This is a genomic window from Pseudomonas sp. GGS8 (assembly GCF_024168645.1).
Lineage (GTDB): Bacteria > Pseudomonadota > Gammaproteobacteria > Pseudomonadales > Pseudomonadaceae > Aquipseudomonas.
The window spans coordinates 2,001,870-2,225,428 of sequence record NZ_JALJWF010000001.1; the positions used below are offsets into that span (position 1 = coordinate 2,001,870).

At 59.5% G+C, this 223,559-nt stretch carries 218 protein-coding genes, 1 other RNA gene and 4 pseudogenes (2 of these 223 cut by a window edge); 132 read left to right on the plus strand and 91 right to left on the minus strand.

The annotated features are described in order from the left end of the window. The 3 genes in view from J3D54_RS08755 to J3D54_RS08765 are tightly spaced (at most 18 nt apart) and all read right to left on the minus strand, a layout consistent with a single transcriptional unit that may run on beyond the window. Positions 1–73, minus strand: partial view of an RHS repeat-associated core domain-containing protein gene (locus J3D54_RS08755; protein ID WP_253417542.1) — the beginning only. 4,346 nt of this gene lie to the left of the window's left edge; the window shows 73 of its 4,419 coding nt (coding positions 1–73); its start codon is at positions 71–73; its stop codon lies beyond the left edge, outside the window. A 12-nt stretch (positions 74–85) separates the two neighbouring features. After that, the gene (locus J3D54_RS08760; protein WP_253417543.1) at positions 86–520 is read right to left on the minus strand and encodes a DcrB-related protein; all 435 of its coding nucleotides are present in this window, start codon (positions 518–520) and stop codon (positions 86–88) included. Between the two features lie 18 nt (positions 521–538). Then, positions 539–2,476 carry a type VI secretion system Vgr family protein gene (locus J3D54_RS08765; RefSeq protein ID WP_253417544.1) on the minus strand — a complete coding sequence of 646 codons (1,938 nt, stop codon included), beginning with the start codon at positions 2,474–2,476 and terminating at the stop codon, positions 539–541. 250 nt (positions 2,477–2,726) lie between these two features. On the opposite strand from J3D54_RS08765, the gene J3D54_RS08770 reads away from it, so the two are divergent. The 4 genes from J3D54_RS08770 (at position 2,727) to J3D54_RS08785 (ending at position 5,290) form a co-directional block, all read left to right on the plus strand. After that, positions 2,727–3,161 carry a DcrB-related protein gene (locus tag J3D54_RS08770; protein ID WP_253417545.1) on the plus strand — a complete coding sequence of 145 codons (435 nt, stop codon included), beginning with the start codon at positions 2,727–2,729 and terminating at the stop codon, positions 3,159–3,161. Between the two features lie 54 nt (positions 3,162–3,215). After that, complete coding sequence (locus J3D54_RS08775) at positions 3,216–4,511, plus strand: PAAR domain-containing protein (RefSeq protein WP_253417546.1); 1,296 nt, start codon at positions 3,216–3,218, stop codon at positions 4,509–4,511. Continuing rightward, the gene (locus J3D54_RS08780) at positions 4,508–5,041 is read left to right on the plus strand and encodes a hypothetical protein (protein WP_253417547.1); all 534 of its coding nucleotides are present in this window, start codon (positions 4,508–4,510) and stop codon (positions 5,039–5,041) included. Before J3D54_RS08775 ends, J3D54_RS08780 begins: the two co-directional genes overlap by 4 nt. A gap of 108 nt (positions 5,042–5,149) precedes the next feature. After that, positions 5,150–5,290: a hypothetical protein gene (locus tag J3D54_RS08785; protein WP_253417548.1), complete on the plus strand. Its 141-nt coding sequence runs from the start codon at positions 5,150–5,152 to the stop codon at positions 5,288–5,290. A 48-nt stretch (positions 5,291–5,338) separates the two neighbouring features. Here the strand turns inward: J3D54_RS08785 and J3D54_RS08790 are convergent, their stop codons facing one another. The 9 genes from J3D54_RS08790 to tssA all read right to left on the minus strand — a co-directional run bounded on the left by J3D54_RS08790 (position 5,339) and on the right by tssA (position 17,431). Beyond that, positions 5,339–7,279 carry a type VI secretion system tip protein VgrG gene (locus tag J3D54_RS08790; protein ID WP_253417549.1) on the minus strand — a complete coding sequence of 647 codons (1,941 nt, stop codon included), beginning with the start codon at positions 7,277–7,279 and terminating at the stop codon, positions 5,339–5,341. A gap of 111 nt (positions 7,280–7,390) precedes the next feature. After that, positions 7,391–10,069 carry a type VI secretion system ATPase TssH gene (tssH, locus tag J3D54_RS08795; protein ID WP_253417550.1) on the minus strand — a complete coding sequence of 893 codons (2,679 nt, stop codon included), beginning with the start codon at positions 10,067–10,069 and terminating at the stop codon, positions 7,391–7,393. Then, positions 10,062–11,114, minus strand: a complete 1,053-nt coding sequence (tssG, locus tag J3D54_RS08800) for a type VI secretion system baseplate subunit TssG (protein WP_253417551.1) — start codon at positions 11,112–11,114, stop codon at positions 10,062–10,064. The genes tssH and tssG overlap by 8 nt, the downstream gene beginning before the upstream one ends. Continuing rightward, positions 11,078–12,937 carry a type VI secretion system baseplate subunit TssF gene (gene tssF, locus J3D54_RS08805; protein WP_253417552.1) on the minus strand — a complete coding sequence of 620 codons (1,860 nt, stop codon included), beginning with the start codon at positions 12,935–12,937 and terminating at the stop codon, positions 11,078–11,080. The genes tssG and tssF overlap by 37 nt, the downstream gene beginning before the upstream one ends. Then, positions 12,934–13,446, minus strand: coding sequence for a type VI secretion system baseplate subunit TssE (gene tssE, locus J3D54_RS08810; protein ID WP_253417553.1), 513 nt, complete (start codon positions 13,444–13,446; stop codon positions 12,934–12,936). The genes tssF and tssE overlap by 4 nt, the downstream gene beginning before the upstream one ends. Before the next feature lie 275 nt (positions 13,447–13,721). Next, positions 13,722–14,210: a type VI secretion system tube protein Hcp gene (locus tag J3D54_RS08815; protein ID WP_253417554.1), complete on the minus strand. Its 489-nt coding sequence runs from the start codon at positions 14,208–14,210 to the stop codon at positions 13,722–13,724. A 90-nt stretch (positions 14,211–14,300) separates the two neighbouring features. Continuing rightward, a complete protein-coding gene (tssC, locus tag J3D54_RS08820; RefSeq protein ID WP_253417555.1) occupies positions 14,301–15,794 on the minus strand; it encodes a type VI secretion system contractile sheath large subunit in 1,494 nt (497 codons plus the stop codon). Positions 15,795–15,809: 15 nt separating this feature from the next. Next, on the minus strand, positions 15,810–16,319 hold the full coding sequence (gene tssB, locus J3D54_RS08825) for a type VI secretion system contractile sheath small subunit (RefSeq protein ID WP_007894500.1): 510 nt from the start codon (positions 16,317–16,319) through the stop codon (positions 15,810–15,812). 80 nt (positions 16,320–16,399) lie between these two features. Continuing rightward, positions 16,400–17,431 (minus strand): type VI secretion system protein TssA, encoded by a 1,032-nt coding sequence (tssA, locus tag J3D54_RS08830; RefSeq protein ID WP_253417556.1) that lies wholly within the window; start codon positions 17,429–17,431, stop codon positions 16,400–16,402. Positions 17,432–17,835: 404 nt separating this feature from the next. Between tssA and tagH the strand changes: the two genes are divergently transcribed. From tagH to J3D54_RS08980, 30 genes and pseudogenes are all read left to right on the plus strand, one after another. Next, entirely contained in the window at positions 17,836–19,260 is a 1,425-nt protein-coding gene (gene tagH, locus J3D54_RS08835; protein ID WP_253417557.1) for a type VI secretion system-associated FHA domain protein TagH, read from the plus strand. A gap of 75 nt (positions 19,261–19,335) precedes the next feature. Continuing rightward, complete coding sequence (gene tssJ / locus J3D54_RS08840; RefSeq protein ID WP_253417558.1) at positions 19,336–19,842, plus strand: type VI secretion system lipoprotein TssJ; 507 nt, start codon at positions 19,336–19,338, stop codon at positions 19,840–19,842. 15 nt (positions 19,843–19,857) lie between these two features. After that, positions 19,858–21,192, plus strand: coding sequence for a type VI secretion system baseplate subunit TssK (tssK, locus tag J3D54_RS08845; protein ID WP_253417559.1), 1,335 nt, complete (start codon positions 19,858–19,860; stop codon positions 21,190–21,192). Between the two features lie 6 nt (positions 21,193–21,198). Next, positions 21,199–22,497, plus strand: coding sequence for a DotU family type VI secretion system protein (locus J3D54_RS08850; RefSeq protein ID WP_253417560.1), 1,299 nt, complete (start codon positions 21,199–21,201; stop codon positions 22,495–22,497). Further along, the gene (gene tssM / locus J3D54_RS08855) at positions 22,494–25,994 is read left to right on the plus strand and encodes a type VI secretion system membrane subunit TssM (RefSeq protein WP_253417561.1); all 3,501 of its coding nucleotides are present in this window, start codon (positions 22,494–22,496) and stop codon (positions 25,992–25,994) included. Before J3D54_RS08850 ends, tssM begins: the two co-directional genes overlap by 4 nt. Further along, positions 25,991–26,641, plus strand: a complete 651-nt coding sequence (tagF, locus tag J3D54_RS08860; RefSeq protein ID WP_253417562.1) for a type VI secretion system-associated protein TagF — start codon at positions 25,991–25,993, stop codon at positions 26,639–26,641. The genes tssM and tagF overlap by 4 nt, the downstream gene beginning before the upstream one ends. Next, on the plus strand, positions 26,642–27,373 hold the full coding sequence (locus J3D54_RS08865) for a PP2C family serine/threonine-protein phosphatase (RefSeq protein ID WP_253417563.1): 732 nt from the start codon (positions 26,642–26,644) through the stop codon (positions 27,371–27,373). Further along, on the plus strand, positions 27,370–30,408 hold the full coding sequence (locus J3D54_RS08870; RefSeq protein WP_253417564.1) for a serine/threonine-protein kinase: 3,039 nt from the start codon (positions 27,370–27,372) through the stop codon (positions 30,406–30,408). The genes J3D54_RS08865 and J3D54_RS08870 overlap by 4 nt, the downstream gene beginning before the upstream one ends. Next, positions 30,408–31,124 (plus strand): ABC transporter ATP-binding protein, encoded by a 717-nt coding sequence (locus tag J3D54_RS08875; protein ID WP_253417565.1) that lies wholly within the window; start codon positions 30,408–30,410, stop codon positions 31,122–31,124. Before J3D54_RS08870 ends, J3D54_RS08875 begins: the two co-directional genes overlap by 1 nt. Beyond that, positions 31,124–32,320 (plus strand): ABC transporter permease, encoded by a 1,197-nt coding sequence (locus J3D54_RS08880; protein ID WP_253417566.1) that lies wholly within the window; start codon positions 31,124–31,126, stop codon positions 32,318–32,320. Before J3D54_RS08875 ends, J3D54_RS08880 begins: the two co-directional genes overlap by 1 nt. Next, positions 32,313–34,040, plus strand: coding sequence for an SUMF1/EgtB/PvdO family nonheme iron enzyme (locus J3D54_RS08885; RefSeq protein WP_253417567.1), 1,728 nt, complete (start codon positions 32,313–32,315; stop codon positions 34,038–34,040). Before J3D54_RS08880 ends, J3D54_RS08885 begins: the two co-directional genes overlap by 8 nt. Before the next feature lie 84 nt (positions 34,041–34,124). Further along, entirely contained in the window at positions 34,125–35,060 is a 936-nt protein-coding gene (gene tagQ / locus J3D54_RS08890; protein WP_253417568.1) for a type VI secretion system-associated lipoprotein TagQ, read from the plus strand. Positions 35,061–35,843: 783 nt separating this feature from the next. Further along, positions 35,844–35,963, plus strand: a pseudogene (locus J3D54_RS08895) (hypothetical protein); the annotation flags it as partial. An 80-nt stretch (positions 35,964–36,043) separates the two neighbouring features. Further along, entirely contained in the window at positions 36,044–36,421 is a 378-nt protein-coding gene (locus J3D54_RS08900; protein WP_253417569.1) for a hypothetical protein, read from the plus strand. A gap of 132 nt (positions 36,422–36,553) precedes the next feature. After that, positions 36,554–36,754: a hypothetical protein gene (locus J3D54_RS08905; RefSeq protein WP_253417570.1), complete on the plus strand. Its 201-nt coding sequence runs from the start codon at positions 36,554–36,556 to the stop codon at positions 36,752–36,754. 127 nt (positions 36,755–36,881) lie between these two features. Continuing rightward, complete coding sequence (locus tag J3D54_RS08910; RefSeq protein WP_253417571.1) at positions 36,882–37,226, plus strand: hypothetical protein; 345 nt, start codon at positions 36,882–36,884, stop codon at positions 37,224–37,226. 129 nt (positions 37,227–37,355) lie between these two features. Further along, a complete protein-coding gene (locus J3D54_RS08915) occupies positions 37,356–37,532 on the plus strand; it encodes a hypothetical protein (protein ID WP_253417572.1) in 177 nt (58 codons plus the stop codon). 5 nt (positions 37,533–37,537) lie between these two features. Further along, a complete protein-coding gene (locus J3D54_RS08920; RefSeq protein WP_253417573.1) occupies positions 37,538–37,765 on the plus strand; it encodes a hypothetical protein in 228 nt (75 codons plus the stop codon). Further along, the gene (locus J3D54_RS08925; RefSeq protein WP_253417574.1) at positions 37,762–38,163 is read left to right on the plus strand and encodes a hypothetical protein; all 402 of its coding nucleotides are present in this window, start codon (positions 37,762–37,764) and stop codon (positions 38,161–38,163) included. Before J3D54_RS08920 ends, J3D54_RS08925 begins: the two co-directional genes overlap by 4 nt. Further along, positions 38,088–38,723, plus strand: coding sequence for a hypothetical protein (locus J3D54_RS08930; protein WP_253417575.1), 636 nt, complete (start codon positions 38,088–38,090; stop codon positions 38,721–38,723). The genes J3D54_RS08925 and J3D54_RS08930 overlap by 76 nt, the downstream gene beginning before the upstream one ends. Then, the gene (locus tag J3D54_RS08935; RefSeq protein ID WP_253417576.1) at positions 38,720–38,941 is read left to right on the plus strand and encodes a hypothetical protein; all 222 of its coding nucleotides are present in this window, start codon (positions 38,720–38,722) and stop codon (positions 38,939–38,941) included. The genes J3D54_RS08930 and J3D54_RS08935 overlap by 4 nt, the downstream gene beginning before the upstream one ends. Beyond that, positions 38,938–39,900 (plus strand): hypothetical protein, encoded by a 963-nt coding sequence (locus J3D54_RS08940; RefSeq protein WP_253417577.1) that lies wholly within the window; start codon positions 38,938–38,940, stop codon positions 39,898–39,900. The genes J3D54_RS08935 and J3D54_RS08940 overlap by 4 nt, the downstream gene beginning before the upstream one ends. A 341-nt stretch (positions 39,901–40,241) precedes the next feature. Then, positions 40,242–41,174, plus strand: a complete 933-nt coding sequence (locus J3D54_RS08945; protein WP_253417578.1) for a type IV pilus biogenesis/stability protein PilW — start codon at positions 40,242–40,244, stop codon at positions 41,172–41,174. A gap of 379 nt (positions 41,175–41,553) precedes the next feature. Beyond that, the gene (locus J3D54_RS08950) at positions 41,554–41,730 is read left to right on the plus strand and encodes a hypothetical protein (RefSeq protein WP_253417579.1); all 177 of its coding nucleotides are present in this window, start codon (positions 41,554–41,556) and stop codon (positions 41,728–41,730) included. Further along, on the plus strand, positions 41,723–42,505 hold the full coding sequence (locus tag J3D54_RS08955; protein ID WP_253417580.1) for a hypothetical protein: 783 nt from the start codon (positions 41,723–41,725) through the stop codon (positions 42,503–42,505). The genes J3D54_RS08950 and J3D54_RS08955 overlap by 8 nt, the downstream gene beginning before the upstream one ends. Before the next feature lie 115 nt (positions 42,506–42,620). Further along, positions 42,621–43,049, plus strand: a complete 429-nt coding sequence (locus tag J3D54_RS08960) for a hypothetical protein (RefSeq protein WP_253417581.1) — start codon at positions 42,621–42,623, stop codon at positions 43,047–43,049. A gap of 91 nt (positions 43,050–43,140) precedes the next feature. Further along, positions 43,141–43,566, plus strand: a complete 426-nt coding sequence (locus J3D54_RS08965) for a hypothetical protein (RefSeq protein ID WP_253417582.1) — start codon at positions 43,141–43,143, stop codon at positions 43,564–43,566. Between the two features lie 9 nt (positions 43,567–43,575). Continuing rightward, the gene (locus J3D54_RS08970) at positions 43,576–44,037 is read left to right on the plus strand and encodes a hypothetical protein (protein WP_253417583.1); all 462 of its coding nucleotides are present in this window, start codon (positions 43,576–43,578) and stop codon (positions 44,035–44,037) included. Between the two features lie 105 nt (positions 44,038–44,142). Further along, positions 44,143–44,631, plus strand: coding sequence for a hypothetical protein (locus J3D54_RS08975; RefSeq protein WP_253417584.1), 489 nt, complete (start codon positions 44,143–44,145; stop codon positions 44,629–44,631). A gap of 43 nt (positions 44,632–44,674) precedes the next feature. Beyond that, positions 44,675–46,036: a lysozyme inhibitor LprI family protein gene (locus J3D54_RS08980; RefSeq protein ID WP_253417585.1), complete on the plus strand. Its 1,362-nt coding sequence runs from the start codon at positions 44,675–44,677 to the stop codon at positions 46,034–46,036. Positions 46,037–46,115: 79 nt separating this feature from the next. On the opposite strand, the gene J3D54_RS08985 is transcribed toward J3D54_RS08980, so the two are convergent. Beyond that, positions 46,116–46,496, minus strand: a complete 381-nt coding sequence (locus tag J3D54_RS08985; RefSeq protein ID WP_253417586.1) for a DUF6124 family protein — start codon at positions 46,494–46,496, stop codon at positions 46,116–46,118. A gap of 393 nt (positions 46,497–46,889) precedes the next feature. Here J3D54_RS08985 and J3D54_RS08990 point away from each other — a divergent pair, with 393 nt between their 5' ends. The 11 genes from J3D54_RS08990 (at position 46,890) to J3D54_RS09040 (ending at position 58,344) form a co-directional block, all read left to right on the plus strand. Further along, the gene (locus J3D54_RS08990; protein WP_253426549.1) at positions 46,890–48,170 is read left to right on the plus strand and encodes a hypothetical protein; all 1,281 of its coding nucleotides are present in this window, start codon (positions 46,890–46,892) and stop codon (positions 48,168–48,170) included. Between the two features lie 109 nt (positions 48,171–48,279). Beyond that, entirely contained in the window at positions 48,280–48,750 is a 471-nt protein-coding gene (locus tag J3D54_RS08995; RefSeq protein WP_253417587.1) for a cell division protein, read from the plus strand. A gap of 8 nt (positions 48,751–48,758) precedes the next feature. Next, a complete protein-coding gene (locus tag J3D54_RS09000) occupies positions 48,759–50,201 on the plus strand; it encodes a TIGR01777 family oxidoreductase (protein ID WP_253417588.1) in 1,443 nt (480 codons plus the stop codon). A gap of 9 nt (positions 50,202–50,210) precedes the next feature. Further along, positions 50,211–52,661, plus strand: a complete 2,451-nt coding sequence (locus J3D54_RS09005) for an alpha/beta hydrolase (RefSeq protein ID WP_253417589.1) — start codon at positions 50,211–50,213, stop codon at positions 52,659–52,661. A gap of 53 nt (positions 52,662–52,714) precedes the next feature. After that, positions 52,715–53,443, plus strand: coding sequence for a hypothetical protein (locus tag J3D54_RS09010; RefSeq protein ID WP_253417590.1), 729 nt, complete (start codon positions 52,715–52,717; stop codon positions 53,441–53,443). 147 nt (positions 53,444–53,590) lie between these two features. Beyond that, a complete protein-coding gene (locus tag J3D54_RS09015; protein ID WP_253417591.1) occupies positions 53,591–53,968 on the plus strand; it encodes a hypothetical protein in 378 nt (125 codons plus the stop codon). A 19-nt stretch (positions 53,969–53,987) separates the two neighbouring features. Next, a complete protein-coding gene (locus J3D54_RS09020) occupies positions 53,988–54,536 on the plus strand; it encodes a hypothetical protein (protein ID WP_253417592.1) in 549 nt (182 codons plus the stop codon). A 10-nt stretch (positions 54,537–54,546) separates the two neighbouring features. Next, positions 54,547–55,368 (plus strand): type IV pilus biogenesis/stability protein PilW, encoded by an 822-nt coding sequence (locus tag J3D54_RS09025; protein ID WP_253417593.1) that lies wholly within the window; start codon positions 54,547–54,549, stop codon positions 55,366–55,368. Between the two features lie 2 nt (positions 55,369–55,370). Then, positions 55,371–56,126, plus strand: coding sequence for a lysozyme inhibitor LprI family protein (locus J3D54_RS09030; protein ID WP_253426552.1), 756 nt, complete (start codon positions 55,371–55,373; stop codon positions 56,124–56,126). Between the two features lie 44 nt (positions 56,127–56,170). Next, on the plus strand, positions 56,171–57,169 hold the full coding sequence (locus J3D54_RS09035; RefSeq protein ID WP_253417594.1) for a hypothetical protein: 999 nt from the start codon (positions 56,171–56,173) through the stop codon (positions 57,167–57,169). Between the two features lie 68 nt (positions 57,170–57,237). Further along, positions 57,238–58,344 carry a hypothetical protein gene (locus tag J3D54_RS09040; protein ID WP_253417595.1) on the plus strand — a complete coding sequence of 369 codons (1,107 nt, stop codon included), beginning with the start codon at positions 57,238–57,240 and terminating at the stop codon, positions 58,342–58,344. Positions 58,345–58,409: 65 nt separating this feature from the next. Here the strand turns inward: J3D54_RS09040 and J3D54_RS09045 are convergent, their stop codons facing one another. Beyond that, positions 58,410–58,781 (minus strand): DUF6124 family protein, encoded by a 372-nt coding sequence (locus J3D54_RS09045; RefSeq protein WP_253417596.1) that lies wholly within the window; start codon positions 58,779–58,781, stop codon positions 58,410–58,412. 591 nt (positions 58,782–59,372) lie between these two features. On the opposite strand from J3D54_RS09045, the gene J3D54_RS09050 reads away from it, so the two are divergent. After that, on the plus strand, positions 59,373–59,762 hold the full coding sequence (locus J3D54_RS09050; protein ID WP_253417597.1) for a helicase: 390 nt from the start codon (positions 59,373–59,375) through the stop codon (positions 59,760–59,762). 81 nt (positions 59,763–59,843) lie between these two features. Here J3D54_RS09050 and J3D54_RS09055 read toward each other — a convergent pair whose 3' ends face one another. Both J3D54_RS09055 and J3D54_RS09060 read right to left on the minus strand, forming a co-directional pair. Next, positions 59,844–60,596, minus strand: coding sequence for a Fic family protein (locus J3D54_RS09055; RefSeq protein ID WP_253417598.1), 753 nt, complete (start codon positions 60,594–60,596; stop codon positions 59,844–59,846). Next, positions 60,593–60,850, minus strand: a complete 258-nt coding sequence (locus tag J3D54_RS09060) for a hypothetical protein (protein WP_253417599.1) — start codon at positions 60,848–60,850, stop codon at positions 60,593–60,595. Before J3D54_RS09060 ends, J3D54_RS09055 begins: the two co-directional genes overlap by 4 nt. Before the next feature lie 289 nt (positions 60,851–61,139). On the opposite strand from J3D54_RS09060, the gene J3D54_RS09065 reads away from it, so the two are divergent. Then, a complete protein-coding gene (locus J3D54_RS09065) occupies positions 61,140–62,504 on the plus strand; it encodes a hypothetical protein (RefSeq protein ID WP_253417600.1) in 1,365 nt (454 codons plus the stop codon). A gap of 38 nt (positions 62,505–62,542) precedes the next feature. On the opposite strand, the gene J3D54_RS09070 is transcribed toward J3D54_RS09065, so the two are convergent. The 6 genes from J3D54_RS09070 to exbB form a co-directional block, all read right to left on the minus strand. Next, the gene (locus tag J3D54_RS09070; protein WP_253417601.1) at positions 62,543–63,943 is read right to left on the minus strand and encodes an aminoacyl-tRNA deacylase and HDOD domain-containing protein; all 1,401 of its coding nucleotides are present in this window, start codon (positions 63,941–63,943) and stop codon (positions 62,543–62,545) included. A gap of 78 nt (positions 63,944–64,021) precedes the next feature. Continuing rightward, on the minus strand, positions 64,022–66,097 hold the full coding sequence (recG, locus tag J3D54_RS09075) for an ATP-dependent DNA helicase RecG (RefSeq protein ID WP_253417602.1): 2,076 nt from the start codon (positions 66,095–66,097) through the stop codon (positions 64,022–64,024). Between the two features lie 9 nt (positions 66,098–66,106). Beyond that, positions 66,107–67,036, minus strand: a complete 930-nt coding sequence (locus J3D54_RS09080) for a hydrogen peroxide-inducible genes activator (protein WP_008007618.1) — start codon at positions 67,034–67,036, stop codon at positions 66,107–66,109. 267 nt (positions 67,037–67,303) lie between these two features. Then, entirely contained in the window at positions 67,304–68,050 is a 747-nt protein-coding gene (locus J3D54_RS09085) for an energy transducer TonB (protein WP_253417603.1), read from the minus strand. After that, positions 68,047–68,475: a TonB system transport protein ExbD gene (gene exbD, locus J3D54_RS09090; RefSeq protein ID WP_007934588.1), complete on the minus strand. Its 429-nt coding sequence runs from the start codon at positions 68,473–68,475 to the stop codon at positions 68,047–68,049. Before exbD ends, J3D54_RS09085 begins: the two co-directional genes overlap by 4 nt. Positions 68,476–68,481: 6 nt before the next feature. Next, on the minus strand, positions 68,482–69,432 hold the full coding sequence (gene exbB, locus J3D54_RS09095; RefSeq protein ID WP_253417604.1) for a tonB-system energizer ExbB: 951 nt from the start codon (positions 69,430–69,432) through the stop codon (positions 68,482–68,484). 190 nt (positions 69,433–69,622) lie between these two features. On the opposite strand from exbB, the gene J3D54_RS09100 reads away from it, so the two are divergent. Next, the gene (locus J3D54_RS09100; protein WP_253417605.1) at positions 69,623–70,480 is read left to right on the plus strand and encodes an SDR family oxidoreductase; all 858 of its coding nucleotides are present in this window, start codon (positions 69,623–69,625) and stop codon (positions 70,478–70,480) included. Positions 70,481–70,556: 76 nt separating this feature from the next. On the opposite strand, the gene J3D54_RS09105 is transcribed toward J3D54_RS09100, so the two are convergent. The 6 genes from J3D54_RS09105 to J3D54_RS09130 form a co-directional block, all read right to left on the minus strand. Then, complete coding sequence (locus tag J3D54_RS09105) at positions 70,557–71,297, minus strand: hypothetical protein (protein ID WP_253417606.1); 741 nt, start codon at positions 71,295–71,297, stop codon at positions 70,557–70,559. Positions 71,298–71,366: 69 nt separating this feature from the next. Next, positions 71,367–71,747, minus strand: a complete 381-nt coding sequence (locus J3D54_RS09110; RefSeq protein WP_003177257.1) for a RidA family protein — start codon at positions 71,745–71,747, stop codon at positions 71,367–71,369. 24 nt (positions 71,748–71,771) lie between these two features. Then, positions 71,772–73,877 (minus strand): bifunctional GTP diphosphokinase/guanosine-3',5'-bis pyrophosphate 3'-pyrophosphohydrolase, encoded by a 2,106-nt coding sequence (spoT, locus tag J3D54_RS09115; protein ID WP_007934594.1) that lies wholly within the window; start codon positions 73,875–73,877, stop codon positions 71,772–71,774. Between the two features lie 57 nt (positions 73,878–73,934). After that, a complete protein-coding gene (gene rpoZ, locus J3D54_RS09120) occupies positions 73,935–74,198 on the minus strand; it encodes a DNA-directed RNA polymerase subunit omega (protein WP_003177259.1) in 264 nt (87 codons plus the stop codon). 167 nt (positions 74,199–74,365) lie between these two features. Beyond that, entirely contained in the window at positions 74,366–74,986 is a 621-nt protein-coding gene (gmk, locus tag J3D54_RS09125; protein ID WP_253417607.1) for a guanylate kinase, read from the minus strand. 12 nt (positions 74,987–74,998) lie between these two features. Next, positions 74,999–75,862, minus strand: coding sequence for a YicC/YloC family endoribonuclease (locus J3D54_RS09130; RefSeq protein WP_253417608.1), 864 nt, complete (start codon positions 75,860–75,862; stop codon positions 74,999–75,001). 267 nt (positions 75,863–76,129) lie between these two features. On the opposite strand from J3D54_RS09130, the gene rph reads away from it, so the two are divergent. After that, entirely contained in the window at positions 76,130–76,852 is a 723-nt protein-coding gene (rph, locus tag J3D54_RS09135) for a ribonuclease PH (RefSeq protein ID WP_007934600.1), read from the plus strand. Positions 76,853–76,882: 30 nt separating this feature from the next. Beyond that, positions 76,883–77,251: a DUF4870 domain-containing protein gene (locus J3D54_RS09140; RefSeq protein ID WP_253417609.1), complete on the plus strand. Its 369-nt coding sequence runs from the start codon at positions 76,883–76,885 to the stop codon at positions 77,249–77,251. A gap of 175 nt (positions 77,252–77,426) precedes the next feature. On the opposite strand, the gene J3D54_RS09145 is transcribed toward J3D54_RS09140, so the two are convergent. Next, positions 77,427–78,206, minus strand: a complete 780-nt coding sequence (locus J3D54_RS09145) for an exodeoxyribonuclease III (RefSeq protein WP_007934608.1) — start codon at positions 78,204–78,206, stop codon at positions 77,427–77,429. 81 nt (positions 78,207–78,287) lie between these two features. Here J3D54_RS09145 and pyrE point away from each other — a divergent pair, with 81 nt between their 5' ends. After that, on the plus strand, positions 78,288–78,932 hold the full coding sequence (gene pyrE / locus J3D54_RS09150; protein ID WP_253417610.1) for an orotate phosphoribosyltransferase: 645 nt from the start codon (positions 78,288–78,290) through the stop codon (positions 78,930–78,932). A 171-nt stretch (positions 78,933–79,103) separates the two neighbouring features. On the opposite strand, the gene J3D54_RS09155 is transcribed toward pyrE, so the two are convergent. The 3 genes and pseudogenes from J3D54_RS09155 to J3D54_RS09165 all read right to left on the minus strand — a co-directional run. Next, on the minus strand, positions 79,104–79,364 hold the full coding sequence (locus J3D54_RS09155; RefSeq protein ID WP_253417611.1) for a zinc ribbon-containing protein: 261 nt from the start codon (positions 79,362–79,364) through the stop codon (positions 79,104–79,106). Between the two features lie 195 nt (positions 79,365–79,559). Further along, a complete protein-coding gene (gene argB, locus J3D54_RS09160; protein WP_018927486.1) occupies positions 79,560–80,465 on the minus strand; it encodes an acetylglutamate kinase in 906 nt (301 codons plus the stop codon). A gap of 25 nt (positions 80,466–80,490) precedes the next feature. Continuing rightward, positions 80,491–81,849: pseudogene (locus tag J3D54_RS09165) on the minus strand (phosphomannomutase/phosphoglucomutase); the annotation flags it as partial. A gap of 57 nt (positions 81,850–81,906) precedes the next feature. Here J3D54_RS09165 and J3D54_RS09170 point away from each other — a divergent pair. Then, positions 81,907–82,074 carry a hypothetical protein gene (locus tag J3D54_RS09170; RefSeq protein WP_253417612.1) on the plus strand — a complete coding sequence of 56 codons (168 nt, stop codon included), beginning with the start codon at positions 81,907–81,909 and terminating at the stop codon, positions 82,072–82,074. 77 nt (positions 82,075–82,151) lie between these two features. On the opposite strand, the gene dut is transcribed toward J3D54_RS09170, so the two are convergent. After that, positions 82,152–82,607, minus strand: a complete 456-nt coding sequence (gene dut, locus J3D54_RS09175) for a dUTP diphosphatase (protein WP_007894692.1) — start codon at positions 82,605–82,607, stop codon at positions 82,152–82,154. 5 nt (positions 82,608–82,612) lie between these two features. Then, a complete protein-coding gene (gene coaBC, locus J3D54_RS09180) occupies positions 82,613–83,821 on the minus strand; it encodes a bifunctional phosphopantothenoylcysteine decarboxylase/phosphopantothenate--cysteine ligase CoaBC (protein WP_253417613.1) in 1,209 nt (402 codons plus the stop codon). A gap of 133 nt (positions 83,822–83,954) precedes the next feature. On the opposite strand from coaBC, the gene radC reads away from it, so the two are divergent. After that, positions 83,955–84,629, plus strand: coding sequence for a DNA repair protein RadC (radC, locus tag J3D54_RS09185; RefSeq protein ID WP_253417614.1), 675 nt, complete (start codon positions 83,955–83,957; stop codon positions 84,627–84,629). Positions 84,630–84,766: 137 nt separating this feature from the next. On the opposite strand, the gene J3D54_RS09190 is transcribed toward radC, so the two are convergent. After that, positions 84,767–86,353: an ABC transporter substrate-binding protein gene (locus J3D54_RS09190; RefSeq protein ID WP_253417615.1), complete on the minus strand. Its 1,587-nt coding sequence runs from the start codon at positions 86,351–86,353 to the stop codon at positions 84,767–84,769. Positions 86,354–86,799: 446 nt separating this feature from the next. Between J3D54_RS09190 and rpmB the strand changes: the two genes are divergently transcribed. Then, the gene (gene rpmB / locus J3D54_RS09195) at positions 86,800–87,033 is read left to right on the plus strand and encodes a 50S ribosomal protein L28 (RefSeq protein WP_007894701.1); all 234 of its coding nucleotides are present in this window, start codon (positions 86,800–86,802) and stop codon (positions 87,031–87,033) included. A gap of 11 nt (positions 87,034–87,044) precedes the next feature. Further along, the gene (gene rpmG / locus J3D54_RS09200) at positions 87,045–87,200 is read left to right on the plus strand and encodes a 50S ribosomal protein L33 (protein WP_007894709.1); all 156 of its coding nucleotides are present in this window, start codon (positions 87,045–87,047) and stop codon (positions 87,198–87,200) included. Positions 87,201–87,375: 175 nt separating this feature from the next. On the opposite strand, the gene J3D54_RS09205 is transcribed toward rpmG, so the two are convergent. Next, positions 87,376–87,738 (minus strand): cupin domain-containing protein, encoded by a 363-nt coding sequence (locus tag J3D54_RS09205; protein WP_253417616.1) that lies wholly within the window; start codon positions 87,736–87,738, stop codon positions 87,376–87,378. A gap of 225 nt (positions 87,739–87,963) precedes the next feature. On the opposite strand from J3D54_RS09205, the gene J3D54_RS09210 reads away from it, so the two are divergent. Next, the gene (locus J3D54_RS09210; RefSeq protein WP_253417617.1) at positions 87,964–89,457 is read left to right on the plus strand and encodes an aldehyde dehydrogenase; all 1,494 of its coding nucleotides are present in this window, start codon (positions 87,964–87,966) and stop codon (positions 89,455–89,457) included. Between the two features lie 273 nt (positions 89,458–89,730). Continuing rightward, positions 89,731–90,873, plus strand: coding sequence for an MFS transporter (locus J3D54_RS09215; RefSeq protein WP_253417618.1), 1,143 nt, complete (start codon positions 89,731–89,733; stop codon positions 90,871–90,873). A 16-nt stretch (positions 90,874–90,889) separates the two neighbouring features. Here the strand turns inward: J3D54_RS09215 and J3D54_RS09220 are convergent, their stop codons facing one another. Beyond that, positions 90,890–92,470: a phospholipase D family protein gene (locus tag J3D54_RS09220; RefSeq protein WP_253417619.1), complete on the minus strand. Its 1,581-nt coding sequence runs from the start codon at positions 92,468–92,470 to the stop codon at positions 90,890–90,892. A 58-nt stretch (positions 92,471–92,528) separates the two neighbouring features. Next, entirely contained in the window at positions 92,529–93,950 is a 1,422-nt protein-coding gene (locus J3D54_RS09225; protein ID WP_253417620.1) for a PLP-dependent aminotransferase family protein, read from the minus strand. Positions 93,951–94,129: 179 nt separating this feature from the next. Between J3D54_RS09225 and J3D54_RS09230 the strand changes: the two genes are divergently transcribed. Continuing rightward, positions 94,130–94,375 carry a DUF1127 domain-containing protein gene (locus J3D54_RS09230; RefSeq protein WP_253417621.1) on the plus strand — a complete coding sequence of 82 codons (246 nt, stop codon included), beginning with the start codon at positions 94,130–94,132 and terminating at the stop codon, positions 94,373–94,375. A 144-nt stretch (positions 94,376–94,519) separates the two neighbouring features. On the opposite strand, the gene J3D54_RS09235 is transcribed toward J3D54_RS09230, so the two are convergent. After that, positions 94,520–95,833 (minus strand): FAD-binding oxidoreductase, encoded by a 1,314-nt coding sequence (locus tag J3D54_RS09235; RefSeq protein ID WP_253417622.1) that lies wholly within the window; start codon positions 95,831–95,833, stop codon positions 94,520–94,522. 147 nt (positions 95,834–95,980) lie between these two features. On the opposite strand from J3D54_RS09235, the gene J3D54_RS09240 reads away from it, so the two are divergent. After that, complete coding sequence (locus tag J3D54_RS09240) at positions 95,981–96,334, plus strand: YkgJ family cysteine cluster protein (RefSeq protein ID WP_007934627.1); 354 nt, start codon at positions 95,981–95,983, stop codon at positions 96,332–96,334. 123 nt (positions 96,335–96,457) lie between these two features. Here the strand turns inward: J3D54_RS09240 and J3D54_RS09245 are convergent, their stop codons facing one another. Further along, positions 96,458–96,946, minus strand: a complete 489-nt coding sequence (locus tag J3D54_RS09245; RefSeq protein ID WP_123403812.1) for an Lrp/AsnC ligand binding domain-containing protein — start codon at positions 96,944–96,946, stop codon at positions 96,458–96,460. A 156-nt stretch (positions 96,947–97,102) separates the two neighbouring features. On the opposite strand from J3D54_RS09245, the gene dadA reads away from it, so the two are divergent. The 6 genes from dadA (at position 97,103) to J3D54_RS09275 (ending at position 103,233) form a co-directional block, all read left to right on the plus strand. Next, on the plus strand, positions 97,103–98,407 hold the full coding sequence (gene dadA / locus J3D54_RS09250) for a D-amino acid dehydrogenase (RefSeq protein WP_253417623.1): 1,305 nt from the start codon (positions 97,103–97,105) through the stop codon (positions 98,405–98,407). After that, the gene (locus J3D54_RS09255) at positions 98,379–98,732 is read left to right on the plus strand and encodes a RidA family protein (protein ID WP_253417624.1); all 354 of its coding nucleotides are present in this window, start codon (positions 98,379–98,381) and stop codon (positions 98,730–98,732) included. The genes dadA and J3D54_RS09255 overlap by 29 nt, the downstream gene beginning before the upstream one ends. A 97-nt stretch (positions 98,733–98,829) precedes the next feature. Next, positions 98,830–99,903: an alanine racemase gene (gene alr / locus J3D54_RS09260; protein ID WP_253417625.1), complete on the plus strand. Its 1,074-nt coding sequence runs from the start codon at positions 98,830–98,832 to the stop codon at positions 99,901–99,903. 128 nt (positions 99,904–100,031) lie between these two features. After that, complete coding sequence (locus J3D54_RS09265) at positions 100,032–100,580, plus strand: cupin domain-containing protein (RefSeq protein ID WP_018927504.1); 549 nt, start codon at positions 100,032–100,034, stop codon at positions 100,578–100,580. A gap of 182 nt (positions 100,581–100,762) precedes the next feature. Next, the gene (locus J3D54_RS09270) at positions 100,763–101,179 is read left to right on the plus strand and encodes a cytochrome c5 family protein (protein WP_253417626.1); all 417 of its coding nucleotides are present in this window, start codon (positions 100,763–100,765) and stop codon (positions 101,177–101,179) included. A gap of 131 nt (positions 101,180–101,310) precedes the next feature. Further along, the gene (locus tag J3D54_RS09275; RefSeq protein WP_253417627.1) at positions 101,311–103,233 is read left to right on the plus strand and encodes an acetyl-CoA hydrolase/transferase C-terminal domain-containing protein; all 1,923 of its coding nucleotides are present in this window, start codon (positions 101,311–101,313) and stop codon (positions 103,231–103,233) included. Positions 103,234–103,375: 142 nt separating this feature from the next. Here the strand turns inward: J3D54_RS09275 and J3D54_RS09280 are convergent, their stop codons facing one another. Next, positions 103,376–103,948 (minus strand): xanthine phosphoribosyltransferase, encoded by a 573-nt coding sequence (locus J3D54_RS09280; RefSeq protein ID WP_253417628.1) that lies wholly within the window; start codon positions 103,946–103,948, stop codon positions 103,376–103,378. A gap of 57 nt (positions 103,949–104,005) precedes the next feature. Next, the gene (rep, locus tag J3D54_RS09285) at positions 104,006–106,015 is read right to left on the minus strand and encodes a DNA helicase Rep (protein WP_007934647.1); all 2,010 of its coding nucleotides are present in this window, start codon (positions 106,013–106,015) and stop codon (positions 104,006–104,008) included. Between the two features lie 262 nt (positions 106,016–106,277). On the opposite strand from rep, the gene J3D54_RS09290 reads away from it, so the two are divergent. Continuing rightward, on the plus strand, positions 106,278–107,951 hold the full coding sequence (locus J3D54_RS09290; protein ID WP_253417629.1) for a bifunctional diguanylate cyclase/phosphodiesterase: 1,674 nt from the start codon (positions 106,278–106,280) through the stop codon (positions 107,949–107,951). A gap of 21 nt (positions 107,952–107,972) precedes the next feature. Here the strand turns inward: J3D54_RS09290 and J3D54_RS09295 are convergent, their stop codons facing one another. Further along, on the minus strand, positions 107,973–109,370 hold the full coding sequence (locus J3D54_RS09295) for a NorM family multidrug efflux MATE transporter (RefSeq protein WP_253417630.1): 1,398 nt from the start codon (positions 109,368–109,370) through the stop codon (positions 107,973–107,975). Between the two features lie 157 nt (positions 109,371–109,527). Between J3D54_RS09295 and J3D54_RS09300 the strand changes: the two genes are divergently transcribed. The 3 genes from J3D54_RS09300 (at position 109,528) to J3D54_RS09310 (ending at position 114,089) form a co-directional block, all read left to right on the plus strand. Next, positions 109,528–110,448 carry a LysR substrate-binding domain-containing protein gene (locus tag J3D54_RS09300; RefSeq protein ID WP_253417631.1) on the plus strand — a complete coding sequence of 307 codons (921 nt, stop codon included), beginning with the start codon at positions 109,528–109,530 and terminating at the stop codon, positions 110,446–110,448. A 185-nt stretch (positions 110,449–110,633) separates the two neighbouring features. Continuing rightward, positions 110,634–112,610 carry a methyl-accepting chemotaxis protein gene (locus J3D54_RS09305; protein WP_253417632.1) on the plus strand — a complete coding sequence of 659 codons (1,977 nt, stop codon included), beginning with the start codon at positions 110,634–110,636 and terminating at the stop codon, positions 112,608–112,610. Positions 112,611–112,874: 264 nt separating this feature from the next. Continuing rightward, a complete protein-coding gene (locus J3D54_RS09310; protein ID WP_253417633.1) occupies positions 112,875–114,089 on the plus strand; it encodes an aldose 1-epimerase family protein in 1,215 nt (404 codons plus the stop codon). Positions 114,090–114,095: 6 nt separating this feature from the next. On the opposite strand, the gene J3D54_RS09315 is transcribed toward J3D54_RS09310, so the two are convergent. Both J3D54_RS09315 and J3D54_RS09320 read right to left on the minus strand, forming a co-directional pair. Further along, the gene (locus tag J3D54_RS09315) at positions 114,096–115,589 is read right to left on the minus strand and encodes a YifB family Mg chelatase-like AAA ATPase (protein ID WP_253417634.1); all 1,494 of its coding nucleotides are present in this window, start codon (positions 115,587–115,589) and stop codon (positions 114,096–114,098) included. Between the two features lie 123 nt (positions 115,590–115,712). Further along, complete coding sequence (locus J3D54_RS09320) at positions 115,713–115,898, minus strand: hypothetical protein (protein ID WP_253417635.1); 186 nt, start codon at positions 115,896–115,898, stop codon at positions 115,713–115,715. Positions 115,899–116,147: 249 nt separating this feature from the next. On the opposite strand from J3D54_RS09320, the gene J3D54_RS09325 reads away from it, so the two are divergent. Beyond that, on the plus strand, positions 116,148–116,426 hold the full coding sequence (locus J3D54_RS09325; RefSeq protein ID WP_123499512.1) for a type II toxin-antitoxin system RelE/ParE family toxin: 279 nt from the start codon (positions 116,148–116,150) through the stop codon (positions 116,424–116,426). Positions 116,427–116,434: 8 nt separating this feature from the next. Beyond that, positions 116,435–116,740 carry a HigA family addiction module antitoxin gene (locus J3D54_RS09330; protein WP_030129123.1) on the plus strand — a complete coding sequence of 102 codons (306 nt, stop codon included), beginning with the start codon at positions 116,435–116,437 and terminating at the stop codon, positions 116,738–116,740. Positions 116,741–116,792: 52 nt separating this feature from the next. Here the strand turns inward: J3D54_RS09330 and J3D54_RS09335 are convergent, their stop codons facing one another. After that, complete coding sequence (locus tag J3D54_RS09335; RefSeq protein ID WP_253417636.1) at positions 116,793–117,314, minus strand: Bro-N domain-containing protein; 522 nt, start codon at positions 117,312–117,314, stop codon at positions 116,793–116,795. 402 nt (positions 117,315–117,716) lie between these two features. Then, positions 117,717–117,983: an accessory factor UbiK family protein gene (locus J3D54_RS09340; protein ID WP_019580496.1), complete on the minus strand. Its 267-nt coding sequence runs from the start codon at positions 117,981–117,983 to the stop codon at positions 117,717–117,719. 417 nt (positions 117,984–118,400) lie between these two features. Between J3D54_RS09340 and glnK the strand changes: the two genes are divergently transcribed. The 4 genes from glnK (at position 118,401) to sutA (ending at position 121,177) form a co-directional block, all read left to right on the plus strand. After that, positions 118,401–118,739 (plus strand): P-II family nitrogen regulator, encoded by a 339-nt coding sequence (gene glnK / locus J3D54_RS09345; RefSeq protein WP_002555808.1) that lies wholly within the window; start codon positions 118,401–118,403, stop codon positions 118,737–118,739. Between the two features lie 35 nt (positions 118,740–118,774). Next, on the plus strand, positions 118,775–120,112 hold the full coding sequence (locus J3D54_RS09350; RefSeq protein ID WP_253417637.1) for an ammonium transporter: 1,338 nt from the start codon (positions 118,775–118,777) through the stop codon (positions 120,110–120,112). A 213-nt stretch (positions 120,113–120,325) separates the two neighbouring features. Then, positions 120,326–120,751 carry a secondary thiamine-phosphate synthase enzyme YjbQ gene (locus J3D54_RS09355; RefSeq protein ID WP_253417638.1) on the plus strand — a complete coding sequence of 142 codons (426 nt, stop codon included), beginning with the start codon at positions 120,326–120,328 and terminating at the stop codon, positions 120,749–120,751. Positions 120,752–120,853: 102 nt separating this feature from the next. Then, positions 120,854–121,177 carry a transcriptional regulator SutA gene (gene sutA / locus J3D54_RS09360; RefSeq protein ID WP_018927530.1) on the plus strand — a complete coding sequence of 108 codons (324 nt, stop codon included), beginning with the start codon at positions 120,854–120,856 and terminating at the stop codon, positions 121,175–121,177. Positions 121,178–121,369: 192 nt separating this feature from the next. Here sutA and J3D54_RS09365 read toward each other — a convergent pair whose 3' ends face one another. The 6 genes from J3D54_RS09365 to J3D54_RS09390 are packed head-to-tail and all read right to left on the minus strand — an operon-like array spanning position 121,370 to position 125,980. Beyond that, on the minus strand, positions 121,370–122,077 hold the full coding sequence (locus J3D54_RS09365; protein WP_253417639.1) for an HAD family hydrolase: 708 nt from the start codon (positions 122,075–122,077) through the stop codon (positions 121,370–121,372). Continuing rightward, on the minus strand, positions 122,074–122,973 hold the full coding sequence (gene xerC / locus J3D54_RS09370; protein ID WP_253417640.1) for a tyrosine recombinase XerC: 900 nt from the start codon (positions 122,971–122,973) through the stop codon (positions 122,074–122,076). The genes J3D54_RS09365 and xerC overlap by 4 nt, the downstream gene beginning before the upstream one ends. A 2-nt stretch (positions 122,974–122,975) precedes the next feature. Then, positions 122,976–123,701: a DUF484 family protein gene (locus J3D54_RS09375; protein WP_253417641.1), complete on the minus strand. Its 726-nt coding sequence runs from the start codon at positions 123,699–123,701 to the stop codon at positions 122,976–122,978. Positions 123,702–123,714: 13 nt separating this feature from the next. Next, entirely contained in the window at positions 123,715–124,545 is an 831-nt protein-coding gene (gene dapF, locus J3D54_RS09380) for a diaminopimelate epimerase (protein WP_253417642.1), read from the minus strand. Positions 124,546–124,549: 4 nt separating this feature from the next. Then, the gene (lysA, locus tag J3D54_RS09385) at positions 124,550–125,797 is read right to left on the minus strand and encodes a diaminopimelate decarboxylase (RefSeq protein ID WP_253417643.1); all 1,248 of its coding nucleotides are present in this window, start codon (positions 125,795–125,797) and stop codon (positions 124,550–124,552) included. 9 nt (positions 125,798–125,806) lie between these two features. Beyond that, the gene (locus tag J3D54_RS09390) at positions 125,807–125,980 is read right to left on the minus strand and encodes a lipoprotein (protein ID WP_253417644.1); all 174 of its coding nucleotides are present in this window, start codon (positions 125,978–125,980) and stop codon (positions 125,807–125,809) included. Positions 125,981–126,218: 238 nt separating this feature from the next. Between J3D54_RS09390 and cyaY the strand changes: the two genes are divergently transcribed. From cyaY to rnk, 3 genes are all read left to right on the plus strand, one after another. After that, positions 126,219–126,551 (plus strand): iron donor protein CyaY, encoded by a 333-nt coding sequence (gene cyaY, locus J3D54_RS09395; RefSeq protein ID WP_018927535.1) that lies wholly within the window; start codon positions 126,219–126,221, stop codon positions 126,549–126,551. 4 nt (positions 126,552–126,555) lie between these two features. Further along, positions 126,556–126,774: a DUF1289 domain-containing protein gene (locus J3D54_RS09400; protein ID WP_253417645.1), complete on the plus strand. Its 219-nt coding sequence runs from the start codon at positions 126,556–126,558 to the stop codon at positions 126,772–126,774. A gap of 259 nt (positions 126,775–127,033) precedes the next feature. Continuing rightward, complete coding sequence (gene rnk / locus J3D54_RS09405) at positions 127,034–127,444, plus strand: nucleoside diphosphate kinase regulator (RefSeq protein WP_253417646.1); 411 nt, start codon at positions 127,034–127,036, stop codon at positions 127,442–127,444. A gap of 5 nt (positions 127,445–127,449) precedes the next feature. On the opposite strand, the gene J3D54_RS09410 is transcribed toward rnk, so the two are convergent. The 3 genes from J3D54_RS09410 to J3D54_RS09420 all read right to left on the minus strand — a co-directional run bounded on the left by J3D54_RS09410 (position 127,450) and on the right by J3D54_RS09420 (position 131,299). Further along, positions 127,450–130,296 (minus strand): class I adenylate cyclase, encoded by a 2,847-nt coding sequence (locus tag J3D54_RS09410; protein ID WP_253417647.1) that lies wholly within the window; start codon positions 130,294–130,296, stop codon positions 127,450–127,452. A 207-nt stretch (positions 130,297–130,503) separates the two neighbouring features. Next, positions 130,504–130,749, minus strand: a complete 246-nt coding sequence (locus J3D54_RS09415; protein WP_007894898.1) for a TIGR02647 family protein — start codon at positions 130,747–130,749, stop codon at positions 130,504–130,506. A gap of 265 nt (positions 130,750–131,014) precedes the next feature. Then, positions 131,015–131,299, minus strand: coding sequence for a hypothetical protein (locus J3D54_RS09420; protein WP_253417648.1), 285 nt, complete (start codon positions 131,297–131,299; stop codon positions 131,015–131,017). Positions 131,300–131,424: 125 nt separating this feature from the next. On the opposite strand from J3D54_RS09420, the gene J3D54_RS09425 reads away from it, so the two are divergent. Next, the gene (locus J3D54_RS09425; RefSeq protein WP_253417649.1) at positions 131,425–132,084 is read left to right on the plus strand and encodes a glutathione S-transferase family protein; all 660 of its coding nucleotides are present in this window, start codon (positions 131,425–131,427) and stop codon (positions 132,082–132,084) included. 119 nt (positions 132,085–132,203) lie between these two features. Here J3D54_RS09425 and argH read toward each other — a convergent pair whose 3' ends face one another. Continuing rightward, the gene (gene argH, locus J3D54_RS09430) at positions 132,204–133,598 is read right to left on the minus strand and encodes an argininosuccinate lyase (protein WP_253417650.1); all 1,395 of its coding nucleotides are present in this window, start codon (positions 133,596–133,598) and stop codon (positions 132,204–132,206) included. 462 nt (positions 133,599–134,060) lie between these two features. Between argH and J3D54_RS09435 the strand changes: the two genes are divergently transcribed. The 7 genes from J3D54_RS09435 (at position 134,061) to rsd (ending at position 140,609) form a co-directional block, all read left to right on the plus strand. Next, positions 134,061–134,807, plus strand: coding sequence for a LytTR family DNA-binding domain-containing protein (locus tag J3D54_RS09435; protein ID WP_007899317.1), 747 nt, complete (start codon positions 134,061–134,063; stop codon positions 134,805–134,807). 135 nt (positions 134,808–134,942) lie between these two features. Beyond that, positions 134,943–135,884, plus strand: coding sequence for a hydroxymethylbilane synthase (hemC, locus tag J3D54_RS09440; protein WP_253417651.1), 942 nt, complete (start codon positions 134,943–134,945; stop codon positions 135,882–135,884). Next, a complete protein-coding gene (locus tag J3D54_RS09445; protein ID WP_253417652.1) occupies positions 135,881–136,648 on the plus strand; it encodes a uroporphyrinogen-III synthase in 768 nt (255 codons plus the stop codon). The genes hemC and J3D54_RS09445 overlap by 4 nt, the downstream gene beginning before the upstream one ends. A 16-nt stretch (positions 136,649–136,664) precedes the next feature. Beyond that, entirely contained in the window at positions 136,665–137,807 is a 1,143-nt protein-coding gene (locus tag J3D54_RS09450; protein WP_253417653.1) for a uroporphyrinogen-III C-methyltransferase, read from the plus strand. Then, on the plus strand, positions 137,804–139,042 hold the full coding sequence (locus J3D54_RS09455; RefSeq protein WP_253417654.1) for a heme biosynthesis protein HemY: 1,239 nt from the start codon (positions 137,804–137,806) through the stop codon (positions 139,040–139,042). The genes J3D54_RS09450 and J3D54_RS09455 overlap by 4 nt, the downstream gene beginning before the upstream one ends. Before the next feature lie 362 nt (positions 139,043–139,404). Further along, positions 139,405–139,956, plus strand: coding sequence for a disulfide bond formation protein B (locus J3D54_RS09460; protein WP_253417655.1), 552 nt, complete (start codon positions 139,405–139,407; stop codon positions 139,954–139,956). Between the two features lie 182 nt (positions 139,957–140,138). After that, the gene (gene rsd / locus J3D54_RS09465) at positions 140,139–140,609 is read left to right on the plus strand and encodes a sigma D regulator (RefSeq protein ID WP_253417656.1); all 471 of its coding nucleotides are present in this window, start codon (positions 140,139–140,141) and stop codon (positions 140,607–140,609) included. Positions 140,610–140,688: 79 nt separating this feature from the next. On the opposite strand, the gene J3D54_RS09470 is transcribed toward rsd, so the two are convergent. Beyond that, positions 140,689–141,354: an FKBP-type peptidyl-prolyl cis-trans isomerase gene (locus J3D54_RS09470; protein ID WP_253417657.1), complete on the minus strand. Its 666-nt coding sequence runs from the start codon at positions 141,352–141,354 to the stop codon at positions 140,689–140,691. A gap of 192 nt (positions 141,355–141,546) precedes the next feature. Here J3D54_RS09470 and J3D54_RS09475 point away from each other — a divergent pair, with 192 nt between their 5' ends. After that, on the plus strand, positions 141,547–142,653 hold the full coding sequence (locus tag J3D54_RS09475) for an AlgP family protein (protein ID WP_253417658.1): 1,107 nt from the start codon (positions 141,547–141,549) through the stop codon (positions 142,651–142,653). Here J3D54_RS09475 and J3D54_RS09480 read toward each other — a convergent pair. Further along, the gene (locus J3D54_RS09480) at positions 142,650–143,114 is read right to left on the minus strand and encodes a TIGR02444 family protein (RefSeq protein ID WP_253417659.1); all 465 of its coding nucleotides are present in this window, start codon (positions 143,112–143,114) and stop codon (positions 142,650–142,652) included. The genes J3D54_RS09475 and J3D54_RS09480 overlap by 4 nt on opposite strands. 50 nt (positions 143,115–143,164) lie before the next feature. Between J3D54_RS09480 and J3D54_RS09485 the strand changes: the two genes are divergently transcribed. From J3D54_RS09485 to J3D54_RS09495, 3 genes are all read left to right on the plus strand, one after another. After that, positions 143,165–145,075: an ATP-binding cassette domain-containing protein gene (locus J3D54_RS09485; protein ID WP_253417660.1), complete on the plus strand. Its 1,911-nt coding sequence runs from the start codon at positions 143,165–143,167 to the stop codon at positions 145,073–145,075. Then, positions 145,075–145,656, plus strand: coding sequence for a mechanosensitive ion channel family protein (locus J3D54_RS09490; protein WP_253417661.1), 582 nt, complete (start codon positions 145,075–145,077; stop codon positions 145,654–145,656). The genes J3D54_RS09485 and J3D54_RS09490 overlap by 1 nt, the downstream gene beginning before the upstream one ends. Before the next feature lie 244 nt (positions 145,657–145,900). Then, positions 145,901–146,533, plus strand: a complete 633-nt coding sequence (locus J3D54_RS09495) for a LysE family transporter (protein WP_253417662.1) — start codon at positions 145,901–145,903, stop codon at positions 146,531–146,533. Between the two features lie 86 nt (positions 146,534–146,619). Here the strand turns inward: J3D54_RS09495 and J3D54_RS09500 are convergent, their stop codons facing one another. From J3D54_RS09500 to J3D54_RS09515, 4 genes are read right to left on the minus strand one after another with little or no spacing between them, the layout of a single operon-like run. Next, complete coding sequence (locus tag J3D54_RS09500; RefSeq protein ID WP_253417663.1) at positions 146,620–147,363, minus strand: penicillin-binding protein activator LpoB; 744 nt, start codon at positions 147,361–147,363, stop codon at positions 146,620–146,622. Positions 147,364–147,366: 3 nt separating this feature from the next. Continuing rightward, complete coding sequence (lpoB, locus tag J3D54_RS09505) at positions 147,367–147,954, minus strand: penicillin-binding protein activator LpoB (RefSeq protein ID WP_096479384.1); 588 nt, start codon at positions 147,952–147,954, stop codon at positions 147,367–147,369. A 38-nt stretch (positions 147,955–147,992) separates the two neighbouring features. Continuing rightward, positions 147,993–148,364 carry a YcfL family protein gene (locus J3D54_RS09510; protein WP_253417664.1) on the minus strand — a complete coding sequence of 124 codons (372 nt, stop codon included), beginning with the start codon at positions 148,362–148,364 and terminating at the stop codon, positions 147,993–147,995. A 15-nt stretch (positions 148,365–148,379) separates the two neighbouring features. Then, positions 148,380–149,774 (minus strand): COG3014 family protein, encoded by a 1,395-nt coding sequence (locus J3D54_RS09515; protein WP_253417665.1) that lies wholly within the window; start codon positions 149,772–149,774, stop codon positions 148,380–148,382. A gap of 394 nt (positions 149,775–150,168) precedes the next feature. On the opposite strand from J3D54_RS09515, the gene J3D54_RS09520 reads away from it, so the two are divergent. Together J3D54_RS09520 and J3D54_RS09525 are read left to right on the plus strand one after the other, a co-directional pair. Next, positions 150,169–152,067 carry an FTR1 family protein gene (locus J3D54_RS09520; RefSeq protein WP_253417666.1) on the plus strand — a complete coding sequence of 633 codons (1,899 nt, stop codon included), beginning with the start codon at positions 150,169–150,171 and terminating at the stop codon, positions 152,065–152,067. Positions 152,068–152,172: 105 nt separating this feature from the next. Then, positions 152,173–152,628 (plus strand): YaiI/YqxD family protein, encoded by a 456-nt coding sequence (locus J3D54_RS09525; RefSeq protein ID WP_253417667.1) that lies wholly within the window; start codon positions 152,173–152,175, stop codon positions 152,626–152,628. 124 nt (positions 152,629–152,752) lie between these two features. On the opposite strand, the gene elbB is transcribed toward J3D54_RS09525, so the two are convergent. Beyond that, complete coding sequence (gene elbB, locus J3D54_RS09530) at positions 152,753–153,421, minus strand: isoprenoid biosynthesis glyoxalase ElbB (RefSeq protein ID WP_253417668.1); 669 nt, start codon at positions 153,419–153,421, stop codon at positions 152,753–152,755. Between the two features lie 114 nt (positions 153,422–153,535). Between elbB and J3D54_RS09535 the strand changes: the two genes are divergently transcribed. Further along, positions 153,536–154,771 (plus strand): sterol desaturase family protein, encoded by a 1,236-nt coding sequence (locus J3D54_RS09535; RefSeq protein ID WP_253417669.1) that lies wholly within the window; start codon positions 153,536–153,538, stop codon positions 154,769–154,771. On the opposite strand, the gene J3D54_RS09540 is transcribed toward J3D54_RS09535, so the two are convergent. After that, positions 154,752–155,384: a DedA family protein gene (locus J3D54_RS09540; protein WP_253417670.1), complete on the minus strand. Its 633-nt coding sequence runs from the start codon at positions 155,382–155,384 to the stop codon at positions 154,752–154,754. The genes J3D54_RS09535 and J3D54_RS09540 overlap by 20 nt on opposite strands. Before the next feature lie 475 nt (positions 155,385–155,859). Here J3D54_RS09540 and hemB point away from each other — a divergent pair, with 475 nt between their 5' ends. Beyond that, on the plus strand, positions 155,860–156,873 hold the full coding sequence (hemB, locus tag J3D54_RS09545) for a porphobilinogen synthase (protein ID WP_253417671.1): 1,014 nt from the start codon (positions 155,860–155,862) through the stop codon (positions 156,871–156,873). A gap of 18 nt (positions 156,874–156,891) precedes the next feature. Continuing rightward, positions 156,892–159,114 carry a polyphosphate kinase 1 gene (gene ppk1 / locus J3D54_RS09550; protein ID WP_007940338.1) on the plus strand — a complete coding sequence of 741 codons (2,223 nt, stop codon included), beginning with the start codon at positions 156,892–156,894 and terminating at the stop codon, positions 159,112–159,114. 103 nt (positions 159,115–159,217) lie between these two features. On the opposite strand, the gene ppx is transcribed toward ppk1, so the two are convergent. From ppx to J3D54_RS09575, 5 genes are all read right to left on the minus strand, one after another. Next, positions 159,218–160,720, minus strand: a complete 1,503-nt coding sequence (gene ppx, locus J3D54_RS09555; protein ID WP_253417672.1) for an exopolyphosphatase — start codon at positions 160,718–160,720, stop codon at positions 159,218–159,220. A gap of 225 nt (positions 160,721–160,945) precedes the next feature. Beyond that, on the minus strand, positions 160,946–161,683 hold the full coding sequence (locus tag J3D54_RS09560; protein ID WP_253417673.1) for an amino acid ABC transporter ATP-binding protein: 738 nt from the start codon (positions 161,681–161,683) through the stop codon (positions 160,946–160,948). Next, the gene (locus J3D54_RS09565; protein ID WP_007899375.1) at positions 161,670–162,320 is read right to left on the minus strand and encodes an amino acid ABC transporter permease; all 651 of its coding nucleotides are present in this window, start codon (positions 162,318–162,320) and stop codon (positions 161,670–161,672) included. Before J3D54_RS09565 ends, J3D54_RS09560 begins: the two co-directional genes overlap by 14 nt. After that, a complete protein-coding gene (locus J3D54_RS09570) occupies positions 162,317–162,988 on the minus strand; it encodes an amino acid ABC transporter permease (protein WP_253417674.1) in 672 nt (223 codons plus the stop codon). Before J3D54_RS09570 ends, J3D54_RS09565 begins: the two co-directional genes overlap by 4 nt. 22 nt (positions 162,989–163,010) lie before the next feature. Further along, positions 163,011–163,796: a transporter substrate-binding domain-containing protein gene (locus J3D54_RS09575; RefSeq protein ID WP_018927568.1), complete on the minus strand. Its 786-nt coding sequence runs from the start codon at positions 163,794–163,796 to the stop codon at positions 163,011–163,013. A gap of 257 nt (positions 163,797–164,053) precedes the next feature. Here J3D54_RS09575 and J3D54_RS09580 point away from each other — a divergent pair, with 257 nt between their 5' ends. The 5 genes from J3D54_RS09580 to J3D54_RS09600 all read left to right on the plus strand — a co-directional run bounded on the left by J3D54_RS09580 (position 164,054) and on the right by J3D54_RS09600 (position 169,296). Then, complete coding sequence (locus tag J3D54_RS09580) at positions 164,054–164,761, plus strand: FadR/GntR family transcriptional regulator (RefSeq protein WP_253417675.1); 708 nt, start codon at positions 164,054–164,056, stop codon at positions 164,759–164,761. A 120-nt stretch (positions 164,762–164,881) separates the two neighbouring features. Continuing rightward, positions 164,882–165,211, plus strand: coding sequence for a thioredoxin TrxA (trxA, locus tag J3D54_RS09585; RefSeq protein ID WP_003206727.1), 330 nt, complete (start codon positions 164,882–164,884; stop codon positions 165,209–165,211). Between the two features lie 247 nt (positions 165,212–165,458). After that, positions 165,459–166,718, plus strand: coding sequence for a transcription termination factor Rho (gene rho, locus J3D54_RS09590; protein WP_007899384.1), 1,260 nt, complete (start codon positions 165,459–165,461; stop codon positions 166,716–166,718). Positions 166,719–166,861: 143 nt separating this feature from the next. Continuing rightward, entirely contained in the window at positions 166,862–168,328 is a 1,467-nt protein-coding gene (gene ubiD, locus J3D54_RS09595; RefSeq protein ID WP_007940347.1) for a 4-hydroxy-3-polyprenylbenzoate decarboxylase, read from the plus strand. Continuing rightward, positions 168,328–169,296 (plus strand): CDP-6-deoxy-delta-3,4-glucoseen reductase, encoded by a 969-nt coding sequence (locus J3D54_RS09600; RefSeq protein ID WP_253417676.1) that lies wholly within the window; start codon positions 168,328–168,330, stop codon positions 169,294–169,296. Before ubiD ends, J3D54_RS09600 begins: the two co-directional genes overlap by 1 nt. A gap of 14 nt (positions 169,297–169,310) precedes the next feature. Here J3D54_RS09600 and J3D54_RS09605 read toward each other — a convergent pair whose 3' ends face one another. Beyond that, a complete protein-coding gene (locus J3D54_RS09605; RefSeq protein WP_301293335.1) occupies positions 169,311–169,787 on the minus strand; it encodes a sn-glycerol-3-phosphate transporter in 477 nt (158 codons plus the stop codon). A 353-nt stretch (positions 169,788–170,140) separates the two neighbouring features. Here J3D54_RS09605 and J3D54_RS09610 point away from each other — a divergent pair, with 353 nt between their 5' ends. Next, a complete protein-coding gene (locus J3D54_RS09610; RefSeq protein WP_253417677.1) occupies positions 170,141–170,809 on the plus strand; it encodes a gamma-glutamylcyclotransferase in 669 nt (222 codons plus the stop codon). Here J3D54_RS09610 and glpT read toward each other — a convergent pair. Together glpT and J3D54_RS09620 are read right to left on the minus strand one after the other, a co-directional pair. After that, on the minus strand, positions 170,785–172,134 hold the full coding sequence (glpT, locus tag J3D54_RS09615; protein ID WP_253417678.1) for a glycerol-3-phosphate transporter: 1,350 nt from the start codon (positions 172,132–172,134) through the stop codon (positions 170,785–170,787). The genes J3D54_RS09610 and glpT overlap by 25 nt on opposite strands. A gap of 204 nt (positions 172,135–172,338) precedes the next feature. Next, positions 172,339–173,316: an NADPH:quinone oxidoreductase family protein gene (locus J3D54_RS09620; protein WP_253417679.1), complete on the minus strand. Its 978-nt coding sequence runs from the start codon at positions 173,314–173,316 to the stop codon at positions 172,339–172,341. Between the two features lie 150 nt (positions 173,317–173,466). Here J3D54_RS09620 and J3D54_RS09625 point away from each other — a divergent pair, with 150 nt between their 5' ends. Next, complete coding sequence (locus J3D54_RS09625; RefSeq protein WP_253417680.1) at positions 173,467–173,874, plus strand: flagellar basal body-associated protein FliL; 408 nt, start codon at positions 173,467–173,469, stop codon at positions 173,872–173,874. A 100-nt stretch (positions 173,875–173,974) separates the two neighbouring features. Here J3D54_RS09625 and J3D54_RS09630 read toward each other — a convergent pair whose 3' ends face one another. The 4 genes from J3D54_RS09630 to J3D54_RS09645 all read right to left on the minus strand — a co-directional run bounded on the left by J3D54_RS09630 (position 173,975) and on the right by J3D54_RS09645 (position 179,357). Next, complete coding sequence (locus J3D54_RS09630) at positions 173,975–175,093, minus strand: ABC transporter permease (protein WP_253417681.1); 1,119 nt, start codon at positions 175,091–175,093, stop codon at positions 173,975–173,977. Beyond that, a complete protein-coding gene (gene rbbA / locus J3D54_RS09635; RefSeq protein WP_253417682.1) occupies positions 175,093–177,816 on the minus strand; it encodes a ribosome-associated ATPase/putative transporter RbbA in 2,724 nt (907 codons plus the stop codon). Before rbbA ends, J3D54_RS09630 begins: the two co-directional genes overlap by 1 nt. Further along, entirely contained in the window at positions 177,813–178,778 is a 966-nt protein-coding gene (locus tag J3D54_RS09640; RefSeq protein ID WP_253417683.1) for an HlyD family secretion protein, read from the minus strand. Before J3D54_RS09640 ends, rbbA begins: the two co-directional genes overlap by 4 nt. A gap of 129 nt (positions 178,779–178,907) precedes the next feature. Then, a complete protein-coding gene (locus J3D54_RS09645; RefSeq protein ID WP_253417684.1) occupies positions 178,908–179,357 on the minus strand; it encodes an EVE domain-containing protein in 450 nt (149 codons plus the stop codon). A 196-nt stretch (positions 179,358–179,553) separates the two neighbouring features. Here J3D54_RS09645 and J3D54_RS09650 point away from each other — a divergent pair, with 196 nt between their 5' ends. After that, positions 179,554–179,703, plus strand: a complete 150-nt coding sequence (locus tag J3D54_RS09650; protein WP_253417685.1) for a hypothetical protein — start codon at positions 179,554–179,556, stop codon at positions 179,701–179,703. A gap of 35 nt (positions 179,704–179,738) precedes the next feature. On the opposite strand, the gene J3D54_RS09655 is transcribed toward J3D54_RS09650, so the two are convergent. From J3D54_RS09655 to J3D54_RS09670, 4 genes are all read right to left on the minus strand, one after another. Next, complete coding sequence (locus J3D54_RS09655) at positions 179,739–180,344, minus strand: 5-formyltetrahydrofolate cyclo-ligase (protein WP_253417686.1); 606 nt, start codon at positions 180,342–180,344, stop codon at positions 179,739–179,741. Between the two features lie 87 nt (positions 180,345–180,431). Further along, positions 180,432–180,610: non-coding RNA, 6S RNA (gene ssrS / locus J3D54_RS09660), on the minus strand. A 30-nt stretch (positions 180,611–180,640) separates the two neighbouring features. Beyond that, positions 180,641–180,958 (minus strand): cell division protein ZapA, encoded by a 318-nt coding sequence (locus J3D54_RS09665; RefSeq protein ID WP_105340714.1) that lies wholly within the window; start codon positions 180,956–180,958, stop codon positions 180,641–180,643. Then, on the minus strand, positions 180,955–181,164 hold the full coding sequence (locus J3D54_RS09670) for a TIGR02449 family protein (protein ID WP_007940359.1): 210 nt from the start codon (positions 181,162–181,164) through the stop codon (positions 180,955–180,957). Before J3D54_RS09670 ends, J3D54_RS09665 begins: the two co-directional genes overlap by 4 nt. A 125-nt stretch (positions 181,165–181,289) precedes the next feature. Between J3D54_RS09670 and J3D54_RS09675 the strand changes: the two genes are divergently transcribed. From J3D54_RS09675 to gcvH, 9 genes and pseudogenes are all read left to right on the plus strand, one after another. Further along, positions 181,290–181,844, plus strand: coding sequence for a YecA family protein (locus tag J3D54_RS09675; RefSeq protein WP_253417687.1), 555 nt, complete (start codon positions 181,290–181,292; stop codon positions 181,842–181,844). A 26-nt stretch (positions 181,845–181,870) separates the two neighbouring features. After that, positions 181,871–183,205, plus strand: coding sequence for a Xaa-Pro aminopeptidase (gene pepP, locus J3D54_RS09680; RefSeq protein ID WP_253417688.1), 1,335 nt, complete (start codon positions 181,871–181,873; stop codon positions 183,203–183,205). Then, positions 183,202–184,389, plus strand: a complete 1,188-nt coding sequence (ubiH, locus tag J3D54_RS09685; RefSeq protein WP_253417689.1) for a 2-octaprenyl-6-methoxyphenyl hydroxylase — start codon at positions 183,202–183,204, stop codon at positions 184,387–184,389. The genes pepP and ubiH overlap by 4 nt, the downstream gene beginning before the upstream one ends. 10 nt (positions 184,390–184,399) lie before the next feature. Further along, positions 184,400–184,495: pseudogene (locus J3D54_RS09690) on the plus strand (tetrameric acyl-CoA thioesterase); the annotation flags it as partial. A 9-nt stretch (positions 184,496–184,504) separates the two neighbouring features. Continuing rightward, entirely contained in the window at positions 184,505–185,722 is a 1,218-nt protein-coding gene (locus J3D54_RS09695; RefSeq protein ID WP_253426558.1) for a 2-octaprenyl-3-methyl-6-methoxy-1,4-benzoquinol hydroxylase, read from the plus strand. A 164-nt stretch (positions 185,723–185,886) separates the two neighbouring features. After that, positions 185,887–186,891, plus strand: a complete 1,005-nt coding sequence (locus J3D54_RS09700) for an extracellular solute-binding protein (RefSeq protein WP_253417690.1) — start codon at positions 185,887–185,889, stop codon at positions 186,889–186,891. A gap of 122 nt (positions 186,892–187,013) precedes the next feature. After that, positions 187,014–188,630, plus strand: coding sequence for an iron ABC transporter permease (locus J3D54_RS09705; RefSeq protein WP_253417691.1), 1,617 nt, complete (start codon positions 187,014–187,016; stop codon positions 188,628–188,630). Between the two features lie 156 nt (positions 188,631–188,786). Next, on the plus strand, positions 188,787–189,869 hold the full coding sequence (gcvT, locus tag J3D54_RS09710; RefSeq protein WP_253417692.1) for a glycine cleavage system aminomethyltransferase GcvT: 1,083 nt from the start codon (positions 188,787–188,789) through the stop codon (positions 189,867–189,869). Between the two features lie 50 nt (positions 189,870–189,919). Further along, on the plus strand, positions 189,920–190,303 hold the full coding sequence (gene gcvH / locus J3D54_RS09715; protein ID WP_253417693.1) for a glycine cleavage system protein GcvH: 384 nt from the start codon (positions 189,920–189,922) through the stop codon (positions 190,301–190,303). A 47-nt stretch (positions 190,304–190,350) separates the two neighbouring features. Here the strand turns inward: gcvH and J3D54_RS09720 are convergent, their stop codons facing one another. Beyond that, positions 190,351–191,490, minus strand: coding sequence for a DegT/DnrJ/EryC1/StrS aminotransferase family protein (locus J3D54_RS09720; protein ID WP_253417694.1), 1,140 nt, complete (start codon positions 191,488–191,490; stop codon positions 190,351–190,353). 153 nt (positions 191,491–191,643) lie between these two features. On the opposite strand from J3D54_RS09720, the gene gcvP reads away from it, so the two are divergent. Further along, positions 191,644–194,517: an aminomethyl-transferring glycine dehydrogenase gene (gcvP, locus tag J3D54_RS09725; RefSeq protein ID WP_253417695.1), complete on the plus strand. Its 2,874-nt coding sequence runs from the start codon at positions 191,644–191,646 to the stop codon at positions 194,515–194,517. 116 nt (positions 194,518–194,633) lie between these two features. On the opposite strand, the gene J3D54_RS09730 is transcribed toward gcvP, so the two are convergent. From J3D54_RS09730 to J3D54_RS09750, 5 genes are all read right to left on the minus strand, one after another. Further along, on the minus strand, positions 194,634–194,954 hold the full coding sequence (locus J3D54_RS09730; protein WP_253417696.1) for a DUF2388 domain-containing protein: 321 nt from the start codon (positions 194,952–194,954) through the stop codon (positions 194,634–194,636). Between the two features lie 68 nt (positions 194,955–195,022). Further along, complete coding sequence (locus J3D54_RS09735; protein WP_253417697.1) at positions 195,023–195,460, minus strand: NfeD family protein; 438 nt, start codon at positions 195,458–195,460, stop codon at positions 195,023–195,025. Between the two features lie 11 nt (positions 195,461–195,471). Continuing rightward, positions 195,472–196,386, minus strand: coding sequence for an SPFH domain-containing protein (locus tag J3D54_RS09740; protein WP_253417698.1), 915 nt, complete (start codon positions 196,384–196,386; stop codon positions 195,472–195,474). A gap of 243 nt (positions 196,387–196,629) precedes the next feature. Next, complete coding sequence (locus J3D54_RS09745) at positions 196,630–198,414, minus strand: GspE/PulE family protein (protein WP_253417699.1); 1,785 nt, start codon at positions 198,412–198,414, stop codon at positions 196,630–196,632. A 90-nt stretch (positions 198,415–198,504) separates the two neighbouring features. Next, positions 198,505–198,843 carry a hypothetical protein gene (locus tag J3D54_RS09750; protein ID WP_253417700.1) on the minus strand — a complete coding sequence of 113 codons (339 nt, stop codon included), beginning with the start codon at positions 198,841–198,843 and terminating at the stop codon, positions 198,505–198,507. Between the two features lie 126 nt (positions 198,844–198,969). Here J3D54_RS09750 and J3D54_RS09755 point away from each other — a divergent pair, with 126 nt between their 5' ends. Further along, a complete protein-coding gene (locus J3D54_RS09755; protein ID WP_253417701.1) occupies positions 198,970–199,440 on the plus strand; it encodes an Lrp/AsnC family transcriptional regulator in 471 nt (156 codons plus the stop codon). A 121-nt stretch (positions 199,441–199,561) separates the two neighbouring features. Here the strand turns inward: J3D54_RS09755 and J3D54_RS09760 are convergent, their stop codons facing one another. Beyond that, entirely contained in the window at positions 199,562–200,929 is a 1,368-nt protein-coding gene (locus J3D54_RS09760; RefSeq protein ID WP_253417702.1) for an inorganic triphosphatase, read from the minus strand. A gap of 177 nt (positions 200,930–201,106) precedes the next feature. Between J3D54_RS09760 and argE the strand changes: the two genes are divergently transcribed. Both argE and argA read left to right on the plus strand, forming a co-directional pair. Continuing rightward, positions 201,107–202,264 (plus strand): acetylornithine deacetylase, encoded by a 1,158-nt coding sequence (argE, locus tag J3D54_RS09765; protein WP_253417703.1) that lies wholly within the window; start codon positions 201,107–201,109, stop codon positions 202,262–202,264. 135 nt (positions 202,265–202,399) lie between these two features. Continuing rightward, positions 202,400–203,698, plus strand: coding sequence for an amino-acid N-acetyltransferase (argA, locus tag J3D54_RS09770; protein ID WP_253417704.1), 1,299 nt, complete (start codon positions 202,400–202,402; stop codon positions 203,696–203,698). A gap of 233 nt (positions 203,699–203,931) precedes the next feature. Here argA and tauA read toward each other — a convergent pair. Then, positions 203,932–204,138, minus strand: a pseudogene (tauA, locus tag J3D54_RS09775) (taurine ABC transporter substrate-binding protein); the annotation flags it as partial. Positions 204,139–204,430: 292 nt separating this feature from the next. Between tauA and J3D54_RS09780 the strand changes: the two are divergent. The 10 genes from J3D54_RS09780 (at position 204,431) to J3D54_RS09825 (ending at position 213,513) form a co-directional block, all read left to right on the plus strand. Then, the gene (locus tag J3D54_RS09780) at positions 204,431–205,771 is read left to right on the plus strand and encodes an OprD family outer membrane porin (protein ID WP_253417705.1); all 1,341 of its coding nucleotides are present in this window, start codon (positions 204,431–204,433) and stop codon (positions 205,769–205,771) included. A gap of 397 nt (positions 205,772–206,168) precedes the next feature. Next, the gene (locus J3D54_RS09785) at positions 206,169–207,551 is read left to right on the plus strand and encodes an OprD family porin (protein WP_253417707.1); all 1,383 of its coding nucleotides are present in this window, start codon (positions 206,169–206,171) and stop codon (positions 207,549–207,551) included. Positions 207,552–207,842: 291 nt separating this feature from the next. Then, the gene (locus J3D54_RS09790) at positions 207,843–208,481 is read left to right on the plus strand and encodes a peroxiredoxin (RefSeq protein WP_253417709.1); all 639 of its coding nucleotides are present in this window, start codon (positions 207,843–207,845) and stop codon (positions 208,479–208,481) included. An 82-nt stretch (positions 208,482–208,563) separates the two neighbouring features. Continuing rightward, positions 208,564–208,716: a hypothetical protein gene (locus tag J3D54_RS09795; protein ID WP_253417711.1), complete on the plus strand. Its 153-nt coding sequence runs from the start codon at positions 208,564–208,566 to the stop codon at positions 208,714–208,716. Positions 208,717–208,833: 117 nt separating this feature from the next. Then, on the plus strand, positions 208,834–209,427 hold the full coding sequence (gene ssuE, locus J3D54_RS09800; protein WP_253417712.1) for an NADPH-dependent FMN reductase: 594 nt from the start codon (positions 208,834–208,836) through the stop codon (positions 209,425–209,427). A gap of 101 nt (positions 209,428–209,528) precedes the next feature. Continuing rightward, a complete protein-coding gene (locus tag J3D54_RS09805; RefSeq protein ID WP_253417713.1) occupies positions 209,529–210,494 on the plus strand; it encodes a sulfonate ABC transporter substrate-binding protein in 966 nt (321 codons plus the stop codon). A gap of 25 nt (positions 210,495–210,519) precedes the next feature. Next, positions 210,520–211,668, plus strand: a complete 1,149-nt coding sequence (gene ssuD, locus J3D54_RS09810; protein WP_007939251.1) for an FMNH2-dependent alkanesulfonate monooxygenase — start codon at positions 210,520–210,522, stop codon at positions 211,666–211,668. A 9-nt stretch (positions 211,669–211,677) separates the two neighbouring features. After that, positions 211,678–212,460, plus strand: a complete 783-nt coding sequence (ssuC, locus tag J3D54_RS09815; protein ID WP_253417714.1) for an aliphatic sulfonate ABC transporter permease SsuC — start codon at positions 211,678–211,680, stop codon at positions 212,458–212,460. Beyond that, positions 212,457–213,263 (plus strand): aliphatic sulfonates ABC transporter ATP-binding protein, encoded by an 807-nt coding sequence (gene ssuB, locus J3D54_RS09820; RefSeq protein WP_253417715.1) that lies wholly within the window; start codon positions 212,457–212,459, stop codon positions 213,261–213,263. Before ssuC ends, ssuB begins: the two co-directional genes overlap by 4 nt. Before the next feature lie 34 nt (positions 213,264–213,297). Continuing rightward, entirely contained in the window at positions 213,298–213,513 is a 216-nt protein-coding gene (locus J3D54_RS09825) for a molybdopterin-binding protein (protein WP_003229256.1), read from the plus strand. Between the two features lie 217 nt (positions 213,514–213,730). Here the strand turns inward: J3D54_RS09825 and J3D54_RS09830 are convergent, their stop codons facing one another. Both J3D54_RS09830 and J3D54_RS09835 read right to left on the minus strand, forming a co-directional pair. Continuing rightward, the gene (locus J3D54_RS09830; RefSeq protein ID WP_253417716.1) at positions 213,731–214,369 is read right to left on the minus strand and encodes a TetR/AcrR family transcriptional regulator; all 639 of its coding nucleotides are present in this window, start codon (positions 214,367–214,369) and stop codon (positions 213,731–213,733) included. 251 nt (positions 214,370–214,620) lie between these two features. Beyond that, positions 214,621–215,997, minus strand: a complete 1,377-nt coding sequence (locus J3D54_RS09835; RefSeq protein WP_007897683.1) for a glutamine synthetase family protein — start codon at positions 215,995–215,997, stop codon at positions 214,621–214,623. 278 nt (positions 215,998–216,275) lie between these two features. Between J3D54_RS09835 and J3D54_RS09840 the strand changes: the two genes are divergently transcribed. The 6 genes from J3D54_RS09840 to J3D54_RS09865 form a co-directional block, all read left to right on the plus strand. Further along, the gene (locus J3D54_RS09840) at positions 216,276–217,052 is read left to right on the plus strand and encodes a gamma-glutamyl-gamma-aminobutyrate hydrolase family protein (protein ID WP_253417717.1); all 777 of its coding nucleotides are present in this window, start codon (positions 216,276–216,278) and stop codon (positions 217,050–217,052) included. A 38-nt stretch (positions 217,053–217,090) separates the two neighbouring features. Then, complete coding sequence (locus J3D54_RS09845; protein ID WP_253417719.1) at positions 217,091–218,449, plus strand: glutamine synthetase family protein; 1,359 nt, start codon at positions 217,091–217,093, stop codon at positions 218,447–218,449. Positions 218,450–218,522: 73 nt separating this feature from the next. Continuing rightward, complete coding sequence (locus J3D54_RS09850; protein ID WP_253417721.1) at positions 218,523–219,887, plus strand: aspartate aminotransferase family protein; 1,365 nt, start codon at positions 218,523–218,525, stop codon at positions 219,885–219,887. A gap of 182 nt (positions 219,888–220,069) precedes the next feature. Beyond that, entirely contained in the window at positions 220,070–221,164 is a 1,095-nt protein-coding gene (locus tag J3D54_RS09855; RefSeq protein WP_253426561.1) for a polyamine ABC transporter substrate-binding protein, read from the plus strand. A 237-nt stretch (positions 221,165–221,401) separates the two neighbouring features. Next, positions 221,402–222,499 (plus strand): polyamine ABC transporter substrate-binding protein, encoded by a 1,098-nt coding sequence (locus J3D54_RS09860; protein ID WP_301293337.1) that lies wholly within the window; start codon positions 221,402–221,404, stop codon positions 222,497–222,499. Between the two features lie 61 nt (positions 222,500–222,560). Next, on the plus strand, positions 222,561–223,559 hold the 5' portion of the coding sequence (locus tag J3D54_RS09865; protein ID WP_253417723.1) for an ABC transporter ATP-binding protein. Its footprint extends 144 nt past the window's final position; only the first 999 of its 1,143 coding nucleotides appear in the window; the start codon lies at positions 222,561–222,563; its stop codon lies off the right edge, out of view.

The following is a 223,559-nucleotide window of genomic DNA, read 5'->3' on the forward strand; positions in this document are numbered from 1 at the left end:
CAAGAATGTCGGCCATCATCGAGGTGTGGTCGAGTGCATCGCCCAGCCGGGCGGCCCAGAGTGCGTCAGACATGCAAGGTGCTCATCAGGCCGGAACGTCGAACAACAGCGAACTCTTGATGGTCGCCCAATGCGCGGCTTCGGCATCGCCGAGTTTTTCCGCCTTCACATAGCTTAGGGCGAGCATTTTGCGGGTGCCGGGCAATACCAGCGCCAACTGATACTGGAAGACTTTGTCGTTGCCCTTGTTGAACTGGCTGCGCAATTCGATACCTTCGACCTCCTGGTTGGCGCCCAAGCGCACGGCGACGCCCGGTTGAAAACGCAAGTCCTGCACTTGTTTTTCCAGGCGCTTGAGCTGGTCGTCGAAGTTGCTTTGCAAGGTTTCGCCCTCGGCCAGCAAGCTGCGGCTGACAATCAGCGAAGTGCCCAGTTCAGGGAACTTGAGGATGTTGATCGTCGCGTCTTGCAGCTCGCCTGCCGGCAGCTGGAACTGGAACTCATTGATGCGGTAAGTCATGGCGCTTGAATCTCGTGGTTAGCCCTTGGGCTTGGGGAATGCGGCATTGATATTGGCGTCGATGCTGGCCTTGACGCCCTGGCCGTCAGGCGTGGCGCCAGGGCCGCCACCGTTGTTCAGGTGCAGCACGCCGCCGGTGTTGATCTCGGCGTCACCGCTGGCATAGAAGCTGATTTGCACGCCGGTCAGGTTGATCTGGCCGCTGGCATTGAGCTCCAGAATGCTTTCACCGCACACTAGCCGCAGGTTCTCGCCCACTTCGATGACGTAGCTCTGGCTGATGCTGTCGGTCTTGCGCTGGCCCACCGACAGAATGTCTTCCTGCTTGACGATGCGCAGACGGTTGTTGCCGATGGTCACCGTCTCGTTATGCCCAATGCTTTTGTTGCGGTCGTGGCCCACGGAGTGGCTTTCATCCACCTCGACCACGATGTCCTGATTGCGCTCGGCATGGATGTACAGCTGCTCGGCGCCTTTCTTGTCTTCCATGCGGATTTCGTTGAAGTTCGCCGGTGTGCCGCCCTTGCTCGAACGGCTTTTTATGCCGCTCTGGGTGGCGTTTTCCGGCAGGTCGTAGGGCACGGTCTGTTCGGCGTTGTAGACGCGGCCGGTGATGATCGGCCGATCCGGGTCGCCTTCGAGGAAGCTGACGATGACTTCCTGACCGATCCGCGGGATCTGCATCGAGCCCCAGTTTTTACCGGCCCAGGATTGCGACACACGAATCCAGCACGAACTGTTTTCGTTGGACTGATCATGCCGGTCCCAATAGAAATGCACCTTCACCCGGCCAAACTGATCGGTCCAGATTTCCTCGCCTTTGGGGCCCACCACCAATGCGGTCTGCGGGCCTTTGACGATGGGGCGATGGGTGTTGGGCAGCGGGCGGTAGCTTTGTTGGGCGTCGATGCAGGTCAGGCTGCTTTCGAACTGCGCCGAAGGCGCGCCACCACCGGTTTCCCCGCTTTCCTGAGAAATGTAATAGCGGGCGCCGACGATCAGGTATTCGCGGTTCTGGTCCTGGCGGCTGAAGCCGGTGAGGCTGAACAAATGACCCGACCCCAGGCCTCGGGCGTTACCGGCCAGCTCGACCTGTTCGTGCAGGGTCTGCAAGGCTTCGATGCGGGTGCGGGCGTAATGTTCGCCGTCTTCGCTTTGCACATAGGTGCCGGGGTAGTCGTACAGCGGATAGTCGCCGGCGGTGTGCGGACGGGGCATGGCCGAGCGCACGTCGATACGCGCGCTGGGGCGCTGGAAATCATAGTCGTTGAGTTCCAGCGAACCCGGCTGGACTTCCTGGGCCAGGTGCCAATCGTGGATGTGATCGCGTTCGCGCTGCTGCTCATTCTTGGGGTAGTAGGGCACCGAGGCGTAGCCGGGCGCGCTGGCGTGAGCGCCGTAAGCATCGGCCAGCACCAGCACATGACGATCCTGTTCATGGCGGAAGAAGTAGTAGATCCCTTCCTGCTCCATCAGGCGGCTGACGAAATCGAAGCTGGTTTCGCGATACTGCACGCAGTATTCCCACTCGCGATAGGGCCGGCTCAGGGCGTCTTCGAAATCGGAAAAGCCGAGGTCGCGAAACACCTGCTTGATGATCTGCGGGATGGTCAGGTTCTGGAAAATCCGGCAATCGGAGGTGCGGGTCAGCAGCCAAAGCCAAGGCCGCAGCGTGACCTGGTAGCTGGCGAACTGGCCCTGGTCGACGTTCTGGCTGCAGCGGGCAACGATGCCATGGAAATAGCGCTCGCCACCGCCGTCCAGTTGCAGGCCCAGGGACATGGGTTTGCCGAGCAACTGGTTGAGATCGATCGCATTGTCCAGCGAGTGCAGCTGCAACTCATAGTTGAACAGCCGCCCCAGCTCTTCGCCGCCGCCCATGTCCTTGAGCAACAGCACCTCCGGTCCCAGGGGGCTGGTGATTTTTGCCAAGCGTGAGGCTTGGTTGAATAACATGGGTTGTCCTTATTCGCTGCCGCAATCCTTTTGACGCTGGCGAAGATTGCAGCCTTTTGATTTTAAAGATCAAGAGATTGCAGCCTTCGCCAGCTTGTACAGAGGCGCACGACCGCCAGGGGCGGTGACGCTGAAGTCATAATGTAGTTCGTTACTTGGGGGAGAGGAACCAGGTTCTTGATTGTTGCCAGGCATTACCTGAATATCTGCTCCCCTCCGCGTCACCTCACGTCTATGGAAAGCGATTACTGTGACCTCTTACCGCATGCAAGAAGCCGATTTGGAAATCCCCGATACCTGGCAGGACCAGAGCATTAATATTTTTAAGCTGCCAGCAGTCGGCCCTGCTAAAGAAGCCAGTTTCGTCATCAGTCGCGATGCTACCCAGGGCGACGCGCCATTCGCAGAATACGTGGACCGCCAACTCAAAAGTGCGGAGCAGCAACTGCCGGGTTTCAAGCTGGTTCAGCACTGGGACACGGTGCTGCAAGGGCATACCGCCACATTGCTGGATTACACCTGGCAACGCGAGGGGCGCGAACTGATGCTGCGCCAGGTGTTCATCGAGCGTAAGCCGTCCGTGCTGATCACCACCTTGACCACGACACCGAATGACTTCGCCTATCACGAGCAGGCCTGGAAGCTGGCGATGCATTCGTTCAAGCCACAGCCTCCAATCATCTGAGCATCCATACGTCCCACTGAGCAGTCATACACATCAGCAAGGTAGATGCGCGCAATGGATGCACAGGCTGCAGCACGTCTGGGTGACGAAATAGCCCATGGGTTCGGGATGGCCGCGATGGTCGCCGGAGCCGTGGCCGGCGCCTTGATCGGCGCTGCGGTCATCGCCGCGACCGTCGCCACCGGCGGTGTGGCGGTGGCGATTTTTGCCGGCTCGGTTGCGGCCGGCGGCTTGTCGATGTTCCAGGTCGTCAAGGGGCTTTCTACCATCTTCAATTTGCCCGAGCCCACAACGGGCAAGTTGCAGATGGGCAGTTTCAATGTCTATATCAACAGCTTCAATGCCATGAGAGCGGGAGAGGACGTCGCTTCCAGCTGCTCCGGGCTGCCGATGAATCATCCGATGTGGCCCTTTCCGGTATTGATCGCTGAAGGCAGTGCCACGGTGTTCATCAACGGCAAACCGGCAGCACGCTTGCACAGCAAAATGGTTTGCGGTGCTCATATCAAGAGCGGCAGCCCCAATACGTTTATCGGCGGGCCAACGGTGTCGGTGGCGTTTGTCCTGGATATCGAGGGGTGGATGCATACCGGGTTGGAAGCCCTGGGATTGCTGGCTGTGGGGGGGGCTGCAGTACTCGCGGCCATGGCGGGCCTTGCCGCGTTAGCCGGTTTCGTGGTGATTGGCGGCACGATGATGGCTGGCATGGCGTTGCTAGGGGATTTGGGTGATCGCTTGGGGCCCGGTTATCGGGATCTGCTGCAGGGTGTCGCTGGGTTGGCGCTTTTGGGCCTGGGACCGAAAATGGCAAAAATCGGTGCTACGCCCAAGCCACGCTCGGTGAGCTTCAAACCGGGTTACACGGCAGACGATATCGTTGCGATTCCCAAGTCCAGCCGGCCGGATCCGTCTGAGTACCTTGAAGCTTCCTATATCGACAAGCATCTTAAGGTCTTCCAGGATGAAGGCGGTGCGTTTCTATTTACCCCGGATGATATTGCCAACCCCATGTACGCGACCTTTAGCGACACCAAGTACGTCATGGCCAAATCAGACCTGCACGGTGTGGTCGGCGAATTTAAAAAGACCGGTGATCTTTCACTTTTGGAGTCTGCCCTAGGCTATGACCCCGGCTCTTTTACCGGCAAGGAAATTTACATGATGGACCTGAACAATCCCAAGGTGGTCATGCCAAGCGGTAACGAGCGGGGAGCGAACCCACTATGGCGTCCTGGCGGCCTGACCCATCCGGGTGGCATGCGCGAGGCGGTATTGGACAAGGTGGGCATTCCACACCAGAACGACATCAATTTTCTGCTCGCGAACCCTGATGTAGTGAGAATTCAATGAGTACCCATCCAGACAATGTATTGCTGCTTGCCCTGGCCAATGACGAATTGGATAAATTCCTTGTAGGCGAGCCGTTCTACTTTCAAGAAGCCAAAAACGACTACGAGGAACCGCAGAATATCGTCGTGGCCTTCGATTTGCTGGTGTTGCGTTACTGGCAGCAGACCCGCGATGCCAACTTCCCCGCACGCTTCGTGGCGGCTTTGCTCAAGATTCTCGCGACCTACCCCGATCGTAATCGGGCGATCTATGTCGCAGCGGTCTGGGTTTGGTATTACCGATTTTGCCTGAGCAAAAAGCGCGCACAGCCCGAGGGGCTCTATGCCGAGCTGTTCGAAATCGACATGGGGGCCGTGGCCTTAGCCCTTCAGAGGCAGCTTGAGATCAATAAGGCAGCGCTTATCCTGGATACACGTTGGGCTGGTGGCAGCTGGAACAGCCAGAACGGTTTATGGGGGCCGTTGATGCGTACCGCCCTGAACGTCAGGGACAAGCTTGGAGGACCGGACTTCGTGCCTGCCAATCTCTGAGGAGCGCTTAAAGATGGATTCAAGATCAGGCAGGTCGATGATGTCGTAGGGCGCATGCCCAGAAGTCCGATGGAGGGGAACCAGTATTTCCAGGGGCCAGGCAAACACTTGCAAATCGACCGTGCAACCTTTGAGCTGTTCAGGCGTGATCCGGATGCCGCACTGCTGTTTGTGGCGCGTTGCAGAAAGCGCGAGCTGGACGAGCTATTGATTGTCCAGCCGGGAACGAACCGCGGCACGGCCATCTGAGCGTCGAAAGGCAAGGGCGGTGAAGCCGGCGTTATTCCTTGCGTGAGCTCAGTGTTTGGCTTTTGCTGGGAATAATGCTTTTACCGCCGCATCAATCACACCCTTGATGCCTTTACCTTTGGGGTCCACTTCGCTTGCGCCTCCGGAGTTGAGGTCCAGGCGGCCGCCGGTGTCGATGTTGCCATTACCGCTGGCGTAGATATTGAACGCAGTGCCCGAAATATTGATCTCGCCACTGGCATTGAACTCCAGCACGCTCTTGCCACAGACCAGTCGAATTTGCGATCCCGCCTCCATGAGGTATTGGGTGCTGATACTGTCGCTCTTGGCTCCGCCTACATGCAAGGCATCGTTACGCTGTACCGCCCGCAGGCGGTCTTCACCGATGCGCACGGTCTCGTTGCGGTCAATATTCTTGCGGCGATCACGGCCAACCCAGTGGCTTTCGTCGCTCTCCACGGCGATGTCTTGATTGCGTTCGGCATGGATGTACAGCTGTTCGGCGCCTTTTTTATCTTCCATGCGGATTTCGTTGAAATTCGCTGGCGTGCCACCCTTACTGGAGCGGCTTTTAGTGCCGCTCTGGGTGGCATTAGCGGGCAATACATAAGGTACGGTTTGTTCCGCGTTATAGACGCGGCCGGTGATGATGGGTCTATCGGGATCACCCTCAAGAAAACTGACGATAACTTCCTGCCCGATGCGAGGAATTTGAATGCTTCCCCAGTTCTTGCCTGCCCAAGCCTGCGACACGCGAATCCAGCATGAGCTGTTTTCGTTGGACTGATCATGTCGGTCCCAATAGAAATGCACCTTCACCCGGCCAAACTGATCGGTCCAGATTTCCTCGCCTTTGGGGCCCACCACCAAGGCGGTCTGCGGGCCTTTGACGATGGGGCGGTGGGTGTTGGGCAGCGGACGGTAGCTTTGTTGGGCGTCGATGCAGGTCAGGCTGCTTTCGAACTGCGCCGAAGGCGCGCCACCACCGGTTTCCCCGCTTTCCTGAGAAATGTAATAGCGGGCGCCGACGATCAGGTATTCGCGGTTCTGGTCTTGGCGGCTGAAGCCCGTGAGGCTGAACAAATGACCCGAGCCCAGGCCCCGGGCGTTGCCTGAGAGCTCGACTTGTTCGTGCAGGGTCTGCAAGGCTTCGATGCGGGTGCGGGCGTAGTGCTCGCCGTCTTCGCTTTGCACATAGGTGCCGGGGTAGTCATACAGCGGATAATCGCCGGCGGTGTGCGGACGGGGCATGGCCGAGCGCACGTCGATACGCGCGCTGGGGCGCTGGAAATCATAGTCGTTGAGTTCCAGCGAACCCGGCTGGACTTCCTGGGCCAGGTGCCAATCGTGGATGTGATCGCGTTCGCGCTGCTGCTCATTCTTGGGGTAGTAGGGCACTGAGGCGTAGCCGGGCGCGCTGGCGTGAGCGCCGTAGGCATCGGCCAGCACCAGCACATGACGACCCTGTTCATGGCGGAAGAAGTAGTAGATCCCTTCCTGCTCCATCAGGCGGCTGACGAAATCGAAGCTGGTTTCGCGATACTGCACGCAGTATTCCCACTCGCGATAGGGCCGGCTCAGGGCGTCTTCGAAATCGGAAAAGCCGAGGTCGCGAAACACCTGCTTGATGATCTGCGGGATGGTCAGGTTCTGGAAAATCCGGCAATCGGAGGTGCGGGTCAGCAGCCAAAGCCAAGGCCGCAGCGTGACCTGGTAGCTGGCGAACTGGCCCTGGTCGACGTTCTGGCTGCAGCGGGCAACGATGCCATGGAAATAGCGCTCGCCACCGCCGTCCAGTTGCAGGCCCAGGGACATGGGTTTGCCGAGCAACTGGTTGAGATCGATCGCATTGTCCAGCGAGTGCAGCTGCAACTCATAGTTGAACAGCCGCCCCAGCTCTTCGCCGCCGCCCATGTCCTTGAGCAACAGCACATCCGGCCCCAGGGGGCTGGTGATCTTTGCCAGGCGTGAGAGTTGCTTGAATAGCATCAGTAATCCCGTAAACGCTTTAATCGCTGCACCGCTTTTCTAAGCAGAAACCGGATCAATTGTGGGAGCTGGCAAGCCACCAGCTCCCACATTGACCGTGTTCTGCTCAGGTCATGCGGCGTCGCTGAAGTCGTAGTGCAATTCGTTATCCCGGGCGCTGATCCGTACACCTGCCAGTGCCTTGCCTTCGAGCATGCGGGTGAGGAACTCACGGCTCATGTCCGGCAGCAGGCTGTTGGTCAGGATGGTGTCGATCATCCGCCCACCGCTTTCGGTCTCAGTGCAGCGGGAGACGATCAGGTCGATCACCGCGTCGTCGTAATCGAACGCCACTTTGTGGGTGTTCTCCACGCGTTTTTTGATGCGGTTGAGTTGCAGGCGGGTAATGGCCTTGAGCATCTCGTCGCTGAGCGGGTAGTACGGAATGGTCACCAGGCGGCCCAGCAAGGCCGGCGGGAAAATCTCCAGCAGCGGCTGGCGCAGGGCCTTGGCGATTTCTTCGGGCTCGGGCACGTTTTGCGGGTCTTTGCAGACCTGGGCAATCAACTCGGTGCCAGCGTTGGTGGTCAGCAGAATCAAGGTGTTCTTGAAGTCGATCACCCGGCCTTCGCCGTCCTCCATCACGCCTTTGTCGAAGACCTGGAAGAAGATCTCATGCACGTCCGGGTGGGCCTTTTCCACCTCGTCCAGCAGCACCACGCTGTAGGGTTTGCGCCGCACGGCTTCGGTCAGCACGCCGCCTTCGCCATAGCCGATGTAGCCCGGTGGCGCGCCCTTGAGCGTGGACACCGTGTGGGCTTCCTGGAATTCACTCATGTTAATGGTGATGACGTTCTGCTCGCCGCCGTACATGGCTTCGGCCAGGGCCAGGGCGGTTTCGGTCTTGCCCACGCCGGAGGTGCCGGCGAGCATGAACACGCCAATCGGTTTGCTCGGGTTGTCGAGGCCGGCGCGGGAGGTCTGGATGCGCTTGGCGATCATCTGCAAGGCGTGGTCCTGGCCGATGATGCGTTTCTTCAAGTGCTGGTCGAGGTTGAGCACGGTTTCCAGTTCGTTACGGGCCATGCGGCCTACCGGAATGCCGGTCCAGTCGGCGACTACCGAGGCCACGGCCTGGTAATCCACGGTCGGCAGGATCAGCGGGGTTTCCCCTTGCAGGGCGCTGAGACGCTGTTGCAGGTCCACCAGTTTTTCGCGCAAGGCGTGGCTGGTCTCGCTGCCGTCCTCGCTGTCCACCACGCCGACGCGTTCACGCAGGGTGGCGCGGGTGGCGAGCAGTTCGTCCACCAAGGTTTTTTCTTCAGCCCAGCGGCTTTCCAGCTCGACCAGGCGTTCGCGCTCAGCGCTTAGCAGGCTTTCGCACTGGGTATTGCGGGTGCCGATACCAATGCCGATGGCATGTTCGCGGGCGATGATCTGCAGCTCGGTTTCCAACGCTTCGATGCGCCGACGGCTGTCGTCCACTTCGGCCGGCACGGCATGCAGGCTGATGGCAACGCGGGCACAGGCGGTGTCCAGCAGGCTCACGGATTTGTCCGGCAACTGGCGCGCCGGGATGTAGCGGTGAGACAGCTTGACCGAGGCTTCCAGGGCTTCGTCGAGGATCTGCACCTGGTGATGTTTTTCCATGGTCGAGGCCACGCCGCGCATCATCAGCAGCGCCTTGTCTTCCGACGGCTCGGCCACTTGCACCACCTGAAAACGACGGGTCAGGGCCGGGTCTTTTTCAATGTGCTTCTTGTACTCGGCCCAAGTGGTGGCGGCCACGGTGCGTAACGTGCCCCGGGCCAGGGCCGGTTTGAGCAGGTTGGCCGCGTCCCCGGTGCCGGCAGCGCCACCGGCACCTACCAAGGTGTGGGCTTCGTCGATAAACAGGATGATCGGCTTTGGCGAGGCCTGGACGTCTTCGATGACCTGGCGCAGGCGCTGTTCGAATTCACCTTTCATGCTCGCACCGGCCTGCAACAGGCCGACGTCGAGGCTACGCAGTTCCACGTCCTTGAGCGCCGGCGGCACGTCACCGGCGACGATGCGCAGGGCAAAGCCTTCGACCACCGCGGTTTTACCGACACCGGCTTCACCGGTCAGAATCGGGTTGTTCTGCCGACGACGCATGAGGATGTCCACCAGTTGGCGGATCTCTTCGTCACGGCCGACAATTGGGTCAAGCTTGCCGCTGCGGGCCTGCTCGGTGAGGTCGACGGTAAAACGCTTGAGCGCTTCCTGCTTGCCCATGGCGCTGGGGGCCATGGCACCACTGGCTTCACCGGGCACGCTACCGGCGTTGAAACCATCGCTGGCGCTGAGGGCATTTTCCGGCGAGTCGCCGACGTATTCGTCAAAACGCTCGCTCAGGGCCTCGACCTTGATCTTGTCGAACTCAGCCGACAGTCCCAGTAACCCATGGCGCAGGCTCGGCGTCTTGAGGATGCCCAGCACCAGATAACCGGTACGCACCTGGCTTTCGCCGAACATCAGGCTGCCGTAGACCCAGCCCCGTTCCACGGCCTCCTCCACATGGGAGGACAAGTCAGTGATTGACGTCGAACCCCGTGGCAAACGGTCCAGGGCTTCGGTCAGGTCACGGGCCAGGCGTGCCGGCTCGATATTGAACTGGCGGATGAGGCGGTGCAGGTCCGAGTCCTGCAATTGCAGCAACTGATGAAACCAGTGGGCCAGTTCCACATAAGGGTTACCGCGCAATTTGCAGAACACGGTGGCGGCTTCGATGGCTTTGTAGGCCACGCTGTTGAGTTTGCCGAACAACGCGGCGCGACTGATTTCACCCATGCTCATGGCTCCTTGAGGTCTGTGAGGTGTTGGCCTGCTCGGCGTAATGCCGGGCCAGTATTAAATCCTTGGCATCTGTTTCGGGCCGACCCAGCCAGGTATTGAACCCCAGACGGAAGCGGCCATTGAGTTGCAGCGCCGGTACTTCGGGCTGTTCCAGGATCAGGTTCAAGTCCCAGTCCAGTTCATGGCCCAGGTATTCGGCCACCCAGGCCACCAGCTCATTGAAGGGTTGACTGCCGGGCAGCATGCCCATGTAGTCATCGAGCTTGAGCGGCCCCAGGCGAATGCGGAATTTGTGCTGGCGATCCCAGACGTAACGGCCCAGGCAAAAATCCACGCCCAATTGATGGGCGCCGACGCCCACGCGGCTGCGCTCCGGCAGCTCAAGCCATTGGCCGACGTACTCTTCGATCTCCACCGGCAGGCCGAAGTACTCGCTGATAATGGCTTTCAAACCGTCCGGGTAGCGGGTCTGTGCCGACAGATGGCCGCTGTAATGGAGCTTCGCGGTGTCGGAGATCAACCCTTGTTTGAGCAGGCTCGGCATGCCTCGACCGCTCAGCGCTGCCAGACGTGCCGACCAGTAGTCATCGTCCGGGCGATCATGGCTGACTGTCGGTCGCGCTTCGGCCCAGGCCCGGTAAAACAGGCTCAACAGGCGATGATGGAACACATCCAGAAAGCGTTTGCTGGTGCTGTCGGCGTTGTTGCGCTGGCGTTCGCGCACATATTCGGTGAGGTGCAACGGCAACGGGCCGTTGGGGCCGCCGAGGCCGAAAAAGAATTGCTCCAGGCGCGCCGGCGAACCGTCGATGCCCGGTTGCACCGAGGCCAGGGTCGAGGGGGCGAAGGTGCAATCGGCCTGTTGCCCAAGGCGCAAGGGGTCATCGGCCAGGCGCAACGAATGGCCCAGGCGCGGAAGCTCAGGCGATTCGCACTCGATGCGCCGTAATGCCTGGAAGAAGTCGTATTCCCAGGGCTCCTGATGCATCGCGTCCAGGGTGCTCACAGGGTCGGACGGCGTCCGGGTTTGGCTTTCCATCGCATGATCTCGCCGCGCTCGGTGGTACGGATCACCGTCTCGGTAAAACTGTTGATCGACACGTAACGTGCCAGGAAGCGCTCGAACACTGCACCGAGCAAGAAGACCCCGGTGCCGCGAAACGCGTTTTCATCGAATTCCAGGGTGATCTCCAACCCACGGCCAAACACGATCGGACCCGGCATCGGCAAGCGTCGGGTACAGGCCTTGCTGCTGACTTCGCGCAGGCCTTCGATCTGCAACTGCAAGGCTGCGTCATTGTCGTCGCCATACAGACGCAGCAGCTCGCGCAGGGCGGCGGCGCCCTGGCCTTGTTCGCTGAGGGACAAGTAGTTCAGCGAAAGCTGGCTGATCAACCGCCAGGCCTTGGCGTCGTGGGCATGGCTGGCGCGTGGGCGGCTCGGGCCTGCCACGCAGCGTACAGCCGCTACCGGCGCGCTGTCGGCCAGGGTGAAGTCGGTCTTGCTGTTGCCCACGCTCATGAACAGCGGCAGGTCGCGGTTGGTGCACAACGCCGTTACGCCCAATTGGCGCAGGTCGTGGCGATAGGGCGCTTGCTGGCTGTCCACCAGACTGACGAAGGTTTCGCTGCCGATGTAAGTCGAACGTGGGCCGTTGCGCCGCTGGCCGCTGGACAGCATGCGGGGTTCGCGCCGCACCGTGTAATACGCCTGATCGCGGCCATAGCGAGACGGATCGCGGACGGCATAGAACGGCAAAAAAGGCTGTTCCGACCCGGTGCCATGGCCGGTGAGGGCGGTCAGGGAATGAATCTCGAAATCCATCGGCCGGGTACGGTCGGCGATCACATGGTGTTCATTCACCCGTTCCGACAGGTGGATGCGGTCCAGGCGCTTGGGAAACAAGTTGATTGCCGGGGTGCAGAACGGCAGGAACTGTGCGGCACCGACGCTGCCTTCCAGGCTCGGATCATGACGGTCGAACAGCACGATCAATTCCAGTTCCTGGCCCTTGCAGCGTTTGACCGCCCGGCCCAACCCGGTGAAGTCGACAAACAGAAAGCGGCGGGGCAGGGCGAAGTATTCCTGCAACAGGCGATAGCCCTGGAAGGCTCGCGAGACCACGGGCAACGCGGCGTCGGCATCGTCGAATCCCACGGAACGCAGTGCATCCTGCGGCAGGCGCTCCACCCAATCGCCGCCGGGCTGACGGGCGAAGACGGCGCAGGCATTGCCCAGCAGCTGTTCGTAGAGGCGAAAGGGCTGCTCGTCTGCACCGTTGAGGTACAACGGCAGGTTGTCCAGGGCCAGGCCGTTGAACGGCAGTTCGGCACCGGTGCGCAGCGTCAGGCGCAGGCCGGCCTTGGCCTTGGGGGCGCTGGCGGCCAGCCGCCCGAGCACGGCGGACGGGTTGCCGAAGTACTCGGCCTGGCTGACCTGCAACGGCCACAACGTCACCGCATGGGCGGTGCGGTACTCGCAGCAGGTTTGGCTTTCGCGACCCAGGGCGGCGCGCAGGACCGTGTCCCGGGGCAGCGGGAAGCCGCTGCTCAGCGAGCCTTCATCAGGGTCGGCCTGCAATTGCACCACGGTCATCGACGGAGTCGGCGCCAGGTAATGTGGGTATGCGATTTCCAGCAGGTTGTGAGTGAAGGTCGGGTATTCGGCATCGAGCTTGAGTTGTACCCGCGCTGTCAGGTAGGCGAACCCTTCCAGCAAGCGCTCGACATAGGGATCGGCGCAGTCCATGCCGGACAACGTCAGCCGACTGGCGATTTTCGGGTATTCCTGGGCGAACTCCGCCGCGCTTTCGCGCACGTGGTGCAATTCCTGGTTGTACAGCTCCAGCAGGCGCGGGTTCATGAGTGTCTCCGTTGTTCGGCGTTGACCACTCGCACATGCCCGGATTCCAGGTCCAGGTCGGTTTGCAGCATCAGGCGCAGCGGCACTGGCTGGGCCCAGAGATCGCCTTCGATCTCGAAACTCAGGGCGTTGTGATTCATCTCGGCAGATGCCCGGGCCCGCACGCGCAGGGTATGGCGCAGAATCCGCGGTTCGAACGTGGCGATGGCCTGGTGGATCATTGCCTCAAGCGCCGCGATATCGACGTTCGACGCACTGTTGCCGGCCAGGGCCGGCAGTCCGAAGTTGACCACTGAAGTACCGGCCGGTGTGTGCAGCGTCGCATCGGCGCTGAGCAATGACGTGGTGTTGAGCAGCCAAGCCAGGTCCCGCAGCACCGAAGCTTTGAGTTGGGTCAGGGATAGCACGCGCTTGTCGGCGCTTTCCTTGAGGTTGCTCGGGTCGTCGTCGGTCAACCGATCCAGCAGGGACGGTTGCAGGCGATCGCGGGTGGCGATGTCGGTTACCACGAAAAAAGGCCCACGAAATTTTTCTGGTCAACGGCGCCTAGCATGCAACGACCGCCGTTTGTCCGGCACAGGCATAAAGGCCCAACAGCGGACAGCTCGACAAGAGGGATAGCAGAGTTCGTTTGATCATTTCGGTTCCCAGAACCAGACCAGCTTTGAGCGATGCGCTTGGTCGCGAAGTCGCCTGTGACCCTGCCGCGATTCCATAGATCGATAGGGTCGCCGCTACGCGCCTTCAAGCCCCCCCCGACGCATAACGTCGGGGGTGCCTTCGATTACGCCTTGACGTTCTGACGGATGTTCCAGCCGAACTTGATCGGCCCGCCGTCCTTGGTGCCGTCGGCTTTCTGCGGCTGGTAGTCCACCAGCACCTTGGCGAAGTTCAGGGTGACGTTTTCGGTCAGACGATCATCGCTACCCGAGCCGCCGGTGCTCAGGGACGTGATCAGTACTTCTTCCAGGTTGATGATCATGTACTCGACCTGGCTTTCGCCGCCGGCCTTGCGCACGGTCAGTTTGACCTTGTCGATATGCTTGCCGGCGGCGCAGTGCATCATCAGGTTCGGCGAAGCCTTGTCGACATACTTGGTCAGCGACAGGTCCTGGACATTCACCTTACCCGCGCCACCGCCACCACCAACGTGCATATTGCCGGACTGAGACATGCCCCAGCTCCAGTTCAAGACGTCGATTTCGTCCTTGTGGGCCTTGTCCATGGACTCGCCCTTGATGTCGCCGATCTTGATGAAAATATCAACAGCCATGTTTTCTCCCTGTGTGGTCTCTACCACATTGTGTTTTGCTGATCGTTCCCACGCAGAGCGTGGGAGCGATCACATTCGTGCAGCGGGTCTTTATGCGCCCTTGGCCGAAGGCAGCTTGGATACCAGGCGCAACGACACAGTCAGACCTTCGAGCTGATAGTGCGGGCGCAGGTAGAACCTGGAGTTGTAGTACCCCGGGTTGCCTTCCACCTCTTCGACAATCACTTCCGCCGCCGCCAATGGGTGCTGGGCCTTGGTGGTTTCGGTGGAGTGCGCCGGGTCACCGTCGACGTAGTTGAGGATCCAGTCCTGCAACCAACGCTGCATTTCGTCCTTCTCTTTGAAAGAGCCGATCTTGTCGCGCACGATGCACTTCAAGTAATGAGCGAAACGGCAGGTGGCGAACAGGTATGGCAGACGCGCGGCCAGGTTGGCGTTGGCGGTAGCATCCGGGTCGTCGTACTCGGCCGGTTTTTGCAGCGACTGGGCGCCGATGAACGCAGCGAAGTCGGTGTTTTTCTTGTGCAGCAGCGGCATGAAACCGTTCTTCGCCAGTTCCGCTTCACGGCGGTCTGAAATGGCGATTTCGGTCGGGCACTTCATGTCCACGCCACCGTCGTCGGTCGGGAAGGTGTGTGCCGGCAAGTTCTCCACTTCACCGCCAGACTCCACGCCACGAATGCGCGAACACCAGCCAAAGTGTTTGAACGAGCGGTTGATGTTTACTGCCATCGCGTAAGCGGCGTTGGCCCAGGTGTACTTGGAGCTGTCGGCACCGTCGGTGTTTTCTTCGAAGGCGAAGGCTTCCACCGGGTCGGTCTTGGCACCGTACGGCAGGCGTGCCAGGAAGCGCGGCATGGTCAGGCCGATGTAACGCGAGTCTTCCGATTCACGCAGCGAGCGCCAGCCGGCATATTCCGGGGTGGTGAAGATTTTGGTCAGATCGCGCGGGTTCGACAGTTCCTGCCACGAGCCCATGCCCATCACGGTCGGCGATGCGGCGGCAATGAACGGCGAGTGCATGGCGGCGCAGACTTTCGACAGTTCGCCCAGCAACTCGACATCCGGCGGCGACTGATCGAAGTAGTAATCGCCTACCAGGCAGCCGTAAGGCTCGCCGCCGAACTGGCCGTACTCTTCTTCGTACATCTTTTTGAAGATCGGGCTCTGGTCCCACGCGGTGCCCTTGAATTTCTTCAGGGTCTTGTGCAGGTCGGTCTTGGAGATGTTGAGCACGCGGATCTTGAGCTGCTCGTCGCTCTCGGTGTTGTTGACCAGGTAGTGCAGGCCACGCCAGGCGCTTTCCAGTTGTTGGAAGTCCGGATGATGGATGACCTGATTGACCTGGGCGGTGAGCTTGGCGTCGATGGCGGCAATGATCGACTCGATCGACTTGATCGCATCGTTAGACACCAGGTCGGTCTGCGCCAGGGCCTGTTCGGCCAAGGTGCGCACGGCGGTCTCGACGGCTTCGCGGGCGCGTTCGGTCTTGGGTTTGAATTCTTGCAGCAGCAGGGAGGCGAACTCACTGGCTTCTTCGGTGGTGCCCAGTGTCTGGGCGTCTGCACGTACTGGATCGGTCATGATCATTCGTCCTGATTAAGCCTGAGGCTCGGCGGGCTTGGGCGCACTGGCAAGTGCCTGGAGTAGCGCCGGATCCTTGATGGCCTTCATGATGATTTCTTCGGCACCAGTCTTGCCGTCCATGTAGGTCAGCAGGTTGGCCAATTGAGTGCGCGCTTCGAGCAGCTTGTTCAGCGAGTCGACCTTGCGTGCCACGGCGGCCGGGCTGAAGTCGTCCATGCTTTCAAAGGTGATGTCCAGGCTCAGGTTGCCTTCGCCGGTCAGCTCGTTGGGCACGTGGAACGCGACGCGTGGCTGCATGGCCTTGAGGCGGGAGTCGAAGTTATCCACATCCACTTCAAGGAACTTGCGATCGGCCACAGGTGCCAGAGGCTCGGCGGGCTTGCCGGCGAGGTCAGCCATAACCCCCATCACGAAGGGCAACTGAACCTTTTTCTCGGCGCCGTAAAGCTCGACGTCGTACTCGATCTGCACTCGAGGCGCACGGTTGCGCGCGATGAATTTCTGAGAACTTTGCTTCGCCACGTTGCTGCTCCTGGTCGCTCAAGCGACGGTGTTGGCGTCATCGGCGGTGCCGGTGACGTGACTGCGTGATCCGTACGCTTTTATTCGCTGTCTGGTCCGCGCAGGTTTTCAAATTGGCTCATGCCGTCGGGAATCAGGTTGCGCACGATCGCCGCGAAGTCGGCGTGCACCAGATTCTTCGCCCGGTTCAACAGCACCGGCAGCGGGCTGGAGGGCTCATGACGGGTGTAGTACGCAAGAATCCGGTCCAGGCTGCGCAGCACGTCATCGCGGTTATTGATTTCGCCGCTGCTGGCGTTGGCGTTGCGCGGCGCGCTTGGCGCGGTGGGGTATTCAACCGGCTCGGCACTGTCGTCGCTGATGGCATCGGGCAGGGGGCTGTCGCCGCTCTGCGGGGCGAACTGGCCGAGAATCTGCAGGGCCATTTTGAGCGGTTGCTTCAACGGGCCAAGGTCAATGCCTTGGGCGGAGCCGACTTGTTCGCTGACGTGTTGCTCGATGGCCTCGGCAACGTTGCGGGCCTCGTGCAAGGCGGCGCGGGTAATTTCCAGCTGCTCGGGATCGCTGTCCAGGAACGCCCCGGCAAGCTGCTCGGCGCCGAGGTTTTCGTCAGGGAAGCTTTGCAGGCCGCTGGCGTTGGCGGCGGCGCGCAGGCTGACAGCGCCAAAGGTTCGCGAACGGGCCAGGATACTTTCGCGCAGCAGGCGAATGGTGGCATCGGACGCCAGGCCGGCGAGGGCGTTGATGCGCACGGTGGGATCGTTGTCGTCTTCGGCATCCAGGCGTGGATGCAGGTCGGCCCAGTATTGCTTGAGCAATTCGCTGATCAGTGTCAGGACGCGAGCCAGGCCGGTGACACCTTCCAGGGCAAGGGAGCTTTGCAAAAGGAAATGGGTGATACGCAGGTCTTTGCTGCGTTGCAACAAATCCAGGCTCTGCTGCTGGATGCTGCGCCATTCAGGGGGGGCGGCAGGCAATATCGAATCGCCCATGCTGCGCTCGGGCTGGCCTTGGGAATCGCGTTCCAGGCGCAAAAAGTCCGCGTCGTATTCCAGATCTTCGCCACAAGGCGAAGTCGCGGAAACGGCGGCAAGCAGCGAAGGCACTTCCACTGAAATTGATCTCCCTATCGCCCGCGACAGAGTCGGGCAGTTCACACGATAGTTCCAAGTGGAACTTCGCATGTTTCCTTGCGTGTAATGGCCCTTTGGAATCTCTATGATCTCAATGTGCCATCATGCTATTTAAGAAAGTTGTGCATTTTTGGTGTAGTACTTATGGCTTGTCAAGGTAAGCTATTTCTCCTGTGTGACAGATGTGAGGTGCTTAACAACCCTCGCGACCGGTAGGTCTAGGAAGGTACTGACGCAGGTTTTTTGTCACGTAAGCCGGTTAAGATCAGCAAAAATGCTGGTAAAAAGCCGTTTTTTAGGTTGTTTGCAAGGTTTTTCGGCGAGTTCCGCGGGAATTGATCCGCTCATTCGCCGGCGCGCAAAGTGTGCAGCAAGGAGGCGAGATGCCGCTGTGTTTGACTATCACTAGTTATCACAAGATTACCCCTGGTCAATGCTCTGAAAAATCCATGGATCGGGGAGTGTTGGCAATCGGCCGTAATTCTGATAACGACTGGGTATTGCCCGATCCAGAGCGCTTGGTTTCCGGAAAGCATTGCGTTATTCAATATAAAGATGGCCGGTATTATTTAACCGATAACAGTACTAATGGTGTGGAATTGGTTAAGGCCGGCATTCGTCTGCGCAAAGGAAACAGCGAGCCATTGCAAGATGGGGAAGTTATCCGCATCGGTGATTATGAAATCCAGGCGCGCATCGATTTCAATCTGCCTGTGACCGACAGCAACCCGTTTGCCGATTCGTCCAACAGCTTCGAGGCTCTGATGGGGCGTCAGGGCGCCGTCGTGGCTACGCCGACATCGTCGCCCATGACACCACCTGCACATTTCCAGGGTGTGTCGGCCATGGACACGCTGCCGGATTTGTTCGATTTTCTGGCACCGACCACCGTCCCTCCGGCCACCCAGTCCGACCATGTCCCGGCAGAGCAGCACGACTTCCGCCCACCGACCCCGATCCCCAACCCGACGCCCATGGCCGAGCCTGTGCCGCTGGCGTCGGCCCCAGCCCCGGTGATTCCGGAAGATTGGGACCTGTTCAGCGACAAGCCCGCGCCAGTGGCGGTTGCGCCCCTGCCTGTCGCCCCCTTGCCTGTTGCAGAGGTTGCGCCGCCGGCGCCTCAGGTCAGCGTACCGATCGAGCCGTCACTACGGCACGAACCACCCGTGGCCATCGTCGAGCATCCGGTCAATCCGCCCGGCCCGGCCGACCCTGCTCAACCCGATCTGTTGCAAGCCTTTCTGCGCGGTGCCGGGTTGGATCAGCTGCGCCTGGACAAGGCCCAGGCCGAAGCGCAGATGGAAAACATCGGCCGCAGTTATCGGCTGATGGTCGAGGGCCTGATCGATGTCTTGCGCGCCCGCAGCAGCCTCAAGGGCGAGTTCCGCATTCAGCAGACGATGATTCAACCGGTGGAAAACAACCCGCTGAAATTCGCTCCCAACGTCGATGAAGCCTTGCTGTTGCTGTTGCGTCACAGCAATCAGGCGTTCATGGCGCCAGACCTGGCGGTGCGCGACAGCTTCGATGACTTGCGCGCCCACCAGTTGGCGGTGATGGCCGGTGTAGAGGCGGCGATCAAACATCTGTTGACGCGCTTCGAGCCCTCGCAACTGGAAGAGCGCATGGGCAAGCCCGCTGGCCTGTCGAGTATTTTCAATGGCTCGCGACAAGCCCAGTACTGGCAGCAGTTCACCGAGCTTTACAGCAATATTTCCCGTGAGGCCCAGGAGGATTTCCAGGACCTGTTTGGTCGGGAATTCAGCCGCGCCTACGAAGAACACAGTACCCGGCAGCGCCGCCGCTGAGCGTCGCCGTTGCATAACGGCATTCAGAGCAAAGAACGGAACAACGGATAGCTGAAACGTCATTGAGGACGCAGGATGATTCACAGGTTTTTACTCGCAGTCGCCACCGCGCTTCTGCTGACCGCATGTGCCAGGGAGACGGCCAAACCCCAGGCCGAAGAGGCTGAGGCCGACACGGCCGCCGTCGAGTTGCACTTTCACGCCATCGCCGGGCTCAACCCAGGAGCCACGGGCCAGCCGGCCCCGGTCCGGGTGCGCATTTTCGAATTGAAAAATGCCGCCACCTTCGGTCGTTCCGATTATTTCGCCCTGGCCGAACGAGCCCAGGCGACGCTCGGTGCGGATCTGATCGACCAGGACGAAGTGCTGATCCAGCCAGGCCAGCAGTTGAGCCTGCAGCGTGACCTCGATCCGGCCACCCGCCATATCGGTGTGCTGGTGGGGTATCGCGAGTTGGATCAGTCGTTGTGGCGCACGGTGATTAACGTCCCGCCGCGCCAATACACCGAATACCAGATCAGCCTCGACGTGCGAGCCGTGCGCAGCGCCGTCGCGGTTCCCCCATCCAGCCCTGCCCAATAAGCAATCGGAGCCCCCATGTCCTGGAACAATCGCGTGGTCTGGTCGGAAGGCATGTTCATTGGAACGCAGCACTTCCAGCAGCATGACCGTTACCTGGAGAACCTCATCGACGCCCGGAGTCGCCCATTGTCGGCCGGGGCCTGGGGGTTTTCTGAGTTGCTGATCGACCAGGGCCTGCTGGCCCAGGGCAAACTGGCGATCATCTCGGCGCGGGGCCTGTTGCCAGACGGCACGCCATTCAACATTCCCCAGGATGACCTGGCGCCGAGCCCGCTGAATGTCGATGGCAACCTGCGCGATGGTTTGGTGTACCTGGCCTTGCCGCTCAAGCGCGCCGGTGCGCGTGACACCGTTGACGAAGGCGAGGCTCTGGGCGCTGCGCGTTATGTGAGTCAGGTGCGCGAAGTACGGGACGACAACGCGCCGTTCGAAAACCAGGCGCCGGTGGCCGTGGGTTCGAGGGCACTGCGATTATTGGTCGCCCAGGATGGCATCAGCGACTACGCCGCCATCGGCCTGGTGCGGATCAAGGAGAAACGCGCCGACCGTGCCTTGGTGCTCGACGACACTTACATTCCGCCGCTGCTGGATGTGGTCGCCTCCAATCCCCTGGCCGCGTTTCGCAGCGAGCTATTGGGCCTGCTTCATCAACGCGGCGAAGCCCTTGCCGGGCGGGTGGTGGCGTCCGGAGCCGGCGGCGCCTCGGAGATTGCCGACTTCATGCTGCTGCAACTGGTCAACCGCGCCCAACCGCTGATTCAGCACTTGAGCCGGTTGAGTCCGTTGCACCCCGAACGGTTCTACAGCGAGCTGGTGAGCCTGGCCGGAGAGTTCTCCACCTTTACCGCTTCCGGGCGACGACCGCAGGAGTACCCGCAGTACCAGCACGATGACTTGGCGTTGAGTTTTGCGCCGGTGATGCAAGCCCTGCGTGAGGCGCTGTCGATGCTGATCGACAGCAAGGCCACGCCGATTCCGATTGTCGAAAAAGCCTACGGCATTCATGTGGCCATGCTGGCCGACAAGACCCTGCTCGACAACGCCAGTTTTATCTTGGTGGTGCGCGCCGATGTCCCTGCCGAGACCTTGCGCAGCCGCTTCGGCCTGCAGAGCAAAATCGGCTCGGTGGAACACATTCGCGATCTGGTCAACCTGCAATTGCCGGGTATCGGCTTGGTGCCGATGCCGGTGGCGCCACGGCAGATTCCCTATCACGCCGGCTCCACCTATTACGAACTCGACCGGGGCAGCGAGCATTGGCAACAACTGGCCAACTCCGGCGGTTTTGCATTCCACATCGCGGGCCAGTTCCCGGGGCTGAACCTGGCTTTCTGGGCGATCCGAGGATAAACCGCGATGAACAATGACGATCGTACCCAGTTCATGCCGACACCCGGTGGCCGTGGCGCCGACCCGATCCGCCCGGATCCGGGTCGCGCCCAGCCCGCGCCATTATCGATGCCGGCCGCGCCGGTGTTGACCGGCAAAGCCGAAGGTCTCAACCCTCTGGAGAGCGCCGCGGGTCCGCTGCTGGCGTTGCTGACCCGCTTGCGCAACACCATTGCCCACCCGGCACCGGCAAGCCTGCGGGCGCAACTGCTGGCCTACCTGCGCCAGTTCGAGGAGCGCGCCGAGGCCGCCGGCGTGGTGCGCAACGATGTGTTGCTGGCCCGCTACGCCTTGTGCACCGCCCTGGATGAGGCGGTGTTGAGTACGCCATGGGGTGGCACCGGCGACTGGGGCAAGCAGAGCCTGCTGATCACTGTGCACAACGAAGCCTGGGGTGGCGAAAAAGTGTTCCAGCTGCTGGAACATTGCCTGCAAAGCCCCCGCGAACGTTTGTATCTGTTGGAGCTGTTGTACCTGTGCATGTGCCTGGGGTTCGAAGGGCGCTATCGGGTCATGAATGATGGTCGCAGCCAACTGGAGGCCTTGCGTGAGCGCACCAGTGCGGTCATCCGCAGCGCCCGTGGCGAATATGAGCGTGAACTGTCGCCCCATTGGCGCGGCGTTACCGTGGCGCGCGACCGGCTGGCGCAATTCATGCCGCCATGGATCGCCATGGCCATCGGTGTGGCGTTGCTGCTGGCGCTGCTGTTCGGCCTGCGTCTGAAACTGGCCGCCGATGCCGAGCCGGTGTTTAAAAACATCCATGCACTGGGCGAGATCCCGGTGCAGGCCATCGATCGTCCGGTGGTGCAGCCGAAACTGGTCGAGCGGCCACGCCTGGCCGGTTTCCTCGCCGATGAAATCAAGGCCGGCCGGGTAGCTGTGGAAGATGCCGTCGACCGTTCAGTGGTGACCATCCGTGGCGATGAGCTGTTTGCCTCGGGCAGCGCCAGCATCGTCGACAATTTCCAGCCGCTGATGCTGCGCATCGCCGATGCCATTCGCAAGGTCAAGGGCCAGGTCCGGGTGACCGGCCACAGTGACAATCGCCCGATTGCCACCCTCAGGTTTCCATCGAACTGGGCCTTGTCCGAGGCGCGAGCCACTTCGGTGCTGCAAATCCTTTCGGCCAAGACCGGCCAGCCCGAGCGCTTCAGCGCCGAAGGCCGCAGCGACACCGAACCGTTGGCCTCGAACGCTACAACCGAGGGCCGCGCACGCAATCGTCGGGTCGAAATCACAGTGTTGGCGGAGGGGGTCGAGTGAAGGCGTTTTTCAGTTTTATGACTCGCTGGGTCATTCCGTTGCTGGGGCTGATCGCCCTGAGCCTGATCATCTGGTTTGTCGGGCCGCTGCTTGAACTCCTGGTGCCCGAAGGCCGGCGCTGGGCGCTGATCATTCTGGTGTTCGCGGTGTGGATCGCCTATCGGGTGTTTCGCATCATTCAGGCCCGCCGTCAGGCCGCCGAAGTCATGCGCAGCCTGGCGGCGCAAACCCCGCCGGACCCGACCAGCATCGCTACAGCCGAAGAGCTCGAAACCCTGCGCCAGCGCATGGACGAAGCCCTGGCGCTGTTGAAGAAAGCCAAGCTGGGCGGCGACGAGCGCCGCAATCTCTACGAACTCCCGTGGTACGTGATCATCGGCCCACCGGGTTCGGGCAAGACCACGGCGCTGGTCAACTCCGGGCTGCACTTTCCATTGGCGGCGCAGTTGGGCGCCGGTGCGGTGCGCGGCGTCGGCGGTACGCGCAATTGTGATTGGTGGTTTACCGACCAGGCTGTGCTGCTCGACACCGCAGGCCGCTACACCACTCAGGACAGCGACGCGACGGTCGACAAGGCCGCATGGCTGGGCTTTCTGGGTCTGTTGAAAAAACAGCGGGCCCGTCGCCCGATCGACGGCGCATTTATCGCCATCAGCCTCTCCGACCTGTTGCTGGGCAGCGACGCCGAACGCGCCGCCCATGCCGCTGCGATACGCCTGCGCATTCAGGAGCTGTACACCCAACTGGGCGTGCGCTTCCCGATCTACCTGATGCTGACCAAGCTCGATCTGGTGCCCGGGTTCATGGAGTATTTCGACACCCTGAGCAAGGAAGAGCGAGCCCAGGTCTGGGGCATGACCTTCGCTCTGGATGACGGCAAAAGCAATGACAGCCCGCTGGCCCATCTGCAAAGCGAATTCGCCGGCCTGGAGCAACGCCTGAACGATCGGCTGGTGGAGCGCTTGCAGCAGGAACGCGACCCGGCGCGACGCGATCTGATCTACGGTTTTCCACAGCAGTTCGGCGCGTTGAAGGATTGCCTGCAAAGCTTCCTTGAGGGCGTGTTCAAACCCAACGCCTTTGAAGAGCGGGTGCTGTTGCGCGGGGTGTATTTCACCAGCGGCACCCAGGAAGGCAGTCCGATTGACCGGCTGATCGGCTCCATGGCCCAGAGCATGAACCTGGACCGTCAGCACCTGGTGCGCCAGAACGGCACCGGGCGCAGTTACTTCATCGAAAAACTCTTCACCGCCGTGGCCTTTGCCGAGCGTGGGCTGGTGGGGGTCAACCCGAAAGTCGAACGTCGACGCAAGTGGCTCGCCCAGGGCGTGCTGGCTTCGACCGTAGCCTTGGTGCTGGTGGTCGGGACCTTGTGGTGGGTCAGCTACCGCGCCAACCAGGCGTATATCGCGCAAGTCGATCAGAAAGTCGCGCCCCTGGGCCAGACGGTGCAGAACCTCAGCCCGGCACAGCGGGACGTGCTCGCTGTACTGCCATTGCTCACCGCGGTGAAACATTTGGCCGGTGACGCGCCGAACTGGGCTGAAGGCCTTGGCCTGTATCAGGGCGACATGCTTGAAGCCGAGTCGGCCAGCGTCTATCGCAAGCTGTTGATCGCCGTCTTCGCGCCACGCTTGCTCACGCGTATCGAGGAGCAACTGCACGGCGGCGGCAATTCGGACTTCCTTTACGAAGGCTTGAAGGCCTACCTGATGCTCGCCGACAGCGAGCATTACGATGCTGATTTCATCAAGGCGTGGATCGCCCTGGACTGGGACCGCAGCCTGCCGCGCGACTTGCCGGCCGAGCAGCGCGTAGCCCTCGGGGAGCACTTGCAGGCGCTGTTCGAGCGCCATCCGCCCACCGCGCGTCTCGACCCGCGCCTGATCGACGATTTGCGCCGGCAATTGCAACAGCTGCCAGTGGCCCAGCGTGTCTATGACCGGGTCAAGCGGCAGAAACTGCCGGACGGCATCCCGGACTTTCGTCTCAACGAAGCGGCCGGGCGCGATGCTGCGCTGGTGTTCAGCCGCAAGAGCGGCAAGCCGCTGGGCGACCCCTTGAGTGGCTTCTTCACGGCCAAGGGTTACCGCCAAGGGTTTTTGCTCACCAGCCTGAACCAGACCGGCACCTTGGCCGAGGAGCAGTGGGTGCTCGGTCATGACCAGGCTGAGCAACAGAACGTCGCCAGCCTGGCCGCCGACGTGCGTCGTCTGTATTTCCAGGATTACCAGCGCCAGTGGGACGCCTTGCTGGCTGATATCGACTTCGTGCCGATCACCAGCGTGGCCCAGGCCGCCGATGTGCTACGGGTGATTTCCGGGCCGACTTCGCCGTTGAAAAAACTGCTGGTGGCGGTGGCGAAGGAAACCGACCTGCAACAGGAAGAACGCCTGCTGGCCGCCAAGGGCGCGCCGGTGGAAGGCGGGGTCGACAAGCTCAAAGAGCGCCTGGGCACCTTGCTCGGCCAGGAGCAGGCGATGCAAAACACACCTGAGGCCAGTGACGATCCAATCACCGCGCATTTTGCCGAGCTCAACCGCATCGTCAGCAAGAACGAAGGCGAGCCGGCAGCCATCGACGGCCTGCTGGCCGACATGAACGCCCTGTATGTGCAGGTCAGCGCCATGGTCGGTGCCAGCGGCGACGCCTTGCTTGGCGAAGCCAAGAACCAGGCCGCAGCGGCGGCGACGCGGGTCAGCCTCAACGCCGAGCGTCAACCGGCGTTGGTGCAGGGCCTGGTCAAGTCGGTGGTCAATTCCACCACCAACAGCATGATGGGTGGAGTACGCAATCAACTGAACGCGGCCTGGACCAGCGAAGTGGTGAACATCTATCGCCAGTCCCTGGCCGGGCGTTATCCGATGTCGCCGGGCAGTGCGCGGGACGCGACCCTGGATGACTTCGGTCAGTTCTTCGGCGTGGGCGGGGTGATGGACAACTACTTCCGCAAATACCTGCAGCCCTATGTGGATACCTCGACCCAGGCCTGGCGCTGGCAACCGGGTGCCGCGCAGAAGCTCGGCATCGCCCCGGGCGTGCTGCAAACCTTCCAGCGGGCAGCGACCATCCGGGATGCGTTTTTCCGTTCCGGCGGTACCCAGCCGATGGTGCGCTTCGAACTCAAGCCCGTGGCCATGGATACCACCATCACCCAGTTTTTGCTCGACCTCGACGGCCAGCAATTGAGCTATGACCACGGCCCAAGCCGCCCGACCGCCATGCAATGGCCCAACCCCGGCAGCATCGGCGTGGTGCGGATCTCGATCATGCCGCCCACGGCCAGCGGTCGGTCCGGCATCACCCTGGACGGACCCTGGGCCTGGTTCCGCCTGCTCGAGCAATCGGACCTGACCGCCGGCAACTCGCCGGACCGCTTCAACCTGCGGCTGCGGGTCGATGGCGCCAGCGCCTCTTATGAGCTACGGGCCAACAGCGCCTTCAACCCGTTCAAGAGCCGTGTGCTCAGCGGTTTCAGCCTGCCGGAGCGTTTATGAGCACGCCGGGCTTCTATGGAAAGTTGGCCAGTCGCGGGGATTTTGTCAGCCGTGGCTTGCCGCAGAGTTTTATCGGCCCCTGGGATTCATGGCTGGCGGCGGGTTTGCTCGCCAGCCAGAGCCTTGGCGACCGTTGGCTGAATGCCTATCTGGTCAGTCCGCTGTGGCGCTTTATGGTCGCGCCCGGTGTGTGTGGGCCGCAGGCCGCCGTGGGGGTGGTGATGCCGAGCATTGATCGGGTTGGCCGGTATTTTCCGCTGACCGTTGCGGTGCTGCTGGATCACGACGCTGATCCTGCGTCGGTGATAGGCGGTTCGGATATCTGGTTTGAACAGGTCGAGCAATTGCTGTTGAGCACCTTGAACGTGGAGGCAAGCTTCGAGGCCTTCGGTGCAGGACTGGAGGCGCTGGGCAGTCCGGCTTATCTGCGACGCACCCCGAGCAGCCATTTTGCCGGCCTGCACCGCTTTGATGTCACCGATCCGCAGGCGCGAATGATCGCCCTCGCCGAACAGGCCTGCGAAGGGGCCAGTGTGTGGTGGGGGCAGGGTTCGGAGCGCATCGCCCCCGGTTTATTGTGGTGCCAGGGCCTGCCGGCCGCCGCTGATTTTGCACAATTTTTGCTCGGCCAAGAAGGTGTTGTGTAGATGTGTTCAAGCGTTGGAAGGGCCCTCAAGTCTGCAAGCAAAAGCCATGTCGGCATGGTCCGTCAGGTTAACGAAGACGCTTGCCTGGACCTGCCGCAAAAAGGCCTGTGGGTGGTCGCCGATGGCATGGGCGGGCACGCGGCGGGCGACTACGTCAGCAGTCTGATTGTCGACAGTCTGCGTAGCATTGCTGTGGGCCGTTCGCTGGATGAATACGTCGCGGCGTTGAAAACCGACCTGCTGCGGGTCAACGCCGCCGTGCGTGAAGAAACCGCCAACCGCGGTGTGACCATGATGGGCAGCACGGTGGTGCTGCTGGCGGCGCGTGACTTGCGCGCGATGTGCCTGTGGGCGGGCGACAGCCGCTTGTATCGCCTGCGTGACGGCCGGCTCAAACGCCTCTCGCGGGACCACAGTTACGTCCAGGATCTGCAGGACAGCGGCCTGCTCAGTGAAGCCGAAGCGCGGGTGCACCCACGATCCAATATTGTCACCCGCGCCATTGGGGTCCAGGCACAGCTGGAGCTGGCGATGGTCGAGTTGCTGTTGAAGCCCGGCGACAGTTACCTGTTGTGCAGCGACGGGCTGAACAAGACCGTTGAAGATCATGAGATCCGCGAGGTGCTGGACCACGACGAACCTGGGGAAATCGCCAGCAGCTTGGTGTCCCTGGGCCTGATGCGTGGCGGTCCGGACAACATCACTGTCGTTGTCGTGAAGGTGCCTTCATGAACCTCACTGCAAACATGCTGATCCCGGGCTACGACATCGACGGTGAAATCGGCGAAGGCGCCATGGCCAGTGTTTACCTGGCGACCCAGCGCTCGCTGGAGCGCAAGGTGGCGTTGAAGGTCATGGCCGCCGCGCTGGCAGCCGACCCGAGTTTCTGCGAGCGCTTCCTGCGTGAAGGCAAAACCCTGGCGCGCTTGTCTCACCCGCATACGGTCACCATCCATGACATCGGCAATGTCGGTGAGCTGTATTACATGGCCATGGAATACCTGCCCAACGGCACGCTCAAGGAGCGCATTGCCGCCGGCCTGACGCCGGAGCAGGGCCTGATCTACGTCCGCCAGATCGCCTCGGCCCTGGGCTATGCCCATGGGCTGGGGCTGGTTCATCGCGACGTCAAACCGGCGAATATTCTGTTCCGCGCCGATGGCACAGCGGTGCTCTCGGACTTCGGCATCGCCAAGTCGCTGGACGACCGCACCCAGTTCACCCAAGCGGGTTTCGCCGTCGGCACGCCCAGCTACATGAGTCCGGAACAGGCGCGCGGCCAGGACATTGACGGCCGGGCCGATCTTTATGCCCTGGGCGTGGTGCTCTACGAAATCCTCGTCGGCAAACTACCGTATACCGGCAACGACGCGCTCTCTACGGCCCTGGCGCATTTGACCGAACCGCTGCCGGAGCTGCCGGTGCACCACGGCCGTTATCAAGAGGTGCTGCGCAAGCTGTTGGCCAAGGATCCGGCCGAGCGTTTCCCGGATGCAAAGGCGTTGTTGCAGGCGCTGGATAATCTGCCGGGGGAATCGGTGGAAGCGACCACGATCCGGCCGTTGCCCATTCCTGTGAACAATGACCTGGCGGGACTGACGCCGGTGTCTATCGATATACCGACCGGCCCCGCGCAGCCACAACCTCCAGCCAAGCCTGTTGCGCCGATTGGAAAGCCGACACCGCAGTCCACCGTCTCGGAGCAGCGCAAGGGGCCGGTGTTCGCGCTCGCCGCTGTCGGGGTAGCCGTGGTGCTGGCCTTGGGCGGCGCGGGTTATTGGTGGCTGTCCAGTGGCGTCGACGCGGACACCAGGACGCCGGTTGTTTCAGTGCCACCGGCCAACACGACGCCGGCAGTGGCGCCACCCGTGCCGCCCGTAAAGCCTCCCGAGGTGACGGAAGTCAATGACAGTCAGCGCCCGCTGCTGATGGCCGGCAAAAAAACCTTGTTCCAGCGGGTGCTCAGCAAGCCGGGAGCGAAACTCGCCAGTGAACCGGGGGCTACACCTGACAAGGCCTTGCCGGCATTTTCCGTGCTGTACGTCTATCAGCGCCAAGAGGTGGCCGGCAGCCCGTGGTTGCGTGTCGGCGCTGCTACCGACGGGCGCAGTGACGGTTGGTTGGCGGCCGAGCAAGTCAGCGACTGGAAGCAAAGCCTGGTGCTCAAGTTCACCGAACGCTCCGGCCGTGCGCCGGTGATGTTCCTGCGTCAGCCCGGCGAAGTGGAGCGGCTGCTGGCCGATCCGTCGGCTGCAAAAAACCTGTTGCTCAAGGCCCAGCAGAACCGCGAAGACAATCAGCAAGTGCTGGCCCTGGAACCGGCCGCCAGCGCGGTGCCGCAAAACCAGTTCTACCTGTTGCCGATCTTCGATTCGCGCGAGAGCTTCGATGAAAACGGCCAGCCCGTGCAGTTGCTGAACGTGGCGTCCATCGACCCCGGTAATGCTCCGAAGGCTGCCGCCAGCAACACGCCAATCACTACCGCCAACGCCGACGCATTCCGCACCGCCGTGGTACTGGTGGTCGATACCACCGTGTCCATGCAGCCCTACATCGATCAGGTGCGCGAGGTCGTGCACGAACTGCAAACCCGCATCGCCGAGCGCGGCGAGCAGGACAGTGTCAGCTTTGGTCTGGTGGGGTTTCGAAACAGCATCCAGAAAACCCCGGGCCTGGAATACGTCGCCAAAACCTTGATCACCCTGGACCAGGGCCGCGACCCACAGCGTTTCATGGACCTGGCGCGGCAGGTCAAGGCGTCCACGGTCTCGAGCCATTCGTTCAATGAAGATGCGTTTGCCGGCGTGATGGAAGCGGTCGAGGGCATGGACTGGTCCGGTTATGGCGGACGCTTGATTCTGTTGGTCACCGATGCCGGCGCCTTGCGCAAGAACGACCCGTATGCCGCCACGCAAATGAACGAGGCCGAAGTGCGTCAGGCCGCATTGGGCAAACAGATCAAAATCTACGCTTTGCACCTGCTCAGCGATGCCGGCAAGAAAACCCATGGCGGTGCGCAAAGCCAGTATCGCACCCTGACCGCCGACGCCAACCCGCAGATCGGCGATCTGTACATCCCGGTGCCTGGCGCCGATGTGCGCAAGTTCGGTGAGCGGGTGGACGAGATCGGTTCGGTGTTTGCCGACCTGGTGCATCAGGTGCGCAGCAACAAGTCGCAAACCGTGCCGCTGCTGAGCGCTGCGCCGAGCCTGGCCGACAAATCGGCGGCCGTCGGCTACGCGATGCACATGGACTTCCTGGGGCGAAAAGCCGCCAGCCAGGCGCCGCAACTGGTCAGCGCCTGGACCGCCGACCGAGACCTGACCAACCCGGCCCTGCCGGCGTTCCAGGTGTGCGTGATGCTGACCAAGCTGCAGCTCAACGACTTGCAGCAATCGCTGAAACTGATCGTCGACGCCGCCCGCAAGACCCAGACCTCACCGAAGAATTTCTTCCAGGAAATCGCCAGCGCCAGTGCCTACATGAGCCGCGATCCCTCGGCCTTGCGCAAGGGCGGCAATCTGGCCGATGGCGGGGTTCTGGGGGAGTACCTGGAAGGACTGCCTTATCGCAGCAAGTCGTTGAACATGACCCAGGATTTGTGGCTTTCGCTGAGCGTGGCCGAGCAGGAGGATTTTATCGACGAGTTGGATTCCAAGATCCGTCTCTACGAAACCTTCCACAACGACTTGGCCAACTGGGTGCGTTTCGGCGATGCCGAGCCGGGTGATGCCTTGTACCGCGTTCCATTGTCGACGCTGCCGTGATGCTGAACATGAGTGCAGTGCACAAAAGCCGAGGCGTCAGTAGCCAACGCTACAGCCTGGTGATTCCACGGCTGCAACTGCGTGCCGGTGAACAACTGGCGGTGGTCGGTCCCAGTGGCTGTGGCAAAAGCACGTTGCTCGATTTGCTGGCGCTGGTGCTGGCTCCGGATCAGGCCGGGCAGTTTGATTTTGCGTCCGGCCAAACCACGACGGACATTGCCGGGCTGTGGCGCGCTGATGCGCAAAGTGCCTTGGCGGACCTGCGCAGCCGGCATTTGGGCTACGTGCTGCAAACCGGAGGCCTGCTGGATTTTCTGGACGTGCGCGGCAACATCGACCTGTCGCGCCAACTGCTCGGTTTGAAAGACGACGGCAGCGTGGATCGTCTGGCCGGGGCGTTGGATATCACCGATCAACTGGGCAAAAGACCGTGCGACTTGTCCGTCGGCCAACGGCAACGGGTGAGTTGCGCTCGCGCCTTGGCCCATGGGCCGCGCCTGCTGTTAGCCGATGAACCGACCGCTGCCCTCGATCCACTGAACGCGGAACGCGTGATGCAGTTACTGGTGACCCAGGCTCGTGAACACAGCGTGTGCTGCGTCGTTGCCACCCACGACGAGTCACTGGCCCGCGCCAGCGGTTTGCAGGTGCGGCGCATCAGTTGTCGTCGCGACGTCGATGGCGGTGTTACCGCCACCCTCGGGGAGGCCTGCTGATGCGCAACACGCTAGTGGCTTCCCTGGCCTGGCAGGATTACCGCAACGATGCCTGGCTGTCGGCCTGTTCGGTATTGGCGCTGGTGGCGGTGATCGCGCCGCTGCTGGTGCTGTTCGGTTTGAAATTCGGCCTGGTCAGCAGTTTGACCGAGCGCCTGGAAAACGACCCGGCCACCCGGGAGATCATCCCCTTGGGTGGCGGCCGGTTCAGTGCCGCGTTTATCGAACAGTTGAGCCAGCGCAGCGACGTGTCGTTCGCCTTGCCGCGCACCCGGCAGATTGCCGCGACGGCGGATATGACCGCTGGCGCTTCGACGGTGACGGTGGAAATGATCCCCACCGCCGCCAACGATCCGTTGCTCGGCAGTCTGCCGGTGCCCCAAGGGCTGGATCAGGTGCTGCTCAGCCAGACCGCCGCCGAAAAGCTCGGGGCCAAGGCCGGTGATTGGTTGCAGGCCAGTTTTGGCCGGCAGGTGGCCGGTCGTGGCGAGGCGCAGCGCGCTCGCGTTCAGGTGCTGCAGGTTCTGCCGCTGGAAGCCTTCGCCCGGGACGGATTGTTCGCGCCGTTGACGTTACTGGAGGCGGCTGAAGATTACCGGGATGGCCGCGCCGTGCCGGCGTTCGGTTGGCCAGGCGATGCGGTGGGCGTGACGGAGCAGCGGGTGTATCCGGCGTTTCGCCTGTACGCCCGCAACCTCAAGGATGTCGAGCCGCTGCGTCAGTACTTCGCTGCGCAGAACCTGCTGGTCTCGACCCAGGCCCAGGCCATCGCCCAGGTGCAATCGCTGAGCCGCAACTTGTCGATCGTGTTCTGGATCATCGCCGGATTGGCCTTGGCGGGAGCGTTCGCGGCGATTTTTGCCGGCGCGCTGGCGGCGGTCGAGCGCAAGCGCCGAGAGTTATCGGTGTTGCGTCTGCTGGGGTTTTCCACGGCGGCGTTGCTGTTGTTTGTGGTGATACAGGCCCTGTACAGCGCCGGCTTTGCCGCGCTGTTGAGCGCCGGGCTGTATGGCCTGGCTCAATCGGGCCTGAACCATTTATTTGTGCAGATGCCGGGTGAGTACGCCAGCCATCTGCTGGCGCGTCACTACGCGTTGGCCCTGGCGGCAGTCTTCGGCGTCAGCGCCGTGGCGGCGGTCTGTGGTGGCTGGCGAGTGGCGCGTATCCAGGCGTGTGAAGGAATCCGAGATGTATAAGTTACTGGGCGCCGCCATGGCGCTGAGCCTGGCTGGTATGGTCTGGGCCGATGAAGGCACCGACAAACTGGACAACCCCAAGCCGTTGCCCGATGACGTCAGCCTGCCGCTGCCGTGCGAAGGGCAGATGGTATTCCGTTACGTCTACATCCTGGCCCAGGGCAGTCTGGACGACCGCGAGATCAGTCTCGGCTACCCGTTCAGCGAAGATGAGGCCGGTTATCAGCAGTCGTTCATTTCCGGTTATCGCCGGGACTTCATCAATGGCCAGTTCACCCTTAAAGATCTGCCCAAGGACTGGAGCAAGAGCATCACCCCGTTGATGCCCAAGACCGACGCTAATACTCCGCTCAAACCGATGCTCTATTTCATCGGCAAATACGAAGTCACCGCGCGCCAATACGCGCAGGTCATGGCACAGGCGCAATCGTTGGCCAGCGGCGAGCCGGCGCCGGCCTGCGAGGCACTGCAAGCGCAGGTGCCGCAAGGCATGGCCGGGCGTTTGCCCAAGGTGAAGCTGTCGCGATTCGAGGCCGAACGCTTTTCGGCGGTGTACAGCGCCTGGCTGATGAAATACCACAAGGACCTGCTGCCGGTGAGCGGTCGCGGCACCTCGGCAGAAGAGGGCGGGTTGGGTTTTGTGCGCTTGCCGACCGAAGTCGAATGGGAATTTGCTGCCCGTGGCGGGCAGGGCGTCAGCCGTCAGGACCTGGAAGGGCGTCTGTTTCCCCGGCGCCTGGACGGCAGCGAAAGCGATGGGCCACTGGCGGACTGGGCGGTCTTCAATCAGGTCGCCGGCGGCACCGGTCAGGCCGCGCGGTTGATGCCGATCGGTACCAAACTGCCAAACCCCATCGGTCTGTTCGACGTGATCGGCAACGCCGCCGAGATGGTCCAGGAGTCCTTCCAGCTGGTGCACGCCGGACGCCGCCAGGGCACCTACGGCGGCTTTGTGGTCAAGGGCGGCAATTACCTGGAAGGCGAGGGTACCTTGTTCACTGGGATGCGCCGCGAGTACTCGCTGTTCGCCGCCGACGGCACCGAGCAAAACAACGAAACCACCGGCTTCCGGGTGGCGATTGGCGCGTTGTCGGCGCCCCGTTCGCGCTACAAGGAACTGTTTGCCCAATGGCAGAAAGAAGGTCGGCTGGCTTCGCTGACCGATGCCATCGACGACGCCCAGGACCCGACCAAACGCCTGGACAGCATCATTGCCGCCAGCGTCGATCCGCGCCTGCAAGCCGAGTTGGGGCTGGTCAACGAAGAGCTCAAGCGCAACGTCTCGCTGATCGCCCAGCAGCGCGAGGAAGCGGCTGGCAACCTGATCCAGTCGGCGGCTCTGGTGGCCGAGACCGTCAACAACTACAACATTCGCCTGACCAATTTGCAGAAGAGTCGCCAGCAGGCCGTGGACGCCAAGGACGAGGCCAGCGCCAAGCTGTTCGCCGTGGCCATCGACAACGGCCGCAGCGCGCTTGACGGTGCGGTGGCGATCTACATCGACAACCTGGCGACCGGCACGCGCTACACCGATGCCGTGATCCAGGCGCAGTTTCAACGTATCAAGGAAGAGTTGGAGCGCAAGCCGGTACTGGGCAAGAGCCTGGTGACGCGCGCGACGTTATTCGTTCGCCATGTCGGTGATTATCGTCAGCAACGACGAGCCGACCCGGCGGCGATATTGAAGGAATTGCTCGCATCGAACGCTCAGCGGTCTTGATCGTTCGTTGTACAGCGAGCTTGGAAGGGACTCAGGCGGCGATGGGCCGTGCTGAACTGGTCAAACTTAAAAGAGAACACAACTATGCTTTCCTCCCGTAAAGCTTTTGCTTCGGTTTCCAAGCGTCATCTGCTGCTGATTGCCGTCGGCTTCAGCACTGTACTGACTGGCTGCGCCACGTCACCGACTTCCAAGGTCGCCTCGAGCACCAAGGTCGAGTACTACCCGAACTGCTACGAGCCGGTGCAGCACCTGCGCGCCACCGATTCGAACATGACCAAGTCGGTGGTTACCGGCGCGGCTGTCGGCGCTGTCGGCGGTGCCCTGTTGGGCGCCCTGACCGATTCCGAGAACCGTGGCCGCAATGCCGCCATCGGCGCGGCAGGCGGTGCCCTGGCGGGCGGCGCGGTCGGTTACTACAACGAGCGCCAGAAGCAGATCGCCGATGACAACCAGCGCATCGCGTCCTACGCCTCCGATGTCAACAAAAGCGCCGCCGACATCGACCGCAGCACCGCGTACGCCAAGGCTTCGCAACAGTGCTACCAGGGCGCGTTCACCAAACTGGTCGCCGACCGCAAGGCCAAGACCGTCAACGACACCGAAGGCCGCAAGCGCCTGGCAGAAATCGTCGCGGGCCTCAAAGAGTCCAACGACCTGATCGTCGCGGTTAACGGTAAAGCCAGTGAAGACCTGAGCAACTACACCCAGGCCTACGAAAAAGACCTGCAGCAAGTAGGCGTGCAGCGCACTGACGTGGTCACTGTAGCAACCGCCGACATCACGCCGGTCGTGGCACCGACCCAGACCAAGAGCAAGAAAGCGGTGAAACCGGCGAAAAAACCGGTGCTGCCAACCGTGCCGAAAGAAGCGGTCACCACCGAGAAAACCCTGCAGACCGCACAAGCCAAACAGGCTGAAAGCAAGCAAGTCGCCAGCGCAGGCACCACTCAGGTCAACAGCATGTGCAAGAACCCGGACCTGGGCGATTGGGCACCGGTACCTTGCCCGAATGTTTGATTAAGTTTCTGTAGGGCTTTGATCATTCCCACGTGTTGCGTGGGAATGATCTGTACCCAGCGTTATGCGTCGCCATCTCCTGCGCTGGCAAATGATTCAGCGCTCTTTTCACCCCGCCATCCGCCAAGAGCCGAACATTCAATCCTGAGTCGACCCCAAAAGTGTTGATAGCTTCAATAACCTCCAAAGGTCAGCATTTTAAAATCGTTGCAAACAAACGGGATCAATAACGTGAAGCGCGCAACATTGATCGGGGCGAACATACGCTTATCCTAAAAAAAGAATTGATGTAGGAAGGGGGCTGAAACGCGGTCCGAAATTTCCATTTAGGAGTGCCATTGTTTTGAAGGAATTTTTTAATATGCTTTTTGTGAGTCATCGCTTTGTTCACGGATGACTGTAACTATCAGAAAACGCCTGAATTTTTTATTTTTGTCATGCTGGCTTCAACGTCAGGATATGAATTCATCAGTGATGATAAGTAGGGGTTGATGAGCCGCTCTGGCTCAATGGTTTCGGGGGTTGCGCGTCGAAGGTGGAGGGGTCAAAACCGACGTCAGGGAATCCCCTGTCACATACAAGGTTTTCTCCTACATGCAATGGAGAAAACGCCGTTTTATTGTTTAATCGGATGCTTGCTAATGGCCATTATTGTGATTAGGATGCGCGCACTTGAAAGAGCACGAACTCAATTGGATGAGACTCATCGCCGCTCTTTAATACTGTCCGGCGCCATTGCAACTGCAATGGCCGTATGGCTGTAATCCTAATTAAAGGTCATGGATGTCCTACTCAAGCAAACTTTCCACTCATTACCTTGAACTCGCAAAAGCCTCTGTTTCCAAAGAGAGTTTCGCGGGCGAGGATGTTCGCTTTTCGAGCGAACACGAGGCATTGGAAAGCTTTCGCCGCGTGCTTGGATGGCAGCGGTCAAGTGAAGGTGAGCTAGGAATATGCGATTGAGGGTTCTAAGTCCGTTGGCAATGATCGTGCGTCGCGCTTTGCTGCTGATCGCCCTGACTGCCGTTGCCCTGGTGTTGTCTGCCTGCTACATGAAAGTGACGGCTTCAAGGCTCGCTAACGTGTACTCCACAGTCTGGAACGAGTCCGGGACTTGTTACATCAATTCCTACATTCCGCAGTATTCGGCTCTGGGCACCCCCGGAAAGATCTTCCATTTTTTCACCAGTGAAGCCTTTTTCAGGGTGTACGCAAAAGACGGTACGTTGTTGAAGTCGTCTGAATGGTTGATTTGGCAGAGCGAATTCACGAGGGATGAACGGGCGCTATGGGTAAACGGTCATGCGATCTATCCGACAGCGACGGGGTACGAGGGCTGGAACATTCCAGTGTGTGGTTGAATAATGAAAATGAATATTCGGCGCTTGGTTGGATTGCTTCCGCATTTCTGACGAAAGGCTCTGTTAATGAAGATTTCCTTAAGGCCTTTGAGTATATCGCTGAAGCTTCATGGGGTTTAATAAGGAATGACTATGGAAAGTTACTTTGCTGGCATGGTAGATAATGACTACTTCGGTGTGTTGGCGGTTTTTTGTTTTTTTGTTGGTGTTGCCGGACTTTTTCCAAGTGTTAGGGGGAAAAGGCTTTACAAAGTGTTAAATTTCATTTGTGTTATGGCCATCCCAGTTATGTTTGCGTTGGGTGTCTACTATTTGACGAACTCCAGTGTCTGATTTTTATTCATGGCACGCCGTTTCTGCTGGGTGAATTGAATGTTTCGATGTTCACAACTTGTTGCAAAACCGACAAACAGGTAACCCCCCCCCTGTGTCCTATAACCACTACTACCAAAGCGTACTCATGCCAGAGCTGAGCCACTCGCTGACAGTCCCTAATATTCTCTATTTTTTGGTGTCGGCGCTTTTTTTGCTTCTGTCGTTTACAGATCCAAAAAGCAAGTGGTCGGTAAATGTTGAGTTTTTTGGTTGTTCAGAAACTTTCGATGTTTATGGCGGTTTATTTATTTTTTGTATGGTGCTTTATATTCCGATGATGGTGTTTGCGTTTTGTTATCTTGTAAGGGCGATTGTGGCTTTTGTAAAAACAAAAAATTTTCAGGGTGGCATTTCTTTTTTGGCTACTTCGATTGTGGGTGTTATAGCAATTTATTGCTTCGATCATTGGGTGTTCAGTGAGATTTTCTAATGATCCGGCACAGATCTTCCCCTCGCGTGTGCGCGAATCGTATTTGCACCGCGTCCTGACTTTCATCGTTTTGGCTTGCGTCGTTGCCATGCATGTCGCGGGCACCTGGTGCGGAAATATGAATCCAGCATGAACATCTACGTCCGCTTTGCCATGTGGCTGGTTTTCCACGCCGCTGGATGCCTCGCCTACGTGTTCGTGCATGACGCGGTCGTCGCCTTCAAGGCGTTCAACGGCGGGCTCACCATCCGTGGGATAGCGATCGGCATGGCTCAAGACACGTTCCTTTATATTTTTTCGCGGTGAACCTGATGATCGTGCTGGTCCCGAAGCTATGGGCAAAGCTGTGCATTCTGGCGGCGATGGTCGGTTTCATTCTGCTCACCATGCTGGTGGATAACCCGCTGCGAGTCCTGTTCTACGCCATCGTCCAGGGCAGCATCACGTTGCTGGCGATTCTGGCGACGCAAGTCATTGAATCGCGTTGGGCACAGAGAACGTCCATAACGGCTGCACCTATTGAGATATCTGCTAAATGAAGGTCGGGCATAAGTACTCCATAAGCTTGGCTGTCTTGTTGATCGCTATTGCAATCATTGTGGTTGAGGTTTTAGAGCGTGCGCCAGACTATTCGAAAAAAAGTCCATCTGGGCAATATCTTATCGAGTCTGTTCCTGCAAGCTCGCTGTTGACCCCGCGAGACTTTGTTTATCTGCGATTCACCGATTTAAACAACCCCAGTCTGGTTTACCGTACACCTCTTTTTTCCGAGTTGGAGTTGGATATGCGCGCCAATGAAGATGAAAAAACAGTGGGTGTTGTATTTATAGAGTTTGATAAGTCGAACAAGGTATTTACGTTGTGGCTTTCCAGCCCGAAAAAGCACTGGTTGAATTTTTTTATCAGCAATACGCCTTACAGGGTTCTGGAAAATTGATGCTGGGTTCAGTGACCGGGATGCTCAACATGCTGCCGCAGTATCCCGTTCGCGGCACGGCGTATTGCGCGCTGGCGGGTGGTTTGACTGTTTTCGCGATTCTGCTTACCCGCGCCATTGATTCGTACGTGCCCATCATCGCCCGCAAAGGAGGGGGATCTTCAATGAAACTTCGTTCATGCATGACGTCTGTGTTGGCGGCGGGTTGCCTGTTATTGACGGGTTGTACGACTCAGCTGGTCTACTTCAACGAAATATACCTGGTTAACACCTGTGGGGTACCGCTGGAGGTTGAACCGCACCACTACACCAACTGGTTACCGCCGATAGCGCCACGTCTTGTTGCACCCGGTGAGCAGGTCAGTGTGGCCAGTTACAAATCCTTTGGCGAAGACGTCGACCAACAAGTCAGCTGCCGTTATTCGCTCACAGTGAAAGGGGCTCAACGCACTCGTCTCATCAGTGCTGACGAAATGCGCTATGCCCTGCTCAGTATCAAACGCGAGCGCGATGGCAGTCGACGCAGCTGGACCCTTAAAGATGGAGTTTTTTGCCCATGATTGATGTATCGGATGAGATGCGTATGTACCTGATGTTTGTAGCCGACAGTGATCTGTTCGGCAGCCTCGCGATCTTGAGTTTGTTGCTGATCGTCACGGCACTCAGCCGGCGACTGCGTCATTCAAGGCTGCACCGCGCTCTGTCGTTCATGATCCTGGCTTCACTGGTCGTGATGGAGTTCGCGGGCACGTGTTACTCCTCGGTGAGCCCCGCATGAACATGCCGGCCCGCATTTTTTGCTGCGTGTTGATCCACAGTCTTTTCTGTGTGGGGTATGCGTTTTTGAATGATTTCGTGGCCCATTTGTACGGCGCGCTCAATGGCGGTTTGACCTCTCGAGGCGTGAGCATCCGCCTGACCAGCAAGTTCCTCTTTGAGCTGTTTATCGCGATCAACCTGGTGCTGGCCCTGATCCCGTTTTTCAAGGTGAAACTGGCGCTGTGGGCTGTTTGGGTGTCGCTGATTCCGTTGTGGTTGCTGCCGGATCACCCGCTGCGGGCACTGTTCTACGGTCTTGGCCAAGGGACGTTCACGTTGGTAGCGATACTCGCTTGCGCTGGGCTGGACCTCTGGTACACGCGCAAGGTCGCCGCTGGAAAAACCTCGGGGCTGGCGCAAGAGCTGAAGGACATTGCTGAGCATTTTCCTCTGTGCCTGCCCAGACTCGACGAAGGCTATCCGTGGGTACGGAGCCTGGACTCGGTCGGTCTCGGTGCTTATCAGATGGCCTTCATGCCGTGCTCCGACAGCCTGGCCCGATTGCATCGCCTTATTGAAAGCCAGGGGTTCGTCACCGAAGTGGCGCGCATTGAGCGTTTTGTCACGCTGAAGAACGCCCGGGGCGCTGTTTTGTCATTTCGTGAACAGGAAGAGTTCGATGGGCGGATGGTGATTCTGGTCACCAACAGCGCAGCGCTGGTGCAAGCGGTTCGCGACCTGCAAATCACGCCACCCGCGCCGTGGGTGGTGTTCCCTGATTTCAACCCGGAAGGGCTGGGCAACATGCAGGGCAGCCTGCAATGGTGGTGGGACAACTACTTTCAGCCGTTCTGGGAGTCGCTCGATGCGCCTGCAAAACAGGCTTTTCTTCAGCGGCGTAACGCCCCGCAGGCGTGGCTCGACTACTTGCAGTTTTATGAGGAACTGAGCAGCGTGCAAAAAAAGAGGCCGACATAAATCTCAATGACAGCTAGAAGTCATTCAAATTACGGTTTAATAGTAGAAGGAGATGAGTGTGGGATTCAGTATTTTTATTTTTGGGGGGCGCTGGTTTTTGCGGCTTCCTCTTTAGCGGGTGCCCAGGATTTGGTTTGGATTCTGATAGTGACGTGTGCACAGTTTTAGTTGCCGAGAACTATTGTAGGTTGGGCGAGACGGCGAAAACTAAGTGGGATATACGTGTTGGGGAATATAGCTCAACCTGTGTTAAATAAATTTGTCCAATTTTTGATGTCGGTGCGTATCACCTTGATAACTAAACAGTACGCCGAAGCCCGTGTTATCGCACTGGGGGGGTTATGATAAGGGTAGTTGTTTTGCTCGTTTTTTTCTTTATAGCAGCTATAGCAAGCGCAAACCCTAGTTGCGAGGCTGATCTGAACGGAGATGGGGTCTGTGATCCATATAGTGTCAGTTCCCTCGAGGAAGACGGTACAATTTCGCGGGTTACTATAAATATTGGTGGAAGCGACAAGTCAGTTTCGGGAGATTTTGAGTTAGGAAACGGCGGTTTGTCTGCTGGTTATCTCCCAGGTGATTTTTCGTTGTTGCTTGATTTTTATACTCGCAACACTAATCTTACAAAGTACAATTTTAGATGGGATTCCGTACGGCAAGATTGGGTTCTCTATAAAAAATCTACTTGGGTTGAGCCAAGTAGAGATGAAAAGTATTCCTTGGGGGGGGAGAGGGCTCCAGTTGAAGTCTCATTTCCGCAACAGTTTGATGTCGAACGGGTTGTATGTTGCACGTTGTTTTCCCAGTTCTCCGATGATGGTCCTAATTTTAAATTTTTGAATGCTGATGAGAAGTTGGCAGCGATTAGGAAAGATTTTAAATATATTCTAAAACGTCTCCCTCAGGGTGAGAAAGGGGAATTATTTTATGGTGTTGATGAAGTCGGAAATAAAGTAAGGAGGAACATTCCTCAGGAGTTTGTGTATGAGCTGACTTTGATTGTCTCTGAAGAAAATGTCGGGGCGTTAAACGATTATGCATATTATTTGTCCCGTAGCCACAATAATGTTTTGGCTGCTATGCTTTTGAGTGAAATTCATAAAAAATTTCCAGAAAGAGTGGTTGCAATACTGAATTTAGCAGATGCGTATTGGGACATAGGCATGAGATCCGATGCGTGTCCGCTCTACAAGGAATATGTCGACAAGATGACGAAAAAGGGGAAGGCGGTTCGGATACCTGAAACGACAAAGTCTAGAGTTAACTGCGATTGATTGTTCTATTTGCTCTCTTTAGTCATCAGTGTAATAAGGGGGCGGATTTATTTTCGATCTTATTCCGTTTCCCATGCACTCTTACGTTTTCGCTACCTGCCTTGCCGCCATCAGCTCTTCCAGATGATCCAGTGCACGTTCCACCATGAGCTGAAGCAAAGGGGGACGGATTTATTTGTTCGGCTCGACGGTTTTGAACTTGGCGTGGATTTTAAATAGATCTGTCCCGTTTGTTTCGTTTGTTTTCAGGGGACGGTTGGAATTGTATTTATTGAAATGGATAAGGCGACCAAGAAATACACGCTTTGGCTGTCTGGTACGGAAGGGCATTGGCTGAATTTTTTATCAGTAATACACTCTACGAAATTTTGGAAAACTGATGCTCGGTCCAGTGATGGAATACCCGCCTCTTGCGTCCACATCCGTTCACCCGGCCTGTGTCAAAATGATCTGGCTACAGCGCTTCCTCATGGCAATGGGTGTGCTCGCCTGCGTGGTATTGGTGGTGATCGTTTCGAGCGTCGATAAAGCCATGGCAGGAGTTGCACATGAATAACCGTCGCGTCATCGGTCTGGCCGTGCATGCACTGGCCTGTGTGATTTATATCGTTATGAATGGCTATGCCGTGCCTGCCTATAAACAACTGGTCGGCGGGCTGACCTCGCGCGGTGTTGCCATTGGCATGGCGATGTACCTGATTTTCTATTTTTTCGTTTCCCTGAATTTGATTCTGGTCTTCATCCAGCGCCAGGCCATCCAGTTTGGCCTGGTGATTTTCATGATGCTGGCGATTTTGTTTTATCTGCTGCCCCAATATCCCATCCGTGGTTTGGCGTATTGCGCACTTACGGGGGGCTTGACGGTTTGCGCCATCCTGCTGACCAACGCCATCGACACTGCCTACACCCGTTGGCGCAGGCTCGCGGGGGTGGAACCGTTGGTGGTTCACAACCGTCGAGCAACACCGCGTCTGTTGCTGATTACGGCGCTGATTGGCGTATCCATATGCGCCGTTGTGCTTGGGTTGAAGATTTTCGGTGGTGTCACGGCGCAGGCCTTGGCGCGACACTCGAGCGAGTCAGGCGAGTGCTATCTCGTCACATACGCGCCCGGCTATCACAAGCTGGGATTGATCGGAAAAGTATTCGGGTTGTTCAGCAGCGAATACTTTTTTCGGGTGTACACCAAGGACGGCGCGCTGCTCGAATCGTCCGAGTGGAATTTTCGGGTGACTGAAATTTTTTCGGTTGCTCCCGAGTTCAACGGCTCGACGGTGCTGTATCCCGGCACGCAAGGCTACGAAGATTGGAGGGTGCCGGAATGCGCCTGATCGCCAGAAGTCCTCGCATGAAAAAAACGCACATGGTGTGCGCCATGACGCAATTGATGCGCGCGTCTTCGAGGATGGGGGCTTGCCCGTGATCGGTGTATCGAACGAGATGCGTATGCTTAGCCGCGCGCAGCTAGGTTTCTTCATGGCTGCCTTGTGGTGGCCATTGCTGGTGGTACTGGCGATTTCTTCCTATGACCTGTGGATTGGCGAGTATTCAACGTTCGATTCATCCCAGACCTATTGGCAGTACCTGTTGTGGTGGGGCATTCCTGGGCTATTGGCGTTTTCGCTGTGGATGTCCCGAGGCGCCAAGAACCGAAACGAGCAACAAGCGCTTCGGATGGTTTGGCTCGCGCCTTTGAAATTCATCCCCTTTTACGCCGTGCCATGGATGATTTATGGCCTGGGGTGTGCGGTCGCCGGGCCGTGTGCTGAGGCTTACATGGCGTACGGTTGGATCATGCTGGTGCCTTACCTCCTGATTGCCGGTTACGTCTGTGCCGGTCTGACAGTCGCGCTCTACAGGACGTTTTTTTCATGAGTTCCACTACCAGGCAGGTAACGTGGAGCGGTTGCTGTTCTGTCCCATTTGTTGATCCCGTTTCTTTAAAATTTATGGCGTCTCGATAAGTATGAAAAAAACACTTTTTTTCTTGTTGGCTTTGTTTCCATTCTCCGCTTACAGCGAAGTCACCACCGAGACATTGTGCTTCGAACTCTCACAGTCCAGTCCGGTAAAGTTTGAATTTCGAACCTTCTACGACCCAATCAGTAAATGGTCGGGTGGTTTCGTTAAGTACGCCAAATCAAACGTCCCCATTTCCATTGTGTTGACGAGCTCCCAAGACGAAATACTCGACCCACAGGCGCCCTGGCAGCACACAACAACGTGGTCTGAAGTCATGGATGGGAAAGTCACGGGAACCTATGAGTGGGTGACTCAAGGGGCGCAGGTCGTTACGATGTCGTACACGAAGAAGTCCAACGGCAAGGCGTACAGCTTCATGCTTAACACCAGCATCGACTCTTCTTTGGAAACCGGGTGTAAGTGGGAATAGGATGATCACATGCGCTTCAACAAATTAGCCTTATCGCTGCTCGGATTACTGTGGACGATCCCGGTGTTTGCTGAAGTAACGACGTTCAGCCCAACCGATAACGTCGACGCGACGCTCGTGCTGGACGGTCCCACGCTAACGGTCGCTGTTAAACGCAATGCTCATAGCGAATCCCGGACCATCGATTTTCAATCAGAAAACGAACTACATGTGCAGATCGACGATTTCAATTTCGACGGTGCGAAGGACTTCGCCGTCTGGCAGATCGACGATGGTATGGGCACTTACGATTTCCACAGGATTTTTGTTTACCAACCCACAACAGGAACCTTCCAGGAGTTACAGCCCGATTGCGGCGATGGTTTCGTCAATCTCCGTATTGAGAGTAAGCGAAGAGCGCTGATCAGTACTTACTGGGAAATGAACGTGCCGAAGCAATGCGTAACCCGGTTTCCGAAGCGCAGAGCCTGAATAAAGCAAGACCAAGTCTTTACTTCTCATTGTTTGTTTAAGCAGGTTGTTACGATGCGTAAATTTTGTTTTTTATTATTGGTATTTATGCTCTGTAGGGTCTCCGTGGCTCAGGACGATAGCCTCTATCTGCGGGGGACAGTAGTAGATGGCCCCTATAAAACAACTGTTGTCGAAAATGCGGCGTTATCGGTTTTGGAAACGGGAGATGCAGAGTATCCCGTATCTTTAGTCCTCGACGTGAAGAACAGTGATGGAGTATCGGCTAGACAGTTAGTTGATAAATATGATGTTGCGGGTTCGCCGCCTAAGGTCGAGTCGATATTTTTTTATCCGGTTCAGGATGTAAAAAATGTCTTTGTTTTGGTTTCTTGGGAAATTAACCATAGAGGCATGGGTACCTACGGTACTCTGTATCAGGTCTATGCTTATGCACGAAGTAGCAATGGTGGGCTGATCTCCAATCAATTGATTCAGGCTAATAGGTACTTGAGCGGGATCGATGGCTTTAGTGAAGGTGTGCCACAAACGTTTGCTTATAAAGATGCGGCCTCAATAAAGGCCTACGTAAAAAAGCACCTTAATACGCCATAATCCCTTACGAAGGGATCTGTTAAAAATTACAAGGATGATTGGGATGAATCAATTTATCAGACTCATTGTTGGAGCAATGTTTAGTGGCTTGCTAGGTTTGCCCACTGCGTTTGCGCAGGATGATTGCAACGAGATCACCGTAAACGAGCAAATTGATAGATGTTCTGATGTCGTGAAGAACGCTGCTGATTCACAGTTGAATACGAGTTACCACCAGCTGATGGCTCGACTCGAAACGCAGTATCGAGCCGAACCCGACACAGGGACGGCGTATACGACGAAGGTCAAAGAAGCACAGCGCGTGTGGATAAAATTGCGCGATGCGAACTGTCCGCTCGAAGCGTTTGAGATTAAGCCTGGCACGTCCGCTTATGTGGCAACGGTGAACAATTGCATCGCAAGAATGAGCCGCGAGCGCACAGTCTTTCTGGACAGTATTGCGCCCGACATCGTCAGTGGTTCACCTGTTGGGCGAGGGTCAGATGTCTCGTGTCCATCCCAGAACTTTGCTCAGTTTCTGCCGGCATTCTCCGCCAGTGCTGAGACCCAGAAGCGCCTAACCGCACTGGCGGTAAAAATATTGGTATTGAAGCGCACCTCGGACCCTGGTCAATTTGAACCGCAAATTACTGCGGAGACTGGCTCCAGTTTGACGTTTCCGTTGATGGCTGCGATGGAAGGCAAGACTGAAGGGGTTGAGATCGAGACAGTCGATGACGCTCACATGAACGTTGTGGATAAACGGGCCGGTAACAGCAACATCAAGATTTTTAACTTTGCTGAAAAGTCGTGCTGGTCGCTGGTGGGGATTGAGGATTGGTCGATCAGCGAGAAGGAGCTTGTCGCACCCGATAGACCCGGAATGAGCCGCGCGGAGAACCTTTGTTATCAACGTGCTGAGGGCTTGGGTGGGTTGGGGTTTCTTGAACGATACCGTCTGACTGGGGAGTTGATTGAAGCGTCGCTGGAAAACTATGTCTGTGCTGCGGAGTCGGGCGATCCACAGGCGAGTCTGTCGGCGGCAAGATTGAGTCTTTCGCAGATGGCGTCTCAATTGGAAACCAGCAAGCTTGAGGCTTTGTTCAAAGCGGCATCCACGACAGCGAGCGGCGCGCTGGGTTATGCCACTTATTTTTGTAACGGTAATTCCACCGACTATAGCGGCCCTTGCCTGCACCCCGAGCAGGCAGAAGGGCAAGCTATTCGCGCGGTCTCCATGGGCTCCACAGAGGCGATGAACTACCTGGGGTCTTCTTTTGAGAGTGGTGAATTGGGAACAAAGGATATGTCCCGGGCGTTGGCCTGTTATCAGATGTCAGCAGATAAAGGTAGCCCGGGGGGGAGCGCCGGCGTGAAGCGTTTGGTTTCGCAAGGCTCAGACATAAAGGCCAGTCACTGCCTGTAAATTTCGCCGTGCAGGTATAAACGCTGAAGAAGGGGACTTTAAGTCCCCTTCGTAACGTCCCTTTTTTATCCGAGTTTCGCTACGCCTTCGCCCGATGCTGCGCCGGATTCGGCGAATCAATATGATCCAGCGCTCGCTCCACCAACAACTGCGCCCCATCCGCCATTCTGCTGAGTGCCAGGGCGACTGAGCGGCGGGTGCCTTCGATGTCGTCGGCCAGGTCGGCGGCGATGGCGCTGATGGACTTCAGGTCTTCGGAGGCATTGGCCAGGAGGGCTTCGGTGTCGATGTCGGAGGAGACGGTGAAGAGCTTGCCTTTGCGCTTGGGTTTTTCGTTGGGGGGTGGGGCGAAATGATGGTCGAGGGCGCGTTCGGCGGCTTCGTGGAGTTTTCTGGAATCGAAGGATTCGTAGGGGGATGTGGCTTCGTTTTCAGGAGGATTTGGTGTTGGCTTGATCATTAAGTGTTACTCCAAGATTTAAGGAGCTGACACCGTTTCGCGTGCACTTCGAAAGAGGTGGCAGCTGTGCATAGGTGTGCAAGACCGGTGGAGTCACCCGGCAGACCCGAAGGTCTCCCATACACAGCCGCCATAACGATTCGCGAGCATAGGAAAACGCTCGACGAATTGCCATAACCGAATGTGTACTCCACCGGACTTGCACGTCCGTGTCACCGATTTTGCGGTGACGAACAGAGGTTATCGATGAGCGCGAGCGCTGGATAGTTCATGAACAGCCCGGCGTGTTGAAGGAAATGTCCGATGCTGTCGAAGTAAATGTAGGCGGGTGATTGAGCGTTTTTAAACACGACGCCTGAGCCGGTTAATCCGAAGGTTTTTTGAGTGATCGACATGGATTGTATTTTTAAAAAAGGATACGGCTTCAGGGCGGCTCTGATGGGTGCTGTTGTGCTGAGCCTGTTCCTGGGGGGCACGGATGCGTTCGCTGAAGATCAACCTTGCCCGTTCGATGTGCCTCAAACGGAACTGAAGGTTGCAAGCTGCGTTCAGGAAGGGGGCGTGAACGTACTCAAGCTTGTGCCCCGTAACCAACCGGACTACGCCAACCACTTCGATAGTCTCCCCACTGTCATTGTCACTGGGAAAAATCTGCAGGACATTTTGGCGGTTGTCGGAATCGACAATACGCGGCGCTACAACAAGCTGATCGAACTGCCTGATGCTGAATCAATCATGGAGTTTTCGGACGCTACGGCGACAGCCAAAGCGTCGATGCAGCAGCAAGGCTGGAAGCTGCTGGACATGAAAAACGTCATTTATCCTGGGCCGGGCGGTGTTGAAGGGTTCGGATTAATCTGCAACACACTTCAAGCAGAAACAGCACAGGGCTTTGTCGTTGTTTCTCAGTGCAATACTTTTTATGAAAGCGAGAGATCAAGCCTGAAAAAGATCCTTTCCAGGATCACCTGCGAAGCCCCAAAAAGTGAAGCATTCCCAGCGCTCAACACAGACTCGGGCTCTATCGTTTTCAACTACGCCAAACTGCCCGAAGACGAATCCCAAGACGCCGATGACGTCGCCATCAACGTCGATTATGTAAATTGTGCCGATGGTACAAAAAAGAACATAGGCGGCCTGCCATTTTTGGCGGCCACGGGACGAGTGCAAGCGGCTTTCTTTGCGCAGGCTGAACCCGAAGCCGAGCCGGTGCTATTCGTCATTCATGCGGTCGGAATCAGAGCTGATACGGGCGTTAATTATTTGGGCGAGTATTACACCACTCATGCGTATTCCCGTACGGCGGCGGGTTATGTGAGAGATGAGCGGCTGTCGAATTATTTTGGTAATGGCGGCGATATTGCGCGCGATTCCGAGTCGTCGGAGTTGATCTACACGTTCCCTTATAAAACCGCTGAGGGCATCGTCGCCAAACTCAACTCTGCCGCCTATAAACGCTGGGCAGCGGGGGACAGGGTGACGCTCACGATTAACAAAAAGACCTCGATTCACAGTTCGCCCGTTTTGGCGGACATGACGAAAATGTATTTGATCAAGGGCGACTCGGTGTTGCAGGAAGGGGTTGAGGCCGGGTGGCTGCAAATCATGTTTAAAACCCCCAAAGGAAAGGAAATTCGGGGCTGGGTTCAATGCAACGATGCCGATGGTTGTTAGTCGACTTTCTATTAGAAATTTTAGAGGCGAGACGGGCCCCGTGATTAATCACTAAATCTCCCGTTTTCCTTTAGACTTGCCCCCCTCAAGGAAGCTCCCAGGACACGGAATGCCAGTCCCCCTTAACACCCTTCGCAACGCCCTGGTCGTTTGGCTATACGCCGCCGCACTGGTGCATCTGCTCGTCAGCATCCTGCTGACCTGGGCCGGCCATTCCGGTTTGCTCGACGGCTATCTGCAAACCATCGAAAAAGCCTTCTGGTTGGCCGACGCCGTACCCACCGCCGCCCGCGCGCAACAAGTCTGGTGGCTCGCCCTATTCGGCGCCACGCTGCAAAGCTATTCCCTCTACATGCTCGCCCTCGTGCACTTCGGCCATCGTCTCAAAACCCCTGTGGCCTGGGGCTGGTTGATTGCCGGCATCGTGCTCTGGGCGCCGCAGGACATGTTGATTTCCCTCCAGGCGCAGGTCTGGTCGCACCTATGGTTCGACAGCTTCGCGCTGCTCACTTTACTGCCACCGCTGATTTGGCTGTATCGCCACGACCGCCGCACCTCCACCTCAACACACTCCGAGTGATGCCAACCATGCCTGACTTTTCTCTCCTGGATTGGGCGATTGCTCTGTTGATTGCCCAGGCCTGCCTGGGTGCGCTCGATACCCTGTATCACCACGAACTGACGGTGGCGTTGCCGTATCGCCACAGTGCCCGGCTGGAGTTGTCGATCCATGCGATGCGCTCGTGCTTCTACGGGATTCTGTTTCTGGGCATGGCGCATCTGGCATTCCACGGCACGTGGGCGATTGTGATTGCGCTGCTGTTTGCGCTGGAGATCGGCCTGACGCTCTGGGACTTCGTGGTCGAGGACCGCAGCCGCAAGTTGCCGGCCATCGAGCGCATCATGCATACCGTGCTGGCGGTGAACGGCGGGGCGTTTTTTGCTTTGTACGGGGTGCAATTGGCGCAGTGGGCGAATTTGCCTACCGGCCTGAGCGCTATCGATTTCGGCTGGCGTGGCTGGTTGCTGACGCTGTTCGCTATCGGCGTTACGGCCTCGGGTATTCGTGACGGACTGGCGGCGCTGCGCATGCAGCGCGAAGGTAAACCGTCTAATCCGTTCGCTGGCGGAGCTTACAAACGGGTGCTGGTGACCGGTGGCACCGGGTTTATCGGTGAAGCCTTGGTCAATCAATTGCTTGATGCCGGCCACACCGTCAGCGTGTTGGCCCGCGATCCGTTGAAAGCGGCGTACCTGTTTGACGGCCGCGCCCGTTGCCTGCGTTCGCTGAGCAAACTCGGTTACAACGAAACCTTCGACGTGGTGATCAACCTGGCCGGTGCGCCAGTGGCCGGGCCGCGCTGGAGCGCCAAGCGTCAGGCGCAACTGATCGCCAGTCGCGTCAACACCACCGAAGCGCTGATGACTTGGCTGAAAAATGCCACGCATAAACCGGCGCTGTGGATTCAGGCCTCGGCCATTGGTTTCTACGGCGTGCGCGATGCCAGCGAACGTCTCGATGAAACATCGACCAAGGGCGACGGCTTCATGGCCGAACTCTGCGCGCAATGGGAAACGGCCGCGCAACCGGCCACTGAGTTCGGTGTGCGTCAGGTGGTGATGCGCCTCGGCGTGGTGTTCGGGCCGGGCGGTGCGTTGTTGCCGTTGCTGATTCCGTTTCGCCTGGGCTTTGGCGGACGCATGGGCGATGGTCAGCAGATCATGAGCTGGGTGCATCGCGACGATGTGATTCAAGTGATCGCACGCGCGTTCGATGATGAGAGCTTGAGCGGCACTTACAACCTGGTGGCGCCGGATACGGTCAGTCAGGCAGCGTTTGCCGAGCAGGTCGGCAAGGTCTTGAAGCGCCCGGTGTGGTTCCACATTCCGGCGGCGCCGGTGCGTGCGCTGGCGGGGGAAATGGCTCAACTGTTTTTCGACGGCCAGCGTGTGGTGCCCGAGCGTTTGAGCGAGGCGGGCTACACGTTCCGCTATCCAACCCTCGACGCCGCCCTGCGCGATCTGGCCTGAGGATCACCCATGAGCAAGCCGCTGATGTACCTGCTGGCCGGCAACGGCAGTGCTGCCGATTGGTGGGATGACGCGCTGCCGCACTTTCAGCGCTACGAGGTGGTGCCGCTGGAACTGCCGGGCTTCGGCGCCAACCCGCAAGCGCCCTGCGAAGACCTCGCGGCTTATGCGCAGGCGTTGTTAGCGGCGACGGTCAAGGGCAGCGCGATCATGGCGGTCGGGGTGAATGCGTTGCTGGTGTTGCATGCGCTGCAGCGTCAGCCGGGGCACTTTTGCCGCAGTGTATTGCTGGCGCCGGTCGGCGCGTTTTTGTGGCAACGACGGTTGCCGGCGCTGATGTCGCCATTGCCGATTCGCAAAACCATTCACTGGCTGCTCTCGAACAAACCGACGCTGTTCGCTCGCAAGTTCTCCAACCAGACCTGGACACCCGGGCAGTACCAGCGCATGGGCGCTGGCTATGCCCGCTGCCGCGCGTTTGTGCCGCACTGGGACTTGGTGCGGGCCGACACCGCGTTGCCGCTGCTGGAGTGGATCACCGATCCGGTCGAGCTGATCTGGGGCGATCAGGACAATGTACTGGGCATCGCACAGGCTGCCGCATGGTCGGCGATTCTGGCTCGCGCTGATCTGACTATCAGCCTGAAAACCGGTTGGGGTCATTACCCGTGGATCGACTCGCCGGCCGAATTCGCCGCGTGGCTGGAGTCGGGCGAGCGCGGATTCGTCGCGCACACCAAGGGCGGCCGTTTGCGTCTGGCCGAGTTGGCCGGGCAAGCGGTGCCGCCGGCGCTGTCTCTCAATGATTGCCACGATGAACGTCTGCCGGCATTTCTCGCCAGCCAACCGGACGCCACGTGGGCGGTGCGTTCCTCCAGTTATGGCGAGGATCAAGCCGATGCGGCGAATGCCGGGCTGAGCACCACATTTCTGCGGGAACCGGCGGCCAACGTGCCCGCGCGCATTGCCGAGCTGAGCGCGGCGGGTGTGGAAGAAGTGGTGGTGCAGCGCTTCATCACACCGCAGCTGTCCGGGATCGCTTTTGTGCGTCATCTGTCGGTGGAACTTGAATGGGTCGAAGGTCATCTTGAGTCGTTGGCCGATGGTCAGGCGAGCCCCGAGCGGGCGATCCTTTCCCGCCTCGGCGACTCGTGGAGTAGCGGCACCTTCAAGCCCTCCAATGGCCTGACGGCTGACCGGTTGTGGCGCTTTTTACAAGGCGTGTTGCGGGTTTTTCACTACGTGCCCGGCGACGTCGAATGGGCCTGGGACGGTACGCAACTCTGGTTGCTGCAATACCGGCCGATCAGCGATTACGGCTGGCGCCGGCACCTGACCGCCGCCAACATCGCCGAGATCCTACCGCCGCAACCGAGCCGCTTGGTGGAGTACGCCCAGCGGCGTGCGGCGGCAAGTATTCCGGCGATCATGGCGCGTTGGGATTCGCGGGTGTTGCAGGATAACGAGCCCTTTACGGCCGTGTTCGGTGGCGCCTCGTACATCAACAACGATCTGTTTCTCGCACGACTCGCAGAATGGGGCCTCTCTGCCAACAGCTACGCCGGCGAAGTCGGTGGTGCGATTCCGCATCTGCCTTGGCGACCGCTGCGGATGTTACGTTCGCTGCCGTTATTCCTGCGTATGCAGCGCGTTGCTCGCGGGCATTTGCTGAGCCTTGAGCATGGCTTGCGGCGCTTCGACGGGGAACTGTCCGAGCTCATCGCCCAAGGCGCCGACGGCCAGCAACTGGCCGACTGGTTCACCCGATTTTATGTGTTCGTGGTGCAAGGCAATCTGTGCATCGCCACGGCACTGGCCAGCAGTGGTGGTGATTGGCTGGGGCGCCCGCCGACTGCTTACAACGACCTCGAAAACAGCCCCCATCGGCTACCCTGGGAAACCGATCCCGCAACGTTGCGGCCTGCGCCGACCGATCTACCGTTGCAGGCATTCGCGCAATGGTCCGGATTCGTACGTCTGGCGCACGTTACTGGCTTGCCGGGCCTGCGCGGCTACTACCTGCAAGTGCGTGAGTGGTATCGCGACAATCTCATGCGGATCTTCTTCCGCCTCCATCACGCCATGCCGCTGGCAGATCGCGAGCATTGGTTTGCGCCGCATCCCGACGTTCGTACCCGCGACGGCAGCTTCTGGCAGGACGGTCGCGAAGGCACGGAGCAGGCGACGGGGTTCATGATTTATCCGGGGCAGGTGCGGGGCATTCTTGGGGCTGACATCTTGCTGGAAGACACCCTCGATCCGGGGCGTCATGCCCACTATCAGGCTGCGCGGGCGGTGATTGCGCGAATGGGCGGGCGGTTGTCTCACGGCTCGACGCTGTTGCGTGAACTGCGCAAGCCCTCGGCGGTGATGCCGCAGGTTGATCCGGCGTGGCTGGGGTGTGAGGTGGTGTACCGCGATGGTGAGTTGAAGCTGATCACTCCAGCGAACAAAGGATGAACCGACTGCTGTTGAGCAGTCGTCGATAACGTTATGCACAGGGATGTCGGTTGATGGGCTTAATCAAGTCTTCATGGCTGCGGGGTTCGCTACTTGGCTGGGTTGCGCTGACGCAGACAGCCCTCGCCGCCGATGCCGTGGTGGTCGGCGGTGAGTCAGGCCAGTCGACGGTTGCACACGGTCCGACCGAGGCTGTTGTCGAGCTGGATACGTGCCGGTTCTCCATGCCGTTGTTGCAAGACCAATGGCTGACGTTCGAACGCTTTTATCTGGTGTTTGTCGCGGGTAAACAACTGCCCGCTGGGGCCCGCGCGCCTGGTTTATGGCAGGCGGAAACGTCGAGCGGCTATGACTGGCATTTCGAGAAGTCCGGCAACCTGAGTCAGCCGTGGTTTGGCGCGATGTGTGAAAACGCCGACAGCTTCTCCCGGCTCACGGCCCGGAAGCCCCCGGAAGATGACTCCATCGCGCTGCAAGTCCTACGTGATGACAACGACCGCAGATGCCCGGCGACCCTGACCGATCACGGTTGGGAGCCCACGTCGCTGGCGGGCCCCAAGAAAAGCTACACCTTCGAGGCACTGGGTGGGGAGAAGTCATCTGGGTTCATCTTCGGTTTCCATGACAAGTCGCGACGTCACATCACTCGCGTTGCTTTCTGCTTGCTCAGGGGCGAAAGCGTACTGATCGGCTCAGCAGAGTCAGGCTCATCCACTCCTTTGGCTATCAGCGCCGAAGGGTTTGAACAAATCAAAACAGCGGTGCGCAGTATTGTTTTTTAGAAAGCAGCCCAATGATGTACCCCATATACGGAGTTACAGCGTGAGAAAGCTGCAACAGGGCTCGCTACTACGAGTGTGTGAGTAACGAGTTCCGGCTGTTGACATTCAAAGAGTTGTAATCACCGCCGCTTGATTAAGGATGATTGGATGAACCGCTTTTCCATTCGGCCCACGCTGAATGCTCTTTTACTGTTGCCCCTTGCCTACGCCATCCCGGCAACTGCCGAAGCAGGAAGTTGCTACGGCTACCTCACCGAGATGGTCAGGAGCAGCAACTTCCCGTTCCGCTATGTCGGCAAGGACGAGGTCAACCTGCTGATTGACGATGACGACGGAGAAACCGTGCGGGCCAAGGTGCTCTATGACACGGACGGCACCGGGACCATCGGCTGGATCAAATACATCCCGGCCACCCGAGTGTTGCTCAATACCTCGGCTGAACTGGAAGAACCGGTGGAACTGTCATTCGATGCCCAATTCGCCGACGGCTATGCAAAGTGCCTCGCGAAAAAACAGGCCAGTTAACGGTGAAAGGGAGTTTTCAATGAATCAGCGTCTTCTCGCGGGCAGCCTTTTGCTGCTGCTCTCGTTTCCAGCCTTCGCCGCGCCTTCGGATGCCTACACCCAACGTGATGTCATGCAATGTGGTGGCGTTGAGGTGGTGTTGGTGTCGTCCTGTCGATCCGTGACGGTGCAGGACAGTGAAACTCACTTAATCCCGGTCTGCTCCGACCAGACAATCAACATTGGCGGCCAAGTGCTTCGGCGCAACATCGACAAAGTTTCACAGCTCACGTCCGACGGTGCGAAGACGAAGATGCTGAGTCACGTGGTAGTGGCGATGGATTGCGTGAAAGGAACCAAGGGCAGCCTTGTTGCGATAGGCGGCTACGGCGGTTGTGGTGCCTGCCCCGAGTGGCACGGTTATTACTCGACGGTCGGGCGATTGGAGCAGTACAGCTACGACAATAACTATCGATCGTTTGGTTCGAAAGGCTCCTGGGAAGGGCTGATCAAGGCTTATGGCGTCACGAAGAGACAACTGCAATCGGAAAGCCCTGCAGTGAAAAGGATCGTTTATGGCCAGCCTTAAGTGGGTGTTGATGTTCGGCAGCCTGTTTGCCACCAGTGCCTTTGCCGAAGACCTGCCAATAGTAGGTGTCGGCGGGCACACAGTGACGTTTCGGGCGACAGAATGGACGATGCCCGGTGTGGAGTCGGCGACCGCTTGGTTCACCGCAAACGGCAAAACTTTCCCGCTCTTCGGCCCCGATATTGGCGCCGATGCACACCCCGATTTGCTCAGTCCTGACAAGAAAACCTTGTTGCTCGACCCGGTGAGCTTCGGCATGTTGTCGGTCGAGAGTGGTGAAGAAAAACTGGTGTCGCAACAGCATTGCGATGTGATCTCGATGGAGACCGGTTGCGTGCTGGCTGAGCGTTCTGCCAGCTTTTGTGTCGGTAAATGGGTGGGCAATCAGTGGGTTTCCAACGACGGTGAAGTGTTCAATCCCGTCCTGGAGACGAACCCCCCAAAGGACTTGTTGAGGCATGCCGTGGACATCGAGCCGGCGCAGTCCCGCGCGGAATCCATCGAATGGAGCCTGAGCTTTTTGAGTCCGGAGTCCTACATGGCGTGTCATCCCCCGGCGCGTAATGTTCAGGCGTTCAATGACTTGGGTTTCTACTTGGCCGAGGGTGGTAACGATGCGCTTGCACTGAAATTTTATCGAGGCGTTGAGGCGGTCGGTAAACGCACAGTGTTGATGTTGAACATCGCCGATTCACTGTGGCGCCTTGGTCGCAAAGACGAAGCGCAGCGCTATTACAGCCAATACCGCGACGCGATGAGCGCCGACGGCAAGGCGCAGAAAATTCCGCAACGTGTAGTTGAGCGATCTGTAATTCAGGGAATGAAAAATTGAATATGTTTGTGCGCTGTATCGCGTTGTCCTTTGGATGCCTGTTTGCCTCCATCGCGATGGCCAAGGACGAATGCAAAGAGACCACTGTGAGCTGGCAGATCGATCTGTGCGTGGAAGCGGCACGCAAAGAAGCCGACGCACAGCTCAATGCTAGTTACAAGAAACTGCTAGCGCGGTTCGAGTCTCAGCAGCGGCGCGACCCTGAACAGGGCAAGGCGTTGATGGCGATGGCCAGAGAGGCCCAGCGCGCGTGGATCAAGCTGCGCGACACCACGTGCCCGCTCGAAGCCACGGAAAGCGAGCCCGGTGTGGCGCTGCATGTTACGACTATCAACAACTGCATGGCCAGAATGAGCCTGGAGCGTGCGGCTTATCTGGACACTATCGTCGCTGATGAGCCGGGTAATGTGGTTGATCTCAACAAGGTGTTCCTGTCCGGCTCCCAGCGCTTCGGCGATGTCGTAGCGCGTTATGTCAGCACCTTTGGCAGCCCTTGTTTGACGGTTCAGATTCTGGCGCCTAACGGCGGTTGGAGAGTGCTTTCCTCCAAGCGGTTCTGCAGTTTTGACGGCAAATCGTTTTGGGATGGCTATGCCAGTGCGTTGTTTGAGGATCATGCATTTGCTGCCGATGGTTTACACCTGACGCTCAGCTTGTTCGAGCTTCGTGGGGACGGAGAGAAGCGTCTCGCCTGCGTGATTCCGATTCAGAATGAGCAAATCAAAGAACTGAAGTGCGGCGCACCTGAGGCAGCGTGAAACCATCAGCGTAAACATTTGAAGATTGATCAATAGGGAAGTGGGTGGAATTGGCCAGGCTCTTAAGTTTTATTGCTGCGCTCGGATGCATGGCCGGTTTGTCGGCTCAACCGGCATCGGCAAGTGACTCACAAACCATCGGCGAGCTGCATCCGCCGGTGGTTGCTTCGTTGGGTGATCAAAAGATCACGGTGTTCTTTTTGAAGAACAACCTTAAAGGTCAGGTTGGGGGCGTGCATGTGCCGGATGCTGAAATTTTCTACGCACCCATGAATGCGATGAAGCCTTCGCTGAATTATGTGTGGAAGGTCGAAGGCGAACAAATTGCCTCGGTGTTCTTCTTCGAGCGCAAATTCCCTGAGCGAGCGGGGAAGTCCATGTTTGTTCTGACGGAAACACCTGAGTCGAACAATGGATTCCAAGGTGTTTCCTATTCAACCCAGGAGCTGCACCTCGTGAAGAATGGCGACCGATTGTCGTTGGAGTTTCTGCGCGGCAATGCCTATCCCCCGGAATTGCAAAACTGTTACGAAGGTCGCGATTTGGATAAAGGGATAGACGTGGCGTGCGCATACAACGATGCGGCGAGTATTAAGAAATTTCTGGCGGCCCAGGATGAAAAGATGATTGCGGATCAGAAACAACAACTTGGCCTGATCCGAGAACCTCTGAAAACCGGTGGTGACGCGGCTAATGTCACTTGTCCCTCAACCGAATTTTCCACGTTCCTCGCAGCCTTCTCCGAGCGCACAGACGTGCAAAAAGCCTTCGTCCAACAGCCGCTGCAAATGGTCACGACTGTGGCGGGAGATCCCGAGCCTGAGATGGAAAAGCGCAGCGTTAGCGGCGATCAGCTCAAGTTTCCTATCATCCCGGATCGCGTGAAACGAGAGGCCGATGGTCTTACGTTGACCGTCAAGGAAGAGCGGGGCAACAACGCCACGGCGATCCTGCAGAAGCCGGATACCGACTATGTCTTCGAGTACCGGTTTGTTCGTGGGCAATGTTGGCGGCTGGAAGAAGTGATGGATTATTCGCTTTAAAAACGCAGGAGGCGTTACCGAGCGGCAGCGTTTTGTTCGATCAGGAATGAGTTTGTAACCAGGGAGGCATGTTGAAAAAATTACTGTTGCTGGCGTTGTTACTTTGTTCTTTGCCTGTGGCTGCGCAACCGATGTTTCCGGCACTCAAGTCCTGCGAGAGTGCTGGTAGCGATTGCGTGTTGAGGCTCGATAGCAATTTTTTCCTGGTGGACGTCGCCTCCGGGAAGCGACTGTCCGAGACTGCGGAGTCGGCCGGGGCTATGAGTAGTTTCGGGCTGTATCGAGATGGAGACCGGTACATCCTCGAGAACGAAAATTACTCCCAGGCGAAGTCGCGTCGTTGGTTGGTTTTTACCTATAACAACGGCAGGGTGGTGCTCGACGGCGCGTATATTTTTTCGATAGACATGGCTGAGACGGGGCCGTATTGGCATGGCTATGACTGCCGAGGAAACTCCAGTCCGTTCACAAACCCAGGCAGTGAGCCTTTCAGTGACGCCGCTTTGGAAGAGTTGTGCGGTGGTGCTGAAGGCTGGGTCGTCTCGGGGAAGGATTCTGTGTTGCCCGTATCGGCCAAAGGTCTGGCCGTCAGCGTCCCCGTTTATCACGCCCGCAACCGCGACGGTTCTGCGACGTACCTGTTTACTGAAAGCGATGTTCCGGATCTTTCGAAGCTGGTGTGCCTGTCCAATTGTGCCGATGTCGCACAAACGCCGGAGCACGTCTCGCAAGAGACCGCGCCATTGAAGGGCGGGCAGGATGGAACGTTGTGCTCGGATGACGAAGATATTTACTTCAGCTGTCCGTTGGACGGCGGCAAAACGGTTTCTGTTTGTGCGCGTGGAAACAGCAAGCCTACGGCCGGTTCGGTTCAGTACCGTTATGGCGTGCCGGGAAAAGTAGAGATGATCTATCCGAAGAGTGCCTTACCGCCCAAGGGCAAGTTCTTTGTTGTGAATGCGTCGGAAGGCAGCGTGAACCTGAACATTATCAAGTTCAAAACGGGTCCTTACACCTACCTCGTTAACCAAGCCTTTGTCAGTTATCTGACCGTGCTCAAGGATGACAAGCTTGTGTTCAGACAGCGTTGCGGTGCGGGAAGTTATTCTTATATCAACCGGGCAGCGCTCCAAGGGTTGCAGTCACGTCCTAAAAGCGCAGAAGACTTTCGCTAGCCCGGGCTGGTAATGAAGATCGAGAAAGGGGACGTAATGTCCCCTTTTTTTCGTCCGCGATTTTGCTACGGCTTAACCCCGTACTCCTTCAACTCGAGGTGATCGAGCGCGCCTTCCACCATCAGGTGAGCCCCATCGGCCATTCTGCTGAGCGCCAGGGCGACTGAGCGGCGGGTGCCTTCGATGTCGTCGGCCAGGTCGGCGGCGATGGCGCTGATGGACTTCAGGTCTTCCGAGGCGTTGGCCAGGAGGGCTTCGGTGTCGATGTCGGGGGCGACGGTGAAGAGTTTGCCTTTGCGCTTGGGTTTTTCGCTGGGGGGTGGAGCGAAATGGTGGTCGAGGGCGCGTTCGGCGGCTTCGTGGAGTTTTCTGGAATCGAAGGATTCGTAGGGGGATGTGGCTGGGTTTTCTGGGGGATTCGGTGTTGGCTTGATCATAGATGTTAACTTCCTGGAATTAAGAGGCTGACACCGTTTCGCTTTGCACTTCGAAAGAGGTGGCAGCTGTGCGTTGGTGTGCAAGACCGGTCCAGGTGCCCGGCAGACCCGAAGGTCTCCGACGCACAGCCGCCATAACGATCCGCGAGCATAGGAAAACGCTCGATGAATTGCCACCAACGATTGTGCACCTGAATCGGACTTGCACGTCCGAGTCACCGATTTTGCGGCGACGAACAGAGGTTATCGGTGAAGGTGAGGGCTGCCTAGTTCATGGGCAGCCCGGCGTTTTGAAGGAAATTTCCCAGAGGTTTGAGGGCATCAAGATCAAAAGATCGCAGCCTTCGGCAGCTCCTACAGGAATGTGTTTCTTCAGGTGTAGGGCGGGTGTTGGGTGTGACGCGGAGCGTCACGGGATGCATTCCCACGCAGGAGCGTGGGAACGACCAGGGTTGAGGCGGGAAAGCGTGACTTAGTGGTCATCATGCGGGAAAAGCGGTTCATCTTCTTCTAACGCAACCCGACAGTGGCGTTCTGGCTTGAAGCGGCTACACTGCGCCGGCCGTTCATTTTTCTTTTGAGGCTGTGCGCATGAAATTTCGTTTTCTTCTGTGGATGCTGGGTTTGTTGATGGGTAAGGCCAGTCGGACTAATCCTGCGTTTCAGCAGCAGTTGGGTGACAAGGCATTGGTGTTTCAGCTACAGACCCTGGACGGGAAAGTGGCGCGGCATTTCTTTGTGAAGGATCAGCGCATTACCAGCAAGTCGGGCGTGTATGCGGAGCCGGCGTTTGCGATTGCGTTCAAGGACGCGGCGTATGGCTTTGCCACGATGCAGGCGAAGAACAAGCAGCTGGCGTTTATGACGGGGATTCAGGACAAGTCGATTCAGATCAAGGGCAATCCGGCGCTGGTGATCTGGTTTCAGGGGTTGACCAAGTATTTGAAGCCTAGGAAGGCGAAGGCTAAAGCCAAGGTATGAAGTCTTTCAGGTAGACCGGGTTGGATTCATCGCGAGCAGGCTCGCTCCCACAGGGTTTAGGTGATCCCCTGTGGAGCTTCTTCAGCCATCTGGCTCAGGAGGCCCGGCGTCCAGTGGCTGGCCCCGGTATGTCTTGTAGATCTGCTGGACTTGCGGGTTGTCCAGGTTCTCGTATGTGATGTCTTCCTTGTCCAGGCCTCTGATACCACTGATGGTCTCTGGCCACTCGTCACGACTGGATATATCGACTACGAATGGGTTGAGGTAGTTATCGAGATGCCTCTCGCGAGGCTCTCGGATCTCGGCGCTGAGTGCCCGCAGGTAGTCGTCCTTGCTTGTCCTTGACCAGTCGATGGCGAACTCGGCTCGATAACAGAGTTCCATGAAGACCAATAGAATCGTGCGCCCATTGCCGTCCAGGAAGGGGTGTGCGAAAGCCAGCTGACCCATCACCCCGCCGGGATGGTCTCTGAAGCGTTTCTTGTCAGCTGCTAGTTTAAGCGCATAGTCGACAGACATTTTGATGGAGTCCGGGCGCTCGAAGACGGTGCTGCGGGGATCGTCGAAGGAGCCCTTGAAGACTGCCGGGTGAGGGACAAGCTCGTTCCGGTCTTTTCCTGCCCAGTGATAGAAGCCGGAGAACAGGATTTCGTGAACTTTGAGTACTGCCTTGTAATCGATTGGCTTCTTCTTAGCCAAATAGGCAAGCGCATCTTCGATACTCAATTCGAACGAAAGATGCTCTGACTCTTTTACTTCGGTGGGATCTTTCAGTTGCAGCGAGTTTTGAAGATATCCAGCAGTTTCGAAGTCGCCGAACGGATCAAAAGTCATGCGCTGCGTTTCTGTGCACGCCTTTCCTGAAGATAGCGCCCTTGGAGCGCCAGGATTTCAGACTTGCTCAGAACGCCTTTTCTCTTGAGGTTGACGAGCAACTGTTCGATGCCATCCAACTCGACGACATCGCCAGCCAAACGGGTAATGCACACGGCCATACGACTCATGCCGTCACGTCCAGCAGTGACCTTGTTGTCTTTAGCAAGCTTGCGGACTTGGCTTGCAACGCTGACAGCAGCTGTTTGGGTCATGGGAAAGCCCTCTATTTGCCATCAAATCATAGCAGGGCGCTTGCTTCTTGTCGTTGCTGGCTCAAAGGCCAAAATCCGGGGAAATAGGGCAATATTTGCAACCGAAAAGGCCCAGGGCGGTGTATCTGGCTTACCTTTTGGGTGATTCAGTGGCTCGACAAGCCATTCATTTGGCTCTTAATGAATGCTGAACTGTCGTTTATGACAGGTGTTTTGGGCAATGCCACCGTGCTCCACTGTGATTGTGTCCCTAGAAGGGCATCCTTTCACACCACGATGGAGCGCGGTCATGATCCAGACACAAAGCAAAAAATCAGCAGAATTTTTAGATTCAACCTTCGGTAAAGGCGGTGTTCTTGAGCTGCCCTTCAAAGGAATTGTTGGCAGGTTTCCTGATTCGGTTCTTCCGCTCCCTGACAAGAAATTACTGCTGCTCTTCAGCGCTTCGCCCTCAGAGAATTCTCCAACCAAGGTGGCACGACTGAATGAGGACAGCTCGTTTGATTCGCACTTCGGGGATCAGGGAATCGTCGAAGTCCGTTTCAAGGACGGGTTATCGTTTTCTGCGCGCCATCTGCGTCCTTTGGAAAATGGCGGATGGCTGATTACCGGCACCGTTGAACGCTCGGACGGTGCAGTCGATCTCGCGGTCGTTCGCCAACTTCCGGATGGTCAGATGGACACTTCCTTAGGGCCTGATAAAGACGGCGCAGTCACCTTAAATGTTTATGACCTTATCGATTCTCGCGCCCATCCCGGCGCTAGTTTTGTTACCCGTCGCCACGACGAAAAGAATGCTGAGAAATCATCGGTAAGTGCGGGCGATGTCGGGGTAGTGGCCATCGGTCAACAGGATGGCAAAATTGTTTTGGTTAGCACTGTTTTTTTCGAATACAACTACTTGAGGGGGATTGTAGTACGCCTGAATAAGGATGGCTCACTGGACGCAACGTTTAATAGGAAAGGTTTTGTACTTGTCGAGCTTCCGGACATTACTCATAACTGGAATTACGCTGCTGGTGTGGTCGTTCAGCAAGACGGCAAAGTTCTGGTATGTGGCGATTTCAGCAGAGAGAGCCCAGGTGAATGGCCTGATGCTTATGTAATGCGCTATGACCAGGACGGTAACGTCGATGCGGGTTATGGCGACAATAAGAACGGCGTTGTGACCATCACTGACAGCAGTCGATGGCTTGACCTTGGCTCAATGGCCTTGAAGTCTGACGGTGGTGTTGTAGCAGTGGGGACCGCAGACCGCGATGGCCACCGCGAGGGGTTGATTGCCTCGCTAAACCCCAGTGGAAGTTTCAATCTTGTTTTTAACAAAGGGAAACCACTGTTCTCCAATCTCACGGAGCATGGTGTTTCCTGGCGGCGTTGTGTTCTGCAAACGGATGGAAAGCTGGTTGTCAGTGGGCAAGGTGGAGGCGCGTTTGTTGACGAAAACAGTTCGGTCGTGACTGCGCGTTATGCTCCCGATGGCTCTCTGGATGTGACCTTTGCGGGTAAAGGATGGGCAGTCTTCAACGATGAAAGCGGTATCGATATGTTCAGGGGGTGCACAGTTATGGCGGATAACCGGGTGGTTGTTAGCGGTTACGTTTCCTTTGCTCCTCCGCCTCTTCCGGGATATGTGCTGCGCTACCTGGCTTGAGGTGGTCAGGTAGACCGGGCGGCGATCCGACGATGCTTTCAGGCTTGGCTGAATTGCGAGGCCAATTCGCGCAGCAGCACTTCGGCTTCAAGCACTTTGCTGACCACGTCGTTGGCTTTGTCGCGAGTCAGGCCTAAGCGCTCCAGCAGGACGTCGGGAATGTCTTCATCCGGCCCGGAACCAATCCCGCGACTGCGCAGCAAACGCACGGCCAGGCACACGAGGTTCGGGTACTCGGCGTAGTCGCCGTCGTAGCTTGGGTCGTGCTGGAAGCGCAGGGCGGTGGCCAGTTCTTCGGGCATGTCCCAGTAGCGCATCAGCCATGAGCCGATCTGCTCGCGGCTGATGCCCAGCAGGTGTTGCTCGACGTAGCTGTGGCACAGGTGCGGGTTGACCTCCAGGTGACGGCAGATCAGCGAGAAGTGCGGCGGGAAGACGTGGGCCAACAGCAAGTAGCCGAAATTGTGCAGAAGGCCGGCGAGGTAGGTCAGGCCGGCTTCCGGGCGCTGGGCGCGGGGCATGGCGCGGGTCAGGCCTTCGATGACGGCGGCGGTGTAGATCGATTGCTGCCAATACGGCGTGGTGTGTTGCGGGTGGTCTTTGGGCAGGCTCAGGGTTTTGCCCAGGGCCAGGCCCAGCGCCAGGTTGATCACCAGGTCGAAACCCAGCACCCGGACGATGGCGTCTTCCACTGAACGAATTTTGCCCGGCGAGGCGTAGTACGGCGACGCCGCCCAGCTGACGACTTGCGCGGCCAGGGCCGGGTCGGTTTCGACCACGCCGGTGATGTCGTCGATGGTGGCGTTGGGGTCGACGCGCAGTTTGATGATTTTCTGCGCGGTCTCGGCCAGCGGCGGAATTTCGATGGTCGCTTCCAGGCGTTGCTGGATGCGCCGCGCGGTGAACGCCTGGACGGCCTGGGTGATTTCCTCGCGGTCATCGTCGGGGCGGTCGAGGTTCGGGCGGATGCTGTGCACGGCTTCGCCGAAATTGGCGGCGCTGGCCTTGGTGAGCATGGTTTTGAAATCGTCGCTGGAGATTTCCAGCAGCACGCCCGGCTCGCCCGAGTTGATCAGCAACTTCGGTTCGCGCAGCAGGCTTTCGTCATACAGGCACGGCGAACTGGTGAGCGCCGGCAAGCCGGGCAGCAGGCTCAGGCTGTGTTTGCCGAGCATTTTTACCAGGCGTTCAGTAGATACAGCCGTCAACCGGCGGCCGGTGAGTTCGGCGAGGCGATTGAGGTCGAGCAATTGGCTTTGCGGAAACAGCACCATGAGCGCGCCGACGGCATCGTCCAGCAAAACCGCCTGCACTTTGCGTGCGGCGTTCAGGCCGTGATGGTCGAGGACTTCCTGGTAGGCGATGCCCAGCTTGCCGAGCAGCAGCCGAATAACAGACGGAGCGTGCGGGGTTTCAGGGGCGAGGGCAGCTTCTGTCATGGTCTGTATCCGTTTTCAAACAATTGCAGGAGTATAACCAGCTTGTTTAAAGCCAGGGTCCAGAAACTGCGACAGTGCTCACACTTGGCCGTATTGCTGCCCATGGCGTAGCCAGCGGTCGAGCAGCGGGCTGACGTGATCCGGCCAGCGCTCGAGCAAGGCCTGGGCGGCATCGCGCACGGCGGGCAGCAAGTCGGCGTCGCGCATCAGGTCCGCGACCTTGAATTGCAGCAGACCGGTCTGGCGTGTGCCGAGCATTTCGCCGGGGCCGCGCAGTTCGAGGTCTTTTTCGGCGATGACAAAACCGTCGTTGGTTTCACGCATGATGCCCAGGCGCTGACGGCCGATCTGCGACAGCGGCGGGTGGTAGAGCAGCACGCAATGGCTGACGGCACTGCCCCGGCCGACACGGCCACGCAATTGGTGCAGCTGCGCGAGCCCGAGGCGTTCGGGGTTTTCGATGATCATCAGGCTGGCGTTGGGCACGTCCACACCGACTTCGATCACGGTGGTGGCGACCAGCAGTTGCAGGTTGCCGGCCTTGAACTCGGCCATCACCGCAGCTTTTTCGGCCGGCTTCATGCGGCCATGGATCAAGCCGACTTTCAACTCGCCAAGGGCGGCGGTGAGGTCCTCAAAGGTGGTTTCGGCAGCCTGGCAGGTCAGTTCTTCCGATTCTTCGATCAGCGTGCACACCCAATAAGCCTGACGGCCCTCGGCACAAGCGCCGCGCACCCGTTCGATTACTTCGACGCGCCGGGTGTCGGTGACCAGCACCGTGTTCACCGGGGTACGGCCGGGCGGCAGTTCGTCGAGGATCGAGGTGTCGAGGTCGGCGTAGGCGCTCATGGCCAGGGTCCGTGGGATCGGCGTGGCGGTCATGATCAGCTGATGCGGGCACATCCGCCCGCCGACGCCTTTCTGCCGCAATGCCAAGCGCTGTTGCACGCCGAAGCGGTGCTGTTCATCGATGATCGCCAGCGCCAGGTTCTTGAACTGCACTTCGTCCTGGAACAATGCGTGGGTGCCGACCACCATGGGCGTTCCGTTGGCGATTTGCTCCAGCGCCGCCACGCGGTTTTTGCCCTTGAGCTTGCCGGCCAGCCACGCGACTTCGATGCCCAGCGGTTCGAGCCAGCGTTTGAAGGTGATGAAGTGCTGCTCGGCGAGGATTTCGGTGGGCGCCATCAGTGCGACCTGATAGCCCGCTTCCAGTGCCTGAAGCGCGGCGAGGGCGGCGACCACGGTTTTGCCCGCGCCCACGTCGCCCTGGATCAGCCGAAGCATCGGTTCGTGCTGGCTGAGGTCGTAAGCGATTTCGTTGCCGACCCGCTGCTGGGCGCCGGTCGGGGTGAAACCAAGGTTGGCCAAATACTGAGTTGGCAGCTTCGTGGCTTTGGGCATGGCCGGCGCACGCAGGGCACGCATGCTCTCGCGCAGGCGCTGCTGGGACAGTTGATGGGTCAGCAGCTCTTCGAAGGCCAGACGATGCTGGGCCCAGTGATGACCGAGGGCGAGTTCGTCGACGTCGGCATCGGCGGGCGGGTGATGCAGGTAGCGGATCGCATCGGCCAGCGGTGCCAGTTGATAGTCCCGGGCCAGTTCGGTTGGCAACCAGTCGGGCAGGCTGCTGGGGCCGAGCAGGGTCAGGGTTTGCATGCACAACTGACGCAAACGCTGCTGGGTCAGGCCTTCGGTGAGCGGGTAGACCGGGGTCAGGGTTTCATCCACCGGCGGCGGCTCGTCACCGGTGATGGCGCGGTATTCCGGGTGGTAGATTTCCAACCCCGAGGCACCGGGCCGGGCTTCGCCGTAGCAGCGAATCCGCGTGCCGCGTTTGAGGCCTTCTTTCTGGGCGTTGCTGAAATGGTAGAAGCGCAGGCTGAGCCCGCCGGTGCCGTCCTGCAGACGGACAACCAGGCTGCGGCGCCGGCCCATGACCACGTCGGCGCCGCTGACGGTGCCTTCGATCACCGCGTCTTGCCCGGGTCGCAAATGGCCGATCGGGACCACGCGGGTGCGGTCCTGATAGCGCAGCGGCAGGTGGAACAGCACGTCCTGGAGATTCTCCAGGCCGACCTTGGCCAGTTTCTCGGCCATGGCTTCGCCGACACCCTTGAGTGCCGTCACCGACACTTGCGACAACTCGGTCATGACCGCGACTTAACCGGCCACCACCGGCGCTGGCGGCTTGGCCACCGAGCACAGGCGAATGGAGTCGGCGAGGATTTCAATCGCCTTGGGCCGCGGGAAGCTCGCGCGCCAGGCGATGGCCACGGTGCGGAACGGCACCGGCGCGCTCAGTGGGCGCACTTCGATCACGCCGGGGGCGTAGTGGTGGCTGTCCACCGCCGACAGCGGCAGGATCGAAATGCCCAGGCCGGAGGCGACCATGTGGCGGATGGTTTCCAGCGAGCTGGATTCCACCGTGGTGTGCTTGGCGCCGTCGTTGCCTTTGGCCAGGGTCGGGCAGGCTTCCAGCACTTGATCGCGGAAGCAGTGGCCTTCGCCGAGCAGCAGCAGGCTCTTGTCGTTGAGCAGGGCGGCGTCGATGGATTCTTTTTGCGTCCACGGGTGCTGGGCCGGCATCAAGACGTAGAACGGCTCGTCGTAGAGCTGCAAGGTCAGCACGTCGGCTTCGTTGAACGGCAGGGCAATGATGATCGCGTCGAGCTCGCCGTTGCGCAGTTTGTCGCGCAGCACGTGGGTGAAGTTTTCTTCGATGTACAACGGCATCTGCGGGGCGACCCGGTGCAGTTGTGGAATCAGGTGCGGGAACAGGTACGGGCCGACGGTGTAGATCGCGCCGACTTTGAGCGGTGCAGTCAGCTGGTTCTTGCCGGCCTGGGCCAGTTCGCGGATGCCTTGGGCCTGTTCCAGGACTTTCTGTGCCTGGGCGACAATGCCTTCGCCGACCGGAGTCAGGCGCACGGCGCTCTTGCTGCGCTCGAAAATCAGCACACCGAGTTCGTCTTCAAGCTTTTTCACGCCCACCGACAGGGTTGGCTGGCTGACGTGGCAACGCTCGGCCGCGTGGCCGAAGTGTTGCTCTTGGGCGAGGGTAACGATGTAGCGTAATTCTGTGAGAGTCATAGCAAGCGTCCATGAAGTTGCGGGCCAAGCATACCGGCTGCAATCGATAGACGCACGTTATCAGACTGAGTGTGCTGAGTGACACTGGGCAATGCAGGTTTGCCGTTTCCAGATATGCATAAAGGCACCTTTTGGTGCCTTTATGGTTGTTGCATAACCTGTGGGAGCGGGCTTGCCCGCGATATCGATGTAACGGTCAACAAAGATGTTGGATGTGATGGCCTCATCGCGGGCAAGCCCGCTCCCACAGGTTTTTTGTATTGCGTCTTAGCGTCGACGTTCCAGCGAGTAAACAAACGGTGCAACGATTTCGATGGAGCCGTTGTTCAGCATGTCGGCCGGTGGCTTAGGCAGCGGCTGGGCGCGGCGGATCATTTCCAGGGTAGCCCGGTCCAGATCGGCGTTGCCGGAGCGGCCCACCAGTTCGAATGACAACACGTTACCTTCGGCATCCACCACGAAGCGCAGACGGTTCAAACCTTCCTTGCCCCGCGCCTGGGCACTGGCGGGGTATTTCTTGTACTTGGCCAAGTGCGCGAGCAGGGTGCCTTGCCAACTGGCCTTGGCCGCTTGTTGCGCGGGCGATGGGCCGGGGGCCGGCTGAGCGGATTTCTCCGTCGGCGCCTGGGTTGGCTGCGCGTCGCTCGGTTTTGCCTCCGACGGTTTTTCCTTCGGCGGCTCCGGCTTTTTCTCCACAGGCTTGGGCGGTTGCGGCTTCGGCTTCGGCTTGACCGGTTTCGGCACGGCAATCTCGGCCTTCGGCGCTTCAGCGAGTTTCGGAATCGGCAGTTCTTCCACCGGCGCCGGTGGCTGCGGTGGTGTGATCACCTTTGGCGGTGCGGGCGGTGGCGGGGCCGGCATCGGCGCCAGCTCGACCATCATCGCTTGCGGCGGGAGCTCGATCGGCGGGCGTGACGTCCAGTTCAGCGCCAGCGCAATGGCCAGCGCATGGACACCCAGCACCACGGCCAGGCTACCGCTGTAACGCGTCAGCTTTTGGCGCGTGTTGATCATTTCTTGGCTGCCGTCTCGAGTCCGACCAGGCCGACCTTCAGGTAACCGGCGGCGCGCAGGGCATCCATCACGCTCATCAGGTCGCCGTAATCCACGCCTTTGTCGGCCTGGAAGAAGATCGTCGTGTCTTTCTTGCCCTGGGTCTTGGCGTCGAGCGTGGCGCCGAGGGCTTCGGTCTTCACTTCGTCTTCGCCGAGGAACAGGCGCTGGTCAGCTTTGACGCTGAGGAACACCGGTTTCTCTGGCCGCGGCGCCGGTTTGGCGGTGGAGGCGGGCAGGTCGACCTTGATGTCCACGGTGGCCAGCGGCGCCGCCACCATGAAGATGATCAACAGCACCAGCATCACGTCGATGAACGGCGTGACGTTGATTTCATGGTTCTCGGCCAGATCGTCGTCTGCGCCTTCTTTCAAATGCAGGCCCATGGCCGATTACCCCACTTTCACCATGTGCGGTTGCGAGCCGCGCTCGGGCGGCAGGTGGTCGAGGTCACGGCTGACCAGCAGCAGGACTTCTGCCGAGGCGTCGGACACTTGCGCCTTGTAACCGGCGATGGAGCGGGCGAAGACGTTGTAGATGACCACCGCAGGAATCGCTGCCACCAGGCCCAGCGCGGTCGCCAGCAGAGCTTCGGCGATACCGGGAGCCACGACGGCGAGGTTGGTGGTCTGGGTTTTGGCAATGCCGATGAAGCTGTTCATGATGCCCCACACGGTGCCGAACAGGCCGACGAACGGCGCGGTGGAGCCGATGGTGGCCAGCACGCCGGTGCCGCTGCTCATGTTGCGACCGCAGGCTGCGACGAGGCGCTCTAGGCGGAAGCTCACGCGTTCCTTGATGCCTTCCTTCTCGCGGCTGTTGGCCGACAGGCGCATTTCTTCCAGCGCGTCATGGACCAGCAGATTGGCCAAGGTGCCTTCCTTGGCCGCCGTCGTGCTGGCTTCCTTAAGGGTGCCGGCCTTTTTCAGGTGGGTGATTTCAACGCGCAGACGACGTTTGGCGCCGATCAGTTCGAAGCCCTTGGCGATCCAGATGGTCCAGGTGATGATCGAGGCGATGGCCAGGCCGATCATCACGATTTTCACGATAATATCGGCGTTCTTGTACATGCCCCATGGCGACAGGTCGTGAGCCATGCCCAGGGAGTTGTCGGCTTCGAGAGCTTGCGGGGTGTCAGTGGCGTCTACGGCCTGGACCGAATCGGTCGCGGCAGGAGCGGCTTGAACGGCTGGTATTTGAGTGGCAGCAGGCGGTGTGGCCGGCGCTTGTGCATCGGCGAATGTGGCGGTCGGCGCCAGCATCAGGCTGAGCAGCAGGGCGGCTACCGCGCTCCAGGCGCGAGGTCGTTTGGTTGGCGAAGCGGGGAATTGATTGGGTGTCATGCTGGCCGGACCTGAGAAAGAAAAAACGGTAGATGCTCTTCCAGGCCTCGTAAGGCCGAGAACAAAAGTGGCTGGCATTATTGCAATTAATTCTTGTTAACAAAAGTAATAGCTTCTCTTTTTTTCCTCCATTGCTAGCTGCTCATTCATTTCGGGCGCTAGTCTGTACCTTTCTTGAGGGAGTTTTCTGATGTCTGCGCCTTCTGTTTTGATCGCCGGCTGCGGTGATGTCGGCAGCCGTCTGGCTACGCAATTGCTGGCCGGGCACTGGCAGGTTTATGGCCTGCGCCGCAATGTGTCGCGCTTGCCTGCGGGGGTGGTGGGCGTTGCAGGTGACTTGTTCAGCGCGCAATGCCCGGCTGACTGGCCGACCGCATCACTGGATTATCTGGTGTACAGCGCCGCGGCTACCGACCACGACGAGGCGGGCTATCGCGCCGCTTATGTCGAAGGCTTGCAGCATGTGCTGGGCTGGTTGAAACAACATGGTCAGCAGCCAAAGCGCATTCTATTTGTGTCCAGCAGCAGTGTTTATGGCCAGCAGGACGGTGAGTGGGTCGATGAAACCTCGCCGACGGTAGCAGGCGGTTACTCGGGGCGTTTGATGCTGGAGGCCGAGCAGGTGGCGCGTGATAGCGGTATTCCGGCCAGTATCGTGCGCCTGACCGGTATTTATGGTCCGGGTCGAGAGTGGCTACTGACTCAGGTTCGTCGCGGTTATCGCGTGGCGATCGACCCCCCGTTGTACGCCAATCGCATTCACGTCGACGACGCGGCGGGCTTGCTGGCGTTTTTGCTTGAGACGGATCGGCGCGGCGTGACGCTGGATGATGACTACATTGGTGTCGATGATGCGCCTGCGCCCATGGCAGAGGTGGTGGGCTGGTTGCGTGAATACCTGGGCGTGACCGAATGGGCCGATGACGCCAGTGTGCGTCGTGCCGGCAGCAAGCGCTGCAGCAATGCCCGGGCGAAGGCGTTGGGCTGGACGCCGAAGTATTCGAGTTTCCGCGAAGGCTATGCCGCGATTCTCGAAGGTCGCTGCTGAAATCCAGTGACACACAATAACTGTGGGAGCGGGCAAGCCCGCTCCCACAGGGTTATCTGTTGGCTTCAGCTCCGGGTTACTGCTTTTTGAGCAACCATTTGCGTTCGCCGGCAGCGAACTGTGGCATTTCGTCTGCCAAGGCGGTGTTCACGGCTTGAAAGAGTTCCAGATCGTTGCCTTTGCGGGCGAAGATCCAGGTATTGCCCTGGCCATTGAGTTGCAGCCAGATGTTGTCGTTACCGATACTCATCGAAGCGCAATCGCCGGTCAGGCACAGGGCATAACGGTCGGCGCCGGGCAGGCCGGACACTTGGCCATCTGCCTGAAACTGCACGGTGCTACCTTCGCCTGGGCCGTTGATGATTTTCCAGCTGCCGCCCATGTAAGCCGAGTACAGCGCACGCTCGAAGCTGGCACCGATCGGTGCCCCGTCCGGGACCGGGATCTGGGCACGGTCGAAAAGCTGCTCTGGTTCGTTTTCGCTGGCGACTTGGTTCAGTTGCTTGCCATCACGCTTCAGCTCGCTGGCGGTGCTGCCGTAGAAGTCGACTTTCCAGGCGCCTGACTTTTCGCCCAGCAGCTTGCCTTCGACGTTTTCAAAACCATTGGTGTAGCGCGCCTGACCGGCCTTGGTGTTGACGTTCCATTCCAGGTTCGGCCCATAGGCCTGGAGCGCTTCGCGCAGGGAGCCGCCTTTGGAGGCAGCATCGATCGCCACCTGATTGATCCAGGTGCCGCTGATGTCGCGGTCGGCAGGGTTGCTGGCACATCCGCCCAAGAGTAGGGCGACCAGCGAGAGAGCTAGCGCATGGCGCATGATGGAATCCTTTCAGAACCCTTTGTACAAGATCAGTCGGCGCAGCCTCGCAAGGCTGCGCCGTACACATTACTCGATGACCAGAATGGCATCCATTTCAACCTGCGAACCCTTTGGCAGGGCTGCTACGCCGATGGCGGCGCGGGCTGGGTAAGGCTGGTCGAAGTACTTGCCCATGATCTCGTTGACCTTGGCGAAGTGGCTCAGGTCGGTGAGGAAGATGTTCAGTTTGACGATGTCCTTGAACGAACCACCGGCGGCTTCAGCCACGGCCTTGAGGTTCTCGAACACCTGGACGGTCTGGGCTTCGAAGCCTTCGACCAGTTCCATGGTTTTTGGGTCCAGAGGAATCTGACCCGACATGTAAACGGTGTTGCCAGCCTTGATCGCCTGGGAGTAAGTACCGATGGCGGCCGGGGCCTTGTCGCTGTTGATAACGGTCTTGGTCATGTATGACTCCTTGTGAAGGGTGGGCTACGCGCGCATGCGGGTGATGCGGATGACCCCGGTCAGGGCGCGCAGTTTCTTGATCACGCGGGCCAGGTGTACGCGGTCGTGCACGCTGACCACCAGTTGGACCACGCTGATGCGACCGTCGCGTTCGTCCATGCTGATTTTTTCGATATTGCCGTCGGCCGCGTTGACGCTGCTGGCCAGTAGGGCGATCAGGCCGCGCTGGTGTTCCAGTTCGACGCGCAGCTCGACGTTGAATTCGCCGGTGACATCCTTGGCCCACGAGAGCTGGATACATTTTTCCGGGTTGTGGCGGATTTCGCTGATGTTGCGGCAGTTGTCCAGGTGCACCACCATCCCTTTGCCGGCAGACAGATGGCCGACAATCGGGTCGCCCGGGATCGGTGTGCAGCACTTGGCGTAACTGAGCACCAGACCTTCGGTGCCGCGAATCGCCAGCGGACCTTCCGGGCTCGGCAGCTGTTCGCCTTCGCCGAGCAGGCGGCGGGCGACCACGTAAGCCATGCGATTGCCCAGGCCGATGTCTTCGAGCAGGTCTTCGATCAGTTCGAGGCGGTATTCGTGGAGCATCAACTGCACACGCTCGGCCGGGACTTTTTCCAGCGAGCTGTCGAAGCCGTTGAGCACCTTGTTCAGCAGGCGTTCGCCGAGGCTGATGGATTCGGAGCGGCGTTGCAGCTTAAGCGCATGGCGGATGTGGGTCCGCGCCTTGCCGGTGACCACGAAGTTGAGCCATGCCGGGTTCGGCCGCGCGCCGGGGGCGCTGACGATCTCGACCGTGGAGCCGCTTTGCAGCGGTTCGGACAACGGCGCGAGACGACGATTGATCCGACAGGCAATGCAGCTGTTGCCCACGTCGGTGTGCACCGCGTAAGCGAAGTCGACCGCGGTGGAGCCTTTGGGCAGCTCCATGATCCGGCCCTTGGGCGTGAACACGTAGACCTCGTCCGGGAACAGGTCGATCTTCACGCTCTCGATGAATTCCAGCGAGTTGCCGGCCCGTTGCTGCATTTCCAGCACGCCTTTGACCCACTGGCGGGCACGGGCGTGAGTGCCTTTGGGCTGCTCGTCGCCGCTGGATTTGTACAGCCAATGGGCGGCGATGCCGTTGTTGGCCATTTCTTCCATTTCACGGGTGCGGATCTGGATCTCGATCGGTACACCGTGCATGCCGAACAGCGTGGTGTGCAGCGACTGGTAGCCGTTGGCCTTGGGGATCGCGATGTAATCCTTGAAGCGCCCCGGCAACGGTTTGTACAAATTATGCACAGCACCCAGCACGCGGTAGCAGGTGTCGACCTTGTCGACGATGATCCGGAACGCATAAACGTCCATGATCTCGTTGAAGGCCCGACGCTTGCCGCGCATTTTCTTGTAGATGCCGTAGAGGTGTTTCTGACGACCGCTGACCTCGCCCTGAATGCCATCGATGGCCAGGCAGTGGCTGAGGGACTCTTCGATTTTGTTGACGATTTCCTTGCGGTTGCCCCGGGCGCGTTTGACCGCCTGGTTGATCCGCGCGGAACGCATCGGGTGCATGGCCTTGAAGCCGAGGTCTTCGAATTCTATGCGGATGGCGTGCATGCCCAGCCGATTGGCAATGGGTGCATAGATTTCCAGGGTTTCCTTGGCGATCCGCCGGCGCTTTTCGCCGGACAGCACTTCCAGGGTGCGCATGTTGTGCAGGCGGTCGGCCAGCTTGACCAGGATCACGCGAATATCGCGTGCCATGGCCATGGCCATTTTCTGGAAGTTTTCCGCTTGGGCTTCGGCTTTGGTCTCGAAGTTCATCTGGGTCAGTTTGCTGACCCCGTCGACCAGTTCGGCCACGGTTTCGCCGAACTGCGCTTGCAGCGCTTCCTTGGCAATACCGGTGTCTTCGATCACGTCATGCAGCATTGCAGCCATCAAGCTCTGATGGTCCATGTGCATGTCGGCAAGAATATTCGCCACCGCAAGAGGATGCGTGACGTACGCCTCACCGCTGCGGCGGCGTTGGCCGTCGTGGGCTTGTTCGGCGTAGAAGTACGCTCGGCGGACCAGGTTGACCTGGTCCTTGCCGAGGTAGGTCGATAAGCGATCGGCGAGGGCGTCTATGCTCGGCATGATGACACCTGCCGTTTGCTATGACCCCGCGCCGTGCTACGTCGACCAGGCATGGCCTTATACTGCCTCGTTGGACTCGTCCTCGAACGCTGCGAACAGCGGTTCGTCTTCGACGATTTCAGCGTTGGCGATGAACTCGTAGCTCATCAGGCCTTCAGCGATTTCACGCAGCGCTACAACTGTAGGCTTGTCGTTTTCCCACTGAACCAGGGGCTCTTTGCCGCCGGTGGCCAGTTGACGGGCACGCTTGGTAGAGAGCATGACCAGCTCAAAGCGGTTTTCCACGTGTTCTAGGCAGTCTTCAACGGTTACGCGGGCCATGGTATTCCTCGGAGCGAATGCAATATGCGCGCTGCCCGGTTGGGCAAGCGGACTCAACAGTTTAAAAAATCACCAGCGATTAGGGAAGCGCTGATTTTTTGACCAGGCTCTTCAACGCGCTATAAGCACCAATGTAAAGCCCTTGCAGCGGTTTTGGGAAGCGCTGTTTAGCCGAGCAATTCAGCCAATAATTTGCCATGACGCTGCTGCTGACGCTTCTGATGCAGCTGATTGGCGCGGAAAATCGCCTTCAGATCGTCCAGCGCGTGGGCGAAATTGTCGTTGATGATCAGGTAATCGTAGTCGACGTAATGGCTCATCTCGCTGACGGCTTCGCGCATGCGGCCTTCGATGATTTCGTCGCTGTCCTGGCCGCGATTGGTCAGGCGCTGGTGCAAGGCCTCCAGGGACGGCGGCAGAATGAAGATCGAGCGGGCCTGGGGCATCAATTTGCGCACTTGCTCCGCACCCTGCCAGTCAATTTCCAGAATCAGGTCGTGGCCTTCGTCCAGGGTCTGCTGCAGGTGGCTTTGCGAAGTGCCATAGAGGTTGCCGAACACTTCGGCGCGCTCAAGGAAATCTCCGTGCTCGATCATCTTCACGAACTCGCTGCGTTCGACGAAGTGATAGTTCACGCCGTTCACTTCACCCGGGCGCATGGCGCGGGTGGTGTGGGAGACCGAGACGCGGATCTCCGGATCAGCGTCGGTCAGGGCTTTGACCAAGCTGCTCTTGCCCGCACCCGAAGGTGCGGAAATGATGTACAGGGTGCCGGTGCTGTGGGTCATGTCGGGTTTGCCTTACTCAATATTCTGCACTTGTTCGCGCATTTGCTCGATCAACACCTTGAGGTTGACCGCCGCTTGGGTGCTGCGCGGGTCGAAGGCTTTGGAGCCCAGTGTGTTGGCTTCGCGGTTGAGTTCCTGCATCAGGAAGTCCAGGCGCCGACCGGCAGCGCCGCCGGACTTGAGTACCCGGCGAACTTCGATGATGTGGGTGCTCAGGCGATCCAGTTCTTCGGCGACGTCGCTCTTTTGCGCGAGCATGACCATTTCCTGCTCCAGGCGCTGCGGGTCGAGGTCGGCCTTCATGTCGGTGAAGCGGTCGAGGACTTTCTGGCGCTGGGTGGCGAGCATCTGCGGGACCAACTCACGCAGGATCACCACATCTTCTTCAATGGACGTCAGGCGCTCGTTGATCAACCGCGCCAGCTCCGCGCCTTCGCGCTCGCGGCCGGCCTTGAGTTCTTTCAAACCCTGGTTGAACAACGCCAGGGCTTCGGTATTCAGCGCTTGCGGGTCGGCGGCATCGGCCACCAGTACGCCAGGCCAGGCCAGGACTTCCAACGGGTTCAGTGCGGCCGGGTTTTTGATCAGGCTGGCGACGGTCTCGGCGGCGGCGACCAATTGGGCGGCGCGCTCGCGGTCCACTTGCAGCGGTTTGCCGGTGCTTTCTTCGGTGAAACGCAGGGTGCATTCGAGCTTGCCCCGGGACAGTTCCTGGCGCAGGGCCTCGCGGACCGCGCCTTCGAGGTCGCGGAAAGATTCCGGTAGACGCAGGTGGGGTTCCAGGTAGCGGCTGTTGACCGAGCGCAGCTCCCAGCTCAGGGTGCCCTGGACACCGGCTTTCTCGACGCGGGCGAAGGCGGTCATGCTGTGCACCATGGAGGTACCTCGCAATGCAGGTCGGCGCGTAACCCATGGTTCGCGGACCCGCTATCTGTGAATTAAAGCCGACAGGCAGCAAAGGCGCAGGATTGTAGCGCAGTGACGCGGATGCGCCCAATCACACGCTGTGACAATGAGCTGCAGGCCGTCGGCTACGCTCTATTCAGGGGCTTCGATCGTCGGGCGATTTTTTAGAAGTGCCCACTTGCGGCCCACGGCTCTATAATGCTCGGCAGTTTTCCGTCCCCCGTACAGGTAATCCCTATGAAACGTCCAAGTGGTCGCGCTGCCGATCAGCTCCGCTCGATCCGCATTACCCGCAACTACACCAAACACGCCGAGGGGTCTGTACTGGTCGAGTTCGGTGATACCAAGGTCATCTGCACCGTCAGCGTCGAGAATGGCGTGCCGCGTTTCCTCAAGGGGCAGGGCCAGGGCTGGTTGACCGCTGAATACGGCATGCTGCCGCGCGCCACCGGTGAACGTAACCAGCGTGAAGCGAGCCGCGGCAAGCAAGGCGGCCGCACTCTGGAGATCCAGCGTCTGATCGGTCGTTCCCTGCGCGCTGCGCTGGACATGTCCAAGCTGGGCGACGTCACCCTGTACGTCGACTGCGACGTGATCCAGGCTGACGGCGGCACCCGCACCGCGTCCATCACCGGCGCCATGGTTGCACTGGTCGACGCCTTGAAAGTGATCAAGAAGCGCGGCGGCCTCAAAGGTGGCGACCCGCTCAAGCAAATGATCGCCGCCGTGTCGGTGGGCATGTACCAGGGCGAGCCTGTGCTTGACCTCGACTACCTGGAAGATTCGGCTGCCGAGACTGACCTCAACGTGGTCATGACCAGCACCGGCGGCTTCATCGAAGTCCAGGGCACCGCCGAAGGCGCGCCGTTCCAGCCGGAAGAGCTGAACGCGATGCTGGCACTGGCGAAGAAAGGCATGATCGAGATTTTCGAATTGCAGAAGGCTGCACTGGCTGACTGATTGTTTTGACGTCCGGCAAAGGAGAGCGCCATGAGTGATGAACAGCAGTTGCTTCCCGCTCCGAGCCCCGAGGCTCGCCAGTGGGCGATGTTTTGTCACCTCTCGGCGTTTCTCGGTGTCTGGTTTCCGTTCGGTCACCTGATCGGGCCGCTGATACTCTGGCAGTGGAAGCGTGAAACCGACCCGTTCATCGATACCCAAGGCAAAGAAGCGCTGAACTTTCAGATCACCGTGGCCCTGGTCTCGGGCATCTGTTACGTGCTGATGCTGGTGTTGATCGGTTTTGCGCTGTTGCCGCTGGTTCTGATCGGGGCGATGGTGCTGTGCATCATTGCCGGGCTCAAGGCCAATGACGGGATGCCTTACCGCTATCCCTTCACCTGGCGGTTGGTCAAATAATGATCGGTGAGAATCCCCTTGTGGGAGCGAGCCTGCTCGCGATAGTGGCCTGATAGTTACCGCATCGGCGTCTGTTCTGCCGTCATCGCGAGCAGGCTCGCTCCCACAGTAGAAAATCAGCGCGCACAAAAAAGCCGACAGCAATGTCGGCTTTTTTGCATCTACGAAAAGACGCTTAGATCGTCAGCGTCCAGTCGTAGTCCACGATCAGCGGTGCGTGCTGCGAGAACCGTGGCTGACGTGGCAGGCGTGCGCTGCGTACGAAGCGGCGCAGGCCAGGGGTCAGCAACTGGTAGTCGAAACGCCAGCCCAGGTTGAGCATCTCGGCCTGTTCGTTGTCCGGCCACCAGCTGTACTGGTCGCCTTCGCGGCTGACTTCCCGCAGGGCGTCGACATAACCCATGTTGCCGACAATCTCGTCCATCCAGGCACGCTCAGGTGCCAGGAAGCCCGGGGATTGCTGGCTGTCGCGCCAGTTCTTGATATCCAGCTTCTGTTGCGCCACGTACAGCGAGCCACAATAAATGTACTCGCGACGTTTGCGTCGCTGTTTATCCAGATAACGGGCGAAGTCGTCCATTAGCTTGAACTTCTGGTTCAAGTCTTCATCGCCGTTCTGCCCCGAAGGGAGCAGCAAGGTCGCGATGCTGACCTTGTCGAAATCGGCTTGCAGGTAACGCCCGTAGCGGTCGGCCGTCTCGAAGCCGAGACCGCTGATGACAGCCTTCGGTTGCAACCGCGAGTACAAAGCCACGCCACCTTGGGCGGGAACTTCGGCTTCGCAGGCATAAAGGAAGTAGCCATCCAGTTGGAAGGCTGGATCGTCCAGTTCAAAGGCGGAGGCGCGGGTGTCCTGCAGGCAGATGACGTCGGCATTCTGTGCTTGCAGCCAACTGAGCAAACCACGCTCGACTGCAGCCTGAATACCATTGACGTTCACACTGATGATCCGCATAAGTGGCCCCAAAAATCGCGTGCGGGTATGATACACGGCGTCTACCTAATTAGCTAAATCCGTGGTATTTGGGGTTTTTTCATGCAAGCGTATCAACGCGATTTCATTCGTTTTGCCATCGATCGCGGCGTTTTGCGCTTCGGTGAGTTCACCCTGAAGTCCGGGCGCACCAGCCCATACTTCTTCAATGCCGGCCTGTTCAACTCAGGGAAAGCCTTGGCGCAGCTGGGCCGTTTCTACGCGGCTGCCATCGTCGAAAGCGGTATTCCCTTCGACGTACTGTTCGGCCCGGCCTACAAAGGCATCCCGTTGGCGGCCGCCACCGCTGTGGCACTGGCTGAACATCACGATCGTGACCTGCCATGGTGCTTCAATCGCAAGGAAGCCAAGGCCCACGGCGAAGGTGGCAGCCTGGTCGGCGCGCCATTGACCGGCGACGTGCTGATCATCGACGACGTGATCACCGCGGGCACCGCCATCCGTGAAGTGATGCAGATCATCGCTTCCCAGGACGGCGCCAAGGCTGCCGGCGTGCTGATCGCCCTGAACCGTCAGGAACGTGGCAACGGTGAGTTGTCGGCCATCCAGGAAGTGGAGCGTGACTTCGGTATTCCGGTGATCAGCATCGTTTCGCTGAACCAGGTGCTGGAGTTCCTGGCTGACGATCCGCAGCTCAAGCAACATTTGCCTGCCGTAGAAGCCTATCGCGCCCAGTTCGGCGTGTAACCACACTTCACCTGTGGGAGCGGGCTTGCCCGCGATGGCGGTCGATCAGTCAATGATGATGTTGAATGATATGGCCTCATCGCGGGCAAGCCCGCTCCCACAGCTAACAAAAGACCCCGCTCGGCAATCTGAGCGGGGTCTTTTGTTTATGCATGGCTCGGTTTTCCAGGATTATTCTTTGCTGGTGCTACTGAGCGTCTCGGCCTTTTTAATCCCAGTGGGTTTATTCGTTTTCTCTGGGTACGGATCAGCCACTGCATCGCCCTGGCCAGTCAGAATTCTCCAGCCATGGCGAGTGTGTGCAGTTTTGCGGAGTTGCGGGCACGGTGGCATCGAAGTTTTCGCCTGGTTCGAATACTCATGGCCGCAATCGACGCAGGCATAGGTGCCAGGGGAAACATCGCTGCCGTACGGGACGTAGTCTTTTTGCATGGTCAATCTCCTGTGGGTACAGAGAGATCCTATGCAGATTGCTTCCTTCGTGAAGTCGGACGTTTCGCCCAATCAGGTCAGGCATTTCCGGCGGGCAAAAAAAAGATCGCAGACTTCGTCAACTCCTACAGGTTTTTCGTACATCAGAAAATCCGTAGGTGCTGCCGAGGGCTGCGATCTTTTTAAGGTTTTGAATCAGGGACGCTTGCGATTGCTGATCAGCGTACCCACACCGGTGTCGGTGAAGATTTCCAGCAGAATTGCATTTGGTACTCGACCATCGATGATCAACGAGCTGCCCACTCCGCCTTGTACCGCTTCCAGCGCGCAACGGATTTTCGGCAGCATGCCGCCGTAGATGGTGCCATCGGCGATCAGATCGTCGACTTGCTGGGTGCTCAGGCCGGTCAGGACCTTGCCGCTTTTGTCCATCAGGCCTGCGATATTGGTCAGCAGCATCAGCTTTTCAGCTTTCAGTGCCTCGGCCACTTTACCGGCCACCAGATCGGCGTTGATGTTGTACGACTCGCCGTTGGCACCGACGCCGATCGGCGCGATCACCGGAATGAAATCGCCTTTGACCAGCAGGTTCAGCAGGTCGGTGTTGATGCCGACCACTTCGCCGACGTGGCCGATGTCGATGATTTCCGGCTGGGTCATCTCCGGGGTCTGGCGGGTGACGGTGAGCTTCTTCGCGCGAATCAGCTCGGCGTCTTTACCGGTCAGGCCGATGGCGCTGCCGCCGTGACGGTTGATCAGGTTGACGATGTCCTTGTTGACCTGGCCGCCGAGGACCATTTCCACCACGTCCATGGTCGCAGCGTCGGTGACGCGCATGCCATCGACAAAGTGGCTCTCGATCGACAATCGCTTGAGCAGGTCGCCGATTTGCGGGCCGCCGCCGTGAACCACCACCGGGTTGATGCCGACGGCTTTCATCAGCACGATGTCGCGGGCGAAGCCGGTTTTCAGCTCCTCGCTTTCCATCGCGTTGCCGCCGTATTTGATCACCAGCGTCTTGCCGACATAGCGGCGAATGTAAGGCAGCGCTTCGGACAGGACCTTGGCGGTGTTGGCGGCGGCTTCGCGTTCGAGGGTCATTCAGGGCTCCGGGTGCTTCAATAGATCAAAACGGTAATTGGAGATCAGGTGCAACGCGCTTCAGCTGGACGTGGAACACATCCTTGATGCGTTGTAATTCAGCCTCGTCATCGGCCTCGAAGCGCAGCACCAGCACCGGTGTGGTGTTGGAGGCGCGAACCAGGCCCCAGCCTTTGGCATAGTCGACTCGCACGCCGTCAATGGTGGTCAGGTTGGCGCCTTCACCCCACTGCGCGTCGTGCAGTGCATCAATGATGCTGAATTTGCTCTCTTCGGTCACATGGATATTGATCTCCGGCGTAGAAATATCGTTCGGGAAGGTCGCGAACAACTCTTCCGCGGTGGATTTTTCCTTGCTGAGGATCTCCAGCAGCCGCGCGGCGCTGTAAATGCCGTCGTCGAAACCGAACCAGCGCTCCTTGAAGAAGATATGCCCGCTCATTTCGCCGGCCAACAGGGCGCCGGATTGTTTCATTTTCTTTTTGATCAGCGAGTGACCTGTTTTCCACATCAGCGGGCGACCGCCATATTCCTTGATCAGCGGGATCAGGCGGCGGGTGCATTTGACGTCGAAGATGATTTCCGCGTCGGGGTTGCGTGCTACCACATCCTTGGCGAACAGCATCAGCAGGCGGTCCGGGAACACGACGCTGCCGGTGTTGGTGACCACGCCCACGCGGTCGCCATCGCCGTCGAAGGCCAGGCCCAGGTCGGCGTTGGTTTCCTTGACCTTGGCGATCAGGTCTACCAGGTTTTCCAGCTTGCCCGGGTCCGGGTGATGGTTCGGGAAGTTGCCGTCGACGTCACAGAATAGCGGGATGACTTCGCAGTTCAGGGCTTCGATCAATTGCGGGGCAATCACCCCGGCCGCGCCGTTACCGCAATCGACCACCACTTTCAGGCGACGGGCGAGTTTGATGTCCTGGACGATTTCGGTGTTGTAGCGGTCGAGGATCTCGACCTTGGTGATGCTGCCCTTGCCGCTGCTCAGGTTGTTGGTCTTGAGGCGGTCGTGCAGGGCCTGGATCTGTTCGTTGGCCAAGGTGTCGCCGGCGATGACGATCTTGAAGCCGTTGTAGTTCGACGGGTTGTGGCTGCCGGTGAGCATCACCCCGGATTTGCCGGCCAGTACGTTGGCGGCGTAGTACAGCGCAGGGGTTGGCACCAGGCCGACGTCGCTGACGTGGCAACCGCTGTCGGCCAGGCCCTGGATCAGTTGTTCCACCAGTTCCGGGCCGGACAGGCGACCGTCGCGGCCGACGGACACATTGGGTTCGCCCTGGGCCAGGCTCTGGGAGCCGATGGCGCGACCAAGCCAATAAGCGGTTTCAGCGTTCAAGAATTCCGGGACGGTGCCGCGAATATCGTAGGCGCGGAAGATGCTGTCGGGGAACTTGGGTGCGACTTGGGCTGGGGTGCTCATCTGTAGGAATGCTCCATCTTGAAAGTGGCTGGACAGGCCTGCGAAAAACTCGTGGGCTGGCTCAAACTGAAAGGTATGACGGCGTTTTCGGCAGAGAGTTCGTGGTGTGCAAAGGCCATGTCGCTGCCGTTCGCGAGCGAATGGCAGGCCAATGCCTTGATTTTCGGCGATAAACCTTTCAGGTGAAGTCTGCGCAATTTGTTCGTCCTTGAAATACAGAAAGCAGGTTTCGGGCCGGGCAGGACGCCCCGGCCGCTTTTTGATCAGTGACTGCCGGAATGTCCGAACCCGCCGGTGCCGCGCTGGGTTTCGACGAATTCTTCGACCATTTCGAAGTGCGCTTGAACCACCGGCACCAGCACCAGTTGGGCCAGGCGTTCGCCAACGACCATGTTGAAATCGGTCTGGCCACGGTTCCAGCACGAGACCATCAGCGGGCCCTGGTAGTCGGAGTCGATCAGGCCGACCAGATTGCCCAGCACGATGCCGTGCTTATGGCCCAGGCCCGAGCGCGGCAGAATCAAGGCTGCCAGGCCCGGATCACCGATATACACCGACAGGCCGGTAGGGATCAGCAGGGTTTCGCCCGGCTTGATGACGGTGTCTTTTTCCAGCATGGCGCGCAGGTCGAGGCCGGCGGAGCCGGGCGTGGCGTACTGCGGCAGCGGAAATTCGGTGCCGATGCGTGGGTCGAGGATCTTGGCTTGCAAAGCGTGCATGTAAATTAAACCTGGTTCAGACGTTCGGCGATAAAAGTGATCAGCTGGCGGGCAATCTTGCCTTTGCTGGTCTGGGCAAAAACAGTGGCGTGCAGCTCCCGATCGATCACGCTGCAGGCGTTTTCTTCGCTGTTGAAGCCAATACTCGGGTTGGCGACGTCGTTGGCGACGATCAGGTCGAGGTTCTTGTCTTTCAACTTGCGGGCAGCGTAGTCGAGCAGGTGTTCGGTTTCGGCGGCAAAGCCGACACTAAACGGGCGGTCGGGACGGGTGGCGATGGTGGCCAGGATGTCTGGGTTGCGCACCATTTGTAGCAGCAAGCCGTCGCCGCTCGTAGGGTCTTTCTTGAGTTTCTGTGGGGCCACGACTTCCGGGCGGTAGTCCGCGACCGCTGCCGAGGCGATAAACAAGTCGCAAGGAATCGCGGCTTCACAGGCAGCGAGCATGTCACGGGCGCTGACCACGTCAATGCGGGTGACGCGATCCGGAGTGGGCAGGTGCACCGGGCCGGTGATCAGGGTGACGCGGGCGCCGGCTTCTACCGCGGCTTCGGCCAGGGCAAAGCCCATCTTCCCAGAGCTGTGGTTGGTGATGTAGCGCACCGGGTCGATGTTTTCCTGGGTCGGGCCCGCAGTGATCAGCACGTGTTTGCCGGTCAGCGCCTGGCGCTGGAAGCAGTCTGCGGCGCACTGGGCGAGGTCCGTGGCTTCGAGCATGCGGCCCATGCCGACGTCGCCGCAGGCCTGGCTGCCGGAGGCTGGGCCGAAGACTTTGAGGTCGCGGTTTTCGAGGGTCTGCAGGTTGGCCTGGGTCGCCGGGTCGCGCCACATGGCCTGATTCATTGCTGGAGCCACGGCGACCACCGCGTCGGTGGCCAGTACCAGCGTGGTCAGCAGGTCGTCGGCAATGCCTTGGGCCAGACGGGCAATCAGGTCCGCAGTGGCGGGGGCAATCAGCACCAGGTCGGCCCATTTGGCCAGTTCGATGTGGCCCATGGCGGCTTCGGCCGCCGGGTCCAGCAGGTCCAGATGGACCGGGTGCCCGGACAGGGCTTGCATGGTCAGCGGGGTAATGAATTCGCTGCCACCACGGGTCATGACCACGCGCACTTCGGCGCCCTGGTCGATCAGGCGGCGAACCAGCTCGGCGCTCTTGTAGGCAGCAATGCCGCCGCCGACGCCCAGAACGATGCGTTTCCGATACAGCCGCTGCATAGGTCTGCCTTTCATTTCGTTGATGACTGCATGGCGATACCCCCTCCCCAGGGATGAAATCGCCTGCAAAAAAGATGGGCTACGATATCACAGCGACCGCTACGGAACAGCGGCGCCCACACATGGAGGTGTTATGAGTATTCGCGATTGGCCGGCGGCGGAGCGGCCGCGGGAGAGGTTACTGGAGTTGGGCTCGGCGAGCCTTTCGGACGCCGAACTGCTGGCGATTTTTTTACGAACCGGCGTATCGGGCAAAAGCGCGGTGGACCTGGCGCGACACCTGTTGAGTCAGTTTGGCAGTCTGCGCTCACTGCTCGAGGCCGATCAGGCGGCGTTCAGCAGGCAGTTGGGGCTCGGTCCAGCGAAATTCGCTCAATTGCAAGCGGCGCAGGAAATGGGCAGGCGGCATTTGGCCGAACGTGCTCGGCAAAAACCGGCGCTGGAAGATCCACAAACGGTTCGTGATTATCTGAAGTCGATGCTCCGACACGAGCCGCACGAGGTGTTCGGCTGTCTGTTTTTGGATTCCAGGCATCAAGTACTGACCTTTGAGGCATTGTTCCGCGGCTCTATCGACAGCACGAGTGTCCATCCAAGGCAGGTGGTCAAGCGTGCCTTGGCCCACAATGCTGCCGCAGTGATCCTCTGCCACAACCATCCGTCGGGCAACACCAACCCCAGTCAAGCCGATCGAGTGCTGACCAAGCGCCTCCAGGCTGCGCTGGACCTGATCGATGTGCGGGTACTCGACCATTTCATCATCGGTGACGGCGATCCGTTATCCATGGCCGAATACGGGTGGATGTGAGGGGAGGGGTATCGAATACGAAGCCCATGTGGGAGCGGGCTTGCCCGCGATTGCGTCGGTACAGGCAGCCTCTATGTTGAATTTGCCGGCCTCATCGCGGGCAAGCCCGCTCCCACAGGTTTTTTTGGGCGACTCGATTACTTGAAACTGACCTTCGAGTAATCCTGCCGGCCAAACGGACTCACCTGATAACCCTGCACGTCCTTGCGTGTCAGGGCAAAGGCCGTCGGGTGAGCCAGCGGCAGCCATAACGCCTGTTGCTGGATCTGTGTCTGGGCCTGTTCGTAGAGCTTGGTGCGTACACCTTGCTCGCCGGTGGTCTTGCCGGCACTGATCAGCTTGTCCAGGTCCTGGTTGCAGTAACGGGCGAAGTTGGTGCCGGATTTGACCGCCGCGCAGGAAAACTGCGGTGTGAGGAAGTTGTCCGGGTCACCGTTGTCGCCGGCCCAGCCCATGAACAGCAGGTCGTGCTCGCCGGCCTTGGCGCGGCGAATCAGTTCGCCCCATTCGATCACGCGGATCTCGGCCTGAATGCCGATTTCCGCCAGGTCGGATTGAAGCAATTGCGCGCCGAGGCTCGGATTGGGGTTCAGCAGGCTGCCGGAAGGGCGAGTCCAGATGGTGGTCTGGAAACCGTTCTTGAGCCCAGCCTTGGCCATCAATGCCCGTGCTTTCTCGACATCATGAGGGTAGCCCGGCAAATTCTTGGCGTAGCTCCAGGTATTGGGCGGGTAGGGACCGCTGGCAGGTTCGGCGGTGTCTTCGAACACAGCTTTGACGTAGTTGGCCTTGTCGAACGCGAGGTTGATTGCCTGGCGCACTTCCGGCTTGTCCAGCGGTGGATGCTGACTGTTGATGCCGACGAACGCGGTCATGAACGCGTCAGTCTTTTCCACCTTCAGAGTCGGTTCCTGCTTCGCAGCCTGTACGTCCAGCGGTTTAGGCGACAGGGCGATCTGGCACTCGTTGCGGCGCAACTTCTGCAAGCGCACGTTGGCGTCCGGGGTGATCGCGAAGATCAACGGGTCCACCGATGGCTTGCCCTGGAAGTAGTCGCGGTTGGCCTGATAGCGAATCGAGGCATCTTTCTGGAAACGCGTGAAGATGAACGGGCCGCTGCCGATCGGCTGACTGTTGAGTTTCTCCGGAGTGCCGGCCTTCATCAGTTGGTCGGCGTATTCGGCCGAATAGATCGAGGCGAAGCCCATGCTCAGAGTCGGCAGGAACGTCGAGTCCGGGTGATCGAGGGTGAAACGGATAGTGAGCGGGTCCAGTGCGTCGATCTTCTTGATCAGCGTCGGTAACTGCATCGACTGCGCGTGTGGGAAGCCGCTCTGGGCAACTTTGTGCCATGGGTTTGCCGGGTCGAGCATGCGGTCGAAGCTGAACTTCACGTCTTCGGCAGACAGGTCACGGGTCGGGCTGAAATACTCGGTGTGGTGAAATTTCACCTGTGGGTGCAACTTGAAGATGTAGGTCAGGCCGTCGGGCGTGACTTCCCAGCTGTCCGCAAGGCTGGCGACCACTTTGCCGCTGGCCGTGTCGAAGTCCACCAGGCGGTTCATCAGCACGTCGGCCGAGGCGTTGGTGGTGGTCAACGAGTTGTATTGCACCACATCGAACCCCTCCGGGCTGGCCTCGGTGCAGACGCTAAGGGCGGCTGCATGGGCCAGGGGGCTCAGTAGAAGCGGGGCAAGCAGCAACGATAGGGCAGCGAGGCGCATGGTCGGTTTCCTTTACAGATCGAAGGCCCATCTGCAAGTGCAGTCTGGAAAAGGCTTACCCTAGTGGGCTCTTTTGCAAATGACTATCCCCTTTTTCATTTTCAGGGGAGTATGGGCGATTGTTTTCGGTGAGTGGCGGTTGAGAAAACCCGGAATTGGCCTGTTGGCCGATTCTCTGCGACGAGCGGTCGTTATCGGGCTTAGCCTTTGTCCAAGGCACTCGGCGCCCGAAAAGCCGGCTTTTTATCAACTCAATGCACACCGGTTGTTGTTGCTCTCTGGTCTTTCTGGTATAAAGCAGCGCTCTTTTCTAGGGGCCCGGTTCCTTCGTTTGTAGGTGTAGCCGGTAAGACCCTTAAAGAAACGCGGCGCCTGGCGCCAAATGACTGAGAGATTAAGCGGCCAACCCATGCCGGGTTGGGCATGTGGTTTTAGAGGGCTGAGGCATGTCGAGAGTCTGTCAAGTTACCGGTAAGGGTCCGGTGACTGGGAATAACATTTCCCACGCAAACAACAAAACCCGTCGTCGTTTCCTGCCGAACCTGCAGCATCATCGCTTCTGGGTTGAAGAAGAGAAACGTTTCGTGCGTCTGCGCGTATCTGCCAAAGGCATGCGTATCATCGACAAGCGTGGCATCACTGTCGTGCTGGCCGAAATCCGCAAAGCCGGCAAGATCTAAGGGAGCTAATCATGCGTGAATTGATTCGTTTGATTTCGAGCGCCGGTACTGGTCACTTCTACACTACCGACAAGAACAAGCGCACTACTCCGGACAAAATCGAGATCAAGAAATTTGATCCGGTTGTTCGTAAGCACGTGATCTACAAAGAAGGCAAAATCAAGTAATTGATTTTTCCTCCTTACGAAAAAGGCCCGTATCGCGAGATACGGGCCTTTTTTGTTGCCTGTCGGTTATGCGTTGCCCGCGGGCAAGCCTCACTCCCACGGGCTTTGTGATCGACACAGATCCCTGTGGGAGCGGGCTTGCCCGCGATGGGGGCGGCCCAGGCAGCGCAAATCCTCAGGCCTTCTGTTCAAACACCACATAAATCTTGCGGCACGGCTCCAGCACTTCCCAGGTGCCTTTGAAGCCGGCCGGAATCACGAAGCGATCGCCCACACGCAGGGTCTTGGCGGCGCCGTTGTCATCGCGCAGCACTGACACTCCCTGAACGATTTCGCAGTATTCGTGTTCGGTGTAGTTCACCCGCCACTGGCCGACTTGGCCTTCCCAAACGCCTGCACTCATCTGGCCGCACGGGCTGTTGTAGTGGTTGTACACCGCTTGCTCGGGGTCACCCTTGAGGACTTTCGCCGGGTCTGGTCGATAGCGATCGGGCTGCGTGTTGGCCTGGCTGAAATCGACGATATCCTGAATGTTCATGCTGGTATTCCCCCGTGATTGCGGTGCGAGTGGAAAGTCTATGTTTATTAAAATGAACATCGCAAGGCTGTTTGCCGGCCTTATGTCAAATATATTGAAACATCACCCGCCGCTGGTTTAGGGTAACGGTTGCCTTGAGCCGAAAAGCAGGCTGGCCGGGCAGAATGACTGACAGCGCCCGCGATGAGCGCGGGCGCTCGTATTCAATAAGAGGAGGACACTCGTATGACCACCCTGACTCGTGCCGACTGGGAACAACGGGCTCGCGATCTGAAGATCGAAGGCCGCGCCTACATCAATGGCGAATACACCGATGCAGTCTCCGGTGCAACGTTCGAGTGCATCAGCCCGGTCGATGGCCGTCTGCTGGGCAAGATTGCCAGCTGTGACGCCGCCGATGCCCAGCGTGCCGTGGAAAACGCTCGTGCCACGTTCAATTCCGGTGCCTGGTCGCGCCTGGCGCCGACTAAACGCAAAGCCACCATGATTCGTTTTGCCGGCCTGCTGAAACAGCACGCTGAAGAGCTGGCCTTGCTCGAAACCTTGGACATGGGCAAGCCAATCAGCGATTCCCTGTACATCGACGTTCCCGGTGCGGCGCAAGCCCTTAGCTGGAGCGGTGAGGCCATCGACAAGCTCTACGATGAAGTCGCCGCCACCCCACACGATCAGCTGGGGCTGGTAACTCGCGAGCCGGTTGGCGTGGTCGGTGCGATCGTGCCGTGGAACTTCCCGTTGATGATGGCCTGCTGGAAGCTCGGCCCGGCGCTGTCCACCGGTAACTCGGTGATCCTCAAGCCTTCCGAAAAATCGCCGCTGACGGCTATTCGCATTGCAGAGCTGGCGGTTGAAGCCGGTATCCCGAAAGGTGTGCTGAACGTGCTGCCGGGCTACGGTCACACCGTCGGCAAGGCCTTGGCCCTGCACAATGATGTCGACACCCTGGTGTTCACCGGTTCGACCAAGATCGCCAAGCAATTGTTGATCTATTCCGGCGAATCGAACATGAAGCGCGTCTGGCTTGAAGCTGGTGGCAAGAGCCCGAACATAGTGTTCGCCGATGCGCCGGACCTGCAGGCCGCCGCCGAGTCGGCTGCCAGCGCCATTGCCTTCAATCAGGGCGAAGTCTGCACTGCCGGTTCGCGCCTGCTGGTTGAGCGTTCGATCAAAGACAAATTCCTGCCATTGGTGATCGAAGCCCTCAAGGCCTGGAAGCCGGGCAACCCGCTGGACCCGGCGACCAACGTCGGTGCGCTGGTGGATACCCAGCAAATGAACACCGTGCTGTCTTACATCGAATCCGGTCACACCGATGGCGCCAAACTGGTGGCTGGTGGCAAGCGCATTCTTCAGGAAACCGGGGGCACCTACGTCGAGCCGACGATTTTCGACGGTGTCAGCAACGCGATGAAAATTGCCCAGGAAGAGATCTTTGGCCCGGTGTTGTCGGTGATCACTTTCGATACCGCTGAAGAAGCCGTTGCGATTGCCAACGACACCCCTTACGGCCTCGCCGCTGCGGTATGGACCACGGACATCTCGAAGGCTCACCTCACCGCCAAGGCTTTGCGCGCCGGCAGTGTGTGGGTCAATCAGTACGATGGCGGCGATATGACCGCGCCGTTCGGTGGCTTCAAACAGTCCGGCAATGGTCGCGACAAGTCGTTGCACGCGTTCGACAAGTACACCGAGCTGAAGGCGACCTGGATCAAGTTGTAAGCCTGTGTGGAGCCCGATTGAACATCGGGCTCCTGAATGACACAGATCCCCTGTGAGAGCGGGCTTTTGTGGCGAGGGGGCTTGTCGGAGCGCCGCATCGCCCCGTTCGGCTGCGAAGCAGGCGCAAGACCATTGCATGCTGTGTACTTTATACACCGCAGACGCAGGTTTTGGGGCCGCTCCGCGACCCAACGGGGGCAAGCCCCCTCGCCACAAAAGCCCGCTCCCACAGTGCTTTGCGCTGTACATAAAATATCCACAGGAGCGTGGAACATGCGTTGGGCGACTTATTTCGCCGTCTTGGCGTCTGTCTTGAGTGTCGGCCTGGCCCTGGGCGTCAGCATGCCGTTGGTGTCGCTGCGTCTGGAAGGCTGGGGTTACGGCTCGTTCGCGATCGGCGTGATGGCGGCGATGCCGGCCATTGGCGTACTGCTGGGGGCGAAGATCTCCAGTCATCTCGCGGCCCGTCTTGGCACGGCCAATCTGATGCGCCTGTGCCTGTGGGCTGGGGCGGTGTCCATCGGCTTGCTGGCGATGTGGCCGAGCTACCCGATCTGGCTGGTGCTGCGGTTGACGATCGGGGTGATCCTGACCCTCGTCTTCATCCTCGGCGAAAGCTGGATCAACCAACTGGTGGTCGAGCAATGGCGCGGCCGATTGGTGGCGCTGTATGGCAGCAGCTATGCGCTGAGTCAGTTGGCCGGGCCGCTACTTTTGGGGGCGTTGGGCACCGAGCACGATTACGGCTTCTGGGTCGGTGTCGGTTTGCTGATGACGTCACCGTTCCTGCTGCTGGGCCGCAGCGGAGCGCCCACCAGTGAAGCCTGCGGCGTGACCCTCAGCGACTTGCTGAACTTCTGCCGCAGCCTGCCGGCAATTGCCTGGGCGGTGTCGTTGTTTGCTGCATTCGAAGCGATGATTCTGACCTTGTTGCCGGTCTACTGCCTGCGTCAGGGCTTTACCACGGAAATCGCCCTGGCGATGGTCAGTACGGTGGTGGTGGGTGATGCCTTGTTGCAATTGCCGATTGGCGCGCTGGCGGATCGCTTGTCGCGGCGTACATTGTTCACCGGTTGCGCAATGCTTTTGCTGCTGTCGAGTCTGGCGATTCCGTTGTTGATCAATACGCTGTTGATCTGGCCGTTATGGGTGTTGTTTGGTGCCAGTGCCGGTGGTTTGTTCACCTTGTCGCTGATCTTGATAGGCGAGCGTTATCGCGACGATGCGCTGGTGCGGGCCAATGCCCATATCGCGCAGTTGTGGGGCATCGGTTGTCTGATCGGGCCGTTGGCAGCCGGCGCCGGCAGCCAGTGGATCAGCGGGCATGCCTTGCCGTTGCTGATGGCGGCGGGCGCGTTGGGGTTGGTGATTCTGGTGTCGAGGCAAGGGGCGTTTGGCACGGTGCAGCCGGCATAGCTCCGGGCAATTCAAGCTACAGCATCCGCTCCAGGCCGACCATGCTGCTGAGCCATGAACTGAAATGCCGCCACCAACTTCCCGGTTCTTTGGTCAGTGTGTGCGGCTTGCCGTCATCTTCAGTGACCCAGACCATCTGACCCTTTTCCAGCCGGGTCTGGTAGCTGAGGGGTGGCGCCATACCCTCCAGCGCCAGTTCGCGCACCCGTCCGGCGAGCTGCGGGTTGTCCACCAGCACCCCGACTTCGGTGTTCCACAGTGCTGAGCGCGAGTCGAAATTGAACGAGCCGATGAAGGCTTTCTGCTGGTCGAAAATCATCGCCTTGCTGTGCAGGCTGGAGTCGGAACTGTGAGAGGGCCCGCTCCCGCTGTGGAACAGGTGCGGTCCGCTGCCGCTGCCGCCTGTGTCACCGGGCTGGCGGCGCAATTCGAACAATTGCACACCGTGCTCCAGCAAGGCTTTTCGATAGGGCGCGTAACCACCATGCACAGCGGGTACATCAGTGGCTTCCAGTGAATTGGTCAGCAAGCGGATCGACACGCCGGCATCGGCGCGACTGGTCAAGTACACCAGCCCCGGTTGGCCGGGCACGATGTAGGCCGAAACCATGATCAGCTCCTTGGTGACCCCATTGAGTTCGGGGGCCAACTGGGTGGTCAACAGCAAGTGCGGGGCCGGCTCGCCGTTGGCCAGCACCTTGCTTGGTGCGTCCCACAGCGCCTGGTTCCAGGCCCAGATCAGCTCCTGGCGCCAGATATCCAGGCGCGGATGAGTGGTATAGGTCATCAACTGTTGGTAGAGCGCGTGATTCTGTTTGCGCGTTTCCTCCAGGGATTCGTCCAGTCGAGTCCGGGTATTTTCCAAGTCCTTGGGTGTCGGCCTGATCGAGAGAAACTGCTCGATCGGCTTGCTCAGAGCACTGTTCCAATACTCGTCGAAGCTATGCCCCAGCTGCTCGGCAACCGGGCCGACGCTGAGCATGTCGATGTCGGTGAAATTACGGTTGGGCTCGGCATCGAAGTACTCGTCCCCCAGGTTGCGCCCGCCAACGATTGCCACGCTGTTGTCCGCCACCCACAGTTTGTTGTGCATGCGGCGATGTTGCTGCGACAGGTTGAACAGCCGGCCCATGGTACGCGTCACGACGGTGCTGCGGCCCAGGTGCAGAGGGTTGAACACGCGGATCTGAATTTTCGGATGGACAGCGAGGGTTGCGATGACTTGGTCCAGGCCATCGCTGGTGGTGTCGTCGAGCAGAATCCGCACCCGCACGCCGCGGTCGGCGGCCTTGAGCAGCTCGCTTATCAGAATCCGTGCGCTGATGCCGTCATGGACGATGTAGTACTGCAAGTCGAGGCTGCTTTGGGCGTGGCGAATCAGCTCGGCGCGTGCGCTGAACGCCTCCGTGCTATCGGACAGCAAGCGAAAGCCCGATTGGCCTTTATGTGGGGCGGCCTGGGTCTGGATCGAGCGGCCGAACGCCGAGTCTTCCGCAGGCAGGGCCTGACTCGGTTCGCGAGGGACGGGGAGCGTCGCGCAGCCACCCAGGAACGAGGCGAGTAACAGCAGAGCAAGCAGGGGCTGTCTGAGTCTCACGGGGAATGTTCCGGTGGCGGCCGTTGTTAGTATATGGACGCCGTATCCCGAAGAAAGGTCAGTCGGTTTGTGCCAGCAGTTTTATTGCTGTCGCCCCCACCTTGCGCACAGCTTCTTCAATCTGCGGGGTCGTTTTGGCAGCGTAGTTCATCCGCAGGCAGTTGCGGTATTTGCCCGAGGCGGAAAAGATACTGCCGACGGCAATCTGCACGCCTTGATCATGTAGAGCACGATTGAGTTTCAGGGTGTCGAAGCCCTCCGGCAGTTCCACCCACAGCATGAAGCTGCCTTGCGGACGGCTGGCGCGGGTACCGGCGGGGAAATAGCGGGTGACCCAATCGATCATCGCGTCGCGATTGCGCTGGTATTGCATACGCATCCGCCGCAAATGTGGTTCGAAGTGTCCGGCCTCGAGAAATTCGGCGATCGCAATCTGTGGTTGCGGCGCGGTGGAGCCGGTGCTGATGTACTTCATGTGCAGCACTCGTTCCAGATAACGGCCCGGGGCGACCCAGCCAATGCGCAGGCCCGGTGCCAGGGTCTTGGAAAAGGAGCTGCAGAGCAGGACACGGCCGTCTTCGTCGAAGGATTTGATCGTACGCGGGCGCGGGTAGGTGTAGGCCAGTTCGCCATACACATCGTCCTCGATAATCGCCACATCGAAACGCTGCGCGAGGCTCAACAGCGCACGCTTGCGCGACTCCGGCATGATGTAGCCCAGCGGGTTGTTGCAGTTGGGGGTCAACTGTATGGCCTTGATCGGCCATTGTTCCAATGCCAGCTCCAAGGCATCGAGGCTGATACCGGTGAGCGGGTCGGTAGGGATTTCCAGCGCTTTCATGCCCAGGCCCTTGAGGGTCTGCATGGCGCCATGAAAGCTTGGCGAATCCACCGCGACGATGTCACCCGGCCCGCAGATGGCGCGGATACTGGTCGACAGTGCTTCGTGGCAACCGGTAGTGACCACCAGATCGTTGGCGCTCAACTGGCAGCCGGAGTCGAGCATCAGGCGGGCGATTTGCTCACGCAGTTCGAGGGTGCCGCAGATGTTGTCGTAATACAGGCCTCGCATGTCCTGCTGGCGGCTGATTCGTGCCAGGTTGCGCAGCAGCGGTTTCATGGTCGGCGAGGTGATGTCCGGCATGCCGCGGCCCAGCTGCACGACATCCTTGCGCGGCACGGCGCGGATCAGTTCCAGCACCTGATCCCACTGCGAAATATCCACCGGGCGTTGGGCGGGGCGGCCAATCACCGGCAGTTCCGGCAGCTCGCGGCTCACCGGTACGAAATAGCCGGATTTGGGTTTGGGCATCGCCAGACCTACGTCTTCCAGTACGCGATAGGCCTGCTGCACCGTGCTCAGGCTGACCCCGTGCTCGACACTCAGCGCCCGCACCGAGGGCAGCCGGTCACCGGGGCGATAGAAGCCCTGTTCGATACGTGTGCCGAGCAGCTCGGCGAGGTTGACGTAAAGGGTCATGGTGCAGTCTCGATGTGGGTGATTCGGTTAACCAATACAGATGGGGCAAAAATAAGTGATTCAGAGGCCGAAACAGAAAAACTGTATGGAATTAATACTGCTCAGTTGAATCTGTAATGCTTTTTGCCGTCCACGCATCATGAAAGCTCTGGCTACCCAAGTAAACAGGAGCGACGAAAATGAACGGCTTGAGCGATGTGCGGCTGACGTTACACAGTCAGGAACTGGCGGCAGGGCAAAAGAACGGCGCGCGCGAGGCAGTCATGCGCAACGCACCGTCCTGCCTGGGACGCTGGGGTCTGTTCTGGCATCGTCTGCACACGCGTAAAGCGTTGCTGGAACTGACGCCGGAGCAACTCAAGGATGTCGGGTTGAGTCGGGAGCAGGCGCGGGAGGAGGGGCTCAAACCGTTCTGGCGGATCTGAGTTCTGTGGCGTTCTTGCGGGCCTCATCGCGGGCAAGCCTCGCTCCCACAGGGATTAGCGGTGAACACAATTCTTGTGAACATCAGCGACCATTGTGGGAGCGGGCTTGCCCGCGATGAGGCCCGCAAGAACTCAGCAAACCGATCAGATCAACTCTTTAAGACGATGCCACAACATCCCCAACGCCAACAACGGCGAACGCCAATGTTTGCCGCCCGGAAAGGTAATGTGCGGCACTTGGGCAAACAGATCGAACCCGCCGCTGTGCTGCCCGTCGATGGCCTCAGCCAATAATTTTCCCGCCAGGTGTGTGGCGTTTACGCCATGACCGGAATAGGCCTGGGCGTAATACACATTCGGCTGGTCCTTCAGTCGACCGATCTGTGGCAGGCGATTGGCGCCGATGCCGATCATGCCGCCCCATTGATAGTCGATCTTCACCCCGGCCAATTGCGGGAACACCGCCAGCATCTTCGGACGCATGTACGCGGCGATGTCCTTCGGGTCACGTCCTGAATAATGGCAGGCGCCGCCGAACAGCAAGCGTCGGTCTGCCGAGAGACGGTAATAATCCAGCGCTACCCGTTGATCGCAGACGGCCATGTTCTGCGGCAGCAGCGCGTGAGCCTGCTCTTCGCTCAGTTGTTCGGTGGCGATGATGTAACTGCCGGCGGGCAGCACTTTGCCGCCAAGTTGCGGGTTGAGATCGTTGAGGTAGGCGTTGCAGCCCAGCACCAGAGTCTTGGCGCGGACCGAGCCCTGGGCGGTGTGGACCTTGATCTCGGCGCCGTAGTCGATGCGGGTCACCGCCGACTGTTCGAACAGCTTGGCGCCCAATTGCCGGGCGGCGGCCGCTTCGCCCAGTGCCAGGTTCAGTGGGTGCAGATGTCCGGAGCCCATGTCGATCAAGCCGCCAACGTAGCGATCGGAGCCCACCACACTGTGCATTTCGTTGGCTTGCAGCAGACGGGTTTCGTAACGATAGCCGAGGCTGCGCAATTCATCGGCGTCTTCGGCGAAGCCTTCCAGATCGTGGGCTTTGTTGGCGAGGTCACAGTAACCCCAGGTCAGATCGCAAGGGATCTGAAAACGCTCGATCCGCTGCCGGACGATTTCCACCGCTTCCAGCCCCATCAGTTTTATCTGACGCACACCGTCTGCACCGATCACGTGGGTGAACTGATCGAGGCCATGGCCGACACCGCGAATCAATTGCCCGCCATTGCGTCCGCTGGCGCCCCAGCCGATCTTGTGCGCTTCCAGCAGCACCACGCTGAGACCACGTTCGGCCAGTTCGAGCGCCGTGTTCAGCCCGGAGAACCCACCGCCCACCACGCACACGTCAGCAACCAGCTCGCCGGTGAGCAACGGAAGGTCGGGTTGCGGCAGGCTGCTGGCGGCGTAATAAGAGGCGACGTGCCGGTGGTTAGGGGCAGGTTGCTGAACGGGGGCGTTCATGGACGTCATCCTGATGCGTGTGTTTGAAAAAGTTGACGGAGCATAAGCCGCTGCTTCGCAGGCGGGCAACATTGGTCGGTTGGCGCTGTCTGGATCGGGGCTTTTGCGTCAGAATCCCGGTCTATTCCGCATTCGGTCACCGCTTCGATGAGCTGCAACAGTCAGAAAATTCGCACGCTACGCCAGCAGATTCCCACCTTTGAATGCGTGCCCGGCTGCCATGACTGCTGTGGGCCGGTGACCACCTCGCCCGAAGAAATGTCCCGCCTGCCGCGCAAGACCAGGGCCGAGCAGGATGCAGCGATGGATGAACTCAATTGTGTCCATCTGGGCCCCAACGGCTGCACGGTGTATGACGAGCGACCGCTGATCTGCCGTCTGTTCGGTACCACTAAGACGTTGCCATGCCCCAATGGCCGGCGGCCGGTGGAGCTGATTCATCCGCGGGTCGAGAAGCAGATTCATGAATACATGGCTTCGACGCGGCAGGTGTTGGTCTGACTGTTGAGTTAATCAGAGTCACCGAGTCGACACCATCGCGGGCAAGCCCGCTCCCACAGGATCGGTGCAACATCTGTGGGAGCGGGCTTGCCCGCGATGGGCCAGAACATGCACCACAAAGCCTCAATCCGGAATCGGCAGACTCAAGCTCTCTTTCACTTCTTCCATCACGATATAGCTCTTGGATTCGCGCACATGTGGCAACTTGAGCAGGATGTCGCCCAGCAGTTTGCGGTACGAGGCCATCTCGGAGATCCGCGCTTTCACCAGGTAATCGAAGTCCCCTGACACCAAATGGCATTCCAGCACGTGGGGCAGTTTCAGTACCGCGCGTCGGAACTCTTCGAAAGTATCGCCGGATTTGTAGTCGAGGCTGATCTCGACGAACACCAACAGACTACCCTTCAGGTGCTGCGGATTCAGCCGGGCGTTGTAGCTCATGATGATCCCTTCGCGCTCCAGCCGCCGTACCCGTTCGGTGCAGGGGGTGGTGGAGAGGCCGACCTTTTCCCCCAGTTCAGTGAAGGAAATACGCCCGTCCGCTTGCAGGATCCGCAGGATGTTGCGGTCGATCTTGTCCAGCTCACGTTTGGTCTGAGTGTTGGTCCGCATAGGGGATGCGCCTCCGTGAAAAGGGTTTTTGCCGAGAATTGTCGCCAAATATAAGCACTTATATAGTGAAAAGCACTGGCTAATCTTTTTTACACTGCCCACATCTTCGGTCTGCACAATAAACGTCAGCGGTAAGCCGCGATGAGGGATATGAAAATGCGCGTTCTGGTCTTGGGTAGCGGCGTCATCGGTACCGCCAGTGCCTATTATCTGGCACGAGCCGGCTTTGAAGTGACGGTCGTGGACCGCCAGCCAGCGCCGGCCATGGAAACCAGTTTCGCCAACGCCGGGCAGGTTTCGCCGGGTTATGCCTCGCCGTGGGCCGCACCGGGTGTGCCGCTCAAAGCCATCAAGTGGCTGTTGCAGCGTCACGCGCCATTGGCGATCAAGGCCACCGCCAACATCGACCAATACCTGTGGATGGCGCAGATGCTGCGTAACTGCACCGCCAGCCGTTACGCGGTGAACAAGGAGCGCATGGTGCGTCTGTCCGAGTACAGCCGCGACTGCCTCGACGAATTGCGCGCCGAAACCGGCATTGCCTACGAAGGCCGCAGCCTGGGCACTACCCAGCTGTTCCGCACTCAGGCACAACTCGATGGGGCCGCCAAGGACATCGCCGTGCTGAAAGAGTCCGGCGTGCCGTTTGAACTGCTCGACCGCGCCGGCATTGCCCGGGTCGAACCAGCTCTGGCCAGCGTCACCGACATCCTCGCCGGTGCCTTGCGCCTGCCGAACGACCAGACCGGCGACTGCCAGATTTTCACCACCCGCCTGGCCGAAATGGCTGTGAAACTGGGTGTGGAATTCCGTTTCGGCCAGGACATCCAGCGCCTCGACTTCGCCGGTGATCGCATCAACGGTGTGTGGGTCGATGGCAAACTGGAAACCGCCGACCGTTACGTGCTGGCGCTGGGCAGCTACTCGCCGCAACTGCTCAAGCCGCTGGGCATCAGGGCTCCGGTGTATCCGCTCAAGGGTTACTCGCTGACCGTGCCGATCACCAACCCGGCGATGGCCCCGACGTCGACCATTCTCGACGAGACCTACAAGGTCGCGATCACCCGTTTCGATAACCGCATCCGCGTCGGTGGCATGGCGGAAATCGCCGGTTTTGACCTGTCGCTGAACCCGCGTCGGCGCGAAACTCTGGAGATGATCGTCAACGACCTTTATCCTCAGGGCGGCAATCTGGCCGAGGCGAGTTTCTGGACCGGTCTGCGTCCGACTACCCCGGACGGCACGCCGATTGTTGGTGCCACACCGTTCAAAAACCTGTTCTTGAACACGGGCCACGGCACACTTGGCTGGACCATGGCTTGTGGTTCCGGTCGTTTGCTGGCGGACCTGATGGCGAAGAGAACGCCACAGATCAGCGCCGAAGGCCTCGATATTTCCCGTTATGGCAACAAACTTCAGGAGTCTGCAAAACATGTCAATCCAGCGCCAGCTCACCAATGAGCGCATGAGCCAGATCGTTGTCCATAACGGCACGGTGTATCTGGCAGGGCAGGTCGGCGACGACATGAACGCCGGGATTGAACAGCAAACCCGTGAAACCCTCGCCAACATCGAGCGTTTGCTGGATCTGGCCGGGACCGACAAAAACCGGTTGCTGTCGGTGACGATTTACCTGAAAGACATCGACGCACACTTCGAAGGCATGAATTCGGTGTGGGACCAGTGGTTGCCGAAAGGCGTTGCACCAGCCCGTGCCACGGTCGAGTCGAAGCTGTGCGAGCCGCAAATCCTGGTCGAGCTGTCGGTTGTCGCCGCGCTGCCATAAATCAAATCACAAAGATCCCTCTCCCGGTGCTGTTGGTGGTTCACGCTGTCAGCCAGCGCCGGTTTTTTTTCCAATGACCGACTAGAAGTCTGCCGCCATGCGTCCTGCCCGTGCCCTGATCGACCTCCAAGCCCTGCGTCACAACTACCGGATTGCCCGTGAAGTCACGGGGGCCCGCGCCCTCGCCGTGATCAAGGCCGATGCCTATGGCCATGGCGCCGTGCGTTGCGCCCAGGCGCTGGAAGCCGAGGCGGACGGGTTTGCCGTGGCGTGTATCGAAGAAGCCCTGGAGCTGCGCGCCGCCGGCATTCGTGCGCCGGTGTTGTTGCTGGAAGGTTTTTTCGAAGCCGATGAGTTGGCGCTGATCGTCGAACACGACTTCTGGTGCGTGGTGCATTCGCTGTGGCAGCTCGAAGCCATCGAAAAAGCTGCGTTGAGCAAACCGATCACGGTGTGGCTCAAGCTCGACTCCGGCATGCATCGGGTTGGCCTGCACCCGGCGGATTACCAGGCGGCCTATCAACGGCTGCTGGCCAGCGGCAAAGTGGCGAAGATCGTACTGATGAGTCACTTCGCCCGCGCCGACGAGCTGCACTGCCAGGCCAGCGCCGATCAGGTCGCGGTGTTCGAGGCGGCGCGTCAGGGTTTGTCGGCCGAAATCAGCCTGCGTAACTCGCCGGCGGTGCTTGGTTGGCCGCAGATTCCGAGCGACTGGGTGCGCCCAGGCATCATGCTTTACGGCGCGACGCCGTTCGAGGAAGCCAATGCCGTGGCGTCCCGCCTGCAACCGGTGATGACCCTGGAATCGAAAGTGATTTGCGTGCGTGAACTGCCGGCCGGCGAGCCGATTGGTTACGGCGCGAAATTCGTTACCCCCAAGCCGATGCGTGTGGGTGTGGTGGCGATGGGGTATGCCGATGGTTATCCGCGGCAGGCACCGAGCGGCACGCCGGTGTTGGTGGCCGGGCAGCGCAGTCAGTTACTGGGTCGGGTATCGATGGACATGCTCTGTGTCGACCTGACCGACGTGCCGCAAGCCGGCCTCGGTTCGCCCGTCGAGCTGTGGGGTAAAAATATCCTCGCCAGTGATGTCGCGACAGCCGCCGACACGATTCCTTATCAGATCTTCTGCAACCTGCGCCGGGTACCGCTGCTCTATTCCGGGGCCTGACAAACAGCGCTCTCGACCGAAAGTCGCTTCGCCAAGCTGGATTCAGGCGCAAGTGTTGTAAATACTGAACGCTGTCGCCATGATAACGCTCAATATCCCTGCAACCTGAATCCCTGGAGGCGCAAGCATTGGACGTCGGTGAACGACTGCAATCGATCCGTAAGCTCAAAGGTCTTTCCCAGCGTGAGCTCGCCAAACGCGCGGGTGTTACCAACAGCACCATTTCGATGATCGAGAAGAACAGCGTCAGCCCCTCGATCAGTTCGCTGAGGAAAGTACTGGGCGGGATTCCCATGTCCATGGTCGAGTTCTTTTCCGAAGAAATCCTGCAGGAAAAGCCGACTCAGATCGTCTACAAAGCGCACGAGCTGATCGATATTTCCGATGGCGCAGTGACCATGAAGCTGGTCGGTCGGGCTCACCCGAGTCGAGCGATCGCGTTCCTCAACGAAATCTACCCGCCAGGCGCCGACACCGGTGAGGAGATGCTCACCCATGAGGGCGAGGAAACCGGGATTCTGGTGGAAGGTCGGTTGGAACTGGTAGTCGGGCTCGAAACATTTGTGCTCGAAGCCGGCGACAGCTACTACTTTGAGAGCACCAAGCCGCACCGTTTCCGGAATCCGTTCGATGCCCCGGCGCGACTAATCAGCGCAGCCACTCCAGCGAATTTCTAAGAGACACGGCGTCGTGCCCGGATTGCACAGACGCCCATGCTGTATTCCCGCCCGGTGATAAGACCCCTTCGACTTTGGGGTTGTTTCAGTGTGGCGGGCTTACCGCTATACTTGCGCCCGCCTGCGAACCGTGGCCGTAGGCGTGACTAGCCACCATTGAGGGTGTACGCGTGAACCTAATTATGAAAATGCTGGCCGCACCAGCAACCGTATTGGCCCTATGGGCAGTCAGCGCACAAGCTGCGACCAACGACGATATCGCTAAACGTCTTGAACCAGTCGGCCAGGTTTGTGTGCAGGGTAAAGAATGCAAGGGGATGGAAGTCGCTGCTTCGGTTGGCGGCGGTGCAGCGAAAACTCCCGACGAAATTATTGCCAAACACTGCAATGCTTGCCATGGCACCGGCCTGTTGGGCGCACCCAAAATCGGTGATGCCGCAGACTGGAAAAAACGCGCCGATAAAGAAGGCGGCACCGCTTCTGGCTTGGCGAAGGTAGCGTTGACCGGGCTCAATGCGATGCCGCCAAAAGGCACCTGCAGTGACTGCGAACTGAAAGACCTTGAAGGCGCCATCCAGAAGATGTCTGGCCTGAAATAAGCCCGTCTTCAACGAAAAGCCGCTTACGAGCGGCTTTTTTGTGTCTGCGATTTTCCTCTGAGGCTATTCTTTGCAGCAAAGACCCGGCAAGCTCGGTCCACCCCAATGCATGGAACGGGCGGGAGGATCAGATGGTGCGGTTGTGTTCTATCGAGCAGGCGGTCGATGACGTATTGGCACGATTGCCGGCGCATATCCACATGGGCCTGCCGTTGGGATTGGGCAAACCCAACCATTTCGTCAACGCGCTGTATCAACGTGTCGCGCAACTGCCCGAGCGGCAGATGACGGTCTACACCGCCCTGTGCCTCGGCCGCCCGCCCTTGGGCGATGGCTTGCAAAAGCGCTTCCTCGAACCTTTCATCGAGCGGGTGTTCGGCGATTACCCGGAACTGGATTTCCTCGCCGACCTGCATCGCGACAGCCTGCCGAGCAACATCCACATTCATCAGTTCTTCATGCAACCGGGCAGCTTGCTGAACAGCGCCCCGGCCCAGCAGGATTACGTCAGCAGCAATTACAGCCACGCCGCGCGGGACATCAATGCCGCCGGTTTGAACCTGGTGGCGCAACTGGTCGCCAGCCACAGCGAACACCCCGATCGCCTGAGCCTGAGCTGCAACCCGGACATCACCCTCGACCTGTTGCCGATGATCGCCAAGCGCCGGGCGGCGGGGGAGACGATCCTGATGGTGGGCCAGGTACACAACGATTTGCCGTACATGCCCGGCGATGCGGAAATCGGCATCGACACCTTCGACCTGCTGATTGACGCCAAGGACAACACCACGCTGTTCTCCACACCGAACATGCCGGTGGGCTTCCAGGATCACTTCATCGGGCTGCACGCCAGCACGCTGGTGCGCGATGGCGGCACCTTGCAGATCGGCATCGGCGCCATGGGCGATGCCCTCACAGCGGCGTTGCTGGCGCGGCAGGCGGACAGTGACGGTTACAAGGCGTTGCTGGCAGATTTGAATCTCAGCCCGTGGGCGCAGTTGATCGAGCGCGAAGGGGGCGTCGAACCGTTCGCCAAGGGCCTTTACGGTTGCAGCGAAATGTTCGTCAACGGCTTGCTGGTGCTGGCGGATGCCGGGATCGTACGGCGCAAAGTCTACCCGGACGTGCCAACCCAGCAGCAGGCGAACGCCGGCACGCTGAACGAGGCCGCGCAAACCGATGGTATCTCGGTGCATGGCGGTTTTTTCCTCGGGCCGCGCAGTTTCTACGAGCGCTTGCGCGAGTTGCCGCAGAGCAAGCGGCTCGAATTCAACATGACCCGCATCAGCTACATCAACGAGCTCTACGGCCAGGAAGAACTCAAACGCTTGCAGCGCCTCGATGCGCGCTTCATCAACACCGTGTTCACCATGACCCTGCTCGGTGCCGGCGTGGCCGATCAGCTCGAAGACGGGCGGGTGCTGAGCGGCGTTGGCGGGCAATACAACTTCGTCGCCCAGGGTCATGCACTGGAAGGTGCGCGCTCAATCCTGCTCCTGCGCAGTTGGCGCGAGTCGGGCGGTGAAGTCAGTTCGAACATCGTCTGGGAATACGGCCACTGCACAATCCCGCGGCATCTGCGGGACATCGTCGTCACCGAGTACGGCATCGCCGATTTGCGGGGCAAGACCGACGCGGCGGTGATCGAGGCGTTGCTGAACATCAGCGACTCACGCTTCCAGCCGGGGCTGATCGAGCAGGCGCAGAACGTTGGCAAATTGCCGAAGCATTTTCGCCTCGATCCGCGTTTCGCCGACAACAGCCCACAGCGTTTGCAGGCCATTCAGACACGGCATTCGAATTTGTTTCCGGAATATCCGTTGGGGTGTGATTTCACCGCCCAAGAGCGGGACCTGTTGCGGGCGCTGAACTGGTTGAAGAGCAAGTTCAAGCTCACCGAGATTCTGGAGTTGGGCAAGGCGGCGCTGGATGCGCCGGAGCCGGCGGAGTTTCCCGTGCATCTGGAGCGGATGCAGCTGACCAAGCCGGAAGGGTTGAAGGAAGATTTGTTTCAGCGGTTGTTGCTGACCGGCCTCAAAGCCACCGCGCAATAACAGCCGCCACAAAAACCTGTGGGAGCGGGCTTGCCCGCGATGGCGGTGGAACAGCCAACATCAATGTTGAATGTTATGGCCTCATCGCGGGCAAGTCGAATCGTCGCACCGTCGCCCCCACAGGTTCGGTGATGCAGCTGATTTATTCGATGAAGGTTACAACGCCATCCTTCAGCGATTGCACCCGAGCCAACGATTCCACGCGATAACCCTGGGCATCCAGCTCCGCCCGGCCACCCTGGAACGACTTCTCGATCACGATGCCCAGACCTGCAACGGTCGCGCCGGCCTGTTTGATGATCGAGATCAGCGCTTGCGACGCCTTACCGTTGGCCAGAAAGTCGTCGATGATCAGCACGCGGTCGCTGCTGGTCAGGTGACGAGGGGAGATCGCCACGGTGCTTTCGGTTTGCTTGGTGAACGAGTAAACCGTCGCCGACAGCAGGTTTTCAGTCAGGGTCAGGGACTGATGCTTGCGCGCGAAAATCACCGGTACGCCGAGGTTCAGGCCGGTCATGATCGCCGGGGCGATACCCGAGGCTTCGATGGTGACGATCTTGGTGATGCCCGAATCCTTGAACAGCGAGGCGAATTCGTCGCCGATCAGCTTCATCAGTGTCGGGTCGATCTGGTGGTTCAGAAAAGCGTCGACTTTCAGGACCTGGTCGGAAAGCACGATGCCTTCTTCGCGAATTTTCTTGTGCAGTGCTTCCATGAAGCTGTCCTCTGTTGGCGTCTTTTGTGCCGAAGATCTAAATAAAAGTGGTCAATTCTAGCGCTTTAACATCGCGCGTATATCGGCCAATGCGCTGTTGCCGCGAACGGCTTTGACTTCGGTCGGGGTGTCGTCGTTGCCTTCCCAGGCCAGGTCATCCGGCGGCAGTTCATCAAGGAAGCGGCTGGGCGCGCAGTCGATGATCTCGCCGTATTGCTTACGCTTGGCGGCGAAGGTGAAAGCCAGCGTCTGACGCGCTCGGGTAATCCCGACGTAGGCCAGGCGGCGTTCCTCTTCGATGGTGTCGGCTTCGATACTGGAGCGGTGCGGGAGGATTTCCTCCTCCATGCCCATGATGAACACGTAAGGGAATTCCAGGCCCTTGGAGGCGTGCAAGGTCATCATCTGCACACCTTCGGCGCCGTCTTCCTCTTCCTGCTGACGCTCCAGCATGTCGCGCAGCACGAGTTTGCCGATGGCGTCTTCGACGGTCATCTCGCCTTCTTCGTCTTTCTCCAGCGTGTTCTTCAGCGCCTCGATCAGGAACCAGACGTTGCCCATGCGGTAATCGGCGGCCTTGTCACTGGAGCTGTTGGTGCGCAGCCAGTTCTCGTAGTCGATGTCCATGACCATGCTGCGCAGGGCGGAGATCGGGTCTTCGCCGGCGCACTGCTCGCGGACCTTGTCCATGAAACGCTTGAAGCGCGACAGGCGATCGGTGAAGCGGCTGTCCAGGTGTTCGCCCAGGCCGATTTCGTCGGTGGCGGCGTACATCGAGATTTTTCGCTCGGTGGCGTAGTTGCCCAGCTTCTCCAGGGTGGTCGAACCGATCTCCCGGCGCGGGACGTTGATCACCCGCAGGAAGGCGTTGTCGTCGTCCGGGTTCACGATCAGGCGGAAGTAGGCCATCAGGTCCTTCACTTCCTGGCGTCCGAAAAAGCTGTTGCCGCCGGACAGTCGGTAAGGCACCTGGTGATGCTGCAGCTTCAGCTCGATCAGCTTGGCCTGGTAGTTGCCGCGATACAGAATCGCGAAATCGCTGTAGGGGCGGTCGGTGCGCAAGTGCAGGCTGAGGATTTCCACGGCCACGCGCTCGGCTTCGGCGTCTTCGTTGCGGCAGCGGATCACGCGGATCTCGTCGCCGTGACCCATTTCACTCCACAGCTGCTTTTCGAACTCGTGCGGGTTGTTCGAAATCAGCACGTTGGCGCAGCGCAGAATGCGGCTGGTGGAGCGGTAGTTTTGTTCCAGCATCACCACTTTCAGGGACGGGTAATCGTCCTTGAGCAGCATCAGGTTTTCCGGGCGGGCGCCGCGCCAGGCGTAGATCGATTGGTCGTCGTCGCCTACCACAGTGAACTGGTTGCGTTTGCCGATCAGCAATTTCACCAACAAATACTGGCTGGCGTTGGTGTCCTGGTATTCGTCCACCAGCAGGTAGCGGACCTTGTTCTGCCATTTTTCCAGGATGTCGTCGTGTTCCTGGAACAGTTTTACCGGCAGCAGGATCAGGTCGTCGAAGTCCACCGCGTTGAACGCCTTGAGCGTGCGCTGGTAGTGGGTGTAGACGATGGCGGCGGTCTGTTCCTTGGGGTTGCGTGCGTTTTCCAGAGCTTCGGGCGGCAGGATCAGGTCGTTTTTCCAGGCGCCGATCATGTTCTTGATCTCGTCGACGCCGTCGTCGCCCGAGTATTCCTTCTGCATGATGTCGGTCATCAGGGCTTTGACGTCGGTCTCGTCGAAGATCGAGAAGCCCGGCTTATAGCCCAGCCGCACGTGTTCCTTGCGGATGATGTTCAGGCCCAGGTTGTGGAAGGTGCACACCGTCAGGCCGCGGCCTTCACCGCCCTTGAGCAGCGTGCCGACCCGTTCCTTCATCTCCCGCGCGGCCTTGTTGGTAAAGGTCATGGCGACGATGTACTGGGCACGGATGCCGCAGCTCTGGATCAGATGCGCAATTTTGCGCGTGATCACACTGGTCTTGCCGGAGCCTGCGCCGGCGAGCACCAAAAGAGGGCCGCCGACGTAGCTCACGGCTTCTTGCTGCCGGGGATTGAGTCGGGACATACGAAATCAGGGAGTCGTTAGCGAAATGGGCCGGCATTTTAACAGGCTCAGCGAATTGTGCTGCTCTCTCCGACTTGTGACGCAACACGCGATCTCCATTTGCCGGTTTTGATACTTTCACGCAGGATGCGCAGTGAATTCGCGTCTAATGTACGTATTCAAGACTCGAAGTCGTGTTTGATAACCGATGTCATTGGGTCATTGGTGACCCGAGCGGCATAATGCGCACCGCCTACATCTTTGCAGAGTCTAGGGAGCTAGCTTGTCTACGCCTGTCGAACCCTTGCGTTTGCTGCTACTGGCCCAAGAGCCGGCGTGGGCAGCGTTGTTGCGCGAGTGTCTGGCTCCAATGGGGAGTTCGGCAGTGCTGCTCAGCGCGCCGAACTGGGAGTCGGTCAGCAACCTGTTCGATGACAACCGCAGCGCGGTGTTGTTGACGATTCCCGCTCTGCAGCCGGCGCCCGGCCGTTGCAACCTGCCGACAGTGTTGCTGCTCGAACACGAGCCGCTGGCGCCGCCCGACGGTGTGAGCGACTGGTTGGTTCGCAGTCTGCTGGATCCCGGCATGTTGCGCCGCTGCCTGCGTCATGTGCGCGAGCGCGGCGTGCTGGAAAACACCTTGCAACGCCTGGCCGAGCAGGATCCGCTGACCGGCATCGCCAACCGCCAGGGTTTCCAGACCTTGCTGGCGGCGCGTCTAGCGGAAAACGACGGCCGCGGCCTGGCCCTCGGTCACCTCGATCTCGACAATTTTCGACACGCCAACGACGCCCTCGGTCATCAGGCCGGCGACCGGTTGATCCTGCAGGTGGTCTCGCGGCTGAAAAGCCAGCTGGAGGCCGGCGATCAATTGGCGCGGCTGGGCAGCGATGAGTTCGCGTTGCTGATCGACACTCGCCGCGCTCCTCAGCGCGCCGAATGGATGGCCGAACGGATTACCGAAGCCTTGTCCGAACCCTACTGGATCGACGGCGAAAGCTTGTTGATCGGTTCCAGTCTCGGCATTGCCCACGCCCGAGCGCTGGCCGGCGCCGACCCGTTGATGTGGCACGCGCACATCGCCATGCAGCAGGCCAAGAGTACCCAAGGCTGCACCTTTCACATCTTCAACGAACGGATCAATCGCAATGCTCGCAGCATCGCTGACCTTGAAAGCGAGCTGCGCCGGGCCTTGCGTCGTGATGAGCTGGAGTTGCATTACCAGCCACGCCTGAACCTTGCGGACGGCCAGATCGTCGGCCTCGAAGCCCTGGTGCGCTGGCGTCATGGCGAGCGCGGCTTGCTGGCACCCAGCGAATTCGTACCGCTGGCCGAGCAGAGCGGCTTGATCGTGCCGCTGGGTTACTGGGTGATTTCCCGGGCCCTGCGGGACATGCAGGCGTTGCGCGAACGGGGGCTGCCGGCGCTGCACATGGCGATCAACCTATCGTTCCGGCAGTTTCAGGACAGCCAATTACTGTCGACCCTGAGCCGGCTGATTGCCGAGCGTGGTGTCGAGGCGCAATGGCTGGAATTCGAACTGACCGAAACCGCGGTGATGCGTCGCAGCGATCTGGTCAAGCAGACCATGGACGCCCTCGGGCGCCTCGGCGTGCGCTTCTCGCTGGACGATTTCGGCACCGGGTTTTCTTCGTTCGTGCACCTCAACAGCCTGCCGATTGCTTTGCTGAAGGTCGACAAAAGCTTTGTCGGCGGCATGGAAGAGCGGGAAGAGAATCGCAAACTGGTGCACGCCATGATCAACCTGGCGCACAACCTCAACCTGGAAGTGGTCGCCGAAGGGGTGGAAACACCGGAGCAGCTGGATTTGTTGCGCGGGTTTGGGTGCGATCAGGTGCAGGGGTATCTGATCAGCAAGCCGTTGCCGTTGGCGGAATTGGTTGAGTATTTGACCTTCGGTTCCAGCCAGCAGCCCGTGCTGGAAGTCGTGAGCTAACCACAAACAACTGTGGGAATCTCAGTCAGGCTGAGCGACCTGGAAATTCTGCTCTGACGACGGCTCACGCCGAATCATCCGCTTCATCTTCCACTCAAACGCCAGCGTCAGGCTCACCGCCGCACACGCCAGCCCCAAGGCCAAACCCCACCAGACCCCCGTCGGCCCCCAGTTCAGATGGAAGGCCATCCACCACGCGGCCGGCGCACCAATCAGCCAATAGCAGCCCAAACCCACCAGGAACGTGGTCTTGGCATCCTTGAGTCCGCGAATACAGCCCATGGCAATGGTTTGCGTGCCGTCGAACAGCTCGAACCACGCCGCCACCGCCAGCAGGCTCACAGCCAGTTCGATGACCGGGCGAAAGGCCGGGTCGTTGTGGTCCAGGAACAAGCCGATCAACTGATTCGGCAGCAGCCAGAAGACCATTGCGAACCCCAGCATCGACACGGCCCCGAACGCGATGCCGACCCGCCCGGCCAGCCGCGCATCCAGCAATTGCCCGGCGCCGTAATGCTGACCGATGCGCATGGTGATCGCATAGGAAAGCCCCGCCGGCACCATGAACGCCACCGAGACGATTTGCAGGGCGATCTGGTGCGCCGCCAGTTGCGTACTACCCATGGTGCCCATGCACAGCGCGGCGAAGGCAAACAACCCGACTTCCACCGCATAGGTGCCGCCAATCGGCAGGCCCAGGCGCCACAACTCCTTCAAGTACTGACGATTGGGCCGTGACAGACCCTGGCGCAAGGGATAAGCGTTATAGGCCGGGTGCCGACGGATGTGCAGCGCGAGCGCCAGCGCCATGAGGTTGGCCACGATCGCCGTGACCAGACCGATGCCCATCAGGCCCATTTTCGGCAGACCGAACATGCCGGTGATCAATGCATAGTTGAGCAGGAAGTTGGCCACGGTGCCGCCGAGGCTGATGACCATCACCGGCGTCGCCCGGCCGATGGCGCTGGTGAAGCCGCGCAGCGCCATGAAACTCAGGTAGCCGGGCAGGGCGAACGGCAGGATCAACAGAAACTGGCCCGCTGCCTGAACGTTGGTTTCGGTCTGGCCGAACAACAGCAACACCGGTTTGAGGTTCCACAGCAGCAGACCCGCCACCAGCGCCATCAACCAGGCCAGCCATAACCCGGCCTGGGTCAGCCGCGCCGCGCCGATGATGTCGCCCGCGCCCTGACGGATCGCCACCAGGGTGCCCACCGCCGCGATCACGCCGATGCAGAAAATCGACACGAACGAATACGTCGCCGCGCCCAGACCGCCGCCGGCCAGCGCCTCGGGACTCAGGCGCGCCATCATCAAGGTGTCGGTGAGGACCATCAACATGTGCGCCAACTGCGAGGCAATCAACGGCCCCGCCAGCCGCAGGATGGCCCAGAGTTCAATACGCGCTGGATGCTGCATGGTCATCACGCTCTATTGTCAGAGAGAACAGGAAGCGTCGATTCTCGGCGCTCTGCGGGGTTTCCACAAAGGGATAAAAAGGATGGGTGGCATGATTAAAACTCATGCTAAGGACTTTCTGATAAGTTGAGGCAACCGCGCTATAGGAGCTTTCCCAATGTCTCGTCGTCTTCCTCCTTTGTATGCCCTTCGAGCATTCGAAGCGGCGGCGCGGCATAGCTCGTTTACCCGCGCCGCCGAGGAGTTGTCGATCACGCAAAGTGCGGTCAGCCGGCACATTCGTACGCTTGAAGAGCATTTCGCCTGTCGCCTGTTCCATCGCAGCGGGCGCAACCTGCAACTGACCGAATCGGCGCGGCTGGTCCTGCCCGGCATTCGCGAAGGCTTCACCGCCCTTGAACGAGCCTGCAATACCCTGCGTGCCGAAGACGACATCTTGCGCATGAAAGCCCCGTCGACCCTGACCATGCGCTGGCTGTTGGCGCGGCTCAGCCGTTTTCGGCACCTGCGACCGGGGAACGAGGTGCAATTGACCAGCGCCTGGATGGACGTCGATACGGTGGACTTCAACCACGAACCCTTCGACTGTGCCGTCATTCTCAGCAACGGGCGTTTTCCACCGGACTGGGAGACGACTTTGCTGTTCCCCGAAGAGCTGATTCCGGTGGGGGCACCGAATCTTCTGAAGGATCAACCATGGGACGTTGCGCGCCTGGCCAGCACGGAACTGCTGCACCCGACGCCGGATCGCCGTGACTGGCGCAACTGGCTGGAGCGCATGGGCCTGACCGATCAAGTCTCGCTTAAGGGCGGGCAGGTGTTCGACACGCTGGAACTGGGCATGATCGCTGCCGCCCGGGGCTACGGCGTGTCCATGGGCGATTTGCTGATGGTATCGGAGGATGTCGCGCAGGGACGTCTGAGTTTGCCGTGGCCGACGGCTGTCGCCAGTGGTGAGCATTATTACCTGGTCTGGCCGAAAACCCGCCCGGGAGGTGAACGTTTGCGTCGGCTCAGCGATTTCCTGCAAGGCGAAGTCCGGGCCATGGAATTGCCGGATGTCGAACGTCTGGGCTGAATCGATGGAACCGCTGCAATGGCGGCCTTGAGCCATATCCCGGTTAATCACTCAAGTATTCGGCTTTGCCGCCGAAAATCTGCTGATGGAACCTTCGTGCCAGGCTCCACGTTTTCCCCACTATCAGAAATTTTGCCGAGTGCGACGGGATCAGGATGATCCGGCTCACTGGGTCAGGAGCTGTCATGTCTCAACCACGTGCTCGGATTGCCTCACAGCTGGGTCTTGCGCTTGCCGTGATACTGGCGGTTGTCATCAGCGGCAGCACCGTGTTTGCCCTGCGCTCGCTGGACGCTGCCAACCTCGCCACCCGGGAAGAGCACCTGGCCAGCGAGGCACGGCTGCTGGCCGATCAGCTGAGCACGTTCCACGGCACGTTGCGTGAAAGTACCCAGCGCCTGAGCGGTTTGTTCGAGAAGCGCTTCAGCGCCGGTTTGAGCGTGCACCCGGATGAGCCGGTGGCCGTGGCGGGCGTGCAGACCCCGGGCCTGCACCTGGGCAGCGAAGTGTTGAATAACAACTTCAAAGAAGTGGACGAGTTCAAGCAAATGACTGCCGGCGTTGCGACGCTGTTCGTGCGCAGCGGCGAAGACTTCATTCGGGTCAGCACCTCTCTGAGCAAACAGGACGGCACCCGGGCCATCGGCACACTGCTGGATCACGCTCACCCGGCTTATGCGCGCTTGATGGCCGGGCAGAGCTACGTCGGTCGCGCCTTGCTCTTCGAACGGTCCTACATGACTCAGTACACCCCCGTACGCGACAGCGGCGGTAAGGTGATTGCCGTGCTGTTCGTGGGATTCGATTACACCGACGCACAGAACGCCCAGTTCGAGAACCTCAAACGCTTCCGCATCGGCCAGACCGGCTCCCTGGCGCTGCTCGATGAGCAGAACAAATGGCTGGTGCCGATCGCCGGTGTGCAAGCGTTGGACGTGGCAGTCCCGGCCATCGTCGGTCTGGCCAAGACACCGGGCAAGGGCGATTTCTGGAGCGACAAGTCGCAAGACTTCTACAGCATTGCCGTGCCGTTCGACGGCGGGCCGTGGTCGGTGGTGGCGAGCATGCCGAAAGCCGAAATCCGCGCGGTGACCTGGAACGTCGGCATTCGCCTGGCCATCGGCAGCCTGCTGGCGATGTTGCTGGCGGTGGGGGCGGCGGTCTGGTTGCTGCGCAGTAAGCTGGCGCCGCTGGGCGATCTGGTGCGTCAGGCCGAAGCCTTGGGCGCCGGTGATTTGGGCGTACGCCTGAACGTGTCGAGCAACGACGAAATCGGTCAGTTGGCCCGCGCCTTCAACCAGATGAGTCAGGCCTTGTCGACCATGGTCGAGCACATTCGTAGAGCCTCGGAAGAGGTCAACAGCCGCGCCCAGGCATTGTCCGGCCTGTCTGGTGGTGCCTATGAAGGGATGGAGCAGCAGTCCGGCGAAATCACCAGCATGGCCGGCGCCGTGGAAGAATTCAGCGCCACTTCGCTGAACATCGCCGACAACATGGGCAACACCCAGCGTCTGGCGCAGGAAAACGCACAGCAAACCCAGATCGGTCGTACGTCGATGGACGAAGCGTCCTCGTCTCTGGAGCAAATCGCCGGTGCGCTGAACAGCACCGCGACAGTGATCAATACTCTAGGTCAGCGTTCCCAGGAAATCGGCGGTATTGTCGGGGTGATTACGGCGATTGCCGAGCAAACCAACCTGCTGGCGCTCAACGCGGCCATCGAAGCCGCCCGCGCCGGTGAGCAAGGCCGTGGGTTTGCAGTGGTGGCCGATGAGGTGCGCAACCTGGCTTCACGCACCCGCCAGGCCACTGATGAGATTTCCGGGATGATTCAAAGCATCCAGCAGGAAACCGGCAACGCCATCAGCACCATGGAGCAGGGCAATGTGTTGATGCAGGAAGGCCTTTCGCGCAACGCCAACGTTGCTTCGGCGCTGGCGCGGATCGACGAGCAAAGCCGCTCGGCCGGTCAACAGTTCGCTGCCATCACCACTGCAACCCAGGAACAAAGCAGCACCGCGACCTTGCTCAGCAGCAATCTGCAAAGCATTGCCCTGGCGAACAGTGAGCAGCGGGAAGTGGTGTCGAACCTGGCGGTGACTGCCAAAGAGCTGGAGAAGCTCGCGGCGGACTTGCGCCATGAGGTTGACCGGTTTCGTTGAGGCGGACGCTTCCGAAACAGCTTTCGCGAGCAAGCTCCACATTTGGATCGGCGGTGAACACAGTACCTGTGAACGCTAGAGATCATGTGGGAGCGAGCTTGCCCGCGAAGGGATCGACTCGATTACGATTTGTCCAAAATCTGAAGATCAACTCCTCATTAATTGTCTTTCTTGGCATTTACCCGCGTTGTTTGCGTTTTTAAGCTTGCTGAAACGTTTCTTCAAGTTTATAAAAATGGCACAACTCCAAGAAAGGCTGCTGCCATGACCCCGCTCAAACTCTTCGTTGCCCTCAGCGCATTGTCCGCTGCTTCCCACGCCATGGCCTGGGATTACGTCCTGCTCGATACCGATAAAGCCGCTCAGAACTGGCAGATCACCAGCCAGCAACTCGGTGTAAAAACCGACAAACCCTTTTCTGTGACCCTGCGCACCTTGCATGGCGGTCGGCAGGAGGGCGTCAGCATCGTCGACATCGATAACGGCGCGATGAAACTCTCGGTGGTACCGACTCGCGGCATGAACGTCTTGCAGGCCTCGGTCGGCAACGTGCGCATGGGCTGGGATTCGCCGGTCAAGGAAGTGGTCAACCCGTCCTTCATCGAGCTCAATGGCCGCGGTGGCCTGGGCTGGCTGGAAGGTTTCAATGAGCTGGTCACCCGCTGCGGCTATGAATGGGTCGGCCACCCTGGCATCGACAATGGCGAACTGCTGACCCTGCACGGTCGCGCCGCCAACATCCCGGCCAACAAAGTCACCCTGCACATCGATGAAAAACCGCCATACGCCATCAGCCTGCGCGGCGAGCTGAAAGAGCAGGCATTCAAGAAAGTCGACTTCTCCGTCGCGACCGAACTGGTGACCGAGCCCGGCAGCGTAGTGTTCGCTCTCAACGACACCCTGACCAACAACGGCGACTATCCGAAGGAATACCAGGCGCTGTATCACAGCAACTTCAGCACGCCGTTCCTGGAGGAGGGCGCTCGCTTCGCCGCGCCGGTGAAGCAGGTCTCACCTTTCAACGACAAAGCCAAAGGCGATCTCGCGGACTGGCAAACCTACCGCGCACCGACCAGGGACTACGACGAGACGGTTTACAACGTGGTGCCGTATGCCGATGCCAAGGGCGATACGTTGACCGTGCTGCATAACAAGGCCGGCAGTCTGGGTGTCTCGGTCGGCTTCAACACTCAAACACTGCCGGTGTTCTCCCTGTGGAAAAACACCGATACCCAAGGCCAGGGCTACGTCACGGGGCTGGAGCCGGGAACGAGCTTTTCCTACAACCGCCGGTATCAGCGGCCACTGAACCTGGTGCCGACGATTGGCGCGAAGGAGCAGAAACAGTTCCGCATCAGCTACAGCTTGTTGTCGGATAAAGCGGCTGTGGATAAGGCGTTGAAGCAGGTGAGCGAGATTCAGGCTGGGCGCGAGACTGAGGTGCGGCAGACGCCGTTGGTTGATCTGACCAAGGGGTGACACCGACTAGAGTGTTGTCGGTCGATATTGCAGCGCTTCGGCCAAGTGTTCACGGGTGATGCCATCGACTTGCTCAAGGTCCGCCAAGGTGCGAGCAACCTTGAGCAGTCGATGGGCCGCTCGTAGCGACAGAGTTAAACGCTCGCAGGCGGATTCCAGCCAGTTTTCATCGGCTGTGGATAACTTACAGTGCCGACGTAGGCCTGGCAGGTCGAGGAAGGCATTGGCGCAACCTTGGCGTTTGTGTTGCCGCTCTCTTGCATCGGCAACCAGCTCGGCGGCGGTGGCTGTATCGTCGCCGGGTTTTAACGCAGGATTCAACGCCGTGGCTTCGCGAGCAACTGTCAGGTGCAGATCGATGCGATCCAGCAGCGGCCCCGACAGCTTGTTGCGATAGCGCTGCACCATGTCCGGCGTACAGGAACAACGGCCGCTTGGCTCGCCAAGATATCCACAGGGGCAGGGATTCATCGCAGCCACCAGTTGAAAGCGCGCCGGAAAGCGAACGCGGTCCTTGGCGCGGGAAATCACGATGTGGCCGGATTCCAGTGGCTCTCTCAACACCTCCAATACCTTGCGATCAAACTCTGGAAGCTCATCAAGGAACAGCACACCATGGTGGGCGAGAGTGATTTCGCCGGGTTGCGGTTTCGAACCGCCACCCACCAGTGCGGGGCCTGAAGCGGAGTGGTGTGGCTGTCGGAAGGGACGCTGAGGCCAATGACTCAGCGGCACACAACTGGCGACCGATTGAATCGCCGCGACTTCCAATGCTTCGCTCTCGGCCAATGGCGGTAACAGTCCCGGCAGACGACTCGCCAACAGCGTTTTCCCCGTCCCCGGCGGACCGCTGAACAACAGGTTATGAGCCCCTGCCGCTGCAATCAGCAACGCGCGCTTGGCCGCAAGTTGTCCCTGCACTTCGTTCAAGTCTGGATAGGGTTTGCTGGCGTAGAGCAAGCCATTGGAAGCATAGGGTTCGATGGGCGTGTGGCCATTGAAATGCGCGACCGCTTGAAGCAGATGATCCACCGCAATCACCTTCAACCCCGACGCCAGGCAGGCTTCTTCGGCATTCGCTCGCGGGACTACCAGCGTGCGCCCGGCCTTGCGTGCCGCCAGCGCCGCCGGTAACACCCCGCGGACGGCCCGTACCGCGCCTGACAGTGCCAACTCTCCCAGGCACTCCACGTCATCCAGCGTCAACGTCGGCACCTGCACGCTGGCCGATAGAATCCCCAAGGCAATCGCCAGATCGAATCGCCCGCCATCCTTCGGCAAATCGGCGGGAGCGAGATTCAAGGTGATGCGCCGCGCTGGAAATTGCAGGCCGGAATTGATGATCGCGCTACGCACCCGGTCCTTGCTTTCCTTCACCGCCGCTTCGGGCAGCCCGACCATGGTCAGCGACGGCAAGCCGTTGGCCAGATGCACTTCTACGGTGACGGCGGGCGCATCCACGCCAATCTGGGCGCGGCTGTGGACGATGGATAGGGACATGGTCGTTCCTTGAGCTGGCGGGGAACCGCTTCCTGCGGTTTCTTAAAGGGTAGACGGGGAGTGAGGGTTTAGCGTGGCGGCAAGGGAAGGAAACTTTCGCAGGATGTTGCGAGTTTTGGTGAGCTAATCCGGGAGCTTCGTCAGGCTCGTGCCTGCAAGCCAGCCACTCGGTTCAAGTTCTTTGCCCTGAGCAGCGGCAACATCAAAAAAGCGGCGTTGATTGGCCGATACGCTCCCGGCTAACCGGAGTGCCTCAGCATGATATTCAGTGGCGAGTAACAGTTTGGCTTTTTGTTTTTTAGATTTCATAGCGACCTTTTGGATTTGTAGATTGGTTTTTTTGGGTCAGTCAGCTTAAGAGGTGGACACGGTTTTGATGCAATGGGAATTGGCGCTTGTTTTTGTAGGACTCGGCTGGATTTCGAAAGCCTTCTGAAGGGCTCAGGTAGTCCTTTTCCTAAAGTTTTGAGAGGGGGGGCAAGAATCGCAACACCGCGTTTGCATTAGTGAATTCAGGTTATATACTCAAGATTAATGCATAACGTTAAGCTTTAAATTATGATCGTTAGCTTTAAGTGTTCTGAGACCGAGTACCTGTTTCGCAACGGAAAGACCCGTATGTGGTCAGCCATTCTGAGTGTCGTGGAACGAAAGCTGACGATGCTTGATGCTGCTGCGGTGCTGATGGACCTTCGATCACCACCAGGCAATCGATTGGAGGCGCTGGAAGGAGATCGAAAAGGTCAGCACAGCATCCGCATCAACGCTCAATGGCGAATTTGCTTTGTTTGGGGTCTTAACGGACCAGAGAATGTCGAAATCGTCGATTATCACTGAGGTGAGCAATGACTAAGAATGGTATGCGCCCGGTTCACCCTGGCGAGATCCTCAAAGAGGAATACCTGGAGCCTCTGAGCCTTACGGCTGCAGCCTTGGCCAGAGCGTTGAGCGTTTCGACGCCTACGGTGAATGACATCGTGCTTCAGCGTCGAGGTGTCAGTGCCGATATGGCTCTAAGGCTATCTATCTGCCTGGACACGACTCCCGAGTTTTGGCTGAACCTGCAATCGACATACGATTTGCGAAAAGCCGAGATCGAACGAGGGGCTGCGATCCGGGATCAGGTTGAGCGGCTCCCGCACTGCGCCTGAACCTCTGTTCCTGAACGAACCCCACGCGATAAACGTGGGGTTTTTTTGTCGTTCAGAATGCCTGGAGTATTCGTGACGCACGCTTCCACCACGGAGCATTGACCATACTTCGCGGTCGTTCCTCATTCGGCAGCAGTTGCGGAACATCCTGCAACCGAATCCACGGCTGGTTATTCCAGTGCAGCAAACTCAACGACATCTGCGGCCAATTCAGCAGGCTCAGAATCGGGCGTTCGGCTGAGGCGGGTTGCTGGGCGTCTCTGAGGGTTGGGACCACGTCGTGGGTCAGCCATTCGCGCAGGCCTCGGTATTCGGGGCAGTAGTGGTAGACCAGTAATGCGTAGACGCCGGATTCGCTGATCAGCAGTGTGTTTTCGATGGTGCCGTGGATCAGCATTTGTACGGTTTGGTGTTGGTCGGGATCGAGTTTGCGTAGCGCGCGTTCGTCGAGGAACAGCCTGAGCAATCGGCCGAGGTCGCGGGCGCTGAACCAGGGTTGGTTTTCCAGGAGGAGGGCGTGGAGGTGGAGTTTGTGGCGGGTGAATATGTGGGGGATTAGATAGTTTTCGTCCATGGTGCAGTTCTCGGGATCAAATGAAGAAAACTGCCTCTGATCGTCGCCAAACGAAAAGGATGGCAGCCATGCGCGGGTTGGCGAACCGGTGACGCCCGAAAACCGGCAGACCCGAAGGTCTCCCACGCATAGCCGCCATAATTCGAGATGGGAACAAATTCCTCGGTCGAATGTGGTCGCGGTGCGTCGGGGTCTTCCGGGTCGCCAAACCCAGAGCTGAACATTCAGCTGGGGATGAGCATAGAAACTGGAGGCCTTACGACGCAATCGGACGGCGGTGTGATTTTTGTAGGACGTTGCCGAGATGGTGGCGGGGCGGAAGATCAAAAGATCGCAGCCTTCGGCAGCTCCTACAGAAAACATTGAATGATCGTTCCCACGCAGAGCACGGGAACGATCAGGTTACTCGGCGTCAGCAACTGGATTGAGCTTCGCTTCCAGCTCCGCCACTTTCGCCTCAAGGCTCTCCAGCCGGGCCCGGGTCCGTGCCAGTACGACCATCTGGCTGTCGAATTCTTCCCGGCTCACCAGGTCCAGCTTGCTGAAGCCGCTCTGCAGCAGGGCCTTGAACTGGCTTTCGATTTCGCTTTTCGGCAGTGGGGTGTCGCCGCTGAAGAGGCGGGAGGCGGTGCCGCTCAGGGCGTCGAGGAAGTCTTTGGGCGCGAGCATGGGAAATGTCCTGTCAACAATGGCGCGCAGTGTACCACGCAGTGTCTATAGTCAATCTCGGCGGCTTGGATGCACGCTTTTCGCGCATGCGAGTGGACAGCCGCGCACTGTTGTTGTGCGTAACTGTGGCGTCAATCGGCTGGAGGGGCCTGCGGTAGCGGCCAAGGGCTTGAAATTAATGGGTTTTGGATAGATGGCAAGCTTTCTGCTTAGTCGCTGGTGACCCATGCACTGATGCAGTCGCTGTGACGAATGCAGTGCGCCAAGCGGAACGGGGGAAGTTTCGTGCGGAGTGGTTAGCTGGCGTCGGACGGGCAGGTAAGGCCGAACGATGCGTTACAAAGCCAGGCACTGCGCTTAGACTTGAGTCGGGTTTGTTTTCCTGGGGCAAGTCCACCAATTCGGGAGAGAGTTTTCATGAAGCTAGTCACTGCCATCATCAAGCCGTTCAAACTGGACGATGTGCGCGAGTCGTTGTCCGAGATCGGCGTGCAGGGCATTACCGTTACTGAGGTCAAAGGCTTCGGTCGGCAGAAGGGTCACACCGAGCTGTATCGCGGCGCGGAGTACGTGGTCGATTTTCTGCCCAAGGTGAAGATCGATGTCGCCATTGACGACAAGGATCTGGACCGGGTTATCGAGGCGATAACCAAGGCTGCCAACACCGGCAAGATCGGTGACGGCAAGATCTTCGTGGTCAATCTGGAACAGGCGATTCGCATCCGTACCGGCGAAACCGATACCGACGCAATCTAAGCCGCCACAAACCCAACGCCCCAGGAGAAAACAAAATGACTCTGCGTAAATTCGCAGGGCTAGGAGCCCTGTTGTCCATCGTAATGCCTGGCCTGGCCATGGCGGCAGATCCGGTGGCGCCTCCAGTCCTCAATTCCGGCGATACCGCCTGGATGATGACCTCGACAGCCCTTGTGCTGTTCATGACCATCCCCGGCCTCGCGCTGTTCTACGGCGGCATGGTTCGTTCCAAAAACGTTCTTTCGTTGATGATGCAATGCTTCGCCATTACCGGCCTGGTCACCATTCTGTGGTTCCTTTACGGCTACAGCATGGCGTTTGACACAACGGGTATGGAAGCCAACGTCGTCAACCTCAATTCGTTTGTCGGTAGCTTCGCCAAGGCGTTCCTCGCCGGCATCACGCCTACCAGCATTACCGGCCCTGCGGCGCTGTTTCCCGAGGCGGTGTTTGTCACCTATCAGATGACCTTCGCCATCATCACCCCCGCGCTGATCGTCGGTGCTTTCGCCGAGCGGATGAAGTTCTCCGCAATGCTGGTGTTCATGGGGATCTGGTTCACCCTGGTTTACGCGCCGATTGCGCACATGGTCTGGAGCGGTCCGGGTTCGCTGTTGGGCGACTGGGGCGTGCTCGACTTCGCCGGCGGCACCGTGGTGCATATCAACGCCGGTGTGGCCGGTCTGATTGCCTGCCTGGTACTGGGCAAGCGTAAAGGTTTCCCGACCACCCCGATGGCTCCGCACAACCTCGGCTATACCCTGATGGGCGCTGCGATGTTGTGGGTCGGCTGGTTCGGTTTCAACGCAGGTTCCGCTGCTGCTGCCAACGGCACTGCCGGCATGGCGATGCTGGTGACTCAGATCGCTACCGCCGCAGCAGCCCTGGGCTGGATGTTTGCCGAGTGGCTGACCCACGGTAAACCGAGCGCACTGGGTATCGCTTCGGGCGTGGTTGCCGGTCTGGTTGCGATCACTCCGGCGGCGGGTACCGTTGGCCCGATGGGCTCGATGATCATCGGTCTGGCGGCGGGCGTGGTGTGCTTCTTCTGCGCCACGACGCTGAAACGCAAAATGGGTTACGACGACTCCCTCGACGCCTTCGGTGTGCACGGCATCGGCGGTATCCTCGGCGCGATCCTGACCGGTGTGTTCGCGGCACCGTCCCTGGGTGGTTTCGGCACCGTCACCGACATCGCGGCTCAAGTCTGGATTCAGTGCAAAGGCGTGGGCTTCACGGTGATCTACACCGCGATCGTCACCTTCATCATCCTCAAGGTGCTGGACGCTGTCATGGGTCTGCGCATCACCGAGGAAGAAGAAGCAGTCGGCATCGATCTGGCGCTGCACAACGAACGCGGCTACAACTTGTAAGCACGCCTATAAAAAAATGCCCGGCTTGCCGGGCATTTTTTTGTCTTGGTTTTGTCAGTGATGGAAAGGCTGAAAGGTTTTTTCATATACGTTCAGGGGCGTTTACAACGGGTGTTTTTCTGCGGCCAATGGCTTACACGATTGAAGGAATATTAGGGCCTTTGTTTTTTCCCAGAGCGCGCTAGAATGCGCCCCGAACGTGCGGAGAACTGTATGTGGCAACAGACTCTGATTACCCTGCGGGCACGGCCCCGGGGCTTTCATCTGGTAACGGACGAGTTACTCGCCGGCTTGCCTGAACTCAAGGCATGTCGGGTCGGTCTGTTGCATTTGTGGCTACAGCATACCTCGGCGTCGTTGACCATCAACGAGAACGCCGATCCGGCGGTACGTCGCGACTTCGAACGATTTTTCAATCGTCTGATCCCACAAGGAGCGGACGACTATGAGCATAACGACGAAGGCCAGGACGACCTCCCGGCGCACTTCAAGGCCAGCGTGCTTGGCTGTCAGCTCAGTTTGCCGATCTCGGCAGGCCGACTGGCGTTGGGAACCTGGCAAGGCGTTTATCTGGGCGAGCACCGTGATCATGGCGGTGCCCGTAAAGTCCTCGCCACCGTGCACGGTGAAGGGGCATAAACCGCTGGTCACCAGCGGTGGTTGAATTTTTTCCGGCGGCCTTCGACAGATGGCGAAGCTGGGCTATAACTAATCTGCTTTTCGCAAGTCATGAGGTAGAACATGAGCGACGATGATCTGGAAAACGACGACCTCGAAGTAGGCGACGACGACGAAACCGAAGAAGGCCTTGAAGCAGCGGCAGAAGACGTCGCTGAAGACGATGGCGGCGATGTGCCCGTTCCGACTGCCAAAGGCAAAGCCAAGGCTGCAGTATCGGTCGATGAGCTGCCGAGTGTCGAAGCCAAGAACAAGGAACGCGATGCCCTGGCCAAGGCCATGGAAGAGTTTCTGGCACGGGGCGGCAAGGTGCAGGAAGTGGAGGCCAATGTGGTCGCCGATCCTCCCAAGAAGCCTGACAACAAGTACGGCAGCCGGCCTATCTAAGCGCCTGCTTCCTGCTTGCTGAAAAAGCCCGCCGTCGCTGCGGGCTTTTTCATTCGAGCTACAAAAAATTATTTGAGCTGAATGCAACCCCCTGTGGGAGCGGGATTGCCCGCGATAGCGGTTTATCAAGCAATATCAATGTTGGATGCAACGGCCTCATCGCGGGCAAGCCCGCTCCCACAGATTGTTGTGTCAGGCTGAGGCAGCATTCCAGCGGGCGAGCAGCGCAGGCAACTCAGTCAAACTGCGAATCTCGGCATCCGGCACCTTCTCGGCTTCCCACGCTTTGCCCGTCGGGTTAAACCAGATTGCCCGCAACCCCGCCTGCTGGGCACCGGCAATGTCATCGCCGGGATGGTCGCCGATATGCACCGCGGTCTCGCCGGTCGCGCCGCCACGGCGCAGCGCTTCATGAAACAGTCGCGCATCCGGTTTGGCGATGCCGATGTCTTCGGCGCACAGGGCAAACTTGAAGTAATCCGCCAGGCCCAGTCGGCGTACATCGGCGTTGCCGTTGGTTACTACACCGAGGGCGTAGTGCTTGGCCAGCGTCTCCAGCGTTGGCTCGACTTCGGGGAATACTTCCAGCTGATGCCGGGCATGCAGAAACACTTCAAAACTTTGATCAGCCAGGTCTGAGGCTTGACCATGGTCGTAACCTGCCTCTTCCAGAGCATGAAAAAGCACCCGCCGACGCAGCGCGCTGATACGGTGCTTGAGGCTCGGCTCGTTGCTCAACACCCGCTCGCGAATCGACCACAAATGCTCCACCGGCACCGCGCCCAGGTTCGGCGCATGCTCGGTCAGCCATTCACGCAATATGGCTTCGGCGGTGGCGATTACCGGGGCGGTGTCCCACAGGGTGTCGTCGAGGTCGAAGGTGATCAGTTGGATGGTCATGAATCATCGCCTTTAATGCGTTTGGCCCGTGGATGGGCGCTGTCGTAGACCGTCGCCAGGTGCTGGAAGTCCAGGTGGGTATAGATCTGGGTGGTCTTGATGTCCGAGTGGCCGAGCAGTTCCTGCACGGCGCGCAGGTCTTGCGAGGACTCCAGCAAATGGCTGGCGAAAGAGTGTCGCAACATGTGCGGGTGCAGGTTCTGCCCCAGCTCGCGCTCGCCAGCGGCTTTGACCCGCACCTGAATCGCCCGAGGACCGAGGCGCCGGCCTTGCTGGCTGACAAACACCGCGTCATCCGCCGGGTTGGTCATGGCCCGCAACGGCAACCATAGTTCCAATGCTTCGCGAGCCTTTTTACCCACTGGCAACAGCCGGGTCTTGCTGCCTTTACCGAGGACCTGGACCATGCCATCAGCCAGGTCCAGCTGATCAAGGTTGAGCCCGGTCAGCTCCGAAAGCCGCAAGCCGGAGGAGTAGAACAACTCCAGAATCGCCTGATCCCGACGCGCCAGAAAGTCATCCTCAACCGCGCCCTCCAGCAGTTGCAACGCGCGGTCGGTGTCGAGGGTTTTCGGCAGGCGGCGTTCGCCCTTGGGCGGTGCCAGGCCGTTGGCCGGGTCGTGTTCGCACAGACCTTCGCGGTTCAGATAGTGGTAGAGCCCGCGCACTGCCGAGAGCAGCCGTGCCAGGCTGCGGGACGATTGGCCTTGAGCATGCAGGCGAGCAACCAGGCTGCGCAGGCGCTGGATATCCAGCGCGGCCCAGCTACCGATGTTTTGTTTGACGCACCAGCCCAGCACTTTGTCGAGGTCGCGGCGGTAGGCGTACAGCGTATGAGGCGACACCTGCCGCTCACTGCGCAGGTGTTCGCAGTAAGCGTCCAGTTGCCGTTCCACGATCAGCGTACCGAGCGCAGGGAATTGTTGACCCGTGGCAGCACGCGGCCCATGACTTCGGCGATGTAGCTGAGGAACAATGTGCCCACCGAACTCTTGTAGTGCTGCGGATCGCGGCTGGCGATGGCCAGGATGCCATGAATACCCAGGTGGCTGATGGCGACGACGGCCGTGGAGCCGATCTGTTTGCGCTGTTCTTCGCCAAACAGGAAGTCCAGCTCATGCTCACGCAGGCTGCCACTGACGCTTTTGTCCTCCGAGAGCAGGCCGCCGATGGCCGTTTGTGCCTCGGCGTGGGTGGCCCAGCGGCCTACCGGCATCGGGTTGTCGCCCAACAGGATCAGGCTGACGAAGGGCACCTGGAAATCCTGGCGCAGGCTGTCTTCGACACCGATCACCACGTCTTCCAGACTGGTCGCGTCCATCAACGTGAGAATCAGACGGCGGGTCTTGTCGAACAGGCGATCGTTGTCGCGGGCCACGTCCATCAAGTGCGAGAGGCGATGACGCAACTCGATGTTGCGGTCGCGCAGAATCGTCATCTGGCGTTCGACCAGCGAAATGGTGTCGCCGCGCTGGTGCGGAATGCGCAGAGCCGGGAGCAGTTCTTCATGCGCGATGAAGAAATCCGGATGAGCCTCCAGGTACGCGGCAATCGCCGCCGCCTCAAGGCTTTCGGAAGGGGATTCGTCGGGCTGTAGGGCGGGAACCTGGGGCTTGTCGGTCATGGATTTGGCTCACTCAAAGACGCACTTGTCCTTCGTATACGCGTACTGCCGGGCCGGTCATCATGACCGGTTGGCCAGGGCCTGCCCATTCAATGGACAGACGCCCGCCGGGCAGGTCGATCAATAGCGGCGAATCCATCCACCCCTGGCTGATCGCGGCCACTGCGGCAGCACAGGCGCCGGTTCCGCAGGCCTGGGTTTCCCCGGCCCCGCGTTCCCAGACGCGCAACTGCGCGCGGTTCCGGTCGATGACCTGGAGAAAACCGACATTGACCCGTGCCGGGAAGCGCGGGTGATGTTCGATTTTCGGCCCCAGTTCATGCACCGGTGCTTTATTGATGTCGCTGACCCGCAATACGGCATGGGGGTTGCCCATGGACACCGCAGCCAGTTCGACCATGGTGCCGTCGACGTCGACCTGATAGCTCAGGGCCTGGCTCGGGGCTTCGAACGGAATCTCGGCCGGCACCAGGCGCGGGGCGCCCATGTTGACACTGATTTGGCCATCGTTGCGGATGTCCAGTTCGATGATGCCGCTTTTGGTCTCGACGCGAATCTGCCGCTTGGCGGTCAGGCGCTTGTCGAGCACGAAGCGGGCGAAGCAGCGTGCGCCGTTGCCGCACTGTTCCACCTCGGAGCCATCGGCGTTGAAGATCCGATAGCGGAAATCCACATCCGGGTTGCTGGGCGCCTCAACGATCAGCAATTGGTCGAACCCGATGCCGGTGTGCCGATCGCCCCATTGCTTGGCATGCTTGGGCAGAATGTGCGCGTGCTGGCTGACCAGGTCGAGAACCATGAAGTCATTGCCCAGGCCGTGCATCTTGGTAAAACGCAGCAGCATGGGTTTACTCCGGCAGCAGGCTTTCGCCAGCAAACAACTCGGCTACCGTCTCGCGGCGACGCACTTCAAATGCCTGATCACCGTCCACCAACACTTCAGCGGCGCGGCCGCGGGTGTTGTAGTTGGAACTCATGACAAACCCGTAGGCACCGGCCGAATGCACGGCCAGCAGATCGCCTTCCTCCAGCGCCAGCTGACGGTCCTTGGCCAGGAAGTCGCCGGTTTCGCAGATCGGGCCGACGATGTCGTAGGCACGCGCCGCGGTATCGCGAGGGCGTACGGCGGTAACGTCCATCCAGGCCTGGTACAGCGCCGGGCGGATCAGGTCGTTCATGGCCGCATCGACGATGGCGAAGTCTTTGTGTTCGGTGTGCTTGAGGTACTCGACCTGAGTCAGCAGCACACCGGCGTTGGCGACGATAAAGCGGCCTGGCTCGAACACCAGCGCCAGGTCACGACCGTCGAGACGTTCGCGCACGGCCTTGATGTAGTCGGCGGCCAATGGCGGCTCTTCATCGCGATAACGCACGCCCAGACCGCCGCCGAGATCGATGTGGCGCAGGTAGATGCCGCAATCGCCGAGGCGGTCGACCAGGCCCAGCAGGCGGTCGAGGGCATCGATGAAGGGCGGCAGGGTGGTCAGTTGCGAGCCGATGTGGCAATCGACGCCGACCACTTCCAGGTTAGGCAGTTGCGCGGCGCGGACGTACACGTCTTCGGCGTCGGCGATGGCGATGCCGAACTTGTTCTCTTTGAGACCGGTGGAAATGTACGGGTGCGTCCCGGCATCGACGTCCGGGTTGACGCGCAGCGAGATCGGCGCGCGAACGCCCAGCTCGGCGGCGACTACTTGCAGACGCTCGAGCTCGTCGGTGGATTCGACGTTGAAGCAGTGCACGCCGACTTCCAGGGCGCGACGCATGTCGTCACGGGTCTTGCCGACACCGGAGAACACGATCTTTTCGGGGCTGCCGCCAGCGGCCAGGACACGTTCCAGTTCGCCACGGGAAACGATGTCGAAACCGGCGCCCAAACGGGCCAGGACATTCAGTACACCCAGGTTGGAGTTGGCCTTGACCGCAAAGCAGACCAGGTGCGACGTGCCGGCCAGCGCATCGGCGTAAGCCAGGTACTGGGCTTCGATGTGGGCTCGGGAGTAGACGTAGGTCGGTGTACCAAAGCGTTCGGCGATGGCGGACAGGGCAACACCTTCCGCGAACAGCTCACCGTCACGGTAGTTAAAAGCGTCCATGGCGTTCCCTTATTGGTAGACGTCGTGCTTGTGTGCTTTCGACGGAGACTGTTGCGACGACTTGGCCTGCTCTGCAGGATCCTGATTTTCATCGGGCAGGTACAGCGGGCCTTTTTGACCACAGGCCGACACCAGGCAGGCAACCGCGACGATCGCAGCAAGGGAAGAGATCAGGCGCTTCATGGCGAAATCCTTGAAAATGCGTTAATTGCGCCGGAGTATACCGGCCACCCGGCAGCTTGCCTATGTAACGCGGCTCCCGTCCGGCGGGCCTTTGGCTGTGGCGCAGTAACTTGTCCTGCGTCGCGCAGGGATATTTCGTACCGCACCTCGTCCTTGGTGGTTATTCTTTGCAATCATCGGGGCTCGCCCGTATCTTGCGGCGCTTGAGCGTGAGTAGACACTTTTTGAGGTTCCCGTAATGAGTTTGACTGAAGCCCGTTTTCACGACCTGGTCGATGCCACCCAGCAGACGCTGGAGGATATTTTCGATGAGAGTGACCTGGATATCGATCTGGAGAGCTCGGCCGGTGTGCTCACCGTCAAGTTCGAAAACGGCAGCCAGTTGATCTTCAGTCGTCAGGAGCCGTTGCGTCAGCTGTGGTTGGCGGCGGTGTCGGGTGGCTTCCACTTCGACTACGACGAAGAGAGCAAGCGCTGGATGTGTGACAAGAGCGACGAGCAACTGGGCGAGATGCTCGAGCGCATCGTCAAGCAGCAAGCCGACGTCGAACTCGATTTCGAAGGTCTGTGAGATCGTGACCCAGCCTGCGCCCGTTCGCCCGCCCAAACCGCTCTATAGCAACGTCAGCCCGGCCGTGCCTTCGCCGTGTAGCGGCGTGTGCCGGCTGGATGAGCAGAAGGTCTGCCTGGGGTGTTTTCGGCATGTCGAAGATATTCGCGAATGGCGCTCGGCCGATGATGAGCGGCGGCGGGTGATTTGTGCGCAGGCTGCACAACGCAAAGTCTTGGCTTAAGGGCTTTTGTGGCGAGGGAGCTTGCTCCCGCTCGGGTGCGAAGCAGCCGCAAGGTTTTTAGGGCCGCTCCGCGCCCCAGCGGGAGCAAGCTCCCTCGCCACAATGGTCAGCGCTGGGCCGTGGTCGCCCCCCGCTTGTTTATTTATTGAGCTGTGATAGTGTCCAGATACGCCTCAACCCATCGAGGCTCGTGAAAACCCCGCCTTTTTCTGGCGGGGTTTTGCTTTTTTCGCGCAGAAGAAAGGAGTCTGCCCTGATCATGACCGCACCTTCCATCACCCTTACCCGTCTGGACGTGCAACGTCTGGAGCGCCTGATCGATAGCCTGGATGACTCGCTGCCGGGCGTCATCGCGCTGCAAACCGAACTGGATCGCGCCGATACCCTGGTCGGTCACGAAGAGGTGCCAGCCGATGTCGTGACCATGAATTCTAAAGTGCATTGCCGTGAAGAGAGCAGTGGCAAGGATTATCACCTGACCCTGGTCTACCCCAAGGATGCCAATGCCGACGAAGGCAGGATTTCCATTCTGGCGCCGGTCGGCAGCGCACTGCTGGGTCTCAAGGTCGGTCAGCACATTGACTGGCCAGCTCCGGGTGGCAAAACCCTGAAGCTGACCTTGCTGGCAGTCGAGTCGCAACCGGCCAATGGCGGCGACTTTCCGGAATAAAACCCTCAGACCTGCTCAAGCGCCTCGTTCAATGCGCGCTCCAGATCGGCCTTGTAGCGCAGATACAACTGGCTTGAACTCTGACCATCACCGAGCAGGCCCGACAGATCCAGGTCGGTGATGTAGCAGCGATAGCGTTCGATCTCGCGGCGCTGCTCGACGATTTCCCGGGCGACCACGCTGAACAGTTGGTCGCCATGTTCCAGCTCTGAAAATTCCCGCTGATTGCAATACAACGTGACCTGCACCTGCCCCGGTGCGGCTTTGCCGACGATCGCCTGTACGTCATAGAACGGTTTGTTGACCGGGGTTTGCGGCGCCGGCCGGGCTTCGACCCGACGCGCCCGCGCGGCGCCTGAAGGCAACAATTGGTAATACAAAGTCTCCAGGCTCAGCGGCTGGGCGGTGTCCATCGGCAACAAGGCGTCGCGCCGGTACTGGATCGATTGCAGGAAACGTTGCAGCGGCACCAGCAGACTTTGTTCATCGTGATAGGGCAAGCGCTGCTGCCACAGGGCATTGAATTCATCCAGTACGTACACATCGGCCTGGCGTTCGTTGATCCGGTAGAACACCTGAACGCAGTCGGGTTGCCCCATGGGCAGGATCAGCGCCAGGTCGTGGTCTTCCAGCGCCATCGGGTCCAGATGCAGCGGGCTGTAGCTCGCCAGCTCTTCGCCGAGGTAATCAAACAGCGCTGGCAGCGTGGCGAGGGCAACGTGATTGACCTGGCCGGGTACCAGCTCCAGCACGTGGTAATGCTGCTGGACCTGAATCAGGTAACGATGATTGAGTTTGCTCAGCAGCAGGTTTTGCGCGGTATCGAGAACTTCTTCGACGCGTCGGGCAATGAATTGTGCGCGGTTGTGGCAGAAGCAACGCACCCGCAACTTGGGCTGCTGTGGGCCGCTTGGCAAGTTGTTGAGGTAATCGCGCAGGCAGTCGAGCAGGGCGTGGGGGCCGTCAAAGCGGCTGACCAGCACTTCGTTCCAGCTGTTGAGCGTGACCTGATCCAGGGTCAACACCAGATTTTCTCGCACGCCGGCATAACTCAGGGAATCGGTGCGCTCGGTGGTCATCAGGATGTTCATGTCGCGATGGTGCTTGAGTGGATCGACGCCGACGTTCACCAGAATCAGTACTTCGCTCGGCACACTGGCGCGCAGCAAAGGTTCTTCGGCGACGGTAGCCAGGGGCAGGACGATGCTTTGCTGCAGGCTGCCGAGCAGGTTGAACAGTTCGAACTCACTCAAGTCGCTGGTGCCGGGGTGCAGGGCCAGGCGGGTGCTGCTGTCGATCACGCCGTTACGGTGACACCAGGTGAGCAGTTCGAGTAACTGGCGGCTGCGCTTGATTGGCGCGAAATGTTCCCACTCGTGGGCGGTCAGGCTGCCATTGTACAAAGCCCATTGGGTTTGTCCCGTTTCTCTCTTGTTCGGGGCCTGCACCAGCGTCAAGGTGTCTTCGGCCAGATCGGGGGCGATGCCCGGGTTGATGAATTCGACCTTGTCGGCCTTGCGCTCGAAGGCCGCGTACAACCGCCGGCCCAGCACATTGAGGTCGCGCTTGTTGATCAGGCTGACGGTCTGCTCGTTACGGGCAAACTGTGTCAGGAAGCGGTAGCTGTAATTCAGTTCACCGACCAAGGCCCGGCGTTCGGCGCTGACCTGGCGGACTTTCCACTGGCTGCGGCTGTCGAGCAATGCCAGTTGACGCTGATCCCAATGCCATTCGTGGGCCAGACGTTCGAGCAGCGAACGCTGCCAGCTCTGGGTGCGACCGCTGCTGCCGGTGAGCTTGCGATTGACCTTCAGGTACAGCGCACGACGTACCAGCTCCAGCCGTTCCGGTTCACCCCGGGCGGTGAGGTATTCCTCGATGCGCCGGTAAACCACCATGTACGGGTCCAGCTCATCGAGGTCCAGCCGATTGGCAAACACCGCCTGTTTGAAACGCAGGCTCAGGCAATGGACCTTGGGGTGCTCGCTGGCATAGACCTCGGTCAGCAGCAGTTTGAGCACTGATTTGTAGGGCGACTCGATGCCTTTGAACAACTGCCAGAGCCCGGCGCCGATGAACTCCCCGGGCGGGATGTACGCCAGATGCCCCAGGTCCAGGGTTTCGTCGGCACGAATGAAACGCTTGGAAAGTAGTGTGTGGGTGTAACGGTTGTACGCGGCCTCTTCGTAAACCGGCACCAGCCACCAGATGGGGGTGCGTCCGGCCAGCCAGATTGCGGTGCGATAGAACTCGTCCAGCAGCAGATAGTGCTGGGTGGTGCCGCAGTCTTCCGAGCTCAACTGCGTATCGCGCTCGCCGAGCACGAAGCGGGCCGGGTCGATCAGGAAAAAATGCGCTTCGGCGCCCTGGCTGGCGGCCCACGCTTCCAGCAACTGGCATTTTTTGCGCAGCTCGGTGAGCTCGCTTTCGCTCAGGTCCGGCCCATGACAGACCCACACGTCCATGTCGCTCTGATCGGCCTGGGCCAGGGTGCCGAGGCTGCCCATCAGGAACAGGCCGTGAATCGGTCGCGGCGGATTGCTGCCATGGCGCGGCTTGTAGGAAAACGAGCGGGTCAGGCGTTGGGCTTCGGCGAGGGTGTTGGTGTCGGGTTCGTAATTGGACAACCCGGCCGGGGTGCTACCCGAAACGTAACCTGGCAACAGCGGATGATTGACGTGAAAAAACAGTGGAAGCAGGGTCAGAACCGTTTGCTGGCGGGTCGACAACCCTTCCATGGCTCGGGCCATGCGGCCCTCGTTGAGCTTCAGAAAACGGGCGCGCAGTTGGCTGAGAACCTTGCGGTCGATTCCCTCGTCCAGATCAGGGCGGATTTCATGGGTGCGGGTCATGTCAGCTCAATCCGGCTCGCGGGGCTCGGACGTGGGAGGGCTCAGGATGAGGGGTAGTTTAGTGCCTCGGCCCCGGGACTTTTAAGCTGATTTTGTTTTCCTGGCGTCAGATTTCTATCGTTTGGCGACAGCAGGTAACAGGGGCGGTAATCAAGTGTGCCCGCGGAAATCCCGTGACAGAGCTTTCCGTGGGCAATGCGGTGGTGCTCAGGCAGTTTCCCGGACGGACAGAATGGTGAGAACGGTCTGCACATTTTGTGCGGCGTCACGCCCCAGGCTGGTCAGATAACCGCCATCGGGCTGGGTGATCAATTCTTTGTCGAACAGTCTTTGTGCGGCGGCAATGGCTTTCGGGGCAGCGGTCTGATGAATTTTCAAACCTTCCTGGGAGCTGTCCAGGTTGAAGAGTGCGAGGATTTCCAGTTCGGCAACCAACTCAGGGGTAAGCGACATAAGGACTCCAGACTTTCTAGGAATTAGACGATAGCGCCACTAAGGTGAACCCGTCGGTGAGGCATGTCCAGTGCTCGTGACAGGGTTTTTTCGCCTCGGGGGGAGCATTCCCTGGCGGGGGCGTGGTTTCTGTAGGAGCGAGCGGTGCGGCGATCCGACTTGCCCGCGAAGAGCGATGACGCGGTTTTTCAGGAAGGCTGCGGTGGGGCCTTCGCGGGCAAGTCGGATCGCCGCACCGCTCGCTCCTACATAGAGAGGGCCGGGGTTATTGCTTTTCCGGTGGCAACTCTGGCAGCGCGCGCAGGGCCGCTTCGTACCATTCGGTATTGAACGCGCGGTCTTCTTCGAGGATTGCGTCGATTTCCACTGCCAGCACGTGGGCCATCAGGTTGAGGATTTCTTCCCGCTCGTAACCCACCAGGGTCAGTTTGTTGAAGGTTGCCTTGGCCGCTGGTGGGTTGTCGCTTTCGATCTGGTTCTCGATCGCTTCGATCAGCGTTGTTTCAGCGAATTCTTCTTCGTCATTGTCGATGTCGTTTGGCTCGCTCATGGCAGGCTCCTCAAGGAAAGGCGGCCAGTTTACCTGTATTCAGCACCATGATGCTGCTGGCAAGAAACGCCCGGGCGTTCTATAACTGGCGCTGCCAACCCCCTGCACGGCCTGGAGGCTATGTAATGCTCAAGCTTTATGGATTTTGCGTCAGCAACTACTACAACATGGTCAAGCTGGCGTTGCTGGAGAAGGGACTGCCGTTTGAAGAGGTGCCGTTTTACCCTGGCACCAGCCCAGAAATGCTGGCCATCAGCCCGCGTGGCAAGGTTCCGGTACTGGGTGTCGAACAAGGCTTCATCAACGAAACCAGCGTGATTCTCGAGTACCTCGAGCAGAGTCAGAAAGGCACGCCGCTGCTACCGAGCGAGCCCTTCGAGCGAGCGCAGGCGTTGGCTTTGGCCAAAGAAATCGAGTTGTACATCGAACTGCCGGCACGCGCCTGCTACCCCGAAGCGTTTTTCGGCATGTCAGTGCCAGAGGCGATCAAGGACAAAACCAAGGCCGAGCTGCTGCTGGGGTTCGCCTCTCTGGGCAGGCACGGCAAGTTCGCTCCTTATGTAGCGGGCGACAGTCTCAGCATTGCGGATTTGTATTTCCTGTACAGCGTGCCGATGGCCTGTGCCGTCGCGCAGAAGCTGTTCGATATCGATCTGTTGGCTGAGATGCCAGCGGCCAGGGCGCTGCTGGAGCGTCTGGGGCAGAACCCGCACGTGCAGCGGATCGCGGCAGACAAGGACGTGGCGATGCCCGCGTTTCTGGAGATGATCGCGTCGAAGAAGTAAGTTTTGTAGTGCTCTGAAGTCAGTCATCGCGGGCAAGCCCGCTCCCACAAGGATCTCCGGTCAGCCAAAATCTATGGCAGACAGGGAAGCCTGTGGGAGCGGGCTTGCCCGCGCTGCTATTAGCGGCTGGCGAGCAACGCCTGGCCGCGAACCACGGCAGCCTTGACCTGCGCTGGCGCGGTCCCGCCGATATGGTCACGGGCGTTCACCGAACCTTCCAGGGTCAGCACGGCAAACACGTCCTGCTCGATCTGGTCGCTGAACTTGCGCAGTTCTTCCAGGCTCATTTCCGCCAGGTCCTTGCCGCTGTCCACGCCATATTTCACCGCGTGACCAACAATCTCGTGGCAATCACGGAACGGCAAGCCGCGGCGTACCAGGTAGTCGGCCAGGTCGGTAGCGGTCGAGAAACCGCGCAGGGCTGCTTCGCGCATCATGGCGTGCTTGGGCTTGATCGCCGGAATCATGTCGGCAAAGGCCCGCAGCGAATCGCGCAGGGTGTCGGCGGCGTCGAACAACGGTTCCTTGTCTTCCTGGTTGTCCTTGTTATAGGCCAACGGCTGGCCTTTCATCAGGGTCAGCAGGCCCATCAGCGCGCCGAACACCCGGCCAGTCTTGCCGCGAACCAGCTCCGGCACGTCCGGGTTTTTCTTTTGCGGCATGATCGAGCTGCCGGTGCAGAAACGGTCCGGCAGATCGATGAACTGGAACTGTGCGCTGGTCCACAGCACCAGCTCTTCGGAGAATCGCGACAAGTGCATCATCGCAATGCTCGCGGCCGAGCAGAACTCGATGGCGAAGTCGCGATCGGACACGTTGTCCAGGGAGTTGCCGCCGACAGCGTCGAAGCCCAGCAGCTGTGCGGTGTACTCGCGGTCGATCGGGTAGGTGGTACCGGCCAGTGCGGCGCTGCCCAGCGGCATGCGGTTGGTGCGCTTGCGGCAGTCCACCAGGCGCTCGTAGTCACGGCTGAGCATTTCGAACCAGGCCAGCATGTGGTGCCCGAAGGTCACTGGCTGCGCGGTTTGCAGGTGAGTGAAGCCCGGCATGATGCTGCCGGCTTCGCGCTCGGCCTGCTCCAGCAAACCTTTTTGCAGGCGGGTGATCTCGGCCAGGATCAGGTCGATCTCGTCACGCAGCCACAGACGGATGTCGGTGGCGACCTGGTCGTTGCGGCTGCGGCCGGTGTGCAGCTTTTTACCGGTCACGCCAATGCGGTCGGTCAGGCGCGCCTCGATGTTCATGTGCACGTCTTCGAGGTCGATGCGCCAGTCGAACTGGCCAGCCTCGATTTCACCCTGGATGGTCTTCAGGCCATCGATGATGCTGTCGCGCTCGGCATCGGTCAGCACGCCGACCTTGGCCAGCATCGTGGCGTGGGCGATCGAGCCCATGATGTCGTGGCGATACAGGCGCTGGTCGAAGGTGACGGAGGCGGTGAAGCGGGCAACGAAGGCGTCGACGGGTTCACTGAAGCGGCCGCCCCAGGACTGATTGGTCTTGTCAGTGCTCATGAATTCGCTCGTATCGGCTTGAAGAAAGATGGCGTGGAACGCTGACGCGGATAATAACAGGGTTGCCAATCCTGTCGCTGACACTGGTCGATACGTTTTTTTCTCATGGGGCGACCCATACTCGAGGCAAGCGATGCATAAATTGCGCAACGATATTTCTCATTTGAGCAATATCGTCGCGGCAACCGTCTACAGTTGGACAGTAGGATCAGCGCACTTCTCGATGCTGCAGCTGACTATAGAGAGAAGAGGGGTGTTCATATTGTGTATCAGCAAACCCTATGGCGATGCCTCGCCAACGCGGGCCTGGGCCGTCAGTCACCCGGCAGATGAAAATTTAGCCGCCGGTCTCGCGGCACTTTTTGGCCCTCGCGCTAGTCTTAGCGTGGATCGCGGTGACGGACGTCACTTCACCTGTCTACGCTATCTTTGTGCGAGACTCACGCAGGAATCCAGCGCAATATGAATGTCCTGATCGTTGATGACGAACCCCTGGCCCGCGAGCGCCTGAGCCGAATGGTCGGCGAACTCGAGGGATACAACGTCCTGGAGCCCAGCGCCACGAATGGCGAAGAGGCGTTGGCACTGATCGACAGCCACAAGCCGGATATCGTACTGCTCGATATTCGCATGCCGGGCCTTGATGGCCTGCAAGTGGCGGCACGATTGTGCGAACGCGAAACCCCGCCCGCCGTGGTGTTTTGCACAGGGCCCGATGAATTTGCCGTGGAAGCCCTGCAGGCCAGCGCCGTGGGCTATCTGGTGAAGCCCGTGCGCACAGAACAGCTACATGAAGCATTGAAAAAAGCCGAACGCCCCAATCGTGTCCAACTCGCCGCCTTGACTCGTCCCGCCGCCGAAACCGGCAGCGGTCCACGCAGCCACATCAGCGCGCGTACCCGTAAAGGTATTGAACTGATCCCGTTGGGCCAGGTGGTCTACTTTATTGCCGACCACAAGTACGTGACTTTGCGCCATGAAGGCGGCGAAGTGCTGCTGGATGAGCCACTCAAGGCCCTCGAAGACGAATTCGGCGACCGTTTCGTGCGGATCCACCGCAACGCACTGGTCGCCCGCGAACGCATTGAGCGGCTGCAACGCACCCCCCTGGGGCATTTCCAGCTGTTTCTCAAAGGCCTGAACGGCGACGCCCTGATCGTCAGCCGCCGCCATGTGGCCGGCGTGCGAAAAATGATGCAACAGCTGTAATCCGCCATACACGGCGGATTTCTACTCTATTTCCGGACATTGAGGGCCAGGGAGGCCATGCAGTTCTGATACAAGTCAAAGTGGATTTGGCTGAGCTGTTATTATCCGCCGTATCTATTCAGTACGGATTGATCCATGTCCTCTCGCGAAATCCGCATCGCCACCCGCAAAAGTGCTCTCGCCCTGTGGCAGGCCGAATACGTCAAGGCTCGTCTGGAGCAGGCCCATCCGGGCCTGCTTGTGACGCTGGTGCCCATGGTCAGTCGCGGCGACAAACTGCTCGATTCGCCCCTGTCGAAAATCGGCGGCAAGGGCCTGTTCGTCAAGGAGCTGGAAACCGCGCTGCTGGAAAACGAAGCCGACATCGCCGTGCATTCGATGAAAGACGTGCCGATGGACTTCCCCGAAGGTCTCGGTCTGTTCTGCATCTGCGAGCGCGAAGACCCGCGCGATGCATTTGTCTCCAATACCTTCGCCAGCCTGGATGAGTTGCCGCCAGGCAGCATCGTCGGCACCTCCAGCCTGCGCCGCCAGGCTCAGTTGCTGACTCGTCGCCCCGACCTGCAAATCCGCTTCCTGCGCGGCAACGTCAACACGCGCCTGGCCAAGCTCGATGCCGGCGAATACGACGCCATCATCCTCGCCGCGGCGGGTTTGATTCGTTTGGGCTTCGAAGACCGCATCACCTCGGCCATCAGTGTCGATGACAGCCTGCCGGCCGGTGGCCAGGGCGCGGTCGGTATCGAGTGCCGTAGCGCCGACACTGAAATTCATGCGCTGCTCGCACCGCTGCATCACCAGGATACGGCCATTCGTGTGACCGCCGAACGTGCCCTCAACAAACATCTGAATGGTGGCTGCCAGGTGCCGATCGCTTGCTACGCCGTGCTTGAAGGCGAGCAGATCTGGCTGCGTGGTTTGGTAGGTGATCCGAGCGGTGGCTTGTTGCTCAGTGCCGAGGCCCGTGCACCGCGTAGCGACGCCGAGGCCCTGGGCGTGCAAGTGGCCGAAGACCTGCTGAGTCAGGGCGCCGACACCATTCTCAAAGCAGTCTATGGCGAGGCTGGGCACGAGTGACTGGCTGGCGCCTGCTGCTGACGCGCCCTGCGGATGAATCGGCGGTGCTTGCCCGTGTGTTGGCTGATTCGGGGGTTTTCAGTAGCAGCTTGCCGCTTTTGGACATCGAGCCGATGCCCGCCTCTGCCACAATGCGCGCAGTGATACAGGACCTGGATCACTATTGCGCGGTGATCGTGGTCAGCAAGCCGGCCGCCAGAATCGCTGTCGAGCTGCTCCACCAGCATTGGCCGCAACCACCGGCTCTGACGTGGTTCAGCGTCGGCGCGGCGACGGCGCAGATCCTCGAGGCTAACGGGCTGGACGTGAGCTTCCCGGCCGACGGTGATGACAGCGAAGCCTTGCTTGAACTTCCACGATTGCGCGAGGCTATCGCCCGTCCCGATCCAAGGGTGCTGATCGTGCGTGGGCAGGGTGGGCGCGAGTTGCTGGCTGAGCGTTTGCGTGAGCTTGGTGCTAGTGTCGAGTATCTGGAGTTGTACCGACGCGGCTTGCCGCAGTACCCACCAGCGATGCTGCCTGAGCGGATCGAGGCGGAACGCTTGAACGGGCTGGTGGTCAGCAGTGGACAGGGTTTTGAGCACCTGCACCGATTGGCCGGCGATGCCTGGCCGCTCATGGCGCGGTTGCCGTTGTTTGTTCCAAGCCCCAGGGTTGCCGAGCTGGCACGCGCCGCCGGGGCCCAAACAGTTGTGGATTGTCGTGGCGCCAGTGCCGCGGCCTTGCTGACGGCGTTACGGGAGCACCCCGTGCCCGTTTTCTAATGCAAAGGATGGATACGTGAGCGAAACAGCCTTGCCTAAAGATGACGTCCGGCCGGTATTTGATGCACCGGTTGAAACTCCTTCACCTGCTGCTGAGCCGCGCCGAGGCAATGGGCTGGCAATCGTCGCGCTGCTGTTGGGCGCTGCCGGTGTTGCCGTGGGCGGTTGGGGAGTTTGGCAGGTGCGTCACCTGCAAGCCAATAACCTGCAACAGTTGAGTCAGGTACAGGCGTTGAACGATCAGGCGCAGAGCCTGAAGCTCAACGAGCAGCGTCTGACCGCTCGCCTCGAACAAATGCCTGCCGCCGAAGAACTCGATGCGCGCAGTCGCTTGGTCACTCAACTTCAGGGCGATCAACAGCGTTTGAATCAGCGTCTGGAAACCGTCCTCGGTGCCAGCCGCAAGGATTGGCGTTTGGCCGAGGCTGAGCATTTGCTGCGCCTGGCCAGCCTGCGTCTGTCGGCGTTGCAGGACATCAGCAGCGCCCAGGCCCTGGTGCAGGGGGCCGATGAGATTCTCCGCGAACAGAATGACCCGGGGGCTTTTGCCGCGCGCGCGCAAGTGGCCAAAACCCTGGTGGCCCTGCGCAGTACCGAACAGCCGGATCGCACTGGCTTGTTCCTGCGACTGGGGGCCTTGCGCGATCAAGTGATCAGCCTCACCGAGCTGGCGCCCGAGTACAAGGACCGTGGCGAATCTTTATTGGGCCTGACGGCCGATGGCGACGGCGCCAGTCGCTGGGCGCAATGGTGGGATCAGATCTCGCGTTACATCCGCATCGATTTCAATGCCGACAAGAATGTTCGTCCATTGCTGGCAGGGCAGAGCCTGAGCCAGGTGCGTCTGGCCCTGAGCCTGTCGCTGGAGCAGGCGCAGTGGGCCGCACTCAATGGTCAGGCTGCCGTCTACACCCAGGCGCTGACCGAGGCGCGGGACGTGCTCAAGGGCAACTTCAACCCGGACAACCCTCAGAGCAGGATCATGCTGGAGCAGGTGGGCGAGTTGAGCAAGCAGCCGGTCACGGTGGTCACGCCGGAACTGACGGGCACGTTGAGCGCCGTTCAGGCTTACCTTGAGCGACGCAACGTCAACGCCGAGGACTCAGTGAAACCTCTGGCCAAACCTGCCGCGAGCACTGTGCAGGAGGCCACACCATGAAGCGCCTCTATGTGATCGTGTTCGTGGTTATCGCTGCTGCCGCCGCGCTGGGGCTGGCGATTGCCGAGCATTCCGGCTACGTGCTGATCGCCTACAAGAGCTTCCGTTACGAATCGAGCCTGTGGGCAACCCTGGCCCTGGTGGCTGTGCTGTGGCTGGTGTTCTGGGGCATCAAGGCGTTGATCGAGCTGGTGACGACTTCCGGTGGGGTGGTCAACCCATGGTCGCGGCGCAATCGCAGCCGACGGGTGCAAGTGGCGATCGAGCACGGCCAGCTGGATTTGGCCGAGGGCCGCTGGGCCAGTGCGCAGCGTCACCTGTATCGCGCGGCGGAAGCCGAGCGTCAGCCGCTGCTCTACTACCTGGGTGCTGCCCGCGCCGCGAACGAACAAGGTCTCTACCAGGAAAGCGATAACTTGCTGGAGCGCGCTTTGGAGCGACAGCCCCAGGCCGAGCTGGCGATTGCCTTGAGTCATGCCCAATTGCAGACCGACCGTGGTGACACCGACGGCGCGCTGGTCACCCTGCAAGCCATGCACGAGCGCCATCCTCATAACGTCCAGACCCTGCGCCAGTTGCAGCGCCTGCATCAGCAGCGGGGCGACTGGTCGGCTGTGATTCGCTTGCTGCCGGAGTTACGTAAGGACAAGGTGCTGCCACCGGCCGAGCTGACTGAACTGGAGCGCCGCGCCTGGGGTGAGAATCTTTCGTTGGCGGCGCACCGGGAAGAGGACGGAACGGTCGGTTTGCAATCGCTCGCTCGTGCCTGGCAGCAGCTCACCGCCGCTCAGCGGCAGGAACCGCAACTGGTGCTGGCCTATGCCGAGCAACTGCGGCAACTGGGGGCGCAGGTCGAGGCTGAAGAGGTTCTGCGTACGGCTCTCAAGCGCAAATACGACAGTCATCTGGCACGCCTGTACGGTCTGGTTCGCGGTAGCGATCCAGCCAGACAACTGCACACCGCCGAAGGTTGGCTCAAGGATCATCCGGCCGACCCGAGCCTGTTGCTGACGTTGGGCCGTTTGTGTCTGCAAAGCAGTTTGTGGGGCAAGGCCCGGGACTATCTGGAAAACAGTCTGCGTGTACAGCGTAACCCTGAAGCCTGCGCCGAACTGGCGCGGTTGCTGGCGCAATTGGGTGACACAGAACGCAGTAATCAATTGTTCCAGGAGGGCTTGGGCCTGCTGGATGAGCGCTTGCTGGCGGCACCGCTGCCGATGCCGGCTCATGCTTGATGCCGGCCTGTGGCAGCTGTCGAAGGCTGCGTTCGGCTGCGCAGCTGTCGTAAAATCAGGCGCCGCAGTCGGATCAGGTGGAGCGCGTTAAACCTGTTACGACTGCTGCGCAGCCGAACGCAGGCTGCGCCAGCTGCTACAGGGGGAGTCGTTCGTCAGGGCGATCCAGTCGCTCCAAGTCCGCCACTGTTTTTGTGCTGTAGTCCTCAGCTGGCAAAGTCCTACAGCGGACTACATCTTATCCTCTCGACTCTGTCGGGAATTCCCTACACTTCTGGTGAAGTGTCCGTGCTGGCCTACCTTGAAAGGCTGCTGCGCTTTCCTCTACCGTAACCGCTTGTCTCTACAGTTACGGAAAAGCCATGTCTTTGGCCTGCTCACGCTCCTTGTTTTTCATGGTTTTCATTGCAGGTGCCCTGGCCTTGGGCGTTTCCTATTACCTGGAATACGCGGTCGGCCTCAAGCCTTGCGGGTTGTGCCTGTTGCAGCGGGTTTGCCTGGCGCTGCTCACGGGTGTCTGCCTGACGGCGTCGGTGCAGGGGCCTGGTCGTTTCGGATCATTCCTGTATTGGCTACTGGGTCTGCTTTGCAGTCTGGCGGGTACTGTCACGGCGTGGCGGCAGGTCTTGTTGCAGAGCGATCCGATGCATCAGCTATTGGAATGCTCGCCCAATCTGACCGATTCGTTCGCCAGTACCCCTTGGTTGTGTGTCGTGCAGCGAATGTTCAAGGGAGCCGCCGACTGCGCGGAGATTTCCTGGACGCTGTTCGACCTGAGCATTCCGGAATGGAGCCTGCTGTTCTTCGTTGCGATGATGATCCTGGGCGGGTATCAGTTGCTGCGCCTTGTCTGGATCGCGTGTCAGCGACCGCTCAGCGACAAGTCGTCGCGCCGGGTACTGGCGGGCGATTAAACACTTGTATGAACTTTATCTCCTGCGTACCTTGAAGCCATAGGCGCGCGGGCATAATCTGGCCCGCACGTATCATTGGAATATTATGTTGCTCGTTGCTGTTCTGCCTGACCAAGACCGGATGTGCCGAGTCTTGGGGGCAGGCGTAGAACGGCATGACCCATTAGGGAAGAGAGATCGCCATGTTAGATAGTTGTCAGAATGCTCAGGAACGCTGGGGTGGGGTTCATAAGCTCATTGACCGCTGGCTACAAGAGCGTGAAGAGTTGGTAAAGGCATTCCACGACTTGCGAAATGCCAAACCGGCTTTCGCCGACAAATCCTTGAACGGTCGATTCTGCGAGATTCTTGTCGATTACGTTTCTGCCTGGCACTTCGAAGTGAGTGAGCATCTGGTCAATGAGGCCAAGGCCTTTGGCGACGATGGCGGCCTTGAACTGGCGGAGCAGATCAACCCGCGTATCGACGTGAGCACAGAGATGGCGCTGTCGTTCAATGATCATTGCCACAAGGGTGACTGCAACGACACCGAGCGTTTCGCCGAAGCGCTGGAAAAGCTGGGCAGCCAACTGCGTGAACGCTTCGAACTGGAAGATTGCCTGATCGAAGTGCTGCATACCGCCCACAAGGAAGAGAGTTCGGTTCAGGCCTGAACCCTTCCCGGCGAGCTCCCCCCTTCCAGCAAGAAACCAAAAGCGGTGCGCAATGCGCACCGTTTTTCGTTTCCGGCATTCAGCTTGTAGCACCACGCAATTCGACTTCGAATACCAGCGGCGTGAACGGCGTGATCAAGTCGCCGGCACCGTCGGCGCCATAGGCTTGCGCCGATGGAATTACCAGGCGCCATTTCGCGCCGACCGGCATATCTTGCAATGCACTGCGCCAGCCTGCGATCACACTATCAAGGTTGAACCACTGCGGTTGGCTGTTCTGGTCGAACACTGTGCCGTCAGGCAAGCGTCCGATATACAGCACCTGGACCTTGCCGTTCGGACCCGCCTTGGCGCCAGTGCCCGGCGCCAGCTCTGTCAGCAATATTCCATCCGCCAATTCGCGAACCCCAGGTTTGGCTTTTTCTTCGGTGAGAAAACGCCGCTCTTTTTCGAGGGCGACTTCGCTTTGCGGAACGGCGGGTTGCTCGGCGACCTGGGCTTCGTGCTCGGCAAGAATCTGTTCGATCTGTTCGTCCTTCAGCGCCAGCGGCTTACCCTGGTAGGCTTGCTGCAAACCTTCGAGCAGTGCCTGAAGTTGCAGGTCCGGAACCTCCTGGCGCAACCGTTCGCCAAGGCTCGCACCCAAGCTGTAAGCGAGATCGTGAGCGTCATTTGTGGTGGTTTTTTCGGCGGCCTGGACCACGGGAAAAAACATGCACAGCGATAAAAAAAGGTAGCGCGACATGGGCACTCTCCGGCCTGAGATGCGCAGGATTATGCCAGTGTGAATGCACTCGAAGGTGAACTGGTTTTGCGTAAGTACAGAACATTTTTATTTCGTTGCAACGCAGTGCTTTCGATACTGTCAACATGCCCTAGCGGCGGTTGCTGCAGAGGTCTAGTATGAGCCGCATTCACGTCAGCCAGGAGGTAAATCATGTCGGCCACCAAGAAGCCAGTAAATACTCCGTTGCACTTACTCCAACAACTCTCGGGCAGCCTGCTCGAGCATTTGGAAAACGCTTGTTCCCAAGCCTTGGCTGATGCTGAAAAACTGCTCGCCAAACTGGAAAAACAGCGCGGAAAAGCACAGGAAAAACTGCACAAATCCCGCACCAAATTGCAGGACGCTGCGGCGGCCGGCAAAGCCAAGGCACAAGCCAAGGCCAAAGAGGCGGTGAAAGAACTTGAGGACCTGCTCGACGCTCTCAAGGATCGTCAGTCCGAAACGCGCAGCTACATCCTGCAACTCAAACGCGACGCTCAAGAAAGCCTGAAACTGGCCCAGGGTGTCGGTCGTGTCCAAGAGGCTGTCGGCAAGGCGTTGTCCCTGCGTTCGGCCAAGCCAGCCGCGGCACCTGCGAAGAAAGCCGCTGCCAAACCGGCTGCTGCAAAAGCACCGGCCAAGCCTGCTGCAGCTCCTGTTAAAAAAACCGCGGCTAAGGCACCGGTAAAAGCCGCAGCAAAACCTGCGGCGAAAAAACCAGTTGCTGCCAGCGCTGCGAAACCTGCGGCTAAACCAGCAGTTGCCAAACCTGCCGCCAAGCCAGCCGCTGCCAAAACAGCTGCCGCTAAACCTGCTGCAAAAACCACGGCTGCCAAAACCGCCGTGGCGAAACCTGCAGCGGTCAAACCGGCTGCAAAACCAGCAGCCAAAACTGCCGCGGCAAAACCAGCTGCCAAGCCGGCCGCCAAATCTGTCGCGGTTAAAACCGCTGCAGCCAAGCCTGCTGCAAAACCGGCAGCGAAACCTGCTGCAAAAGCTGCAGCCAAACCCGCCGCTAAACCGGCTGCCAAGCCAGCCACTGCTGCCAAACCAGCTGTAGCGAAACCGGCAGCCAAACCTGCTGCCAAGCCAGCAGCCAAACCGGCCGTGAAAAAGCCAGTCGTCGCTGCGAAGCCGACTACCGCCTCTGTTGCCAAGCCAGCAACCCCGGCCCCGTCAGCATCGGCTTCGCCGGCGGCTACCACCTCGACAGCTTCGCCTGCGCCAACGCCAGCCGCACCGTCGAGCACCAGCACCACCCCAACCAGCGCTTCCTAAGTGCCGGTTACCGCGACGCGCAGCTGATGCAGCGCGTCGCGGTCCAGGGCGGCGGCGCCTGCCGCCACACCTTCCAGCCAGGCCGTTAGATCGGTCGCCTCACACTGCGGCCAACTCTGCGCCAAACGCTCCAGTCGCAGCAACAAATGCCTTTCGGCTTCCATCTCCAGCGTCTTCACTTGTTCGCGTAAGTCATCCAGCCCGGCATCCTCGCTCGCGGCGGCTTTCCATTGCTGGCGCAAGGCGCGCAATGGTTGCACGACATCCGCGTCCCAAGGCCCGGCTACATCGCGCAGCAGCTGCAAGCGTTGTTCGTTGCAGGTAACGCCACGTTCTCCCAGCCATAACCCGCACAGCAGCAGGCACACGTTCGCTCCCTTCGACTGCAATTGCAGGCAGGCACCTTCAACACCGGGACGGGCGTAGGTGTCGAGGGAAAAGCTCCACAGGTCAGAGGACATAGTGCTACTCGCGCCAGTTGCGAGCGAAGCTGGTAGACTCCGCCGCCATTATGATTCGACTTCAGAACCTGACTTTACAGCGTGGCCCGCAACGTCTGCTAGAAGACGCCGAGCTGACCCTGCACGCCGGCCACAAAGCCGGCCTCATCGGTGCCAACGGCGCCGGCAAATCGAGCCTGTTCGCCTTGCTTCGGGGTGAACTGCACCCGGACTCGGGTGACTGCTTCCTGCCGGCCGACTGGCGCATCGCCCACATGCGCCAGGAGGTCGACACCCTCGAACGCCTGGCAGTCGACTACGTGCTCGATGGCGACCTGCGCCTGCGCCAGGTGCAACGCGACCTGGCGGCGGCTGAAGCAGCCCATGACGGTGCCGCTCAGGCCCGCCTGCACTCGGAACTCGATAGTGCCGACGGTTACACTGCCGATGCCAGGGCCCGCAAGCTGCTGGCCGGTCTTGGGTTTACCAATGAGCAAATGGACCGGCAAGTAGGAGATTTCTCCGGTGGCTGGAGGATGCGTCTGAATCTGGCGCAGGCTTTGATGTGCCCCTCGGACCTGTTGCTGCTCGACGAACCGACCAACCACTTGGACCTTGACGCCATCATCTGGCTCGAAGAGTGGCTCAAAAGCTATCCCGGTACCTTATTGCTGATTTCCCACGACCGGGACTTCCTCGATGCCGTGGTCGATCACGTAGCTCACGTCGACCAACGCAAGATCACCCTGTATCGCGGTGGCTATAGCGCCTTTGAACGCGCTCGAGCCGAACGTCTGGCCCAGCAACAACAGGCCTACGAGAAGCAGCAGGCGCAACGTGCGCACATGGAAAGCTACATTGCCCGCTTCAAGGCCCAGGCCACCAAGGCCCGTCAGGCCCAGAGCCGGATCAAGGCGCTGGAGCGGATGGAAGAGTTGTCAGCCGCCCACGTCGATTCACCCTTCGACTTCGTCTTCCGCGAATCGCAGAAAATTTCCAGCCCACTGATCGATCTATCGGATGCGCGCCTGGGTTACGGCGAAAGAACCGTGCTGGAGAAGGTCAAGCTGCAACTGACCCCCGGCGCGCGGATCGGTTTGCTCGGCCCCAACGGTGCTGGTAAATCGACCCTGATCAAAAACCTCTCCGGTGAACTCGAACCGTTGGCGGGTCGACTGACCCGGGGCGAGAACACCGTGGTCGGCTACTTCGCCCAGCATCAACTGGACTCCCTCGATTCCAAAGCCAGCCCGTTGCTGCATTTGCAGCGCCTGGCGCCGACCGAGCGTGAGCAGACCCTGCGCGACTTCCTCGGTGGTTTCGACTTCCGCGGCGCGCGCATCGATGAGCCGGTGCTGAACTTCTCCGGTGGCGAAAAAGCGCGACTGGCCCTGGCACTGATCGCCTGGGGCCGGCCGAACCTGTTGCTGCTCGACGAACCGACCAACCACCTGGACCTGGAAATGCGCCTGGCGCTGACCATGGCCTTGCAGGAATTCAGTGGCGCGGTTTTGGTGGTTTCCCACGATCGTCATTTGCTCAAAAGCACCACTGACAATTTCTACCTGGTGGCAGACGGCAAGGTCGAGGAGTTCGACGGCGATCTGGAAGACTATACCCGTTGGCTGGTGGAGTACCGTCAGCGCAACGCGCCGGTCAGCAACACCCCGGTCAACCCGGACAAGACCGACAAGAAGGCCCAGCGCCAGGCCGCCGCCGCGTTGCGTCAACAGCTGGCGCCGCACAAGCGCGAGGCCGACAAGCTCGAAGCCGAGTTGGGCAAGCTGCACGAGAAACTGGCGAAGATCGACGCCAGCCTGGGCGACAGTGATATTTACGAGCCGGCGCGCAAGAACGAATTGCGCGATCTGCTGGCCGAACAGGCCAGGCTGAAGGTGCGTGAAGCCGAACTGGAAGAGGCCTGGATGGAAGCGCTCGAACTGCTCGAAAGCATGCAGGCGGAGCTGGAGGCATTGTCCTGATGGATGCCTTCAAGCTGCCGTTGCCGGCGGTGTGGGTTGAGCCGGTCTGGCTGGTCGTGCAAATCCTGCTGATCCTGTTGGCCGGTTATGTCGCCCAGCGCGTCGTCGCCAAATGCCTGACTCGCTTGGGCGAGCGCTACCCGTTCCCACCGCAGTTTTTGATGCCGCTGCGCGGTGGTTTGCGCTGGCTGATCATGGGCAGCGCGTTGATCTTCGTGCTGGAACGCCTTGGGGTATCGGCAACGGTGCTCTGGACTGCGTTGTCCGGTTTCGTCGCAGTGGCTGCCGTGGCGTTTTTCGCCATGTGGAGCGTGCTCTCCAATCTGTTGTGCGCGATCCTGATCTTCACCGTCGGCCCATTCCGTATTGGGGATGTGGTCGAGTTGGTGGACACCACCGACAAGCCCGGCGTTAAAGGCCGGGTGGTGGCGATCAATCTGCTCTACACCACGTTGATCGAAGCCCAAGAGCTCGGCACCGGCAGCGCCATGGTGCAAGTGCCCAACAGCCTGTTCTTCCAGCGCTCGGTTCGACGCTGGCGTGGTACGGATGTGTTCCCTTCGAACGGGTTCGAAAAGTAAGCCTTCTAGCCACCGCTTTCGCGGGCAAGCCCGCTCTCACAGGTTTTTGGGGCGGTTTGCAGGTTTGTGATCAGCCCGAAACTCTGTGGGAGCGAGCTTGCTCGCGATGGCGGTCTGTCAGACGATGGGCCCTTTAAGCCTCAACGCTGGTCGGCAGCCACTCTGTCCTGCAAAAAATCGGTAGTCATCGGCCCAAAGGCGCATTAGCTTAGACATCTGTCACGAGTCTGAGTCGAGGTGTGCGATGCTGCTTCAAACATGGCTAGCGTTTTTTGCCGCCTGCTGGGTGATCAGTCTTTCCCCCGGTGCCGGTGCCATTGCGTCGATGTCCAGCGGTCTGCGCTACGGCTTCTGGCACGGTTACTGGAACGCCCTGGGTCTGCAGCTGGGCCTGGCGCTGCAGATTGCAATCGTCGCCGCCGGTGTGGGTGCGATCCTCACGGCCTCCGCTACTGCTTTTTATGCGATTAAATGGTTCGGCGTGGCCTATCTGGTCTACCTCGCGGTCAAGCAATGGCGCGCGCTGCCCAATGAGATGAACGACGACGCTGCCATTCGGCAGATTGGCAAGCCGATGGCGCTGGTGTTCCGCGGTTTTCTGGTGAACGTCAGCAACCCCAAGGCCTTGGTGTTCATGCTGGCGGTGCTGCCGCAGTTCATCGATCCCCACGCGCCGCTGGTGGCCCAGTACCTGATCCTCGGCGTGACCATGATCTGTGTCGATCTGATTGTCATGGCCGGCTACACCGGGCTGGCGGCCAAGGTCCTGCGTTTGTTGCGCACGCCCAAGCAGCAGAAACGCATGAACCGCACTTTTGCCGGGCTGTTCATCGGCGCGGCGGCGTTCATGGCGACCCTGCGCAAAGCGGCGATGTAAAACCGTCAGGCACAAAAAAGGCGACCCATTGAGGTCGCCTTTTTCATTTGTGGCAAGCCCCTCACTACAGGGTAGCCAGCCTGAGATCAGCGCAGAATCACCGGCGCCGTATCCCGCGGCAGGTTATTGCGCAGCGGCGCCTTGCCTGGCTGCTCATAACCGCCGCCACCGAGCTGTTGGCTCAGTTGCGATGCCACGTCTTCACCCAACGCCTTGGACACGTCACGTACCACCCGTGGGCGGTTCAGGGAAACCCGGATGTCCCGGTCATTCACCAGTTTGGTGTCCTGACCTTCGCCCATCGCCGTGAAGGCCGAGGTGATCTCAAAGGTCTTGGTGTTGATCAGACTGAAGTCCGCCACCAGCGTCAGCCCCAGCACCGCGGAATAGCTGTCGGTATTGGCCAGCTCGTTCATGTCGCGGGTGAAGTCGATGTCTGACACGGTGCCGAACAGCACGTAGTCGGCACCCTTGAAACTACCGGCCTTGATGCGCTTGATCACGTCATACACATCGCCTTTGGACGATGCCGTATAAGGCGTGCCCTGCACCAGTTGGAACATGCCGGTGCGCAGAATCTCGCCCTTGATGTCACCGGTGAATTTTCGCAGCTCACCTTGCTCGATGTAGCTGCTGGTGGCTTCGTACTCTTCGTAACTGGACGAACCACTGGCGCCGTAATAGCTCTGGCTGTGGTTGCTCTGTGCCGAAACAGTGTGGACGTATTGCTCCACGCGCTCCTGGTACGCCAGATCCGCTACTGCAACTTTCGGGGCCGCTTGCACGCTGAGCGCGCAAGCCAGGGCCATCATGCCAATCCATGTGCGCATCGATTAACGCTCCGTGGTTTTGCGGATCTCTTTTTCGTCCATCCATTCAGCCAGACCGCTTTCAACGTCGATCAACTGCAGGCTGAATTTGTAGAAGACGTCCTTGTAGTCGCTGCTGCGCTTGACGATCGAACTGATCGAACCTTCAAGACGGTATTGGGCGGCGACCATGTTGCCAGTCTTGGCCACGGTGCTTTTCTTGTACAAACCGCTCTGGTTTTGCAGCTTGAGCTGGTCGACCTGGCTCTGCATCGCGGTGTTGTCGCTGGCGAAACGGGCAACGCCGGACTTCATCAGCTGGGTCTTGATGCTGGTGGTGATTTCACGGGTATCGATGTACTCGCTGGTCTTGTTCTTCACGTCGTAGACCTGAACCACCGGACGGCCTTGCAAGATGCCGGACTGGGCCAGGGAGCGGGTCATGGATTCGGCGATCATCTGCAGGTCGGTGGAGCCGAACTCGTTGGTCACGGTTTCCACGGCTTTGGTGTCACCGTAACTGATGTTTTTGCTGCCCAGTGTCGGCGAAGTGTTGGCGCAACCGCTGGCCAGGAGGGCGATGACGGCGATGAACGAAAAGCGTGCAAACATGGGAATGCTCTCTAGAACTGAACGAATAGGTGTCGGGCTTAAGGCGTTTTGATTTCGAGGCGGAAATCCACGGCTTTGGCGGTTGGCGCAATGGCCTGAATGAAACTGGTCTGTTGGCCGTACATCATCTGGCTTTTCCAGGTTTCTTCTTCGGCAACCGGGAAGCCTTCAGGGCCGAGCCAGGCAAAACGGTAGTAGAAGGTCTTGTTGTTGTAGCTGGTGTTGCTCAACTGTGCATTGACCGTCATAAAGCCGTTTTCCCGGGCCACGCGCATGGCGCCGACCACGATGTTCTTGAGCTTGCCCATGGCCACGACCTTGCTGGCAGCGCTGCCTGGCTCCGGTGGCGGCGGGGTGGCGCAGCCGGCCAGCAAGGCCAGGGCGACGACAGTGAGGAATTTGAAGCGCATGCAAAGACTCCGTTCTTAAGGTTGTTTGAGGCTGGCCACGGCGGTCGGGTTGGCGCTCGGGATCACATGAGCGGCCAGGCCGCTGGCGAACACCTGGTTGCCCACGGCGCGCAAGCTGATGACCTGATAGCGCTGATCCACAGTGACCTTGACCACCGAGCCACCCACGGCGCTCGGCAGGGAGACTTGGTGCTCGCCTTTCTTCAAGCGCAGACGCACCACTTGAGTGTTGTCCGGCAGGGTACGCCATGTACGGGTATCGGCACCTTCGAGCACCGCTGAAGAGATGCCGACCGCAAGACCCGCCAGTGGGTTGGTTTCATTGATCTTCTTCTGCGCCACGCCTTTGGTCACGGCACGGACAGTGGTGCGCAGGATGATGCCCGGCATGTCATCACGCAGCGCGCGGCGGGACATGGCGGTGGTGCTGTTGAGTTGCGTCAGGTTCACCTGCTGACCGTCCACGCCGATCTGGGCGAAGGTGGCGGTGGAGGTGTCCGGTTTGATGATTGGGAACGACAGCGGTGTGATCACCAACTGGTTGCTGATCGGCAATGGCAACGGAATACGGATCGAGTCGCGGGACGGCGCCAGGCCGCTTTGCACGACGATCAGGATGTCGCTGTCCTCGTCCTTGGCGGGTTTGTCGAGATTCACCAGCGCCTGTTCCAGCAGCGGGGTGTTCGGGCGCAGCTCGGCGGCCTTGCGATAACCCGGCGCGGCCAGGTCTTTCTCGCCCAGGGCTTCATAGACGAAACCGGCCAAGTAATGGCTGAACGCACTCTGGTAGCTGTTTTTCAGACTGACCACTTCCGGCGCGTCGAGGCTGGCCACCGGATAACCCTGGAGATCCTTGTACTGGGTTTTGACGCCTTCTTTCTCGGCCTGCTCTTCGCTCTTGAGGTATTCCTTGTCGCGCAGGTCGGCGATCACCGCTTCACGTTCGTGAGTTTTCTTGATCGCGGTGCGCGCGCCGTCGAAGTCATTCACCGCCAGCAGGTTGAGGGCCATCTGCGTGGTCAGCATGACTTTTTCGTAGTCGTAGCCTTCATAGCGCCGGACCTTGTCGTTGACCAGGAAGCTGCCGAACTGAGCCAGGTACTTTTCGGTGTCGAGCTTGACCGCGTCTTCCCACTTGCCCACCACCTGATCGGCGCTGGTCCAGGCGTTCTGGCTGCCGGACAAGTCGCCCTTGGCGCGCAGCAGTTCACCCTTCTCAAAGTAATAGAGCAGATCTTTGTCGGCGCCGGTGTTGTTCTTTTCCAGCAGGGTCAAGGCGGCGTCGACGTTGCCGGCAGCCAGTTGCTGGTTGGTTTGTGCCAGTTCGGAATCGTAGTTGCGAAAAGCCGAACAGCCGGAGAGCAAGGTGACAGCGCTGAGCGCGATCGAGGTAAGGGTGCGAGAGGCCATAGGGGGTACTTCTTCCCTGAGTGTAAGCAGCCGCGCGTGCTGGTCGGGCTGTTGGGACCTATCGGCAGGGAGACTGGCGTCCTGCCAATTCCTCATCAAAAGAGGAGCTTAAATGCCGTATCGCGATAACGATGGCGCGGCATTATAGACAGGGATACTGGCTATGTAATGGCTTTTTAATTGTATGTTTTCACAGTGTGCCATTACTTACTTCTGGCCTGATACCGGCCAATAGGTTGGTCGTTGGTCTGTTGCATCTGATCGGATACCGCGAGGAGATAGCAATTTGCCGCCGAATGTACACGCCGTTATGCGGGAAATACCAACAAAGCTTGAGCGAAACTCATTCGAAGTGAACAATGTGTTACTTCGTATTTCCATTTGAGATTTATTCATGACTGGCTCCTCTCGTTTTCTGGCGTGGCTCATGCTGCCGATGATCGCGTTCTGCAGCTTCAATGCGCTGGCCGAAACCGCAGAGGGTGCGCCCAAGGCCCTGCATTTGCTCGATTACATTGCCGCCGATTACCCGGCGGCGGTCGAGGGTGGCAAGGTTATCGATGAGGCTGAGTATCTCGAACAGCAGGCGTTTCTGGGGTCGCTGCAAGGGTTGATCGCCGATCTGCCGGCCAAACCCGAGCGTGCCGAACTGGAACAGGGCGTCAACAACCTGCGCACCGCGATCGCCGCTCGCAAGGACCGCGCGGACGTCGCCCGTCAGGCGCGGCAACTGGGGGCAAAACTGGCGGTGACCTATGAAGTCAGCCAGGCTCCGGTCATTACCCCGGACCCGACTCGCGGTGCGCCGCTGTATGCCCAGCAATGCTCGGTGTGCCATGGCGATACAGGCGCCGGTGACGGCCCGGCAGGTGTCGGCATGACACCACCGCCGACCAACCTGCGCGATGCCGCGCGACTGGACCGTCTGAGCCTCTACGCGCTCTATAACACGCTGGGAATGGGTGTCGAAGGCACCGACATGCCGGCCTTCGCCGATCAGCTCGATGATCGCCAGCGTTGGGACCTGGCGACCTACATCGCCAGCTTCAGCGCCGATCCGGCTGCGGCAAAATCCGAAAAAACCTACAACATCGCCGACCTGGCGCGTCAGACGCCAGCCGAAGTGCAGGCTGCTGAAGGTGCGCAGGCGGCCGCGACCTTCCGCGCGCAACGAGCGCAACCGCCGCAGGTCAAGCGCGGCCCGGGGCAATTGCTTGATTACACGGCGGCCACGCTGGACAAGAGCATCGCCGCCTATCGCGCCGGCGAGCACGATCAGGCCTATGACCTGTCAGTGGCGGCGTACCTGGAAGGCTTCGAACTGGTCGAAAGCTCCCTGGACAACGTCGACGCCAACGTGCGCAAAGACACCGAAAAGTCCCTGATGGCTTACCGTCAGTCGTTGCAGGACGGCTTGTCGGTGGCCCAGGCCGAGCAACGTCTGGAAGTGGCCAAGGCCAAGTTGAAAGAATCCGCTGGCCTGCTCGGTAGCGATGGCTTGAGCTGGTCGCTGAGCTACATTTCTGGTCTGTTGATTCTGTTGCGAGAAGGTCTGGAAGCCATTCTGGTGCTCGCGGCGGTCCTTGCGTTCCTGCGCAATACCGGCCAGCAATCGGCGGTGCGCAGCGTCAACATCGGTTGGGGCCTGGCGCTGTTGGCCGGGCTGGCGACTTGGGCGGTGGCGGCGTATGTGATTGACGTCAGCGGGGCCCAGCGTGAACTGCTGGAAGGGGCCACTGCGCTGTTTGCCAGTGTCATGGTGCTGTGGCTCGGTGTGTGGATGCACGACCGTCGCCATGCAGCGGCCTGGCAGGATTACATCAAGAGCAGCCTGGTGAGCGGCGGCGGGCGTTTCGGGTTTGCGATCCTGGCGTTTTTCTCGGTGTACCGCGAACTGTTCGAAGTGATCCTTTTTTACGAAACCTTGTGGTTGCAGGCGGGGCCTGCAGGGCATAACGCCGTAATGGCTGGCGGTGCGACGGCGCTGGTTATGCTGGTCGGCCTGGCCTGGGTGATTCTGCGCGGCTCGGCAAAACTGCCGCTGGCACTGTTCTTCGGCATCAATGCCGGTTTGCTGTGCGCGTTATCGGTAGTGTTTGCCGGCCATGGCGTGAAGGCATTGCAGGAAGCCGGGGTCTTCGGCACGCGGCCGGTGCGGTTCTTTGACTTCGATTGGCTGGGGATTCACGCTGATGCCTATTCGTTGAGTGCTCAGGCCGTGGCGATCATTGCAATCATCGTGCTGTACAGTCGTAGCCGGATGGCCGAGAAGCGGCAGTTGCCGGCTTCTTAAAGCATTCGCTGCGCTCATATTCGCGGGCAAGCCCGCTCCCACAGGTTCAGCGCTAACCTTGTGGAAGCGGGCTTGCCCGCGATGCTTTTCAACAGAGGAAACCCAATGCGCGTATGGATCGATGCAGACGCCTGCCCTCGGGCAGCCAAGGATCTGGTAGTGAAGTTTGCCCTCAAGCGCCAGTTCGAAGTGGTGCTGGTGGCGGGTCAGCCGCAGATCAAGCCGGGCCTTGCCCTGGTGAAGCTGATCGTGGTGCCCAGCGGCCCGGATGCCGCCGACGATTATCTGGTGGAACACGCAGTGCCGGGGGAATTGGTGATTTGCAGCGACGTGCCGTTGGCGGATCGCCTGGTGAAGAATGGCGTTGCGGCGCTGGATCCAAGGGGCAAGGAGTTCGATGCGCAGAACATGGGCGATCGATTGGCGGTGCGTAACCTGTTCACCGATCTGCGTGAGCAGGGTCAAATGAGCGGCGGACCGGCGCCGTTCGGCGACCGCGAGAAACAGGCTTTCGCCAATGCGCTGGACCGGATACTGACCCGGTTGTCGCGCAAGTCTTAAGTAAGGCGGTAATGATCGTTCCCACGCTCCGCATGGGAACGCCTCAATGGACGCTCTGCGTCCGCTGTGGGACGCAGAGCGTCCCGGGCTGCATTCCCACGCGGAGCGTGGGAACGATCAGGTGTTACTCGTCGTTTTCGTGGGTCAGTTCCAGCACCCGGTCGACCAGCTTGTTGATGCCCGAAGCGGCCTCGCTGATCGATTGCGCCAGCATGTAGGCCGGAGTGGTTACCAACTTGCGCGCCTTGTCTTCGACGATGTCGGTCACTGCGCATTCGGCGTGGGTGGCGCCCATCTTGTTCATCGCGGCGGCGGTATCGGCATCGTTGCCGATGGTGCAGGTCACGCCCGGGCCGTAGATTTTTGCCGCCAGGGCCGGCGAGATGCAGATCAGCCCCACCGGTTTACCAGCCTCGGCGAACGCTTCGGTCAACGCCAGGACGTCAGGTTGAACGCTGCACCCGGCACCTTCGACGGCAAAGTTCGACAGGTTCTTGGCCGCCCCGAAGCCACCAGGAACGATCAGCGCATCGAAATCTTCGACGTCCGCTTCACGGATATCCTTGATGTTGCCCCGGGCGATTCGCGCCGACTCCACCAGCACGTTGCGCGATTCGGGCATTTCTTCGCCAGTCAGGTGGTTGATCACATGCAATTGCGCGATGTTGGGTGCGAAACACTGCACCTGGGCGCCGCGCTGGTCCAGCCGCAGCAGGGTGATCACGCTTTCGTGGATCTCGGCGCCGTCGTACACGCCACAGCCGGAAAGGATCACTGCAATTTTTTTGCTCATGGGCTTTTCTCCAGATTCATGGCGTTAAATGTCCACTAATTTGTCACTCGTTGCCATAGGGTTAATTCACGGCTACACCTAATCTCTGCTGAACGATTCCGATCAGGTCGCGTCATGAACTTCATTCTGTATGCGGTGCCGTTTTTCTTTGTGCTGATAGCGGTCGAGTTGCTGGCCGACCGTTGGCGCGGGGTGAGCAATTACCGCGTGGCAGATGCGATCAATAGTCTTGGCACCGGCGTGTTGTCGACCACCACGGGCCTGTTGACCAAAGGCGTCGGCCTGGTCACTTATGCCTTCGCCCTGGAACATCTGGCTGTGATCGAGCTGGCGGCCGACAGTGTCTGGGTCTGGGTGTTTGCTTTCATCGTTTACGACTTCTGCTACTACTGGCTGCACCGCATGGGCCACGAGCGCAACATCCTCTGGGCCGCACATTCAGTGCATCACCAGAGCGAGGACTACAACCTTTCCACGGCCTTGCGCCAGACCAGCACCGGGTTTCTGCTGAGCTGGATTTTCTACCTGCCCATGGCTGTGCTCGGTGTGCCACTGCTGGTGTTCGTCAGCGTCGCGGCGCTGAACCTGCTGTACCAATTCTGGGTGCATACCCGACACATTCCCAAGCTCGGCTGGTTCGAGTGGTTCTTCGTCACGCCGTCCAATCATCGGGCTCACCATGCACAGAACGCTCTCTACATGGATCGTAACTACGGCGGGGTGTTCATTATTTGGGACCGTCTGTTCGGCTCGTTCCAGGAAGAGGACGACAACGAGCCGGTGATTTTCGGCGTGACCACGCCGCTGGCGAGCTGGAATCCGCTGTGGGCAAACGTGCAGTTCTACGCGCAGTTGTGGGATGACGCGCGGCGCGCCGAGCGCTGGTGGGACAAGCTGCGGATCTGGTTCATGCGCACCGGTTGGCGGCCGGCGGATGTGGCGGCCAAATACCCGATGAATAAGCCGGACCTGGCTCAGTTCCGCAAATTCGAGGTGCCGCTGGACGGGCGCCAGCAGTGGTATGTGGCGTTGCAATTCTGCGTCTACATCGCCTTGGGCAGTTATTTGATGAATCTGGAGCAGAGCCTTCCGGCCGCAGCCCTCGTGTTGGGCTGGAGCGCCGTGGCGTTGGGGCTGTTTGTGTTGGGCGTGACCCTGGAGAATCGCCCGCAGGCGTTGAAACTGGAACTGTTGCGGCTGGCGTCGAACCTGCCGCTGGCATGGCTGGCGCCGATAGTTGGGCTATGGCCGGGCAGCCCCGTGAGCTGGGTGGGGCTACTCAGTTACAGCCTCCTCAGCGGCATCGGTCTCTACTGTTGTAGAAACCGCTTCACTCGATGGGCGTCGTAGGTTTGCTGGATTTGGCTTGTTCAGCTTTCAACGCCTGCTCATCGGCATAGATCTTTTTCGCCAGGCGGGCATTCTTGAAACGCCGCCGCAGCCATAGGACAAAGCCAAGTACCAGCAGGGCGCCCAGCACCCACAGCTCGTACTTCTTGACGCTGCCGAGCATGCCTTCGAGCACCGCACCGAAGTGATACGCGGCCGCTGCCAGCGCGGCGGCCCAGATCGCCGCGCCAATTCCGTTGAGTAGCAGATAACGTCCCGGCGGATAGCCTGACAGGCCGATCGCCACCGGCATCACGGTGCGCAAGCCATAGACAAAACGGAAGCTCAGCACCCAGATGTCGGGGTGCTTGCGGATATGTTCCAGCGCCCGATCGCCCATCAGCTGCCAACGTGGTTTGCGCGCCAGCAATTTGCGCCCGTGCTTGCGCCCCAGGAAGTACCACAGCTGATCGCCGGCATAACTGCCGAAGAATGCCACGACTACCACCAGGTTGATGTCCATGTACCCGCGGAACGCGAGGAAGCCTGCGAGCACCAGAATGGTTTCGCCTTCGAAAAACGTGCCGAGGAACAGGGCGAAGTAGCCGAAGTCATGTAGAAATTGTTGGAGCATTGTCTGGGTGCTGGCGAAATGAACGCGCAGCCTAACCCTTCGTGCACATTCATGAAAGTGTCCAAATGTGTCTCGACGTGAACATTTCCTACAAGGACAATGGAATGTGGCTATAGGGGGCGTTCTCAATTAGTTTCCCCGCCGCGTTGTCGCCTTAAAGCGGGCCAGGCAAGGCGCAGGCCGCTGGGAATGGTTGTTCCCTTTCCAAGGCCTGCAACGCAGCCTGGCCCGCTTTAAGGCACAACCCGAAGGGCCGGGCCTGCTGTTGTGCAGGGCTGCGTTGCTCGAAGCTTATTTGGAATGACCAAACCACGCTTCTCGCGCCTTGCCCTGCACAACAGCAGACCCGGCGCGGCGGGGAAACTAATTGAGAACGCCCCCTAGTCACAGGGGTGCACATAACTGTCATACGTTGGTCATAATGGCCGCTTATAACTGTCACGCTCGCCCGCCAGCGCGGGCTCAGGAGTCTGCCGTGAGCTTTACCCCCGCCAACCGTTTGTTTCCTGCAACCCGCCTGCGTCGCAACCGTCGTGATGATTTTTCGCGTCGACTGGTCCGTGAAAACGTACTGACTGTCGATGATTTGATTCTGCCGGTGTTCGTGCTGGACGGTGAAAACCGTCGCGAAGCGGTGGCTTCGATGCCGGGTGTCGAACGCCTGACGATCGATCTGTTGATTGAAGAGGCGGCCAAGTGGGTGGAACTGGGGATTCCGGCGCTGGCCTTATTTCCGGTGACGCCATCGGAGCTCAAATCCCTGGACGCCGCCGAAGCCTGGAACCCCAACGGCATCGCTCAGCGCGCCACCCGTGCTCTACGCGCGCAGTTCCCGGAGTTGGGTGTGATCACCGACGTTGCCCTGGACCCGTTCACCACCCACGGTCAGGACGGCATCCTCGACGAAGAAGGCTACGTACAGAACGACATCACTGTCGACGCACTGGTTAAACAGGCTTTGTCCCACGCCGAAGCCGGCGCTCAAGTGGTGGCCCCGTCAGACATGATGGACGGCCGTATTCAGGCGATCCGCGAAGCGCTGGAGCTGGCCGGTCACGTCAATGTGCGGATCATGGCCTACTCGGCCAAGTACGCCAGTGCCTACTACGGCCCGTTCCGTGATGCGGTGGGTTCGGCGTTGAACCTGGGCAAGGCCAACAAGGCCTCCTATCAGATGGACCCGGCCAACAGCAACGAAGCCCTGCACGAAGTGGCGGCGGACTTGTCAGAAGGCGCGGACATGGTCATGGTCAAGCCAGGCATGCCGTACCTGGATATTCTTTATCGGGTCAAGGAAGCGTTCAAAGTGCCGACCTTTGTGTATCAGGTCAGCGGTGAATACGCCATGCACATGGCGGCGATCCAGAATGGCTGGTTGAGCGAAGGGGTTATCCTCGAATCCCTGACCGCTTTTAAACGTGCAGGCGCTGATGGCATCCTGACTTACTTTGCCGTCCGTGCTGCTCAATTGTTACGAGAGCAAAAATAGCCCTCCCAGGAACATTCGATGAATACCGAAGGACTCACTGAAGTTGCCGTAAAAGATGCTCAACCTGTGGTGGAGCAAATCGCCGAAACCCCGCCGGAGCTGGAGCCCGCTCCACCCGCGGTGGTGGCCGAGCCCGTTGTGGCGGCGCCAGCGATTGCCATTCCCGGTCTGGATGACAGCAGCCTGTACATCCATCGCGAGCTCTCGCAACTGCAGTTCAATATCCGCGTGCTGGAACAGGCGCTGGATGAGTCCTACCCATTGCTGGAGCGGCTGAAGTTTCTGCTGATCTTCTCCAGCAACCTGGACGAGTTCTTCGAGATACGTGTGGCCGGCCTGAAGAAGCAGATCACCTTCGCCCGTGAGCAGGCCGGCGCCGATGGCTTGCAACCGCACCAGGCCCTGGCCCGCATCAGTGAATTGGTGCACGGTCACGTCGACCGCCAATACGCGATCCTCAATGACATTCTGTTGCCGGAGCTGGAAAAACATCAGGTCCGCTTCATCCGTCGTCGTTACTGGACTACCAAGCTCAAGACTTGGGTCCGCCGTTATTTCCGTGACGAGATCGCGCCGATCATCACCCCGATCGGCCTCGACCCGACGCACCCGTTCCCGTTACTGGTGAACAAGAGCCTGAACTTCATCGTCGAGCTCGAAGGCATCGACGCCTTCGGTCGCGATTCCGGCCTGGCGATCATCCCGGCGCCGCGTCTGCTGCCGCGGGTTATCAAGGTGCCGGAAGAAGTCGGCGGCCCTGGCGACAACTACGTGTTCCTGTCGTCGATGATCCACGCGCACGCCGATGACCTGTTCCAGGGCATGAAGGTCAAGGGCTGCTACCAGTTCCGCCTGACCCGCAACGCCGACCTCGCGGTCGACACCGAAGATGTAGAAGACCTGGCCCGCGCCCTGCGCGGCGAATTGTTCTCCCGTCGCTACGGTGATGCGGTGCGGCTGGAAGTGGCCGACACCTGCCCGAAACACTTGTCCGATTACCTGCTCAAGCAGTTCAACCTGCAGGAGACTGAGCTGTATCAGGTCAACGGTCCGGTCAACCTGACCCGACTGTTCAGCATCACCGGCCTGGACAGTCATCCGGAGCTGCAATACACGCCGTTCACCCCGCAGATCCCGAAACTGCTGCAGAACAGCGAGAACATTTTCAGCGTGATCAGTAAGCAGGACATTCTGCTGCTGCACCCGTTCGAGTCTTTCACCCCGGTGGTCGACTTGCTGCGTCAGGCGGCCAAGGATCCGCACGTGTTGGCGGTTCGCCAGACGTTGTATCGCAGCGGCGCCAACTCGGAGATCGTTGATGCGCTGGTGGATGCTGCGCGTAACGGCAAGGAAGTGACGGCGGTAATCGAACTGCGCGCGCGGTTCGACGAAGAGTCCAACCTGCAACTGGCCAGCCGTCTGCAAGCGGCCGGTGCCGTGGTGATTTACGGTGTGGTCGGTTTCAAGACGCACGCCAAGATGATGCTGATTCTGCGTCGCGAAGCCGGCGAGATTGTCCGTTACGCCCACTTGGGCACCGGCAACTACCACGCCGCCAACGCCCGTCTGTACACCGACTACAGCCTGCTGACCTCCGACGATGCTTTGTGCGAAGACGTCGGCAAACTGTTCAGCCAGTTGATCGGCATGGGTAAAACCCTGCGCATGAAGAAGCTGTTGCACGCGCCGTTCACGTTGAAGAAGGGCATGCTCGACATGATTGCCCGGGAGACGCAATTCGCCCTCGACGGCAAACCGGCGCACATCATCGCCAAGTTCAACTCGCTGACCGATCCAAAGGTCATCCGCGCGTTGTACAAGGCCAGCCAGTCCGGGGTGCGCATCGATCTGGTGGTGCGCGGCATGTGCTGCCTGCGACCGGGCATCGCCGGGGTATCGCACAACATCCACGTGCGCTCGATCATCGGTCGTTTCCTGGAGCACACCCGGGTCTTCTACTTCCTCAATGGCGGTGAAGAGCAGATGTTCTTGTCCAGTGCCGACTGGATGGAGCGCAACCTCGACAAGCGCGTCGAGACTTGCTTCCCGGTCGAGGGCAAGAAGCTGATTTTGCGGGTCAAGAAAGAGCTGGAGCTTTATCTCACCGATAACACCCACAGCTGGAGCCTGCAGTCGGACGGTCGCTACATCCGCAATACACCGACCGGCAACCAGAACCCGCGCAGTGCCCAGGCCACCTTGCTGGAGCGGTTGGGTAGCCCGATTCTGGCGGTTCGTTAACGCGGATCAAAGCGGACAAAACAGGGCGATCCAATGTGGATCGCCCTATTTGGTTTTAGTGACATCCCTCGCCACAGGGATAGTATTCGCCCTTTCCGGGGCTTTAGCGCACGTTCAGCACGAAGCTGACGCGGGTCAGCCATTCGGCTTCCAGAGCGAAGTCGGCCTGGGTCAACTGGTTGTCATCCAGCCAATGTTCCGGGAATAACACATCCAGGCTGTCGCCGTTGGCGTGCAGCACGACCTGTGGCATTGCCTGAGTGCCGCGGATGTGATGGAACAGAATCGCAAAGCGCAGCAGCACGCACAGGCGAATCAGCTTGATGCCGTCGTCGCCGAATTCAGCGAACTTGTCCTTGGGAATGTTGCGTCGGTGGCCACGCACCAGCAGTGCGAGCATTTGCTGGTCTTCGCGGGAGAATCCGGCCAGGTCCGAATGCTCGATCAGGTAAGCGCCGTGCTTGTGGTACTGATAGTGAGCGATGTCCAGGCCCACTTCATGGACCTTGGCCGCCCAGCTCAGCAGTTCGCGCCAGACGCCGTCATCCAGTTCCCAGTCCGCGGCCACTTGATCGAAGGCATGCAGCGCCTTGCGTTCGACCCGCGCAGCTTGCTCCAGATCAACGTGGTAACGCTCCATGAGCGAGCTGAGCGTGCGCTCACGGACGTCTTCATGATGATGACGGCCCAGCAGGTCATAGAGCACGCCTTCGCGCAGGGCGCCTTCACAGTGGTCCATGCGTTGCAGTTCGAGGGCGTCGAAGATCGCTTCGAGAATCGCCAGCCCGGCGGGGAAGATCGCCCGGCGGTCGGGCTTGATGCCTTCGAAGTCGATTTTCTCGACATCGCCGAGTTTGATCAGCTTGCGCTTGAGCCAGGCCAGGCCTTCGGCATTCACCTCGCCAGTGCCATGCCCGCCGGCCTTCAGCGCCAGGCCAATGGCGCGAATGGTGCCCGAGGAGCCGATGGCTTCATCCCAGGTCAGGCGGTGCAGGGCGTGTTCGATGCTCATGATCTCCAGCCGCGCCGCGGTATACGCCTGGGCGTAGCGGGCCGGGGTGATCTTGCCGTCCTTGAAATAGCGTTGGGTGTAGCTGACGCAACCCATTTGCAGGCTTTCGCGCAACAATGGCTCGAATCTCTGCCCGATGATGAATTCGGTACTGCCTCCGCCGATGTCGGCCACCAGACGCTTGCCTGGGGTGTCAGCGAGAGTGTGGGAGACGCCGAGGTAAATCAGACGGGCTTCTTCACGGCCGGAGATGACTTCTACCGGATGGCCGAGGATTTCTTCGGCGCGGCGGATGAATTCGCCGCGGTTGCGGGCTTCGCGCAGGGCGTTGGTGCCGACGATCCGCACGGTGCCGGGAGGCATACCGTTGATCAGTTGGGCAAAACGCTTCAGGCAATCGAGCCCGCGCTGCATGGACTCTTCACTGAGTTGACGCTCTTCGTCGATGCCGGCAGCCAGTTGAACCTTCTCCCCGAGACGCTCGAGAATCCGGATTTCGCCGTTCTGGGCCTTGGCCACGACCATGTGAAAGCTGTTGGAGCCCAGGTCGATTGCGGCGATCAGGGACAGATTCTTGACTTGGGATAGCGGCATGGTCAGGGGGTCTCGGTCGATAACCTCGACATCCTGCCACGATCAAACGCTCGCGCCAACGCGTTCGGCTCAAAGCCTTGATCCAGCACAGGAAAGCCGGTGACCGCTGAGCGGTCAATCGCGGGCAAGCCCGCTCCCACAGGTTTTTGCGTCGAACACACAATCCCGTTTCAACACAGAACCCTGTGGGAGCGGGCTTGCCCGCGATGAGGCCATCTAGAATTTTCAGGCTGTCGCTTCCACTGTCCCAATGAAATTCGCCAGCTCCGCCGTCTGCGGGTTGGCAAACAACACCTTCGGATCCCCCACTTCATGCACCTTGCCCTGATGCATGAACACCAACTTATCCCCAACCTCGCGGGCAAAGCGCATTTCATGGGTGACCATGATCAGCGTCATGCCTTCCTTGGCCAGTTGCCGGACCACGCTCAACACTTCATTGACCAGTTCCGGGTCCAGCGCCGAGGTGATTTCGTCGCACAACAAGACTTTCGGCGACATGGCCAGTGCCCGGGCGATCGCCACCCGCTGTTGCTGCCCGCCGGAGAGCCGATCCGGGAAGGCGTCGAATTTCTCCCCCAGCCCGACCCGCTCCAGCATCTGCCGCGCCAGTTCGGCGGCTTTGATTTTTGGCACTTTTTGCACCACTTGTGGCGCAAGCATGACGTTTTCGCCCACGGTCAGGTGCGGGAACAGGTTGAACTGCTGGAACACCATCCCGACTTTTTGCCGCAGGCTGCGCAGGTCGGCGCGAGCGGCGTCGAGGTATTCGCCGTCGACTTCGATCACACCGTCGTTGATCGATTCCAGGCCATTGAGGGTGCGTAGCAAGGTGGATTTGCCCGAGCCGCTACGGCCGATGATCGCCACCACCTGGCCTTCCTCGATACTCAGATCGATGCCTTTGAGTACATGGTGGTCGCCGTAATATTTATGCAGGGCGGAAATTCTAAGCAGAGGCATGCAGTCTCCTTTCCAGATAGCGCGCACTGAGGGACAAGGGGTAGCAAAGCAGGAAGTAACCGAGCGCCACCAGGCCGTAGACCATGAAGGGTTCGAAGGTCGCGTTGGCGAGCATGCCGCCGGTCTTGGTCAGTTCGGTGAAGCCGATGATCGAGGTGACGGCGGTGCCTTTGACCACTTGCACCGAGAAACCCACGGTCGGCGCGACGGCGATGCGCAGGGCTTGCGGCAGGATCACGTAACGCAGTTGCTCCAGCGGGTTGAGTGCCAGGCTCGACGAGGCTTCCCACTGGCCGTTGGGGATCGAGTCGACGCAACCGCGCCAGATCTCCGCCAGGTAGGCGCTGGTGAACAGCGTCAAGGCAATCGCCGCCGCCATCCACGGCGAAATTTCCACACCGGCCAAGGCCACACCGAAGAACACCAGAAATAGTTGCATCAACAGCGGCGTGCCCTGGAACAGTTCGATGTAGGTGCGAGCGAAGTGGCTGGGCAGGGATTTTTTTGAAATCCGCATCACCATGATCAGCAAACCGATCAGCCCGCCGCCGATAAACGCCACCAGCGACAACGCCAGCGTCCATTGCAGGCCCGTGAGCAGGTTGCGCAGGATGTCCCAGAAGGTGAAATCGCTCATTGGCTGCTGCTCCTGGCTATGTAGCGCCGGCCGATCCAATTCAGCAATTGGCGTATCAGCAGCGCCATGCACAAGTAAATCAGCGTGGTCAGGGCATAGGTTTCAAAGGCGCGGAAGTTGCGCGATTGAATGAAGTTGGCGGCGAAACTCAGCTCTTCGGTGGCGATCTGCGAACAGACCGCCGAGCCGAGCATGACGATGATGATCTGGCTGCTCAGGGCCGGCCAGACCTTGCCCAGCGCCGGCAGCAGAACCACATGGCGGAAGGCTTCGAAGCGGGACATCGCCAAGGCAGCTGCGGCTTCCAGCTGCCCGCGGGGGATCGCCTGAATGCCGGCGCGGATGATCTCGGTCGAATACGCGCCCAGGTTGATCACCATCGCCAGCACCGCCGCCTGCCATTCGGAAATCTGCAGGCCCAGCGACGGCAATCCGAAGAAGATGAAAAACAACTGCACCAGAAAGGGCGTGTTGCGGATCAACTCGACGTAGACCCCGAAAATGCCGGCGAACGGGCGAATGTTCCACGCCCGCACCAACGCGCCGACGATGCCCAGAGCGACCCCGAACACTGCACCAACGGCCGTCAGCTCAAGGGTGAACAGCGCGCCGCGCAGCAGCAGGTCGGTGTTTTCCACCACCGGCAAGAAATCGAACTGATAAGCCATAAGTCGTCTCCCGCGCGAACGATCAGAGATCGGCCGGCAGCGGCTCTTTCAGCCAGGTTTGCGAATTCTTTTCCAGCGCCCCATCAGCCTTGGCAGTGGTCAGGATCTGATTGACCTTGTCCAGCAACGCCGGCTCGTTCTTGTTCACGCCGACATACACCGGCGAGTCCTTGAGCTTCACTTTCAGGGCCGGCACGCGTTTCGGGTTTTTCTCGCTGATGGCCACCATCACCACGTTGCCGCTGGCGATCAGGTCGACCTGGCCCGCGAGGTAGGCGGCGATGGTCGAGTTGTTGTCTTCGAAGCGTTTGATGGTTACGCCTTCGGGGGCGACTTTGGTCAGCTCGATGTCTTCGATGGCGCCACGGGTGACGCTGATGGTTTTGCCCTTGAGGTCGTCCAGGCCCTTGATGGCGGCGTCTGGCGGGCCGAACACGGCGAGATAGAACGGCGCGTAGGCACGGGAGAAGTCGATGACTTTCTCGCGCTCAGGGTTTTTGCCGAGGCTGGAAATCACCAGGTCGACTTTGCCGGTGGTCAGGAACGGGATGCGGTTGGTGCTATTGACCGGGGTCAGTTCGAGTTTGACCTTGAGTTGGTCGGCCAGCAGTTTGGCGGTATCGATGTCGAGGCCGCGAGGTTTCATGTCCGGGCCGACCGAACCGAACGGCGGGAAGTCCTGGGGCACGGCGACTTTGAGGGTGCCGCGTTTGACCACATCCTCCAGACCGTCGGCGTGGGCGGGAGCCTGGCTCAGCATCAGGCTGGCAAACAGGGCGGCGAGGAGGGCGCTGTAACGCTGGGTCATGGCAAATCTCCGGATCGGCGGGAAGTGATTTCTGCGGATCGACAGAGCACGGGCCATGCCAAGATTCGGTTTCAGGGGGCGCAGGCCACGGTTTTGCTGGTGTCGTTCGGTCTTACTGGTCTGAACAGTCGGGTAGAGTTTCGCACCCTGATGGCGCATCCGTGAACAATTCCGAACCCCCATGGGGCACGACTTGCCGGATGTCGCGAATAGCTTTACAACTAGCCGCTCATTGGCCTGGTTCGTCTGAAAAAACCATGAACTCGATCTCCCGCGCAGTACCTGAAGTGGCGCTGCAAGCCATCCGCAAACTGATCACCGAGCAAGGTTTCGGGCCGGGGGATGCCTTGCCCTCGCAACGGGACCTGGCGGTGCAATTGGGGGTCAGCCGGGCGTCGTTGCGCGAGGCGTTATCGTCCCTGAGTGCGCTGGGTGTGATCAGCATCCAGCCGGGCAAGGGGGTGTTCGTGCAGTCACCGGTCGATCTGCCCCGGGGCGATGCGGTGCCAGGCTGGCCATTCGCGGCCCAGGCATCGCCGCTGGACATCTTCCAGTTGCGCTATGCGCTGGAGGGTTTTGCCTCCGGTTTGGCGGCCGTGACCTTGAGCACCGAGGACCTCGATGCACTGGAAGACAATGTCGCGGCCATGCGCAACGAATTGCGTGCTGCCAACTTCGATGCGGCGGCGCGACTGGACTTCGAGTTTCACCGGCGCATCCTCCTGGCCAGCGGCAATCAGGCGATGCTGAGCATCCTGACAGCGAGCGCCGACATCTTTCTGGAGAGTCAGAAGCTACCGTTCATCCGGGCCGAACGGGCCATGGAAACCTGGCAGGAACACCGTAAAATCCTCCGTGCGCTGGCCCGTCGAGCCTCTGGCGCCGCGCAGAAGGCCATGCAGGAGCATGTGCGCAACGCCGCCCTGCGCACCGGAATTGCCTTTGTCGCCCCCGCCACCTCGTGACTTGAGCTATACCCAAATTCATGGCGCACCATAGCGAGACTCAATCATCTGCGGCTTCCTGAACGGGGGAAGGGCAGCTATGATGGGCCACGTTTTTTTGCTTACAACCTGGAGACTTCCATGAGCAGCGATCTTATCAAACACGTTAGCGACGCTAGCTTCGAGGCCGACGTACTCAAGGCCGAAGGCGCTGTACTGGTCGACTACTGGGCTGAATGGTGCGGCCCTTGCAAAATGATCGCTCCTGTTCTGGACGAAATTGCCGAGACCTACAAAGGCAAGCTGACCGTTGCCAAACTGAACATCGACGAGAACCAGGAAACCCCGGCCAAGCATGGCGTGCGTGGCATCCCGACGCTGATGCTGTTCAAGAACGGCAACGTCGAAGCCACCAAGGTCGGCGCGCTGTCGAAGTCGCAACTGGCCGCTTTCCTCGACGCCAACATCTAAGCGTTGTTATAAAGCGTCATGAAAAGGCCCCGCATATTGCGGGGCCTTTTCGTTATTGAGGGCTAGACGCTCCGAAACTCAGGTGGTACATTCGGCCCCGCACTGGTTTCTCCACTGCCCCCTGCTAGCCGTCGCCGACGCACTCCTTTTCGAATAAGTACGCGATCCTGTCGCCTTCTCTGCGGCGCGGCCTCATTAAGCCAAAAGCTTAATTTCCCCCCTCCATAAATGATTACGTCATTCCTATATGAATCTGACTGAACTCAAGCAAAAGCCGATTACCGAACTGCTCGAATTGGCCGAACAGATGGGCATAGAAAATATGGCCCGTTCGCGCAAGCAGGACGTGATTTTCTCCCTGCTCAAAAAGCACGCGAAAAGCGGCGAGGAAATCTCCGGTGATGGCGTGCTGGAGATTCTCCAGGACGGCTTCGGCTTTCTGCGCTCCGCTGACGCTTCCTATCTCGCCGGCCCGGACGATATCTACGTCTCGCCGAGCCAGATCCGCCGCTTCAACTTGCGCACCGGTGACACCATCGTTGGCAAGATCCGTCCTCCAAAGGAAGGCGAGCGGTATTTCGCGCTGCTCAAGGTCGACACGATCAACTACGATCGTCCCGAGAACGCGAAAAACAAGATTCTCTTCGAGAACCTGACCCCGCTGTTCCCGACCGTGCGCATGAAGATGGAAGCCGGTAACGGTTCCACCGAAGACTTGACCGGTCGTGTCATCGACCTGTGCGCCCCGATCGGCAAAGGCCAGCGCGGCCTGATCGTTGCTCCGCCGAAAGCCGGTAAAACGATCATGTTGCAGAACATCGCGGCCAACATCGCGCGTAACAACCCTGAAGTTCATCTGATCGTGCTGCTGATCGACGAACGTCCGGAAGAAGTAACCGAAATGCAGCGCACCGTGCGCGGTGAAGTGGTTGCCTCGACGTTCGACGAGCCGCCAACCCGCCACGTGCAGGTTGCCGAAATGGTGATCGAGAAGGCCAAGCGCCTGGTCGAGCACAAGAAGGACGTGGTGATTCTGCTCGACTCCATCACCCGTCTGGCCCGTGCCTACAACACCGTTATCCCGAGCTCCGGCAAGGTGCTGACCGGTGGTGTCGATGCCCACGCCCTGGAGAAACCGAAACGTTTCTTCGGCGCTGCACGGAACATCGAAGAAGGCGGCTCGCTGACCATCATCGCCACCGCGCTGGTTGAAACCGGTTCGAAGATGGACGAAGTGATCTACGAAGAATTCAAAGGCACCGGCAACATGGAACTGCCTCTGGATCGCAAGATCGCCGAGAAACGCGTGTTCCCGGCCATCAACATCAACCGTTCCGGTACCCGCCGCGAAGAGTTGCTGACAGCCGACGATGAGCTGCAGCGTATGTGGATCCTGCGCAAACTGCTGCACCCGATGGACGAAGTCTCTGCCATCGAGTTCCTGGTCGACAAGCTGAAACAGACCAAGACCAACGACGAGTTCTTCTTGTCGATGAAGCGTAAGTAACACTGCTCACTGAGCTACAAGAATGGCACCCCAAGAGGGTGCCATTTTTTTTTGGTGTTAATGCCACCAGGTCAGCAGCGATAAGCTGCCAGCAGCCGGCAGAGCAGGTAGGATGTACGCCTATTTTAGGGGTGCCATCATCAATGAAATTCAAGGATCTTCGGGATTTCGTGCAGCAGCTTGAGCAGCGCGGAGAGTTGAAACGCATCCAGATCCCCGTCTCTCCAGTGCTGGAGATGACCGAAGTCTGTGATCGCACGCTGCGGGCCAAAGGCCCGGCGCTGTTGTTCGAAAAACCCACCGGCTATGACATTCCGGTACTCGGCAACCTGTTCGGCACCCCTGAACGGGTGGCCATGGGCATGGGCGCCGAGTCGGTTAGCGAGTTGCGCGAAATCGGCAAGTTGCTGGCGTTCCTCAAGGAGCCCGAGCCGCCGAAAGGTTTGAAGGACGCCTGGTCCAAGCTGCCGATCTTTCGCAAGATCATCTCGATGGCGCCGAAAGTCGTCAAAGACGCGGTGTGCCAGGAAGTGGTCATCGAAGGCGACGATGTCGACCTCGCGATGTTGCCGGTGCAGACCTGCTGGCCAGGCGACGTCGGCCCGCTGATCACCTGGGGCCTGACTGTCACCAAAGGTCCGAACAAGGACCGCCAGAACCTCGGCATCTACCGTCAGCAAGTGATCGGTCGCAACAAGGTGATCATGCGCTGGTTGAGCCACCGTGGCGGCGCGCTGGATTACCGCGAGTGGTGCGAGAAACACCCCGGCCAGCCGTTCCCGGTATCTGTCGCCCTGGGCGCTGACCCGGCGACCATTCTTGGTGCCGTGACGCCGGTGCCGGACAGCCTCTCCGAATACGCTTTCGCCGGGTTGTTGCGTGGTAATCGCACCGAACTGGTGAAATGCCGCGGCAATGACCTGCAAGTACCGGCCACTGCCGAAATCATCCTCGAAGGCGTGATCCATCCGGGAGAAATGGCCGATGAAGGTCCATACGGCGACCACACCGGCTACTACAACGAAGTCGACAGCTTCCCGGTGTTCACCGTCGAGCGCATCACCCATCGGATCAAACCGATCTATCACAGTACCTACACCGGCCGTCCGCCGGATGAGCCGGCGATTCTCGGTGTGGCGCTGAACGAAGTGTTCGTGCCGATCCTGCAGAAGCAATTCCCGGAGATCACTGACTTCTACCTACCGCCCGAAGGCTGCTCGTACCGCATGGCCATCGTGACCATGAAGAAGTCGTATCCAGGCCACGCCAAGCGGGTAATGCTCGGTGTCTGGTCGTTTTTGCGACAGTTCATGTACACCAAGTTCGTTATCGTCACTGACGACGATATCAACGCACGGGACTGGAACGACGTGATCTGGGCCATTACCACGCGCATGGACCCCAAGCGCGACACGGTGATGATCGACAACACGCCGATCGACTACCTGGACTTCGCCTCGCCGGTCTCCGGCCTGGGTTCGAAGATGGGGCTCGATGCCACGCATAAATGGCCAGGCGAAACCACCCGCGAGTGGGGCCGGGTCATCGTCAAGGATGAAGCCGTTACCCAACGGATCGATGCCATCTGGAATCAGTTAGGAATAGATTGATGCGTGTAACCTTACAGCCCTCCGGAGCGGTGCTGGATATTCTGCCCGGCGAACGGATTCTCGATGGCGCGCGGCGCCTGGGCTATGAATGCCCGCAAAGCTGTCGTAACGGCAATTGCCATGTGTGCGGCGCGTTGCTGGTGGAAGGGCGGGTCGAACAGGCGGGCGATGTGCGCGACCATGGCGAGTTCTACACTTGCATTGCAGAGCCGCTGGAAGACTGCATCGTGCTGTGGGATGGCGTGCTCGCGCTGGGAGAACTGCCGGTGCGTAGCGTGTCGTGTCAGGTCATTGAATGCAGGGACGTCGGCGGCGATACCTGGCGCGTGCGTCTGCGTGCGCCTGCCGGCAAGCCACCGCGCTATCACGCTGGCCAGTACCTGATGATCGAACGTGAGAATGGCGAGAAATCCGCTTTTTCCCTGGCCTCTGCACCGCATTCCGGCCGCGATCTGGAAATTCATGTGCTGGCGCGCGAAAGCAGTGCGCTGAGCCTGATCGAACAGCTCCAGCGCAACCCGATAGTGCGGATCGAGATGCCGTTCGGCGACACCCATCTGGCAGAGCTGCCGAACGGTCCGCTGGTACTGATTGCTGCCGGTACCGGCATGGGCCAAATCCACAGCCTGATCGAACATTGTCGGGCCACGGGTTTCAAGCATCCAGTGCATCTGTATTGGGGGGTGCGTCGTCCTGAAGACTTTTATGTCATCGAGCATTGGGATGAATGGGAAAAGCTTCCTAATCTGTTCCTGCATAAAGTCGTCAGCGATCAATGCGGCTGGCAGGGGCGTTGCGGCATGTTGCATGAGGCGGTGTGCGAAGATTTCCCTGATCTGAAAGCTTTGCACGTCTATGCCAGCGGCTCACCTGCCATGGTCTATGGCACGCTTGATGCGTTGGTCGAGGCGGGGATGGATGCCCATCAAATGCGCGCCGATGTATTTGCTTACGCCCCGCGATCGTAGGTGCGCGAATCGTTCTAGAAGCGCACCCCGGTTGTCACCATGGCGGCATTGAAGCCGAGCAACACCAGCTCGGCTGCCAATGGTCCGTAGTGTGCACCGACTGAAGGAATGATCACCGGCGCGACCCCGAAGTGATTCAGGGGGATCTTGTCCTGATACTTGCCGCTGTAACCTTGCAACAGACCACCGCTGAGTTTTATGTACACGGGATAGTCAGCACTCTCGTAGCGTTTGCCTGCGTACGCATAATATGAACGCTGGCTGAACGAGTTGCGAAAAGTTGCGCCACCAAACAACCAGCCGGACGCTTGCTCGCGCTCAAGACCGATGAGGTCCTGATTGTTATTGTGGTCGGAGTCGGGGGAGAAGTGTTTGGTATAGACGCTGGCCTGCAAATACCAGGAGCCGGTGTCTTTCGCAGAGGTATCCTCGGCCAGCGAGTGCTGAGCCGTGAGCATTAGAAGTAGCCCGTAAATCCATGGTTTTTTCATTGTTCAGGCCTTTGAGGCAGTTTGGCTTGCGCTTTTGGGTGGCCGTTATACGCGACGTAAAGCTGCAACGGCCAGGCGGCAAATCCGAAGGGTTTGTAGGAGTTTTCTCCTAAGTGAGCTTTATCGTAGACGCGCCGAATGCTTATGTATATTTCGTTCTGGTATTTAAGAATTCTCTTAAATGATATTAGGGTATATGGCCAAGCCCTCCAGCTTCAGCATTAGATTTTTTATGAGGTGGCGCAAGGTCATAGGGCTCTTAGTACTTTTCGTTTTAGTATTACTGCTATATGTTCTATGACATGAAGGCTGCTTATATTTTGTAATAATTGCAGGGCCGAAATTCTATTGCCATGAGTGCCATTGAATCTGCTTTTTTGAATCTGGCTTACCCTCCGCGGCTCGATCTGGGGCCGCAGCTTACACACGAACAATTGCTCAGCTCGATGCAGTCGACCATGGCGCGCCACAAGGGCGGGCCGGTCTGGCTGTTCGCTTATGGTTCGCTGATCTGGCGGCCTGAATGTGCGGCGGTTGAGCGCGTGCGTGGCCGGGTGCATGGCTACCATCGCGGTTTGTACCTGTGGTCCCACGAGCATCGCGGCACGCCGGAAGTGCCCGGGCTGGTATTTGGCCTGGATCGCGGTGGTTCATGCAGCGGATTCGCCTATCGCTTGCCCGAAGAGCAACTCGAAGCGTCACTTTATGCACTCTGGCAGCGCGAGATGCCATTTCCGTCCTATCGCCCACATTGGCTCAACTGCCGTCTTGAAAACGGAAACCAGGTTCAGGCATTGGGATTTGTATTGGAACGGCACCTGCCCAGTTATGCCGGCAACTTGCCGGATCACGTGCTGAGCCAGGTATTTGAAAATGCTTGCGGGCGTTACGGCACCACTCGCGAGTATGTCGAGCAGACCGCCCGCGCCCTGCGTAGCCACGCCATGCCAGACCGGAATCTGGAGGCGCGGCTCAAGCGTTGCAAATCAAAGGCAGATCAGGCGAGCGCTTCGCGGCTTTGACTGGCGACGTTCTTGTGGCCCAGGGTGGGTGCCAGGAACGCCATCGCCAGCAGGCAAGCAACGACCAACAGAATGAAACCGCCATCCCAGCCGAAGTAGTCCACTGTATAGCCCATCATGGCACTGGCCGCGACGGAACCACCCAGATAACCGAACAGGCCGGTAAAGCCTGCGGCCGTACCCGCGGCTTTCTTCGGCACCAGTTCCAGCGCTTGCAGGCCGACCAGCATCACCGGGCCGTAGATCAGGAAGCCGATGGCGAACAGCGAGATCATATCGATCATCGGGTTGCCCGGCGGATTCAGCCAATACACGATCGTCGCAACGGTTACCAACGCCATGAAGACCATGCCGGTCAGGCCACGGTTACCACGGAAGATCTTGTCCGACATCCAGCCGCACAGCAGCGTGCCGGGAATACCTGCCCACTCGTAGAGGAAGTAAGCCCACGACGTCTTGTCGAAGTCGAAGTGCTTGACCTCTTTGAGGTAGGTCGGCGCCCAGTCCAGAATGCCGTAGCGCAGCAGGTAGACGAAGACGTTAGCCAGTGCGATGAACCAGAGCATTTTGTTGCGCAGCACGTATTTGACGAAGATGTCCTTGGCGCTGAATTCCTCTTCGTGACTGGCGTCGTAACCTTCCGGGTAATCGTTCTTGTACTTTTCGATCGGTGGCAGGCCCGTCGATTGCGGTGTATCGCGCATCACAATGAAGGCAAACACGGCAACCAACAGCGCCACGGCCGCTGGCACGTAGAACTTGCTGTGCCAGTCGTTGAACCAGCCCATGCCGAGAATCGCCAGCGGGCCGATCAAGCCACCACCAACGTTATGCGCGGTGTTCCACACCGAAACCACACTGCCGCGCTCTTTCTGCGACCACCAGTGCACCATGGTTCGCCCGCTCGGCGGCCAACCCATGCCTTGGGCCCAGCCGTTGATGAACAACAGGATGAACATCATGGTCACGCTGGACGTCGCCCAAGGTGCGAAACCGAAAACGAACATCACCGCGGCGGACACCACCAGGCCAAAGGGCAGGAAGTAACGCGGGTTGGAACGGTCGGACACGATGCCCATTAGAAACTTGGACAGGCCGTAGGCGATTGCAATCGCCGACATCGCCACACCCAGTTGGCCTTTGGTATAGCCTTGGGCGATCAGGTCCGGGAACGCCAGGGTGAAGTTCTTGCGCAGCAGGTAGTAACCCGCATAGCCAATGAAAATCCCGGCGAATATCTGCCAGCGAAGGCGTCGGTAAGTGCTGTCTATTTTTTCTTCAGGCAATGGAGCCTGATGTGCGGCAGGACGAAAGAAAGCAAACATTCAAGAGCTCCAGATTTCTTGTTTTGACTGCGAATGCGAATGCTACAGTTTCGTTACCGAAAATAGCACCGGTTCGCATCGGCAAAACAGCGGAAATGTTGGAGATTGCATGTTCCTTTATGAACATGTCGCTCAGGTGTACATGAGGGTCGGTCCAGGGATGACGGAGCCGGGTTGCCCTGCGGCGACCCGGCTAGAAAATAATCAGCGAACCTGCACAACAATCTTCCCGACCGCCTTGCGCTGGCCAAGATCATTGATCGCCTGCGCCGCGTTGCTCAGCGGATACACCTGCGACACCAGCGGTTTCAACTTGCCCTCGGCGAACCAGCCAAACAACTGCTGGAAGTTCGCCGCATTGTCCTGTGGCTGGCGTTGGGCGAAGGAGCCCCAGAACACACCGACCACCGCGGCACCTTTGAGCAGCGCCAGGTTTACTGGCAGCTCGGGGATGCGTCCGCTGGCGAAACCGACCACCAGCAGGCGGCCGTTCCAGGCAATGGCGCGGATGGCCTGGTCGAACAGGTCGCCGCCCACCGGGTCGTAGATCACGTCGGCGCCTTGGCCGTCGGTCAGGCGTTTGATTTCGTCCTTGAGACTGGTTTCGCTGTAGTTGATCAGCTCATCGGCGCCGGCGGCCTTGGCCACCGCGAGTTTTTCCGCGCTGCTGGCGGCGGCGATCACCCGGGCGCCCATGGCTTTGCCAATTTCCACGGCGGCGAGGCCGACGCCGCCAGACGCGCCGAGCACCAGCAAGGTTTCGCCGGGTTGCAGGTTGCCCCGTTGCTTGAGGGCGTGCATCGACGTGCCGTAGGTCATGCTGAAAGCGGCAGCGGTGTTGAAGTCCATCGATGGCGGAATCGGCAGCACGTTATAGCCCGGCACCGCGACCTGCTCGGTGAAACTGCCCCAGCCAGTCAGGGCCATGACCCGGTCACCGACCTTGAGGTGACTGACCTTTTCGCCCACCGCGCTGACCACGCCGGCCGCTTCGCCACCCGGTGAAAACGGGAAGGGCGGTTTGAACTGGTATTTGCCCTCGATGATCAGCGTGTCCGGGAAATTCACCCCGGCGGCGTGCACCTCCAGCAGGATTTCGTTCTTCTTCGCAACAGGACTGGCGACGTCTTCCAGCACCAGCGATTCGGCAGGGCCGAAGGCTTTGCACAGCACGGCTTTCATCAGGGCTATTCCTTTGGGAGTGATGGCCGATAAGTGTAGGTGTGTGAGTCGACGGGTCAACGAGCATGCCCGGCCCTGATAGTCAGCCATAAGCTTGTGCTTGAGCGGCGGGTCGTTATGCTAGGCCGCAAACCGGATAAGGAGCGAATTGTGAAAGCGTGGATCATGTTGATGCTGGCCCTGTCTCTGCCTGTGGCAGCGATGGCCGAAGAAGCCAAAGAAGGTGAAGCCCCGAAGGTCAACTACATCACCCTGAGCCCGCCGTTCGTGGGCAACTATGGGTTGGACGGTACGCCGAAGCTCAAGGTCTACAAGGCCGATGTGGCGCTACGGGTGACCGGTGAGGAGGCGACCAAGGCGGTGAAGGCCAATGAGCCGTTGATCCGCAATCAGTTGGTGGCACTGTTTGCGCAGCAGACCACCGAAACCATGAATAACGTCGAAGCCAAGGAAAAGCTGCGTCAGGAAGCCTTGAAGCAGACCCAGCAAGTGATGAACGACGAGACTGGCAAACCGGTGGTTGAGGATCTGTTGTTCAACAACCTCATTATCCAGTAAGCCTTTTGTTGTCTGGGCTGGCCTCATCGCGGGCAAGTCGGATCGCCGCACCGCCGCTCCCACAGGAACTGCGCAGAACCCGTGGGGGCGACTCAGTCCGTCAGGACGCCAGGCTCTTGCGAAACCGCAGCAGCGCAATGGTAAAGAACAGCAGGCCGATGGCGCTTAATGCCAGCAAGTCCGGCCAGACCACACCGATGCCGGCGTCGCGAAACAGTATCGCGGCGCTGAGGCTGACGAAGTGCGTCGATGGCGAACCCTGCATCACCCATTGCAGCCATTGCGGCATGCTGTCGAGGGGTGTACTGCCCCCGGAAAGCAGCAACATCGGGATAATCACCGGAATCGCCAGCAAGCCGAACTGCGGTGTCGAGCGGGCGAGGGTCGCGAGGAAGATTCCCAGCGCCGTGCTGGCGAACAGATAAACCGCGGTTACCAGCAAGAAAAAGCTCAGGGAACCGGCCAGCGGCACGCCAAGGGCGCCTTTGACAATGACTTCCAGTGACACCCAGGTGCACAGCACCACCACCAGCATGTTGCTCCAGATTTTCGCCAGCATGATTTCCAGCGCCGTCAGTGGCAGCACCAGCAAATGGTCGAGGGTGCCGTGTTCGCGTTCACGCAGCAGCGCTGTACCCGTCAGGATGATGGCGAGGATGGTGATGTTGTTGACGATCTGAATCACCGCCAGGAACCAGCCACCCTCCAGATTGGTATTGAACAGCGCTCGTGTTGTCAGCAGCACGGGTGTCTGGCTCGCCGCATCGCCCTGGCCGCTGTAAGTCAGCAGTTCGCGCTGGAAAATCCGCCCGATATAGCCTGCGCCCATGAACGCCTGGCTCATGGCCGTGGCGTCGACGTTGACCTGCACTGCCGGCTGGCGGCCGGCCAATAGATCGGCCTGAAAATTGGCTGGAACATTGATCACGAAGGTGTAGCGCCCGCTGTCCAGCACCTCGTCCAGTTGACCATAAGGCAGCGGCACCGGCGGCTGGAATTCCGGTGGCCGCAGGACCTGGGCCAGTTGGCGTGACATGGGGCTGTGATCTTCATCGACCATGGCCACACTGGCGTTGTGCACACCGATCACTGAGCCCGCGGCCGGCATGTAGATCGCCACTGTAAAGGCGTAGAACAGGAACAGCAGCAACACACTGTCGTGTCGCAGGCTCGTGAGTTCCTTGAGGCCAAGACGCAGGATGTGCGCAAGCTTATGCATCAGACCTCCTGCTTTTTCAGCATGGCCAGGCTGAGCCCGGTGAACCCGAGAAAGAACCCGAACAGCGCCAGGCATTGCGGCCACAACTGCCGGATATCCAGGGCCTTGGTAAAGGTGCCGACAGCGATATCGAGAAAGTAGCCCGCCGGAAACAGCATCCCCATGACCGCGGCCGCACCATCTAAGGACGAGCGTGGCACGATCAAACCGGAAAACTGGATGGTCGGCAGACTGGTGATGATCATGGTGCCGAGAATGGCGGCGATCTGGGTTCGGGTGAACGCCGAAATCAACAGGCCCATGCTGGTAGTCGCCAGCACGTAGAGCAGTCCGCCGAAGGCCAGGGTCAGTGCGCTGCCCTTGAAAGGCACGCCGAACAGCCAGCGGTTCATGGCTGTCAGGACGGCAAGATTGATCAGGCTGACGGCCAGATACGGTGCCTGTTTACCCAGCAGGAACTCCAGGCGGGTCAGCGGTGTGGCGTAGAAGTTGGTGATTGAGCCCAGTTCTTTCTCCCGCACGATGCCCAGCGCAGTCAGCATGGCCGGGATGAACGCCAGAATCAGCGCCATCACCCCAGGGCCGATGGCATTGACGCTGACGACATCCTGGTTGTAGCGGAAACGGGTTTCCAGTTTGGCTGGCGCTTGCCGGGTCGGTGCTGGACTGGACTGATCCGCCAATTGCTCCAGGTTGGCCTGGTGTACCGCTTCCACATAGTTGCGGCTGGTTTCAGCGCGAAACGGCATACCGCCGTCGAGCCAGGCCGCCACTGTGGGTTGGCGACCGGCGAACAGATCTCGGCCGAATCCCGGGGGGATCTCCAACGCCAATTTGATTTCCGAGCGTTGCAATCGTCGATGCAACTGCGCCGGATCGTCTATGGGGGGCTGCTCATCGAAGTAACGGGAGCCGCGGAAGGCCTCCAGATAAGCCCGGCTTTGTGGGGTCTGGTCCTGGTCGTAGACCGCGAAGGCGAGTTTCTCCGCGTCCAGGGAAATGCCGTAGCCGAAAATCACCATCATGAGCATCGCCCCGAGCAGAGCGAAGGCCAAACGTACTTTATCGCGCAGCAGTTCCTTGCCTTCACGACTCGCCAGTGCCCGCAGCCGTCCAAAGCTGAAGCGGCGGTTTTTCATCGAGATGGTGGGGGCGAGCGTTGTGTCGCCGGGCACTGGTGTCGCCGCTGTTGCGACCGAGCCCTGAGCCTGTTCCAGGCAGGTGACGAATGCAGCCTCAAGTGTCGGGCCGTTGAACTGCTGTTGCAGTGCTGTCGGGGTGTCACAAGCCAGTACCTTGCCTGCGTGCATCAATGAGATGCGGTCGCAGCGCTGGGCTTCGTTCATGAAATGGGTGGACAGGAAAATCGTCACGCCCTGTTCGCGGGACAGTTCGATCAGCAGTCGCCAGAAGTCGTCCCGCGCCGCCGGGTCGACGCCGGAGGTGGGTTCGTCGAGGATCAGCACTTCCGGGCGGTGCAGCACCGCGACCGCCAGGGATAACCGTTGACGCAGACCCAGCGGCAATGCACCGGACGGCTGATGGGCGACACTGGCCAGGCTGAAGCGCTGGATCAACTCGTCAATGCGCTGAGCGCTGTTGGCCTTGGGCAGATCGAACAGTCGTGCATGCAGGTCCAGGTTCTGCCGCACGCTGAGCTCGCCATAGAGCGAGAAGCTCTGAGACATGAAGCCGACGCGCTTGCGGGTAGCCAGATCCTTGGCGTTCACCGGATTGCCCAGCAGCGTGGCACTGCCTTCGCTGGCCGGGATCAGTCCGGTGAGCACTTTCATGGTGGTGGTTTTGCCGCAACCGTTGGAGCCCAGAAACCCGAAAATTTCGCCGCGGCCGATGGCGAAGCTGACCTTGTCCACCGCCGTGAAATCGCCGAAGCGCAGGGTCAGGTCATGGGCCTGAATAGCAATGTCGGTCGTAGCGTTGGTTCGGGGAGGGATCACTAGCGGTGGGTTGTCGTGGCCGGTTTCACCCTGAAAGTGGGTGAAGGCTTCATCGAGCTTGCCGCTGGGGGTTACCGCCCCCAGGGCGCGGCTCAAACCGGCGGCGATCAGCTTGCCGCCATCGAGCATCAGGCAGTGTTCGAACTGCTCGGCCTCTTCCATGTACGCGGTGGCGACCAATAGCGTCAGTTGCGGGCGTTGACGCCGAACGTCATCAATCAACTCCCAGAAATGCCGTCGGGACAAGGGATCGACGCCAGTAGTCGGCTCATCGAGGATCAACAAGTCCGGCTCATGGATCAGTGCGCAACAGAGTCCGAGCTTCTGTTTCATTCCGCCCGACAGCTTGCCGGCCGGGCGCTCGGCAAATCGCAGTAGATCGGTGGCCAGCAGCAGGCTGTGCATGCGCTGATCGCTTTCGGCCTTGGACAGCCCGAACAGTGTGGCGAAGAAGTGAATGTTCTCGCGGATCGACAGATCAGGGTACAGGTTGCCACCCAGACCTTGAGGCATGAACGCGATGCGCGAGTAGAGGCTGTTGCGGTGGCGCCGGTCCTGGATCGAGCCACCGAGCACTTCCAGTTGGCCCTCCTGTAGCGTCTTCACGCCGGCGATCAATCCCAGCAGGCTGGATTTACCGGCGCCATCCGGGCCAATCAATCCGCACCGAGTGCCGGTGGGCAGACTGAGCGTGATGTCGGCCAGCGCATGCTGTTCGCCATAGCGGTGCTGAAGGCGGGTGGCATGCAGTGCCAGGCCGGTCATTGAAGATTGGCCGGCCAGCCAATGGGAGCGGTGCGCACGTAGCCGTTGCCGGGCATCCCCGGTTTGGCCTGGGGCACGGCGCTGGGGCGGGTCAGGCGTAGCTTGACCCGAAACACCAGTTTCTGACGTTCGTCGCGGGTCTCGACTTCTTTGGGGGTGAACTGCGATTTGGCCGCCACGAAGCTGATTTTTGCCGGCAATGGCTGGTCGGGCAGGGCGTCCAGCAGGATCCGTGCTTCATCGCCGACCACCAGGCGTCCGGCGACGGACGCTGCAAGATAGAGGTTCATGTATTGATCGTTCGGGTCAATCAGCAGCAACACTCGCCCACCGGCGCCGAGCACTTCTCCGGGTTCGGCCATGCGAAGCTGAATTATCCCGTCGATAGGGGCCCGCAAGCTGCTGTCGTCGATCTCGCTGGTTAACTGAGCCACTTGTGCCTGCGCCGCGCCAATGGCTGCGCCGACGGCGGACACCTGGGCGCGGGCCGCAGTAACGGCGGCGTTGGCGGTGTCGAAGCGTGACTGCTGTTGGTCGATGATCTGGCCACTGGCGAAACCGCGATTGAACAACGCCTGGGAGCGCTTGAGCTCTTGCTGGGCAAGCAATTGTTCGCTCTGGCGCAGTTGCACATTGGCCTGTGCCGCGGAAAGATTTTCCCGGGCACGTATCACTTCAGCTTCAGCCTGGTTGCGCTGGGCTTCGAGGGTTCGGGTGTCCATGCGGGCCAACAGTTGACCCTGAGTTACCTTGTCGCCTTCGTCCACCAGCACTTCAGCCAATCGACCGGGTGTTTTGCTGGCGATCTGCACTTCTGTGGCTTCAAGTCGACCATTGCCCACGTACAACCCTTCGGGCAGTCGGTTAACGGTCGACCGCCAATAACCAACCCCCCCGGCGGCCAGTAGCAAAGCCCCCAGTAAAAAAACGAAGAAAAGCGAAGAGCGGCTGTGCGTCGACATGTCGGCATCCTGCGTCTATTGCGTCCCAGTCTGACAGGAAAGCGCTTGAGCACTTTGATGTCAGTCAACTGAGTGGCAAGCCTGACCGGTTGGCAAGGTCGGCTTGAGTGACCGGCGGTTGTGCATTATTTAGCGCAGATCAAGCACCGCTACCCATTGCTCGGCTGTCACCGGCATCACCGACAGCCGCGAGCCTTTCTGTACCAGCGGCATTTCGGCCAGCGCCGTTTGCTGTTTCAGATAGTCGAGCTTCAGTACCCTGGGAAACGTCTCGACGTGAGCGACATCGATCGCGCTCCAGGCGTTTTTCTCGGCAGAGGCCTTCGGATCGAAGTAATGACTCTCGGGCTCCAGCGCCGTCGGGTCCGGATACGCCGCCTCGACAATCTTGCCGATCCCGGCAATCCCCGGCTCCGGGCAGCTGGAGTGATAGAAGAAAAACTCATCGCCCACCGTCATGGCCCGTAAAAAGTTGCGTGCCTGGTAGTTACGAACCCCGTCCCAGCGCGCTTGGCCAAGCTTCTCCAGGTCTTTGATGGAGAGTTCGTCGGGCTCGGATTTCATCAGCCAATACGCCATGGTTTTGCTCCTTGCGAGGTGAGTGGGCAAGTTGTCGGGCAATTTTATGACAAACCGACGGTCGGTTGACGCCAGCGTTTGCGTGTCGGTTCACGTTGTCGCAAAATGCCGGCCTTCTTAGCTTGACGCTGCTGCACGGCCTACAAACGGAAACCGCTGCTGTCATCGTGTTGATGTGCCTTGAGGGGGGCAATCGATGAAACGCAAACCGGATTTACTATGGATATTGGTCATTTTGTTCGGTTTGGGCGTCGTGACCACCGGCTATGCCCAAAGCCTGTGGGCCAACAAGACCGATGCTCCCATCGAGATCGCGCAGCAACAGCGGTCGGCCTTCAAGCGCTGAACCTGTCGTTTGGACGCCGCTGATTTCAGTGGCGTCTAGCCCGCGAAATACCACTCCTTGTCAGTGACCGTGCCCTGCAACGGTACATCCCAGCTCGCCTGAGCCAATCGTTGAACCTTCTGACATTCATGGGCCAAGCCCAGCAGCGTCGGCTTGCGCCAGTTCTTGCGACGCGCCAGGTACGCCAGGCTTCGGTCGTAGAAGCCGCCGCCCATACCCAGGCGTCCGCCGACATCATCAAACCCCACCAACGGCAGCAACACCAGATCCAGCGCCCAGACCTTGCGTTGCCGGGCGAGGTTGTGCCGTGGTTCGGGAATGCGGAAACGGTTGGGTCTGAACTTTTCACCGGGGCGAATCCGCTGGAACACCATTTTGGTTCGTGGCCAGGCGCTGAGTACCGGCAGGTACGTGGCTTTGCCCCGACGTTGCGCGGCACGCATCAGCAGGCGCGGATCGATTTCACCGTCGGTGGGCAGGTACAGGGAGATGTGTTTTGCGCGGCGGAACAGCGGGTGCTGGGCCAATTGTTTATACAGCCCGCGAGCGGCTTCGCGTTGCTGACAGGGGGTCAGTGCGCGGCGGGCCTTGCGCAGCATGCGTCGAAGTTGCGGGCGGGGCAGCAGCGCAGGTTCGGTCATGGATTCAGGCTTTAGAAAGTGCGAGTACTAAAAGCGTACCCGTAAACATGCCGATGCCGGTATGAAAACCGGCATCGGATTGAAATCAGGCTCCCCGGATGAACCGCTGCTGACTTAGCCCTTGAACCCGAAAGTTCAAGGTGGAAGATGCAGTAGGCTTTAAGGCTTTCCGTCTAGCGGACATGCACACCAGCCCAACGTGCAACCTCCAGGGTAGTGCGAATCGGCTCAGGGACGTGGTCAACTGGCAAGCACCCCAGGGAGTGATGCGAGTATACCCCAAGCGGTCACGCGAATCAGCCCTTGGTGACATCCGGATCGGTCGACAGCACCAGATCGACGCGGTCCAGCAGATCGCGAACCTGCTCGCGGGTCGAGCCGCTGGCCTGCACATCCGGGCGTTCTTCCTTGTGCAGAAGATCGTGCGTGATGTTCAGCGCAGCCATCACGGCAATGCGGTCGGCACCGATGACTTTGCCGCTGCTGCGGATTTCGCGCATCTTGCCGTCCAGATAGCGGGCGGCGCTGATCAGATTGCTGCGCTCTTCCTGGGGGCAGATGATCGAATATTCTTTATCGAGGATCTGCACAGTAACGCTATTACTTGAACTCATGAGTCTTGCTCCAGGGCCTTGAGGCGCGAAATCATCGATTCGACCTTACGCCGGGCGATTTCATTTTTTTCAATGAGGTGCGCGCGTTCCTCGCGCCAGGTCTTTTCCTGAGCTAGTAAGAGTGCGTTTTGACTCTTAAGTTGCTCGACTCGGGTAATCAGCAATTCAAGTCTGGCCATCAGCGCTTGCAGGTCGGTGTCTTCCATTGTGTCCACGTGTTCGTCTGATGGGAGGTAGCTGGCGGACAGCCTTTAATAGTCTTGGCGAGTCTGTCGATGTAGGATACAAGGCCTTCATTCTAGACATAGCGCCGTCTGGCGCCTAGCTACCCATGCCCATTCAGAATTCTCCGTACCAAGCCTTCGCCACCCTGCTGAGCACCAGCGGCCATCCCGTCTCGCCTGCCGAGCTACACGGCCTGCTACTCGGTCGCAGTTGCGCCGGTGCCGGTTTCGATGCCGACAGCTGGCTGGCAGACGCCGCCGAGCTGCTCGAAGGCGAGCCGCAAGACAACGTTCGCAACGCCTTGATCGGCCTGCAAGAAATGGTCAAGGGCGAGCTTACCAGCGACGACATGACCGTTGTTCTGCTGCTGCCGAGCGACGACGCGCCGCTCACCGAGCGCGCGGCCGCGCTGGGCCAGTGGTGCCAGGGCTTCCTTACCGGCTTCGGTTTGACCCGTCGCGAATATGCCCTCAGCGCTGAAGCGGCTGAAGTGCTGCAGGATCTGGCCGCCATTTCTCAGGTGCAAGACGCCCTGGAAGAGTCCGACGATGGCGAAAGCGACTACATGGAAGTCATGGAGTACCTGCGCGTCGCACCGTTGCTGCTGTTCACTGAAACCAAGAAAACCGACGAAGCAGCCGCCAAACCGTCGTTGCATTAATCGCGAGCCAGGAAAGCCATCTGCCCATGATTCATATCCCGAAATCGGAATACAGCCGTCGCCGCAAGGCCTTGATGGCGCAGATGGAACCCAACAGCATCGCCATCCTGCCCGCCGCCGCGGTTGCCATTCGCAACCGTGACGTCGAGCACGTTTACCGTCAGGACAGCGACTTCCAGTACCTCAGTGGCTTTCCCGAGCCTCAGGCCGTTATCGTTTTGATTCCCGGTCGCGAACATGGCGAGTACATCCTGTTCTGCCGTGAACGCAATGCCGAGCGCGAGCTGTGGGACGGCCTGCGCGCCGGCCAGGAAGGCGCAATCCGTGATTACGGCGCCGACGACGCTTTTCCCATCACCGACATTGATGACATCCTGCCGGGTCTGATCGAAGGCCGCGACCGGGTGTATTCGGCCATGGGCAGCAACCCGGAATTCGATCGACACCTGATGGACTGGATCAACGTGATCCGCTCTAAAGCGCACCTCGGCGCCCAGCCGCCGAACGAATTCGTTGCCCTGGATCATCTGCTGCACGACATGCGCCTGTATAAATCGGCGGCAGAAGTGAAGGTGATGCGCGAAGCCGCGCGGATTTCCGCTCAGGCCCATACTCGGGCGATGCAGGCCAGCCGTGCCGGTTTGCATGAGTTCAGCCTCGAAGCCGAGCTCGATTACGAATTCCGCAAGGGCGGGGCGAAGATGCCGGCCTATGGTTCGATCGTCGCCGCCGGGCGCAACAGTTGCATCCTGCATTACCAGCAGAATGACGCGGTGCTCAAGGACGGCGATCTGGTGCTGATTGACGCTGGTTGCGAGATCGACTGCTACGCCAGCGATATCACCCGCACCTGGCCAGTCAACGGCAAGTATTCACCGGAACAGAAGGCGATCTACGAGCTGGTGCTGGCTTCCCAGGAAGCGGCGTTTGCCGAAATCGCACCGAACAAACACTGGAACCAGGCGCATGAAGCCACGGTTCGGGTCATTACCGCGGGTCTTGTGACGTTGGGCCTGCTGCAGGGCGATGTCGATGAACTGATCGCCAGCGAAGCCTACAAGGCGTTTTACATGCACCGCGCCGGCCACTGGCTGGGCATGGATGTGCATGACGTCGGCGAGTACAAGGTGGGTGGTGAGTGGCGCGTGCTGGAAGTCGGCATGGCGCTGACAGTCGAGCCAGGCATCTACATTGCCCCGGACAACCAGAACGTGGCGAAGAAATGGCGCGGCATTGGCGTGCGCATCGAGGACGACGTGGTAGTCACCAAAACCGGTTGTGAAATCCTGACGAACGACGTGCCGAGAACGGTCGCCGAGATCGAGGCCTTGATGGCCGCCGCACGGACACAAGCGGCATGAGTCGAGTCAATCTGGCAATCATCGGCGGTGGCCTGGTTGGCGCCAGCCTGGCATTGGCGTTGCAGGCCGGGGCCAAGGCTCGTGGCTGGAAGATCGTGCTGATCGAACCCTTTGCCCCTGGCGACACCTATCAGCCGAGTTATGACGCTCGCTCTTCGGCGTTGTCGTTCGGCGCCCGGCAGATTTATCAGCGGTTGGGCGTGTGGCAGGAAATCTCCCGCCGCGCCGAGCCGATCAAACAAATTCATGTCTCCGACCGTGGGCGTTTTTCCACGGCGCGGTTGTCGGCGATGGAAGAGGGGGTTCCGGCGCTGGGTTATGTGGTGGAAAACGCCTGGCTCGGCCAATGCCTCTGGCACAGTCTGGACAAGGACGTGATCAATTGGCGTTGCCCGGCGGAGGTCACCGGCATGGAACCGCTGACTGACGGCTATCGCCTGACGCTCAACGATGAAACCCTGGTGGAATGCGACCTCGCGGTGTTGGCCGATGGCGGCCGTTCGGGCCTGCGTGAGCAGCTGGGTATCGGCATCAAGAAACGCCCGTACAACCAGAGCGCGCTGATCGCCAATATCACCCCGAGCGAAGCGCACAACGGCATGGCCTTCGAGCGCTTCACCGACGATGGCCCAATGGCTTTGTTGCCGCTGCCGGAAAACCGCTGCGCCTTGGTCTGGACCCGTCTGGGCATGGACGCGCAACGACTGGTAGCCCTTGATGACCGCAGCTTTCTCAGCGAGTTGCAGGGCGTGTTCGGTTATCGCCTCGGCACGCTGAAACAGGTCGGAGCGCGCAATTTGTATCCGTTGTCGCTGATCGAAGCCGAGGAGCAAGTTCGCCCGCATCTGGCGATCCTCGGCAACGCCGCGCACAGCCTGCACCCGATTGCCGGGCAAGGCTTCAACCTGTCCCTGCGCGATGCCCAGGCCTTGGCCGACACTTTGTTGGGCAGCGAGACCGCGCTTGGCGATTTCACCACCTTGCAGGCTTATCGCGAGCGCCAGCGTCTGGACCAGAACTTGACCGTGGGTTTCTCCGATCAGGTCACCCGATTGTTCGGCAGCACCCAGCCGCTGGTTTCCCTGGGCCGCAACATCGGCCTGCTCGGCCTTGATCTGCTGCCGCCGGCCAAGCGCTGGTTCGCCCGACAGGCCATGGGCCTGGGTACACGTCCAGATGTTTAAGCGGACGCACCTGCACGTCGATATTCATGACGGCGCGAGCACTTTGGTGACGCGCGTCGAGAAACCCCTTTACGTGCGGCTCGAGCCGCAAGCGAGACAGGCCTAAAGCATGGAAATGCGCGCAGATCTGCTGATTGTCGGGGCCGGAATGGTCGGCAGCGCCCTGGCGTTGGCGTTACAAAACAGCGGGCTCGAAGTCCTGCTGCTGGACGGCAGCCCCCTGAGCGTCAAACCCTTCGATGGCCAGGCGCCGTTCGAACCACGGGTAAGCGCCTTGTCGGCGGCCAGCCAGCGAATACTCGAACGCTTGGGCGTCTGGGACGGCATCGCCAATCGGCGCAGCAGCCCCTACACCGACATGCACGTCTGGGACGGCAGCGGCACCGGGAAAATCCATTTCTCGGCGACCAGCGTACATGCTGAAGTGCTCGGGCATATCGTCGAGAACCGCGTGGTTCAGGATGCTTTGCTCGACCGGCTGCACGACTGCGACCTCGGGATGCTGGCCAATGCGCGTCTGGAGCAGATGCGCCGCTCCGGTGACGACTGGCTGCTGACCCTGGCCGATGGCCGCACCTTGCGGGCGCCGTTGGTGATCGCGGCGGATGGCGCCAACTCGGCGGTGCGGCGCCTGACTGGCGTTGCGACCCGTGAGTGGGATTACATGCACCACGCGATCGTCACCAGTGTGCGCAGCGCCAAACCGCATCAGATGACCGCGTGGCAGCGTTTCACCGACAACGGCCCGCTGGCGTTTTTGCCCCTGGAACGGGACGGTCAGCAGGATTGGTGCTCGATCGTCTGGTCGACCACGCCGAGTGAAGCCGAACGCCTGATGGCGCTGGACGACGAAGGCTTCTGCAAAGAACTGGAGCGGGCCTTTGAAGGCTGCCTCGGCACGGTGCTCAGTGCCGACCCGCGTCTGTGCGTGCCGCTGCGTCAGCGTCATGCCAAGCGTTACGTGGCTGAAGGCCTGGCGTTGATCGGCGATGCGGCCCACACCATTCATCCGCTGGCCGGGCAGGGCGTGAACCTCGGTTTCCTCGATGCTGCGGTATTGGCCGAAGTGTTGCTGCAAGCGGCCGCGCGGGGTGAACGGTTGGCGGATGTGAAAGTGCTCAGTCGCTACGAACGTCGGCGCATGCCCCACAACCTGGCGTTGATGGCGGCGATGGAAGGGTTCGAACGGCTGTTCCAGGCCGATCCATTGCCGGTGCGCTGGTTGCGCAATACCGGGTTGAAGATGGTCGACCAGATGCCCGAGGCCAAGGCGTTGTTCGTGCGCGAAGCGCTTGGGTTGATCGGGGATCTACCGGCGTTGGCCAAGGCCTGAGATCTTCGTTGGGGCTGATAGCCTCTTCGCGGGCAAGTCGGTATATCCATCACCCATTTCAGCTGTGCAACATCTGGTAACTCCTCCAGCCACTGTTCGATTGAGAAGCGAAATGTGAGTCCTTATCATTTGGCCTCACGTTCCCCACTCGAGAGATCGCTTCCATGTTGGCCCCCAAGCGTCTACTGACCGCACTGGCCCTGACCCTGATTGGCAGCACCGCCGCCCAGGCCGCCGACGAGGTGGTGGTTTACTCCTCGCGTATCGATGAACTGATCAAACCGGTCTTCGATGCCTACACCCAGAAAACCGGTGTGCAGGTGAAGTTCATTACCGACAAGGAAGCGCCGTTGATGCAGCGGATCAAGGCCGAAGGCGAAAACGCCACCGCCGACCTGCTGCTGACCGTCGATGCCGGCAACCTCTGGCAGGCCGAGCAGATGGGCATCCTCCAGCCGTTCACTTCCAAGGTGATCGACGCCAACATTCCGCTGCAATATCGCGCGTCGTCCCATGCCTGGACCGGCCTGAGCCTGCGGGCGCGCACCATCGCCTACTCCACCGACCGGGTGAAACCCGGTGAGCTGACCACCTACGAGGCGCTGGCCGACAAGCAGTGGGAAGGCCGCCTGTGCCTGCGCACGGCGAAGAAGGTCTACAACCAGTCCCTGACCGCCACCATGATCGAAGTCCATGGCGCCGAGAAAACCGAGAAGATCCTCAAGGGCTGGGTCAACAACCTGTCCACCGATGTGTTCTCCGACGACATCGCTGTGCTGGAAGCGATCAATGCCGGTCAGTGCGACGTCGGCATCGTCAACACTTACTACTACGGCCGTCTGCACAAGCAGAAGCCGGACCTGCCGGTAAAACTGTTCTGGCCGAATCAGGGCGACCGTGGCGTGCACGTCAACCTGTCGGGCATTGGCCTGACCAAGCATGCACCGCACCCGGAAGCTGCCAAAGCTTTGGTGGAGTGGATGACCACACCTGAGGCGCAGAAGATTTTCGCTGACGTGAACCAGGAGTTCCCGGCCAACCCTGCTGTTCAGCCTTCAGCTGAAGTCGCGAGCTGGGGCAAGTTCGTGGCTGATACGTTGCCGGTGGAAATCGCCGGCAAGCGTCAGGCTGAAGCGATCCGGATGATGGACCGGGTCGGCTGGAACTGAGTCTGTCGATATACCGCGCCACCGAATGAAATGGCGGCGTCCCTGCCGGCCTGATCGCTCCAACACTCTGCGTCGAGGCGTGACGCAGAGCGTGGGCGCACTCATTTAAACGAGAACTTTCCTTGGCTCACCCCGCCCAACGCCGCTGGTATCCCCTGGTCTTTGCCATGACTGCGCTGGTCCTGCTGCCCCTGAGCGTCCTGCTTCTCTCCTGGCAAACCATCGATCAGCAGATCTGGTCCCACCTATGGGACACGCAAATGCCGCGGCTGCTGGGCAATACCCTCACGCTGGTCGTCGGCGTTGGCTTCGGTGTAACGCTGCTGGGCGTTAGCCTGGCCTGGCTCACCAGCCTCTGTGAGTTTCCAGGGCGGCGTTGGCTGGACTGGGCGTTGATGCTGCCGTTCGCGATTCCTGCCTACGTGCTGGCATTCGTTTTCGTCGGCCTGCTGGATTTTGCCGGCCCGGTGCAAACCCTGCTGCGTGAATGGTTCGGCAGTGGCCTGAGGCTGCCGCGAGTGCGCTCCACCGGCGGCGTGATTCTGGTGTTGGTGCTGGTTTTCTATCCCTACGTTTACCTGTTGGCGCGTACCGCATTCCTGGCCCAGGGCAAAGGCCTGATGGAAGCGGCGCGAGTCCTGGGGCAATCCCCGTGGCAGGCGTTCTGGCGAGTGGCGTTGCCCATGGCACGTCCGGCGATCGGCGCGGGGGTGGCGTTGGCGCTGATGGAAACCCTGGCGGATTTCGGTGCGGTGTCGGTGTTCAACTTCGATACGTTCACCACCGCTATCTACAAAACCTGGTACGGCTTTTTCAGTCTCTCCACCGCCGCGCAGCTGGCCAGCGTGTTGCTCTTGGTGGTGATGCTTGTGTTGTATGGCGAGCGCCGGGCTCGGGGAGCCAACCGGGCGGGCAACGAACGGCCGCGGGTCAAGGCGTTGTATCACCTGCGCGGGGTCAAGGCGCTGGCGGCGATGAGTTGGTGTGGTCTGGTGTTCGCCTGCGCCTTCATCATTCCCGTGCTGCAACTGCTGGTGTGGTTCTGGCAACGCGGGCGCTTCGATCTGGATGAGCGTTATGCCGGGTTGATCGTGCACACCCTGTACCTGGGCGGCATGGCGGCGTTAATCACTGTCAGCGTCGCGCTGCTGCTGGCTTTTGCCCGTCGATTGGCACCGACCCGAGCGATCCGTTCCGGCATCAGCCTGGCCAACCTCGGCTATGCCTTGCCGGGCTCGGTATTGGCCGTGTCGATCATGCTGGCGTTCAGTTATCTGGATCGCGAACTGGTAATTCCTCTGTCGGGCTGGCTTGGCGGCGCGGGCAAACCGCTACTGCTGGGCAGTCTGTCGGCGTTGTTGTTGGCTTATCTGGTGCGATTCATCGCCGTGGCGTATGGGCCGCTGGAAAGCAGCCTGGCGCGAATACGGCCTTCTTTGCCTGAAGCAGCACGTAGCCTTGGCGTCAGTGGGCCACGACTGTTTTTCAAAGTGTATCTGCCGTTACTGCTGCCGGGCACGTTGAGCGCGGCGTTGTTGGTGTTCGTCGACGTGCTCAAGGAAATGCCCGCAACCCTGCTGATGCGCCCGTTCGGCTGGGACACGCTGGCGGTGCGAATCTTTGAAATGACCAGTGAAGGCGAGTGGGCCAGAGCCTCGTTGCCGGCACTGACGCTGGTGTTGGTCGGGCTGTTACCGGTCATCGGATTGATCCGACGTTCGGCGCATCGAAACGCGTAGGTGTCAGTCCTACACCTTGCGGCTACAATGCGCGGCATTCGGTGCGGTCCGTCTTTCAGACCGGGTTGCTGAAATCGGCTGAAAGCCCTTATTTCAAGGCATTTCACCCCGTACAGCGTCTGTCCGCACCTTCGCCACGCCCGGAAGGAGAAACCCATGGGACAGCGCACGCCTCTGTATGACCTTCATCTCGCCCTCGGCGCGAAGATGGTCGATTTTGGCGGTTGGGATATGCCTCTGCATTACGGCTCGCAGGTCGAGGAACACCATCAGGTGCGCCGAGATTGCGGGGTTTTCGATGTATCCCACATGACCGTGATCGATGTTGGCGGCCCCCAGGCCAAGGCCTGGCTGCAATATTTGCTGACCAATGACGTCGAACGTCTGCACAGCCCCGGCCGTGCCTTGTACAGCGCCATGCTCAACGAGCACGGCGGTATCGTCGACGACATGATCGTCTATCGCCTCGATGATGGTTATCGGCTGGTGGTCAACGCCTCCACCCGCAATCAGGACCTGGCCTGGATGCAGGCCCATCTCGGCGACTTCGATGTGCAGCTCAACGAGCGTTCCGAGCTGGCGATGCTGGCCATTCAAGGGCCTCACGCCCGGCACAAGATTGCCGAACTGGTGACCCAGTCCCGCGCTACGTTGATCCAGCAACTCAAACCTTTCGAAGGTCAGACCGACGGTGACTGGTTCATCGCGCGCACCGGCTATACCGGTGAGGATGGTCTGGAAATCGTGCTGCCGGCCGATCAGGCGCCGGGGTTTTTCAACGATCTGGTGGGCGCAGGTATTTCCCCGATCGGCCTTGGCGCGCGCGATACCTTGCGGGTTGAGGCCGGGATGAATCTCTACGGCCAGGACATCCATCAAGACGTTTCACCGCTGGCCTCCAACATGGCCTGGAGCATTGCCTGGGAGCCGGCCTCGCGCCAGTTCATCGGTCGCACAGCCCTGGAGGCCGAGCAGGCCGCCGGCGTGCAGCACAAACTGGTCGGTCTGGTCCTTGAGGAACGTGGGGTTCTGCGGGCTCATCAGGTGGTTCGCATCGCCGATGTTGGCGAAGGAGAGATCACCAGTGGTAGTTTCTCTCCTACGCTTAGCAAGTCGATTGCACTGGCGCGGGTGCCGGTGGCGACCGCCGACCGCGCTGAAGTGGAAATCCGCGGCAAGTGGTACCCGGTCCGAGTGGTCAAACCGACCTTCGTGCGCCACGGCAAAACCTTGATCTAACTTTTTCTGGCGGGCAATGACCGCTGACATTTTTCTTGAGGACACAGAACATGAGCGAAATCCCTGTCGACCTGCGTTTTGCCGAAAGTCACGAATGGGCCCGTCTAGACCATGATGGCGGCGTGAAAGTGGGTATTTCAGACCATGCTCAGGAAGCCTTGGGTGATGTAGTGTTCGTCGAGCTGCCGGAGATCGGCAAAGTGTTCGCTGCCGGTGAAGCGGCGGGTGTCGTCGAGTCGGTCAAGGCTGCGTCGGATATCTACTCGCCAGTCTCCGGCACAGTCATTGCCGTTAACGAAGAATTGGCCAACAGCCCGGAACTGGTCAACAGCGCGCCCTATGACAGCTGGTTCTTCAAAATGGAGCCAAGCGATACCTCTGAGCTGGACAAGCTGCTCGACCCGATGGCCTACAAGGCCGTCATCGGCGAGTAATGCCCACTTTGCAGGAGCTGTCTTCGGCAGCTCCTGCAAAGGCCGAATCAAGGCCGCAAGACGGCTTTCACCGCAGCCACCGAACGCTCGACATCCGCTTTATCCATGGCCGTAAACATCGGCAGCGAAACAATCAGTCGTCCGACCCGCTCGGCGACCGGGAACATGCCTTCCTTGAACCCGCGTTCGCGGTAAAGACTCAGCAAGTGGATCGGCGGATAGTGATAGCCGATACCAACCCCCAGTGCCTGCATCTGCTCCATGAAAGTGGCCCGTGCCGGTTGGCCGTCCTGGCGTTCCGGGAGCACCAGTTGGAACAAATGCCAATTGCTGTTTTCGAAATCCGCCGGCGGCAGTTGAGCCCCGTATTGCGCTTCGAAGTCGTCGCCAAAGCAGGCGAAATAATGTTTGGCCAGCTCACGACGATGAGCGGTGATCGCCTCGATGTGGGCAAACTGCCCCAGGCCAATGGCTGCCGCGACATCGGTCATGTTGAACTTGCCGCCCAGCACATCAACGTCCAGCCCATCGAAACCGCTGCGGGTAACGCCTTGCAAGCGGTACTTTTCAGCCAGCCGCACTTCTTCGGCATTGTTCAGCACCAGGCACCCGCCCTCTGAGCAAGTGACGTTCTTGTTCGCCTGGAAACTGAAGGACACGAAATCGCCAGTCGAACCGATGCGCTGCCCGTTCCAGCTCGAACCCAATGCTTGGGCCGCATCTTCCACCACTCGCAAACCATGTTTTTTTGCAATCGCGTAAAGGCGCGTCATGTCCACGGGCAGTCCCGCGAGATACACCGGGATGATGGCTTTGGTGCGTGGGGTGATGGCCGCTTCCAGTTGATCCAGGTCGATATTGCGGGTGACTGGGTCGATGTCGGCAAACACCGGCGTGGCGCCAACTTCCAGAATCACGTTGGCGGTGGCCACCCAGGAAATCGGCGTGGTGATCACTTCATCGCCCGGTCCGACTCCGGCAATTCGCAACGCGATCTCCATGGTGCAGGTGCCGGAATTGAACGTACGCACCGGGCGCCCGCCAAAATATTCCGAGAGTTGCGCTTCAAAGGCCTGAACCTTGGGGCCGCTGGTAATCCACCCCGAGCGCAGCACATCGCCGACAGCGGCAATCGTGGCTTCATCGATGGTGGGTTTGGAGAAGGGCAGGAAAGACAGTTGGCTCATAAATGTTGGTACCCGATCAGCGAACGTTTGTAGGCGCCGAGCATAATGATCCGGATTGACCAACGGCGCCACGTCATCTGTGCGGGTATCGACTGCTATGCTGGTTTGACCGTATTGCATCGACGCTGAGCGCCAGTCAAGAGAGAGCCCGTCATGTCCCAGTTGCCGTCCTTGAGTCAGTTACGCGATCCCAATGCCTTCCTGCGCCGCCATCTCGGGCCCGATGCCGCCGAGCAGCAGGCGATGCTCGACAGCCTCGGCCTTGGTAGCCGCGTCGAGTTGATCGAGCAGACAGTGCCGCCGGGAATCCGCCTCAACCGACCGCTGGACTTGCCGCCCGCCCTCGATGAAGAGGCCGCGCTGGCCAAACTGCGCAGCTACGCCGAGCAGAATCAGGTCTGGACCAGCCTGATCGGTATGGGATACCACGGCACGCTCACGCCGGCCGTCATCCTGCGCAACGTGCTGGAAAATCCCGGTTGGTACACCGCTTATACGCCCTATCAGCCAGAGATCGCCCAAGGCCGGCTCGAAGCGTTGCTGAACTTCCAGCAATTGACCATCGACCTGACCGGCCTGGAACTGGCCAACGCCTCGTTGCTGGATGAAGCCACGGCGGCCGCCGAGGCCATGGCATTGGCCAAGCGTGTCGCCAAATCCAGAAGCAATCTGTTTTTCGTTGATGAAAATTGCCACCCGCAGACGATTTCCGTGGTGCAGACCCGGGCCGAAGGGTTCGGCTTCGACCTGATCATCGACGCTGTGGATAACTTGAAGCAGCACCAGGTGTTCGGCGCGCTGCTGCAATATCCCGACACCCATGGCGACGTGCGCGATCTTCGCCCGCTGATCGATCATCTGCATGCCCAGCAAGCCCTGGCCTGCGTCGCCACCGACCTGCTGAGCCTGCTGTTGCTGACCCCGCCGGGAGAGTTGGGTGCCGATGTGGTATTCGGTTCATCCCAGCGCTTCGGCGTACCCATGGGGTACGGTGGCCCGCACGCGGCGTTTTTTGCCAGTCGCGACGAATACAAACGGGCGATTCCGGGGCGGATCATCGGCGTGTCGAAAGATGCTCGCGGCAACGTGGCCTTGCGCATGGCCCTGCAAACCCGCGAGCAGCACATTCGCCGGGAGAAGGCCAATTCGAACATCTGCACCGCCCAAGTGCTGCTGGCCAATATCGCCAGTTTCTATGCGGTCTACCATGGCCCGGAAGGGCTCAAGAATATTGCCCAGCGTGTCCATCGGCTGACCTGCATCCTCGCCGCCGGCCTGGAACGCCACGGCATTACCCGTGTGAACCAACACTTCTTCGACACCCTGACCCTGGAAGTCGGTGGCACTCAGACCGCAATCATCGAAAGCGCCCAGGCGGCGCAGATCAATTTGCGCATTCTTGGTCGCGGGCGGTTGGGCCTGAGCCTCGACGAAACCTGTAACGAAACCACCGTGGCGAAACTGTTCGATGTGTTTCTCGGTGCCGATCATGGGCTCAACGTCGACGAGCTGGACGCTGAAACCCTGGAATCCGGCATTCCTGCAGGATTGCAGCGCAGTTCGCCTTATCTGCGTCATCCGGTGTTCAACGCCCATCACAGCGAAACCGAAATGCTGCGTTACTTGAAGCAGCTGGAAAACAAAGACCTGGCGCTCAATCAATCGATGATTCCGCTGGGCTCCTGCACCATGAAGCTCAATGCCACCAGCGAGATGATCCCGATCACCTGGCCGCAGTTCGCCAACCTGCACCCGTTCGTGCCGAAAGAGCAGGTGGTGGGATATTCCTTGATGATCGAGGAACTGGAACGCTGGCTCTGCGCGATCACCGGTTTCGATGCAATCTGCATGCAGCCCAACTCGGGCGCTCAGGGTGAGTACGCGGGGTTGCTGGCAATCCGCAGATATCACGAGAGCCGCCATCAGGGCGCGCGGGATATCTGCCTGATACCGTCTTCGGCCCACGGCACCAATCCGGCCTCGGCGCAAATGGCCGGGATGCGGGTGGTGATCGTCGAGTGCGACGAGGCGGGTAATGTCGATCTGGAAGACCTGAAAGAAAAGGCCATCGAGGCGGGGGACAAACTCGCCTGCCTGATGGCGACTTATCCTTCGACCCATGGGGTTTACGAGGAAGGCATCAGCGAGATCTGTGAAGTGATCCACCGCCATGGCGGTCAGGTGTACATGGATGGTGCCAACCTCAACGCGCAGGTCGGGTTGGCGCGGCCGGCGGACATCGGTGCCGATGTGTCGCACATGAACCTGCACAAAACATTCTGCATTCCCCACGGCGGTGGCGGGCCGGGGATGGGCCCGATTGGTGTCCGGGCGCACCTGGCGCCTTTTGTCGCCAATCACCCGGTGGTGCCGATCGATGGCCCGCTGCCGGGGAACGGCGCGGTAAGCGCAGCCCCTTGGGGCAGTGCAAGCATTCTGCCGATCAGCTGGATGTACATCGCGATGATGGGGCCGCAGCTGGCGGATGCGAGTGAGGTGGCGATCCTCGCCGCGAATTACCTGGCGCAGCATTTGTCCGGGGCGTTCCCGGTGCTCTACACCGGGCGCAACGAGCGAGTGGCCCACGAATGCATCCTCGACCTGCGTCCGCTCAAGGCGCTGACCGGGATCAGCGAAGAAGACGTTGCCAAACGGCTGATGGACTACGGCTTCCATGCGCCGACCATGTCGTTCCCGGTGCCGGGGACGTTGATGGTCGAACCGACCGAGAGTGAATCGAAGGCGGAACTGGATCGTTTCATCGATGCGATGCTGAGCATTCGCGCGGAGATCAACGAGGTGCAGAACGGCAATTGGCCGGCCGAGGACAACCCGCTGAAACGTTCACCGCATACCCTGGCCGATATCACCGGCGTCTGGGAGCGGCCGTACAGCATTGAGCAAGCGGTGACGCCGGATGCCCACACCAAGGCCCATAAGTACTGGCCGGTGGTGAACCGTGTGGACAATGTCTACGGCGATCGCAACCTGTTTTGCGCGTGTGTGCCGGTGGATGAATACCGCTGAAGTTACGGGACACACAAACCCAATGTGGGAGCGAGCAGGCTCGCTCCCACAGGGTTTTGCATCGGGCAAAAAAATGCCGCTCATTCAGAGCGGCATTTTTTGTTCAGCAACCCACCTTATTTCGAGGCGATGGCATTCTTCGCCAGGATGGCGTTCGCCAGTTCCATGTCCGTGGCTTGCAGGCCAGGGTTTTCAGCGCGGACTTTCTGCATGGCAGCTTCCAGATAGGGGCCGCGAATGGCGCCGTCACTGGCGACAAAGCTGCCGGCGTCGTCCTGGGCGGCGACGATCAGCTTGTGATCCCTGGAGGTCAGGTAGGACGTACCGGTGGTGGCACCGGAAGTAAGAATGTTACGCAAAAAACTGTCATCAGCCATCGCCGAACCGACTTGAAGGGACAACAAGGCGAGGGTAGCGACAGCAAGTTTGAGACGCATAAAAGGTGACTCCACTGGGTTTTAACTGCGGGCTTTGATTGCCAATAACCCAATCGAGTTCCGTGACGCTAGTCGGCCCGCTCCACCAGTAAAATCGCCCCTTGTTGCCCGATCACCCGAACACGGCTGCCGGTCGCGGTATCAGGCCCTCGGGCCATCCACACGCCATCGGCGACCTTGATCTTGCCGCGGCCGTTGATAATCGCTTCGCTGACCACGAACACCTTGCCGATCAGCTCTTGCCCTCGCAGGTTCAGGTTCGGCTGATCGCTGGCCCGCACCACACTGCGCTGACGTCTCCACCAGTACAGGGCGGTGAGGATCGAAAAAACGGCAAACAACAGCACCTGCCATTCCCAAGGCAAATCCGGTATCAGGAACGTCAGCACGCCGACGATGCCAGCTGCCATGCCGATCCACAGCAGATAACCGCCGGCACCGAACACCTCGAGGATCAGCAACAGCGTGCCCAGGGCCAGCCAGCTCCAGAACGAAAACAGTTCCATGGGCGGCGACCTCAGCCTTTCTTGCCGTCGAAGGTGGCCTTGACGATTTCGCCGATGCCACCGACGGCACCGATCATCGAACCGGCTTCGAGCGGCATCAGGATCACTTTGCTGTTGTTGGCCGAGGCCAGTTTGCCCAAGGCATCGATGTACTTCTGTGCGACGAAGTAGTTGACCGCCTGCACGTTACCGCCGGCGATGGCTTCGGACACCACTTTGGTGGCCTGGGCTTCGGCCTGGGCCTGACGTTCCCGGGCCTCGGCTTCGAGGAACGCCGCCTGACGGCTGCCCTCGGCTTCGAGAATCTGCGCCTGCTTCTTGCCTTCGGCGGTGAGGATCGCCGAGGCGCGCAAACCTTCGGCCTCCAGAATCTGTGCGCGTTTGATCCGTTCGGCTTTCATCTGGCCGGACATGGCGGCCATCAGGTCGGCGGGAGGGCTGATGTCCTTGATCTCGATCCGGGTGATCTTGATCCCCCACGGCGCCGTGGCTTCATCGACAGTGCGCAGCAGTTTTTCGTTGATGTTGTCGCGCTGGCTGAGCATCGCATCCAGTTCCATGGAGCCGAGCACAGTGCGGATATTGGTTTGCAGCAGATTGCGGACGGCATGTTCGAGGTTGTTCACCTCGTAGGCAGCCTGTGCGGTATTGACCACCTGGAAGAAGCATACGGCGTCGATCTGCACAGTGGCGTTGTCGGCGGTGATGACTTCCTGGGGCGGAATGTCCAACACGCTTTCCATTACGTTGATCTTGCGGCCGATGCGGTCCATCACCGGAATGATGATGCTCAAGCCTGGCTTGAGGGTATTGGTGTAACGGCCGAAGCGTTCGACCGTCCATTCAAACCCTTGGGGCACCACTTTGAAGCCCATGAAAAGAATGGCCACGACCAGTACGACGAAGAGAATCAGTGCAATGCTCATAACGGTCCCTGTCCAGTCTGGTTGGGTTGCGATGACCAGAGTGTAGGGCAAAAGATTTGAATGCGACTTGGAGAGGCCAAATGCCGGTAAGTCTAGAAATTTGAGCGACGAAAATCCTGTGGGAGCGTGGCTTGCCCGCGAAGAACGATGACGCGTAACACCTGAAAAAACGCGGTGTATTCTTCGCGGGCAAGCCACGCTCCCACAGGGGATGTGTCTTAACTTACCGGCATGAGGGGATGTCTATTTCTGCTCACTCTGCGGCGTCACTCGCAACACCTCTTCAATCGTGGTCAACCCCGCCGCCACTTTCTGCGCCCCCGACAACCGTAAACTGCGCATGCCTTCCTTGAACGCTTGACGGCGGACCGCCAGTAGATCGGTATCGGGGTTGATCAGCGCTTTGATGCCGTCCGTCAGCTGCATGATTTCGTAAACCCCGGCGCGACCGCGGTAGCCGGTTTCGCGGCATTCCAGGCAACCGATGGCGCGCTGGGCATTAGTCGGCAGTGGCGCTTGCCAGGGCCGGGTCAGGGTTTGCCAGTCGTCTTCGCCCAACGTCAAGGGGGCCTTGCAGTGAGGGCATAACGTACGAACCAGACGCTGGGCCATGACCCCGAGCACCGTGGCCTTGATCAGGTAATGCGGCACGCCAAGTTCCAGCAGGCGACTGATGGCGCTCGGCGCATCGTTGGTGTGCAACGTCGACAGCACCAGGTGACCGGTGAGTGCCGCCTGAATCGCCATCTCGGCGGTTTCGAGGTCGCGGATCTCGCCGATCATGATGATGTCCGGGTCTTGTCGCATCAGCGCGCGCACGCCGGCGGCAAAGGTCAGGTCGATGTTGTGTTGGACCTGCATCTGATTGAACGCCGGCTCGACCATTTCGATCGGGTCTTCGATGGTGCAGAGGTTGACCTCCGGCGTCGCCAGTTTCTTGAGGGTGGTGTACAGCGTGGTGGTCTTGCCCGAACCGGTCGGCCCGGTCACCAGAATGATGCCGTTGGGTTGGCGGATCATGTCTTGCCAGCGGCGCAGGTCCTCGGCGGAAAAACCCAGTTGATCGAAGTCCTTGAGCAGCACTTCCGGGTCGAAGATCCGCATCACCATCTTCTCGCCGAACGCTGTCGGTAATGTCGACAACCGCAACTCTACTTCGCCGCCGTCCGGGGTCTTGGTCTTGACCCGGCCGTCCTGGGGTTTGCGCTTTTCCGCAACGTTCATCCGCCCCAGGCTTTTCAGGCGGCTGACGATGGCCATGGTCACCTGCGGCGGGAATTGATAGACGTTGTGCAGCACGCCGTCGATGCGAAAGCGCACCGTGCCTTGCTCGCGCCGGGGTTCGATGTGGATATCGCTGGCCCGTTGCTGGAACGCGTACTGAAACAGCCAATCGACAATGTTGACGATATGCGCATCGTTGGCGTCCGGCTCCTGGTCGCTGGCGCCGAGGTTGAGCAATTGTTCGAAGTTGCCCAGGTTGCTTGTCTGCTGATCGGTGTTGGTGGCGCCGCTGACCGATTTGGCCAGGCGGAAAAACTCCACGCTGAAGCGCTGGATGTCCACCGGATTGGCCACCACGCGCTTGATCGGCAGTTTCAACACGTGGGTCAGGTCGGCTTCCCAGCCGCTGACGAAGGGCTGGGCGCTGGCCACGGTGACGGCATCGCGGTCGATGGACACCGCCAGAATCTTGTGGCGCTGGGCGAAGGCATAGGACATCAGCGGCGTAATGGCGGCGACGTTGATTTTCAGTGGGTCGATGCGCAAGTAAGGCTGGCCGGCCTGCTGGGACAGCCACAGCGTCAGGTTTTCCAGGTCGAGGTGTTTACCGGGACGGCTGAGGTCGTCCAGTTGTTGGCTGGCGATGAATTCCAGCGGATGTTGCTGAGCATTGGCGGCGTGACGGCGGCGGGCGTTGAGTGCGTGCTCGGCCGAATCCTGGCTGATAAAGCCCTGCGCGACCAGTTCACGCAGCAAATCGTTAAGGTCCAGCCAGCGGTCCTGAGTGGCGAGTTGAACGGACATGCGGGCTCCTTATGAACAACCGTTCGCAAAGGATAGCTGCGCACCAGCAGACCGTTGGGCCACTACCGGACCAACACGTGTCGGGTTTTTTCAGCCAGCTGCCTGCGCCGGCTCTGCCCACACAGAATCAGCCGCTTGCAGATTCACCGAGCAGACGCTGATCAGGTTACGTAATTTTTCCGCGATCACCTCGGCTCGGTGCCAGCTCAGGCCGTCCATGATGATGTCGATCGATAGCAGATCGTTCAGGCGCTGCACGTTGACCTGCTGTGGCGTCAGAAACTGCAAGGCAAACAGATTGAGCGCGCGACACAACAGATCCGGCTCGGCTTCGGCCAGCAGTTGGTATTGAACGCGGCAGTGGGCGTTGCTGGCGTTCCAGACATCGGCGCGGGCGGGCGAGGTGTTCACGGCTTCCAGGGGCGGCATGGTCGGGCTCCAAAATCGTTGGAGGAATTTTTACATTCAGTGCCGGGTATTTCTTATCTATTATTGGGTGTATTGACGATTTATCGAATCGATCAATTCAAGATCATATTAATTTAAGGTTTTTCTATGCGCAGCGAGCTGGATGGCTACGACCGCAAGATTCTCGCGTTGCTGCAAGAGGACGCTTCGCTGTCCAGCGCGCAGATCGCCGAACGGGTGGGGCTCTCGCAGTCGCCCTGCTGGCGGCGGATTCAGCGGATGAAGGAGGAGGGGATCATTCGCGGCCAGGTGACGTTGCTTGACCGCAAGAAAATCGGCCTCAACACGCAGATATTTGCCGAGATCAAACTCAACGCCCACGGACGGTCGAACTTCACTGAGTTCACCGATGCGATTCGCGGTTTTCCGCAAGTGCTGGAATGCTATGTGCTGATGGGGTCGGTGGATTTCTTGCTGCGGATCGTCACGGCAGACATCGAGGCTTATGAGCGCTTCTTCTTCGAGAAGCTGTCGATGGTGCCGGGGATTCAGGAGGTCAACTCGATCGTGGCCTTGTCGGAAATCAAATCCACGACGAGTTTGCCGGTGTTGCGTTGATTGTTGCGGTAGAGGTTTTTTGTGGCGAGGGGGCTTGCCCCCGTTGGGTCGCGAAGCGGCCCCAAAAGCTTTGCGACTGCTTCGCAGCCCCAACGGGGGCAAGCCCCCTCGCCAGAGGGTGTTACAGACGCAGCAGAGTTTTCCAGGCGCGATTCTGATACACCGCAATCGCCTGCTGCTTACGCGCATCCAGGGCCTCGTCGGTGATCGGCTCATTAGCTAGCAGGGCAAGCTGTTTCAGCTCACCGTACAGGCGATCCATTTCCGGGATGTCCAGCACGCTACGGGCGTGGTGCAGCCAGGCCTGGATACGCTCGATGCGCGGCAGTTGCTCGGCCAGGTCTTCCGGCTGTTGCTGGTAACGCTGCAATTGCAGCGAGTTGGCTTCTTCGCCCAGAAGGCGTGGCAGCCAGCTGCCCAGTTGCGCGGCGCCCTGGCGATTGCCGCGGGTGTTGCGATCGGCGGCCCAGGTGCGGGCCAGCAGCCAGCGCGAAGTGTTCAGCGAGAACAGGCCCCAACGCGGATCTTCCAGCTCTTCGAGGAACTGCTCCGGCGCGGCTTTGCGCACGTCTTCGTCGTCCAGGCCGGCTTGTACCAGCGGGCGCCAGTCTTCCAGCAGGGCATCCAGCGCGACTCGCAGATCGTGAGTCGATTGACGCGGTGCGGCCTGGCCGAGGCTGCTGATCAGCGCGCGCACTTCCGCAAGGTTTTCGACCCAGTCCTGCAGCAGGCGCCAGTGGCCATTGAAGCGATACTGCTCGGCCAGACGCTGGCTGCTGCTCAGCAAATGCCAGCTCAGGGCGGCGAACGCATCGTCCAGCGGCATTTCGGCGCTGATCTGTGGCGCCGGCAGGCTCAACGAATAGCTGTTGGCGTCGAACAGGCGATAACCGCGCTCGGCTTTGCTGATGTCGCATGGCATCAGCGGCAGGGTCGCGGCCAGTTCGGCGGCCAGTTCCAGCAGCGCGGCCGGTTCGCCTTCGCGCAGTTCCAGTTCCAGTTCGCAGATTTCTTCTTTCTGCTTGCCGACCACCACGTGGCCCAGGTCCAGCGCGGCTTCGATGACCACTTTGGTCTTGCCACGACCCCAGGCGATTTCCGCGCGTTCGCGAACGAAATCGGTGGTGAAGATGGCTTTCAGGGTTTTCTTGTCCAGCTCGGCCAACTCTTCGGGCCAGCATTCGCCGTCGAGTTTTTTCACGTCGAGTTTGGCTTTGGGCAGGTGCCAGTCGTACTCGTGACGCTCGGACAGACCGGCGACGCTCTGGCCACGGGTCTTGAGGGTCTGAATCACTTCTTCGCCATCGCGGCGCAGGCGCAGGGCCACCTTGGCGCGGGCCAAGTCGCGCTCGGGCGTGTCGAAGTACTGGTTCATCAAGTCACGGCGTTCCCAGCCACTTTTGTTGCGTTTTTTCAGTAACGGGTGCTCGCGCAGGGCGGCGAGGGTTTCGCGGCTGACGCGGAGTTTGATTTCGGTTTCTTTCTGCATGGCCGGAAAATCCAGGATCGGGAGCGCAGCCGGGAGAATGTGTGGCTGCCAAGGTCGTGCAGTGTACAGGACTGAAGGGTCGTAGGGTCTGTTGACGCTTGGTGATGGCCGCGGCGGTTTATTCCTGTCGCCGGATGGCTCTATGATGGACTTCAATTCGGGAGTTGGGAGTCAGCGATGCCTTTGCCGTCCATGAGAGATCAGTTCGCTGCGCTGATCGCCGCGCCGTCTGTCAGCTGTACCCAACCCAGCCTGGATCAAACCAATCGGCCGGTCATCGACTTATTGGCGACATGGCTCGGGGAGCTGGGTTTTGCCTGCGACATCCAGCAGGTCAGCCCCGGCAAATTCAACCTGCTGGCCAGTTTCGGTTCCGGCCCCGGCGGCCTGGTGCTGGCCGGTCACAGCGATACGGTGCCATACGATGCGGCGCTGTGGCAGACCGACCCGCTGAAACTGACGGAGGTGGACGGCCGCTGGGTCGGCCTGGGCAGTTGCGACATGAAGGGTTTTTTCGCCCTGGCCATCGAAGCCGTCAAACCCTTGCTCGACCAACCGTTCAAACAACCCTTGTTGATTCTTGCGACTTGCGATGAAGAAAGCTCGATGTCGGGTGCGCGTGCCTTGGCCGAAGCCGGGCGGCCGCTAGGTCGTGCGGCGGTGATTGGCGAGCCGACAGGGTTGAAGCCGATCCGCTTGCACAAAGGCGTGATGATGGAACGCATCGACATCCTCGGTCAGAGCGGTCACTCATCGGACCCGAGCCTGGGCCATAGCGCCCTCGAAGCCATGCACGATGCCATCGGCGAACTGCGCGGCTTGCGTCTGGCATGGCAGCGGGAATTTCGTAATCCGCAGTTCAGCGTGCCGCAGCCGACGATGAATTTCGGCTGCATTCACGGTGGCGATAACCCCAACCGCATCTGCGGCCAGTGCTCCCTGGAGTTTGACCTGCGCCCGCTGCCAGGCATGGACCCCAGAGCCCTGCGCGCGGCGATCTTGCAGAAGCTCAAGCCCATCGCCGAGCGACATCAGGTGAAGATCGATTACGCGCCATTGTTCCCCGAAGTGCCGCCATTCGAGCAGGCCGAGGACTCGGAATTGGTGAGGGTCGCCGAAAAGCTCACCGGCCATCGCGCCGAAGCAGTGGCGTTCGGCACAGAAGCGCCTTATCTTCAGCGCCTTGGCTGTGAAACATTGGTATTGGGCCCCGGCGACATCGCCTGCGCCCATCAACCGGGGGAATACCTCGAAATGTCACGTTTGCAGCCTACCGTGCATCTATTACGTCAACTGATCGAACATTACTGCCTGACGCCGGCGTCGCTCGTATAAATTGCCCGTGTCACAACCCGTACTTATGAGGAGAGCGCGCGTGTCGCCAAGCCTGTTCCGACGATAACCATCAGCCCGCTGTGCGTTTACTGCGTTACTCTTTTTTCGGCTGCTATTTATTACAGGCCCAGGTTCATGCCCGAATACGTCAATTGGCTTCGTCACGCTTCGCCTTACATCAATGCCCACCGCGATTGCACCTTCGTCGTCATGCTGCCCGGCGACGGCGTAGAGCATCCGAACTTCGGCAATATCGTCCACGACCTGGTGCTACTGCACAGCCTGGGCGTGCGACTGGTGCTGGTTCACGGTTCGCGTCCGCAAATTGAAACCCGCCTCGCTGCTCGCGGCCTGACCCCGCATTACCACCACGGCATGCGCATCACCGATGCGGCGACGCTGGAGTGTGTGATTGATGCGGTCGGTCAACTGCGCATTGCCATCGAAGCGCGGTTGTCCATGGACATGGCCTCGTCGCCGATGCAGGGCTCGCGCCTGCGGGTAGCCAGCGGCAATCTGGTGACTGCGCGGCCTATTGGTGTGCTTGAAGGTGTCGACTATCACCACACCGGCGAGGTGCGTCGGGTCGACCGCAAGGGCATCAATCGCCTGTTGGACGAGCGCTCCATCGTGCTGTTGTCGCCGTTGGGTTACTCGCCGACCGGCGAGATCTTCAACCTCGCCTGCGAAGATGTCGCGACCCGTGCGGCCATCGATCTGGGTGCAGACAAACTGCTGCTGTTCGGTGCCGAACTCGGTCTGCTGGATGAAAATGGTCGTCTGGTTCGCGAACTGCGTCCGCAACAAGTGCCGGCGCACCTGCAACGCCTGGGCAGCAACTATCAGGCCGAACTGCTGGATGCGGCCGCTGAGGCATGCCGGGGCGGTGTGGCGCGCAGTCATATCGTCAGCTACGCCGAAGATGGCGCACTGCTGACTGAACTGTTCACCCGTGACGGTGGCGGTACGTTGGTGGCCCAGGAGCAATTCGAAGTTGTGCGCGAGGCGGCCATCGAGGATGTCGGCGGTTTGCTGGACTTGATCAGCCCGCTGGAAGAGCAGGGCATTCTGGTACGTCGTTCTCGCGAGGTGCTGGAGCGTGAGATCGAGCAGTTCAGTGTGGTCGAACGTGAAGGCATGATCATCGCCTGCGCGGCGCTGTATCAGATTGCCGATTCGGATGCGGGGGAGCTGGCGTGTCTGGCGGTGAACCCGGAGTACCGCCATGGCGGTCGCGGTGATGAATTGCTGGAGCGCATTGAAACCCGCGCCCGGGCTCAGGGCCTGAAAACCCTGTTCGTGCTCACCACCCGGACCGCCCACTGGTTCCGTGAGCGAGGCTTTGTGCCGAGCAGCGTCGATCGCCTGCCGTCGGCGCGGGCGTCGCTTTACAACTATCAGCGTAATTCGAAGATCTTCGAAAAAGCCCTCTGACCCCCGAACCTGTAGGAGCGAAGCTGCCCGCGAAGGCGTCATCAAGGGCAACCGATAAATCGAGTTGTCTGCTTCGCGGGCAAGCCTCGCTCCAGAGCGGTGTGTTACGTATTGGGTGCTGACGTACGGACAGCACCGTCTCTCCCTTCCCTTGTTCCAGCAAGAACTTCGCCGTCTCTCCAATCCTTTGTCGTGCCGCCATCGAGTAGCGCGGCGGTCTGCTGCGCGGGGTTGACCACTTGCGGACTGCTATTGAAACGGCGCCAATCGATTTTATGGCCTATGGTCTTCTCGTAATCGCCGTCAGCTTGAGGGACTTTGCGGGGTGCGACGCCGGTTTGATAACCGAATGTGAGCGTCGCCGCCTGAGTGGAAAGAGAAAATAATATCGATACATAAACTGTAACAAATTGACTAGATAGTGCGCGTTTAGCCATCATGACGTCGCCTTTTCGATAGGGATTGACGTGTACGGGATGTACCGAGGCTAATGAATCTAAAAAAAGGCAGACAAATGCCTTTTAGGAATTAGCTTTTGGGCCAATGCCGTTATGTCCGGTTCGATGATTCGCCGGCAGGGACTCAATATTCGACATTAGACCTTGGTCGTGGGCACACATGGTTACGATTGACTTGGTAGTCACGGTCTGGCGCTAATCGCGCATCTGTGGATCCAGGGCTTTCGACCCAAGACCAAAGAACACAAAAATTAGAAAACGAGAGGAGCGAAACATGAACAAGTCCACCTTAGCCCTGGCTGTGGCCGTGGGGGTTTTGGCGCAGCAGGCCGGCGCCGCGGGTTTCCTGGAAGACAGCAAGGCTTCCGTCAGTTCCCGGACCATGTATTACGACGCCGATGTCCGTGAAGGCGACAATAGAGCTGCAAACCGTCAGCGAGAAACCGCTGAGGGTCTCAAGTTCGATTACCTGTCCGGGTTCACCCAGGGTACCGTTGGTTTCGGTATCGACGCCCAGGCACTGGTCGGCATCCATCTGGATGGCGGCAGGGGACATCACCCGCTCGGTAACAGCAACTCCTTCTTCCCGAGCGACGGCGACAGGTCCGCCGACGAGTGGAGTCGTCTGGATGCCAACGTCAAGGCGCGTTTCTCGAAGACCGAGGCCCACTTGGGTGGCGGTCTGGCACCTAACCTGCCGATCCTGATTGCGAACGACAGCCGTGTGCTGCCGCAGACCTTCGAAGGTGGCACCATCACCTCGAAGGAAATCGACAACGTGACCTTCAACCTGGGTCAACTGGAGCACGCGTCAGGTCGCGCCTCCTCTAACGACACTGGCCTGGCAGTGGCTGGCGGTACTCAGGACAGCAACCAGTTCCGTTACGCCGGTGCTGACTGGAAAGTCACCAAAGACCTCACGCTGCAGTACTACTATGCGAATCTGGAAGACTACTACAAGCAGAACTTCCTCGGCCTGGTGCACGTCTACCCGATCGCCCCGAACCAGTCGTTCAAGACTGATATTCGTTATTTCGACAGCAGCTCCGATGGCAAGAACGGCGACGCCGGCTACCGCTTCAACAACAACAATGGCTACGCCAAGAATGCAGGCGAGGTCGATAACAAGACCTGGAGTGCGACGTTCACCTACACCCTGGGTGGCAGCGCGTTCCTGCTTGGTCATCAGCGTGTCAGCGATGACGGCGGCTTCGTCTTCTTGAACCAGGGCAGCCTGATCGATAGCAAGGGTCGTCAAGAAGGTGCCGGTGGCGCCAGCTTCTACTCGTTCACCGACGCCACCGTGGGCAGCTTTATCCGTGCCGGTGAAAACACCACGTACGGTCAGTACTCCTATGACTTCGCCTCACTGGGCGTGCCAGGTTTGAAAGCTTCGATTGCTTACCTGGATGGCCGAGACATCAAGGCAACCAGCGGCGTGGGTAAAGACCTGAATGAGCACGAGACCGACGCGCGTGTGGACTACGTGATTCAAACGGGTCCACTCAAAGGGTTTGGTACGACTCTGCGTCACGGTACTTACAGCGGTAATACCAGCACCGCTGACCAAGACCAGACCCGTCTGATCTTCAACTACACCTACAGCTTCCTGTAATAGCCATTAAAAAAGGGCCTCGCCTGCTGGCGAGGCTTTTTTTTGTGCGCTTTTTTATATTCCAAAAAAATAGATTAAGTAGATTATTTATTCTTTTTTGTTTTTTTCCCGAGTCTATAAAATGAAACCATCAGGTACTCATTGGCAGCAAAACGAGTATCGGATTCAGCAACCTCGATTTTGAAGGTTAAGGAATTGGTTCATGAGCCGATACCTTGTGTTCCGGCATGGATTTTTATATCCAAATGATATGAAAAAAACACATATAAATCTTTTTGGTTTATAAGCCGACCCCAATCAAGGTGGCCTGACCACCTGGCGCTCATTGCGCCTCCTTGGATCCGGGCACTCGACCCAGGACCAGGAACCCAGAATTAGAAACGATAGGAGCGAAACAATGAACAAGTCCACCTTGGCCCTGGCTGTGGCCGTAGGGGTTTTGGCGCAGCAGGCAGGCGCCGCCGGTTTCATCGAAGACAGCAAGGCTACATTGGGGCTGCGCAACTTCTACATCAACACCGATAACCGCGATTCCGATGCTGGTACCGCCAAGGTCAAGGCCAACGGCGTTCAAAGCAAGAACGAAGAGTGGGGCCAAGGCTTCGATCTGCGCTTCACTTCCGGCTACACCCAAGGCACTGTCGGCTTCGGTATCGATGCCATCGGCCTGTTGGGCGTGCGTCTGGACACCGGCGGTGGCACTAACGGCGCCACTTCGACTTCTTACGGCGGTACTGTTTTCCCAAGCGAGTCCAACGGCGAAGCGGTTGATAATTTCTCCAGCCTGGGCCTGACTGCCAAAGCCAAGATCTCCCAGACCGAACTGAAGTTGGGCACTCTGCAGCCAAAACTGCCGGTGATCGTGACCAACGACGGCCGTCTGCTGCCACAAACTTTCCAGGGTGGTCAGATCACCTCGAACGAGATCAAAGACCTGACACTGGTCGGCGGTCAGATCGAGCACGCCAAGGGCCGTAACTCCAGCAACAACGAAGAGTTGTCGATTGCTGGCGCCAACGCTCACACTGCTGCCGGTCGTGACAGCAACAAGTTCATCTATGGCGGTGGCGACTACAAAATCACCAAAGACCTGACTGCTCAGTACTACTACGGCAACCTGGAAGATTTCTACAAGCAGCACTTCCTGGGTCTGGTTCACAACTGGTCGATTGGTCCAGGCGTACTGAAGTCTGACTTCCGTTACTTCAACAGCCGTGACGATGGCGCCAACGGCCATGACTCTGCCTATTTCACTACAGGTGACTACGGCACCGGCATTACCAAAGGTAAAGTCGACAACAACCTGTATAGCGGCCTTTTCCTGTACTCGGTTGCCGGTCACACCTTCGGTGGCGGTTACCAGGTCAGCAACGGTAATAGCGACTTCCCTTGGCTGAACCAGGGTGACGGCTCGTCGGCTTACCTGACTACCGACAGCCAGATCGCCAAGTTCGCCCGTGCCGGCGAACGTACCTGGCAAGCTCGCTACTCGTACGACTTTGCCAAAGTCGGCCTCCCAGGTCTGACCGCGGGTATGGTTTATCTGCGTGGCGATAACATCGACACAACCGGTAAAGCGGGGGCAGCTCAGACTAGCGTCAACGCAACTGGCCGTTCCGAGTGGGAACGTGACCTGACCCTGGCGTACGTAGTACAAGAAGGCCCGCTGAAAAACCTGGGCCTCACCTGGAAAAACGCCATGTGGCGCAACGACGTTCCAGGTCAGCGCGACCAGGACGAAAACCGTCTGATCGTCAGCTACTCGATCCCGCTGTTGTAATAGCGCTCGCGTAACCGACGAAAAAAAGCCCCGCCCGGCATCACGCCGGGCGGGGCTTTTGCGTTTTCAAGGCGGGCTCACCCCCGTAAACCCTCCTTGAAGTTCCCTTTTTGCAACAACTCAAGGCCTTCTCGAACCTCGGGATCGATGTTCGTCCCGATGGCACGTCTGGTCCAGTGAACAGATCTTTAATATTCGTTTAAGGTCTAAATAAATCAATATTTATTCTTTTTAATTCAATAAGAACACAGGCACAGTTGGGCTCAACAAGCACTCACCAGGAGCAGCACCATGAGCCTCAGACTGGGCGATATCGCCCCCGATTTCGAACAGGATTCCAGCGTCGGCACCCTCCGTTTCCACGAATGGCTGGGCGATAGCTGGGGTGTGCTGTTTTCTCACCCGGCGGACTTTACCCCGGTGTGCACCACCGAACTGGGCTTCACCGCCAGGCTCAAGGAAGATTTCGCCCAGCGTGGCGTCAAAGCCATTGCCCTGTCGGTGGACCCGGTGGACTCGCATCACAAGTGGATCGAGGACATCAATGAAACCCAGAACGCCATCGTCAACTTCCCGATCCTCGCCGATGCGGACCGTAAAGTGTCCGACCTGTACGACCTGATCCACCCGAATGCCAACGACACCCTGACCGTGCGCTCGTTGTTCGTGATTGATCCGAACAAGAAGATTCGGCTAACCATCACTTACCCGGCGAGTACCGGCCGTAATTTCAATGAGATTCTGCGGGTGATCGATTCGCTGCAGCTCACCGACAACTACAAGGTGGCCACCCCGGCCAACTGGCAGGACGGTGATGAGGTGGTGATCGTGCCGTCACTCAAGGATGAAGATGAAATCCAGCGCCGTTTTCCCAAGGGGTATCGCGCGGTGAAACCGTACCTGCGCCTGACGCCGCAGCCGAACAGGTAATCATCCGAATTTTGCGGTGTGGCTGAAATCGCTATCGCGGGCAAGCCCGCTCCCACAGTGGATTGGGGAGGATTAGAGATGTATGGCAGACCTAAAACCCTGTGGGAGCGGGCTTGCCCGCGAAGGCGGCAGACCGCCCAGTGAAAATTTCATGTCATCGACAAAGCAGGGGATTTCAGGCCGTTTCGACGGCCTGTTTTTTTGTCCGGAAAAAGACAATCAGTATATTCATTAAAGGTATAACCAAATGAATAAATATGATTTATGGATATATAAATCACCTGTTAAGGTCACTCCATCGACGCGAGATCGCAAGCTGCGAATCGCCAACACCGCTCAAGGAACTGTCTGAATGCTGGTCGTCTCACTCGGTGGCAGCCCTAGCCCACGCTCCCGTTCCGGGGTGTTGCTGGAACGCTCCAAACACTGGTTGCAAGAGCAAGGTGTGGAAGTGGTGAGTTACCAGGTACGGGACTTCCCGGCCGAAGATTTGCTGCATGCCCGCTTCGACAGCCCGAAGGTGATCGATCTGTTGCAACAAATTGATAACGCCGACGGCCTGCTCATCGCCACCCCGGTTTACAAAGCGTCGTTCTCCGGTGCGCTGAAAACCGTACTCGATCTGCTGCCCGAACGCGCCCTGGCCCACAAAGTGGTTCTGCCAATGGCGACCGGCGGCAGCATCGCCCACATGCTGGCGGTGGATTACGCGCTCAAGCCGGTGTTGTCGGCGTTGAAGGCCCAGGAAATGCTGCAGGGGATTTTTGCCGTGGACAGCCAGATCGCTTACGGCGAAGGCAGTGCCCAGGCACAGTTGGCTCCCGAGCTTGCGCAACGACTGAACGAATCGCTGGAGCTGTTTTACAGCGCCATGGCTCGTCGGCCCAAGCCGCTCGATCCGAACCTGTTGAACGAACGTTTGTTGAGTGCTCGCTGGAGCATTTAAGCCAGCCCTAAAGCCACATCTGAATTTGAAGTACTCACCTTACTGACCCGCTAACGGGCAAGCAGGTGCAGCCAAAACCCAACTGCAAAAAGGAGAGCGCTATGCGCACTGTCATTTTGCGTCGTGGTCTGGTCGCTCTGTTTGCTGCGGCTGTGTCCTTCGGCGTTATTACTCAAGCTCAAGCCGAGACTCTGCGAATCGGCTATCAGAAATACGGCACCCTGGTGCTGCTCAAAGCCAAAGGCACTCTGGAAAAACGCCTCGCCGCCCAAGGCGTGGACGTGCAATGGACGGAATTCCCCGGCGGCCCGCAACTGCTTGAAGGCCTGAACGTCGGCTCCATCGACTTCGGCGTCACCGGAGAAACGCCTCCGGTTTTCGCTCAGGCCGCAGGCGCCGATCTGCTCTACGTTGCTTATGAACCGCCAGCGCCCCACAGTGAAGCGATCCTGGTGCCGAAGGGCTCGCCGATCAAATCGGTGCAGGAACTCAAGGGCAAGAAAGTCGTGCTCAACAAAGGCTCCAACGTGCACTACCTGCTGGTGCGTGCGCTGGAAGACGCCGGCCTCAAATACACCGACATCCAGACCGTGTTCCTGCCGCCCGCCGATGCCCGCGCCGCGTTCGAGCGCGGCAGTGTCGATGCCTGGGTGATCTGGGACCCGTACCAGGCTGCCGCCGAACAGCAACTGCAAGCTCGCACTCTGCGCGACGGTAAAGGCATCGTCGACAACCACCAGTTCTATCTGGCGACCAAGCCTTACGCGCAGAAAAATCCTGAAGTGATCAAAACCCTGGTGGAAGAAGTGCGCGCGGTCGGTGAATGGTCCAAGGCCAATCCCGAGGACGTAACCCGACAGGTTTCGCCACTGCTCGGCCTGCCGGCGGACATCACCCTGACCTCGGTGAAACGCCAAGGCTACGGCGCGCTGTTCCTGACCCCTGAGGTGGTCTCTGCCCAACAGAAAATCGCCGACAGCTTCTACCAGCTCAAGCTGATTCCCAAGCCCTTGAGCATCAAAGACGTGATCTGGACGCCACCGGCGGCCGTGGCCAAAGCGCAGTAATTCGATTCCCCAAGGAGACCACTCCATGAGCCTCAATATCTTCTGGTTCCTGCCTACCCACGGCGACGGCCATTACCTTGGCACCGCCGAGGGCGCTCGCGCCGTCGACCACGGTTACTTGCAACAAGTCGCGCAAGCGGCGGATCGTCTGGGTTTTGGCGGGGTGCTGATTCCCACCGGTCGCTCCTGCGAAGACTCGTGGCTGGTGGCCGCATCGCTGATCCCGGTGACCCAGCGTTTGAAATTCCTTGTCGCCCTGCGCCCCGGGATCATTTCCCCGACGGTGGCGGCGCGTCAGGCCGCGACCCTGGATCGTCTGTCCGGCGGTCGTGCGCTGTTCAACCTGGTCACCGGTGGCGATCCGGAAGAATTGGCCGGCGATGGTTTGTTCCTCAGTCACGAAGAACGCTATCAGGCTTCGGTGGAATTCACTCGCATCTGGCGTCGGGTACTGGAAGGCGAAACCGTCGATTACGACGGCCAGCACATCAGCGTGAAGGGTGCCAAGTTGCTCTATCCGCCGATCCAGCAACCGCGTCCACCGCTGTATTTCGGCGGCTCGTCGGAAGCGGCGCAAGACTTGGCGGCAGAGCAGGTTGAAATGGTCCTGACCTGGGGCGAGCCACCGGCGGCCGTTGCCGAGAAAATCGAGCAGGTTCGCGCCAAGGCCGCGAAGCTTGGCCGCACCGTGCGCTTCGGTATTCGCCTGCATGTGATCGTTCGCGAAACCAACGCCGAGGCGTGGCAAGCGGCGGATCGACTGATCTCTCATCTGGACGATGACACCATTGCACGCGCCCAGGCTTCTCTGGCGCGTTTCGATTCGGTCGGCCAGCAACGCATGGCCGCTTTGCATGGCGGTAGTCGCGACAACCTGGAAGTCAGTCCCAACCTCTGGGCCGGTGTCGGTCTGGTGCGCGGCGGGGCCGGTACGGCGCTGGTCGGCGATGGTCCGACCGTGGCCGCCAGGGTCAAGGAATACGCCGATCTGGGCATCGATACGTTCATCTTCTCCGGTTATCCACATCTGGAAGAATCCTACCGGGTGGCCGAGTTGCTGTTCCCGCACCTGGACATCGAGCGCCCGGAACTGCCGAAAAGCGCCGGTTACGTCAGCCCGTTCGGCGAGATGGTGGCCAACGACATTCTTCCCAAAGCGGCGTCCCAGAGCTGAGGTGCCGCCATGAAAAAAATTATCCACACCCTCGCGCCCTGGGCGTTGCCAGTCTTGTTGCTGGCGGTATGGCAACTGTCGGTGTCGGCGGGCTGGTTGTCGACGCGGATTCTGCCGGCGCCGATCGCGGTGATCGAAGCCGGCGTGAGCCTGGTGCGCAGCGGTGAAATCTGGACTCACCTGGCCATCAGCGGCTGGCGCGCGGCGCTCGGTTTCGCCATTGGCGGCGGTATCGGCCTGACCCTGGGCTTCATCACCGGCCTGTCGAAATGGGGCGAACGCCTGCTCGACAGTTCGGTGCAGATGATCCGCAACGTACCGCACCTGGCGCTGATCCCGCTGGTGATCCTGTGGTTCGGCATTGATGAGTCGGCGAAGATTTTCCTGGTGGCGTTGGGTACGTTGTTCCCGATCTACCTCAACACTTACCACGGCATCCGCAACGTCGATCCGGCGCTGGTGGAAATGTCCCGCAGTTATGGCTTGTCCGGTTTCAGCCTGTTCCGTCAGGTGATTCTGCCGGGTGCGCTGCCTTCGATTCTGGTCGGTGTGCGTTTTGCCCTGGGCTTCATGTGGCTGACTCTGATCGTCGCCGAAACCATCTCTGCCAGCGCCGGCATCGGTTACCTGGCGATGAATGCCCGGGAGTTCTTGCAGACCGACGTGGTAGTGCTGGCGATTCTTTTGTATGCCGTGCTCGGCAAACTCGCTGATCTCGCCGCCCGTGGACTGGAACGCGTGTGGCTGCGCTGGCATCCGGCCTATCAGGTTGCCAAGGGAGGTGCCGCATGACGGCTCAACAACCGCCACGCCTGCTGCGCGGAATTCCGCTGGCAGTGCGCAAGCTGCAAAAGACCTTCGGTTCGCGGCAAGTGCTGCGTGAAATCGAGCTGCACATTCCGGCCGGCCAGTTTGTGGCGGTGGTCGGGCGTAGCGGTTGTGGCAAAAGCACCTTGCTGCGCTTGCTCGCCGGTCTCGACAAGCCCACGGCTGGCGAGTTGTTCGCCGGTTCCGCACCGCTGAGTGCTGCCCGGGAAGACACCCGGCTGATGTTCCAGGAAGCACGGCTGCTGCCGTGGAAGAAGGTCATCGACAACGTCGGCCTCGGGCTCAAGGGCAACTGGCGCCCGCAAGCACTGGAAGCCCTTGAGGCGGTCGGCCTGGCGGATCGCGCCCACGAATGGCCGGCAGCCTTGTCCGGCGGGCAGAAGCAACGTGTGGCCCTGGCCCGTGCGCTGATCCATCAACCGCGTCTGCTGTTGCTCGACGAACCCCTGGGCGCACTGGATGCCCTGACCCGAATCGAGATGCAGCAACTGATCGAACGGCTCTGGCAACAACATGGCTTCACCGTGTTGCTGGTGACCCACGACGTCAGCGAAGCGGTGGCGATTGCCGATCGGGTGATTCTGATTGAAGAGGGCGAAGTCGGCCTCGACCTGGCAGTGGAGTTGCCGCGCCCTCGGGTTCGCGGCTCCCATCGGCTGGCTGCGCTGGAAACCGAAGTGCTCACCCGCGTGCTGTCGCTACCCGGCCAACCACCGGAACCGGAACCTGTTTCACCACTGCCCACGCAATTGCGCTGGGCTCAATAACTTAAAGATTCATCCAACGACAGGAATCAACATCATGACTATCAAAGCCATCAACGTTCGTAACCAGTTCAAAGGCTCGATCAAGGAAATCGTGCTCGGCGACGTCCTCTCGGAAATCGACGTGCAGACTGCCTCCGGCATCGTCACTTCGGTGATTACCACGCGCTCGGTGAAGGAGCTGGAACTGGTGGTCGGCAGCGAAGTGATCGCGTTTGTGAAATCCACCGAGGTGTCGATCGCCAAGTTGTAAGCACGTGCGCAAACAACAACCCCGGAGGGTGTGAGCCCTTCGGGGTTTTTTATGCGCGTGATTCAGTGAGTTCGGCGGTGCGGCCATCGCGGGCAAGCCCGCTCCCACAGGGATTTGTGTCGTACACAAATACAATGTTCGCTAAAGACCAAATGTGGGAGCGGCGGTGCGGCGATCCGACTTGCCCGCGATGGGGCCAGTGAAGCCAGCGAAGGTATCAGGCTGTAATAGCGCGCTTGGGCAGATAGGGTGGCAAGTACAACCCCAGATAAGCATCAAACACCCGCATCCCTTCTTCAGCCATGCGCGGCGTGATCTGCCCATGTTGCTGCACCGAGCGTGCATACACTCGATCCCCCAACTCCATGGCCAGGGCAAACACATCGACGTCTGTCGGCAGCCTTGGCAGCTCGAAGTGATGGTCGAACAGTTTGTGCATCAGGTCGCCGAGCTCAATGTCGTGTTGGCGGTCAGCCTGGGTGACTTCGGTCAGGCCGTGCTGGGCGAGGATCAACTGGCGGGCGGCGGCGTCTTCGTCGTAGATATCGAGCATGCGCTGTTCCACCAGTCGCGACAAATCGCGCCAGCCGTTGAGGGTGTGGTGGTCGATGGGCGCTTGCAGGCAAGCACGGAACGCGGCGTGGACGTCGGCGGTCAGGGCTTCGAGCAAGGCCGGGACGCTGGCGAAAAAGTGGTAGACGGAGGAGGGCGGGATCTCTGCACGTTCGGCGACGCTGTAGATCGACAGGCTGCCCACGCCCTCGGCGGCCAGCAACGTGCGGGCGGCATCGAGTATCGAATCGATCCGGGCCTGGCTGCGTGCGCGGGGTTTGCGTGGGGTGGCGAGTCGGGTCATTGAAGTCTCCTGCAGGGCAGCGGGCATTGTACGCAGAGCGCAGAGATGATCCATACCCTGTGGCGAGGGGGCTTGCCCCCGTTGGGCTGCGTAGCAGCCCCAAAACAGGCAATCTCGTTGTATCAGGGATACCGCGTTAGCTGGATTGGGGTGTGCTGCGCACTCCAACGGGGGTAAGCCCCCTCGCCACAGGGGTCATAAAAAACGCCGCAGGCTGTGAGGCCGGCGGCGTTGTTTTTTACGGCAACCGCTTACACGGTATGCAGGTACCAGTTGTACTCGAGGTCGGAGATGGAGTGTTCGAACTCCTCCAGCTCGCTCTCTTTACAGGCAACGAAGATATCGATGTATTTCGGATCGATGTACTTGGCCATGACTTCGCTGTCGTCCAGCTCGCGCAGTGCATCGCGCAGGTTGTTCGGTAGGCTTTGCTCGTTCTGCTCGTAGGAGTTGCCTTCCACGGGCGCGCCCGGCTCGATCTTGTTGGTCAGGCCGTGGTGTACGCCTGCCAGCACCGAAGCCATCAGCAGGTACGGGTTGGCATCGGCGCCGGCTACACGGTGTTCAATGCGCACGGCATCAGAGGATCCGGTCGGTACGCGAATCGCCACGGTGCGGTTGTCCAGGCCCCAGCACGGCGAGTTCGGCACATAGAACTGTGCGCCGAAACGACGGTAGGAGTTGACGTTCGGGCAGAGGAAAGCCATCTGCGCCGGCAGGGTCTCGAGCACACCGCCGATCGCGTGACGCAGTGCGGCGTTCTGCTCGGGATCCTCGCTGGCAAAAATGTTTTTGCCGTCTTTATCCAGGATCGAGATGTGGACGTGCAGACCATTACCCGCCTGGCCTGGATAAGGCTTGGCCATGAAGGTGGTGTCCATCTCATGGTCGTAGGCAATGTTTTTGATCAGACGCTTGAGCAGGACCGCGTAGTCGCAGGCCTTGATCGGGTCGGCCACGTGGTGCAGGTTCACTTCGAACTGCGCCGGGGCACTTTCCTTGACGATGGCGTCGGCAGGAATGCCTTGTTCTTTCGCGCCTTCCAGAATGTCCTGGAGGCAGTCGACATATTCGTCGAGGTCGTCGATCAGGTAGACCTGGGTCGAGTGCGGGCGTTTGCCGGAGATCGGCGAGCGCGGCGGTTGCGGGCGACCGTTCACGTTTTCCTGGTCGATCAGGTAGAACTCCAGTTCGAACGCGGCGCAGATGGTCAGACCCATCTCATCAAACTTGGCCACGACCTGACGCAGGACTTCGCGCGGATCGGCAAAAAATGGGTCACCTTCGAGTTCGTGCATGGTCATTAACAGTTGCGCAGTCGGGCGCTTCTGCCAAGGCTCATTGCACAGGGTGTCGGGGATTGGATAGCAGATTCGGTCAGCATCGCCGATGTCCAGGCCCAGGCCGGTGCTTTCTACCGTCGAGCCATTGATATCCAGAGCAAATAGAGAGGCCGGCAGGTTGATGCCTTTCTCGTAAACCTTGTGGAGGCTGGTGCGTTCGATGCGCTTGCCGCGCACCACACCATTCATATCCGCAATCAGAAGGTCAACGTACAGAACCTCAGGATGTTCCTTAAGGAACGCGTTCGCTTCGTTAAGCTGAACGGCACGCGGGGGTACCGACATGATGCAACACCTTTGTTGTTAAAAATATCAATCATTGATCTTTTCGGATTCCAGTCAACCCGAACGGCATGCCGAAGTCAAGTGAGGCCTTTTTTGCCCTAAAAAAGCGCCGGCAGGGCTTTTTTGAGGCACTTTGGGGCGTTTTTTGGCCTTCTGATGTCTTGGTGCCCGCGGGCTTGAGCGGGCCGTGTTGTATTTTTTACGGGGGTGTTGTGTAAAAAAATGAACAAGGCTAAGCTCGATTTAAACCCATAACAGCAATAATACCGGGGTGCTTCATGTCTCGCCTGCCGTTAATCGGCGTCACCGCCTGCTCAAAGCAGATCGGTCTGCATGCTTATCACATCAGTGGCGACAAATACGTACGCGCCGTGGCTTCAGCTGCCAAGGGCCTGCCGTTGATTCTTCCATCCCTGGCGGATCGACTGGCGCCGTCCGATATTCTGGACGCTCTGGACGGCATTCTCTTTACAGGCTCTCCTTCTAATATAGAACCGTTTCACTATAGCGGCCCGGCCAGCGCGCCAGGTACTGCTCATGATTCTGCACGCGATGCCACCACTCTCCCGCTGATCCGCGCCGCTGTCGAGGCCGGCGTTCCCGTGCTCGGTATTTGCCGCGGCTTCCAGGAAATGAATGTGGCGTTCGGCGGCAGCCTGCATCAGAAGGTCCACGAGGCTGGTCCCTTCATGGACCACCGTGAAGACGACAGCCTGCCGCTCGAAGGGCAGTACGCCCCCAGTCACCCGGTGCACGTCCAACCGGGTGGTGTACTTGCGAGGCTGGGCCTGGCGAGCGAGATCCAGGTCAACTCGATTCATGGTCAGGGCGTCGAGCGGCTGGCGCCGGGCCTTCGCGTGGAAGCCGTGGCACCTGACGGGTTGATCGAAGCCGTCTCGGTGATCCAAAGCAAGGCTTTTGCTTTAGGCGTGCAATGGCATCCCGAATGGCAGGTAAGCTTGAATCCTGACTACCTTGCGATTTTCCAGGCATTTGGCGATGCCTGCCGCAAGCGCGCATTACAACGCGACGCCGATGCGTCAAACAACGCCTGACTTATAAAAGTCAGGAAACTCAAGCCTAAGAGGCATTTATGGGTAACAACCTCGACCAGCTCACCGATTGGTTGAAAGACCACAAGATCACAGAAGTCGAATGCATGATTGGCGACCTGACCGGCATCACCCGGGGCAAGATCTCGCCGACCAACAAGTTCATTGCCGAAAAAGGCATGCGCCTGCCCGAAAGCGTTCTGTTGCAGACCGTGACCGGCGACTATGTCGAAGACGACATCTATTACGAACTGCTCGACCCGGCCGACATCGACATGATCTGCCGCCCCGACCAGAACGCCGTGTTCCTGGTGCCCTGGGCCATCGAGCCCACCGCTATCGTGATCCACGACACCTACGACAAGCAGGGCAACCCGATCGAGCTGTCGCCGCGCAACGTGCTCAAGAAGGTACTGAAACTCTACGCCGACCACGGCTGGCAGCCGATCGTGGCGCCGGAGATGGAGTTCTACCTCACCAAGCGCAGCGACGACCCGGACTACCCGTTGCAACCGCCGATTGGCCGTTCCGGTCGTCCGGAAACCGGTCGTCAGTCGTTCTCCATTGAAGCGGCGAACGAATTCGACCCGTTGTTCGAAGACGTCTACGACTGGTGCGAACTGCAGGAGCTGGACCTCGACACGTTGATCCACGAAGACGGCACCGCGCAGATGGAAATCAACTTCCGTCATGGCGATGCCCTGTCTCTGGCCGACCAGATTCTGGTGTTCAAGCGCACCATGCGTGAAGCCGCACTCAAGCACAATGTGGCGGCGACTTTCATGGCCAAACCCATGACCGGCGAGCCGGGCAGTGCCATGCACTTGCACCAGAGCATCATCGACATCGAGACCGGCAAAAACGTCTTCTCCAATGAAGACGGGACCATGAGCCAGCTGTTCCTCCATCACATTGGCGGTTTGCAGAAATTCATCCCTGAGTTGCTGCCGCTGTTCGCGCCCAACGTCAATTCGTTCCGCCGCTTCCTGCCGGATACTTCGGCACCGGTTAACGTGGAGTGGGGCGAAGAGAACCGCACCGTGGGCCTGCGGGTGCCGGATGCCGGGCCGCAGAACCGTCGGGTGGAAAACCGTCTGCCGGGTGCCGATGCCAACCCTTACCTGGCCATCGCCGCCAGTCTGTTGTGCGGCCTTGTCGGCATGCTCGAAGGGCATAACCCGAGTGCCCCGGTGGTGGGGCGTGGTTACGAACGGCGCAACCTGCGCCTGCCGTTAACCATCGAAGACGCGCTGGACCGCATGGAAAACAGCAAGACCATCGAAAAGTACCTGGGCAAGAAATTCATCACGGGCTACGTCGCGGTCAAGCGGGCCGAGCATGAAAACTTCAAGCGCGTGATCAGTTCGTGGGAGCGCGAGTTCCTGCTCTTCGCCGTCTGATGCGCCGGGCGCGACAAGAGGGCGTGATTGCCCTCGGACGTCACGTCGTCACTGCAATCCAAGGAGAATTCGCATGACCAGCAACAACCCGCAAACCCGTGAATGGCAAACCCTGAGCAGCGATCACCACCTGGCCCCGTTCAGCGACTTCAAGCAGCTGAAAGAGAAAGGCCCGCGGATCATCACCCATGCCAAGGGCGTTTACCTGTGGGACAGCGAAGGCAACAAGATCCTCGACGGCATGGCCGGCCTGTGGTGCGTCGCAATCGGCTACGGTCGCGATGAGCTGGCCGATGCCGCCAGCAAACAGATGCGCGAACTGCCTTATTACAACCTGTTCTTCCAGACGGCTCACCCGCCGGTACTGGAGCTGGCCAAGGTCATCGCTGAAATCGCGCCTGAAGGCATGAATCATGTGTTCTTCACTGGTTCCGGTTCCGAAGGCAACGACACCATGCTGCGGATGGTTCGCCACTATTGGGCGATCAAGGGCCAGCCGAAGAAGAAAGTCATCATCAGCCGCAAGAACGGCTATCACGGTTCCACCGTGGCCGGCGCAAGTCTGGGTGGCATGACGTACATGCACGAACAGGGCGATTTGCCGATCCCGGGCATCGTCCACATCGCCCAGCCTTACTGGTTCGGCGAAGGCGGTGACATGACGCCGCAAGACTTCGGTATCTGGGCGGCCAATCAGCTGGAAGAGAAGATTCTGGAAGTCGGCGTCGACAACGTCGGTGCCTTTATTGCCGAGCCGATCCAGGGCGCCGGCGGCGTGATCATTCCGCCAGACAGCTACTGGCCGCGTATCAAGGAAATCCTCGCCAAGTACGACATTCTGTTCGTGGCCGACGAAGTGATCTGCGGCTTCGGCCGTACCGGTGAGTGGTTCGGTACTGATTTCTACGACCTCAAGCCCCACATGATGACCATCGCCAAAGGCCTGACGTCCGGTTACATCCCGATGGGTGGCCTGATCGTGCATGACGATGTGGTCGAGGTGCTCAACGAAGGTGGTGATTTCAACCACGGCTTCACCTATTCCGGGCACCCGGTGGCCGCTGCGGTGGCGCTGGAAAACATCCGTATCCTGCGCGATGAGAAAATTGTCGAGCACGTGCGGGCAGAAACGGCACCTTATTTGCAGAAGCGTCTACGGGAACTGAACGATCACCCGTTGGTGGGGGAAGTGCGCGGTGTCGGTCTGTTGGGGGCCATCGAACTGGTTCAGGACAAGGCCACTCGCAAACGTTACGAAGGCAAGGGCGTCGGCATGATCTGCCGGCAGTTCTGCTTCGACAACGGCCTGATCATGCGCGCCGTTGGCGACACCATGATCATTGCTCCGCCATTGGTGATTACGCCGGCTGAAATCGATGAGCTGGTAACAAAAGCACGCAAGTGCCTGGACCTGACCCTGAGTGCGTTACAGGGCTAAGTGCTAGGCTCTGAGCGAGGTGTGAAGTGTGCACTTCGCCCAGTGCAAACAAAGGATGGGGCTTTCCTTGAAAGCCTGCCTTGGATCTTGCCAGACTAGCGGTTGTTCGGATGCCCTGTGACAGGCCGCTGAGCACGTGGTTAAAAAGAAAAATTGGAGCATTACCCATGAAGGCATTAGGTATGAAGATAGCTGGCAAGACCCTCCTCGCCATGTCCCTGATGGGCGTGATGGCGGGCGCCGTTCAGGCTGACGACAAAGTGCTGCACGTGTACAACTGGTCCGATTACATCGCACCGGACACCATCGCGAACTTCGAGAAAGAGTCCGGGATCAAGGTGGTGTACGACGTTTTCGACAGCAACGAAACCCTGGAGGCCAAGTTGCTGGCAGGTAAGTCCGGTTACGACATCGTTGTACCGTCGAACAACTTCCTCGCCAAGCAAATCAAGGCCGGGGTTTACCGGGAGCTGGACAAGTCCAAGCTGTCCAACTACGGCAACCTGAACAAATCGCTGCTTAAAGCGGTTTCCGTCAGCGACCCGGACAACAAACACGCCTTTCCTTACATGTGGGGCTCGATCGGTATCGGTTACAACCCCGAGAAGGTCAAGGCAGCGCTGGGCGTCGACACGATCGATTCCTGGGACATCCTGTTCAAGCCTGAAAACATTGCCAAGCTCAAGGGCTGCGGTGTGAGCTTCCTGGATTCGCCTACCGAAATGCTGCCGGTCGCCCTGCATTACCTGGGTCTGCCAACCGACAGCCAGAAGAAAGAAGACATCAAGAAAGCCGAGGATCTGTTCCTCAAGATTCGTCCTTCGATCACCTACTTCCACTCCTCGAAGTACATCTCGGACCTGGCCAACGGCAACATCTGCGTAGCCGTCGGCTATTCGGGTGACGTCCAGCAAGCCAAGTCCCGCGCTGCCGAAGCCGGTGACAAGGTGAAAGTCAGCTACGCCATTCCAAAAGAAGGCGCGGGCAGCTTCTACGACATGGTCGCAATCCCCAATGATGCGGAAAACGTCGAAGGGGCCTACAAGTTCATGAACTACCTGCTGCAACCGAAAGTGATGGCTGACATCACCAATGCCGTGCGTTTCCCTAACGGTAATGCTGAAGCCACCCAGTATGTGAGCAAGGACATCACTTCGGACCCGGGCATCTATCCGACTCCTGAAGTACAGGCCAAGCTGTATGCGATCGCTGATTTGCCAGCCGCAACCCAGCGTGAGCTGACCCGCAGCTGGACCAAGATCAAGTCCGGTAAATAAGTAATTAACCTGTAGCAGCTGCCGAAGGCTGCGTTGAGGTCCGAAGGACCTCCGCTTTTCGACAACACAACTGCTTCGCAGCTGAACGCAGCCTGCGGCGGCTGCTACAGGATCTTCATAAAGTTTGCTGGAACGGTTTTTCGAGGGTAAGTTGCGCGCCGGTTTTGTTGTCAGGCAGCCATGGCTGTCATGTAGCGCGGGGCAACTTGGGCCCAACTAATTTTAGAGGACCTCCACTTGCCTGTTTTTTCTTTGTTGCGCAGTGCCCTATTGGTCGGCGCCGGGCTGACGCTTGCCGTCAGTGCTCAGGCTGCCGGCACGGTGCATATTTATAACTGGTCGGACTACATCGGTGAGACCACCCTGGCCGACTTCCAGAAAGACGCCGGCATCAAGCCGGTGTATGACGTATTCGATTCCAACGAAACCCTGGAAGGCAAGTTGCTGGCCGGGCGTACCGGTTACGACGTGGTCGTGCCGTCCAACCACTTCCTTGGCAAACAGATCAAGGCCGGTGCGTTCCAGAAGCTCGACAAGTCGAAGCTGACCCACTATTCCAACCTCGACCCGGTGCTGCTCAAGCGCCTGGAACAGAACGATCCGGGTAACCAATACGCCGTGCCGTACCTGTGGGGTACCAACGGCATCGGTTACAACGTCGACAAGGTCAAGGCTGTGCTGGGGCTGGACAAGATCGACTCCTGGGATGTGGTGTTCGAGCCGCAGAACATCAAGAAACTGCACAGCTGCGGCGTCGCGTTCCTCGACTCCGCCGACGAAATGATGCCCACGGTCCTCAACTACATGGGCTTGAACGCCAACAGCACCAACCCCGAAGACTACAAAAAGGCCGAGGCCAAGTTGCTGGCGGTGCGGCCTTATGTGACGTACTTCCACTCATCCAAATACATCGCGGACCTGGCCAACGGCGATATCTGCGTGGCGATCGGTTTTTCCGGCGATATGTTCCAGGCCAAGACCCGCGCGGCTGAAGCTGGCAAAGGCATGAACATCGCCTACGCGATTCCGAAAGAGGGCGGCGCGCTCTGGTTCGACATGCTGGCGATCCCCAAGGATGCGGCCAACGTCAAGGAAGCCCACGCCTTCATCAACTATTTACTCAAGCCTGAAGTGATCGCCAAAGTCAGCGATTCCGTGGGCTACGCCAACCCAAACCCTGGGTCGGACAAACTGATAGAACAATCCATACGCACTGACGCGTCGGTTTATCCGCCGCAAGCGGTCCTCGACAAGATGTATGTGTCCATCGAGTTACCGCCGAACATTCAACGTTTGATGACGCGCAGCTGGACCAAGGTCAAGTCGGGCAAATAGCTTCAACCTATCCAGGTTCGCCACGTTGAGCGAACTGCAAATTCTGTTGGGAGTTTCGTAAATGGCAGTTGCCTCCGGCGCCTATAAGAAAGCCCTCGAGGGCGACCAATCACCTAAACAGGTGTTGGTCAAAATCGACCGGGTCACCAAAAAGTTCGACGAGACGATTGCCGTGGACGACGTGTCCCTGGAAATCAAGAAAGGCGAAATCTTCGCCTTGCTCGGCGGCTCGGGTTCGGGCAAATCCACCTTGCTGCGGATGCTGGCAGGTTTCGAACGGCCCACGGAGGGGCGCATTTTTCTCGATGGCGTAGACATCACTGACATGCCGCCGTACGAGCGGCCGATCAACATGATGTTCCAGTCCTACGCCTTGTTCCCGCACATGACCGTGGCGCAGAACATCGCCTTCGGTCTCAAGCAGGACAAGATCCCGACGGCCGAGGTCGACGCCCGTGTGGCCGAGATGCTCAAGCTGGTGCAGATGAGTGAGTACGCCAAGCGCAAACCGCATCAGTTGTCTGGTGGTCAGCGTCAGCGCGTGGCCCTGGCGCGTTCGTTGGCCAAGCGGCCGAAGCTGTTGCTGCTCGACGAACCGATGGGCGCGCTGGACAAGAAGCTGCGCTCGCAAATGCAGCTGGAACTGGTCGAGATCATCGAGCGCGTCGGCGTAACCTGCGTCATGGTGACCCACGATCAGGAAGAGGCCATGACCATGGCCGAACGCATCGCGATCATGCATCTGGGCTGGATCGCCCAGATCGGCAGCCCGATCGACATCTACGAAACCCCGACCAGCCGCCTGGTCTGCGAATTCATCGGCAACGTCAATATCTTTGAAGGCGAAGTGGTGGATGACGCCGAGGGCCATGCGCTGATCACCTGCAAGGATCTGGACCGCAACATTTACGTGGGGCACGGCATCAGCACCTCGGTGCAGGACAAGTCCGTTACCTATGCGATCCGTCCGGAAAAACTGCTGGTGACGGCCGACATGCCGACCTGCGAACACAACTGGTCCAGCGGCAAGGTGCACGACATCGCCTACCTGGGCGGCCAT

Excerpts from the sequence above, each read along its gene's own strand:
- J3D54_RS08760 (WP_253417543.1), bottom strand. The coding sequence starts at position 520 with ATGACTTACCGCATCAATGAGTTCCAGTTCCAGCTGCCGGCAGGCGAG.
- J3D54_RS08765 (WP_253417544.1), bottom strand. The coding sequence starts at position 2,476 with ATGTTATTCAACCAAGCCTCACGCTTGGCAAAAATCACCAGCCCCCTG.
- J3D54_RS08775 (WP_253417546.1), top strand. The coding sequence starts at position 3,216 with ATGGATGCACAGGCTGCAGCACGTCTGGGTGACGAAATAGCCCATGGG.
- J3D54_RS08780 (WP_253417547.1), top strand. The coding sequence starts at position 4,508 with ATGAGTACCCATCCAGACAATGTATTGCTGCTTGCCCTGGCCAATGAC.
- J3D54_RS08790 (WP_253417549.1), bottom strand. The coding sequence starts at position 7,279 with ATGCTATTCAAGCAACTCTCACGCCTGGCAAAGATCACCAGCCCCCTG.
- tssH (WP_253417550.1), bottom strand. The coding sequence starts at position 10,069 with ATGGGTGAAATCAGTCGCGCCGCGTTGTTCGGCAAACTCAACAGCGTG.
- tssG (WP_253417551.1), bottom strand. The coding sequence starts at position 11,114 with ATGGAAAGCCAAACCCGGACGCCGTCCGACCCTGTGAGCACCCTGGAC.
- tssF (WP_253417552.1), bottom strand. The coding sequence starts at position 12,937 with ATGAACCCGCGCCTGCTGGAGCTGTACAACCAGGAATTGCACCACGTG.
- J3D54_RS08815 (WP_253417554.1), bottom strand. The coding sequence starts at position 14,210 with ATGGCTGTTGATATTTTCATCAAGATCGGCGACATCAAGGGCGAGTCC.
- tssC (WP_253417555.1), bottom strand. The coding sequence starts at position 15,794 with ATGACCGATCCAGTACGTGCAGACGCCCAGACACTGGGCACCACCGAA.
- tagH (WP_253417557.1), top strand. The coding sequence starts at position 17,836 with ATGCCGCTGTGTTTGACTATCACTAGTTATCACAAGATTACCCCTGGT.
- tssJ (WP_253417558.1), top strand. The coding sequence starts at position 19,336 with ATGATTCACAGGTTTTTACTCGCAGTCGCCACCGCGCTTCTGCTGACC.
- tssK (WP_253417559.1), top strand. The coding sequence starts at position 19,858 with ATGTCCTGGAACAATCGCGTGGTCTGGTCGGAAGGCATGTTCATTGGA.
- J3D54_RS08850 (WP_253417560.1), top strand. The coding sequence starts at position 21,199 with ATGAACAATGACGATCGTACCCAGTTCATGCCGACACCCGGTGGCCGT.
- tagF (WP_253417562.1), top strand. The coding sequence starts at position 25,991 with ATGAGCACGCCGGGCTTCTATGGAAAGTTGGCCAGTCGCGGGGATTTT.
- J3D54_RS08865 (WP_253417563.1), top strand. The coding sequence starts at position 26,642 with ATGTGTTCAAGCGTTGGAAGGGCCCTCAAGTCTGCAAGCAAAAGCCAT.
- J3D54_RS08870 (WP_253417564.1), top strand. The coding sequence starts at position 27,370 with ATGAACCTCACTGCAAACATGCTGATCCCGGGCTACGACATCGACGGT.
- J3D54_RS08875 (WP_253417565.1), top strand. The coding sequence starts at position 30,408 with ATGCTGAACATGAGTGCAGTGCACAAAAGCCGAGGCGTCAGTAGCCAA.
- J3D54_RS08880 (WP_253417566.1), top strand. The coding sequence starts at position 31,124 with ATGCGCAACACGCTAGTGGCTTCCCTGGCCTGGCAGGATTACCGCAAC.
- J3D54_RS08885 (WP_253417567.1), top strand. The coding sequence starts at position 32,313 with ATGTATAAGTTACTGGGCGCCGCCATGGCGCTGAGCCTGGCTGGTATG.
- tagQ (WP_253417568.1), top strand. The coding sequence starts at position 34,125 with ATGCTTTCCTCCCGTAAAGCTTTTGCTTCGGTTTCCAAGCGTCATCTG.
- J3D54_RS08900 (WP_253417569.1), top strand. The coding sequence starts at position 36,044 with ATGATCGTGCGTCGCGCTTTGCTGCTGATCGCCCTGACTGCCGTTGCC.
- J3D54_RS08905 (WP_253417570.1), top strand. The coding sequence starts at position 36,554 with ATGGAAAGTTACTTTGCTGGCATGGTAGATAATGACTACTTCGGTGTG.
- J3D54_RS08910 (WP_253417571.1), top strand. The coding sequence starts at position 36,882 with ATGCCAGAGCTGAGCCACTCGCTGACAGTCCCTAATATTCTCTATTTT.
- J3D54_RS08915 (WP_253417572.1), top strand. The coding sequence starts at position 37,356 with ATGAACATCTACGTCCGCTTTGCCATGTGGCTGGTTTTCCACGCCGCT.
- J3D54_RS08920 (WP_253417573.1), top strand. The coding sequence starts at position 37,538 with ATGATCGTGCTGGTCCCGAAGCTATGGGCAAAGCTGTGCATTCTGGCG.
- J3D54_RS08925 (WP_253417574.1), top strand. The coding sequence starts at position 37,762 with ATGAAGGTCGGGCATAAGTACTCCATAAGCTTGGCTGTCTTGTTGATC.
- J3D54_RS08935 (WP_253417576.1), top strand. The coding sequence starts at position 38,720 with ATGATTGATGTATCGGATGAGATGCGTATGTACCTGATGTTTGTAGCC.
- J3D54_RS08940 (WP_253417577.1), top strand. The coding sequence starts at position 38,938 with ATGAACATGCCGGCCCGCATTTTTTGCTGCGTGTTGATCCACAGTCTT.
- J3D54_RS08945 (WP_253417578.1), top strand. The coding sequence starts at position 40,242 with ATGATAAGGGTAGTTGTTTTGCTCGTTTTTTTCTTTATAGCAGCTATA.
- J3D54_RS08950 (WP_253417579.1), top strand. The coding sequence starts at position 41,554 with ATGCTCGGTCCAGTGATGGAATACCCGCCTCTTGCGTCCACATCCGTT.
- J3D54_RS08955 (WP_253417580.1), top strand. The coding sequence starts at position 41,723 with ATGAATAACCGTCGCGTCATCGGTCTGGCCGTGCATGCACTGGCCTGT.
- J3D54_RS08960 (WP_253417581.1), top strand. The coding sequence starts at position 42,621 with ATGCTTAGCCGCGCGCAGCTAGGTTTCTTCATGGCTGCCTTGTGGTGG.
- J3D54_RS08965 (WP_253417582.1), top strand. The coding sequence starts at position 43,141 with ATGAAAAAAACACTTTTTTTCTTGTTGGCTTTGTTTCCATTCTCCGCT.
- J3D54_RS08970 (WP_253417583.1), top strand. The coding sequence starts at position 43,576 with ATGCGCTTCAACAAATTAGCCTTATCGCTGCTCGGATTACTGTGGACG.
- J3D54_RS08980 (WP_253417585.1), top strand. The coding sequence starts at position 44,675 with ATGAATCAATTTATCAGACTCATTGTTGGAGCAATGTTTAGTGGCTTG.
- J3D54_RS08985 (WP_253417586.1), bottom strand. The coding sequence starts at position 46,496 with ATGATCAAGCCAACACCAAATCCTCCTGAAAACGAAGCCACATCCCCC.
- J3D54_RS08990 (WP_253426549.1), top strand. The coding sequence starts at position 46,890 with ATGGATTGTATTTTTAAAAAAGGATACGGCTTCAGGGCGGCTCTGATG.
- J3D54_RS08995 (WP_253417587.1), top strand. The coding sequence starts at position 48,280 with ATGCCAGTCCCCCTTAACACCCTTCGCAACGCCCTGGTCGTTTGGCTA.
- J3D54_RS09000 (WP_253417588.1), top strand. The coding sequence starts at position 48,759 with ATGCCTGACTTTTCTCTCCTGGATTGGGCGATTGCTCTGTTGATTGCC.
- J3D54_RS09005 (WP_253417589.1), top strand. The coding sequence starts at position 50,211 with ATGAGCAAGCCGCTGATGTACCTGCTGGCCGGCAACGGCAGTGCTGCC.
- J3D54_RS09010 (WP_253417590.1), top strand. The coding sequence starts at position 52,715 with ATGGGCTTAATCAAGTCTTCATGGCTGCGGGGTTCGCTACTTGGCTGG.
- J3D54_RS09015 (WP_253417591.1), top strand. The coding sequence starts at position 53,591 with ATGAACCGCTTTTCCATTCGGCCCACGCTGAATGCTCTTTTACTGTTG.
- J3D54_RS09020 (WP_253417592.1), top strand. The coding sequence starts at position 53,988 with ATGAATCAGCGTCTTCTCGCGGGCAGCCTTTTGCTGCTGCTCTCGTTT.
- J3D54_RS09025 (WP_253417593.1), top strand. The coding sequence starts at position 54,547 with ATGTTCGGCAGCCTGTTTGCCACCAGTGCCTTTGCCGAAGACCTGCCA.
- J3D54_RS09030 (WP_253426552.1), top strand. The coding sequence starts at position 55,371 with ATGTTTGTGCGCTGTATCGCGTTGTCCTTTGGATGCCTGTTTGCCTCC.
- J3D54_RS09040 (WP_253417595.1), top strand. The coding sequence starts at position 57,238 with ATGTTGAAAAAATTACTGTTGCTGGCGTTGTTACTTTGTTCTTTGCCT.
- J3D54_RS09045 (WP_253417596.1), bottom strand. The coding sequence starts at position 58,781 with ATGATCAAGCCAACACCGAATCCCCCAGAAAACCCAGCCACATCCCCC.
- J3D54_RS09050 (WP_253417597.1), top strand. The coding sequence starts at position 59,373 with ATGAAATTTCGTTTTCTTCTGTGGATGCTGGGTTTGTTGATGGGTAAG.
- J3D54_RS09055 (WP_253417598.1), bottom strand. The coding sequence starts at position 60,596 with ATGACTTTTGATCCGTTCGGCGACTTCGAAACTGCTGGATATCTTCAA.
- J3D54_RS09060 (WP_253417599.1), bottom strand. The coding sequence starts at position 60,850 with ATGACCCAAACAGCTGCTGTCAGCGTTGCAAGCCAAGTCCGCAAGCTT.
- J3D54_RS09065 (WP_253417600.1), top strand. The coding sequence starts at position 61,140 with ATGATCCAGACACAAAGCAAAAAATCAGCAGAATTTTTAGATTCAACC.
- J3D54_RS09070 (WP_253417601.1), bottom strand. The coding sequence starts at position 63,943 with ATGACAGAAGCTGCCCTCGCCCCTGAAACCCCGCACGCTCCGTCTGTT.
- recG (WP_253417602.1), bottom strand. The coding sequence starts at position 66,097 with ATGACCGAGTTGTCGCAAGTGTCGGTGACGGCACTCAAGGGTGTCGGC.
- J3D54_RS09080 (WP_008007618.1), bottom strand. The coding sequence starts at position 67,036 with ATGACTCTCACAGAATTACGCTACATCGTTACCCTCGCCCAAGAGCAA.
- J3D54_RS09085 (WP_253417603.1), bottom strand. The coding sequence starts at position 68,050 with ATGATCAACACGCGCCAAAAGCTGACGCGTTACAGCGGTAGCCTGGCC.
- exbD (WP_007934588.1), bottom strand. The coding sequence starts at position 68,475 with ATGGGCCTGCATTTGAAAGAAGGCGCAGACGACGATCTGGCCGAGAAC.
- exbB (WP_253417604.1), bottom strand. The coding sequence starts at position 69,432 with ATGACACCCAATCAATTCCCCGCTTCGCCAACCAAACGACCTCGCGCC.
- J3D54_RS09100 (WP_253417605.1), top strand. The coding sequence starts at position 69,623 with ATGTCTGCGCCTTCTGTTTTGATCGCCGGCTGCGGTGATGTCGGCAGC.
- J3D54_RS09105 (WP_253417606.1), bottom strand. The coding sequence starts at position 71,297 with ATGCGCCATGCGCTAGCTCTCTCGCTGGTCGCCCTACTCTTGGGCGGA.
- J3D54_RS09110 (WP_003177257.1), bottom strand. The coding sequence starts at position 71,747 with ATGACCAAGACCGTTATCAACAGCGACAAGGCCCCGGCCGCCATCGGT.
- spoT (WP_007934594.1), bottom strand. The coding sequence starts at position 73,877 with ATGCCGAGCATAGACGCCCTCGCCGATCGCTTATCGACCTACCTCGGC.
- rpoZ (WP_003177259.1), bottom strand. The coding sequence starts at position 74,198 with ATGGCCCGCGTAACCGTTGAAGACTGCCTAGAACACGTGGAAAACCGC.
- gmk (WP_253417607.1), bottom strand. The coding sequence starts at position 74,986 with ATGACCCACAGCACCGGCACCCTGTACATCATTTCCGCACCTTCGGGT.
- J3D54_RS09130 (WP_253417608.1), bottom strand. The coding sequence starts at position 75,862 with ATGGTGCACAGCATGACCGCCTTCGCCCGCGTCGAGAAAGCCGGTGTC.
- rph (WP_007934600.1), top strand. The coding sequence starts at position 76,130 with ATGAAACGTCCAAGTGGTCGCGCTGCCGATCAGCTCCGCTCGATCCGC.
- J3D54_RS09140 (WP_253417609.1), top strand. The coding sequence starts at position 76,883 with ATGAGTGATGAACAGCAGTTGCTTCCCGCTCCGAGCCCCGAGGCTCGC.
- J3D54_RS09145 (WP_007934608.1), bottom strand. The coding sequence starts at position 78,206 with ATGCGGATCATCAGTGTGAACGTCAATGGTATTCAGGCTGCAGTCGAG.
- pyrE (WP_253417610.1), top strand. The coding sequence starts at position 78,288 with ATGCAAGCGTATCAACGCGATTTCATTCGTTTTGCCATCGATCGCGGC.
- J3D54_RS09155 (WP_253417611.1), bottom strand. The coding sequence starts at position 79,364 with ATGCAAAAAGACTACGTCCCGTACGGCAGCGATGTTTCCCCTGGCACC.
- argB (WP_018927486.1), bottom strand. The coding sequence starts at position 80,465 with ATGACCCTCGAACGCGAAGCCGCCGCCAACACCGCCAAGGTCCTGTCC.
- dut (WP_007894692.1), bottom strand. The coding sequence starts at position 82,607 with ATGCACGCTTTGCAAGCCAAGATCCTCGACCCACGCATCGGCACCGAA.
- coaBC (WP_253417613.1), bottom strand. The coding sequence starts at position 83,821 with ATGCAGCGGCTGTATCGGAAACGCATCGTTCTGGGCGTCGGCGGCGGC.
- radC (WP_253417614.1), top strand. The coding sequence starts at position 83,955 with ATGAGTATTCGCGATTGGCCGGCGGCGGAGCGGCCGCGGGAGAGGTTA.
- J3D54_RS09190 (WP_253417615.1), bottom strand. The coding sequence starts at position 86,353 with ATGCGCCTCGCTGCCCTATCGTTGCTGCTTGCCCCGCTTCTACTGAGC.
- rpmB (WP_007894701.1), top strand. The coding sequence starts at position 86,800 with ATGTCGAGAGTCTGTCAAGTTACCGGTAAGGGTCCGGTGACTGGGAAT.
- rpmG (WP_007894709.1), top strand. The coding sequence starts at position 87,045 with ATGCGTGAATTGATTCGTTTGATTTCGAGCGCCGGTACTGGTCACTTC.
- J3D54_RS09205 (WP_253417616.1), bottom strand. The coding sequence starts at position 87,738 with ATGAACATTCAGGATATCGTCGATTTCAGCCAGGCCAACACGCAGCCC.
- J3D54_RS09210 (WP_253417617.1), top strand. The coding sequence starts at position 87,964 with ATGACCACCCTGACTCGTGCCGACTGGGAACAACGGGCTCGCGATCTG.
- J3D54_RS09215 (WP_253417618.1), top strand. The coding sequence starts at position 89,731 with ATGCGTTGGGCGACTTATTTCGCCGTCTTGGCGTCTGTCTTGAGTGTC.
- J3D54_RS09225 (WP_253417620.1), bottom strand. The coding sequence starts at position 93,950 with ATGACCCTTTACGTCAACCTCGCCGAGCTGCTCGGCACACGTATCGAA.
- J3D54_RS09230 (WP_253417621.1), top strand. The coding sequence starts at position 94,130 with ATGAACGGCTTGAGCGATGTGCGGCTGACGTTACACAGTCAGGAACTG.
- J3D54_RS09235 (WP_253417622.1), bottom strand. The coding sequence starts at position 95,833 with ATGAACGCCCCCGTTCAGCAACCTGCCCCTAACCACCGGCACGTCGCC.
- J3D54_RS09240 (WP_007934627.1), top strand. The coding sequence starts at position 95,981 with ATGAGCTGCAACAGTCAGAAAATTCGCACGCTACGCCAGCAGATTCCC.
- J3D54_RS09245 (WP_123403812.1), bottom strand. The coding sequence starts at position 96,946 with ATGCGGACCAACACTCAGACCAAACGTGAGCTGGACAAGATCGACCGC.
- dadA (WP_253417623.1), top strand. The coding sequence starts at position 97,103 with ATGCGCGTTCTGGTCTTGGGTAGCGGCGTCATCGGTACCGCCAGTGCC.
- J3D54_RS09255 (WP_253417624.1), top strand. The coding sequence starts at position 98,379 with ATGTCAATCCAGCGCCAGCTCACCAATGAGCGCATGAGCCAGATCGTT.
- alr (WP_253417625.1), top strand. The coding sequence starts at position 98,830 with ATGCGTCCTGCCCGTGCCCTGATCGACCTCCAAGCCCTGCGTCACAAC.
- J3D54_RS09270 (WP_253417626.1), top strand. The coding sequence starts at position 100,763 with ATGAAAATGCTGGCCGCACCAGCAACCGTATTGGCCCTATGGGCAGTC.
- J3D54_RS09275 (WP_253417627.1), top strand. The coding sequence starts at position 101,311 with ATGGTGCGGTTGTGTTCTATCGAGCAGGCGGTCGATGACGTATTGGCA.
- J3D54_RS09280 (WP_253417628.1), bottom strand. The coding sequence starts at position 103,948 with ATGGAAGCACTGCACAAGAAAATTCGCGAAGAAGGCATCGTGCTTTCC.
- rep (WP_007934647.1), bottom strand. The coding sequence starts at position 106,015 with ATGTCCCGACTCAATCCCCGGCAGCAAGAAGCCGTGAGCTACGTCGGC.
- J3D54_RS09295 (WP_253417630.1), bottom strand. The coding sequence starts at position 109,370 with ATGCAGCATCCAGCGCGTATTGAACTCTGGGCCATCCTGCGGCTGGCG.
- J3D54_RS09300 (WP_253417631.1), top strand. The coding sequence starts at position 109,528 with ATGTCTCGTCGTCTTCCTCCTTTGTATGCCCTTCGAGCATTCGAAGCG.
- J3D54_RS09305 (WP_253417632.1), top strand. The coding sequence starts at position 110,634 with ATGTCTCAACCACGTGCTCGGATTGCCTCACAGCTGGGTCTTGCGCTT.
- J3D54_RS09310 (WP_253417633.1), top strand. The coding sequence starts at position 112,875 with ATGACCCCGCTCAAACTCTTCGTTGCCCTCAGCGCATTGTCCGCTGCT.
- J3D54_RS09315 (WP_253417634.1), bottom strand. The coding sequence starts at position 115,589 with ATGTCCCTATCCATCGTCCACAGCCGCGCCCAGATTGGCGTGGATGCG.
- J3D54_RS09320 (WP_253417635.1), bottom strand. The coding sequence starts at position 115,898 with ATGAAATCTAAAAAACAAAAAGCCAAACTGTTACTCGCCACTGAATAT.
- J3D54_RS09325 (WP_123499512.1), top strand. The coding sequence starts at position 116,148 with ATGATCGTTAGCTTTAAGTGTTCTGAGACCGAGTACCTGTTTCGCAAC.
- J3D54_RS09330 (WP_030129123.1), top strand. The coding sequence starts at position 116,435 with ATGACTAAGAATGGTATGCGCCCGGTTCACCCTGGCGAGATCCTCAAA.
- J3D54_RS09335 (WP_253417636.1), bottom strand. The coding sequence starts at position 117,314 with ATGGACGAAAACTATCTAATCCCCCACATATTCACCCGCCACAAACTC.
- J3D54_RS09340 (WP_019580496.1), bottom strand. The coding sequence starts at position 117,983 with ATGCTCGCGCCCAAAGACTTCCTCGACGCCCTGAGCGGCACCGCCTCC.
- glnK (WP_002555808.1), top strand. The coding sequence starts at position 118,401 with ATGAAGCTAGTCACTGCCATCATCAAGCCGTTCAAACTGGACGATGTG.
- J3D54_RS09350 (WP_253417637.1), top strand. The coding sequence starts at position 118,775 with ATGACTCTGCGTAAATTCGCAGGGCTAGGAGCCCTGTTGTCCATCGTA.
- J3D54_RS09355 (WP_253417638.1), top strand. The coding sequence starts at position 120,326 with ATGTGGCAACAGACTCTGATTACCCTGCGGGCACGGCCCCGGGGCTTT.
- sutA (WP_018927530.1), top strand. The coding sequence starts at position 120,854 with ATGAGCGACGATGATCTGGAAAACGACGACCTCGAAGTAGGCGACGAC.
- J3D54_RS09365 (WP_253417639.1), bottom strand. The coding sequence starts at position 122,077 with ATGACCATCCAACTGATCACCTTCGACCTCGACGACACCCTGTGGGAC.
- J3D54_RS09375 (WP_253417641.1), bottom strand. The coding sequence starts at position 123,701 with ATGACCGACAAGCCCCAGGTTCCCGCCCTACAGCCCGACGAATCCCCT.
- dapF (WP_253417642.1), bottom strand. The coding sequence starts at position 124,545 with ATGCTGCTGCGTTTTACCAAGATGCACGGCCTGGGCAATGACTTCATG.
- lysA (WP_253417643.1), bottom strand. The coding sequence starts at position 125,797 with ATGGACGCTTTTAACTACCGTGACGGTGAGCTGTTCGCGGAAGGTGTT.
- J3D54_RS09390 (WP_253417644.1), bottom strand. The coding sequence starts at position 125,980 with ATGAAGCGCCTGATCTCTTCCCTTGCTGCGATCGTCGCGGTTGCCTGC.
- cyaY (WP_018927535.1), top strand. The coding sequence starts at position 126,219 with ATGAGTTTGACTGAAGCCCGTTTTCACGACCTGGTCGATGCCACCCAG.
- rnk (WP_253417646.1), top strand. The coding sequence starts at position 127,034 with ATGACCGCACCTTCCATCACCCTTACCCGTCTGGACGTGCAACGTCTG.
- J3D54_RS09410 (WP_253417647.1), bottom strand. The coding sequence starts at position 130,296 with ATGACCCGCACCCATGAAATCCGCCCTGATCTGGACGAGGGAATCGAC.
- J3D54_RS09415 (WP_007894898.1), bottom strand. The coding sequence starts at position 130,749 with ATGTCGCTTACCCCTGAGTTGGTTGCCGAACTGGAAATCCTCGCACTC.
- J3D54_RS09420 (WP_253417648.1), bottom strand. The coding sequence starts at position 131,299 with ATGAGCGAGCCAAACGACATCGACAATGACGAAGAAGAATTCGCTGAA.
- J3D54_RS09425 (WP_253417649.1), top strand. The coding sequence starts at position 131,425 with ATGCTCAAGCTTTATGGATTTTGCGTCAGCAACTACTACAACATGGTC.
- argH (WP_253417650.1), bottom strand. The coding sequence starts at position 133,598 with ATGAGCACTGACAAGACCAATCAGTCCTGGGGCGGCCGCTTCAGTGAA.
- J3D54_RS09435 (WP_007899317.1), top strand. The coding sequence starts at position 134,061 with ATGAATGTCCTGATCGTTGATGACGAACCCCTGGCCCGCGAGCGCCTG.
- hemC (WP_253417651.1), top strand. The coding sequence starts at position 134,943 with ATGTCCTCTCGCGAAATCCGCATCGCCACCCGCAAAAGTGCTCTCGCC.
- J3D54_RS09455 (WP_253417654.1), top strand. The coding sequence starts at position 137,804 with ATGAAGCGCCTCTATGTGATCGTGTTCGTGGTTATCGCTGCTGCCGCC.
- J3D54_RS09460 (WP_253417655.1), top strand. The coding sequence starts at position 139,405 with ATGTCTTTGGCCTGCTCACGCTCCTTGTTTTTCATGGTTTTCATTGCA.
- rsd (WP_253417656.1), top strand. The coding sequence starts at position 140,139 with ATGTTAGATAGTTGTCAGAATGCTCAGGAACGCTGGGGTGGGGTTCAT.
- J3D54_RS09470 (WP_253417657.1), bottom strand. The coding sequence starts at position 141,354 with ATGTCGCGCTACCTTTTTTTATCGCTGTGCATGTTTTTTCCCGTGGTC.
- J3D54_RS09475 (WP_253417658.1), top strand. The coding sequence starts at position 141,547 with ATGTCGGCCACCAAGAAGCCAGTAAATACTCCGTTGCACTTACTCCAA.
- J3D54_RS09480 (WP_253417659.1), bottom strand. The coding sequence starts at position 143,114 with ATGTCCTCTGACCTGTGGAGCTTTTCCCTCGACACCTACGCCCGTCCC.
- J3D54_RS09485 (WP_253417660.1), top strand. The coding sequence starts at position 143,165 with ATGATTCGACTTCAGAACCTGACTTTACAGCGTGGCCCGCAACGTCTG.
- J3D54_RS09490 (WP_253417661.1), top strand. The coding sequence starts at position 145,075 with ATGGATGCCTTCAAGCTGCCGTTGCCGGCGGTGTGGGTTGAGCCGGTC.
- J3D54_RS09495 (WP_253417662.1), top strand. The coding sequence starts at position 145,901 with ATGCTGCTTCAAACATGGCTAGCGTTTTTTGCCGCCTGCTGGGTGATC.
- J3D54_RS09500 (WP_253417663.1), bottom strand. The coding sequence starts at position 147,363 with ATGCGCACATGGATTGGCATGATGGCCCTGGCTTGCGCGCTCAGCGTG.
- lpoB (WP_096479384.1), bottom strand. The coding sequence starts at position 147,954 with ATGTTTGCACGCTTTTCGTTCATCGCCGTCATCGCCCTCCTGGCCAGC.
- J3D54_RS09510 (WP_253417664.1), bottom strand. The coding sequence starts at position 148,364 with ATGCGCTTCAAATTCCTCACTGTCGTCGCCCTGGCCTTGCTGGCCGGC.
- J3D54_RS09515 (WP_253417665.1), bottom strand. The coding sequence starts at position 149,774 with ATGGCCTCTCGCACCCTTACCTCGATCGCGCTCAGCGCTGTCACCTTG.
- J3D54_RS09520 (WP_253417666.1), top strand. The coding sequence starts at position 150,169 with ATGACTGGCTCCTCTCGTTTTCTGGCGTGGCTCATGCTGCCGATGATC.
- J3D54_RS09525 (WP_253417667.1), top strand. The coding sequence starts at position 152,173 with ATGCGCGTATGGATCGATGCAGACGCCTGCCCTCGGGCAGCCAAGGAT.
- elbB (WP_253417668.1), bottom strand. The coding sequence starts at position 153,421 with ATGAGCAAAAAAATTGCAGTGATCCTTTCCGGCTGTGGCGTGTACGAC.
- J3D54_RS09535 (WP_253417669.1), top strand. The coding sequence starts at position 153,536 with ATGAACTTCATTCTGTATGCGGTGCCGTTTTTCTTTGTGCTGATAGCG.
- J3D54_RS09540 (WP_253417670.1), bottom strand. The coding sequence starts at position 155,384 with ATGCTCCAACAATTTCTACATGACTTCGGCTACTTCGCCCTGTTCCTC.
- ppk1 (WP_007940338.1), top strand. The coding sequence starts at position 156,892 with ATGAATACCGAAGGACTCACTGAAGTTGCCGTAAAAGATGCTCAACCT.
- ppx (WP_253417672.1), bottom strand. The coding sequence starts at position 160,720 with ATGCCGCTATCCCAAGTCAAGAATCTGTCCCTGATCGCCGCAATCGAC.
- J3D54_RS09560 (WP_253417673.1), bottom strand. The coding sequence starts at position 161,683 with ATGCCTCTGCTTAGAATTTCCGCCCTGCATAAATATTACGGCGACCAC.
- J3D54_RS09565 (WP_007899375.1), bottom strand. The coding sequence starts at position 162,320 with ATGAGCGATTTCACCTTCTGGGACATCCTGCGCAACCTGCTCACGGGC.
- J3D54_RS09570 (WP_253417674.1), bottom strand. The coding sequence starts at position 162,988 with ATGGCTTATCAGTTCGATTTCTTGCCGGTGGTGGAAAACACCGACCTG.
- J3D54_RS09575 (WP_018927568.1), bottom strand. The coding sequence starts at position 163,796 with ATGACCCAGCGTTACAGCGCCCTCCTCGCCGCCCTGTTTGCCAGCCTG.
- J3D54_RS09580 (WP_253417675.1), top strand. The coding sequence starts at position 164,054 with ATGAACTCGATCTCCCGCGCAGTACCTGAAGTGGCGCTGCAAGCCATC.
- trxA (WP_003206727.1), top strand. The coding sequence starts at position 164,882 with ATGAGCAGCGATCTTATCAAACACGTTAGCGACGCTAGCTTCGAGGCC.
- rho (WP_007899384.1), top strand. The coding sequence starts at position 165,459 with ATGAATCTGACTGAACTCAAGCAAAAGCCGATTACCGAACTGCTCGAA.
- ubiD (WP_007940347.1), top strand. The coding sequence starts at position 166,862 with ATGAAATTCAAGGATCTTCGGGATTTCGTGCAGCAGCTTGAGCAGCGC.
- J3D54_RS09600 (WP_253417676.1), top strand. The coding sequence starts at position 168,328 with ATGCGTGTAACCTTACAGCCCTCCGGAGCGGTGCTGGATATTCTGCCC.
- J3D54_RS09605 (WP_301293335.1), bottom strand. The coding sequence starts at position 169,787 with ATGAAAAAACCATGGATTTACGGGCTACTTCTAATGCTCACGGCTCAG.
- J3D54_RS09610 (WP_253417677.1), top strand. The coding sequence starts at position 170,141 with ATGAGTGCCATTGAATCTGCTTTTTTGAATCTGGCTTACCCTCCGCGG.
- glpT (WP_253417678.1), bottom strand. The coding sequence starts at position 172,134 with ATGTTTGCTTTCTTTCGTCCTGCCGCACATCAGGCTCCATTGCCTGAA.
- J3D54_RS09620 (WP_253417679.1), bottom strand. The coding sequence starts at position 173,316 with ATGAAAGCCGTGCTGTGCAAAGCCTTCGGCCCTGCCGAATCGCTGGTG.
- J3D54_RS09630 (WP_253417681.1), bottom strand. The coding sequence starts at position 175,093 with ATGCATAAGCTTGCGCACATCCTGCGTCTTGGCCTCAAGGAACTCACG.
- rbbA (WP_253417682.1), bottom strand. The coding sequence starts at position 177,816 with ATGACCGGCCTGGCACTGCATGCCACCCGCCTTCAGCACCGCTATGGC.
- J3D54_RS09640 (WP_253417683.1), bottom strand. The coding sequence starts at position 178,778 with ATGTCGACGCACAGCCGCTCTTCGCTTTTCTTCGTTTTTTTACTGGGG.
- J3D54_RS09645 (WP_253417684.1), bottom strand. The coding sequence starts at position 179,357 with ATGGCGTATTGGCTGATGAAATCCGAGCCCGACGAACTCTCCATCAAA.
- J3D54_RS09650 (WP_253417685.1), top strand. The coding sequence starts at position 179,554 with ATGAAACGCAAACCGGATTTACTATGGATATTGGTCATTTTGTTCGGT.
- J3D54_RS09655 (WP_253417686.1), bottom strand. The coding sequence starts at position 180,344 with ATGACCGAACCTGCGCTGCTGCCCCGCCCGCAACTTCGACGCATGCTG.
- J3D54_RS09665 (WP_105340714.1), bottom strand. The coding sequence starts at position 180,958 with ATGAGTTCAAGTAATAGCGTTACTGTGCAGATCCTCGATAAAGAATAT.
- J3D54_RS09670 (WP_007940359.1), bottom strand. The coding sequence starts at position 181,164 with ATGGAAGACACCGACCTGCAAGCGCTGATGGCCAGACTTGAATTGCTG.
- J3D54_RS09675 (WP_253417687.1), top strand. The coding sequence starts at position 181,290 with ATGCCCATTCAGAATTCTCCGTACCAAGCCTTCGCCACCCTGCTGAGC.
- pepP (WP_253417688.1), top strand. The coding sequence starts at position 181,871 with ATGATTCATATCCCGAAATCGGAATACAGCCGTCGCCGCAAGGCCTTG.
- ubiH (WP_253417689.1), top strand. The coding sequence starts at position 183,202 with ATGAGTCGAGTCAATCTGGCAATCATCGGCGGTGGCCTGGTTGGCGCC.
- J3D54_RS09695 (WP_253426558.1), top strand. The coding sequence starts at position 184,505 with ATGCGCGCAGATCTGCTGATTGTCGGGGCCGGAATGGTCGGCAGCGCC.
- J3D54_RS09700 (WP_253417690.1), top strand. The coding sequence starts at position 185,887 with ATGTTGGCCCCCAAGCGTCTACTGACCGCACTGGCCCTGACCCTGATT.
- gcvT (WP_253417692.1), top strand. The coding sequence starts at position 188,787 with ATGGGACAGCGCACGCCTCTGTATGACCTTCATCTCGCCCTCGGCGCG.
- gcvH (WP_253417693.1), top strand. The coding sequence starts at position 189,920 with ATGAGCGAAATCCCTGTCGACCTGCGTTTTGCCGAAAGTCACGAATGG.
- J3D54_RS09720 (WP_253417694.1), bottom strand. The coding sequence starts at position 191,490 with ATGAGCCAACTGTCTTTCCTGCCCTTCTCCAAACCCACCATCGATGAA.
- gcvP (WP_253417695.1), top strand. The coding sequence starts at position 191,644 with ATGTCCCAGTTGCCGTCCTTGAGTCAGTTACGCGATCCCAATGCCTTC.
- J3D54_RS09730 (WP_253417696.1), bottom strand. The coding sequence starts at position 194,954 with ATGCGTCTCAAACTTGCTGTCGCTACCCTCGCCTTGTTGTCCCTTCAA.
- J3D54_RS09735 (WP_253417697.1), bottom strand. The coding sequence starts at position 195,460 with ATGGAACTGTTTTCGTTCTGGAGCTGGCTGGCCCTGGGCACGCTGTTG.
- J3D54_RS09740 (WP_253417698.1), bottom strand. The coding sequence starts at position 196,386 with ATGAGCATTGCACTGATTCTCTTCGTCGTACTGGTCGTGGCCATTCTT.
- J3D54_RS09745 (WP_253417699.1), bottom strand. The coding sequence starts at position 198,414 with ATGTCCGTTCAACTCGCCACTCAGGACCGCTGGCTGGACCTTAACGAT.
- J3D54_RS09750 (WP_253417700.1), bottom strand. The coding sequence starts at position 198,843 with ATGCCGCCCCTGGAAGCCGTGAACACCTCGCCCGCCCGCGCCGATGTC.
- J3D54_RS09755 (WP_253417701.1), top strand. The coding sequence starts at position 198,970 with ATGCGCAGCGAGCTGGATGGCTACGACCGCAAGATTCTCGCGTTGCTG.
- J3D54_RS09760 (WP_253417702.1), bottom strand. The coding sequence starts at position 200,929 with ATGCAGAAAGAAACCGAAATCAAACTCCGCGTCAGCCGCGAAACCCTC.
- argE (WP_253417703.1), top strand. The coding sequence starts at position 201,107 with ATGCCTTTGCCGTCCATGAGAGATCAGTTCGCTGCGCTGATCGCCGCG.
- argA (WP_253417704.1), top strand. The coding sequence starts at position 202,400 with ATGCCCGAATACGTCAATTGGCTTCGTCACGCTTCGCCTTACATCAAT.
- J3D54_RS09780 (WP_253417705.1), top strand. The coding sequence starts at position 204,431 with ATGAACAAGTCCACCTTAGCCCTGGCTGTGGCCGTGGGGGTTTTGGCG.
- J3D54_RS09785 (WP_253417707.1), top strand. The coding sequence starts at position 206,169 with ATGAACAAGTCCACCTTGGCCCTGGCTGTGGCCGTAGGGGTTTTGGCG.
- J3D54_RS09790 (WP_253417709.1), top strand. The coding sequence starts at position 207,843 with ATGAGCCTCAGACTGGGCGATATCGCCCCCGATTTCGAACAGGATTCC.
- J3D54_RS09795 (WP_253417711.1), top strand. The coding sequence starts at position 208,564 with ATGGCAGACCTAAAACCCTGTGGGAGCGGGCTTGCCCGCGAAGGCGGC.
- ssuE (WP_253417712.1), top strand. The coding sequence starts at position 208,834 with ATGCTGGTCGTCTCACTCGGTGGCAGCCCTAGCCCACGCTCCCGTTCC.
- J3D54_RS09805 (WP_253417713.1), top strand. The coding sequence starts at position 209,529 with ATGCGCACTGTCATTTTGCGTCGTGGTCTGGTCGCTCTGTTTGCTGCG.
- ssuD (WP_007939251.1), top strand. The coding sequence starts at position 210,520 with ATGAGCCTCAATATCTTCTGGTTCCTGCCTACCCACGGCGACGGCCAT.
- ssuC (WP_253417714.1), top strand. The coding sequence starts at position 211,678 with ATGAAAAAAATTATCCACACCCTCGCGCCCTGGGCGTTGCCAGTCTTG.
- ssuB (WP_253417715.1), top strand. The coding sequence starts at position 212,457 with ATGACGGCTCAACAACCGCCACGCCTGCTGCGCGGAATTCCGCTGGCA.
- J3D54_RS09825 (WP_003229256.1), top strand. The coding sequence starts at position 213,298 with ATGACTATCAAAGCCATCAACGTTCGTAACCAGTTCAAAGGCTCGATC.
- J3D54_RS09830 (WP_253417716.1), bottom strand. The coding sequence starts at position 214,369 with ATGACCCGACTCGCCACCCCACGCAAACCCCGCGCACGCAGCCAGGCC.
- J3D54_RS09835 (WP_007897683.1), bottom strand. The coding sequence starts at position 215,997 with ATGTCGGTACCCCCGCGTGCCGTTCAGCTTAACGAAGCGAACGCGTTC.
- J3D54_RS09840 (WP_253417717.1), top strand. The coding sequence starts at position 216,276 with ATGTCTCGCCTGCCGTTAATCGGCGTCACCGCCTGCTCAAAGCAGATC.
- J3D54_RS09845 (WP_253417719.1), top strand. The coding sequence starts at position 217,091 with ATGGGTAACAACCTCGACCAGCTCACCGATTGGTTGAAAGACCACAAG.
- J3D54_RS09850 (WP_253417721.1), top strand. The coding sequence starts at position 218,523 with ATGACCAGCAACAACCCGCAAACCCGTGAATGGCAAACCCTGAGCAGC.
- J3D54_RS09855 (WP_253426561.1), top strand. The coding sequence starts at position 220,070 with ATGAAGATAGCTGGCAAGACCCTCCTCGCCATGTCCCTGATGGGCGTG.